The sequence below is a fragment of the Brachybacterium endophyticum genome (genome assembly GCF_003130585.1).
Taxonomy (GTDB): Bacteria; Actinomycetota; Actinomycetes; order Actinomycetales; family Dermabacteraceae; genus Brachybacterium; species Brachybacterium endophyticum.
In genome coordinates, this window is the sequence record NZ_QFKX01000001.1 from 281,081 (window position 1) to 508,918 (window position 227,838).

Consider the following 227,838-nt stretch of genomic DNA (forward strand, 5'->3'; position numbering starts at 1 on the left):
CGGCACCCGCAGGCTCCCGCCCCCGCTGGCGCTGGCACTCGGCGTCGTCCTCGTCCTCGTCGTGTGCCTGCTCAGCCTCGCGCTGGGCTCCCGCGCGAACGACCTGCCGCAGGTCCTCGCGGCGCTCGGCGGCCGGGGCGAGGAGCGGATGGCGCTGATCATCGACGAACGTGCGCTGCGCACCGTCGTCGGGCTCGCCGTCGGCGCCGCCCTGGCCGTCTCGGGCCAGCTGATCCAGGGGCTGACCCGCAACCCGCTGGGCGAACCGGGGCTCCTCGGCGTCACCTCCGGTGCCTCGTTCGCGATCGTCGTGGTCACCGCCCTCGCGGGGTCCGTGAGCGGCGGCACCGCTGCGATCGCGGCCATCCCCGGGGCCCTCGCCGCCGTGGCGCTCGTCCACCTCGTCGCCAGGCCCGCCGGCACCGGGTCCGTGGTGCCCCTCGTGCTCGCCGGCGCGGTGGTCACCGCGGTGCTGGGGGCCGTCGTGCAGGGCCTCATCCTGCAGATGCCCGCGGTCTTCGACTCCTATCGCTACTGGGTGGTCGGCTCGCTCACGGGCGCCGACCTCGGCACCCTGACCACCGTCGCCCCCGTCCTCCTGGCAGGGCTCGTTCTCGCGATCACCGTCGCCCCCGCCCTGAACACCCTCGCCCTGGGTGACGACGTCGCGATCTCGCTCGGCTCCCCGGTCCGGCTCGTGCGCGGGGCGGGGCTCGCCGCCGCCGCTCTGCTCGCCGCCGCCGCGACCGCCGCCGCCGGCCCCATCGCGTTCGTGGGCCTCGCCGTCCCGCACCTGGTGCGGGGGATCGTCGGCGCGGACCATCGCTGGCAGCTGCCGATGAACCTGCTGCTGGGAGCGGCTCTGCTCGTCGCCTCCGACGTCGTCGCCCGCGTCATCGTCCGCCCCGAGGAGCTCATGGTCGGTGTGGTCACGGCCTTCGTCGGCGCCCCGTTCCTGCTGCTGGCCGTGCGCCGAGGGGCGGTGACCGACCGATGAGCGACAGTCTCCGGACGCGCCGCCACGAGCGCCAGAATCTCGCCGAGGAGCAGGAGCAGGAGCAGGAGCAGGAGCAGGAGCAGGAGCAGGAGCAGGGGCAGGGGCGCGGGCAGGCGCAGGAGCAGGGGCACGCGGCCCGGCACGGCGGCGGCGATCGTCCCGACGAGGTCGATCGTGCCCGCGGCGGCGATCGCCCCGATCGACAGGCGCCGCAGGCCTCGCTGCGGGGGCCGCTGATCGGCGTCGTGCTCGTGCTGCTGTCGATCGCGGCGGGTGTGTGGACACTGGCCCGTGGTGAGCTGGGCGTGAGCCCGGCCGACGCGCTCGCGGTGCTGACCGGGAACGGCGACGGGCCCGCCGAGATCGTGCTGACCCGCATGCGGGGGCCGAGGATTCTGGTGGGCGCCGGCGCCGGCGCAGCCCTCGGGATCGCCGGGACCCTGTTCCAGTCGGTCACCCGCAACCCCCTGGGCAGTCCCGACGTGATCGGGCTGGGTGCCGGGGCCGGTGCTGGCTTGGCGCTGACGACGCTCGTCTCCGACGGCCCCGGTTCCGCCTGGGTCGGCGCCCTCGCCGGTGCGCTGGTCGCGATCGGCCTGGTGTACCTGGCCACCGGACGCGGTTTCGCCTCGCCGTCCCGCCTGATCATCGCCGGGATCGCCGTGGCAGCGATGGCGCTCGCCGTCACCCAGTACGTGGTCGCGGTGGTCCTGCGCGACGAGGGCTCCCAACTCGCCGGCCAGCTCGTGGGCTCGCTGAACTCACGCAGCATGCAGCACGTGGTGATGATCGCGGTCGCCCTCGCGGTGTGCGCGCCGCTGGCAGCGCTGCTGCGTCATCAGCTGCTGGTGATGGACATGGGCGACGAGCTGGCCGACGCGCTCGGTGCCGGAGCGGTCCGCACCCGCACCGCCGCGATCATCCTCTCGGTGGTGCTGTGCGCCGGAGCCGTCGCCGTGGCCGGGCCGATCGCGTTCGTCGCCCTCGCCGCCCCCCACATCGCCCGCGGACTGGTGCGCTCCCCAGGACCCCATCTGATGATCTCGGCGCTGGTCGGCGCGCTGGCCCTGCTGGTCTCCGACCTCGCCGTCCAGGCCGTGCCCTTCCTCGAGGGACTGCCGGTGGGAGTGGTCACGGCGGGACTGGGAGGGATCTATCTGGGCTTCCTGCTGATCCGCACCTGGAGGAGGACGACCGCATGAACGGCACGACGACGAGCGCCGAGACGGGCGCAACGACGGACCCCGGCGAGACGGCGACGTCCGCACTCGCCCTGGACCGCGCGAGCGTCGGCTACGGCGAGAAGGTCGTCCTGGACGAGGTGAGCCTGACGTTCGCCAAGGGACGGTTCACGGCTGTCGTCGGCCCCAACGGCTGCGGGAAGTCGACCATGCTGCGGGCCCTGGCGCGCACGCTGCCCGTGCGCGAGGGTCGTGTCCTCCTGGACGGCAGGCCGCTCGCCGAGCACCGCTCGCGAGCGATCGCCCGGCGCCTCGCCCTGCTCCCGCAGGAGCCCGTCGTCCCCGACGGCATCACCGTGCGCGGACTGGTCGACCGCGGACGCCACCCCTACCGCTCGGCGCTGCGCCGCCGGCTCCCCGGGGATGCGGAGGCCGTCGAGACCGCCATGCGCGCCACCGGGGTGGACCGCGTCTCGGAAACCCTGGTCACAGGGCTCTCGGGCGGGCAGCGGCAGCGGGCATGGATCGCGATGGTCCTCGCCCAGCAGACGGAGCACGTGCTGCTCGACGAGCCCACCAGCTTCCTGGACATCGCCCACCAGATCGACGTCCTCCACCTGTGCCAGGACATGAGGGCCGACGGTCGCACCGTCGTCGCCGTCCTGCACGACCTCAATCAGGCCGCCCGCTACGCCGACGAGATCGTGGTCCTGCACGAGGGCAGGGTTCGCGCCCAGGGCGCCCCCCACGAGGTCATCGACGAAGCACTCCTCCGCGAGGTCTTCGGGCTCGAGGCCGAGATCGCGAGGGACCCGCAGAGCGGGACGCCCCTGATCGTGCCGCGCCGCCGCTCGCGCGAGGGCGACCGGGTCTGAGACCTGCTGGGGCGGCGCCGGACGGTCTGCGCGTGCCGGGCGGTCCCGATCGCGGGGATCAGGGCTGGAGCCGCTCGCGCTCCCACGTCGCCCCGTCGGCTGCGGGGGAGTAGACGATGCGGTCGTGCATGCGCCCCCCTCGCCCCTGCCAGAACTCGATCCGGTCGGGCACCAGGAGGTACCCGCCCCAGCGGGGTGGGCGGGGGATCTGCTCCTGCTCGGCGAAGCGATCCTCGACCGCGGCGTACTGCGCGTCGAGCTCCTCGCGGGTCCCGACGGGATCGGACTGGTGCGAGGCCCAGGCTCCGAGCTGGGAGCCGCGGGGGCGCCGCGCCCAGTAGGCATCGGAGACCTCGTCGGCCACGTCCTCGATCCTGCCGTCCACGCGGACCTGCCGTTGCAGCGGGTACCAGGGGAAGAGCATCGTCGCCCACGGGTCCGTCGCGATCTCCCGCCCCTTGGCGGAGTCCTTGTTGGTGTAGACCACGAAGCCCGACGCGTCGTGCGCCTTCAGCAGCACCGTGCGGGACCGCGGGCGGGGTGCGCCGTCGTCACCACGATCGACGGTGGAGAGCACGAGCGCGGTGGGATCGGGCAGGTCGCCGTGCTCCTCGCGGCGAGCGAACGCGTCCTGCATCCAGACGTCGAAGAGGCCCATGGGGTCTGCGGGCGCCTCGTCGGCGAGCGATCCGGCCAGGTAGTCGTTGCGGTCATCCCCCAGGTGGGGGGCGGGGTGCGCGGCGGTCATGCTCCATAGGTACGCCGCGCGAGCGCCCGGCGCAACAGCGGCGGGGCCGGGCCGTCCGGAGTGCCACGTGGGGTGGGGGTTCGGTGGGGCCCGGGCGGGGCCGGTGGGTCTGGGTAGGGGAGGCAGTGGGGCGGGGCTGGGCAGGGGTCGGGTCCGGAGTGAGGCTGGGCTGGGCAGGGTGTGATGCCGGGCGCGTGGGCCGCGGAGGGACTCATAGCGCATCGTGTGCCATATAAGGCAGATGATGCGCTATTAGTCCCGTCGAAGCCCGGAAGCCCAGCCGCAACCCGCCCGGCCTGCGCCCACACCCGCCCGCCGCACGCCCGCAACCCGCCTGCCCTGCGCCCACACCCGACCGACCCTGCCGCCCGGCCCCACCGCCCGGCCCCACCGACCCCCACGTCACCGCCCTCCCCACCCCCTCCCACGTCACGATTCGGAAACGGGGCGTCACGTCCAGGCCCGCGGCCCAGCGGAACCCCGGATCGGATGCTAGGTTTCGGTGCCACACCGCCTCGTGGGGACCGTCACATCCGGCGCATCGCCGAACCGGCGTCAGCCCGTGGGCACACGGCTCGGCGGCGCCCTCGCCATCGGGCCGCCACCGGGCCGCCAACGCCCCGCCACCGGGCCTCGACCGGGTCCGGCACCTGATCCCGACGTGGTGTGCGCAGGCGGCCACCGTCGGCCCCTGCGATCCCGACTCTCCCCCGGAGGATCCATGTTCGACGCCGCATTCGCCCCTCGACGCCGCTCCGTGCTTCTCGCTCTCGCGGGTGTCCCCGTGCTCCTCACCGCCTGCGCGGAGACGAGCGACAGCGGTGACGGCGGTGGGGGAGGCGGGGACTCGGACAGCATCACCGTCGGCACCACTGACAAGGTCACCGCGCTGGACCCGGCTGCCGCCTACGACAACGGCTCCTCGACCGTGTGGACCCAGGTCTACGGCTACCTGCTGAACACGAAGATCGGCTCGAAGGACGGCAAGCCCGAGCCCGACCTGGCGGAGTCGGCCGATTTCAGCTCCGACTCCGTGTACACGGTGAAGCTGCGCGAGGGCCTCACGTTCGCCAACGGCAACGAGCTCACCAGCGAGGACGTCAAGCACACCTTCGACCGCCAGGTCGCGATCGCCGATCCCAACGGTCCGTCGAGCCTGCTGGCGAACCTCGAGAAGGTCGAGGTCGTCGACGACCTCACCGTCGAGTTCCACCTCAAGGAGCCCAACGACCAGACCTTCCCGTACGTGCTGAGCAGCCCCGCCGGCCCGATCGTCGACAAGGACACCTTCCCTGCCGACAAGGTCCTCGGCGACGACGAGATCGTGAAGGCCAAGGCCTTCTGCGGCCCCTACTCGATCAGCAGCTGGAAGCTCAACGAGCTGGTCGCCTACGAGGCGTTCGACGGCTACAAGGGTCTGTACGGGAAGCCGAAGACCGCCCAGGTGTCGATGAAGTACTACGCCGACCAGAACAACATGAAGCTGGACATCCAGCAGGGCAACGTCGACTGCGTGTGGCGCTCGCTGTCGGCGACCGACATCGAGGACCTCGAGAAGGACGACAAGGTCGCCGTGCACGACGGCCCCGGCGGGGAGATCCGCTACATCGTCTTCAACTTCGACACCAACCCCTACGGTGCGAAGACCGAGGAGGCCGATCCGAAGAAGGCGCAGGCCGTGCGCCAGGCGGCCGCGGATCTCATCGATCGTCAGGCCATCGCGACCTCCGTCTACAAGGACACCTACACGCCGCTGTACGGGTACATCCCCGAGGGGCTGCCGGGGGCGGGCGACCAGTTCAAGACCATGTACGGCGACGGCAAGGGCAAGCCGGACGCGGCCCGGGCGAAGAAGCGCCTGGAGGACGCCGGCGTGAAGACCCCGGTCAAGCTCAGCCTGCAGTACAACCCGGACCACTACGGCAGCTCCTCGGGCGACGAGTACGCGGCCGTGAAGTCGCAGCTCGAGGCCGACGGTCTGTTCACCGTGGACCTGAAGTCCACCGAGTGGGTCCAGTACTCCAAGGACCGCGTGGCCGACGTCTACCCGGCCTACCAGCTGGGATGGTTCCCCGACTACTCCGACGCCGACAACTACCTCTCGCCGTTCTTCATCAAGGACAACTTCCTGTCCAACCACTACGACAACGCCGACGTCCAGAAGCTGATCGCGCAGCAGCGCGGCACGGAGGACGCCGGCGAGCGCGAGAAGCTGTTCGTGGAGGTCCAGGACAAGGTCGCCGAGGACGTCTCCACCCTGCCGCTGCTGCAGGGTGCACAGATCGCGATCTCCACGAAGGACCTGAAGGGCGTCACCCTGGACTCCTCCTTCAAGCTCCGTCTCGTGCCGTTCGCCCTGTGACCGCGGACGTCGCCCAGGACCGACAGGACGCTCCCGCCCCCACTCCCGCCGCTCCGGCCTCCACGCGCCGGCGCGGTGGGGGCGGCCTGGGCCGCTACATCCTCACGCGGTTCCTGCTGATCATCCCCACCGTGCTGATCCTGATGACGGTGGTCTTCTTCCTCATGCGCATCACCGGTGACCCGATCACCGCCGCGCTCGGCGGGCGCCTCTCGCCCGAGCAGCTCGCCCAGCGCCGCGCAGAGGCCGGCTACGACCGTCCGCTGGCCGTGCAGTACCTCGACTACCTGTGGGGCGTGGTGCGCGGGGACTTCGGCACCACCTACACCGACCACACGCCGGTCGCGACCATCCTGACCACCTACGGCGGCGCCACCGCCGAGCTGGTGATCTACGCGGTGATCGTCGCGCTCCTGGTCGGGGTGCCGCTGGGCATGCTCGCCGCCCGCTCGCGCGACCGCTGGGGCGATCTCGCCCTGCGCGTGCTCGCGATCCTGGGGTACGCGACCCCGGTGTTCTTCGTCGGCCTGCTGCTCAAGCTCGTCTTCTCGGTGGGACTGGGCTGGCTCCCGGTGGCCGGGCGCATCTCCAGCCGCGGCGAGCTGACGATGGGGAAGATCCTCAACCCCACGCCCTTCTACCTGCTGGATGCGATCCGGCTGGGGGACGCGTCGCTGCTCGCCGACGTGATCAGTCATGCGATCCTGCCCGCGATCGCGCTGGGCCTGCTCACCGGGGGCATCTTCCTGCGCCTGGTGCGCACGAACATGATCGGCACCCTGGAGATGCCCTACGTCGACTCCGCCCGCTCCCGCGGCGTCCGGGAAGCGCGTCTGACCAGCCGGCACGCCCTGCGGCCCGCGCTGATCCCGATCATCACCGTTATGGGCATGCAGGTCGCGATGATGCTGGGCGGCGCGGTGCTGACCGAGACCACCTTCGAGTGGAAGGGCCTGGGCTACATGCTCGCCGAGTACATGGCCAACCGCGACTACGTGGCCGTGCAGGGCATCGTCATGATGCTCGCGGTGATCGTCGCGATCTCCAACTTCGTGGTCGACGTGATCGCCGCCCTCATCGACCCCCGAGTGAGGTACTGAGATGACGCTCCCCTCGCCCCCGCCTCCCGGTGAGAGCGCCTCCGCGCAGCAGGACGCCGGTCTCGAGGCCGAGGCCGCCGTCGTCGCGGCGACCGCGAACGATTCCTGGCTGAAGCGTCTGCCGATCATCAGCCATCTGCGACGCAGCGTCGGCCTGCAGCGCGGGATGCTCGTGGCGGGCCTGGTGCTGGTCGCGGGCCTGCTGCTGACCGCCCTGCTGGCGCCGCTGCTGGCCCCCTACGGCTTCGCCGACACCGCGGCCGACGGCACCTCCTTCGGCACCCAGCAGCCGCCCTCGTCCTCCCATCTGCTGGGCACCACGGTCGCCGGCTACGACGTCCTCTCCCGCGTCATCTGGGGCACCCGCACCGCGGTCGCGGTGATGGCCTGCGCCGTGGTCCTCTCGCTGTTCCTCGGGGTGGCCCTGGGTCTGCTCTCGGGGTACGTGGGCGGCTGGCTCGACCGGATCCTGGTGATGCTGGCCGACGCGATCTACGCCTTCCCCTCCCTGCTGCTGGCGATCGTGATGTCGATCGTGATCTCCGGCGGGCAGTCGAGCGCGGGTGGCGGCATCCTGGCCGCAGCCATCTCGATCACCGTGGTGTTCGTGCCCCAGTACTTCCGGGTGATCCGCGCCGAGGTGGTGCGGCTGAAGGCCGAGCCCTTCGTCGAGGCCGCCAAGGTCATCGGCACCGGGCACCGCCGCATCATGGGCACCCACCTGCTGCGCAACGCCACCCGCACCCTGCCCCTGATCTTCACGCTCAACAGCTCCGAAGCGATCCTCACGCTCGCCGCGCTGGGCTTCCTGGGGTTCGGCATCGAGCCCACGAGCGCCTCCGAATGGGGCTACGACCTGAACCGGGCGATGGCCGACGCGACCTCGGGCATCTGGTGGACCGGGCTCTTCCCGGGACTGGCGATCGTGGCCGCCGTGCTCGGCGTGACCCTGGTGGGCGAGTCCATCAACGACCTCAACGACCCGCGCCTGCGCGTGCGCCGCCGGCGCCGCGCCGCGACCGCGAAGGAGGCGCAGGCATGAGCGAGACCCTGCAGCACCGAGCCGACGCCGGCGAGGGCGACGGTCCGGTCGGCCGTGGCGAGGGCGGCGGCCGGGATGGCCGTGGCGAACGCGGCGGCCGTGAGGGCGGTGGTCCGCGTCTGGCGATCCGCGATCTCGACGTCACCTTCGCGACCGACGCCGGGGAGGTCCACGCGGTCGACGGCGTCAGCCTCGAGGTCGCTCCCGGTGAGATCCTCGCCGTCGTCGGCGAATCCGGTTCCGGGAAGTCCGTGACCGCCCGCAGCATCCTGGGGCTGCTGCCCGAGACCGCCGAGGCGAGCGGCGCCGTCCTGGTCACCGGGACGGACGTCGTCGGCCTCAGCGGTGCACGTCTGCGCGCCCTGCGCGGCGAGGACGTCTCGATGATCTTCCAGGAGCCCTCGAGCGCGATGAACCCGGTGTTCCCGATCTGGTGGCAGATCGGGGAGGGGCTGCGCGCCCATCAGCCGAAGCTCACGCGCAAGCAGATCCGCGCGAAGGCGGTCGAGGCGCTCACGGCGGTCGGCATCCCCGATCCCTCCGAGCGCATCGACCGGTACCCGCACGAGTTCTCCGGCGGGCAGAAGCAGCGCATCATGATCGCGATGGCCCTGGCCATGGGAGCAGAGCTGATCGTCGCCGACGAGCCGACCACCGCGCTGGACGTCACCGTGCAGGCCGAGATCCTAGACCTGCTGCGCGACGTGCGCGACCGCTTCGACACCTCGATCATCGTGATCACCCACAACATGGGAGTGGTCGCCGATCTCGCCGACACCGTCGCCGTCATGCACCGCGGTCGCGTGATCGAGCGCGCCGGCGTCCGGGACCTGTTCGCCGACCCGCAGCAGGAGTACACCCGGAAGCTGCTCGCGGCCGTCCCGCACCTGGGCAGGCGCAGCGCCTGGAGCGCGCTGAGCCCCGAGCGGCAGCAGGAGATCGAAGGCGCCGACCCCCTCGTCGAGGCGAAGGACCTGGTCATCGAGTACCCAGGACGGCTGGGGCGTCCGGCGTTCCGTGCCGTGCACGGCGTGGACCTCACGATCCGCCGGGGCGAGGTCTTCGGGCTGGTGGGGGAGTCCGGCTCGGGCAAGACCACCATCGGCCGTACCATCGCCGGACTCGAGAAGGCCACCGACGGCAGCCTCGCGGTGCTGGGCCACCAGATGCTGCGGTTCCGCGAACGCGCCTTCAAGCCCGTGCGCCGACGCATCGGCTTCGTCTTCCAGGACCCGGCGACCTCGTTCAACCCGCACCTGACGATCGAGGAGTGCATCGCCGAGCCGCTCGTGGTCCACGACCGGGGACTCTCGGCCGCCCAGCGCTCGACCAGGGTGGGCGAGCTCCTCGAATCCGTCGAGCTCCCCGCCGACTACCGCCGCCGCTACCCCCACGAGCTCTCCGGCGGGCAGCGTCAGCGCGTCTCGCTCGCCCGCGCACTCGTGCTGGACCCGGAACTGCTCATCGCCGACGAGCCCACCAGCGCGCTCGACGTCTCCGTGCAGGCCACCGTGCTCGATCTCTTCCGCGAGCTGCAGGAACGCCTCGGATTCGCCGCCCTCTTCATCAGCCACGACCTGGCGGTGGTCGACTCCCTGGCACACCGCATCGGCGTGCTATACCAAGGGCGACTCGTCGAGGAGGGTCACGGGCCGGACGTGCTGCAGGCACCGAAGGATCCGTACACCCGCCGACTGATCGCCTCCCTGCCGGTGCCGGATCCTGTGGAGCAGGAGCGCCGCCGCGCCGCGTACGCCGAGGAGTTCGGCCGCGCGGTGGGGTGAGTGAGGCGGGGTGAGGCGGGATCTCAGTGCGTGTGGCAGGCCGAGTGGGGTATCCGCCGGGCGGCGGTCCGAGCTGTGGGCGTCGGAAGGGCGTCGGAAGGGCGTGCGGTGTGGCCCGGCGGCGTCGGGGCGTCTTCCGCGAGGCGGCGTGAGGCGGCGGTTGGGCCTGCGAGGGACGTATAGCGCACGCTGTGCCATATATGGCAGATGATGCGCTATTAGTCCCGCCGCGGCCCGCCGTCCGCAGTCCACGACTCGCAATACGCCCGCCTCGCCGCCCGAAGCCGCCGAGCTCGCCGCACCGCCTCACCGCCGCCACGCCGCCGAGCTCGCCACGCCGCCGAGCTCGCCACGCCGCCGAGCTCGCCACTATCGCCGCCCGACCGCCCGCGCCATCCCCTCAGGCCATCGACGAGCCGGTCACGGGCGCCGAGTCCTCGATCCGCGTGCGCGCGGCCTCCATCGCCGTGATGATCTCCGCCTCCCGTTCGGCCGTGAGGCGCCCGAGCGGGACCGAGCAGCTGATCGCGTCCACGACCGGGCTGTCGCAGCGCAGGGCGAAGCCGAAGCAGCGCAGACCCTCGGTGTTCTCCTGCTCGTCCACGGCGTAGCCGCGATCGCGGGCCAGCGCGAGATCGGCCTGGAGCTCCTCGAGTGAGGTGTGGGAGTAGCGGGTGAGCGGGGCGGGCATCTCGCCGGGCACGTCCTCGGGTCGTTCCGCGAGGATCGCCTTGCCCAGGGAGGTGTGCGCCGCCGGGAGCCTGCGTCCCACCCGGGGCATCTGGCGCGTGTACTCGTGGGACTCGACGGTCGCGAGATAGACGACCTGGTCGCGGTCGAGTCGCGCGAGGTGGACGGTCTCCCCGAGGCTCGCGCAGACGTCGGCCAGGATCGGGCGGGCCAGGCGCACGCGGGGGTCGCGGTCGATGTAGCTGATGCCGGCCAGCAGCGCACGGATGCCGATCGAGTAGTACGTGCCCGTCGGCTCGGTCTGCACCCAGCCCCAGGCGACGAGGGTCTGCAGCAGCGCGTAGGTGGAGGAGCGTGGCGCGCCGAGGGCGTCGGCGACCTCGCGCAGCCGGGTGAGCGTTCCCTGCCGTCCGGCCAGGTACTCGAGGACCTCCAGGGTCCTCGCCGCGGACTTCACCTCGCGGGACGCGGACGTCCCGGGCGTCTCGTTCTTCCCCTCGTTCTTCCCCATGGCCCGATCGTAACCGCCGCCACCTGGTCGACCCGACGTTTCGAAAGGAGAACGCGTGATGCTCTTGTGATTCGGTGTCCACATATGTGAACGTAGGGGCTGCACATCATCCCCTGCACTGGAGCAGACGCATGAGCAGATCCGTCAGCAATGCCGCGAGCACGCCTCACGGCATCATCCCCGCCCTCGTCACGCCCCTCGACGAGGACGGTTCCCTCCTCGAGGACGGCCTGCGCCGCGTCCTCGACCACGTCATCGAGGGCGGCTCGCACGGGGTCTTCGTGCTGGGCAGCAGCGGCGAGATCTACGGCCTCAGCGATGCGCAGAAGCAGCGGGTCGTCGAGATCACCGTCGAGCACGTCGACGGGCGCGTGCCGGTCTACGCCGGCGCCAGCGAGATCACCACCCGGGACTGCATCCGCACCGCGCGGATGGTCGAGTCCGTGGGCGGCGTCGACGCCCTCTCGGTGCTCACCCCGTACTTCATGACCCCCACCCAGGGTGAGCTGATCACGCACTTCACCGCGATCGCCGACAGCACCGAGCTGCCCGTCATCCTCTACAACAACCCTGGCCGCACTCACGTGGACCTCGAGGTCGAGACCGTCCTGCAGCTGGCCCAGGTCGGCGGGATCATCGGCCTGAAGGACTCCTCCGGCGACCTCCCTCGCGTGCGCAGGATCCTCGCCGAGCGCCCCGAGGACTTCTGCGTGCTGATGGGCCTGGACTCCCGGATCCTCGCGGCCCTCGAGGCCGGGGCCGACGGTGCGATCGCCTCGACCGGGAACGTCGCCCCGCACGTGGTCGCCGGGATCTACGAGGCCTTCCGTGCCGGCGACCGGGACCGCGCCGCCGAGCTCCAGGAGGCGCTCGCCGCGCTGCGCGTGCTCGTGGACAGGGCGACGTTCCCCCTGGTCCTCAAGGAGGGGCTGCGGGTCGCCGGCATCGACGCCGGTACCTGCATCGCCCCCGCCCGCGAGGTCGATCCCGGCCTGCGGGACGAGCTGCGCACGGTCGTCGAGGCCCTCTCGGAGCTCTGACCCGAGCCGCCCTCCTGCTGCGAAAGGAATCCCATGCCCCTGGTCATCGTCGCCCTGGCGGTCGTGCTCCTGGTCCTGTTGATGACGCGCCTGAAGCTCAACGGCTTCGTCGCCCTCCTGCTCGTCTCGGCGCTCGTCGGCCTGTGGGCGGTCGCCACCGGCAACCTCACCTACGACGGCAAGAGCGCCGGCCTCGAGGCGATCCCCTCCCTGATCGAGGACGGTCTGGGCGACCAGCTCAGCTCGACCCTCATCGTCATCGGCCTCGGCGCCATGATCGGCCGCGTGCTGGGCGACGCCGGCGCCGCCCAGCGCATCGCCCTGTCCCTGACCCGCGCCTTCGGTGAGCGCGGCGTGCAGTGGGCCATGATCGTCACCTCGGTGATCATCGGCGGAACGATGTTCTACGAGGTCGCCTTCATCATCATCGTGCCGGTCGCCTTCACCCTGGTGAGGACCACCGGCAAGAGGTTGATGTGGGTCGCCCTGCCGATGTCGATCACGCTGTCCACTATGCACAGCTTCCTGCCGCCCCACCCGGGGCCGACGGCCGTGGCCGGGCTCTACAACGCCTCGATCGGCACGACGCTGCTGCTGGGCCTCCTGATCGCCCTGCCCGCCGGCGCCCTGATCGCGATGGTATGGCCGCGCCTGCCCTTCGTGCGTCGGATGAACCCCTCGATCCCCTCGGGGCTCGTCTCGGACAAGGAGTTCACCGAGGACGAGATGCCCTCCCTCGCCCTGTCCGTCGTGATCGCGATGATCCCGGTGGTCCTGATCGCAGGCGGCGCCGTGTACGACCTCGCGGCTCCCGGCGGCGGTGCACTGGCATCGGTGATCACGTTCATCGGGGAGCCCACCGTCGCGCTGCTGATCTCCCTGGTGATCGCGACCTGGGCCCTCGGCCCCCGGCTCGGGCACAGCCTCACCGAGGTCGCGAGCTCGATGGGTGGCGGCGCCAAGGCGATGGCCATGATCATCCTGGTGGTCGGCGCCGGCGGCGCCTTCAAGGAGGTGCTCACGGCAGCGGGCGTCGGCGACTACATCGCCGATCTCACCAGTGGCTGGGCGGTGAACCCGCTGGTGCTGGCCTGGCTGATCGCGGTGATCCTGCGGATCGCCCTGGGCTCCGCGACGGTCGCCGTCTCGACCGCTGCGGGCATCGCGGCGCCGCTGGTCGCGGCGGGCGGCGTCTCGCCCGAGCTCGCGGTGCTCGCCACCGCCTGCGGCTCGATCGCCTTCAGCCACGTCAACGATCCCGGGTTCTGGCTCTTCAAGGAGTACTTCAACCTGGACGTCACCGACGCCATCAAGGCCCGCACCACGTACACCACGGTGCTCGCGGTCCTCGGCCTCGGCGGAGTGCTCCTGCTGAGCCTGGTGGTTCCGGCCTGAGCGGAGGGGACGACGGAGCCAGGCACTGCAGACACACGACTGACGACTGACGAGGCACGACCGACGACACACGACTGACGACGCACGGCCGACGACGCACGGCCGACCACATACGACACACGAGACACGACCGACGACGCACGACAGACGATGCGCGATCCGGCCCGGGAAACGCCCGGGACGGACAGGAAGGAAGGACCGGAGATGACGATCGGATTCATCGGACTGGGCATCATGGGACGCCCCATGGCCAAGAACCTGCTGGCGGCGGGCCACGAGTTGGTCGTCCACAACCGCTCCGCGCAGGCGATGGAGGACCTCGCCGGCGACGGCGCCGGGACCGCCGCGACGCCGCGGGAGGTCGCCGAACGGGCCGACATCGTGCTGACGATGCTCCCCGACGGCCCGGACGTCGAGGCCGTCGTGCTCGGCGAGGACGGAGTCCTCGAGGGTGCCACCGAGGGAACGCTCCTGGTGGACATGAGCTCGATCGCCCCGGACGTCAGCCGCCGGCTGCACGACGCACTCTCCGAGCGCGGCGTCGCGATGCTCGACGCCCCCGTCTCCGGCGGGGAACCGGGCGCGATCGACGGCAGCCTGGCCTTCATGGTCGGCGGGGAGGCGGCGGACCTCGAGAGGGCGCGCGAGCTCCTCGAGGTCATGGGCGCCTCGGTGACGCACGTCGGCCCGATCGGCGCCGGCAACATCGCCAAGCTCGCGAACCAGGCCATCGTCGCGGTGAACATCGCCGTCCTGGGGGAGGCCGCGGTGCTCGCCCGCGCCGCCGGGGTCGAGCCTGAAGCGGTCCTGGACGCGATCCGCGGAGGGCTCGCCGGCTCCAAGGTGATGGAGCAGAAGGGTCCCAAGATGCTCTCCGGCGACTTCGCCCCCGGTTTCCGCATCGACCTGCACATCAAGGATCTCGAGAACACCCTGGCCACCGGGCACGAGAACGGCGCCGCGCTGCCGCTGACCGCCGCGGTGCGCGAGATGATGACCGCCATCTCGGTGGACGGCCACGCGCGAGATGACCACTCCGCGCTGGCCACGTACTTCGAGAAGCTCGCCGGCCGACGGATCTCCGCATGAGCGCCGACCCGAGCACCGCACCGAACGCCGACCCGAGCACCGCGGTGAGCGGCGAGGGAGGAACTGCGGGGAGCGCGGCCCCGAGCGCCCCCACCATCGCGCGGATGGAGGTCTTCCCCGTCGCCGGGCGCGACTGCATGGAGCTCAACCTCTCCGGAGCGCACGGCCCGCTGTTCACGAGGAACATCGTGCTGCTCACCGACTCGCGCGGCGAGACCGGGGTGGGCGAGGTGCCCGGCGGGGAGAAGATCACCCGCACCCTCGAGGACGCTCGTCGGACGGTCGAGGGTGCGAGCATCGCCGACCGTCGCAACGTGCTGCGCCGTGTCCGGGAGGAGTTCGGCGACCGCGACGAGGGCGGCCGCGGCGCGCAGACCTTCGACCAGCGCACCACCGTGCACGCCGTCACGGCGATCGAGGCGGCGATGCTCGACCTGATGGGGAAGTGGGTGGGACTGCCCGTCGCCGCCCTGCTCGGCGAAGGGCAGCAACGCGAGTCCGTGAAGATACTCGGGTACCTCTTCTACGTGGGGGACCCGGACCGCACCGATCTCGACTACCTGCGTGAGCCCGAGGCCGAGGATGACTGGCACCGGCTGCGCCACGAGGAGGCGCTCACCCCCGAGGCGATCGTCCGCCTGGGCGAGGCGGCCTACCAGCGCTACGGCTTCGAGGACTTCAAGCTCAAGGGCGGTGTGCTGGCCGGCGCCGAGGAGATGGAGGCGATCCGCGCGCTGAAGGATCGCTTCCCGGACGCCCGCATCACCCTGGACCCCAACGGCGCGTGGTCGCTCGACGAGGCGATCGGGCTGTGCCGCGACGCCCAGGGACTGCTCGCCTACGCCGAGGACCCCTGCGGGGCCGAAGGCGGGTTCTCCTCCCGTGAGGTGCTCGCGGAGTTCCGCCGGGCCACAGGACTGCCGACCGCGACCAACATGGTGGCCACCAACTGGCGGGAGATGACCCATTCGCTCGCCCTGCAGTCGGTGTCGATCCCGCTCGCCGACCCCCACTTCTGGACCATGGAGGGCTCGGTCCGGGTGGCCCAGCTGTGCCACGACATGGGGCTGACCTGGGGATGCCACTCCAACAACCACTTCGACGTCTCTCTCGCGATGGTCGCCCACTGCGGTGCCGCCGCCCCCGGCGCCTACAACGCGCTGGACACCCACTGGATCTGGCAGGAAGGCGTCGAGCAGCTCACTACGGCGCCCCCGCAGATCAGAGGCGGCGAGATCCGGGTGGACCCGGCCGTCCCGGGCCTGGGCGTCGAGATCGACCGCGAGCGCCTCGAGGCCGCGCACGCCCTGTTCCGGGATCGGATCGCCGGGGGAGGGGGACGCGACGACGCCGTGGGGATGCAGTACCTGGTCCCCGGCTGGACCTTCGACGCCAAGCGCCCCGCTCTGGTGCGCGATCAGGAACAAGCACCCGTGCAGGACGGCGGGACGACCGCGATGGAGGAACGATGAACGGAACCACGCCGGCAGCGACCGCACCCGCACCCGGAGGGGCGAACGCGACGGCGCCCGCGACGGCGGGCGCGGGCGGGGGATCGGACCGTATCCGCTCGGTGACCCTCTCGAGCGTCGTGCTGCCGCTGCCCACCGCGATCAGCGACGCCAAGGTGCTCACGGGACGCCAGCAGCCGATGACCGAGGTGGTGCTGCTGTTCGCCGAGGTCCGCAGCGAGCAGGGCCTCGAGGGCATCGGGTTCTCCTACTCCAAGCGGGCCGGAGGTCCGGCCCAGTACGCCCACGCCAAGGAGGTCGCCGAGCTGTTGATCGGGGAGGACCCCTCGGCGATCCCGCGCCTGTACGAGCGTCTGCTGTGGGCCGGGGCGTCCGTCGGCCGTTCCGGTCTGGCCACCCAGGCGCTCGCCGCCCTCGACGTCGCCCTGTGGGACATGAAGGCCAAGCGGGCCTCCCTGCCGCTCGCCGGACTGCTGGGCGCCCATCGCGACTCGGTCCGCACCTACAACACCTCCGGCGGGTTCCTGAACGCCCCGCTCGAGGAGGTGCGGGAGAACGCCGCGCGCTCCCTCGAGGCCGGCATCGGCGGGATCAAGATCAAGGTCGGCCATCCCGACTCCTCCGTCGACCGGGCACGGGTGAGCGCGGTGCGGGAGACCATCGGCCCGGACACGCCGCTCATGGTCGACGCCAACCAGCAGTGGGACCGCACCACCGCGCTGCGGATGGGCCGATGGCTCGAGCAGTTCGACCTGATCTGGATCGAGGAGCCCGTCGACGCGTACGACGTCGAGGGCCACCGCCGGCTCACCGAGACCCTGGACACCCCGATCGCCACCGGCGAGATGCTCTCCTCCGTCGCCGAGCACGTGCGGCTGATCGACGCGCGTGCCTGCGACATCATCCAGCCCGACGCGCCCCGGGTCGGTGGCATCACACAGTTCCTGCGGCTCGCGACGCTCGCCGACCACGCAGGGCTGCAGCTCGCCCCGCACTTCGCGATGGAGATCCACCTGCACCTCGCGGCGGCCTATCCCCGCGAGCCCTGGGTCGAGCACTTCGACTGGTTGGACCCGCTGTTCGAGGAGCGCCTGCAGACCGAGGGCGGACGCATGCTCGTCCCCGACCGGCCGGGCCTGGGCATCACGCTCTCCGAGCGCTGCCGAGCCCTGACCAGGGAGTCGGTGACGTTGGGGCGGTGACCTGGGGTGGTGGCCTGGGGAGGTGACCCTGGGGTGGTGACCCTGGGGAGGTGACCTGGAGCGGGGCAGGGGTTGTGCCGTGGGGAATGCACCGGACGCGAGGCCGGCCGGGCGGTGGATGGGCCTGCGTGGGACTAATAGCGCACGCTGTGCCATATATGGCAGATGATGCGCTATTAGTCCCTTCGCGGCCCGAGCCCAGCGCCGCGAGGCCCCAAGGCCCGAGCCCCCGGACCGTCCCCGGCGTAGCTCCCGACGCCCTGCATCGGCTCAGCTGCCCCGCCCCGGGTCCTCGACTTCCCAGAAAGTATGTAGGACCCTTAGTATCGGAAAAGTTGGTCGTGGTCGCCCGGCTCCGTCGATGTCCGCTCCGTCGATGCCATGGACGTCGATGTCGTGTCCGCACCAGCGTTCGCCGATATCGAAGGAGATCCCGTGCCCGAGGCCGTCATCGTCGCCGCTGCCCGCTCGCCCATCGGCCGTGCCCGCAAGGGATCACTGGTCTCGATGCGCCCCGACGACCTCGCCGGCCAGATGGTCGGCGCCGCTCTCGACCAGGTGCCGCAGCTGGATCCGACCACCGTCGACGACCTGCAGTTGGGCTGCGCGATCCCCGAGGGCTACCAGGGCGGAAACCTCGCCCGCACGGTCGCGGTCCGGATGGGCCTGGACTCCGTGCCCGGGGCGACCGTCACCCGATTCTGCGCCTCGAGCATCCAGACCACCCGGGCCGCTTTCCACGCCATCCGCGCCGGCGAGGCCCACACGGTGATCTCCGCGGGCGTCGAGTCGATCTCCATGAGCAGCGGCAAGCTCATGGAGGAGGACGATCGCGACCCGCTGTTCCGCAGCGCCTGGGAGCGCACTGACCGACGCGCCAGCCGGGAGATCCCTGCTCCCTGGCACGACCCGCGCGAGGACGGCGAGCTGCCCGACCCCTACATCCTGATGGGCCAGACGGCCGAGAACGTCGCCGAGCTGCGCGGCGTCTCCCGGCAGGCGCAGGACGAGTACGCCGTGCGCTCGCAGAACCGTGCCGAGGCCGCGATCGCGTCCGGCTTCTTCGAGCGCGACATCACCCCCGTCACCCTGCCCGACGGCACCGTGGTCAGCGCCGACGACTCCCCGCGCGCCGGCGTCACCCTCGAGTCGGTCTCCGAGCTCGACCCGGTCTTCCGCCCGGACGGCACCATCACCGCCGGCAACTGCTGTCCCCTGAACGACGGGGGTGCGGCCCTGATCCTGATGTCGGACACCCGTGCCCGCGAGCTCGGTCTCGAGCCGCTCGCCCGCGTCGTCGCCACCGGCGTCTCCGGTCTCAGCCCCGAGATCATGGGTCTGGGTCCCGTGGAGGCGACCCGCCGCGCCCTCGACATCGCCGGCATGAGCATCGGGGACATCGACCTCGTCGAGCTCAACGAGGCCTTCGCCGCCCAGGTGCTCCCCTCGGCCGACGAGCTCGGCATCGACCACGACAAGCTCAACGTCCACGGCGGCGCCATCGCCCTCGGCCACCCCTGGGGGCAGACCGGCGCCCGCATGACCACCACCCTGATCCACGGCCTGCAGGAGCGCGACGGCGAGCTGGGCCTGGCCACGCTGTGCGTCGGCGGCGGCCAGGGCATGGCCCTGATCCTCGAGAGGAACGCCTGATGACCATCACAGACCAGCCGGACCAGCCCGCGACCCCGTCGGCCCCGACCACCGAGGCGGGCGCGGCCCGCTCCGAGCGCGCGGGGGAGACCCCCTCCGGCATCGGGCCGGGCCCCGTCGTCGCCGCCCCGGACCCGGGCGCAGCGACCCCCGCCCAGCTGCTGCCGGCCGAGGCCGACCACTTCGCCCTCTTCCAGGACGTGGAGGGGGAGGACCTGCGGGCCTGGAGGGACGCGCGGCGCTTCGCCGAAGACCTCGACCGCCTCAACGAGGCCTGGGACCGCGCCGAGTACCCCACCGAGCTGATCGAGAAGCTCGGCGACCTCGACCTGCTGACCGACGGCCTCGACGTGCCCGGCCACCGCTCCCTCAGCCCGCTCGGCACGGGACTGGTGAACATGGAGCTCGCGCGGGTCGACGGCTCGCTGGGCACCATGGTCGGCGTCCAGGGCGGGCTCGCGCTGCGCTCGATCGTGCTGCTGGGCTCGGACGCGCAGAAGGAGCGCTGGGTCGAGCCGATCGCGACCGGCCGCGAGCTCGCCGCCTTCGCCCTCACCGAGCCCGACCACGGCTCCGACTCCGTCTCGCTCGAGACCACCGCCCGTCGCGAGGGCGAGGAATGGGTCATCAGCGGCCAGAAGCGCTGGATCGGCAACGGCGCGAACAGCACTCTGTCCGTGGTCTGGGCCCGCGTGGACGACCCCGGCGACGAGGCCCTGAACGGGCAGGTCTCCGGGTTCCTCGTGGAGCAGGACCTGCCCGGGTACGAGGCCGAGGTGATCACCGGCAAGGTCGCCCTGCGTGCCATCCACCAGGCGCACATCCGCCTGGACGGCGTGCGCGTCCCGCTCGATGCGCGCCTGCCCGGCGCCCGCACCTTCAAGGACACCTCGAAGGTCCTGTTCGCGACCCGTGCGGGCGTGGCCTGGGGCGCCCTCGGCCACGCGACCGCCTGCTACGAGGCGGCCCTCGAGCACGCCCGCACCCGGATCCAGTTCGGCCGCCCGCTCGCGAAGTCCCAGAGCATCCAGGTGCGCCTGGCGGACATGCTGCAGACCCTCACCGGCATGCAGCTGTACTGCGTGCGTCTCGCGCAGCTCGAGGCCGCGGGCACGATCAGCCCCGAGCAGGCCTCGCTCGCCAAGGTCCACAACACGCGCGCCGCCCGCGAGATCGCCTCGAACGCGCGCGACCTGCTGGGCGGATCCGGGATCCTGCTGGAGAACCGGGTGGTGCGCCACCGCAGCGACCTCGAGGCGCTGCACACCTACGAGGGCACCGACACCATGCAGTCGCTCATCGTGGGGCGGAAGGTGACCGGGGTCAGCGCGTTCGTGTGAGCGCCAGCCGCGTCGGCGCTGCGATGCAGTGACCGGCGCGACCGGGCAGGTTCCGAGAGGCTCCACCCGGGACCGCGGACCAGGGGGAACGATGGCCCAGCGCGCGCAGGACTCCGCCCTCGATCGGACCTTCGGGGACCTCTCTCGGACAGAGGCGTCCCCAGCGGATGCCGAACCGCGTGACAACGGCTGCCGGTGGGCCTCCCCGACGCGTCGCTGCGACACCTACCTGGGCAAGGATCCGGAGGACCATCAGCGCATCGCGGACGCGCTGACCTCCGCCCTCGAGGACCATGGTCTCCCCTCGGCCCCCGCCCCGACGGGCGGGAAGGGTGGCTGGCTGACGACCTCGAGCTCGGGCGAGGGCATGACCCTGGAGTTCCGCTCGAAGGGCTACGCCGAGCTGACCGTGACCGTCGACGTCAGCGGCGACTGCTCCGACATCGACGACGAGAGCTGAGCCCGCCGGCCAGACCCCGGCCCCGCGCGCCAGCCTCACCACGGCCGTACCGCAGCGGGACCGCGCCGCAGATGCCGCGACTTAGAGTCACCCCGCCAGTGACCCCGGTCACAGCTCTACGCCACGCCACCCCCGTTCAGGTCACCTCGACCATAAGGTCTCCTCACCTGTAAAGGTCTGCGTGACTCTAACCGGAGGTGGTCGTCGTGGCAGATCCCGTCACCCTCGCCGTCTCGACGGTGATCTTCGCCCTGCGACCCCACCCCACCACGCGTCTGCCCGTGCTCTGGACTCCCCTCGTCCGCCGCATCCGTGCACCTCACCAGGGTAAATGGGCCCTTCCGGGTGGTCCTCTCGGAGCCGACGAAGGTCTGGCCGCAGCCGCAGGACGGACGCTGCGCGAGACCACGGGCCTGACCCCGCGCTACCTCGAGCAGCTCTACGCCTTCGGCAGCCTCGACCGTGCCCCGTCGGCCGCGGAGCGCATGGTCTCGGTCATCTACTGGGCGCTCGTGCGGGCCGAGGAGGCCGATGCCGGCATCGAGTCGGTCAACGTGCGCTGGTTCGTGGCCGACGAGCTGCCCGAGCTCGCCTTCGACCATGCCCTGATCCTCGAGTACGCGCTGTGGCGACTGCGCAACAAGGTCGAGTACTCCCGCATCGCCGCGGCCTTCCTCGGGGAGAGCTTCACCCTCGCCGAACTGCGCGCCGTCCACGAGGCCGTGCTGCAGCGCCGCCTCGATCCCGCGAACTTCCGACGCCAGATCGAGGCCTCGGGCCGGCTCGTCCCCACGGGCGAGTTCCGCACGGGCGGGCGCCACAGACCCGCCCGCCTGTTCCGACACGACGAGTCGATCGAGCTCGCCGACAACGGACCGCTGACCGGTCTCTGACCGCTCCGCGCTATCCACCCCCCCCACCGCGTCCACCGCGCTGTTCGTCCCGTCCCCCTTCGTCCGCCCCCACGCACCCACGCACCCACCGGAGCCCTCCATGACCACCTCCGCATCGGTCGACCTCACCATCCGCGACATCTCCTCGGGCGCCGCCCGCGGCAGCACCTGCTCCACGACGCTGCTCGAGGCACCCTGGGACGTCGACGCCGGTCCCTCGACCTACGGGCCGGGCGCCTCCCAGGCCGATCCGCTTCCCACCGGCTCCCCGCGCCAGGGGCAGATCCCGGAGGCGTACCGGACGGCGAGCCGCGAGGAGCTGGATGCGCGGATCCGCGCGGCGAAGGCGCAGCTGGGGGAGCGGGTGGTGGTCCTCGGCCACTTCTACCAGCGCGACGAGGTCGTGCAGTACGCGGACTACGTGGGCGACTCCTTCCAGCTCGCCACCGCCGCCAAGGCGCGCCGCGACGCCGAGGCGATCGTCTTCTGCGGCGTCCACTTCATGGCCGAGACCGCCGATCTGCTCTCCGCTCCCGAGCAGGCCGTGATCCTGCCGAACCTCGCCGCCGGCTGCTCGATGGCCGACATGGCCGACATCGACCAGGTCGAGGAGTGCTGGGAGCAGCTGATGGAGGTCTACGGCGAGGAGCCGGACGCCGACGGGCTCGCCCCGATCATCCCGGTGACCTACATGAACTCCGCCGCCGACCTCAAGGGCTTCGTCGGCCGCCACGGCGGCATCGTGTGCACCTCCTCCAACGCCCGCACCGTGCTCGACTGGGCCTTCGCCCGCGGCCGACGCGTCCTCTTCTTCCCCGACCAGCACCTGGGGCGCAACACCGCGAAGGCCATGGGCATCGGCCTGGAGCAGATGCCGCTGTGGAACCCGCGGCGCCCCCTGGGCGGCAACGACGAGCGGACCCTGCAGGACGCGAAGGTCGTGCTGTGGCACGGCTTCTGCTCGGTCCACAAACGCTTCACCACGGCCCAGATCGACCAGGCACGTGCCGAGCATCCGGACGTGCGCGTGATCGTCCACCCCGAGTGTCCGATGCCCGTGGTCGACGCGGCCGACGAGGCCGGCTCCACCGACTACATCCGGAAGGCCATCGAGGCGGCCGAGGAGCCGACCACCTTCGCGATCGGCACCGAGATCAACCTCGTCCAGCGCCTCGCCGCGCAGCACCCGCAGCACACCATCTTCTGCCTGGACCCGGTGGTGTGCCCGTGCTCGACGATGTACCGGATCCACCCCGGATACCTCGCGTGGGTGCTCGAGTCGCTGCTCGAGGGCGAGGTCATCAATCGCATCACCGTGGGGCAGGACGTCGCCGAGCCCGCGCGCCTCGCCCTGGAGAGGATGCTCGCCGCCAAGCCCGGGGCGGCACCGGTGGACGCAGAGGCCCCGGCCCCCGGGAAGCAGGCCGCCGGGGCGCGACCGTGACCGGCACCCGGGAGACCGACGTCCTCGTCGTCGGCTCCGGCATCGCCGGTCTCACCGCCGCGCTGCGCGCCTCCCGCACGGCGCGCGTGCTGCTGGTGTCCAAAGGGGCCCTCGACGCGACGGCGACCGCTCGCGCGCAGGGCGGCATCGCGGGAGCACTCGACGCTCAGGACTCGTCCTCGCAGCATGCGGCCGACACCCACGTCGCCGGCGCGGGCCTCTGCCACGAGGACGCGGTGCGCGTGCTCTGCGAGGAGGGGCCCGACCGCATCGGCGAGCTGATCGAGCACGGCGTCGCCTTCGACCGCGCGGCCGGCCCGGGCAGCCCGTACGCCCAGGGCCTGGAGGGTGCGCACTCCCGGCCCCGGATCCTGCACGCGGGCGGCGATGCCACCGGCCGTGCGATCCAGGACTCCCTGGTCACCGCCGCCCGCCGCGCACCCATCGAGATCCTCGAGCACACAGCGCTCATCGATCTTCTCGTCCAGGACGGGCTGGTCGAACCGGCGGTCGCGCTCCCGGGGACTCCCGAAGACGTTCCCGCGGGAACGCCTCTTCCCACCTCTCGGGACAGGGCCTCCCGGACCGTGGACGCGCGGCGGGTGCGCGGTGCCGTTCTCCTCGCGGCCGACGGCTCGCGCCTCGAGGTCCACGCCCGCGTGGTGGTCCTCGCGACCGGCGGCTCCGGTCAGCTGTTCTCCCACACCACGAACCCCGCGGTCGCCACGGGCGACGGCGCGGCCGTGGCCTGGCGCGCCGGGGCGGAGCTCGCCGATCTCGAGTTCGTGCAGTTCCACCCCACGGCGCTCACGGGCAGCGGGTTCCTGATCTCCGAGGCCGTGCGCGGCGACGGCGCGCTGCTGCGCGACGAACGAGGCCGACGCTTCCTGCCCGCCGTCGATCCGAGCGCGGAGCTCGCCCCGCGAGACGTCGTCGCCCGGGCCATCGCCCGCACGATGGCCGAGCAGGGTGGCCGCCCGGTGCTCCTGGATGCGACTGCCTTGGGTAGCGCGACCCTCGCGCGCCGCTTCCCGACCATCGATGCGGCCACTCGAGCGTCCGGGCTGGACTGGGCGAGCGGGCCGATCCCCGTCACCCCCGCCGCGCACTACGCGATGGGAGGGATCCGCACCGACCTGCAGGGACGCACGAGCCTGCCGGGCCTGTTCGCCGCCGGCGAGTGCGCGTGCACGGGCGTCCACGGCGCGAACCGTCTGGCCTCGAACTCCCTGCTGGAGGGCGCGGTCTTCGGGGCACGCGCGGGCGAGGCCGCGGGAGCCGCGGCCGCGGGAACCGAGCTCGCGGGCACCGAGCTCATGGGAACCGAGCTCACGGGGGACGTGGCTGCGCGAGACGTGGCCGACGCATGGCGTGCCCCCGGCGGAACCGGCGCTAACCGCCCGTCGGTCGCCTGGTCGCGCCGCGACCTGCAGGACCTCATGTGGAAGGACGTCGGCCTGCTGCGCACCGGCAGGCAGCTCGCGCACGCCGCCGCCGTCCTGGACACCTGGTCGGCGCCGGCCCCGAGCACTCTCACCGCGCTCGAGGACCGCAACCTCCTGGACCTCGCCCGCCTCACGGTCGCCGCGGCCCTGGCCCGGACCGGATCCGCCGGTGCGCATCACCGGCTCGACGACCCCGCCCTTCCCGCCCGCACCGTCCAGGAGCTCCACGCATGCTGACCTCCGCCCAGATCGATCGCGTCGTCGCCACGGCGCTCGCCGAGGACGCCCCCTGGGGCGATCTCACCGCCGAGGTGTTCCTGCCCGCGGACGCGCGCGCCACCGCCCGCCTCACCGCCCGCGAGCCGGGTGTGCTCGCCGGGATCGATGTCGCGCGGGCCGCGTTCCGCCTCACCGACCCCGCCATCCAGGTCACCGACCGCGTGGCCGACGGGGACCGTTTCGAGGCCGGCACCGTGCTCGCCGAGATCGAAGGTCCGGCCCGTGCCCTCGTCCAGGCCGAGCGGATCGCCCTGAACTTCGTCCAGAGGATGTCGGGCATCGCGACCCTCACCCGCGCCTTCGTCGACGCGGTGGAGGGCACCGGCACCCGCATCACCGACACCCGCAAGACCACCCCGGGCCTGCGCGCCCTCGAGCGCCACGCGGTGCGCTGCGGCGGCGGCGTGAACCATCGCTTCTCGCTGTCCGACGGCGTGATGGCCAAGGACAACCACCTCGCCGTGCTGCGCAGCCAGGGACTCGATCTCACCGAGGCCGTGCGCGCAGCCCGTTCGAAGCTCGGGCACATGACGCGCCTGGAGGTCGAGGTCGACCGGATCGACCAGATCGAGCCGGTGATCGCCGGTGGGGTCGACGTCATCATGCTCGACAACTTCTCCCTCGCCGACCTCGAACGCGGGGTGCAGATTGTCGACGGCCGGGCGATCGTCGAGGCCAGCGGCACCGTCACCTTGGAGACCGTGGGCCCGATCGCCCGCACCGGTGTCGACGTCATCTCCTCGGGTGCCCTCACGCATTCGGTGCGCAGCCTGGACCTGGGGCTGGACGCGACGGTGGCGGCGGGCGCCTGATGCTCTACCTCGATGCGGCAGCGACCGATGCGGTGCGCCGGGAGTGCCTCGAGGCGGCCTGGCCGTACCTCACGGGCGTCTTCGGGAACCCTTCGAGCCACCACAGCGCGGGGGAGGCCGCGGCCGCCGGACTCGCCGACGCCCGGGCCCGCGTCGCCTCCGTGCTCGGCGTGCGCCGCAGCGCGGTGACCTTCACCAGCGGCGGCAGCGAGGCCGCGAACCTCGCCATCAAGGGGCTCGCCCTCGCCGCGCCGCGCGGCAAGCACCTGGTGACCTCGCCGATCGAGCACGAGGCCGTTCTGGGCAGCATCGACCATCTGCGCCGGGTCCACGGCTTCGAGGTCTCCGTCGTCCAGGTCGCGGCCGATGGGACCGTCCCGGTCGAGGCCCTGCGGGAGGTGCTGCGCGAGGACACGACTCTGGTCTCCCTGGCCCTGGCGAACAACGAGGTCGGTGCGATCTCCGACGTCCGCGCCCTCGCCGCCGAGGCGCACCGGGTCGGCGCCCTGCTGCACACGGACGCGGTGCAGGCCGCGGGATGGCTCGACCTCCGCGACCTGGGCGCGGACGCCCTCACGATCTCGGGGCACAAGGTCGGCGCCCCCAAGGGGATCGGTGCGGCGGTCATCCGCGGCGTGCTCCCGCTCGAACCCCTGATCCACGGGGGAGGGCAGGAGGCAGGCCGGCGCTCGGGCACCGAGAACGTCGCCTTCGCCGTCGCGATCGCGACCGCCCTCGAGCTCGCCGAGGCCGAACGTGAGCAGGTCACGGCACGTCTGCGGCCGCTGCGCGATGCCTTCATCGAGAGCGTCCTCGCGGCCCGGCCGGGGACGACCCTCACCGGGCCCGACCCCCGCCCCGTCAGGGAACGCGACCTTCGCCTGCCCGGACACGCCTCCTTCTGCTTCCCGGGCACCAGCGGGGAGTCGGTGCTCCTGGACCTGGAGGAGCACGGGGTGATCGCCTCGAGCGGCTCGGCGTGCGCGGCAGGGAGCGACGAGCCCTCGCACGTGCTCACCGCCCTGGGCATCCCGCGCGAGGTCGCGCAGACGGCCGTGCGCTTCACCGTCCCCCGCAGCGCCGACGCCGACACCCTCCAGCAGGCGACCCGCGCCGTCGAGACCGTGCTGCGCTCTCGGTCAGGAGCGCCGGTCTAGGGCTTGTCTCCCCAGCCCCCGCCGCCCACCAGGGCCGCGAACCGGTCGAGGTCCACGTTCCCGCCGCTCAGGATGACGCCCACGCGCGGTCGTCGGCCGCGCGTGGCCATGCCCGCCACGAGGTCGCCGGCCAGGTCGCGGGCGGCGGCGAGCCCCAGGCAGCCCGTCGGCTCGACCACGGTCTTCAGGTGACCGGCGAGGAAGCGCATCTCCTCGACCAGCTGCTCGTCGCCAGCGGTGAGGATCCCGCTCACGCGGTCGCGGATGATCGCGAAGGGGGTGGTGCCCACGCGCGTGGTCTGCGCGCCGTCGGCGAGGGTGCGCGGCACGTCGATCGTCACCGGCTCGCCCGTCTCGAGCGAGCGCCGCACGTCATCGCCCGCCAAGGGCTCGACCCCGTAGACCCGGCAGGCGGGGGAGAGGGCTCCCGCCGCGAGCAGGCTCCCGGACAGCAGGCCCCCGCCGCCGCAGGGCACCAGCAGAGCATCCAGCTCACCGACCTCCTCGAACAGCTCGAGCGCCGCGGTGCCCTGCCCGGCGATGATCGCGGGATGGTCGAAGGGTGGGATCACCTCCGCGCCCTGATCCCGCGCGAGGTCCTCGGCGATCGCGATGCGGTCCTCCCGGTACCGGTCGTAGGTGATCACCTCGGCGCCGTAGCCGCGGGTCGCGGCGAGCTTCGATGCCGGGGAGTCCTCGGGCATCACGATGCTCGCCCGGCGCCCCTGTTCGCGGGCCGCGAGGGCCACCGCCTGCGCATGATTCCCCGAGGAGAAGGCCACGACGGGCACACCCGGCGACAGGGCGCTCAGCGCCGTGAATGCGCCACGGAACTTGAAGGCCCCCACACGCTGCAGGTTCTCCGCCTTCAGGAACATCTCGCAGCCCGTCTGCTCATCGAGCGTGCGCGATGTCAGCACCGGGGTGCGGTGGGCGACGCCCTCGAGCACGCGCGTGGCCTCGCGCACCTCGGCGAACGTGAGAACGGGCACGGGAGCTCCTTCGGTGGGCAGGTGACATCGAGCCTATGCGTCCACGTCCACATCCACGTCCGCGTCCACCCGAGTCGGTCCGCGGCCGACGGTGCCTACGGTGGGGCCATGGATCCTTCGATCGCCCGTTCCTTCGGCACCGTGCCGGCGGCACCCGGCGCCGTGGATTCTCGACCGCATGCCCCGGGCGCGCACGTCGTCCAGCGCAGCGTGCGGGACTTCGTCGAGACCGGCCCGGCGGTGGGATTCGCCGTCGGCGGGATGGTTCTCGAGGACACGCGGCACCACATCGTGCTAATGACCGTCCCGGGCTCCGGGATGGCCGGGCGCAACGGCCCGGGATCGGGACCGAGCGGACGGCTGGTCGCGCCGGGCGACTGGGACGGCAGCTACCGGCTCGGTGCCTGGCGTGGCACCACCGTGGTGCGCGTGCACTGCCCCGGTGAGAACTGGTCGGTCTGGCGCTGGCACGACGGCGCCGACTGGACGCGTCAGTGGTACGGCAACCTCGAGGCGCCGTGGCGGCGCACCCCGCTCGGCTACGACATGCAGGACTGGGCGCTCGACGTGGTCGCCCAGGGTGATCCTGCGACCGAGGACTGGCAGGTGGCGATGAAGGACGAGGACGAACTCGAGTGGTTGGTCGAGCGCGGGGTCGCGTCCCGCGAGGTCGCCGATCGCATCATCGATACAGGGCGTGAGCTGCGGGGTCTCTTCGAGCGCAGGGAGGGTGCAGTCGGTGAGGACTGGAGTGCCTGGGTGCCACCGGCCGGCGCTGCACCCGTTGACCTGCCCTGCGGCTGGCAGGAGCTGGATGCGGCGCCACGGCGGTAGGGTCGGCGCGTGGACCGACGCACCCGACTGAGCCTCCTGGTCGCCGTCTGCGCGGTCATCGTGCTCGCGGTCCTCGTCGGCCTCGAGGACGTGGTGACGGGTGTCGCCGTCGGCGTCGTCGGGCTCGCGGCGCTGCTCCTGATCGGCTGGTGGTCGGGCCGGCGCGGGCGGCACATGGCCTGGGACGAGGCGAAGGATCTGCTCGCCACGGATCACGCGGTGGTGATGTGGAAGCCCGGCTGCGTCTATTGCGAGCGTCTGCTGCTCACCCTCGGCCGGGATCCCCGCATCAGCTGGGTGAACGTGTGGCGCGATGCGCAGGCGAACGCCCGCGTCCGCGAGCTCAACGATGGCGACGAGCTCACGCCGACCGTGCTCCTCGGCGAGCAGGTGCTGCGCAATCCATCGGCGGCAGACCTCCGCTCACGGCTGCAGTCGAGCGGAAAGCCTCAGGACGGGTAGGACGACAGCGGCGGTCCCGGGCGGGGGTCGCCGGCCGGAGCGCCGTCGGCGCCGTGGGCGGTGCGACGCTCGTGGGCCTCGTTCGCGCTGCGCCACAACGCCACGTCCTCCTGGCGCACGACCGCGATGACGAGCGCCAGGGATGCGAGCGCCGCGAGGGCCGTCAGGAAGGTCAGCCCGAAGAACACGACGCTCAGCATCAGGCCGAGCGCGAGGAGCGCGCCGGGGACGGAGATCAGGAAGCTCCGGGAACTCCGCGGGATGCCAGGACCGAGAAAACGCCGGTGCACGACCGCGCCGAGGATGATGCCGCCGAACATCAGAGCGAGGTAGATGATCATCATCGGCGTGGAGGACGCATCGTTGTCGTGCCAGTTCAGCGCACAGATCAGCACGGCAGCCCAGACCAGCACGGCCTGCGCGATCGAGAACGGCCACGGGATCGGTCGGGGTGTCCTCATCGATGCTCCCTCCTGCGCTCCGCCGGCCATCAGCGGCGCCGTGACCGCTGCGTGCTCGTCGGGAGCCACTTCTCGACCGTACGAGGGGTGGTGGTGAGGAGGCAACTCGCGCTCGGTGCGTCAGGGCGTCCGCACGGCTCCGAAGATCAGCGTGCGGCGCAGGGCGAAGCCGAGCTTCTCGTACGCCGCGATCGCGCCGGTGTTCTCGGCTCCGGTGTGCAGCAGGACGCGGTCGCCGCGCTGCTGGATGTGGAAGGCGACGTCGAGCACGAGGCGCGAGGCGAGGCCCTGACGGCGATGGTCGGGATCCACGGCGACCGCGCTGATCTCGGTCCAGCCCTCGGGGCGCAGCCTCTCACCGGCCATCGCCACCAGCCGGCCCTCGCGGCGGATGCCCACGTAGCGACCCATCTCGACGGTGCGCGGCAGGAACGGGCCGGGCCGGTTGCGCTCGACCAGGGCGAGCATCTCGGGCGCGTCCTCGAGGCCGAGGCGCACGGCCTCCGCATCCGGGGCGGGCTGCAGCGCGGAGGTCTGCGTGAGCTGAACGCCCGGCACCCGATGCTCCCAGGACCAGCTCTCGGGCAGCACGGGGTCCGAGTGGGAGACGCTGACGACGGCGTCGTGCCCGAACACGTCCAGGATCGCGTCCCACACCGCGGGGTCCTCCCAGTCCTTGACGCCGACGAAGGGGGAGACGTCCTCGGGGTAGCGCTTGACCAGGTCGTTGCCGCTCGCGAAGTCGGCGTGCGCCCCGGTGAGGGCGGACCAGGTGGGGCGGTCCAGCACGGAGTCGTCCGTGGTGACGGCATCGGTGGTCGTGGACATCGGCGCGGGGGCCTCCAGGGATCGGGCCGGGAGCTGGGGTGCTCCGCTCGGGAACGGCAGCGGCAGCGGACTTCGACGTTCACGGTAGATCCGGGAGCGCCGCAGCGAACAGGGTGAGGGCCAAGGTGTGACGAACCGAGAACACAGGAGTCCGCGCCCGGCCCCCGAACGGCCGATCCCACCTGCTTCCGACCCTCGCCGGAGGACGTCGGCCCCGGTAGGCTCGAACCGCACCCGGGTCGAGGACGACCGGACAGGAGAAAAGGACGCCATGGACTTCAGCGACCGCATCATCGTCGGGTACGACGGCTCCGATCAGTCCGCGATGGCCCTGCGCTGGGCCGCACGTCTCGCCGCCGCGGGCGATCGCGAGCTCGCGATCATCCATGCGTGGGTGTACCCGCTGATCACCAAGGATCTGGGTCCCACCAAGGGCATCTCCGGATCGGGGCATCGCAACGTCGCGCTGAAGCTGCTGGAGGATGCCCTGGCCATTGCGGAGCAGGCGGCACCGGGCGTCCGCGCCCGCACCGTGCTCATCACCGGGCGTCCGCGCACCGTGCTCGAGGCCGCCTCGCGGACGGCGCTGCTCATGGTGGTGGGCAGCAGGGGGCTCGGCGGCTTCTTCGGGATGCTCCTGGGGTCGGTGAGCCTGGGGCTCATCACCCATGCCGGATGTCCCGTGATCGTCGTGCGTGAGAACGAGGAGCCGCACGGGCCCGTCGTCGTCGGGGTCGACGGATCCGAGCCCAGCCTCGACGCGATCGATGCCGGGGTCCGCATCGCACAGGCCCTCGGGGAGGGTCCGGAGCTGCTGCACGTGCGCCGCACGGTCGAGGGGCAGGTCCTCGAGGGCGACGGCGCGGAGCGCATCGTCGAGGAGGCGACCGCCCGCGCGCACGCCTCCGATCCGCAGCTCGAGGTCACCTCACGGATGGTCGAGGAGGGCAACGAGGCCGATGCCCTGCTGCGCGCCTCCGCCGAGGCAGGGATCTTGGTCCTGGGCTACCAGGGCAGCGATCGCCGTCGCTTCGGGTCGACCGTGCACGCAGTCGTCCACCACGCGCAGTGCACCACCGTGGTGTGCCGGCACGAGTACCAGGGTGCGGACCCGGACACCGAGCAGCTCGCGGTCGAGGTCGACGACGCCGATGACGTCGACGGAGGATCGGCCCGGGCCTGAGGGGCCGGAGCCGCTCGGCGGCCGCGCGCGATCTGCTGTGAGCCACCCCTTGTGATACGAATAACCCTCCCGTAATGTCGGACGTCAGACGTCCCCCGGTGCCCCCTCGCGAGCCAGGTCCCGCGCCACCGGCGGACAGGAACGAAGGAGCTCCCGTGACTTCCTCATCCCGCCCCGCCCATACGATCCCCGGCAGCGTCCCCGAGACCCGTTCGCGCCGCGCCGTCCTCGGCGCGGCCGCGCTCACAGCCGCGGGCGCTCTCGCTCTCCCCGCCGCGGCCCACGCCGCTCCTGCGGGACGTGGCCACGGCGATGGCCACGGGGGTGGGCACGGGCACGGCCCAGGCCGCGGGCACGGCCCGGGTCACGGGCACGGACACGGCACGCGCGGTCGCTTCCTCACCGAGGACCTCGCGACCGGCGGGGACGGCGTCTTCCCCAACTACCGCATCCCCGCGCTGGTGCAGTTGAACAACGGCGACATCCTCGCCGCCTACGACGGCCGCCCCACCGGCACCGACTCGCCCGGACCCAACTCGGTCCTCCAGCGACGCTCGACCGACGGCGGCGTCACCTGGGGTGAGCAGACCGTCATCGAGCAGGGCAAGGAGGGGGAGGAGAAGGAGGGGTACTCCGACCCCAGCTACGTCTACGACCGCATCACCGGCACCCTGTTCAACTTCCACGTCTTCTCGAAGGACACCGGCTTCTTCGACAGCGGCTACGGCAACGACGATGCGGACCGCCGGGTCCAGTCCACGACCGTCTCGGTCTCGACCGACGACGGGCGCACCTGGACCTCGAAGCGCCTGACGAAGGTCACCAAGCCCGAGGACGTCCGCGGCATGTTCGCCACCAGCGGCGCCGGCATCCAGCTCACCCGCGGCCGGCATCGTGGTCGACTCGTCCAGCAGTACATCGGTCAGTGGCGCGACGAGTCCTTCCGGTCCTACTCGGTGTACTCCGACGACCACGGGCGCACCTGGACCATGGGCGAGCCGGTCGGCATCGCCATGGACGAGAACAAGGTCGTCGAGCTCAGCGACGGCACCCTGATGCTGAACTCGCGCATCCATGCCGGCGGGACCGCCCGCTTTGTCGCGCTCTCCCGCGACGGCGGTGAGAGCTGGTCCGAGCCCGTCCTGGACGCCACCCTCACCGATCCGCGCAACAACGCCTCCGTGATCGCGATGAACCCCGGCGCGAGGAAGCGCTCCGCGAAGGCCAAGGAGCTGCTGTTCTCGAACTCGAACAGCGCGAACGAGCGGGTCAATGGTTCGATCCGCTACTCCTACGACGACGGCGAGACCTGGCCGGTCGTGAAGTCCTACCAGGCCGGCGATCACGCCTACTCCCAGCTGGCCGCGCTCGAGGACGGCACCTTCGGTGTGCTCTTCGAGGGGGAGGATTCCAACCAGATCGTCTTCGGCCGTTTCGACCGCGCTTGGCTGAACCCCTTCCGTCTGCACGTGCGCACGACCCGGGCCACCGTGGACGCCGGCGGCAGCGTCGAGCTGAGGGTGAGGATCCGCAACGACGACGAGCGTGCGCTGCCGGCCGGCACCGCGAGCGCGAGCCTCCCGACGGGCTGGGAGGCCGAGTCCGTGCACCTGCCGGCCCTGCGCCCGGGGCACTCCGCGAGCCTGCGACTCTCCGTCAGCGCGCCGGCCGATGTCGACCCCGGCACGGTGCTCGGCGACGTCACGGTCGAGGCCGGTGACTTCAGCCTGCGCGGGGACCTGGTGGTCAGCGTCCGGGGGTGAGGTCCGCCCTCCCGGTGCTGCAACGGCTTTCGGGGGCGATCGTCGTGTGGACACCCGCGACCCGGGTGCGGCATGCTGTATCTGAAACCGCCGGTATCAGGAAATGGTCGTGCGTCGTGAGGCAGCTGTGCTGCCTGCGATGCGTGCCGGCGGCTCGACGACGAGAATCCCCGAAAGGCAGGCCATGACCCCCACCTCCGCGAACGCCGGCGCCGCATCCTCCTACACCGAGCACGTCACCCGCGTGCTCACCGAGGACCGGGAGCACCAGGGCATCGGCACGGTCGCCGTGCTGACCTTCGCCCCGCCGGAGGGCGAGTCCCGCCCCGCGACGCTCGGCCCGCAGTCCTTCGAGAACGTCGACGCCGCGCTGACGCGGGCCCTCGAGCGCGCGGAGGCGGGCGAGATCCAGGCGATCGCCCTGACCGGGACCGACCGCGTCTTCTTCGCCGGTGCCGACCTCTCGATGTTCACCGATGCCTCCGTGCAGGAGATCATCGACCCGATGACCCACCGCGCCCACGACCTCCAGGTCCGTATGCGCGCAGCGGTCGTCCCCGTCCTCGCCCATCTCAACGGGGCGGCCCTCGGAGGGGGCCTCGAGGTCGCCCTCATGGCCGACGTCCGCACCGCCGGGCCGAAGGTCCGTGGGATCGGGCTGCCCGAGACCAGCCTCGGGATCCTGCCCGGCTGGGGCGGCACCACGCTCCTGCAGTCCGTGATCGACCCGGCCGAGGCCGTCCGCGTCATCCTCGAGGACCCGGCCCGCGACAAGCAGCTCTCCGCCACCGAGGCCGAGCAGCTCGGCCTGGTCGACGTCCTCGTCGACGACCTGGAGTCGGCTCTGGACCATCTCGCGACCCGCATCGCCGACGGTGCCGTCGATCCCTCCTCCCGGCCCGATCCGATCCCCGCGGCCGGGTCCGAGCGCGCCCAAGCCCTGCTCGCAGCCTTGGACGCCCCGCACACGACGGCCGAGACCCGGCGCGAGTGGGCCGCGCGCATGGAGAGCGTGGGCGCCCCGTCGCTCGCCCGCACGATCGGCGTCCTGGACGCCCTGCCCGGCTCCACCCTCTCGGAGTCGCTGAGCGCCGAGCGCGAGGCGATCGTCGGCCTCGGCACCTCCGATGCCGCTGCGGGCTCGCTGTATGCCGCCGAGCTGCTGCGCCGTGGCAAGCCCGGTCGCCGCCCGGTCGAGGGAGCGCGGGAGATCCGCCGTGTCGGCGTCGCGGGCGCGGGCCTGATGGCCTCGCAGATCGCCGCGCAGCTCGCCCTCGGGCTGCAGGTCCCCGTCGTCCTGCGCGACCTCGACGAGGACATCGCCGCCAAGGGTCTCGAGCACGCCCGTGGCGTGATCGGCCAGGCCGCCTCCCGGGGGAAGCTCGACGAGGAGAGCGCGCGACAGGTCGCGGATCTGCTGAGCGCCACCGCGGACGTCGCGGACCTCGCCGACTGCGACCTCGTCCTCGAGGCCGTCCCCGAGGTCCTGAAGGTCAAGAAGAGCGTCCTCGCCGAGCTCGAGGGTGTCCTCTCTCCCTCGGCGCTGCTGGTCACCAACACCTCCTCGCTCTCGGTCGCGGCCATGAGCGAGGAGCTCGCCCACCCCGAGCGCGTCGTCGGCCTGCACTTCTTCAACCCCGTCGCGAAGATGCCGCTGGTGGAGGTCGTGCGCACCGAGCGCACCAGCCCCGAGGTGCTCGCGACCGGCCACGAGGTGGTGCGCCGCTGCCGGAAGTTCGGCGTCGAGAGCGCGGACGCCCCCGGGTTCATCGTCAACCGGCTGCTGTTCCGCGTGCTCAGCGAGGTGCTGCGCTCGGCCGATCGCGGCGCGGATCTCTCCGAGGTCGATGCCTCCCTGGACCCGATGGGCCTGCCGATGCGGCCCTTCGAACTGCTGGACCTCGTGGGCATCGGCGTGGCCGACCATGTCGGCAAGGTCCTCGCCGACCAGCTCGGCACCGAGCGCTTCCCTGTCTCCCAGGGCCTCGAGCGGCTGCTGGAATCCGGTGAGGCCGGCACCGTGCGGGATCGCTCGCAGGTCCACCCCCAGGTCTCGGACGCCCTGCGCACGGCCTTCTCCGGTGTGTCGGCCGGCGGCGCGGACGAGGGCGGATCCGTCCCGGTCGGCGACGAGCTCCTGGACAGGGTGCTGCGCGGTCTGGCCGAGGAGGTCGGCCTGATGCTGCAGGAGGGGGTCGTCGAGCAGCCGGAGCAGATCGATCTGGCGCTCATCCTCGGTGCTGGCTACCCGCGCCATCGCGGCGGGCTGACGCCCTATCTCGACCAGACCGGTGTCAGCCAGGAGGTCACCGGAGCGGCCTTCCACGGGGACCGCTTCACGCACTGAGGGATGCCGCGGAACGGGCGCCACCGAGGCGCCCGTTCCGCGGTATTCGAGAGCATTCGCCCTGCGATAGTGCGGTAGGGCACAATACGACCTCAGGGTGCCGGGAATTCTCGTCGGCACACATCGTGCTGAGAGGAGGGGGCGGTGCCGTGCGCCGCCGACCGCGATGACGCAACCACCGCAGAACCCCGGACAGGGTGGATGGGGCCAGGCCCCGCAGGACGGGGCCGGCGGCCCCGATCCCCAGAACGCACAGGGCTATGGCCAGGATGCCCAGGGCGGATACCAGCCGGAGGGGCAGAGCGGCTGGAGCCAGGATCCCCAGGGCGGTTTCGGCCAGGATCCCCAGGGCGGCTACGCCGCGCCGGAGGCCGGCGCGAACCCGAACCCCTACGGCAACGATCCCGGGTACAACGGCACCTCCTACGGCTCCTCCGACCCCGCCTACGGGGCCGGCCAGTACGGCTCCGCGAATGCGCCCTACGGGGCCGACGGGTCCGCCGCCTACAGCGCGAACGAGGGTGGCTACGGTGCCGCCGGCGGCGGCTACGGCTCGCCGAACCCGGCCTACGGCGGCGCGCAGCCCCCACAGGGCCAGCCCGGATCCCCGAACCCCTACGGCGGCGGTCAGGGCGACCCGAACGCGGGCCAGTACGGGGCCGGCAGCTACCAGGGCACCCCGCAGAAGAGTGGCGGCGGGGGCTCGAAGAAGTGGTGGTTCATCGGCTGCGGCGGGTGCGCGGCGCTCGCCCTCATCGCCGTGGTGATCATCATCCTGGTGATCGTCCTGAGCGGCGGCGACTCGAGCACCGAGTCCAGCCCCACCACCGAGCAGACCAGCGAGCAGACCACCGAGCAGACCAGTGAGTCGGACGAGCCCACGGACGAGCAGTCCAGCGAGTCCGAGGACGCCGGCGACGACTCCGGCGCCTCGAAGGACAAGGGCACCCGCACGGATCCGCTGCCCGCGGGCTCGAAGGTCACCGTGCAGGCGGCCGACGGCGGCGACCTCGACGTCAAGCTCGACAAGGCGAACTTCGACGCCGACGACGCCGTCCACAAGGCCAACGAGTACAACGAGAAGGCGCCCAAGGGCAAGAAGTACATCGTCGTGCCCGTGACCATCACCTACCACGGTGACGGCAGCGCCCAGCCCGGGATCGACGCGCAGGTCTCCTACGTCAGCAAGAGCGGCAAGGGGTACGACTACACCTACGTCCAGACCGAGCACGACTACCTGGATGCGGAGCAGGTCTACGACGGCGCCTCGGCCACCTACGACGTCCCGTTCGTCGTCCCCGAGGACGAGAAGGGCGACGGCTCCTTCAAGGTCACCGGACTGGCGGACTACGACAGCGATCCGGCATTCATCGCCGGGAAGTGAGCACAGCGGCCTCCGCGCCGTGACGTGACAGGCCGACGTCGGCCGGGTCAGCCCTCGGGAACGGGGGAGGGCCCGGCCGACGTCCATGTCCGCAGGCGTCGCAGGGCCTCCTGGATCGTGTCGCGATCCTTGCAGAAGGCCAGACGCACCCAGCTACGCCACGGACCGTCCTCGCCCTCGGGCAGGAACGCGCTCACCGGGATGGCGGCGACCCCCACCTGCGCGGGCAGGCGGTCGCAGAGCTCGGTGGCGTCCTCGGAGGTCAGCGGGGAGACGTCGGCGAGCACGAAGTACCCGGCCTGCGGGACGATCACCGGCAGGCCGATCTCCTGCAGGGCGCCGACCAGCAGGTCCCGGCGCTCCTCGAGGTCGGAGGTGATCGCGGTGAAGTCCTCGTCGGCCATCGCCAGTCCCTGGGCGACGGCGCCCTGGAGCGGCGCGCCGCTGGCGTACGTGAGCCACTGCTTGACGGCCGTGATCGCGTCGACGAGCGGGGCCGACGCCGTCACCCAGCCGACCTTCCATCCCGTCACCGAGAGCGTCTTCCCGGCCGAGCCCACGGAGATCGTGCGCTCGCGGGCGCCGGGCAGGGTGGCCGTCGGCAGGTGCTCGCCGTCGAAGACGAGGTGCTCGTAGACCTCGTCGGTCAGCACGTACGCGTCGTGCTCCGCCGCGGCATCGACGACCGCCTGCAGCACCGGACGCTCCAGCACCAGGCCGGTGGGATTGTGCGGGGAGTTCAGCAGCACCACGCGGGTGCGGTCGGTGATCGCCGCCCGCAGCTCCTCGGGATCCACCCGCAGGTCCACCACCCCGGACGCTCCGCTCTCCCGGTGGATCGGCACCGTGCGGTGCACCCCGCCGGCCAGCGCGATCACCGCGCCGTAGGCGTCGTAGAAGGGTGCGAGGGTGAGCACCTCGTCGCCGGGGCGGACGAGGGCGAGCAGGGAGGCCGCGAGCGCCTCGGTCGCCCCCGTGGTCACCAGCACCTCGCTCGAAGGATCCCAGTCCAGTCCGTAGAAGCGCTTCTGGTGGGCGGCGATCGACTCGCGGAGGGCCGGGATGCCGGCCCCCGGCGGGTACTGGTTCGCACCCTCCCGGATCGCGGCCACGGCCGCCTCCGCGACCGCGGGCGGCGGGTCGGTATCGGGGAAGCCCTGGCCGAGGTTCATCGCGCCGTGCTCGGCGGCCAGGGCCGACATCCGCGCGAAGATCGTCGGCCGCACCTCGCCGCCGGCGAGCAGGCCGGCGCCTGCCGCCGCCCTCGACCACGGGCCCTCGGGCAGTGACGCCGAGGTGGCGTCCTTGTGCTCGTCGGGCGGGACGTCGGCGAGAGGATCGAGAGGCGACATGCCACGAGTCTCCCAGGACCTGCCCGCGGGGCGGGACGCAGGTCGACTGACGGACGCGCACGGGCAGGTCCCGCACCGTCGATCCGCCCCGGCCGATCCCGCATTAAAAAGTTATGCATGCGGGGTGACCTGCAACATCCCTCGCGCGCGATGCGCGCGGCTGGCGACCGTCGGGGCGGTTACCTATAGTTCACACGAGTACAGGCTCGGCCTGGTACCAGGTGCCTCGGGTGGGGGTCCGAGGTGTCGAGATGCAGCGGCCCGCGTCGGCGAAAGCCTTGACGCGGGCCGCTCGAATTCTTCGGGGTGGTGGACCGTGCAGGGGCCGGTCAGATCCCGGCCTTCTCGCCCAGCTGGCGCTTGATGCGTCCGAGCATCGCGCCCATGCCGCGCAGGCGCAGCGGGCTGACGACCTCCGCGAGGCCCAGGGTCTCGGTGACGTCCGCCGGGACCGCGAGCACCTCGCCCACGGTCAGCCCTTCCAGGCCCTCGGCGAGGATCCCGGCGAAGCCGCGCGTGGTCGGGGCCTCCGGCGGGGCGGAGAAGAACAGCCGCATCGGCGCCTGCTCGCCCTCCCCGTCGACCTCGGTGATCAGGAAGATCGGCGTCTGGCACTCCGGGACGGGCTCGAGCAGCTCGGGGTGGTCCGCGTACCGCTCGGGCAGGTCCGGCAGGCCGTCGGCGAACTCCAGCAGCAGCTGCAGTCGGTCACGGCCCGCGAGGGCCTGGAAGTCCTCGACGACCTGGGCGAACGCGGGTGGCAGCGGGGCCGACGCGCCGTCGGCCCCGGATCCGTCTCCGTGGGCGATGGGGGTGGTCATGCGGAGGGGACCTCGCCGGGCTCGGTACCGGTGACCACGGGCACGCGCACGCTGTTGCCCCACTCGGTCCAGGAGCCGTCGTAGTTCTTCACGTCCTCGAAGCCCAGCAGGTACTTCAGGGCGAACCACGAGTGGCTCGAGCGCTCGCCGATGCGGCAGTAGGCGATGACGGGCTCCGCGGGGTCCAGGCCCTGCTCCTTCTGGTACACGCTCTCGAGGTCGGCGCGCCGGTGGAAACGACCGTCCTCGCGTGCTGCCTTGGCCCACGGCACCGAGCTGGCGCCGGGGATGTGCCCACCACGCACCGCACCCTCCTGCGGGTAGTCGGGCATGTGCAGGCGCTCGCCCGAGTACTCCTGCGGGGAGCGCACGTCCACGAGCTGGCCGCCGAGGAACGCCAGCACGTCCTCGCGGAAGGCGCGGGCGGTGGAGTCGTCGCGCTCGAGGACGGGGTACTCGGTGGCGGCCGGGGAGGGGGCCTCGCGGGTCAACTCGCGGCCCTCGGCCTCCCAGAGCGCGCGGCCGCCGTCCAGCAGGCGCACGTCGGCATGGCCGAACAGCTCGAAGACCCACAGGGCGTAGGCGGCCCACCAGTTCGACTTGTCGCCGTAGACGACGATCGTGGTGTCTGCGGTGATGCCTGCGCGGCTCATCACCTGCGCGAAGCCCTCCCCGTCGACGTAGTCGCGGGTGACCGGGTCGTTGAGGTCCAGGTGCCAGTCGATCTTCACCGCACCGGGGATGTGGCCGGTCTCGTAGAGCAGCACGTCCTCGTCGGACTCGACGACCACCAGGCCGTCCTCACCCAGGTGCTCGGCGAGCCAATCGGTGGTCACCAGCTTCTCGGGGTGCGCGTACTCCTGCAGTTCGGGTGCCGGATCGGCGGGCAGTGCCATGGCGGACCTCCTCGTGGTCGCGTCCCGGGCGGGGCGGCGTCGGGCCGACACCGCGTCGTATGGCCCACCCAGGCGTCACGTATGACCCCAGTGTTCCACCATTGCCCTCGATCCTGCAGGGGAGGGGCGGTGGGCGTGAGCCGTCGAACCGCTCGAACCGCTCGGACCGCTCGGGTCCTCAGGAGGCGAAGGGGCCGAAGGCGGCCGGCAGGCGATCGTCACCCGCGCGGGCGCCGTCGGCCAGCAGCAGCTGCAGTAGCAGACGGGCCTTGTGGGCGGGGAGGACACCGGCCATCAGGCAGCCGTTCGCGAGCAGGTCGACCTCGCTGCCGGGGTAGGCGTAGTGATGGGTCGAGGTGCCGCCCTCCGGGATCCGTGTGGACACGACGACCGGGACGCCGGCGTCCACGAGGCGCCGCAGGCGAGGGACCACGGGCTCGGGGACGTGCCCCATCCCGACGCCGCTGACCACCAGGCCCGCGAGCGAGCCCTCGGGGAGGGAGTCCAGGACGGCCCCGTCGTCGCCGATGCCGAGACCGATCACGGGGACGGTGGGCAGCGGGTCGGGAAGGTCGAGGGCGAGGTGCGCCGGGCGTGGATCGACAAGGCGCTGGAGCAGGCGCACGTCGGCCCCGTCGACGACGGCGAGCGCGCCGTCGGGGGAGGAGGCGAAGGCGCTCGTGCGGCGGCTGGACACCTTGGTCACGCGATCGGCGAGGTGTGCGGTGCCGTCGAGGACCGCGAGCACGCCCAGCTCCCGCAGGGTCGAGGAGGCGGCGGCGCGGATCGCGTCGCGCACGTTCGCGGGACCGTCGGCCCCCGGGGCGTCGGCGGGGTGCATCGCCCCGGTCACCACCAGCGGGGCCGCCCGGTCCCACAGGCGGTTCAGCAGGAAGGCCGTCTCCTCGAGGGTGTCGGTGCCGTGGGTGAGGACCACGCCGTCGAGGCCGTCGGCGACAGCCGCTCGCGCCCGCTCCAGGACGGCGCGCAGATGGCTCGGCCGGATCGAGGGGGAGCCGATGTTCGCGATCTCCTCGTGGGTGACGTCGACGCCCTCCACGAGACCCGCACCGACCACCTGCTCACCCCGGGAACCGGGCCGGACGCCGGTCCCGGACCCGTCCTGCGACATGAAGATCGTGCCGCCGACGGACAGCACGAGGACGCGGGCGGAGGACGGGGCGGCAGCGGGGGTCGTCACGGGGCGAGTCTAGGAGGACATCGCCCTACGCGGGCGTGCGCCGCAGCCGCACCAGCAGCTCGTCGTGCCGGGTGTGCGGGAACATGTCGACCAATCGCGCCGCGGTGACGCGGTAGGAGGGCATCGCGGCGAGATCCTCGGCGAGGGTGCGCGGATTGCAGCTGGAGTAGACGACGTCGCGCACGCCCGAGCCCTCGATCCACCCGGCCAGCTGCGGGCCGATGCCGCGGCGCGGAGGATTGACGACGACGGCCTGCGGGGGCCCGGAGCGCTGCGCCTCCTGGATGGCCCACGTGGTCGCATCGCCGACGTGGAACGTCGCCGCGAGGCCCGCCTCGGCGGCTGCGGCGCGGGCCGACTCGATCGCCTCGGGGGAGATCTCGACCCCGGTGACCTCTCGTGCGCGGGCGGTCGCGAGGGAGTCGGCGCAGTGCAGGGCGAAGCCTCCCACGCCGCAGTACAGATCCCACACGCTGCGCGGGTCGATCTCCTCGATCCACCGGCCCACCTGGGCGTACAGCTGGGAGGCCACGGCCGAGTTGGTCTGCACGAACGACCGCGGGCGCACCTGCAGGGTGATCTCCCGGGCCTCGCCGAGCCCGTCCATGCGCATCCGCAGCGCCTGCTCACCGGCGAGGTGGATCTCCGTCGGCCCGTCCAGCACGGCCTTATGCTCGGGGTGGATGTTCGCGCTCACCACGCGCAGCCCGGGCTGCGCGGCGAGCAGGCGCGGCAGGTGCTCGCGGACCCGCGGCAGGGCCTTCTCGGTGCGCAGCACCAGGCGCAGCAGGAACTCCCCGTCGGGCGAGACGGTGACCAGGACGTTCTTGAGCTCCCCGCGTCGACGTGCCACGTCGTAGGGCGGCAGCTGTGCGCGCCGGATCAGGGCGCGCACGTCCTCCAGCAGCTCCTCGACGCCGTCGGGATACAGGGGGCAGTCCACGAGGTCCACGCCGGGGACGTCGGTCGGTGACGCGGCGCTGTGCAGCAGCCCGAGCACGGGCGCGTTCGCCGTGCCGGTCGCGACCATCTTCGCGGTCGCGCGGAAGTGCGCCTCGGCGCTGGTGACCGGTGACCTCCACACCTGCGGGACCGCGGGATCGACGAAGGGTGCCAGCAGCGCCGCGTACCGGGACGAGGCGTCGGCGATCTGCACGTCGTGGGGCACCGCGAGCAGGGTGCAGGAGTGGCAGGTGCCGGCATCGAAGTGGTGGCACTGCACGAGGGTGAGTCTACGGCGGACGACGAGGCGCTCAGGTCAGCCCCGCGATCCACCCGACCTTCGGGTGGTCCACGCCGTCGCGGGAGCGGTCCAGGGGTCCTCGGGCCAGGGGTGCTTGGGGTAGCGGCCGCGCATCTCCTTGCGCACCTCGCGATAGGGCCCGTCCCAGAAGGAGCGCAGGTCGTCGGTGACCGCGAGAGGTCTGCGCGCCGGGGAGAGCAGGTGGAAGAGCACCGGCACCTTCCCGTCGACCAGGCGCGGCGTCTCGGCGAGACCGAACAGCTCCTGCAGCTTCACGCCGACCACCGGTCGCCCCTCGGGATCGTCCGCCGGCGGGTACTCGACCCTCGCGGTCGACCCCGAGGGGACGCTCAGGCGTTCCGGCGCGAGCGTGTCCAGCCGGGCAGCCTCCGGCCACGGCAGCAGGCGTCGCAGAGCCGTGGCCAGGTCAAGGGAGCCGAGCGACGCACCCGGGGCGAGACGCACCAGATCGGGCAGCAGCCAGGTCTCGAGTCCGGCGAGCAGGGAGTCGTCGTCCACCGCAGGCCAGGGAGCGCCGAGCTCACGACGGAGGAGTCCCAGTCGCCGCCGCAGGGCTGAGGCCGCATCGGACCAGCTGAGGGCGTCCAGGCCGTGCTCGCGCAGATGGTCGAGCCGGGCCGGGCCCACGTCCTCGGCAGTGGCCGCGACGGGGGTGGAGCGCAGGACGATCGCCCCCAGCCGATCCTCCTCTCGCACCCGCACCGTGCCACCGCTCAGCTGGGCATGGCGCACCGAGCGCGCCAGCGGCCCTGCGAGCTCGAGCGCGGTGTCCTCGTCGAGGGGCGCGGCGGAGCGGATCACGGCACCGGTGCCGTCCGCTGCACGACCCTCGGCACGCTGCACCTCACCGATTGCGAGCCATTCGTTGCCGCTCAGCGCTGAGGATTCCGGCAGGGCGGCCCTCGTGCCTGCCGCCAGGAGGTATGTCCGCCTGCCCGTGCCGGTTCGGCGGGCGATCCTGTCCGGGCGGGCGAGGGCGAGCACCACGCCGGGCACGTCGGCCGGGCCGCCGGTCGCCGCGGTGCCGCTCGCCGGGGCGCCCGGGCCGCCGGGCACGTCCGTCTCCTGCTCCGCGATCCTCGCGAGCCGCGTGGTCTCCCGCTGCCACCGCTGACTGCCCGGTGCACGCCCCGCCCGCAGGTCGGCCAGCAGATGGGGGACGTCCGCGCCCGCGGCCCGGTGGTCCTCCGAGATCGCGGCGACGACCTCCGCGACCTCTCGCGATCGGCCCAGCAGATCGCTGCCCCGCAGCAGCGCGCGGGCTTCGCGCACTCCCACGGGCAGCCGCGCGACGCGTCGGCCCAGCGGCGTCGCCCGTCCTTCGTGGTCGACGAGCTCGAGATCGGCGAGCACGCGCACGGCCTGCTCGGCCGCCGCCGGGGGCGGGGGCGTGAGCAGCGGCAGGCCACTGACCGGCTCCGTCCCCGCGGAGGCGTCGGGCGATGCCCAGGGCGATCCCCACACGGCGACCATCAGGGCCGCGTCGGTGAGATCGGCCGAGGTGATCTCGGGCGGGGAGATCGCGCGCAGGCGCGCGTCGTCGGTCTCGGAGTAGGCGCGCACGGCGAGCCCTGGTCCCTCGCGAGCTGCTCGGCCGGCGCGCTGGTCGGCGCTCGCCCGCGACGTGCTCACCGTGACCAGCCCGCTCATGTCGCGGCCGCGGTCGCGCCGCACCTCGCGGGACAGGCCCGCATCGATCACCACCCGCACCCCGGGCACCGTCAACGAGCTCTCGGCCAGCGCGGTGCTGACCACGACCCGGCCCGGGGCCCCAGGGCCGTCCGCGCCACCGCGTGCGCGCTCGCGGCCCCGGGTGGCGCGATCCTGCTCACCGGGGGAGAGGCGGCCGTGCAGCGGCAGCACCCCGAGATCCGGGGAGAGCCTCCGGATCCGCGTGACCAGGTCGTCGACCTCCCGCGCCCCGGGCACGAACACGAGCGCGTCGTGGTGCTCCCGCCGCTGGGCCGCGACCGTGACCTGCGCGAGGTGGTCGAGGAAATCCCGCGTCACGCCGCGTGCGTCCAGACGCGGCGCCGCCCCGGGATCGTGCTCGATGCGCAGCGGATGCAGCGGCGCGGGAACGTCCACCACCGGCGCCCCGCCCAGCAGCTCGGAGAGGGCGCGGGCGTCGAGCGTCGCGGACATCGCGATCACCCGCAGGTCCTCGCGCAGGGCGCGGACCTCGGCGAGCATGCCCAGCAGCAGGTCCCCGTCGAGGGAGCGCTCGTGGACCTCGTCGAGGATCACCGCGTCCACGCCGTCGAGCTCCGGATCTGCGAGCAGCCGCCTCAGCAGCACACCGGGCGTGAGCACCTCGAGCCGGGTCCCGTCGCCCACGTGCCGCTCGCCGCGGACCGTGAAGCCGGTGCGTCCGCCGATCCGGTCGCCGTCCAGCTGGGCGATCCGGCGCGCGGCGGCCCGCACGGCCACACGGCGGGGCTGGGTGAGCAGGGTGCGCCCGGGGACCAGGTCGGCGACCAGCGGGGGCACGAACGTCGTCTTCCCGGTGCCGGGAGGTGCCGTCACCACCATCGCACCGGAGCTCAGGGCGTCCTCGAGCTGCTGCCGGGCGGAGGCGACGGGCAGCCCCGCGCCGATGGCGTCGAGGTCGAAGGGGCGGGGCACGCGGCCAGTCTGCCAGCAGGGCTGCGGGCGATGCGTCGTGAGCCTGCGGCTCGCTCAGCCCTGCGGCTCGCTCAGCCCTGCTGCTCGGCGGACTCGACGTCCTGCGCGGCGACCACGCGCTGCACCCGCGAGAACAGCCACGAGCTCACCCCGCCGAGGACGAGGAAGACGAGGACGGCACCCACACGCAGCCAGAGCAGCTCCGGGGTGTCGGCGAGGAAGGCGATCGCGAGGGCGATCAGGCCCACGCTGCCGACCGTCACCGCGGGACGGGTCGACGGCGGCTCGGCCTCGACCTCGCGCACGGGCGCCGTGACGGGCACGGGCACAGGCGTGGCCTGCCGCGACGCGGGCTGTGCCGCTGCGGCTGTCGAAGCAGCCGTCGTGGTGCGTGTGCTCATGGAGCCGGATCCTCGGGCTGGATGCGGAGGTCTGAACGGACGCGGGACGCGTGCGTCCTTCCCGCAGACTAGCCTCCCGGCGGGAGGATGGCGATCTGCGGTGGCGAGTGCCTCGTCGTGCCTGGGCCGGGTCGAGTGCGGTCCGTCGCTCCCGCAGGCCTAGTCGATCACGTCGAACTCGACGCGATCGGCGCAGACGCTGGTGATCGAGATGGTCCACTGGTCGACGGTGACGGTGTCACCCACGTGCGCGGTCTCGATCGGGGTCCGGGTGCCGTCGATGTCGGCGACCAGGTCCGCGCCGTCCTTCTCGATGCCCTTCACGCGCACGTCGAGCGTGAGCCCGTCGCGCTCGGGGACGGAGGGGTCGACCTTCGCGTCCTTGCTGGCCAGATAGGCGCCCTCACCCGTGCAGGCGTCGGTCAGCTCGGGCTCCTGGGCGGGCGGTGTCACCGCGAGTGCCTCGTCGCCCGCCGATCCGCCGTCCGAGGCACTCTGGCCGCCGCCGTCGGAAGAGCCGGTCGCCTCGCTGCCGCCGCCGGCGTCGGACGCCGCCGAGGTCTGCTGCGAGGCCTCGTCGCCCTCGCCCTGCCCACCGCCCCCGCAGCCGCTCGACAGCAGGATCACGACGGCCGCTGCGCCGAGCATCCTCCCGGGCAGCGCGCGCGAGCGGGGCAGGGGCGTGAGGGGACGGGAGGAGGCGGAGCGTCGATGCACGGCGGATCCTTCATCGGGGGAGGGGTGCGGCCACGCTACCGCGTCGACTTCCGCCGTCACACGGCTTCGACCCTCCCGGGCAGATGCGACAGACTGGCATCCGTCTCGGCGCGGAGGAGCCTCGCGCCCGGGACGGACGATCAGACCGATGCGCACCGAGGGGAGGAGCGATGAGCGCACAGAACCGGCCGACGCCCAGGGCGCTGAGCGGCCGCACCGCGCCCTCGAGCCGTGTGCGCCCGGTCGACTGGACCGCGACCGGTCGGCGCGATGCTGCCGACAGGCGGGTCGCTGCGTCCGACGGACGGGGCGAGACGGCGGAGGAGACGCCCTCCGCGTCCCTGCCCACCTCCGGACGCGCCCGCACCCTCGAGCTGCCGCGCACGCCGCCCGCCCCGCCCGAGGACGCCGTCCACACCCTGGATCCGGGCGACGAGCGCCCCGCTCCGCGCCCCCTGCAGATCGACGAGGGGCAGATCCGCACCGTCGGCGTCCGCGACCTCACCAGCGCGCAGATCGTGCTCGCCGTCGCCGACCCGGAGGAGGCGTGGACCGCCGACGCCGGCACCAGCGACCACTTCCTGCGCGGTCCCCTCGTCATCCAGGTGCGCCGCACCGACAACGCCGTGATCGGCGCGTTCACCCGCGGCTACGCCCTCTCCGTGCGGCCGGAGGAGTACGAGGACGCCCTCGACGTCGCCCTCGAGGCGGCCGGGCGCTCCGCCCGGAAGGGCCGCGGCACCCGCCATCCCACGTCGCGGCGCGAGCTCCTCGAGCGCATGTACGCGGCGGGATTCGTCGTCACTCCCGGCGCCTCCCACGGGCGCGTGGCCCATCCCGACCATCCCGGTCTGTTCGTCCCCTTCGCCTCGACCCCGTCCGACGTCCGCTTCACCCGCCATGCGGTCGCGCAGATCCGCCGCGTCTTCGGCATCGACCTGCGACGATGAAGGACCGGAAGCGATGAACCCCGTGCCCTGTCGGCCCTCGCCGGCCGGGCTCTCCCGAAGGAGCCAGCCATGATCGACCCCGTCAGCACCGACCAGGCCCCCGCCGCCATCGGCCCCTACTCCCAGGCCGTCCGCCACGGCGACACCGTCTACGTCTCCGGCCAGATCCCGCTGGATCCCGCGACCGGCGCGCTGGTCGAGGGCGGCATCCGTGAGCAGACCCGCCGAGCCTTCGGCAACGCCCGGGCGATCCTCGAAGCGGCCGGCACGAGCCTGGACAAGGCCCTGCAGGTGACCGTGCTGCTCGATGCGATCGAGGACTTCGCCGCCGTCAACGAGGAGTACGCGACCTTCTTCACCGAGCCCTACCCCTCCCGCATGGCCTACGCCGTCGCCGCCCTTCCCAAGGGCGCGCTGATCGAGGTCACCGTGGTCGCCGCCGCGGACTGATACCGCCCCCACCCACCCCACCCCGAAGGAGTGCCATGACCCGCTACGACCTCGAGACCCTCGTGGACCGCAGCGCCATGGGCTCCTCGAAGTGGGAGGCCATGGCCAGCGGGGCGGATCTCGCCGGCATCGATCTCGCCGCCCAGCACGAGCGCTGCGGCGGGGCGATCGCCCCGTTCTCGGTGGCCGACCTCGACCTCGCCCACCCGCCGGAGATCACCGAGGCCCTGCAGCGCGCGATCACCGGCGGGCTCGTGCTGGGCTACACGGTCCCCACCGCCTCCTACCTCGACGCCGTCCGTACGTGGATGCGCCGGCGTCACGGCTGGGAGGTCGACCCGGAGTGGGTGCGCGTCACCCCCGGCGTGATCTCGGCCTTCACCTGGGCGATCCGCGAGTTCACGGCGCCGGGCGACGGCGTGATCGTGCAGACCCCCGGGTACTACCCGATGTACCGCTCGATCTCCTCGAGCGACCGGCGCCTGGTGCGCAACCCCCTCGTCGAACGGGACGGGCGCTTCCGTCTCGACCTCGAGCTCCTCGAGCAGCAGGCCCGGGATCCCCGCACCACGATGCTGCTGCTGTGCAGCCCCCACAATCCCACCGGCAGGGTGTGGGAGCGCGGCGAGCTCACCGAGCTCGCGCGGATCGTGGAGGAGAACGACCTGCTGCTGGTCAGCGACGAGATCCACGCCGACCTCACCCAGCCGGGCCACCGTCACTCCAGCATCCTCACCGTCGCTCCCCAGCTCGCCGGACGCACCCTGGTGCTCACCTCGCCCAGCAAGTCCTTCAACCTGGCCGGGCTGCAGATCGCCAACGCGATCATCCCGGACGCCGGTCTGCGTGATCGCTTCACCGCGGTGCGCGACGACCTGGGCTTCGACAACCCCAACGTGCTCGGCGCGATCGCCTGCCACGCCGCCTACACCCGCGCCGAGCCGTGGTTGGACGAGGTCAACGAGCTCGTCGGCCGCAACCACGCCCTGGTCCGCGAGGTCCTCGCCCGCCGCCTGCCGCAGGCGAGGGTGGCGGACCTGGAGGGCACCTACCTGCAGTGGATCGACCTGCGGGGGCTGGGGCTGGATGCCGAGCAGCTCCAGAGGGTCCACACCTGCGAGGCGTTCGTCTTCGCCGACGAGGGACCGCTGTTCGGTCCCGAGGGGGAGGGGTTCGTGCGTCTGGTGATCGCCACGCCCACGAGTGTCCTCGAGGCGGCGCTGGAGCGCCTGTGCACGGCCTACCTGCGAGCCCTCGAGGTCGACGCCCGGGCCGCCTGAGCGCTCACGCGTCGGGTCACGCATCGACCCGCGCGTCGACCCCTGCCCCGTGCGGTCCCCTCAGGCGTTCTCCGCGATCGCGGTGAGCCGGGCACGGTAGGCGTCCCAGTCCTCGCCCACGGGCAGGTTCGAGTTGTCCCGCCGCTGGCCGACGGCGCCGTCGATCTTCTCGCGCAGGATGTCGGCGTGCCCCGCGTGCCGTGCGGTCTCGGCGATCACGTGCACCAGGATCTGCTGCAGGGTGACGATACGGCGCGCGGCGGGCCACCACGGCACCTGCCCCTCGGCCTCCGGGCCGAGCTCCTCGACGGTCTCGTCGACGAAGCTCTGGGTGCGCCGGAAGCGGGCCACGACCAGCTGCGCGGACTCCTCGGGAGCGGCGTACATGTCGGTCTGGGGGTCCCGGATCATCGACTCCCTGCTCACCCGGTCCTCGGGGTGGGGGTAGGGGCGGTCGAAGACGTCCGCGAAGTAGCCGGCCTGCACGTTCGCGACGTGCTTGACGAGCCCGAGCAGGCTGGTGCCGGTGGCCGTGCGGGGCAGACGCAGCTCGCGCTCGCTGAGGCCGTCGAGCTTCCACAGCAGGGCCTCGTCGACCTCGCGGAGGTAGTGCAACAGGGCGTCGGTCGGGGCCAGCGGAGCATCCATGGGATCAGTCTGCACCGCTGCCGGGCGCGGCGGGGTGGGGCGTGAGCGCCCGGACAGAAAAGTGCCCCGGCTCGTCCCCACGAGCCGGGGCCATCCCTTTCCCCCGCGTTCCGGCTTCTGTGGCGGGGCCACCTCCTCAGAAGGCCCGGCCGCCGGTAACGCGTTGGGAACAGATAACCAGGGGGGCTGCAATGTTCACTGGGGTACAGCTCCTACTTTCCTGGGAATCGCTCCCCTGGGTGTGCGGATTCTGTGCACGCAGAGCATCGACGCAGGTCAGGATGCCGGCCGAGGGGGATGTCGGGCACCGGTCCCTCACCTCCGCGCGCGGGGTGATCTGCGTTACCGCCGGGCTCACGCCGAGGGACGCACCTCACGCGGATCGGCGTCCTGCTTGGCGGCGCTGCGCCGGTAGTACATCGCCAGCAGGGCGCCGGAGAGGTTGTGCCAGATCGAGAACACCGCACCGGGCAGGGCCGCCGCGGGGCTGAAGTAGCTCGCGGCGAGCGTCGCCGCCATCCCGGAGTTCTGCATGCCGACCTCGACCGAGACCGTCCGCGAGGTGCGGATGGGCTGGCGCAGCACGCGGGCGAACCAGAAGCCCAGCAGGTAGCCGAAGCCGTTGTGGAGCACCACGGCGAGCAGCACCAGGGCGCCGGCGGCGACGATCTGATCGACGCTGCCGGAGACCACGGCGATCACCACCAGCGAGATGCCCACGACGCTCACCCAGGGCAGGGCCGGCAGGATCCGGTCGACGATCCTCGAGAACAGCAGGCGGATCACGAGGCCGGCGACCACGGGGATCAGCACCATCTTCACGATGCTCATCGCCATCTCCCCGGCCGGGATCGGCAGGTAGGCGCCGGCGAGCCAGAGCGTCAGCAGCGGGGTGAGCAGCGGCGCGAGCAGCGTCGAGATCGACGTCATCGTCACCGACAGCGCGGTGTCGGCCTTGGAGAGGTAGTTGATGACGTTCGAGCTCGTGCCGCCCGGGGCGCAGCCGACCAGGATCACGCCCGCGGCGAGCTCGGGCGGCAGCTGCAGCAGCACGGTGACGCCGAAGCCGACCAGCGGCATCACCAGGTACTGGGCGAGCACGCCGATCAGCACCGGCAGCGGGCGCTTCACCACCAGCGTGAAGTCCGGGATGGTCAGCGTCAGCCCCATCGCGAACATGATGACGCCCAGGAAGACGTTGGTCGCCGGCGCGATCGCGAGACCCGCCGAGGGCACCAGGAACGCGAACGCCGCGGCGGCCAGGATCAGCAGCGGGAAGACGGTCACGGCGACGCGCGCCGAGCGGTCCTCACGGGTGGTGCCGGAGGGCGTGGGGGCGCCCGGCCCGGTGGAGGTCGAGGAGGTGGGGTCTGTGTTCATGCCCGGCATGGTATCGCTCGCTGAGACAGTGGTCCCACCATGCGGCACGGCGTTGCCGCGGGGTCAGACGTCGGACTGGCCCCGCGCGGGCATCGGCCACTCGTGCACCGGGCGCCCGGAGTGCACTCCCTCGATGTAGAGCTCGGTCATCCGCGCGAGGGCCTCCTCGCGGCTCGCGCCGCGCAGCTCGAGGCTGGTCACGGTGTCGATCTGCCAGCGGGCGCCGTTGCGCCCGGTGCGGGCGCGGCCCAGCAGCACCTCCTGGTAGCGCTCGATGACGTCCTCGTCCGTGCCGAGGTCCCGCAGGCCCTGCATGGCCTGGGGGATCAGGTGCTCGACGAGCAGGTCCGCCACGCGCACCTTGCCCAGCCGCGGCCAGGTGATCCGGGCCTCGAGGCCCCATCGGGAGCACAGCTCGAAGTGCTCGGCCGCCTGCTCGAAGCTCATCCGCGACCACAGCGGGCGCCGCTCCTGCACGAGGGAGGAGAGCATCCCGTAGAGGAAGGCGGCGTTCGCGGCCATGTCCACCGCCGAGGGGCCCGCGGGCAGCAGCCGGTTCTCCAGGCGCAGGTGGGGCATGTCCTCGCCGGGATCGTAGATGGGACGGTTCCAGCGCCAGACGGTGCCGTTGTGCAGCATCAGCTCGTGCAGCCGCGGCGAGGCGCTCTCGGTCAGCAGGGGCTCCTCGGCCATCGTGCGTGACTCCGGGATCAGCGCCGGGAACAGCCGCACGTTCTCCTCGAACAGGTCGAACATCGAGGTGATCCAGCGCTCGCCGAACCACACCCGCGGTCGCACGCCCTGCGTCGCGTACTCGGGCGGGCGGGTGTCCAGGGCCTGGGTGAAGGTCGGGATGCGGTTCTCGTGCCACAGGCGCCGGCCGAAGAGGAAGGGCGAGTTCGCGCCGAGGGCGGCCTGCGGGCCGGCGATCGCCTGCGCGGCGTTCCAGACGTCGGCGAACTGTTCGGGGGAGACCTGCAGGTGCAGCTGCATCGAGGTGCACGCCGCCTCGGGGCCGATCGAGTCGAACTCGACGTCGAGGCCCTTGCCCTCCCCGCTGATCAGCAGGTGGACCTCCTCGCCGCGGGCCTCCATCACGGTGTTCTCGAGCGCCTCGTAGCGGGCGCCGGGCGAGCGCCAGGTGTCGTCCTGGAACATCTCGCTGGTGAGCGTGGGGAGGTGGCCCACGGGAACGACGCGGACGCCCCTGGCCTTGGCGGCGGCGTCGGCCTGCTCGATGCGGGTGTGCAGCTCGTGCTCGAGGTCGCGCAGACCGGCGCCGCGCGGATGGGTCACCGGCAGGTTGGTCTCGACGTTGAAGCGGCCCAGCTCGTGGACGAACTCCTCGTCGTCGATCTCCTCGATGACCTCGTCGGCCAGCAGCGAGGGCTGCAGGGAGGAGTCGGCGAGGTTCATCTCGAGCTCGACCCCGATGGTCCCCTCGGTGCGGAACTCCGCGGTGTCCAGGAACGTCTCGAACAGATCGAGGTTGCGGCGCAGCTCCCGGCGGTAGTGCGTGCGCTCGCTGCGGGTGTACTGGGTCGAGCCGATCTCGCGTCCCATCGTGGCCTCCCTGGCAGGACGGACGGGCCGACGGCGGTGCCGATCGGCGCGAAGGTGCGCCCCATCAAAGCACGCGGGAGGTGCGCGGCGGACGTCCTCTCGGGCTGTGGTGGCCGAGCGCACGCGCGCCCCCGACCCGCGGTGCGGATCGGGGGCGCGTCGCGTCCCGGTGTCGGTGCTCCGGTGTCAGCCCTTGGGGGCCTTCTGCGCGATCGTCAGCGCACCGGAGTCCCAGGTCTGCCAGTCCGACGGGGTGTCGGGGTCACCGAGCGCCTTGAGGGCGCGCACCTCGAGGATGTACTTCCCGTCGGTGACGGTGCGGGTCTTCCCCGTGGCCGTCTCGTAGGTGCCGTCCCAGCTGAGCGCCTCCGTCTCCTGCGAGCGACCCAGGTGGCTCTCCGAGCTCACGGTGCCCACCTTGGGGTTCACGAGCTTGCCCTTGGAACCGTCGGCCTTCACCGTGTAGGCGGCCACGTCCAGACGTGAGACCGGGTAGTCGAGGTAGTACAGGACGTAGGGCACGTCGCTGCCCTCCAGCGAGTAGCTCGCATCCTTCCCGCCGACGGGGACGATGTCCTCGCCCTGTGCCTTCCCGAGCGAGGGCAGCCCCTCCTGGGCGTCGAGGGCGTCGAGATTCTGGTAGTCGCCCGACAGGCCCGCGAAGGGCACCGAGAGGTCCTCGTCGTCGCTGGTCAGCTGGATCCAGCCGCCGTAGATGATGCCGTCCTCGCCGAAGTCCTCGCTCACGCGAACGGTCACCAGCTCCGCACGGTGCGGGGCGACGGTGATGCTGCGCGCCGAGAGCCGCACGGAGGGGTCGGCGACCTCGAACTCGGGGTTCGAGGGGGAGCCGCCGGTGGCCACGCCCGTGTGCTCGGAGACCGCGTAGGTCTTCGCCTCGTCGCTGTTGTTGCGCACCGAGACGGTCACGGTGTGACCGCCCTTCGAGCTGTCGCCCAGCGAGATCGTGGGCTCCTTGATCGCGGTGCTAGTGTGCGCGGCCTCGACCATGTCGAGCATGCCCGCGCCCTGGCGGTGCACCGGCTCGAGGTAGCCCTTCCCGGGCTCGAGCGACCAGTCCAGGGGATCGGCCGTGTTCACCAGCGCGCTCTTGACCGCGACCGGATCCCAGTCGGCGTGCTCCTGCAGGAGCAGCGCGGCGGCCCCGGCGACGTGCGGGGAGGCCATCGAGGTCCCGGACTTGGAGCCGTGGCCGCCCTGCTCGAGCGGCACGGTGGACCAGATCTGCCCGCCGGGCGCCGAGACGTCGGGCTTGAGCCCGAGCTCCGCGGTGAGCCCGTAGGACGAGAAGGCGGACATCAGCCCGGCGCCGGCGTTCGGCACGATGATCTGGCCGGACTTCCAGCCGATCGTCGTGGTCTTCTCCGCGATCGCCTTCTGCAGGGCGATCCCGTCCTCCTGGGTGATGGAGACGACGGGGATCGTGACCGCCGGATCGCCGGCCACCGTGGGGCTGATGATGCCGGCGCTGTTGTTGTACAGCACCACCGCGGTGTAGCCGGCCTTCTGGGCGTTGGCGGCCTTGTCGTGGAAGGAGCAGGTGCCGCGCTTGATCAGCAGCGCCTGCTTCTTCGCCGTCGGCTTCGGGATCTCGGACGGCTCGCAGGCCAGAACCGGGGCATCGGCCTCGGTGGAATCCTCGCCGGCGCTGACGACCTCGACCTTGCCCGTGGTGGGCACGGTCCCGCCGTCGCTCGCGGCGGCGTAGCCGACCTTCTGCTTGCCGGCGGTGAAGTACGGGGAGCGGGCGTCGGTGTTCTCGACCGAGCCCACCGTGATGACCTTCGCGCCGACGCCCGGGGCACCGCCCGAGAAGGTGCCCGACTCGCCCTCGTTGCCGCCGGAGTTGACCATGACGATGCCGCGGTCGGTGATCTCGTTCGCCGCCTGCGCGGTGGGGTAGCTGCCCCAGCTCATCATCGCCGCGCCGAGCGACATGTTGATGACGTCCACGTCGTCGGCGACGGCACGGTCCATGGCCGCCAGGATGATGTCGGTCGAGGACGATCCCTCGCAGCCGAAGACGCGGTAGGAGGCGAAGTCGACGTCCGGTGCGACACCGGTGACCTCGCCCTTCGCGCCGACGATGCCCGCGACGTGGGACCCGTGGCCGCCGCAGTCGTCGGGGTAGGCGTCGGGCTTGGCGGCATGGGCGGCGCCGGTCTTGTTGGCGTCGTAGTCGTCGCCCACGAAGTCGTGGCCCTCGGTGACGCGGCTGCCCGGGAAGTCCTTGGTCTGGTCGTTGGTTCCGGAGCCGCCCAGATCGGGGTTGTTGTAGTCGATGCCCGAGTCGATGATGCCGACGGTGACGCCCTTGCCGGTGAGTCCGTCGACCTTCTGCACCGTGTCCACGCCGGTCATGCCGTTCGCGTACTCGTCCTCGGGGGAGGATGGGTCGTCCTCCTCCGGCGGCAGGGCGACGTCGACGACGGGGTAGATCGCCTCGATGCCGTCCACGTCCCGCAGCTTCTGCAGGTCCTTCTGCGAGAGCGTGACGGACATGCCGTTCCAGGCCTGCGTGTACGAGGTCCCGACCTTCAGGTCGATGCCCGCGTCCTTCGCCTTGTCCTTGACGCCGTCCTGCTTCGACATCAACGTGCGCTTCGAGGTGCCCTGGGTCTGCGGGGCGCCGGCGACCTGGACGAGGTACTTGTCCTCGGCGACGTGCTGTCCGTCCTGGAGGGACGGCGGCGTCAGCACGGGGGCCTTCGCCCCGTGGGAGGTGGCGGTGCCGAGGTCCTCGACGTCGCCGTCTGCGAGGGCGGGCATCGGGCTCAGCAGGGCTGTCATCAGGGCCGCGGCGGCTCCGGTGGTCAGCAGGGCACGGGGTCGGAGGAGGGCGCGATGGCGCACGGGGATCTGTCGCATGGGCTGCCTCGAGGAGGTGAGGGGGATGGCCGGCGGTGCCGGGCGGCGTCCTGGGGGAGGGGAGGCCGACGTGAGGCAGGACACCACCGTTCGTTCCGGCGTGCCGCCGGAACCGGAAGTCCGAGACCGTTCCGTGATCATCCCGTGACCCGCGGGAGCGAGCACGGATCGACCACCAATCCGGTTCGCGAAGTGCTCCGAACTCCCCGTGTCACCGTCCCCTGCGGCGGATCCGTCGCACGGTGACCACGAACGGAGACATCATGCGCACGACGATGAAGTCCATCTCTCTGATGGCCGCCACCATGGCCGTGGTCGGCTTCGGTGCGACCGCCCCCGCGCTCGCCGAGGGCAGCGGCTCCACCAGCTACCAGGCAGACCTCACCCAGCTCAACGACTCCGGCGCCTCGGGCACCGCGTGGGTCACCCTCGACGGCAACCAGGCCACGGTGAAGATGGATACCAAGGGCTTGCTCGAAGGGGCGCCGCACGCCCAGCACATCCACATCGGTGGAGCCGGCCAGTGCCCCGACCCGGACATGGAGGGCAGCGGAGTCGACGGCGCGATCCGGACCAGCGATGCCATGGACGACTACGGCATGATCGGTGCCTCGCTGACCACCAAGGGCGGTACGTCCCCCGACAACGGTCTGGACGTGAAGAGCTTCCCCACCGGTGACGGGCACTACGAGCGGACCTTCACCGTCTCGGACGACGTCGCCTCCTCGCTGAAGGACGGCAAGGCGGTCGTGGTGCTGCACGGCGTGGACCACAACGGCAGCGGGAAGTACGACGGCGACCAGATGTCCGACCTGGACGACTCGCTGCCCAGCGAGGCGACCGACCCGGCCGCCTGCGGTGAGCTCACCGCCAGCCAGATGTCCGACATGCCGCAGGGTGGCGTCGAGACCGGTGACGGCACCACCGCCGGCATCCAGGACGCGGGCATCCTCGCGGCCGGTGGTGCTCTGGTCGCGGCCGGCATCGTCGGCACCGTCGTGAGCCGTCGTCGCAGCGCCCGCTCGGAGAAGTGAGAGCCGAGCAGGAGACGATGAGAAGGCCTGCATGAGCAGGACGCGGAAGGAACGCCGCCGCGGCGGTCGCCTCTGGGTGACCGCCGCGAGCGGCGCTCTGTGCGTGCTGGGACTGGTGCTCGTGCTCATCGCTCTGCAGGCCCAGCAGCCGGCGCCGCCGCAGGCGCCCGCCGCCGCGTCCGCGACGTCGAGCTCCCCGAGCCCCGGCTCCGATGCGTCGAGCACGGCGCCCTCGCGCAGCACCTCACCCTCGGCCGACGCGCCTGACCGGTCCACTCGGGACCGGTCCACCCCGCCGAAGGCGCTGCCGGCCTCCGAGCCCACACGCGTGCGTGTCGACCACCGGGACATCGACGGCAGCGTGTTCGGCATCGACCTCGCGAAGGACGGCTCCCTTCCCACCCCCAGCGGGGCGCGCAAGGACGATGCCGCCTGGTTCGAGGGGTCCCCTACTCCCGGTGAGGCCGGCCCCGCCGTGATCGAGGGGCACGTGACCTACAGCGGCGAGCCCTCGGTGTTCTTCGAGCTGGGGGCCGTGCGAACGGGCGACCGGGTCACCGTGGACCGCGAGGACGGCAGGTCGGCCACTTTCGAGGTCTATGACGTCGGCCGCTCCCCCAAGCACTCCTTCCCCACCTGGGCCGTGTACGAGAACACGCCCGGCCCCGAGCTGCGGATGATCACCTGCGGCGGCGCGGTCGACGCGTCCGGCCGCCACTCGGACAACGTCATCGTGTTCGCGCGGATGGTCGACGGCCGATGAGGTCTCCAGCGTCCCTCTAATGGGCTGCCGCTGCCCCTCAGCTGTAGTCGAGGGCGAGGAACGGGTCGCTCGTGGGCTGCTCGGACCCGCCCGACGGCTCCAGGGTGACGGCTGCGCCGTCGGCCGCGTCGGCCGGCACCAGGACGCGGGCGTCGCCGTTCTCGCCCGGGCGCAGCAGTCCCGCGCTGGCGGCCTTCCCCTTGGCGAGGCTCCATACCTGGTAGTCGCGCCCGGACGGTGCGGGGTCCATGCCCTCGACCTCGAGCACCGAGCTGCTGCGCGACGAGGAATGGGTGAGGGTGACCTGTGCCGACTTCCAGGTCGCGCGATACGTCCGCGCGTCCTGTGCGTCCAGGACCTGGTCGATGTCCTTCTCCTCCTCGGAACGCCAGGGGCGGGCGACCACGACGCCGGTGGCCACCAGTGCGCTCGCGGCCAGGGCGAACCCGCCGCCGATCAGCGCGCGACGTGAGAGCCGCGAGGAGGGGGCCTCGGCGCGTGCGGGGTCCGACGTGGCCGGCGCCGGCTGCTCCTGCGCTGCCGCCTCGGCGCGCACCGCCCCGAGCACGCTCTCGCGCAGCCTGGGCGGAGGCGGGGTCTCGAGTCCGGTGGAGAGGTCCGCGGCGGTCTCGCGCAGGGAGTCCAGGAGGTCACGGCAGCCCGGGCAGTCGGCCAGGTGCGCGTCGACCACGGTCTGGTCATCGGGGTCCAGGGCGTCGAGCGCCGAGGCGGCGACGAGCGACTCGAGCTCCTCGTGATCCAGGGGATCCCGGTTCCTGCGGTCCTCGCTCATGACTCCTCCTCTCTGCGCTGTGTCGTGCCCATGAGCCGTCTCAGGGTGAGCAGGCCGTCCCTGATCCTCGTCTTCGCGGTCCCCAGGGGGATGCCGAGGTGCGAGGCGACCTGCGTGTGCGTGAGTCCGTCGAGATAGGCCAGGCGGACGGCCTCGCCCTGTCGCTCGGAGAGCTGGGCGAGCGCCGAGCGCACCTGCTGCGCCTCGAGGCCCCCGAGCGCCTCCTCGCTGGTGGGGTCCGGCTCCTCCGTGTGTGATCGGGATTCGTAGGCGACGTCCCGATCGGATTGCGATTGTGACGAGCGCACCCTGTCCACGGCGCGCCGGTGGGCGAGCATCAGGATCCACCCCGGGGCCGAGCCGCGGGAGGGGTCGAAGGAGGCGGCCCGACGGAACACCTCGAGGTAGACCTCCTGGGTGACTTCCTCGGCCTGCGCGGGATCGCGCAGCACCCGCAGCACCAGCCCGTAGACGCGCGCGCTGGTGGCGTCGTAGAGAGCGGGGAAGGCGTCCGCGTCACCGGCGGCGACGGCGAGGAGCGCCTCGCGGACCACGTCCGTGGAGGGAGGATCCCCGGCGGGTCCTTCGGACGTCGACGTCATCCGGCCATCCTAGGGGCCGGGGAACGGGGCGGGGTCACCGGACGTCGAGCGGGAACGTCGCGACCGGGGAGGTGAACTCGTCGACCTGGCTGGTGACCTGGACCTGCCAGCTGCCGGAGGCGGGCAGGGTGAGATCGGCGGTGCAGGAGCCGTCCCCGTCGCAGCTGGGGTGCGCCGTGATCGGCCCGATGTCCTGCTGCTCCTGGGTCGCGGTGATGCGCGGATGGCGGTCCTGGAGGGGGTCTCCCCGATAGGTGAGCGTCACGGTGAGGGTGTTCTTCCCGCGGGTGCCCGGCTCCACGGTCCCGTCCACGGTGAGGCCCTGCGAGCTCGCGTGGACCGGCTGCGGCCGGCTCATGGAGTCCATCGAGTGCTCGTGAGGACTGAGGTTCACCAGGGCTCCGGTCACCACGAGCACTCCGATCAGGAGCGCCGCTTCCCGTCGCATGAGGCGCAGCAGCTGCTCCCAGGGCGCGCTCGCCGTGGTGACGGCGGGCAGCAGTCGGGTGCGGTTCCACGCGGCAAGGCCGACGGTCACGGCGACGACGACCAGCTTGATCAGCAGCGTGCGCCCCCAGGGCGTGGTGACGAGCCCGGACGGCGAGTCCAGGATCAGCACGGCCATCACGATCCCGCTCGCCGCGAGGGCGAGGACGCTGATCAGGGCGGCAAGGGAGAACCGGCGCACGACCGCCACCGCCTCGTCGGTGCTCCCGTCGCGGCGGAGCGCGGCGAGAACGGCGATCGTCCCGATCATCCCGCCCGACCACACCGCACCCGCGAGCAGGTGGGCGGCATCGGCGACCAGCATCAGGGGCCGGGGCCCGATCGAGGCCGAGTGCCCGACGAGCATCGGGGCGAGCAGGGCCAGCAGCGCCCCGGGGACGGCGAGCACCGGGCGACGCGCACCCCCGGCGACGATGACGAGGGCGGCGCCGAGGACGACCGCGACCGCGCCGAGGACCTGCTGACGGGCGAGACCGTCGACCCAGTGCGACCAGCCGGCGGCGTCGGCCGCGGAGACCGGCACCAGCAGCACGCTCGCGGCCGCGGCGACCAGGGCGAGTCCGCGGAGGATCCGCGTGGCGCGAGGCGATGCCAGCACCGAGCGCGCGGCCTGGGAGCGGGTCACCAGAGCGGCGCACAGCAGGATGCCCACCGTCACCAGCAGCGCGACGTACTGGAGGACGGTGAGGACGCCGACCACCACTGCTGCGAGGGAACCGGACTCCTCGTGCATGTCGGACGCCGAGGCGGTGGACGTGTCGGAGGGGGAGGAGGGCGCGCCCACCGAGAAGGTGACCGCACCCGCCACGGGGTGGCCGTCGGCCGAGACCACCCGGTAGGTGAGCGTGTAGGACCCCTTCGGCAGGTCGTCGGGCAGGTCCGTGACGACGCTGTCGTCCCGGGCGTGCGGGGCGAGGGCGGTCGAGGACCCGTCCGGGCGGATCAGGGAGGTCGCGCCGGTCACCGGGCGGACGTGCTCGTCGAAGGTGAGCGTGGCCTGTCGGGGCGCGTCGGAGACGACGGCGCCGTCCCCCGGGGTGCTGTCCTCGAGCTGCGCATGGGCGAGCGCGGGCGTCGCGCCCGTCAGCAGCAGGAGCAGCCCGAGCAGGGTGCCCAGGGCCAGGCGCGCTGCGCGGCGCCGAGGCGTCTCCGGAGAGCTGCCTCGGCGCCGCACGGTACGGGCGCGGAGGGTCACCGCCGCCTGCGCACGGTCAGCAGCGCGGCGAGGCCGCTGAGCAGTCCCAGGGCGCCGACCACGAGGCTGACCACCACGAGCGCGGTGGTGGTCCCGTCCATGCCGGCCTGCGAATGCGAGCTCGACGCGGTCGACGCCGCGGCGCCGCCACCGGCGTCCGATTCCGAGCCGCCCTTCGCATCCGAGCTGCCCTTCGCATCGACCGCCACGGACGGCGCCGGGTGCTCGACGTCGTCCTCGCTCTGCCCCTTCGCGGGGAGCTGGGTCCACGAGGTGCTGCCGTCCTCGCAGGTCTGCACGGTCGGGAAGGTCAGGGTGGGCCCCGCGGCGTCCTCCGGGATCTGCAGGGAGAGCTCGAAGGTGTCCCGCTGGCCGTCGGGGAGCGGCGTCTTCGCGGTGTAGACGACCTGGTCCGGGCGCTCGGTGACCTCGTTGCCGTCGGCGTCGGTGGTGGGCTTCGAGAGCTTCTCGGTCTTCGTCGTGACGTCATAGAAGGGGGAGCGGGTCGGCGTGATCTCCTGGACGCCGTCGGGCACCTTGATCGCGACCTTCGTGGTGGGGGAGCCATCGCAGCCGTGGGGGACGCTGAGGGTGACCACGGTGTGGTCGCCGGCGGCGGTCTCCGAGGCGGTCGCGGTGACGTGGGCCTGGGCTGCGGCGGGGACCGCGAAGGCCAGGCCGGCGGCACCGAGGGCGAGCATGCCGCGGGTGAGCAGGGGGCGGCGGCGCTGAGCGGTCATGGTCGTCCTTCGGGTAGGAGTGGGAGTGGCGGTGGGGGTGGGCTTCGGGAGCGCGGGGGATTCGGAGCGGCGGACCCGCCGGATGGGGTCCGTCACTGGAGCAGCATGGGCCAGCAGGCCGATGCCATGGCCAGGTCCATGGCGGCCATCGCGAGAAGGCCGGTGCGGCCGGGAGCTGCCTCGCGGGCCTGGGCGAGCACGAGCAGCCCCGAGACCGCGAGGGCCGCGGTGAACACGATGCCCAGCAGACTCTGCGCGGGCGAGAGCATGGCCATCTGGTGCCCGCCGTCGTGCCCTGCTCCGCCGCCCGGGGACATCACGACGACCATCCAGACCATCGCGAGCATCATCACCGCGTGCTGGAGCTGGTGCAGCGGGCCGTGACCGTGCCCCAGGGCGATGTCCTGGCCGTCGGCGCCCTGGGCCACGGCCTCGGTGCCGCGGGCGATCTGCAGCAGCGCGAGCAGGACGAACCAGCCGGCGGCGAGGGCGTAGAGGAGGATCTGGGGGAGCGACGGCAGCAGGGACCACCACGGCCAGGACATCGCGACCATCCCGACGCACATCAGCGCGTGCAGCAGATCGCCCACGAGGTCGAAGGGGCGCGCGCGGTGGCGGACCGCGCTCACCAGCGCGTGGACGCCGAGGGTCGCGAACAGGACGGTGAGGACCACCGTGCCCGTCATCCCGCCCATCGCCGACCTCTTTTCTCTACGTCTTGTAGAGAAGACTAGGGCGGTAGGGGCGCCGCCGCAAATCGCTCAGGAGCGGGTGGGGGAGCCTGCGCCGGCGGAGCGACGGGCGCGCTGCGGTCGCCGCGAGCGGAAGTTCTGCAGACGCAGCGAGTTGTGCACCACGAACACGGAGGACAGCGACATCGCCGCGGCCGCGATCAGCGGGTTCAGCAGGCCGATCGCCGCAATCGGGATCGCCGCCACGTTGTAGCCGAACGCCCAGATCAGGTTGGTCCGGATGGTGCGGTTGGTCGCCCGGGAGAGCGCGATCGCGTCGATCACGGCGAACAGGTCCTCGCGCACCAGGATGATGTCCGAGGACTTCAGCGCCACGTCGGTGCCCGTCACCATACCGAGGCCCAGGTCGGCCGCCGCGAGGGCCGCGGCGTCGTTGATGCCGTCGCCCACCATCGCCACCGCGTGCCCCTCGGCGCGCAGCTCCTCGATGGCCTGCGCCTTGCCGGTGGGCAGCACGCCCGCCCGCACGTCGTCGATGCCGAGGTCCGCGGCGGCGCGGCGGGCGGCGGCCTCGGAGTCCCCGGTCAGCAGCACCGTGCGCAGCCCCGCGTCGTGGAGGGCGGTCACGGCCGCGCGGGCGTCGGGCTTGATCTCGTCGGCCAGCACGAGGGCCCCGAGGGCCTGCTCGCCACGGGCCACCAGCACCGCGGAGCGCCCACCGGCCTCGGCGTCGCTCACGGTCCGCGCGAGGTCCTCGGGCACCGTGATGCCGAGGCCCTGCATGTGGGCGGGACTGCCCGCGGCCACGCGCTCGTCCTCGATGATCGCCTCGACCCCGAGGCCCGGGGTGACGTGGAAGTCGTGGGCGGAGGGCACGTCGGCCACGCGGGTGGCGGCGTGCTCGCGGATGGCGGTCGCGACCGCGTGCTCGGAGGAGGACTCGGCGGCCGCGGCCCAGCGCAGCAGCTGCGCCTCGCTCACCCCGCTCCCGTCGCTCGTGGAGACCTGCTCGACGTGCGGTGCGCCGACGGTCAGCGTCCCCGTCTTGTCGAGCACGACGGTGGTCACGGTGCCGCTCGCCTCGAGGGCGTCCTGCCCCTTGACCAGGATCCCGAGCACGGCGCCGCGGCCCACGCCCACCATCAGCGCGGTCGGGGTCGCCAGTCCCAACGCGCACGGGCAGGCGATGATCAGCACGCTGATCGCGTTCGAGACGGCGCTCGCGGTGTTCGCGCCCAGCAGCAGCCAGACGACGGCGACGAGCACGCTGAGCACCAGCACGACGGGCACGAAGATCCGCACCACGGCGTCCACGGTGTGCTGCACGTCGGCCTTGCGCACCTGTGCCTGCTCGGCGACCGCGGCCATCTGGGCGAGCTGCGTGTGTGCGCCGACCCCGGTCGCGCGCACCACCAGACGGCCGTCGGCCGAGACCGTGCCGCCCACGACCTCGTCGCCGACGCCGCAGGTGCGCAGTACGGACTCGCCGGTCATCGCGCCGGTGTCGATCGCGGCGGAGCCCTCGACGATCTCGCCGTCGGCCGGGATGGTCTCGCCGGGGCGCACCACCAGCAGGTCCCCGCGGCGCAGGGCGTCGATCGCCACCATGGTCTCGGCGTCCTCGCGCAGCACCCGGGCCTCGCTCGCACCGAGGGCGGTGAGGGCGCCCAGCACGTCGCCGGCGCGGCGGCGGCTGCGGGACTCGAAGTAGCGGCCGGCCAGCTGGAACGTGGTCATGCCAGCGGCGACGTCGAGGTAGAGGGCGTCGGCCCCGGCGGGGGCCCGCCCGAAGCCCAGCCAGAAGCCGTCCTGCGGTTCGAGGCCGACCAGCATCGAGACGATCGCCCAGCCGAAGGACGCGGCGATGCCGATCGAGACCAGGGTGTCCATCGAGACCGCGCCGTGGCGCAGGTTGCGCAGCGTCATCCGGTGGAAGGGCCAGGCCGCCCAGGTCACCACCGGGATCGCCAGCAGCACGCAGAGCAGCTCCCAGCCGGGGAAGCGCCACTGCGGCACCAGGGCGAGGACGAGCGAGACGTCCATCAGCGGGATGGTCAGCAGGGCGGCCGCGATCAGACGGCGCCGCAGCGAGGTGATCCGCATCTCGGTGGCGCGGCGCGACCAGGTGTCGTCGCTCTCGTCGTGCACGGCGGCGTCGTAGCCCGCGGAGCGGATCACGTCGATCGCCTCGGCGGGCTCGTCGATCCCGCTCACCAGCGCCCGCTCGGTCGCGTAGTTGACGGTCGCGGAGATCCCCTCGACCTTGTTGAGCTTGCGCTCGATGCGGTTCGCGCAGGCCGCGCAGGTCATCCCCGAGACGTCGAAGCTCCAGCGCTCGAGCGGGTCGAGCGTCGTCCCCGAGGGCGAGGGCGAGGGTGCGGGCTCCGCGGCCGAGGGGCGCGGGGCGACGACGGGGCGTGTCATCAGCTGCCCTTCCTGTCCGAGAGCTTCTTGAGCATCTCGTTGTACGCGTCGAACTCGTCGTCGAGGCCGCGGTCGATGTGTCGGTCGCGCCGTCTGGCCTCGACGTCGTCCTGCCGCGACCACTGCACCCCGAGCGCGATGATCGCGATCACCAGCGGCAGCTCGCCGCCGGCCCAGGCGACGGATCCCGCGACCTGCTGGGAGTGGGCGAGGTCGGCCCACGGCAGATCGAGGTAGGTGTAGTAGGTCTCGGCGAGGATCGTCGAGCTGGAGATGATCGCGACGCCGAAGAAGGCGTGGAAGGGCATCGCGGCCAGGATGTAGCCCAGGCGCCCGATGTGCGGCAGCGGACGCGGGGGCCGGTCCACCCCGATGATCAGGCTGTAGTAGAGGTAGCCGACGATCAGGAAGTGCAGGTTCATCAGCTGGTGCGCCCAGTGGTAGCGCATCATGATCCCGAACAGCGGCGAGAAGTACAGGCCGTAGTAGCTGCCGATGAACACCACGAAGACGAGCGCCGGGTGGTAGATCGTGCGCATCACGGGCCAGCTGAGGGCCTGCGAGATCCAGGAGTGCAGGCCCACGGTGCGCGGGTTCGCGGCGCTCCAGCGCAGCATCAGGGTAATGATCCCGCCCTGCACCAGGAAGATCGGCGCGAGCATCCCCAGGCTCATGTGCACCGCCATGTGCACCCCGAAGTCGGGGGCGGAGTAGCGGCCGATGCCGGAGTTCGTCGCGATCAGCACCACCAGCCAGCCGGCGATCCACAGCAGCGTGCGCGGGACGGGCCAGCGGTCCCCGCGGCGGCGCAGCGCGAGCACCATCGCGAGGTAGAGGGCGATCATGGCGAGCGCGATCACGGTGAACAGGAGGTTCAGCCGTCCCGTGCTCAGCAGCACCTGCGCGCTGGGGGCGACGGGCACCTCGTAGCCCATGAACACCTGGGGGATCGAGGTGGGCACGAAGTATTGCGGCGGCGGGATCCGGGTCATCGCGGCGCCCGCGCCCAGGAACACCAGCAGCAGCGCGGCGATCGCCGCGCGCCGGCGTCCCGTGATCAGCTCACGGCGGCCGAGGAGCAGCAGCGTCCCGATCGCGATCAGCACCACCAGGCGCACGGCTTCGAGAGCGGCGGTCGAGGTGGCCAGGGCGCCCTCGCCCTGAAGCTTGAACCAGGTCAGCACGAGCTCGCACACGAGCGCCGCGGGCACGCCGATCCGCACCAGCAGGCGCAGGCGGTGGCGGTCGGTCTGCGGGGCCGCGGCCGACCCCAGCAGCGCGTCGATCAGCAGCGGGGCGAGCAGCAGGCCCACCCCGAGGGTCTGCAGGGTGCCGGCGTCCGAGCCCAGGTCGTGGTTCGGGCCGACCAGGATCTGGCCGACGACCACGGGGGCGAGGATGCCGATGCAGCCCGCCCACAGGGCCAGCAGCAGGGTCGACCAGCGGCTGGCGAGGAAGGCGCAGGCCGCGATGACCAGTGCGGCGACGGCGCTGACGGCCCAGGCCCGCGGCATGTAGCCGAAGGTGAAGATCCTGCCCATCGTGCCCGGTTCGAGCACGCGGGAGATGCTGAGCCCGTTGTCGTCCACGGCGCTCAGCACGATGCTCGCCGCCGAGAGCACGCACCAGGCGATGGCCGCGTACAGCGCGGCCGTGAGATCGGGGGCGGCCTCGACGCGGGAGGCGGTCTTGCGGGTCCGGGTGCGCAGGAACATGACGGTGACCAGCGCGCCCAGGGTGGCGACGCCGGCCAGGGTCGCGGCGGACTCGACGAGTCCGGCCAGCAGCGAGGTGGTCGCCCCCGGGTACTCGCGATGCAGCGCGGTGTACAGCTCTTCGCCCAGGACGGCGTCGGCGAGCACCGCGGGGACGCACACCAGGGCGACCGCCACGGCGATCCACGCGACGACTCGTGTTCTCACGCCAGAACTCTACTTCGTGTAGACGTTCCGGACGGGCTCGGGAAGCGGTGCTGGAGCCGAGGTCACACCGGGTGCGGCGGCACCGCTCGCGCTCCGGGTCGCCAGCCGCTCCGCGCGCACCAGCAGGGCGGGGGAGGGCAGCAGGACGTGCGCGGCGCGCAGGCCGGCGTGCAGGCGCTCGGGACCGACGGCGCGCGCGGCGGCGTCGTCGGCCGCGAGCTCGGTCAGCAGGTGCACGCGGGTGACCAGGAGTCGTCGCAGCCCCGAGCGCCGGGGCAGGCACGAGGCGTGCCAGCCGCAGAGCCGGCGGACCGCTCCGTGGCGGCCCCGCAGGTGGGCGACCTCGTGGGCGATGACCCCGCGCAGCTCGGCGGGGGTGAGGGCGGAGCGGGCCTGCCGGGACACCACGATCTCCGGGTGGCGCCCGCCGATCGCATGGGCGATCACGGCGGGGTCGTCGACCTCGTAGAGCACGGCGCCCGTCTCGTGGTCCACGTCGATCCGCAGTGTGGTGGCGGCCTTGTGCGCGGTGCTGTGCGAGGCGTTCCCGCTGCCCAGGGCGAGGGAGGCCAGCACGCCGATGCCGCCCAGTCCGAGCCAGGCGAGGGAGACCAGCACCAGGGCGCGGGCGATGCCCACGGCCGGACCGGAGAAGGCGACCAGCAGGCCGGCGCTGAGCACGGTGAGGCCCGCGAGGGCGAGCCCCAGGAGCCCGATGCCCAGCCACAGGGCCAGGGCCAGGCGCGGGTGCCAGACCTGCCAGCGCCCCACGGTCAGCGGCAGCACCGAGGCCGGGGCGCAGGCGAGGGAGAGCGCGAGGACGAGCAGCAGCGCGATCACGAGGAGCCGCCCCGCACCCGGCGGGCGGCGATCGCGCCGCGCATCAGCTCCATGTCCTCGCTGCTCAGGGTGTCGGCGAAGGCGAGCAGGGCGCCGCGGCGGTCCTCGGCCTCCTCGAGGGACTCGACCATGTCGCGGGCATGCGCCTCGGCGCTGCTGATCCGGGGCCGGAACCGCACCTTGCGGGGCGAGAGCGCCTCGCGCTCGACCATCCCCTTCTCCTCGAGGCGGCTGAGTACGGTGAGGATCGTGGTGTACGCGGGGATCGGGTCCTCGAAGGTGGTCAGGATGGCGCGGGCGCCGAGCGCCTGGTCGGCCTGCCACAGGGCGCGCATGACGAGCGCCTCGAGAGCGCCGTTGGACCGTGCTCGCACGCCTGCCATGTGCTGCTCCTGGGGTCGGGGTGGGGAGCCGGTCGCCCGGTGGGGGCCGATTCCGGCGAGATAACTCTACACGGCGTCGACGTCACCGGGGTCCCGGGGCGTCTCGCGCGCGTGAAGCCTTCTACACTCGTCCTGTGAGCGAGACGACGACGATCCCTGCCGCCCCGCACCCCGAGGCCTCCGCCCCTGTCACCCGTGCCGTGATCCTCGCCCGAGGACTGGGCACCCGCATGCGCCGCGAGGACGCCGGTGCGCAGGTCGACGAGAAGCAGGCCGCCGTGGCCGCGAGCGGCGTGAAGGCCCTCATCGACGTGGGTCGGCCCTTCCTGGACTACGTGATCAGCGCCCTGGCCGACGTCGGCGTCCAGGAGGTGTGCCTGGTGATCGGCCCCGAGCACGACGTGCTGCGCGACTACGCCGCCCGCACCGGCGGCGGCCGCGTCACCGTCACCACCGCCGTGCAGACCGAGCCCCGCGGCACCGCCGACGCCGTGGCCGCCGCCCGCGACTTCGCCGGTGATCAGCGGGTGATCGTGCTGAACTCCGACAACCACTACCCGGTCGAGGCGCTGCGTGCCCTGGCCGCCGCGCCCGGCAGCGCCCTGGTCGGCTTCGACCGCGAGGCCCTCGTCGAGCGCTCCAACATCCCCGCCGACCGCATCCGCGCCTTCGCCCTGGTCGCGACCGACGAGGACGGCCACCTGCGCGACATCGTCGAGAAGCCCGACGAGGAGACGCTCGCGGCCTTCGGCGAGCAGGCGCCGGTCTCGATGAACGCGTGGCTGTTCACCCCCGGGATCTTCGCGGCCTGCGAGCGCATCGAGCCCTCGCCGCGCGGGGAGTACGAGGTGATCGACGCCGTGCGCGAGCAGATCGCCGCCGGCGAGGAGTTCACCGTGGTCCCCGCCGCCGTCGGCGTGCTGGACATGTCCTCCCGCGGCGACATCGCCTCGGTGCAGGCCGCCCTCGCCGACATCGAGGTGCGCCTGTGAGCGCCCTGCCGCAGACGGTCACCTGGTTCGTCCCGGGGCGCGTCGAGCTGCTGGGCAAGCACACGGACTACGCGGGCGGCCGTTCCCTGCTGGCCGCCGTGGACCGCGGGCACACCGTCGCCGCCCGTGCGCGCGAGGACCGCCTGCTGCGCGTCACCTCGGCGATCGCCCGGGAGACCATCGAGATCGACCTCGACGCCCCGGAGCCGGCGGAGCGGATGGGCGCCGGGCACTGGTCGGGCTACGTGCGCACCGTCGTCGACCGTCTGCGCGCGAACTTCCCCGGCCACTCCCGGGGCGCCGACATCCAGGTCGAGTCCGACCTGCCGCTCGCGGCGGGGATGTCGAGCTCCTCGGCGCTCGTGGTGGGCCTCGCCCTGGCCTTCGGCGAGCTCTGCGGGATGCAGGACGCCCCGGCCTTCCGCGAGGTCGTCACCGATCGCGAGCGCCTCGCCGAGTACCTGGGCTGCGTCGAGAACGGGCAGAGCTACGGGTCGCTCGCCGGCCACCGCGGCGTGGGCACCTTCGGCGGCAGCGAGGACCACGTCGCGATGCTGTGCGGCCGTGCGGACGAGATGGTCCAGTACGCCTTCTGCCCGGTGCGCTCCGAGGCCTCCGTCCCCTTCCCCGAGGACCGCGCGATCGTGATGGCGGTCTCCGGCGTGCAGGCCGAGAAGACCGGATCGGCCCTCGAGCGCTACAACCGGGTCTCGCTCTCCGCCCGCGACATCGTCGGCATCTGGAACGAGCGCACCGGCCGACGCGACGCGACGCTCGGCGACATCGTCACCGGCTCGAGCGGTGCGGCCGACGAGCTGCGCGGGATGATCGACCCGGGCACCTACCTGATGGGCCGCCTCGTGCAGTTCCTCGAGGAGTCCGAGCGGATCATCCCCGCCGCGAGCGACGCCCTGGCCACGGGCGATCTCGCCACCTTCGGCTCCCTCGTGGACGAGTCCCAGCAGCTGGCCGAGGAGGGACTGGGCAACCAGACCCCCGAGACCGTCGCCCTGCAGCGACTGGCCCGCGAGCTGGGGGCCGACGCCGCGAGCGCCTTCGGCGCCGGGTTCGGCGGGAGCGTCTGGGCGATGGTCCCCGCGGCCCACGCGGACTCCTTCGCCGTGGAGTGGCTGGATCGCTACGCCGACGCCTTCCCGGTGCCCGGTCGCGCGGCGACCTGGCTGGTCACCCGGCCCGGGCCCCCGGCGCACCGCGTGGAAGGCTGAGGGCGGGTCCCCGGAGGCTCGTCGGCCGGGCGGCCTGTGGAACGATGAGGCCATGCCCTCCTTCGACTGGCCGCGCGACGCGGCGCCCCTGCCCATCGAGCCCCTGCGCGCCCCGATCGAGCGTCTGCAGACCCTCGCCGCACGCCACGAGGGCGTCCTCGAGCTGATCGACCCCCTGGAGACGGACGAGGAGGAGGCGCAGGCCGGCAGCACTGCCGGCAGCGCCGCGACGGCCGGCACCGCCGGGTTCGCCGGCGGCGTCGCGGGCGATCCGGCGACCTACCTGCCGCCCGCCCTCTCGCGCATCGCCGACGAGTTCGGCGGCATCAGCGTCGTCGGCGGCGCCGCGGCCCTGACCATCGTGGTCGACGAGCGCAGCGACCTGGGTCCGTACACGATCCTCACCGATCCGCTCTCCTTCACCCCGCTCTACGAGGGCGACGACGTCGCCGTGGTGCTCGCGATCGACGAGAGCGGCGCGCCCGGCGCGGTCTTCGCGATCGGTGAGAACCTCGCCCTGACCCTGGTCGCCCCGGACCTGGGGGAGTACATCGGCCGCTACGCCGACGCCCTCGACCTCGCCCTCACCGGCGGGGAGGAGCCCGGATCGGAGTCGCGGACCGGGACGTCGGCGACCGGGACGTCGGGCACCGTGAGCGCCCCGGACGCCGAGCTCGTCGCCGAGCGCATGGAGGGCTCGTTCTTCGCGCCCCTGTTCGAGGAGGAGGGGAAGCCCGTCGTCCCGCTCGCCGCCTCCGCCCCCGAGGGCATCACCGCCCCCACCGGCACGGCGGCGATCGCGGACCTGCGCGGCGCCCCGCTGGGCTCGCGCGTCGAGGTGCTCGAGGCGGACCTCCCCGGTGACCCGCTCGCGATCCGCATCGCCTGGCGCGAGGGCGGTCTCGTGGTGTGCGTGACGAACAGCTGAGAGCAGGGCCCCGGGGCGGGGCCGGCGCAGTTCCGTCGGCGTAGAATCGTCGCTTCCTCCCGTCCTGCTTAGGAGCCTTCGTGTCCTCTCGTCCTGCTGTCCTGGTGATGATCAACGGCGCCGCCGCCGATCCGGCACTGAAGGGACGCCCGGCCCACCGCCTGGTCGACGAGGCGGCACCCCAGCTGCGCGTGACCGATCTGGCCGCGACCCGCGGCGACGGCGTCTTCGAGACCGTCGGCGTCTTCGAGGGCCGCCCCGCGAACCTGAGCCCCCACCTGGAGCGTCTGCAGCGCAGTGCGCGCATGCTCGACCTCCCCGAGCTCGACCTCGAGGTGATCGCGCAGGCGGTCGACGCCGCGATCACGGCGCACCTGCCCGTGCCCGAGCTGCTGGTGAAGATCGTCGTCTCCCGCGGCGTCGAGGGACAGCAGCGTCCCACCGCCTGGGTCTACGCCGACGCCGCGTCGAGCTACGCCTCCGCCCGCGCGGGCCTGCGGGTCGCCGCCCTGGACCGTGGCATCCCCACCACCGCTCCGCAGACCAGCCCCTGGCTGCTCGCGGGCGCCAAGAGCCTCTCCTACGCGATCAACATGGCGGGCCTGCGGGAAGCGGCCCGGCGCGGCGCGGACGAGGTCCTGTTCGTCTCCTCCGACGGCTACGCGCTCGAGGGGCCGACGTCGACCCTGCTGGTGAAGCAGGACGACTGCTTCGTCAGCACCCCCGTCGAGGCCGGCGTGCTGCCCGGCACCAGCCTGGGCGCGATCGAGACGATGGTCGAGGGGGAGGGGATGACCCTCGAGCGGGAGCTGCTGACCCCTCAGCAGGTCGCCGACTCCGACGGTGCCTGGCTGCTGTCCTCCGTGCGACTGGCCTGCCCGATCACCCACCTGGACGATCAGGAGCTGACGGTGGACCGCGAGCTCACCGAGCGGATGAACGCCGCGATCGCCAACCGGGGCTGAGAGACGTCGACCCGGCTGCTCAGACGGCCGGCCGCTCAGGCGGCGCGGTGCACGAGGGCCGGCGGCGCCCAGGGCGTCACCCTCGAGCCGCGGCGACGGCGGGGACGCAGTTCCGAGATCCGCCCCGGCGACTTCTCGTGGCGGCCCGAGTAGGGCAGGTCGATCCAGGTGTGCGCGGCACGGACCGCCGGGCGGATGTGCCGCGCCAGCAGATCGGCGACGGCCTCGACCTGCGGCGTCGGGACCACGAGGACGTCGACCATCGGCCGGGTCCAGTGGGTGTCGGCGCCGTGGTCGTCGAAGACCATGATCGTGTTCTCGCTCGTCGAGCACGCCTCGGCGAGGGTGCGCACGAAGTCCCGGTCGCGCACGTCGGACCAGGCGTGGGCGACGCCGTCCAGGCGGACGGTCGCCGTGGTCAGCAGCTGCGAGCGCACCTGCAGGTCGCGCACCTCGATCTCCGGCAGGCGCGCCCCGGTGTCGGAGCACAGGCGCTGGGCGACCTTGTGGATGCTGCGGGTGAGCTGCTCGGCGTCCGGACCGCGGTCGCCGAAGAGATCGGCGCGGGGCGGGAGGACGCGATGGCGGCCCTGCAGGACGTAGCGCCCGTCGATCCGCTCGTGCAGCAGCCACCAGAACGGTGAGCGCTGCAGGCCCGGGACCGGCGGCGTGGTCTCGGCCGGCTCGTCGGTGCGCGGGTCGGCCTCGAGCTCGCGGCGGGTCGCCTGCTCGATCTCGGCGGCGATCACGGGCACGGTGTGCTGCTCACGCAGCGCGATGCCGAGGTCGGCGAGGGTGCGGACCTGCGCGTCGACGGTGAGGGACGTCGTCGCGAGGGACGTGGTGAGGGGCGTGGTGGTCGGGGACGGCTCCGTGGCGACGGGCGTCTGCGCGGCCGCGTCGTGCGTCGGCTGCGTGTGCGTCCCGTCCCGGTGGAGAAGGGTTCGCATGCGCTCGGCGATGTTCATGTGGCGACCTCCCGTTCGTTCTCTCCTGCGGTGTCCCGCTCGTGTGCGATGTGTCGTGGTCTCTTCCATGCGTTATCTCTGTCCTGCTGCCGGAAGGGGTCGGGATCTCGGAGATCGGGACCTCCTCGCGGCTGCAGGACCACCGTATGCAGGCAGGGTCCGACGGCAGGTGACATGCAGGAGAACACTTCTTGTCGAGTGGGCGACAGGAGTTCACCGAGGTGTGCGGAGGCGAGGCGCCGGATGGTGCGTCGGATGGTGCGTCGGCACGGTCCTCCCGACTCCGCGCTCGTCCACATCCTCGCCCCTGCCATGGATCGCTCGAGACATCCCGAATAGCATTGTGACCAGCGAAGAGACGTCCGGCCAGGGTGTCTCGCGGCGGGGTGCGAGGCCCCGACGGACTCGCGCTCGACGGCGAGGGGGTGGGGAGCATGACCACGGTGGATCCGGGCCTGCGGCAGGGCGTGCTGGGCGACGCCGCGCTCTTTGCCGGGATGACGCTCCCTCAGGACCGCGCGCGGCTGGCCGCGGAGCGCTCGCGCATGCCCGCATTGGATCCCGTGATGAGGGTCGATCCGCGCTCCCCGCGGCCGCTCACCCGGGAGACGGTCGCCGGGCGCGTCGAGCTGTCCCCGACGATCGAGGCGACCGAGCGCATCCAGCGGATCTGGGACCAGGGCGTGCTCGAGTCGAGGCAGTTCGCCCAGTCCCTGGCATTCCTGGCGCCCTCTTGGCTGGGTCGGGACACCGGCGGCTGCACCCAGGAGGATGCCGACTGCGAGGACATCGTGGTCGCCACCGCCCTGCGCTGCTCGGAGACCGTCGCCTATCGCAGGATCCGCGAGGCCCACCGCGCCGTCGACCTGTGTCCGCGCACCTTCGCGCGCCTGCTGCAGGGGGAGTTCCCCGCGGCCTGGTTCCGTGAGCTGCTGCGCCGGTCGGGAAGCCTCACCGACGAGGAGATGGCTCTCCTGGACGCCTCGGTGAGCCGCTGGGACGAGGGGATCACCTCCGAGCACTTCGGGCGCTGCCTCGGCAACGTCATCACCACGCTTCTCGAGCGCCGGGAGCTGCCGCCCCACCTCGACGTCGAGGCACGGCGCCGCGTCGAGCTCGACCACGGCCGGGAGGACGGCACCGCCTGCCTGCAGATGACCGGACCGGTCCCCGACGTGCTCGGCCTGTCCCGGCGCCTGGACGCCTCCGCCCGCGCGGTCCAGGCCGCGCAGCGCCGCGCCCTCGAGGCGGGCACCACCGTCCCGATGGACCCCCACGGCGAAGCCGCCGAGGCCGGCCGTCCGCTGTCGCTGGCGACGCTGCGGTTCCTGCTGCTGACCAGCGCCGAGCTGGACACCGACGGCGTGGAGGTGCCCGTCGAGGCCTTCCGCATGAACGTCACCGTCCCGCTGTTCACCCTGATGGGGCACAGCGACGCCCCCGGGATGCTGGACGGCACCATCCCGATCCCTGCCGACATGGCCCGCGAGCTCGCCGCCGGCGAGGAGGCCTGGTACCGGCTGCTCACCGACGCGAGCAGCGGGGAGTTCGTGCCGGCGCCTGCCCAGCGCTATTCGGTCCCGCGGGCGATGCGTGAGCACCTCCGCGTGCGCATGAGCACGTGCGCCGTCCCCGGCTGCCGGCGCCCCGCCTCCTGCGCGACCGAGGCGGACCACATCCAGGAGTACGACCACGCCGACCCGTCGCACGGGGGCCGCACCAGCGTCGACAACCTGCACCTGCTGTGCTGGCAGCACCACGCCCTGAAGACGGCCCGCCGCATCGACCCGGTGCGGATGCCTGCCGCGGCGTCACCCACCGGCCGTGCCGGCACCCGCTGGAGCCTCTCGGGGCAGATGCACGTGTTCCAGGAGGACGACACCGACCTCGCCACCCCGGGCCTGGTCGCCGATCTCGAGGCGTCCTGGGCGAGCATCCTCGCCGCACGACGAGAGCGACGGGAGCGAGAGCGGCAGGAACAGGAACGGTGGGAGAGGGAACGTCAGGCGCCGGATCCTCCTCTCAGCGAGACCCCGGATCCCCCTCCGCCAGACACAGCGAATCCACCGCCCGCACCAGGGCCAGGTGGCTGAAGGCCTGCGGGAAGTTCCCTGCCATGCGCCCCTGCGCGTCGTCGTACTCCTCGGAGAAGAGCATGAGGTCGTTCCCGCACGCCAGCACGCGCTCCAGCAGCGTGCGGGCGTCCTCGGGGCGGCCTGCGCTCGCGTAGTACTCCACGAGCCAGAAGCAGCAGGCGAGGAACGGGTGCTCGGAACCGCTGAGCCCGTCCTGACCCTGCGTGCGGTAGCGCAGCACCAGCCCGCCCTCGGTCATCAGCTCCTGCTCGATGCGCCGCACCGTGGCCAGCATCCGCGGATCCTCCGGCGGCACGAAGCCCGTCCGCGAGATCTGCAGCAGGGACGCGTCGACCTCGCCGCTGCCGTAGGTCTGGGTGAACGCGCCGTCCGGCCCCACGCCCTCGCGGAGGATCTCCTCGCGCAGCTCGTCCCGCACCTGGCGCCAGGTCGCCACGAACTCCGGCTTCGCGTGCAGGCCGGCGCGCTCCACCGCGTCGATCCCGCAGTCGAACGCCGCCCAGGTCATCACCCGCGAATGCGTGAAGTACCCCGGCTCGCCCCGCATCTCCCACAGGCCCTGATCCTTCGTCCGCAGGTGCGATGCGGCGAAATCCAACAGCGTCCGCTGCAGCGACCACGACCACGTCGTCTCCTCGAGCCCCGCCTCGCGCATCGCGGCGAATGCGAGCATCACCTCGCCGATCACGTCCCCCTGGTACTGGGTGACCGCCCCGTTTCCCACCCGCACCGGGCGTGAGTCCTCGTACCCCCGCAGATGCGACAGCTCGCTCTCGGGCAGCCACCGCTCCCCGGAGATCCCGTACATGATCTGCAGGTGCTCCGGGTCCCCGGCCATCGCCCGCAGCAGCCAGTCCCGCCACCCGATCGCCGCCTCCACGTGCCCGTGGGTCAGCAGCGCCTCGAGCGAGAGCGCCGCGTCCCGCAGCCAGCAGTACCGGTAGTCCCAGTTGCGCTCGCCCCCGAAGTCCTCGGGCAGGCTCGTGGTCGGCGCCGCCACCACACCACCGGCGATCACGTCGCTGAGCCCGTGCAGCACCAGCAGCGACCGCGTGACCTGCTCCCGGTAGCGCGGGTCGACCGCGACGTCCCCGAGCCACTCCCTCCAGGTCGCTGCGGTGCGCGCGATCGCGAGCCCCGGGTCGACGGCCCGCGGGACCGAGGTCCACGACTCGTGCCAGGTCATCGTCCAGGCCTGCTCCTCACCCGCCCGCAGGGTGTGGCGCCCGCGGTGCACGTGATCGCTCGCATCGAGCCCCGGCCCGCGGACCGCCAGCGCACTGCCGCCGGCGATCGCCGAGAGCACGGGCTCCCCGTGCGGACCCTCGACACGTCGCATCCACGGCACCACCGCCCCGTACTCGAAGCGGATCCGCAGCTGCTGCTCGACCTCGACGCTGCCGGCCGTGCACTTCACCAGGCGCACCAGGTCGCTGCGCTCGTCGGCCGACGGGTCCTCGGCGGCCTCCTCCGCGGTGATGTCCGAGGGCATCATGTCGATGACCTGGGCGGTGCCCTCGGGCCCCTCCCACCTGGTCTCGAGGATCATCGTGCCCTCGAGGTACCGGCGGGAGGTGACCGTGCCGCCGCGGATCCCGAGCGTCCAGTGGCCGTTGGAGTCGTCGCCCAGCAGGGCGCACAGCGCCGCGGGGGAGTCGTAGCGCGGCATGCACAGCCAGTCGATGCGACCCTCGCGGGTGACCAGCGCGGCGGCGCGCCGGTCGGCCAGCAGGGCATGGTCCTCGATCAGGCGATCTGCGTCCATGCCCTCCGATTCTGCACCCGTCACCGCCGCCGCGGCAGTCCGACGCCCGCGGTGACCCCGGCGGCGATCAAGGTGAGCAGGGCGCCGAGGATCGTCAGCAGGTGCAGCTGCGCGTCGGCCGACGGTGCGACCACGTCCAGCAGCACCGAGCCGATGATCTGACCGGCGATGGTCGCCATCGCCAGGGTCAGCACGCCCAGCGGAGCGGCGAGCTTCGCACCGAGCGCGATGTAGAGGACGCCGATCGCCCCGCCCAGGTACAGCACCGGGTTCAGCGGCAGCGACGTCGGACCGTTCCCGGTCAGGAGCGCGTGCCCGAGAGCGACCAGGACCAGCACGGTCGTGCCGACCACGAAGTTCCCCAGGGTCGCGATCATCGAGTGCCCGGTGTGCTGGGAGACGCGGCCGTTGACCGCCTGCTGCAGCCCCATCGCGACACCCGCGACGATCGGCAGGGCGAGCAGGAACCACGGGGCGGTCAGGTGGACGCCCGCGGACATCGCGATCACCACGGACACCACCATCAGCGCGGCACCCACGAGCCGCGGCACGGTCAGCGGCCGCACGCCGCCCGGGCCCAGGCCCGACCGGTCCACGACGAGACCGGTGACGGTCTGGCCGGCGACCACGCACACGATGAACAGGGCGACGCCGATCAGCGCGACCGTGAACGTCTGCCCCAGCACGAAGATCGACCCGCCCAGACCACCCAGGGCGAGCGGCCACGGCAGGGCGCCGCGGCGCAGGTCGGAGCCGAAGCGCGCGGCGCGCGCCCGCAGGTCGGCACGGGCCAGGACGATCACCACCACGATCACCAGGCCCGTGCCGAAGGAGATCGCCGAGGCCGTGAAGCCGTCGCCGATGTCGGAGGCCAGGCGGGCGTTGATCCGTGACTGCACCGCGGAGAGCAGACCCCCGCCGACGGCGGCCGGCAGAGCCCAGCGCGGGGCGCGTTCCAAGGAGCGGGCGAGAGGGGAGGTGGGGTCCGAGTGTGGCGAGGTCACAGCGGTCCACTCTAGAGATCCGTAGACTCGACACGTTCCCGATGCGAAGGAGTCGATCATGACCGAGCAGTACGACGAGGACCTGAGCAACCTGACCGATCCGACTCCGTCGGAGCTCTCCGAGGAGAGCAGCATGGAGGCCGCGGTCGACGACGACGAGGACGCGGACCCGGACGCCCCCGATACCGAGGCGGAGGACCAGGGCCCGTCGACCGACGACATCCTCGAGACCGAGCGCCCTCACGCGGAGGACGAGGAGGCGGCCGAGGTCGGCCTGACCGACGAGCTCACCGAGGACGACTCCGCGGCCGCCGAGCAGGGCAACCGCGACGGTGACGAGATGGTCTCCGAGGGCGAGGATCCCGAGGAGGTCTCCGAGCTCGGCGGCGACACCGAGGACATCGACGCCATCGGCGGGATCGACGAGGACGAGGAGCGCCCGGCCCCGGGCGGCGACCTCGGGTGAGCCTGGCGCACTCGCTCGGCCCCCGCGTCGGGGTGAAGGCGCTGATCATGCGCGAGGGCGCGATCCTGATGAACCGCTCCGACGTCGAGGGGCACGAGGTCTACGACCTGCCCGGCGGAGGCCAGGAGTACGGTGAGACGCAGGCCGACGCCCTGGTGCGCGAGTGCGCCGAGGAGATCGGCGCCCGCGTGCGCGTGCACGGCGTGGCCTGCCTGTGGGAGTTCATCACCACGACCGACGGCTTCCTGCGAGAGCCCATCGAGCTCTTGCACCAGCTCAACGTCGGCTTCTGGTGCGGTCTGGAACCGGGCGAGGAGCCCCGCGCGGAGGCCAGCACGTCCATGGACACCTGGCAGGTGGGGACCTCGTGGCTCCCCGTCGCCGAGCTGGACCGCTTCGATGTCCGACCCCGGGCCGTGGCCGATTGGCTGCAGGCCGACCCGTCGATCCGGCCCGTCGGGCTGGGCGTCGTCGAGCTGTAGGAGGGAACACGCATGGATCCCCTGGTGGGAGTGGTGCAGAAGACGAGCCTGGTCGAGGTCGAGCTGCTCATGGCGACCTTCGTCCTGTGCTCGCTGATCGGCCTCGAGCGGCAGATGCGCCAGAAGAGCGCCGGCTACCGCACGCACGTGCTCGTGGGCCTCGGCTCCTGCGCGTTCACCCTGGTCTCGGCCTACGGCTTCGCCGCCGTGCTCGGGGACGAGGTCAACCTCGACCCCTCGAGGATCGCCGCCCAGATCGTCTCGGGCATCGGGTTCCTGGGCGCGGGCGTGATCTTCAAGGGCCGCTCCATGGTGCGCGGGCTGACCACGGCCGCGACGGTCTGGGTGTCGGCCGCCGTGGGCATGGCCTGCGGCAGCGGCATGCTCTCCCTCGGCATCACGCTGACGGCCCTGCACCTGATCACGCTGTTCCTGGTGGCGCCGCTCGTGCGGCAGCTGCCCGGCCCCGACGCCCGCCGCCTGCTGCGCGTGACCTACGTCGACGGCAAGGGCGTCCTGCGCGACGTGCTCGCGACCGCGACCTCGCTGGGCTTCGCGAACTCGATCCAGAGCTCCCGCCGCACCACCGCCCCCGACGAGCGCCCGACGATCGTCATGGACATCCGCTTCATCGGCCGTCCGCCCGTGCGCGACCTGATCCCGCCGCTGATGGAGCTGAAGGGTGTGGAGAAGGTCTCGCTCGCCAAGAGCGGCGCCCGCAGGAGCGAGGACGACAGCGACGACGACTGAGCACCGCACACCCTGACCCGACCGCCCGACGACCATCCCGCGACGCACGAGGAGCCCCCATGACCACCGCACCCTCCCTCTCCTTCCATGACGGCCGTTCCATCCCGCAGCTGGGCTACGGGGTCTGGCAGGTCGAGTCCGACGTCGCCGCCGACGTCGTGGGGAAGGCGTTCGAGGCGGGATACCGCCACGTCGACACCGCCCGCGGCTACAACAATGAGGACGGGGTGGGGCGTGCGCTCGCCGCCTCGGGCCTCGAGCGCGACGAGTACTTCGTGACCTCGAAGTGCCCGAACCAGGACCAGGGGCGCGAGAACACGCTGCGCTCCTTCGACGCCACCATGGCCGACCTCGGTCTCGAGCAGCTCGACCTCTACCTGATCCACTGGCCGGCGCCGTCGAAGGGCCTCGCCCTGGAGACCTGGAAGACCTTCGTCGAGCTGCAGGAGCAGGGACGCATCCGCTCCATCGGCGTCTCGAACTTCCGCGTCGAGGACCTCGAGAAGGTCGAGGCGGAGACGGGTGTGCTCCCCGTGCTCAACCAGATCGAGCTGCATCCCTACTTCAACCAGCCCGAGCTGCGTGAGTTCCACGCGAGCAAGGGCATCGTCACCGAGTCCTGGTCCCCGCTGGGCCAGGGCGGCGGGGAGCTCGAGGATCCGGTGGTCACCGAGATCGCCGAGGCCCACGGGGCCGACGCCGGCCAGGTCTTGATCGCGTGGAACCTGGCGCTGGGCAACGTCGTGATCCCGAAGTCGGAGACCCCGAAGCGGATCGTCTCGAACTTCGAGTCCCTCGACCTCACCCTCACCGAGGAGGAGATCGTGCGGATCACCGCCCTGCACAAGGGGGAGGACGGACGCCAGGGGCTGCACCCCGCCGAGTTCGCGGGCAAGCAGGGTCGCTGAGGGCAGGTCGCTCGCGGGCCTGACCGCCTAGGGTCGGAGCATGGAGCCCGCGACCCCACCCACGTCGACACAGACCTCGTCGACCCCGCCCTCGTCCGCCCGGCCGTCGGCCATCCCGACCGCCGCCGCGCCGACCGGGACGGCGGTGTGCTGGTGTCTTCTGGACGGGGCCGGGCGCGAGGCCTCCGCGCACGATCCTGAACGGCCGCTCTATGCGGCCAGCACGATCAAGCTGCACGTGCTGCTGGCCGCTCTGCACGTCGCGGACGACGGGGACCTCGACCTCGAGGCCGAGGTCCCCTCGACCCGCAGCTTCACCGGGGCCGACGGTCGTCCCTTCACGCTCGCCGGTGACCACCTCGATCCCACTCACCCCGCCGAGGGCGAGGGGATCCGGGTCGCCGACCTGCTGGCCCGCATGATCGACCGGTCGAGCAACGAGGCCACCGACCACGTGCTCTCGCTGGTGGGTCCCGGGACGGTCACCGAGGTGATCGGCGACCTGGGCCTCGAGGCCACGCGGGTCGAGCGCATGATCGGCGACGCCGCGGCGCTCGAGCAGGGGCTGACCAACGAGACCTGCGCACGGGACCTCGCCCGCACCCTGCGGGTGCTGGTGCGCGGGGACGGTCTGAGCGCATCCGCGCGCGAGCTCGCCCGTGCCGCCCTCGCCGCTCAGCAGATCCGCATCGTCGCGACCGGTCTGCGCCCCGAGGTCCCGAGCTTCTCGAAGTCCGGATGGGTCGAGGGGTACCGGCACGACGTCGCCGCCCTCGGGGATCCCGAGGGCGGCGACGTGCGCGTGCTCGCGGTGATGACCGGCGGTCTCGCGCAGGCGCGGGCCGATGCGGAGATCACGCGCCTGGCCCGCGCGCTGCTGCCCGATCTCGCGGGCTGAACCGTTCCGGGAGGGTCAGCTCGTCGCGAGCTCGACCCGGCGGGCTCCGGCGTACTCGCCGTCGGTGTCGTACTCGCTCAGCGAGACCACCTCGACGCTCCGGGCCGCGTTCGGGGCCTGCATGATCATGTTGTCCCCCACGTACAGCGCGACGTGGCGGATGGACTCGGCGCCGGGCTCGGTCGAGAAGAACACGAGGTCCCCGCGCTGCAGGTCCTCCCGTTCGACGGACTCCAGGCCCGAGTGCCGCATCTGGTCGCCGGCGTCGCGATCGAGCGTGATCCCGTGGTGGTGGAACAACGTGTAGGTGTAGCCGGAGCAGTCGTACCCGTAGGCGCTCACACCCGCCCACAGGTAGCGAAGGCCCAGGAACCTCTCGCCGGTGGCGATGATGTCCTCCACCGTGGGAAGCGGGGGCTTCTCGCCGTGCTCGCGCACCACCACGTCCTCGATCGGCAGCAGGGCTCGTCCGGCGCCCGGCACGGCGACCTCGACGCTGTCGCGGTGCTGTCCGGTCACCGGCAGGATCGTGTCGAAGGAGACCGGCAGCTCGACGCCGCCGCCCTTGCGCGGGGTGGTGAGCGTGCTGGTCAGCGCGGTGACGGTCGCGGTCGAGGCGTAGGTGACGCGCTCGGCGAAGTCCTCGTCGACCACCAGGTGGGCCAGGGGCACCCAGCCGGGGTAGCCGCGCTCGTCCCGCGGGGTGCCCTGGGCGGTCACGACGATGTGCGCCCAGTCCTCGTCGACCTCGTCGACGATGACCTCGCTGCCCAGCACCGCCTGTGACTCGAGCTTGCCCGTGAGCCACTTGCGGGTCTCCTCGTCGGGCATCTTCGCGTTCCAGGCGTCCAGGTCCACCGGCGTGGAGACGGCGCCGTCGTCGATGCCCTCGCGGTTCGTGCGCGGGTCCACCCACAGCGTGGTCGCCGTGACCTTGACGTGCGCGGTCTCGCCGGCCTCGGGTGCGCGACCGTGGTCGCGGCCGTGGCCGTGTCCACCGCCATGACCGTGGCCGCCGCCGTGGCCGTGTCCACCACCGTGGCCGTGGCCGCCGCCGCGGTGAGCGGGCGCCGCCGAGGCGGCGGAGGCGCCGGCGAGGCTCGCGAGGCCGACGGCGCCGGTCGCGGCCAGACGCAGGCCCGTGCGGCGGCTGAGCCGCCCTGTGTCGGCGCGGCCGGTGGTGTCCGCGGCGTCGGGGGTCTGCGTGGGATCGGGACGGGACATGTGGTTCTGGGCGGACATCAGTGTCTCCTTCAGGGAGTGCGGGTCGGCACGCTGGGGCGGGGAGCGGTCATCGCTCCGTGCGGCGCGCCCTTCGGGTCCTGCAGATGGGGACTGCCGATCTGGTTCACGTATCACCCCCGGTCCCCTCAGCGTCCTGCGTCGGCGCGAGCATCGCAAGGCCCAGCCCCGGTCCGCCCACCAGTTCGAGCTCGGCGCCGCGCTGGCGGTATCCGCCCGACGGTGCCGTGGAGGTGAACCAGGCCGGGGGGTCCAGGTCGATCAGGGCGATCGCCGGATGGGCGAAGGCCAGGTGCGCCGCGGCGGTGATCGAGATCCGCGGCTCCATCATCGAGCCCACCATGCAGGCGATGCCGGCCTCGAGGGCGACGTCGGCCACCGCGAGCGCGCCGCGCAGGCCGCCGGTCTTGGCGAGCTTGATGTTCAGCAGGTCGGCGGCGCCCGCGTCGACGATGCGGCGGGCGTCCTCCGCGCTCCAGACGGCCTCGTCGGCCATCACCGGGGTCGCGACCTCCGCGCGCACGCGGGCGAGCCCGGCGATGTCGCCTGCCGGCACGGGCTGCTCGACCAGCTCGATCGGCAGGCCGTCGCGCTCGAAGCCGCTGATGATGCTGATCGCCTCGGCGGCCTTCCAGCCCTGGTTCGCATCCAGTCGCAGGGTGGCCTGTGGTGCGGCCTCCATCACCGCGTCCAGTCGTCGACGGTCCTGCTCGATGTCCTGGCCCAGCTTGATCTTCAGGATCTGCTCGCCGCCCGCGACCGCCTCGGCCGCGCGGGAGGCCATCACGGCGGGGTCCTCGAGGGAGATCGTCATGTCGTTGGTCAGGTGGCCGCAGGAGTGGCCGCCCAGCAGCTCGACCAGCGGCAGGCGTTCGACGCGCGCGGCGGCGTCGTGGAGGGCGACGTCCAGGGACGCCTTCGCGCTGGTGCTGCCGGGGACCGCGGTGGCGATCCGGCGGGAGAGCTCGGCGAGGTGCCCGTCGGCCCCCTCGAGGGCCCCGCGCAGGGGACCGGTGAGGCAGGCGGCGATCGAGTCGGCCGATTCGCCGGTGACCGCGACGGTCTCGGCCGAGGACCCCTGGCCGACGGTCCCGTCGGCCAGCTCGACCTCGGCGACCACGTAGTGCACGGCCTCGGTGCGCCTCGCGGCGGTGACGAACGGCCGCTTGAGCGGCGCCAGGTGACGATGGTGACGCACGGCGACGACGTGCAGGGCGGGGTCGAGCAGCGTCGGTGCGGCGGGTGCGGGCGAGGTCTGCGGGATCATCGCTCTCCTTCCGGGGTCATCGGATGCTGGCGCGTGCGCTCACAGCGCCGACATCAGCTGGGCGGCGATCAGCCCCACGAACGTGCCCATGAACGAGCCGATCAGCGCGAACAGCACGCCGACGGGCACCAGCTGGCGGTTGAAGGCGCTCGCGACCACGGGCGCCGAGGCGATGCCGCCGATGTTGGCGGTCGAGGCGACCGCGAGGGAGAACAGCTCGACCTTGGCGAGCTTCGCGTAGACCCCCATGATCACGATGTGCACCAGCAGCACCAGGACGCCGATCAGCAGGTACAGCGGGGCCTGCGTGATCGCGGAGAAGTCCGAGCCGGCGGCGATCTGGCCGATCACGACGAACAGCATCAGCGTCGCGACCTCGCTCGAACCGGCCGTGGAGCCCAGCGGGGTCAGCGCGACAACGAGGCCGAGCACGGAGACGATCAGGATCGTCCAGGTGTCGGCGTTGACCACGGCTCCCCATTCGGGCAGGTAGTTCCCGATCCACATCGCGAAGGTCGCGACCAGGATCGAGCCGAAGATCGAGATCGCCAGCGAGGTCACCGTCGCCGGCTTCTCCTCCGTCTCGAAGGCGCCCTCGTGGACGTCCAGGTAGGCGGTGTTCGCCTTGGTCCAGCGGTTGAAGCGCGGGGAGACGGCGACCGAGGCGAACATCAGCATCAGCCACACCGAGTACATGATCGTGTCGGTGATCAGGGCGTAGCCGAAGATGTTCTCGGGGGCGTGCAGGATGTCCTGGACGGCGACCATGTTGGCGCTGCCGCCGGTCCAGCTGGCCAGCAGGGCCCCGAAGACCTTCCAGGCCTCGGGGTGCAGCGCGGCGGAGAAGATCCAGTAGACCAGCACCATCCCGATGAACAGGGAGGCGGAGGCGACGAACATCGTCAGCAGCAGCTTCGGGCCGAGCTTGATGATCTTCCGCAGGTCGCAGCCGAACAGGTAGAGGAAGATCATCGCCGGCAGCAGGACGTTCTTGACCTCCTCGATGGGGGCGCGCGTGGCCTCGTCCTGGCTGAAGACGCCGAGCGTGTTCAGCGTCGCGCACAGCAGGTACATCAGCACCATGCCGGGCACGTACTTGAACAGCTTCCATCCGGTCGTCTTCTCCAGGACGATCAGCACGCACGACAGTCCCAGCAGGACGCCGAGCATCAGCAGGCCGTCGGTGATCATGGGGCTCCTCGGGGAAGGTGTGGGGCGTTCGGGGTGGTGACTCCGCGTCCGGGAACGAAAAAAGTCGGAAGCACCAGCGGTCCGCACCTGGTCTCAGGCGCGGTCGCGGTGCTTCCGACGGGTTCCGGTTCGATGATGTCCCGGGCGGACGGAGGCGGTATGCGGTTATCCGGGCGTGCCCGCCGCGAGGTCACGGTACTTCGCCGCAGCATTGCGCACGGAGGCGATGACCGCCTTCTGCGATGAGCCGTGGTACCTCTCGGAGATGGACTCCACCAGGGCGTCCTCCTCGAGGATCGAGCTCCCCACCAGCAGGTCCCTCACGAAGTCGACCGTGAGGGAGAGGGTGGCGGTGCAGTCCGCCTCGTGGATGACGTGGGTCTCAGTATCGACGACGAGGCCGATGAAGAAAAGTCCCCACTGCGTCGTGATCGGATTGTTGCTGGGGGATTTCGCCTCCCCGGTCAGAAAGATCGTCGTCATGGTGTGAGGGTATAGCGGAATGCCCGCTCACAGCGGCAGGCGGATGTAGCTGGTCTCGAGGTACTCGGCGATGCCCTCGTGGGAGCCCTCGCGGCCCAGACCCGACTCCTTGACGCCGCCGAACGGGGCGGCGGCATCGGAGGCGACGCCGACGTTCACGGCGACCATGCCGGACTCGATGCGCCCGGCGACGTCGGTGATCTCGGCGAGGTCGCCGCCGGCGACGTAGCTCATCAGCCCGAACTCGGTGTCGTTGGCGGCGCGGACCATGTCCTCGACGTCGTCCATGACGATCACCGGGGCGACGGGGCCGAAGATCTCCTCGTGGTTCACGCGGGCATCGGCCGGGACGTCGGCGAGCACCGTGGGTGCGTAGAAGAAGCCCCCGGCGGCCTCGGTGCCGAGCTCGTCCGCGCCCAGGCGCTTGCCGCCGGTGAGCAGGCGGGCCCCGCGGTCGACGGCGTCGGTCACGAGCTCCTCGATCTTGTCCAGGGCCTTCGGCTCGATCATCGGGCCCATCGTGGTGCCCTCGGCGATCCCGGCGCCCACCTGGAGCTTCTCGGTCTCCTCGACCAAACGCTTCGTGAACTGCTCGGCCACCGAGGAGTGGACGTAGAAGCGGTTCGCGGCGGTGCAGGCCTCGCCGTTGTTGCGGTACTTCGCGAGCATCGCGGCGGAGACGGCGACCTCGATGTCGGCCGAGCCGAGCACCAGGAACGGCGCGTTGCCGCCGAGCTCCATCGAGGTGCGCAGCACGTGCTCGGAGGCCTGGGAAAGCAGGGAGCGACCCACCGAGGTGGACCCGGTGAAGGAGACCTTGCGCAGCCGCGCGTCGGACATCAGCGTCGAGGACAGGCCCGAGGAGTCCGAGGTGACGACGACGTTCACGACCCCGGCGGGCACGCCCGCATCGGCCAGGATCTGCGCGAAGGCGAGGGAGGTCAGCGGCGTCATCTGCGCGGGCTTCAGCACCACCGTGCAGCCCGCCGCGAGCGCCGGCGCGATCTTGCGGGTTCCCATCGACAGCGGGAAGTTCCACGGCGTGATCGCCAGCACCGGGCCGACGGGCCGGACGGTCGTCAGGATCGCCTGCTGGGCCGACGGGGCCTGGCGGAAGCGGCCGGGCAGGCGCACCGCCTCCTCGCTGAACCAGCGCAGGAACTCGGCGCCGTAGGTGACCTCGCCGTAGGACTCCGCGAGGGGCTTGCCCATCTCGAGGGTCATCAGGGCGGCGAGGTCGTCGGCCCGCTCGTGGCACAGCTCGTAGGCACGGCGCAGGATCTCCGAGCGCTCGCGCGGCAGCGTCTTCGCCCACTCGTCCTGCGCGGCCACGGCCGCATCGAGCGCCTGCGCCCCGATGGTGGGGGCGTCGGCGTCGACGACCTGCGTGAGGGGCGCGCCGGTGGCGGGGTCGAGCACGTCGAGGTCGGCGGTGCCGCCCAGGAAGCGACCGCCCACGAAGGAGCTGCGCGGCGTGCGCTCGAGCAGGTCGGTGATCTGGGCGGGGGAGAAGCGGGAGTTCGTCATCGGTCTCTCCTTCGAGTCGTACGAGGTCGGGTCGGCGCGAAGGCCACGCCCTCCATCCTGCTCCTTGTCGAGGCGGAATGGGGAACCGGCGTCGATGCCGGGACGGTGGTGGGCGCTCAGTCGAAGAGGATCACCTGGCGCACGGCCTCGCCGTCGGCGAGCTGGTCCATCGCCTCGTTCACGTCCTCGAGGCGGATGGTGCGGCTGATCAGCTCCTCGACCGGCAGCTTCCCCTCGAGGTAGAGCCGGGCGTACTCGGGGACGTCACGCCGCGGCACGGCCGAGCCCAGGTAGGAGCCGACGATCGACTGCGCCTTCGCGGTGAGCGGCAGGGGAGCGATGCTCACGCGCGCATCCGGGGAGGGCAGGCCGACGGTCACCAGGGTGCCCCCGAAGCCGATCGCGCCCGCGGCGGTCTCGAAGGCCGTGGGGTTGCCGGCGGCCTCGACGACGCGGTCGGCGGTGACGGACTGCTCGGCGACCTGCTGCGGCGTGTAGGTGCGGTGGGCGCCGAGCTGCGTCGCCCGCTCGAGCTTCGCGGGCAGCGTGTCCACGGCGATCACCTCCTTCACGTCCTGGGAGATCGCGGTGATCAGCGCCGCCATGCCCACGCCGCCCAGGCCCACGATCATGATCGAGTCCTCGGGGCCGGGCCGCGCGGCGTTCAGCACGGCGCCGCCCCCGGTGAGGACGGCGCAGCCGAGCACGGCGGCGACCTGCGGCGGGACCTCCTCGGGAACCACCACGGCGCTCGCCGCGTCCACCACCGCGTGGGTCGCGAAGCCGCTCACGCCCAGGTGGTGGTGCACGGGCTCGCCGTCGCGCGTGAGGTGCCCCGATCCGCTCAGCAGCACGCCGTCGTCGTTGGTCCTCGATCCGACCGAGCAGGGCAGGCGGCCGTCGGTGCGGCACTCACGGCACTCGCCGCAGCGGGGCAGGAAGCTCATCACCACGCGGTCATCCTCGTGGATGTCGGTGACCTCGGCGCCGACGCTCTCGACCCGGCCGGCGGCCTCGTGCCCCAGCAGCATGGGCAGCGGGCGCGGTCGGTTGCCGTCCACGACCGAGAGGTCGCTGTGGCACACGCCCGCGGCCTCCATGCGCACCAGGATCTCGGTGGGGCCGGGCTCGCCGAGATCGAGCTCACCGATCGTGATCGGTCGCGACTCGGCGTAGGGACGCTCGCGCCCCATCTCCTCGAGAACAGCTCCGCGGATCGTCATCGGGTCCCTTCCGTCGTCGGGGGAGGTGGGGACCTTCAGGCTACGAGGGTCTCGAGGTCCGCGCCGCGGTCGGCGAAGTAGGCGTTCGCCCGTTCGCGATCCCAGCCGTGCGCCTGGCGCAGGCCCTCGGCGAGCATGTCGAGGTAGGCGGGGGTGGGCTGGGTCGCGGTCATCCCCGTCGCGCCGACGGGGGAGGTGAAGGTCAGCATCGGCAGGCCGTCGCGCTCGCCCACGCGCAGCAGGGTCTCGTAGTGGCCGGGTCCCACGGCGACGCGGGCACCGGTGGGCGCGCTCGGGCCGAGGTCCTCGCGCACGAGCGCCTCGACGGGGTCGTCGGCCTGGACCGGGCGGTGCATCTCCTGGGCGGCGACGTCCGCGAACTGCTCGATCGTCACCAGGAAGGCGCGGGCGGGGGTGGGCCCCTCGGCCTCGTGGTCGTAGAAGCCGATGCCGCCGTCCCAGACCCGCGAGCGCAGGGCGAAGTGGAGGCGTCCGGGGAGCATCACGCCCGCGGAATCGCGCGGCGGAGCGGGGTCACGGGCCCCGGTGTAGCCGATCAGCGCGCCCGGCGGCCGACCGCCCTCGATGTAGCAGGCGAGGCGCTCGGCGTTCATGTTCGAGCCGTAGCTGACGTACCAGACGAGTTCTGATGCAGGGTCCATGACCACTCCATCCTGCGCACGATGCGAGCAGTGATGCCAGGGTGACGCGCCCGTTCCGAGACGGCGCTCACGGGTGGGCGGGGCGCGGCGGACGCGGAAGGGCCCCGCGGCGGAACCTGTCCGCCGCGGGGCCCCGCGGATGCTGCGCTGTCGCTCAGTCGAGCGAGGCGATGTCCTTGGGGGACTCGGCACCCGGCTCGTTCTCGCTGACCACGATGCGGATCGGCTCGAGCTTGGCCCAGAGGCCGAAGGCGAGTCCGACGACGACCATCGCCAGGCCCGCCCAGAGGTTCGCGTTCACGTTCCCGGTCTTGGCGGCCTCGGCGTCGGTGAAGTCGAACAGGCCGACCAGCACCAGGATGACGCCGAACAGGCCCAGCAGCAGGCCGATGAAGTTGCGGATGTCGAAGGCCCCGGCGGTCTCGACGTGCGCTCCGGCGGAATCGGGGACGGCGACGGGGCCGTCCTGGGAGTTCTGCTTCTCGTTCATGAGTTCTCTCCTCCGTCCGTGCTCACGCGAAGACGACGTTCAGGATGATGACCAGCACCAGACCGATCCCGGCCATCGGCACCGGGCGGCGGAAGAAGGGCAGGCCCTTCTCGTCGGGGTCCACGAGGTCGGTCTTGGGGGTCTCGGAGTAGACCAGGCCCTTCAGCTCGTGGACGGGCCGGGGCTTGGTGAAGGACGTGAGGATCACCGAGACCACGATGTCCACCACGAAGGCGGTCGCGGCGCAGAGGAAGGCGAGGCCCTGACCCGGCAGCGTGAACACGCCGGCGAAGGTCGACAGGCTGAACAGGAAGACCGCCGAGACGGTGCCCGCGACCAGGCCCGCCCAGCCGGCGTGGGGGGACATCCGCTTCCAGAACATGCCCAGGATGAACGTCGCGAACAGCGGCGCGTTGAAGAAGCTGAACAGGGTCTGCAGGTAGTCCATCAGGTTCGCGAAGTTCCCGGCGATCATCGCCGTGAAGATCGCGATCACGCAGGCCACGGCCGTCGCGATCCGGCCCACCTTCAGGTAGTGCTGGTCGGGGGCGTCCTTCTTCACGTACTGCTGGTAGAGGTCGTAGCTGACCACGGTGTTGAAGGCCGAGATGTTCGCGGCCATGCCGGCCATGAACGCCGCCAGCAGGCCCGCGATGGCGACGCCCAGCAGGCCGTTGGGGAGCACGTCGCGCATCAGCAGCAGCAGGGCGTCGTTGTAGCTGACGCCGGTCGCCGCAGCGCCCGAGTCCTTCGCGAAGTCCAGCTGCTTGAACTCCTTCAGGTTCGTGACCAGGGTGGCGGCGATCATGCCGGGGACGATCACGATGAAGGGGATGAACATCTTGGGGAAGGCGCCGATGATCGGCGTCATCCGGGCGGCGGTGATGGACTTGCTGGCCATCGCGCGCTGGACCTCCACGAAGTTCGTGGTCCAGTAGCCGAAGGACTGCACGAAGCCGAGTCCGAAGACGATGCCGACGATCGAGAGCACGGGGTTGGAGAAGCCCGAGAGCTGCTCGCCCGGCCAGGTGTGCAGCTGCTCGGCGCCGAGCATGCCGTCACCGCTGATCTTCGCGGTCAGACCGCTCCAGCCGCCCACGCGGTGCAGGCCGATCAGCGTCAGCGGCAGCAGGGCCGCGACGATCACGAAGAACTGCAGCACCTCGTTGTAGATCGCGGCCGAGAGCCCGCCGACGGTGATGTAGAACAGCACGAACGCGGCGGCGACCACGAGACCGACCCACTGGGGCCAGCCCAGCAGCCGGTTCACGATCGTGGCCAGCAGGTAGAGGTTCACGCCGGCGATCAGCAGCTGCGCGGCGGCGAAGCTGATCGAGTTCACCAGGTGAGCGGCCTTGCCGAAGCGCATGCGCATGAACTCGGGGACCGAGCGCACCTTCGAGCCGTAGTAGAAGGGCATCATCACGACGCCCAGGAACAGCATCGCGGGGATCGCGCCGACCCAGAAGTAGTGCATCGTCGGCAGGCCGTACTGGGCGCCGGTGGCGGACATACCCATGATCTCGACGGCGCCGAGGTTCGCGGAGATGAACGCGAGGCCGGTGACCCAGGCGGGCAGGGATCGGCCGGAGAGGAAGAACTCGATGGAGTTGGAGACGCCGCGTTTGGCGAACCAGCCCACACCGAGCACGAAGACGAAGTAGAGCGCGATGATCGCGTAGTCGATCCACTGTGCATCCAACCGGATGTCGACCATGACAAGGGCCTCGGAGTCCACGGGAAGGGGCACCGTCACGAATGCCGGCACCGGCCTTCGGAGGAGCAGCGGGGTGATGGCCGCCGGGCGGTCACGCTACCACCGCGTACGAGTGCCGGGACGACAAGATTCGGCGATCGCCGGACGACCAGCGACTCCGCGTGATATGTGAGGCGCGTGCCACATCCGGGGTGCTCCTTCGGAGGCGCGGGGCCGCCGCGGCGCCGAGGGGATGCGACGGGCGCGGTGGGGGAGGAGCGCCGCGCTGGCGGTAGCCTGACCCCGGCCGTTCTCCCCGACGGCCCGTCGACGCTGACACAGGAGGCCTCCCCATGTCCCCCGCTTCCCCTGATCCCTCCTCCGACCGGGCGGCCTCCGCCGGGGCCGGTGCGGCCGCTGCGACGGCCGCCGCCCCGCCCGCCGCGGTCGACGAGGACACCCTGCGCGCCGAGCAGCGCTGGACCCCCGCGAAGATCGTGCTGTGGGTGGCGATCTCGCTGGTCGGCGCGATCGGCTGGCTGATGCTGGCCCTCGCCCGCGGCGAGACCGTCAACGCGATCTGGTTCGTCTTCGCCGCGGTCGCGACCTACCTCGTCGCCTACCGCTTCTACGCCAAGTTCATCCAGAACCGGCTGGTCAGGCCCGACGACACCCGCGCCACCCCGGCCGAGGCCGAGTACGACGGCAAGGACTACGTCCCCACCGACCGTCGGATCCTGTTCGGCCACCACTTCGCCGCGATCGCGGGCGCCGGACCGCTCGTCGGCCCGGTGCTGGCCGCGCAGATGGGCTATTTGCCCGGCACCATCTGGATCATCGTCGGCGTGGTGCTCGCCGGTGCCGTCCAGGACTTCCTGGTGCTCGTGATCTCGACCCGTCGGCACGGGCGCTCGCTGGGACAGATGGCCCGCGACGAGCTGGGCCTGGTCGGCGGCATCGCCGCGTTCATCGCGACGCTGACCATCATGCTGATCATCATCGCGATCCTCGCGATGGTGGTCGTGAACTCGCTGGGCGAGAGCGCCTGGGGCGTCTACAGCGTGGGCCTGACGATCCCGATCGCCGTGTTCATGGGCCTCTACCTGCGGTTCCTGCGCCCGGGCAAGGTCTTCGAGGTCTCCGTGGTGGGCGTGATCCTGCTGCTGCTGGCGATCGTCTCCGGCCGCTGGGTCGCCGAGACCGGCTGGGGCGAGGCCCTGTTCCACCTGGACCGTCCCGTCCTCGCGGGCCTGATCATCGCCTACGGCTTCATCGCCGCGGTGCTGCCGGTGTGGGTGCTGCTCGCCCCGCGCGACTACCTCTCGACCTTCATGAAGATCGGCACCATCGTCATGCTCGCCGTCGCCATCGTGGTGGTGCGCCCGAGCATCTCCACCCCGGCGGTCTCCGAGTTCGCCTCGCGCACCGACGGGCCCGTCTTCACCGGCGCCCTGTTCCCGTTCCTCTTCGTCACCATCGCCTGCGGCGCCCTCTCCGGCTTCCACGCGATGATCGCCTCGGGCACCACCCCGAAGCTGGTCGAGAAGGAACGCCAGATGCGCATGATCGGCTACGGCGGCATGCTCATGGAGTCCTTCGTGGCGATCATGGCGCTGGTCGCGGCGGTCTCCATCGACCGCGGCATCTACTTCGCGATGAACTCCTCGGCCGCCGCGACCGGCGGCACCATCGAGGGCGCCGCCCAGTTCGTGAACTCCCTGGGCCTGACCGGCGTGAACCTGGACCCCGCGACGCTCTCGCAGACCGCGAAGGACGTCGGCGAGGAGTCGATCGTCTCGCGCACCGGCGGCGCCCCGACGCTCGCCGTGGGCCTCGCCGGGATCATGCACAAGCTGGTCGGCGGCGCGGGCATGATGGCGTTCTGGTACCACTTCGCGATCATGTTCGAGGCGCTGTTCATCCTCACCAGCGTCGACGCCGGCACCCGCGTGGCCCGCTTCATGCTGGCCGACGTCCTGGGCGGCTGGAAGCCCCGCTTCCGCGACCACTCCTGGCGTCCGGGTGCCTGGCTCACCACCGCCGTGATGGTCGCCGGCTGGGGATCGATCCTGATGATGGGCGTGCTCGACCCCCTCGGCGGCATCAACACGCTGTTCCCCCTGTTCGGCATCGCCAACCAGCTGCTCGCCGCGGTCGCGCTCGCGATCTGCCTGGTGGTCTTCGCCCGCAAGGGACGCACCTGGAGCCTGCTGATCATCGCCGTGCCGCTCGCCTTCACGGCCATCGTCACCATCACCGGCTCGGCCCAGAAGATCTTCTCCTCGGATCCCGGGGTGGGCTACTGGGCGAACCATCTCGCCTACCGGAAGGCCCTGGCCGACGGCAAGACCGAGCTGGGCCTGGCGAAGTCGGTCGAGGACATGCACGCGGTCGTCTTCAACACCGCCGTGCAGGGGTCGCTGTCGATCCTGTTCGTGGTGTGCACGATCATCGTCCTGCTGGTCTCGCTCTGGCGCACCTGGCAGGCGCTGAACGGGAAGAACCTGCTGGACACCGAGGCCCCGCGCGTCGAGTCCGAGTACTTCGCGCCGGCGGGCATGGTCGCCACCCCCGGGGAGAAGCAGCTCGAGGGCCGCTGGGCCGATCACCTGCGCGAGCACCCCGAGAAGGACCTCGCCGGGACGGTGGGGCACTGATGTCGCCGCTGACGGCGCGAGGGATCCGGCCGACGCCGGATCCCCGCGCCGCGCTGCGGGGACTGCGGCGCTTCGCCCGCGGCGTGCTGGGCTCGGACGCCTACGACCGCTACCTGCACCACCACCGCATCACCGGGTGCAGCCACGCGCCGCTGAGCGAGAAGGAGTTCTGGCGCCGGAAGTACGCCGACCAGGGAGAGAACCCCTCCTCGGGCTGCTGCTGAGAGTCGGCCGGGGCGCGCGGTCCCGCCCGCCCCGGCCGATGATCCTCGGTGACCCATTTACCGGCGGCGCTCCGCGGTGCCATGCTCTCCCTACGTCTCGCGCCGCACGGCGCGTTCCGAGGGCGGGAGGGTCCCCGTGACCGCGACACCTGGCACCCCGAACGAGGCCGCGCGCGCCGCGGCGGGCGCCCTGCCGGAGCCGCCGATCCCGCCCACGATGTCGGCCGTCCGCCTCGTCGGCCACGGCGGACTCGAGCAGCTCGTGCATGCGGATGACGTCCCCACGCCGAGCCCCGCCGCGGGCGAGGTGCTGATCGACGTCCACGCCTGCGGGATGAACAACACCGACGTGTGGGTGCGCGAGGGCGCCTACGGCAGCGACACCGACCCCAGCGAGGTCTCCACCTGGCGGCGCGGGCGCTCCACCTTGGAGTTCCCGCGCATCCAGGGCACCGACATCGTCGGCCGCATCGTGGCGGTCGGGGAGGGCGTCGAGCCGGGCCGCGTGGGCGAGCGGGTGATGGTGGACTTCAGCATCTACAACCGCCCGGAGAGCGACGACTCCCTGGCCGACATCGACTACATCGGCCACGGCCGCGACGGCGGCTACGCCGAGTACGTCGCGGTCCCCGCCGAGAACGCCTACGAGATCAGCGCCGACATCCCCGACGCGGGCCTGGCGACCTTCTGCTGCGCCTACCTCACGGCCGAGCAGATGCTCGTGCGCGCCCGCCTCGGTGAGGGCGAGAGAGTGCTGGTGACAGGGGCCTCCGGCGGTGTCGGCTCGGCGATCCTGCAGCTCGCGCGGGTGCGGGGAGCGGTCCCGTACGCCGTCTCCAGCCACGGCAAGGAGGAGGCGTTGCGCGCCATCGGCGCCGAGGACGTCGTCCTGCGGGATGCGCCGGACCTGGTCGCCGAGGTCGAGCGGGTAGCGGACGGGCCGATCGACGTGGTCGCCGACCTGGTGGCCGGGCCGATGTTCAACGACCTGCTGCGGATCCTGCGCCCCGAGGGCCGCTACACGACCGCGGGCGCGATCGGCGGGCCCGTCGTGGACCTCGACCTGCGCACCATGTATCTCAAGCAGCTCGAGCTGCACGGCTCCTCCCAGGGGACCCGCACCGCGTTCCGCCGGCTCGTCGAGCACATCCAGGGCGGGCGGATCCGCCCGCTGCTGGACCGCACCTTCCGCCTCTCGGACTTCCACGAGGCGCAGCGGACCTTCATGGGCAAGACCTACATCGGCAAGCTCGTCGTGGTGCCCGACCGGCACTGGGACGAGGTCGGTGCACCGTTCGCCGGCGCCGAGGCCAGCTCCGCGGCGGGCGATCCCGATGCGCCGTGAACGCAGCGTCGAGCTGATCGACACCCAGTCCGGCGGGGACGTCAGCCGGATCGTCACCGCCGGCATCGAACCGATCCCCGGCACCACGGCCCTGGAGAAGGCGCGCTACCTGCAGCGCGAGGGAGATGGTCTGCGGCGCCTGCTGCTCTCGGAGCCCTACGGCGACCCCGCGATGTCCGTCGACTTGATCGTCGAGCCCGGTCACCCCGAGGCGCAGGCCGGCTACATCATCATGGAGGCGATGGGGTACCCGATGTACTCGGGCTCCAACACGATCTGCACCGCGACCGCGCTGCTGGAGAGCGGCATGATCCCGATGACCGGCGGCACCCAGCAGGTCGTCCTCGAGTCCCCGGCGGGCCTCGCCCGGGTCACGGCCGAATGCGCCGACGGCCGGGTCGAGTCGATCACCACCAAGGGCGAACCGGCCTTCGTCGCCGACCGCGACCTGCGGATCGAGGTGCCCGAGTACGGACCGGTCCGCTTCGACCTGGTGTGGAGCGGCGCCTACTACGCGCTGGTCCGGGCCGATGAGCACGGCTTCGCCATCACGGCCGAGGAGCAGATCGCGCTGACGGCCTTCGGTGATGCGTTCGTGCGCGCCGCCCGGCCGGGTCTGCGTCAGGAGCACCCCTCCCTCGGCGACGTCGGCCCGCTGCCGTTCGTGCACTTCGCGGGACCGATCCGCCGTGGGGACGACGGGATCGACGAGTCGCCCTCGGCGACCTACGTCCACCCCGGCGTGATCTGCCGCAGCCCCACCGGCACCGGCACCTCGGCGCGGCTGGCGCTGATGGCCGAGGACGGCGAGCTCGCACCCGGTGACGCCCTGCGCACGATCTCCCCGCGCGGCAGCAGCTTCGTGGGCACCCTGCTGGGGCCGACGCAGGTGGAGGGGCTGTCCGCCTGGGACTCGACGACCACCGGGGCGGCGCGGCTGATGGCGCACTCGCGGATCACCGTGGACCTCGACGACCCGCTCGTGGACGCCTCGGACCTGGAGCCGCTGCTGCGGCAGTGACACGGGAGGCGGGGAGCGGCGTCAGGAGGTTTCGGAGGCGCCCGCTCACTCCCCGCGCACGAACTCCCCGAGGTGCTCGCCGAGCGCGATGCGGCTGGGCTCGTGGGCGTACATCATGTGGCCGGCCTCGTAGTACTCGATCCGGATCCGCTCGCGGTAGTCGTCGGTCGGGATCGGCAGGTGGGCCAGCACGTGCTCGCTGGCGTGGAACGGGGTCGCCGCATCGTGGTACCCGTGGCCGACGAACACCCTGGTCGAGGGGACCTTGCGCAGCACGCGCGCGAGATCGGAGGCCACCTCGACGCTGCGGTTCTCGAACTCCTTGTAGCTCCACGGGTGCACCGCGGGCGAGAAGATCTCGTAGACGACGTCGGTCGTGAAGCCCAGTTCCTTCTTCAGGTACTGGTTGATCGCCGCGGTGTAGGCGGGGCCCAGCTGGTCGGTCGAGGGATCGGTCTCCATCGAGGCGGCGTTGAGGTTCCCGGTGGGCGCCGAGAAGCGGCCGTCGATGCGGCCGGCGATCCGACCCTCCACGCGCAGCACCTCGGCGAGGTAGGCCATGTGCTCCACGCGCAGGTCGGCGCGCTCCACCCAGTCCGGGCCGACGCCGATCAGCGCCGCGATCTGCTCGGCCGCCGCGCGCTTGTCCTCGGCGTCCAGCCGGTGGCCCTGCGCGAGCAGCTGCGGGTACTCGGCCTCGGCGAAGGCCTCGGCCTCGTCGACCACCTCGAGCAGGGAACGCCCGGGATGCTTGCCGTGCGCATGGGCGATCGCCGCGTAGGTGGGCAGGTAGTGGACGTAGGGGGCGTCGTTCCCGGCGGGGTAGTCCTCGGCGAACACGATCGTCGAGAAGTCCAGCACCGGGGAGATCAGCGCGATCCCCGCGGGGGCGACGTTGTAGCGGTCCACGAGCCGGGCGGCGACGGCGCTCGCGCGGGTGGTCCCGTAGGACTCGCCCGCGAGATACAGCGGGGAGAGCCAGCGCTCGTTGCGGGTCAGCCAGTCCATGATGAACGAGGCCATCAGGTCACGGTCGGCCACCAGCCCGTGATGACGGTCGGGCTTCGCTCCCGGCGCCGGGCGCGAGAACCCGGTGGACATCGCATCGACCACGACCAAGTCGGCGTCCTTCAGGATCGTCTCGTGGTTGTCCAGGAGGCCGAAGGGCGGCGGGGTGAGCGCGCCGGTGTCACCGGAGTCGACGCGGCGCGGCCCGAGCAGACCCAGGTGCAGCCACACCGTCGAGGCGCCGGGACCGCCGTTGAAGGCGAAGACCACGGGGCGCTGGTCACCGCGGTCGGTCGCCACGTAGCTGACGGCGAACAGCTCGGCGTAGGCGGCGCCGCGTGCGTAGGTCTCGCCCTCCGGTTCCTCGCGCAGGACGTAGGTGCCGGTGGTGGCGGTGTAGGTGAGGGAGCCGTCCGGCAGCTCGAGCACGTGCGCGGTGGTCTCCAGGTGGTCCTCGGGCTTCGGCGCCGCCTCCTCGCCCGCGCCGGCCGCTCCCGTCGCGTCACCGGCCGCCGCAGTCGTGGACGTGCTGTTCAGGGGGCTGCTGCCGTCGCTCATCGAGGTCCTCCGCGTCGTCGGGTGGTGTCCCGATCGTAGGGGAGGCGGTGGGGCGGCCGTGGGGGATCGAGCACGCCGAGGGTCTGCGCGATCGGGACCGCGCTCGCCGCCGCCCAGGCCTGCGGGCGGCACGAGGCCGGGTAGGGGAGGGGGGCCTCGACCTCGTCGGATCCCTGCCCACCGAACAGCTCGGGAAGGCGCTGGTCGAACCCGGATGCGGCGCGCAGCAGACCGCGGGCCAGGACCTGCGCCTCGGCCTGGAATCCGGAGCGCAGCATGCCGCGCAGGATGATCCCGGTGTCGTGGGTCCACACGCTGCCGCCGTGGTAGCGCAGCGGCCCGTACCCGCCGTTCGTCGTGGACAGGGTGCGGATCCCGAAGCCGGAGAACAGGGTCGGGTCCATCAGTCGGCGCACCACCGTGCGCTCCTGCTCGGCATCCAGGATCCCGGTGCCCAGCAGATGCCCCATGTTCGAGGCGACGCCGTCGACCGGACGCTTCTCCCCGTCGAGCGCGAGCGCGATGTACGGGCCCAGCTCGTCCTCGCACCAGAAGTGGGCCTGGAAGACCTCGCGCAGTCGGGCGGCGACGGCGCGCAGGCGGGGCGGGAGGTCGCTGTCGCCTGCCTGCTCCAGCAGGTCGGCGGCGTGCAGGGCCGCGGCGTGGGCGTAGCCCTGCACTTCCGCCAGGGCGATCGCGCCGCTCGCCAGCGAGCCGTCGGCGCAGCGGATCGAGTCCCCGGAGTCCTTCCAGCCCTGGTTCGCGAGGCCTCGCCCGGAGGCGTCGAGGTACTCCAGCAGCCCGTCGCCGTCGGCATCGGCGTGCTCGAGCAGCCAGGTCGCCGCGGCCTCGAGGGGCGCGTGCAGCTCGTCGAGCAGGACCGGGTCGAGGCCCGCCGCGAGGCCGTCGTGCAGCAGCTCGATCCACAGCGGTGTCGCGTCGATGGTGCCGTAGTAGACCGGCGGGAGGTGGCCGCCCTCCAGCTCCATGCCCTGCGCGCGCACCTCGTGGAGGATCTTGCCGGGCTGCTCGGCGGTCTCCGGATCCACGCGCACGCCCTGGTGGCGGGCGAGAGTGCGCAGGGTCCCCTCGGCGACGTGCCGGTCGACGGGCAGCAGCAGGGAGGCGGCGATCAGCGAGTCGCGCCCGAACAGGGTGAAGAACCACGGGGCGCCCGCCGCGAGGAAGTGACGGCTCGGATCATCCGGGATCTGCAGCCGCAGGGCGTCGAGGTCGGAGAGGGATCGGGTGAGGAGGTCGGTGACAGCGCGATGCTCGGGGTCGGGGTTGGTCGGTGTGCTCGCCTCGGGAGTCATCGCCGTCGTGGTCAGCGACGCCGCCTCCCGCAGGGGCGCGAAGGGGACGCCGGGGTCGGAGAGGTCGAGCCGCCAGGTGGTCGTCGCCGTGTCGTGCGCAGGCGCCTCGAGGGCGAGGTCCCAGGTCACGACGGGACCGTCGACCGAGGGGCCGTCTGGAGAGGAGCCTCGGGCCGACAGACCATCGCCCGCCGGCGCCCCCGCTGCCGAGCCGTCCCCGGTGCGCAGAGCGGCCTCGCCGTGCTCGCCGAACCGCCAGCGGACGGTCCCGCCGTCGAGAGCCGTCAGGGGGCGGGCAGGGTCCTGTGTGGCGAGCAGACGCGGGTCCTTGACCTGCGACATCGTCGCGGCATCGGTGACCAGCCCCATCCCCAGGTGTAGCGCGTGGGGGCGGTCGTCGTCGTTGACCAGGCGCAGGGTCTCGTGCACGCCGTCGGCGCCGACGCTGCGGGTGCGCTCCAGGATCACGAGAGGGTCCTCGACCATGCCCGGGCTGGTGACGAGATGGCGGAAGGTCACCTGCCGCGCCGAGACGACCGAGGTGGCGAGCGGGGTGAGCTCGGCCCCGGCGAGCGTGCAGCGCAGGTCCGAGACGACACGCGTGTCCCCGATGTGGACGCCCTGGGCCCCGGTCCCAGTGATCTCACCGTCCGCGGACGACCAGACCTGGATCGGGGCGTGCAGGACCGCGGTCAGGTCGTGGAGGAAGGGTTGATGGGATTCCCGGTGACGCTCGGTGCCGAGGGCGGCGGAGGGATCGGGGACACGCGCGGTGCTCACGCCCTCATGCTTCCACGCGGGCTCCGTCCAGGGCCTGCTGCCAGAACGCGGTCTCCATGCGGGTCGCGGTGCGGAACACCGTGACCAGCTGGGCGAAGCGCGCGGGGGAGAGCTCCCCGCCGGCGAGCTCGTCGAGGTGGGCGTGCGAGGAGCGGGCCGCGGCCTGGTAGTCCTCGCCGGCGTACTCGGCGATCCAGGTCGCGTACGGATGGTCCGGGGCTGCCTCGAGGGACGGGGCCAGGGCGGTGCCGATCTCCGCGTAGCCCAGGGTGCAGGGGGTGAGGGCGACCTCGAGGTCGAGCAGGTCACCGGCCATCCCGCAGTCCAGGACGTAGCGGGTGTAGGCCACGGTCGCCTGCTTCTCCGGGGTGCTCTCGAGCTCCTCGGGCGAGATCCCCCAGGACTCGGTGAGGCCCACGTGCAGGGCGGTCTCCTCGAGGATCGAGTTGAGCGACTCCGCGGCACGGCCGATGTCGTGCAGCGACCGCGACTTGAAGGCCGCGAGCGCGTTCGCCCGCGCGAACTGCACGAGGAAGAGATAGTCCTGGACCAGGTAGTCCTGGAAGGCGGGAAGCGGCAGGGTGCCCTCACCGAGCCGGGTGACGAAGTCGTGACGGGTGTAGGCCTCCCAGTCCTCGGATGCGGCCTCCCGCAGTCGGGTGAACAGGCTCATCGCCGTGCCTCCTGTCCCTCGTCGTGCTGCCGTTCGCGGTGCTGCTCTTCGCCGTAGGACTGGTCGAAGAAGTCGTTCTCGAGATCCACGGTGCGCTCGAACAGCTCGCGGGCGCGCTGCGGGGAGCTCTCGCCGACCCGGTCGAGCTCGCTGCGCAGGAAGTCCACGAACTCCACGAAGTCGGGGTTGTCGTGCAGGTCGATCCATTCGGCGTGCACGAAGCTCGTCGGCAGCGGGCGGGGTGCGCGCTGGGCCCAGTCCCAGTACAGCCATTCGGTCACCAGCAGCACCGCGAGGATCGCGGCGTAGTCACTGGTCTCGGCGGCCTCGCGGAAGATCGCGAGGAATCCCGTGGTCGCCGGGGTGTCGGGGGTGCTCTCGCGCTCGGACTCGCTCACCCCGAGGGCGTCGAAGGCGCGCAGGAAGTAGGTGTTCTCGTCGCCTGCGACCTCGCCGGCGAAGGTGGCGAAGCGCAGCCGTGCCGCCGGGGTGTCGGCGCTCGCGATGGCCCCGCCGATCAGCTGCAGGAAGGCGTCGAGGAAGCGGTGGTCCTGGATCAGGTAGCCCGCCATCACGTCGTCGGCGATGGTTCCCGCGTGCAGCTCGCGCACGAAGCGGTGGTCCACGGCGCGGTCCCAGGCGGGGCGCACGCCCTCGCGCAGCGCGTGCGTGAACCCTCCCTCCCCGGGTGCGGGCGCCGGCGCGGACGCGGTGGTCGGGGTCGGGTGGTGGGCGTCGGTCATCGGTGGCATCCCTCCGCGAGTACGAGCTCGATCAGGTTCTCCGGGTGTGTTCTCAGCCCCTGGTGGGGCACCCCGTGCGGCATCGAGGCTATCGCGGTCGAGGCGGTGCCGGGCACACGGGCCGCGGGCCGGTCTACGCTTCGGCTCATGCGCGGAGCGATGCGGGACCACCCGGGGGCGGTGGCCACCTCCGTCCTGGTGCTGCTCGCGGCGGTCTGCGCGGTCGGCGGGCTGCTGCCGTCGGCCGATCTCGCGGCACTGGCGGAGCGGGTGCTGCCGGTGCTCGGCTTCGTCGCCGCCATCACCGTGGTCGCCGAACTGGCGCTCGAGGCGGGGCTGCTCGACGTGATCGCCCGCGGCATCGCCGTCGCCTCCGGGGGACGCACCGTCGCCCTCTGGGCCGCCTCCTGCGCGCTCGCCGTCGTCTGCACCGCGTTCTTCTCTCTCGACACCACGGCGGTGATCATGACGCCCGTGGTGGTGCTGATGGCGCAGGGGATCGGCGCCCCGCCGATCCCCTTCGCCCTGGCCACGGTGTGGCTGGCGAACACGGCCTCGCTGCTGCTGCCGATCTCGAACCTCACGAACCTGCTGGCACGTCAGGCGATGGGCGGCGGCACTCTCGCCTTCCTCGCCCGCAGCGCCGCCCCCGCGGCGGTCGCGATCGTGGTGCCGCTGCTGATCCTCGCGCTCGTGTTCCGACGCGACCTCACCGGACGCTTCGCCGCTCCGCCCCCGCCGACGGTCGAGGACCGCACTCTGCTGCACCTCAGCGCAGTCGTCGTCCTCGTGCTGCTGCCGCTGCTGGTGGTGATCCACCAGGCGTGGATCCCGGCGACCGGCGCCGCGCTGGTGCTGCTGATCGCCGTCGCCGTGCGTCGCCCCGCCGTGATCCGCGCCCGACTGCTGCCCTGGCAGCCCCTGGCGATCGCGCTGGCCCTGTTCGTGCTGGTCGGAACGGTGCACGCCCAGGGACTGGACGCCCCGCTGCTGCGCGCGGCCGACGGCGGGACGGGTCCGCTGGGCCTGCTGCGCACCGCGGCAGCGGCGGCGGTGAGCGCGAACGTCCTGGACAACCTGCCGGCGTTCCTGCTGCTCGAGCCCGCTGCGGCCGACGACCCCCGCTCGCTGATGGCTCTGCTGATCGGGGTGAACGCGGGCGTGCTGGTGACGCCGTGGGCCTCGCTCGCGACGCTGCTGTGGCACCACCGGATCGCCGACATGGGCGTGCGGATCTCGTGGGGACGGTTCATGGCGCTCGGGGCGCTCGCCGTGGTGGTGACGGTGCCGCTCGCGACGCTCGCGCTGGCGCTCGTCGGCTGAGGGGGGCTGAGCGAGCCGGTCTCACACCTCCCGCGCGGCGAGCGGGATCCGCCCGCCTGCCAGCACCATCTCCACCTGGCGCGGCGAGAGCCGGTGGTGCACGCCGACTTCCCGGTCACCGATGCGCGCGGTCAGCGAGGTCCCGGCGGCGAGAGCCTCGTGGACCCCGTCGATCGAGACCTCGTCACCCGTCGCGATGCGGTCGTGGTCCTCGGGATCGTCGAACTCGAGGGCGAGGATCCCGAAGTTCGCGAGGTTCTGCCAGTGGATGCGCGCGAAGGACACCGCGATGACCGCGCGCAGCCCCAGGTATCGGGGCGCGATCACGGCGTGCTCGCGCGAGGAGCCCTGCCCGTAGTTCTTCCCGGCCACCACCACGTGACCGCCCTCGGCCCCGGCCGCGTTCGCGGGGTAGTCCGGGTCGATCCGGGTGAAGGTGAACTCGGAGATCTTGGGGATGTTCGAGCGGAAGGGCAGCACCCGCGAGCCGGCGGGCATGATCTCGTCGGTCGAGACGTCATCGCCCATCACCAGGATCACCGGGGCGCGCAGGTCGTCCTCGATCGGCGCGAAGTCCGGCAGGGAGGAGATGTTCGAGCCCTTCACGAGCTCCACCTCGCGTGCCTCCTCGACGGGCAGGGGCGGCATCAGCATGCGGTCGATGCGGCTGTACGTGTCCGGAAGCTGCGGACGGGGAGCGCCGATGCCGTGGCTCTCGCTCAGTGTGCGGGGGTCGGTGATCTTCCCGGTCAGGGCGGCGGCCGCCGCGGTCTCGGGGGAGCACAGCCACACCGAGTCCTCCTCGGTGCCCGAGCGGCCGGGGAAGTTGCGGGGCATGGTGCGCAGGGAGTTGCGGCCGGCCGCGGGCGCCTGCCCCATGCCGATGCAGCCCATGCAGCCGGACTGGTGGATGCGGGCGCCGGCGCCGATGAGGCTGGTCAGCCAGCCGCCGCCGACGAGATCGGCGAGCACCTCGCGGGAAGTGGGGTTCACGTCGACCGAGACGCGGGAGTCGGCCTCCTGGCCGTCGAGGATCTCGGCGAAGGCGGCGAAGTCCCGCAGCCCCGGGTTCGCCGAGGAGCCGACGACGACCTGGAAGACCTCCTCGTCCTCGACCTCGGCGACGGGCACCACGTTGCCGGGGGAGGAGGGGGCTGCGATCAGCGGCTCGAGCTCGGAGAGCTCGATGTGCTCGATGAGGTCGTACTCGGCACCCGCGTCGGCTTCGATGCGGGTGAACTCGTCGTCCCGGCCCACCGCTGCGAGGTAGTCGCGCACGGCGTCGTCGGCCGGGAAGACGGTCGCGGTCGCGCCGAGCTCGGCGCCCATGTTCGCGATCACGTGGCGGTCCATCGCGGTGAGCTGCGCGAGACCCTCGCCGTGGTACTCGATGATGCGGCCGACACCGCCGCTGACGCCGTGGCGGCGCAGCATCTCCAGCACCACGTCCTTGGCGCTGACCCAGTCCGGCAGCTCCCCGGTGAGCTCGACGCCCCAGATCCTCGGCATCGAGACGTAGAGGGGCTGGCCAGCCATCGCCATCGCGATCTCGAGGCCGCCCACGCCGATCGCCAGCATGCCCAGGGCGCCGGCGGCGCAGGTGTGCGAGTCCGAGCCGATCAGGGTCGCGCCCGGGCGGCCGAAGTGCGCCTGGTGGACGGGGTGGGAGACGCCGTTGCCGGCCTTGGAGAACCACAGGCCGAAGCGTTGCGCGGCCGACTGCAGGAACAGGTGGTCCTCGGGGTTCTTCTCGTCGGTCTGCAGCAGGTTGTGGTCGACGTACTGGACGGACAGCTCGGTGCGGATCCGGTCCAGGCCCATGGCCTCGAGCTCGAGCATCACCATGGTGCCGGTCGCGTCCTGGGTGAGGGTCTGGTCGACCTTCAGCCCGATCTCGCTGCCCTGCTCCATCTCGCCCTCGACGAGGTGGTCGGCGATGAGCTTGTGCGCGACAGTGCGTGCGGGCGGGTCGGTGGGTGCGGATGAGGTCGCCACGGTGCTGTCCTCCTGGGTGCGACGCGCCGCCGGGTCCGGCGGCGGACCTGGTCCCAGCGTAGGACGGTTCGGCGGCGGCTGGGGTTGGTCGGGCACTGGCGGTTCCGGCCCGACGGGGGCAGGCTCGGGGCATGGGAACCGAGGAGACGTCGCGCCGTTTGCGCGTCCTGGTGGCCGGGGCGAACGGATATCTGGGCCGTCACCTGGTGACGGAGTTCGCCGCCCGCGGGCACGAGGTGCGCTGCCTGGTGCGTCGCCCGGAGGCGCTCTCTCAGCCGGGGCGCGGGGGAGCGCCGCCGCTCGCGGGCCTCGAGCTCGATGTGCGCACCGGGGCCGCCGATGGGGTCGATGGGGCTCGTGAGCCCGGCGAGGTGCGGGAGCGGCTCGAGGAGATCGTCGAGCGGTTCGAGGTGACCGTGGGGCTCTCGGACCCGGCGCCGCTCGCCGAGTTCCGCACCGCGCGCGAGCAGGCGCGGATCGCCGGCGAGCGGGGCACGGGGCTCGTGCGCTTCGCGGACGTCACCGCGGGCAGCGTGCTGACGGCCCTCGGCGCCGAGGGACCGGTGATCGCCCGCGCCGCCCTGGACCCCCTGATCCGGCACGACGTGGAGCACGGCACTGACCTGCTGGGGACGCTGCGGACCTGGCTCGCCCAGGACGCCCAGCTGCACCAGACGGCCGAGGCGCTCGGCATCCACCGCCACACCATGCGCGCACGGATCCAGCAGATCGAGCGTGTGCTGGGCCGCGACCTGCGCAGCTTCGAGGCCCGCGCCGAGGTGTGGGCGGCGCTGCGGGCGCTGGGCTGAGCAGCGCCCGGCCGCTCAGTGCCCGGGCGGTCAGCGGCCCAGCATCTCGATCGCGCGGTCGGCGAGCCGCTGGGAGCTCTGCGGGTTCTGGCCGGTCAGCAGGGCGCGGTCCTCGACCACGTGGGGGAGCAGAGGCAGGCCCGCCGAGAAGCGCGCCCCCTTCTCCTTCAGGCGCGTCTCGAGCCACCACTTGGCCTTCCACGCGAAGGGGTTCACGCGCTCCTCGGTGTTGGACAGACCCGTCATCCGGTAGCCGGCGAAGGGCCAGGCACCGTCGGCACCCTTGGCGGCGAGCATCGCCGCAGGCGCGTGGCACAGCAGCGCGAGCGGCTTGCCCGCCTCCAGGCGCCGGGTCAGGATCTGCCCGTCGGCCGCGTCGTAGGCGAGGTCCTCCATCGGCCCGTGCCCACCGGAGTAGAACAGCAGGTCGAAGTCGTCGGGATCGACCTCGTGGAGGTCCGCGGGAGCATCGAGCACGAACTGCAGGCTCGCGAGCCTCTCGGCGATGCGCCGCGTGGTCCGCGGCAGACCGCCGGAGACGCCGAGGCTGAGCTGGTCGATCGTGGGCTTCACGCCGCCCGGGGTGGCGACGGTGACGTCGTAGCCCTGGTCGCGGAATGCCTCGTAGGGGGTCACGAACTCCTCGGCCCAGACGCCCGAGGGGTGCTCGGTGCCGTCCTTCAGCGTCCAGTGGTCGGCGCCGGAGAGCACCATCAGAACGGAGGTCATCGCGTCGTCTCCTCACGATCGGGGGATGCGGTATCGGTCGATGCGGTGTCGGTGTACGAGCCCTCGGCGGAGGACTCGGCGGCGAGTATCCCCAGACCCTCGCGGTACGTCGTCACGTGGAAGTCGGGGAAGGCCTCGGTGAACGTCGTCGAGATGAACAGGTTGTCGACCGCGTAGCGGGGGAGGAGCTCACGCATCTCGCGCATCGGCTTGCTGGCGAGCGATCCGAGCGTGAACTGCCACTTCGGCATGATCGCGTAGCGCAGCTCCCGGCCCCACGCCTCGGCCGCCAGATCGGTGATCAGGGCCTTGTAGGTGGGGTAGCCGGGGTCGACCGGCAGGTGCCAGGTCTGGCCGTAGGCCGACGGGGTGTTGCCGATGCGGGCCATCGCGCGGCTCGCATCGGGCGTCCAGATCAGGGAGCGGCGGGTGTCGTCGGCCAGCGGCACGCGAGGGGTCTTCCCGGCGGCGATGCGCTCGAAGACCAGCGAGTTCGTGAAGGACTGGGTCTTGCCGGGACCGTAGAACTCGGGGGCGCGGCAGATCACCGCCTCGACCGTCTTCTGGTCCATGGCCTCCAGCAGCATCTCGGCGATGCGGGCCCGCACCACCGCCTTGCGGCCGACGGGCTCGAAGGTCGTCTGCTCCGTCTGCGGCTCGGCGTTCTTGGGATACATGTAGGTGTTGTCGAAGAACACCAGCCGTGCCCCGTGGGTGGCGCAGGCGTCGATGACGTTGCGCATCATCGTGGGCAGTTGCTGCTCCCACAGGCCCGAGTCCGGCGGCAGACCGGCGGTGAAGTAGACGATCTCGCTGCCCTCGACCGCGTGGGCGGTCTGCCCGGCATCCAGCAGGTCCGCCGGGCGGGTCTCGTCGGTCTCGTGCAGGGCCTCGGGGTGCCTGCTGACGAGCCGCAGGTCCGTGGTGAACTCGTCGTGGAGGGCGTGGGCGAGCTCCGTCCCGATCTGCCCGCTCGCTCCGAGGATGGTCTGCACGAGGGCTCCTTCCGATCGCCGACGCGTGAGGTCGAGCGTAGGCAGTGGTGACGTGGGTGTCGAGGGGCGGGGTTGGGGGACCCGGCCCCGGCAGGGATCGCCGCCAGCGACTTTTACCGAGTCCTCGTCACCCCTCCTGGTGGGCCCGGACGACAGCCTTCACCTCGTCGAGCATTCGTCCTACCCCGGGGGCGAGCGGGGTGCGATGGATTGCCTGCAGCGGGAGCCGCGCCGACGGGGTGAGCGGGGCGGCGGAGAGGTTCGTGGAGGCATCACGCGCGTAGTCGGCCGGTACCAGCGTGAATGACTCACCGGAGCGGAGCCGGTAGGAGTACGCGCCGGAGAGCTCGGAGTCGGCCGGGGCGAGCTCCGGGTCCAGACCGTGTCGTCGGCAGACCTCGAGGATCGCATCGAAGTAGACCGGGTTCTGCTCGCGAGGCCACAGCAGGAGGGAGCGCCTCTGGAGATCGCTCAGGTGCACAGGCCTCTCGGGATCGAGGACGCCGCTCGCGGTGAGCGCGAAGATCTCGTCGTCACCGAGTCGTGACCTGCGCAGACCGCCCCGTGGACGGAGGTAATGGCCGATGCCGACATCGGCCTGCCCGGAGTGGACCTGGGATTCGACGCCACCTGTGTCGACCTTGAGGATCTCGATGTCGAGCCCGTCCTCCGCGTTTTCCCGTCGGGCCATCAGCTCGGGGACGATGCGATTGAGGATGCTGGGCGTCACCGCCAGGCGCACCGACTCCGGTGCGCCCCGTGCCGCCTCCTGCAGGCGCGTCGTGCTGGTCAGGATCTCGAGCGCCCAGGGGAGGGCCGCGCTGCCCGCGCTGGTGAGACGACTGCCGCCGCGGGAGCGGGCGATCAGCTGCACGCCCAGCGCACGCTCGAGGCCGCGCAAATCAGCGCTCACGGTGGGCTGGGAGAGGTGCAGCTGGTCGGCAGCCCTGCCGAAGTGACCGGTACGGGCAACCGCCGAGAACACCTCGACCTGTCGCAGGGTGACTCGCATAGAAAGAGCCTATGGCGCGATCGGCTTTCGGCTGTGGTTCCTGACGCTGGGCGGACCTAGCGTCGAAGCATCGAGCACCGAAGCCGAGCACCTCGATCGAAGGAGATCCCATGAGCCCGTTCCTCACCGTGTCCGCCGAGGTCGCCGAGGCCGTCCGCGAGGGCCTCCCTGTCGTCGCCCTCGAATCCACGATCTTCACCCACGGTCTGCCGCGACCGCGGAACGTCGAGGTCGCCGAGGAGGCCGAGCGGATCGTACGGGATGCCGGGGCGGTGCCCGCGACCATCGGCGTCCACCGCGGGCGTCCGGTGGTAGGCCTGACCATGGAGCAGATCACCGAGCTCGCCCACGACGACGACGTCCTCAAGGCGGGGATCCGTGAGCTCCCGCTGGGAGCCGTCAACGGACGCAACGCGGGCACGACCATCGCCGCGACCTCCCAGCTCGCTCACTCGGCGGGGATCTCCGTCTTCGCCACCGGCGGTCTCGGGGGAGTGCACCAGGGCGCGGAGACCACCTTCGACGAGTCCGCCGACCTCGTCGCCCTCTCCCGGAACCCGGTGGTGATGGTGAGCTCCGGGGCCAAGGCGGTGCTGGACGTCCACGCCACCCTCGAGCGCTTCGAGACGCTGAGCGTTCCTGTCGTCGGCTACCGCACCACGACCTACCCGGGCTTCTACGTTCGCGAATCCGGGTTCCGGATCGCTCATCAGCTCGACAGTCCGGAGGAGATCGCGAGCGTCTTCGCCGCACAGCGGGCGCTCGAGATGACATCGGCGCTGCTGGTCGCGAACCCTGTCCCGGCCGACGAGCAGCTCGACCCCGCATTGCTGCAGGGCGTCATCGAGAAGGCGTGGGCGGCGGTCGAGGACCAGTCGGTCGAGGGCCAGCAGGTCACGCCCTTCCTTCTCGACTTCATCCGCCGCGAGACCGGTGGGGCGAGCCTGGACGCGAACGTCGCCCTCTACCGCAGCAACGTGAGCCTGGCCGCGGAGGTCGCCCGCGAGATCTCACGGGGGAGCGCGACCTCGGACGTGATGTCGGGCGCCGCGATGACGTCGGGTGGAGGGACGGCCTGATGCTCGCCGTGATCGGTGACGTCGTCCAGGACGTCGTGGTGTGGATGCAGGAACCGATGCGTCCGGCGACCGACACGGAGTCCGACATCTCGATGAGTCGCGGAGGATCGGCGGCGAACGTCGCGGCCTTCGCGGCCGCCCGGCACCCCACCCGCTTCATCGGCTGCGTGGGCGAGGACATCGGCGGCCACGTGGTCACCCAGGAGCTGGCCTTCCGCAACGTCGACGTGCACATGCAGATGCGCGGCACGACCGGGATGATCGTCGTGCTCATCGACGCCCGGGGTGAGCGGATGATGTTCCCCTCCCGTGGGGCCTCGGGGATGATCGAGAAGGTCTCCGAGGAAGCGCTCCGTGACGTCGACATGCTGCACATGACGGCCTACTCGCTGCAGGGCGAACCCTCGGCGGGGAGCGTCCTGGATGCGGCACGGCGGGTGAAGGCGCAGGGCGGGAAGATCTCCTTCGACATCTCCTCGACCGGGATGATCGACCTGTTCGGCGTGGAGCGCTTCCGCGCGGTCCTCCGCGACCTCGCCCCGGACGTGATCACGGCGAACGCTGACGAGACGGCGCTCGTCGGACTGGCGACCCCCGAGGGTGCGGGGATCCTGATGGGTGAGCTGCCGGAGACGGTGCTGCTGGCACGCGCCGGAACCGAGCCGACCCGCATCTTCCACGGGCGCGACCTGATCGCGGAAGTCCCCGTGGTACCGCTCGAGGACGTGCGCGATATGACCGGCGCAGGGGATGCCTTCAACGCCGGGTTCCTGACCACCCGGCTCGAAGGCGCGGACCTCGTGACCTCTGTCGAGGCCGCGCACACGCTCGCGCGAAGCGTCCTGCGATGCCCCGGGGCGACCGAGGAGCCCTCGGCGGCCTGAGACCTCATCCGCGCAGGAACCGACCATCACCGTCGATGGAGAGGTGAGACATCATGTCCACAGCAGACCAGCGCCCGCACGGGAAAGCGGGCCCTCGGAGCGTCGGAAGCATCGTCGGCCTGATGATCGCGCTGCTCGCAGCGATCTTCGCCTTCCAGCTCAACGCCTCCATGCTCTCCCCGGTGCTCGTGACCATGGAGCACGATCTGGGGAGCACGGCGGCGCAGATCGGGCTCACCCAGACCGCGTTCTTCGCCGCCGCGGCGCTCTTCTCCCTCTTCCTTCCACGATGGGGCGACCTCGTGGGCCGCCGACGCATCATGCTCGGTATGCTCGCCGTCACCGCCGTCGGCTGCGCGATCTCCGCGCTCGCCCCGAACATCGCTGTGCTGGGCGTGGGCCGCGTGGTGCAGGGCGTCTCCGGTCCGATCGTTCCGATGGCGCTGATCATGTTGCATGTACAGGTGCCGGATCGTCGTCGTTACGCCTCGCTGATGGCCGTGCTCACCGCGGTGAACGGTGGGATCGCCGGGGTCGATGCCCTGCTGGGCGGATGGCTCGCCGGAACGTTCGGGTTCCGGGCCGTCTTCTGGACGATGGCGCTGGTCGCCCTGATCGCCTTCGCAGGAGTGTGGTGGGCCTGTGTCGAGTCCCGATCGGCTCGCACGGTCCCGATGGACTGGAAGGGCGTGATCGCCCTCGTGGTCGTCCTCGCGAGTCTGTACTTCGCGTTCGACCAGGCAGGAAGGCTGGGCGAGGCGAACTGGGGGATCGTCGGCGGGCTCGTCCTGATCGGCATCGGCGCCTTCTGGGTGTTCTGGCGGATCGAAGCGCACCGCGAGCACCCGCTGGTCTCCACCCACTACATGCGTCAGCGGCGTACCTGGGCCCTGCTGCTCACCACCCTGCTCACGATGACCGGTGTGTTCGCCGTGATGAACGGACTGATCCCGAACCTCGCACAGGACGTGAAGGCGGGTCCCGGCATCGGTGCCGCCGGAGTCTCCTGGTGGACCTTGACGCCCTACGCCATCGCAGGACTCGTGATGGGGCCCGTGGCCGGCCAGCTCGCCGCACGTCTGGGGTTCCGGGTCGTCCTCCAATGCGGCCTCGTGCTGACCGTGATCGGACTTCTCGCCGCGGTGCTCGTCGCCGGTGACCCGCTGCCGATCCTCCTGCTGGTGCTCTCAGTCGTGATCGGCGTGACCTACGCCGGCACCTGCAACATCATGCTGAACGGACTGGGGATCGTCCTCAGCCCGGCCGACAACCAGGGATACCTGCCCGGTATGAACTCAGGTGCCTTCAACCTCGGTGCCGGGCTGAGCTACGCGATCCTGTTCGCCGTCCAGAGCGGGGCCGCATCGGCGCTCGGGATCACGGCCGGATATCGTGCCGGGACGGCGGCAGGGGCGGTTCTTCTGCTGCTCGCGCTCGGAACCTCGTTCCTCATCCCCAAGCCCGAGAATGTTCCTGACGCAGCCGCAGACAGCCCGGACACCGAGCCGACGAACCAGACCACGGTCGTCGGCGTGAAGGAGTGATCGCCCATGCCCGACCCGCAGACGACGACACGGCGTGTGGAGCAGGCAGCTCCTCGGCCCGACGGACCCCGCAGGATCATCCTGGACTGCGACCCCGGGCACGACGACGCCGTGGCGATCATGCTCGCCCTGGCGTCGCCGGCGATCGAGCTGCTCGGGATCACGACCGTCGGCGGGAACCAGACCGTCCAGAAGATCACCCGCAACGCCCAGAGCGTGCTCGAGATGTGCGGTCGCCAGGACGTGCCCGTGCACCGGGGGAGCGCCCGGCCGCTGCTGCGGGACGTGCACGTCGCCGGGGACATCCACGGCGAGAGCGGGCTGGACGGGGTCGAGCTGCCCGCGCCGACCGTGCCCGTGGCCGACGCCCGCGCCGTCCAGTACATCGCCGACACCGTCATGGCCGCCGAGCCCGGTGAGATCACGCTGGTCGCGACGGGGCCGCTGACGAATCTCGCCCTCGCTGCCCGGCTCGAGCCGGAGATCATCGAGCGGGTGCGCGAGGTCGTGATCATGGGCGGCGGGTACCACGAGGGCAACGTCAGCCCGGTCGCGGAGTTCAACATCTGGGCCGACCCGGAGGCCGCCGCGATCGTCGTCGACGCCGGTTGGGAGCTGACGATGGTGGGCCTCGACCTCACCCACCAGGCCCTTGCCACGGCCGACGTCGAGGAGCAGGTGCGGGCGATCGGCACCGACCTCGCGGAGTTCTTCCTGGGCCTGATGGGGTTCTTCCGCCGCACCTACCAGGAGGTCCAGGGGTTCGACGACCCGCCCGTGCACGACCCCTGCACGATCGCCTACCTGATCGACCCGTCGGTGGTGCGCACCCGGCGGGCGCCGCTGCACGTCGAGACCAGCGGCGACCTCACCCGCGGGATGACGGTCGCCGACCTGCGACCGGGCGCCGACCTCGAGGGCTGCCGCACCCAGGTCGCCACCGAGCTCGACCGCGACGCGTTCTGGGGCATGGTCGTGGAGGCCATCCGCGTGCTGGGGTGACGGGCGGGCAGTCTCCGTACACTGGCCCGGTGCCCAGTAACTCCCCGAACAGCCACGACGAGTCCGTCATCGGAAGGCGCCCCGGCTCCTACGCCAAGGGCGTGGCGCGTCGGCAGGAAATCCTGGACCGGGCCCTCGAGGTGTTTCAGGAACGTGGGGACCAGAGCACGTCGTTGCGCAGGATCGCCGAGAGCATCGGCGTCTCCCACGCAACCCTCCTGCATTTTTTCGACTCCGGGGAGCAGCTGCTGCTGGCGGTTTACGAGCATGCCGAAAGTCAGCGGGAGACCGCTGGTGCCAAAGGGCCTGTCGCCGTCATCGTCGATGCCGCGACGAGGAACGTACGTGTGTGCCCGGCACGGTCTACCTGGAGTCGACCCTCCTCTAAAGGAGGTCGGGTGTATGGGCAAGAGGGGTCTTTGGGGTGGGTCCACGGGACGGCAGGTGGTGGTGCACGTCATGCGATGAAATCAGGAGGGTGAGCGGGGTAGGGGGCGAGGCCCGGCAGCAGGAGGGAAGCGGGTGGACAGCACGAGTCCCGCGGCGCCGAGCAGCGTTGACCTGTCGTCGTCCGCGACCATCGTGATCTCCGGCAGCGGTCGCTGCCCCGGGAGCAGGCGCGCGAGCGCGGCGCCCAGACGCTGTTCGGTCGCACGTCCGCCTGCTCCGAGATCGCCATGGATGAGATACCTGTGCACGCCGAGGATCTGCTCGACATCCGCCATGCCCTGGGCGATGTTGCCGACGTACTCGTCCAGAAGTCGCGCTGCGCAGGGGTCATCGGCGCTCCTGCGCACGAGCTCTGCGCAGGTGATCCGATCCGGAGCCTCGAGCCCCTCCGCGGCTGCTCGACGCCTCAGCCACGGAAGCGTCGCGAGGGTCTCCCAGCAGCCGTTGCGGCCGCAGACGCACCGTTCCCCATTGATGTCGATGACGATGTGCCCGATCTCGCCGCCCGCTCCCTGGTGGCCGCGGAGCACGAGGTCGTCATGGACGAACCCGATGCCGAGAACCTCGCCCGTGTGGAGGGCCGCGAAGTTCGAGAGCTCCTTGCCTTCGCCGAACCAGAGGTCGCCGATGGCCTGAACCCGCGGGTGATGATCGACCACGACCTCAGCTCCGAGCTCTTCGCGCAGTCGATCCGCGAGGTCGAGGTCCGAAAGGTGCGGCTGCCGGAACACCTCGAGGATGACTCCGTGATCGGTATCCACCATCCCCGCCGCGGCCACACCGATCCCCAGCAGTGCTGTCCCGGCGAAGAACTCCGCGCAGTGCTCGATGAGTCGCTCGCCGATCGCCCCGTCGTTCGGGTCGAGGTCGGCGCGGGCCTCCCGGACGACCATGCCGTCCATGCGGAGGATCGCGGTGCGCACTCCGTCCCCGGAGACATAGACGGCACCGATGAGGTGCACGTCCCCGAACCACAGTGGCCGGGCCGGCTTCCCGCTGCGGCGGCGCGCGCCATCCGGGCAGGCATCGCGGCGCGCCGAGTGCTCCACGAGCATCCCGGAATCGAGCAGTGGCTGGGCGATGGTGGTCACGGTGGCGCGGCTGACTCCCATGCGCGTGGACAGAGCGGCGCGGCTCTGGGGGCCGTCGCGATAGAGCAGACGGATCAGCCGGGCGCGATTGGCGCTACCGACGTCGGCGGCTGTCAGCACCTGCTCGGCGTTCATCTGCCCATCCTCTCGTCTGCTGGGGCTCGCGTGTGCCCAACCCGGGCTGATACGGGATCGCCGCGTCGATGCCAACTCATGTCGAGAAGGGGGTAGACGTGAGCGCGAAGTGTTTGTAGTGTCCTACAACATTCCAGCCGGTGCGGACCAGGAGAGCGTTCAGATATGAAGACCATTCGAGTCGTGATCGTGGGCGGCGGGATCCGGGGGCGAATCTTCGCGCGCACCACCCAGGACCATGCGGGAGCCGAGATCGCGGCGATCTGCGAACCGAACCCGCAGCGTGCGCTCGAACTGGCCGCCGAATTCGGCGCCCCCGTGGTGGACGGCATCGACGACGCCATCGCCCGGGGGATCGAGGCGGATGCCGCCGTGATCGCGACACCCGACGTGGCGCACAGGGCCCCGGCGCTCGCGGCGATCGCAGCGGGATGGGACATCCTCGTGGAGAAGCCTCTGGCCGCCACGAGCGAGGATGCGTCGATGATCCTCGAGGTGGCTCGGGCGAACGGGCGGCGCGTCGTCGTCGGCTTCGAGAACCGCTGGAATCCTCTCTTCGCGAGCGTTCGTTCGCAGCTGCAGAACGACGGACACCGGGTGATCTCCCAGCGGGCCCTCCTGCAGGACACCGTGTTCGTCCCGACCGAGATGCTCCGGTGGGCGGCGAGCTCGAGCCCGGCCTGGTTCCTGATGCCGCACTCGCTCGATATGGCGGTCTGGCTCTCCGGGGCGCGTCCGATCGAGGTCTTCGCGCGGGGCGTGAAGCGGCTGCTCCCGAGTCTGGGCATCGACACCTATGACCGGGTCTCGGCGAGCTTCGCGATGTCCGACGGCTCGATCCTGGACCTCGACTCGGGGTGGGTGCAGCCGCTCGGCAAGCCCTCCGTCTTCGAGTTCCGCTTCGAGATCGAGACCGAGGGCGATGCCTATGTCCTGGACATCGACGACACGGGAGCGCGCCGCACCTCCGCCCAGAGCACGAGGGCTTTCGCCCCCTCCGACACAGACCACAGGGGGAGACCCCAGGGTGCGCCCGTCGAGATGATGCGCGATTTCCTCGATGCCGAGGCCGGGGAGGACCTCGACCTCCCTGACGGCGAGCAGGGCGTACTGATCACTCGAGCCATCGAGGCGGTGCACCGGTCGCTCGCGACCGGGACCGTCGAACCCATCCCGTCCTGACCTCTGTGAAAGGTCGATGAGCACCATGGCTGTACATACCCTGACACGCCGCAGCGCCGTGCTGGGAGGCAGTGCCGGCATCGGCGCTCTCGGCCTCGCCGGCTGCGTGAGCCCGACGTCTGACCGCGCCACAGGAGCTGACAGGCGAGGATCCTCGCGAGCGCTTGCTCCGGACGGCTCTTCGCTCGAGGGGACCGAGATCTCGATCCTCGACGACAACACCAACAGTGTCTTCAAGAACGGCCTGATCCAGCGCTTCCAGGACCAGACCGGGATCGTTGTGAAGAACTACGAGATGGCGAACTTCAACGACCTTCACGACCGGTTCGCCACGAGCTTCGCGGCACAGGACTCGTCGGTGGATGTCGTGATGACCTGGGCGGGATGGTCAGCCGAGTTCGGGCAGGCGGGTTGGCTTCAGGAGCTGGCCCCCGAGGCGATTCCACAGGACCTCATCCGTCCCGCGCTGGACGCCGTCTCGTGGGATGGGAGCGTCTACGGGCTGCCGAAGTTCGCGAGCGTCCAGACGATGTTCTGGAACAGGGGACACTTCGCCGATGCTGGGTTGGAGCCCGACGCCGCGCCGCAGTCCTGGGACGAGTTCGTGACCGCGGCCAAGGCCGTCACCACTGACGATCGGTACGGGTTCTGCTGCGACATGGGCAATCCGGCGGGCGCTTACCAGAACTTCCTTCGAGCACTCCTGCTGGCCGGGGGCGAGCTCTACGACAAGGACTGGACCCCGAAGCTCGACAGCGAGGCGGCCGTCGAAGGGCTCACGAAGATGGTGGAGCTGCTGCAGGTCCACAAGGTCATGGATCCCTCCTCGCTGCAGATCACCAACGCCTCCGATCTCATCGACGTCTTCGCCAAGGGCAACACCTCCATCGTCTTCAACTGGCCGTTCCAATGGGCATCGGCGGTCGCGAAAGGTGCGGAGACCACGGCCCAGACAACAGGCAATGCTCTGATCCCCGGCATCAGCGTCCGCTCGGCTTCCATCGATGGGTCCGAGGGGTACGCCATCAGCACGTTCTCTTCGAACAAGCAGGCAGCACTGAGATGGCTCCAGTTCGCGGCAGGCGCTGAGGCGCAGACCCGGATCGTCGACGACGAGGGCTGGTTCCCGGTCTCGAAGACGGTGCTCGATGCGCCCGAGACCACGAAGACCCTGCCGGTGGTGACCAGCTACAAGGAGTCCACCGACTACGTGACGAAGCGATATGGAACCCCCTGGTCCAACGAGCTCGACCAGCTGCTGTCTGCGCATGTGTTCGCGGCGATGAGCCAGAAGGAGAAGCCGTCGGACGCTTTGAAGGCCGCGCAGCGGGAGCTCCTCCCCGTCGTCGAGAAGTATCTGGGCTGACTCATGGCACATGCACGACTGACCGCCGCCGAGCGCGGGGACAGGCGCTTCGCCGTCCTCGCCTCCGCACCCGCCGTCCTCACGATCGCAGCTCTGTTCATCTATCCGCTCCTGTATGCGGTCCTGCTGTCTCTCTACCAGCTCAACGACAAGATGCCGAAGGCCACGAAGTACGTCGGCCTCGGCAACTATGCGCAGCTGCTGTCAGACCCGGACTTCACCGATGCGCTCGTGCGAACGCTCGTCTTCTGCCTCTTCACGGTGCTGGGAGGCGTCGCGATCGCCGTGGGCATCGCCGTACTTCTGCAGCCGGCCTTCCGCGGTCGGAATCTCGCTCGGGTGCTGCTCCTGGTCCCCTGGGCGGTGCCGCCCGTGGTCAACGGCATCATGTGGAAGCTCGTCTTCGACGGCAGCTACGGCGTGGCCAACGCCGTTCTCCGGGAACTCGGGATCATCGACCATCCCATCCAGTGGCTCGCCGACCCCACGCTGACGATGGGTGTGCTCATCATGTCCGAGATCTGGAAGCTGACGCCCTTCCTCGCGCTCATGACCATTGCCTCGATGCAGGCGATTCCCTCCAACATCTACCGAGCCGCCGAGATCGACGGGGCGGGGCCCTGGAGCAGGTTCTGGCGTGTGACCCTGCCGAACCTCCGCGGCACGATCATGTTCCTTCTGATCGTCCAGTCCATGTGGTCGATCAAGGTGTTCGACACGATCTACGTCCTCACCGGTGGTTCCGGGGGGCCCGCGAAGGCGACGACGACCCTCAACTTCCAGGCGTACCTGACGACTTTCAGCTACCTGGACCGTGGCTACGGCGCCGCACAGTCGATCTCGATCATGGTGATCGTCATCGTGGTGACGCTGCTGTGGGTCCTGATCCTCGGACGGAAGGGGAAGGCCGCATCATGAGCTCCGTAACCGCGACCAGAGCAAGCGAGGTCGGTGCCCCCGAACACGTCGCCGACCGCTCCTCACGCAGGAACCCGAGGCGTCGGGCCGCCGCGACCGTTGTCCATCGAGCAGTCGTCGTGCTGCTGATGCTGTATCTGACCGTCCCCTTCGCGTGGATGCTCGTCTACAGCCTGTATCCGGGGCAGAACATGCGCGGCCAGCACATGGACTTCACCCCGGGCGATCTCACGCTCGGGAGCTACGCACGACTGCTCTCGGACAGCACGTTCACCGTTCCGATCCGCAACTCCCTCATCGTCGCCGCGGCGACGACCGTGCTGTGCATGGCCCTCGGCTCCCTGTGCGCGTACGTGTTCGCGCGCTTCCGGTTCCGCGGTCAGCGCGTCCTTCTGCTGTCGATGATGGCCGTGCAGGCGATCCCCGCGATCGTGCTCGCGGTCCCTCTGTTCGTGCTTCTGCGCGCCTTCGGTCTCTACGACTCCCTGGTAGGGATGGTGCTGACCTACACGGCGTTCATCCTGCCGCTCGTCATCTGGATGATGGTGAGCTTCTTCGAGTCCATCCCCGTGAACCTCGAGAAGGCAGCGAGGGTCGATGGATGCACGCGTCTGGGGATCGTCCGCCGTGTCGTGCTGCCGCTGTCCGGCCCCGGATTCGCCGCCACGGCGATCTTCGCCTTCATCACCGCATGGAGCGATTTCTTCCTCGCCAAGGTCCTCACGTCGAACAGCAGCCCGATGCTCTCCGTGCGCACGGCCTCGTTCCAGGGCATCTTCGCGATGGACTACACCGCCGCCGCGACCGCAGGCGTGATCACGGCGCTGCCGGTCCTGATCCTGGCGCTGGTCGCCCAGAAGTGGATCGTCCAAGGAATCACCGAAGGAGCAGTGAAGGGCTGATGGCTGAGATCCGACTGGAGGGCGTGAGCAAGAAGTACTCGCCCAAGGACAGCACCTATGCTGTCGAGCACCTGACGTACACCATCCCCGACGGGGACTTCGTCTCGCTCCTGGGGCCATCAGGGTGCGGGAAGTCGACCACCCTGAACATGATCGCGGGGCTCGAATCCGTCACCGACGGCTCCATCATCGTGGACGGCAGCGCCGTCGAGGACCTGGAGCCGCACAAGCGCGACCTGGCGTTCGTGTTCCAGGACTATGCGCTCTACCCGCATCTCTCCGTGGCCGACAACATCGCCTTCGGGCTGAAGATGCGCCGCATGCCGAAAGCGGAGATCCGACGCCGAGTGAAGGACGCCGCTGAGCGCCTGGAGCTCGAAGGTCTTCTGCGACGCAAGCCCAAAGCGCTCTCGGGCGGCCAGCGCCAGCGCGTCGCCCTGGCTCGGGCGATCGCCCGTCGGCCCGGCGTACTCCTGTTCGACGAGCCGCTCTCGAATCTTGATGCGCTGCTGCGGGACCGGACGCGGGCCGAGCTCAAGATGCTGCACGCGGACATCGGTTCGACCAGCGTCTATGTGACACATGACCAGGAGGAGGCGATGAGTCTGTCGGACCGGATCGCAGTGATGAGCAAGGGGCGCCTCGAGCAGTACGGCACCCCGAGCGATATTTACCTCCGACCGGCAACGGAGTTCGTCGCAGGGTTCGTGGGCAAGCCGCGTATGAACATCCTCGACGGCGACGTCGTCGAACGCGGTCGAGTGAGGCTGCGAGGGACGCGCGTTGTCGTCGACGCAGGTACGAACCTGGGGGATCGCACGCACGTCCGATTGGGCCTGCGGCCCGCAGAGTGCTCGCTGAGCACGGTGAGTGAGGCGGACGCCGATGGCACTGTCGTCGTCGCCGAGCCGCTCGGGAACGCGACTGACATCCTCGTGCGTATCGGCGGGGACAACTTCATCGTCCGCGCCGCGGGCTTCTCGGACCTGCGCCCCGGGGACCCGGTGCGGATCGACGCCGCTGGGGTCGCGGTCCATTTGTTTGATGCTGAGACGGGCGACCGGATCAGTGAGTAATCGATGGGACAGGAGACGACCGGGAGGCGTTCTGGGGCATGGTCGTGGAGGCCATCCGCGTGCTGGGGTGAGGGGGCGCCGGGGCCGAACGTGACCGGCGCGGGGCCCGTCCTGCAGGGGCCGCCGTCGATACACTCCCCGGGACGCAACCCCCACCGAAGGACGCAACGATGCTCACCGGAATCGACCCCCTGCTCAGCGGCGAGCTGCTGCGGATCCTCGACCACATGGGGCACGACGACACCCTGCTCGTGGCAGACGCGCACTACCCCTCCTGCCGCTCGGGCGCTCCGGTGATCGACCTGCCGGTGACCTCCCCGGAGGCCGTGCGCGCGATCCGCACCGTGCTCCCGCTGGACCTCTACGCAGGCCCGTCGGTCACCCTGATGACGCCCGAGCCCGGCACGGGCGAGGAGGTCCAGGCGCAGCTGACCGAGGCCGTCGCCGCACCCGATCAGGACCGCATCGAGTTCATCGACCGCTTCCCCTTCTACGAGCGCGCCGAGAAGATCTTCGCCGTGGTGCGCACGGCCGAGGTGCGCAAGTACGGCTGCATCATGATCCGCAAGGGCGTGGTCGGCGACGAGGAAGGCCCCGAGGCCTGAGGGCCGCGAGAACGCCATGAGCGACATGCTGATCGTGGGCCACCGCGGCGCGATGGCCCACGCACCCGAGAACAGCCTCGAGTCCTACGCGCTCGCCGAGCAGGCGGGCGTCGACGAGATCGAGCTCGACGTGCGCCTGAGCGCCGACGAGCAGCTCTTCCTCCTGCATGACGCCACCCTCGATCGCGTCGCCGGCGACGACTCCGCCCGCGAGCTGGGGCCGGTCGCCGATCTGACGCTCGCGCAGCTGCAGTCCGTGGTGCTCGACTCCGGGCGCGGCGTCGTCACCCTCGCCGAGATGTACGACGCCACCAGCACCGGCATCCAGCTCGAGATCAAGGCACCCGAGACCGTCCCCTATCTCGCGCGGTTCTTCGCCGAGCGCCCCGCCGATGCCGAACGCACATTCCTGATGAGCTTCAAGGAAGACACTCTGCGTGAGGCCGCGGAGCTGATGCCGCAGGTGGCCCGCGGCATCATCCGCAAGGACCTCGCCACCGCCAACGCCTTCGAGGGCGGCTGGCGCGGCCTCGTCGATCGCGCCCGGGCGCAGCGCCTCGCCGTGGGCCTCCTGGGACTCACGGAGCAGGACTCCGCGGAGATCCGCGGGGAGGGCCTCGAGCTGCACGTGTGGCCGATGCAGTCGCTCGAGGACATGCGCGACGCGGTGCGTCTGCAGGCCGACGGCACCACCTCCGACGACCCGGCCCTCGCCCTGCAGTGGCGCCGCGAGGTGGTGGGAACGGAGTAGTCAGCCCGCCGCGGGATCGATCCCTGCGGCGTGGTGGTGCCTACGCGCGCTCACCCGTCGGACCGCGAGAACCGGTTGGTCATCAGGTTGCTCGTCGTGTGCAGGACGGACGCCAGCAGGGTGTCGGTCTGTTCACGGATCTGCTCGGCGATCCGCGTGTTCGTCGCTGCGAGGCGCGCCGAGACGTCGCTGTCGGCAGGAGCCTTGCCTGCCCCGGAGCCGTCGCCGTCGGCCATGCCGCCGCCGGCCGATCCGACCTCCTGATCGGCCGCATGCACCGCCGCGCGGCCGAGGGCCTGCGTGGCGAGCTGGTACTTCTCGATCTCAGGGATCACCTCGGAGAAGTGCGCGTCGGCCAGTGTCGCGATCAGGCGCGATGTCCAGTAGAAGCTGTCGGTGTCCACGCGCGCGGTGGTCGTCGAGAGATAGGCGGGCGCTTCGCCGACGTTCGTGAACATCGGGATCAGCGTGTTGAACGGGTTCGAGGCGAAGCAGACCCACTGCAGGCCGCGGGAGGCCTCGGGCCGGTCAGGACGAACCTGCAGGATCGCCAGCGCGTTGTGGCGGTTGATGCCGATGGGCCGGAACGCGCGGCGCTCGGCGTCGGTGCCGCGCGGGGAGTACGGGTCGAACACCGTGCCCTGGTAGTGCGAGCTCAGCACGTCCTTGACGTCCTCGACGGTGAGGCGGCGCTCCGGCCGGCGGCTCCACGGCAGATCGTCGGAGTCAGGGTTGCTGTGGCGGCCGGGCCCGTCCCAGTCCTCGCTGGTGGGGTTGAGCATGCGCTGCATGGACCAGGCGCGGGGCGTGTTGTAGACGTGGTCGTGATCCGAGTGCGAGCCGAACGCCTCACGCGGATTGAAGGTACGGCCGACGGTGCTCGTCGTCCCCGTCGCGTCCGCGGTGGTATCGGCGGCCTGGTCCGTCCCCGCCACGGCGGAGAACCCCGCCCCCGCGCCGGCGCGCAGCGTGAGGTCGAGGTGGTGGGTCTCGAGGAACTCGCGCAGGTCGGGGCTCGCCAGGTGGTCGCGGCCCTCGCCCTCGGCGTCCTCGAGGTCGAAGAAGTCGATGCCCAGCTGGTTCGGCATCGTCACGTAATGGTCCTCGGGCACGCGCTTGGCGATCCAGTGGTGACCGCCGACGGTCTCGAGCCACCAGGCGTCCTGCGCATCGGAGAAGGCGATCCCGTTCATCTCGTAGGTGCCGTGCTCGGCGAGCAGCGCGCCCAGGCGCTCGACGCCCTCGCGGGCGGAGCGGATGTAGGGGAGGACCAGCGTCACGAAGTCCTCCTCGCCGAAGCCACCCGCTTGCTCCGGCCGATGGTCGGCCTCACCGCCGGTGCCCGATCCCGGGATGTGCTCGACGAGAGGGTCGGCGCCGAGCACGCGGGCGTTGGTCGTCAGCGTCTCGGTCGCGCTCATCGCAACGTTCGCGGCGTTGATGCCCGCGCAGCCCCAGATGCCCTCGTCGGGCAGCGCGTTGGGGATCGAGGTGTAGCGCAGCGGGTCGCCCGGCAGCTCGATCGTGCGCCGGCCGATCACGCTCGTGTAGGTGCGCGGCTGGTCCTCGGGGTGCACCACGACCACGCGCTTGGGGTCGAAGTTCCCGTTCGAGGAGTCCTCGGTGCGGGCGATGATCGGGGAGCCGTCGGCGCTGGCGGCGCGGCCGACGAGCAGCGTGGTGCAGGGCATGAGGGTCTCCTCGGCGTGGGGCGCGATGGCGGCCCGGTGCGGGTCCGCGTGCTCTGCCACGGTAGTACGGGAGGGAGAGGTAAGCCGGTGCGTCGATCGGGATCAGGGCGTAGCGTTCGCGTATGAGCCGCACGCCTCGCACCGAGCTGGATGAGTCAACGCCCCGCGCTCTCGCGCGGGCGGATTCCGGCGCTCTTCGGGTCCGCTCCGAGCACGGTGTGCCGCAGATCAGCACCCCGATTCGCGACTGGAGCACCGAGGAGATGCTCGAGGACATGCGCGGAGACCGCTTCTGATCGGTATGAGCATCCCGGCGGTATGACCCAGCAGGCCGCCACCATGGACACCGCCGACGGTCCGTGCTTCGCTCACGGCATGGACATCGCACATCAGGTGGTCGTGTTCGACGCAGCGGAGCTCGAACCCGAGAGCACGTTCTGGGCAGGAGTCCTCGAGGGCGAGGTGGACGTCGAGGACGACTGGCACATGATCACGGTCGACGGAGCACCCAAGGTCGGCGTGCAGCTCGCGCCCGACCACGTCGCCCCCGACTGGCCCGAGGAATCCCGCCCGCAGCAGATCCACCTCGACCTCTACGTGCACGACTTCCCCACGGCCCACGAGAAGGTGATGGCGCTGGGAGCGCGCGTGCTCAAGGAGGCGAAGGACGCGACCCCGAACGCCGACTTCCAGGTCTACGCCGACCCGGCCGGGCATCCGTTCTGCCTGTGCATCATCACCTGACCGGCGGCGGCTCAGGGAGGGTCCACTGGAACCTGTATGGGCTTCCGGGCGCTGGATAGTCTCGCCGGGTCAGCGAGATGAGCCCGAACCGTCGAAGGAGTTCTCATGCAGACCGATGTGACGTTCCCCAGCCAGGGCGAGACGATCGCCGGGACGCTGTTCGTCCCGGACGATGCGCAGGGCGCCGGCCCCGCGATCGTGATCAGCCATCCTTTCGGCAGCGTGCGCCAGCAGTCGCCGATCAACTACGCCACGCGCCTGGTCGAGCAGGGCCTCGTGGTCCTCACCTTCGATGCCGCCTACCAGGGCGAGAGCACGGGCGAGCCGCGCCAGCTCGAGGATCCGTACGTCCGCGCGGAGAACGTGAAGGACGCGGTGAGCTACCTGACCAGCCGTGACGAGGTGGATCCCGAGCGGATCGGCGCCCTGGGCATCTGCGCCTCGGGCGGCTATGTGCCCTTCGCTGCTGCCACGGACCAGCGGATCAAGGCCGTGGCGACGGTGAGCGGCGCGGACGTGGGCGCCGTCTACCGGGCCCAGCCGGAGATGCTGCAGCAGCTGCTCGACGGCTCGCTGCAGGCCCGCACAGAGCGCACGCAGGGCCGGCAGGTCGAGCCGAGCCCGATGATCCCGATGACCCAGGAGGACGCCGACCAGCAGCCTGATCGATCGCTGTTCAAGGAGGCGTACTACTACTACCGCACGGATCGTGCCCGCGATGATCGCGCGCCGAACACGGTGGATCCGACGAGCTTCGACCGGATGGCCTCCTTCGACGCCTACCGGTTCGTGGACAGGATCTCCCCGCGTCCGCTGCTGATGGTCGCCGGCAGCGATGCGGACACCCTGCCGCATTCGCAGCAGGCCATCGAGGACGCCGCGGAGCCCAAGGAGCTGTTCCTGGTCGAGGGCGCTTCCCACGTCGACCTGTACGACAAGCCCGAGGCCGTCGACCCGGCCGTGGCGAAGATCGGCCCGTTCTTCACCCAGAACCTGGCCGCGATGAGCTGATACGTCCCGCGCGTGCACCCGCCGTGCACCGACTGCGAGAAGTCGTCGTTCTTCTGAACGGGAGAGGTAAGCCCGCCGATCACGCGCCCACCGAACCTCCTGCCTGCGCCTGCCGGGCACGCGTGACGAGCAGCTGCTCGATGCGGTCGGCGTCCTTGGGATAGGTCCAGTACAGGACGCTCACGAACAGCCCGTTCGCCAGCATCACGATGCCCGGCAGCCACAGCATCACGACAACCAGGCCGTGCGCCTGGCCGATGTAGCCCGCGAGCAGGTTGAAGATCGCGTAGGCGATCGCCTCGAACACGCTAAGCATCAGTGCGAACGCGGCCCCGCGCAGCTCCGGCGGGACCACGGCGGCGACGATCGGACGGTTCACCCCCGGGTTCAGGCCCTGCAGGAAGCCGAGCATGGCCCAGAAGATCGCGAAGACGCCGATGCCGCCCCAGTCGACCTGCGTGGCGATGATCGCGACGATCCCGAAGGCGATCTGCGCGAACTGCAGCACGGTGAGGCGGCCGCGGCGGGGGAACGCCTTGTGGAGCGCGTCGGTGACGATGCCGCCGCCCAGGGTGCCCACTGTGTAACCGATGCCGAAGGGGAGGGTGACCACGGCGGCGACGGCGGTCGTGAAGCCATAGGTGCTGACCAGGAACACGGTTCCGAAGGAGCCGATCAGCAGGTGACCGCTGACCAGGCGCTGGATCAGCATGATCACGAAGGTGGGGATCCGCAGCATCTGGCGGATCTTCGCCCAGGTGAGCTTCTCGTCCGCGGCGCGCTGCTCGGGGGTGAGGGCGACCAGCGTCGGCTCGCTAGCGCCCACGCCCGGATCGCGGAAGAACGCGAAAACGAGCAGTGCGAGCACGATCATCACGGCGCCCCAGAGGAAGAACCCCCACCGCCAGCCGTTCTCGATGGTCGAGAGACGTCCGAGCAGGGGCCCGGCGACGGAGCCCAGCAGGCTGACGGCACCCCACGTGTATCCGGAGGCGCGCCCGCGCAGGGGCGCGTCGAACAGGTCGATGGTGATCTCGGAGACCAGCGGCAGGGCCGCGGCGACGAACACGGCGGTCACGGCGTAGCCCAGCAGCAGCGTGACGAAGCCGGTCGCGAATCCGGTCGCGATCGTGACGAGGCCGGCGGCGGCCGTCGTCAGCACGAAGGTGGTCTTGCGGTTCGTGCGCCGCGCGACGAACGCCCAGAACGGGCCGAACACGACCGTCACGCACTTCCCGACCGCGACCAGCACCCCCAGGGCGCTCAGCGGCAGGGCGAGCGCCGCGAAGATCACCGGGGCGAGCGTGCTGATCACGCTGGACTCGTTGTTGTCGGCGAACAGGGTCCCGCCGATCAGGGCGAGCTTGCGCCAACGTCCGGGGACGTAGCCCGCTGGACGCGCCGAGGCGGGGGCAGGGCGAGTGGTGGTCACGGTCGATCTCCTCATCGAGATGTGGGGGTGCTGCGCGAGGTGCTGCGAGAAGAGGCGGGCAGGGAGAGGGAGAGAGGGGAACGGGGCCCGCCGTCGGGCCCGTCGAGGGGTCTCAGGCGCGAGCGGTCGCGCTGATTCGTGCGTGGATGCTGAGAAGGACGTCGCGCCTGAGAGCCGGGGAGAGGGCGGCCAGCTCGACGAGGGTCGAGGTGCCCGCCAGACGGGTCAGGGACTCGGCCGCCGGGCCGATGGCTTCACAGATCGCTGCTGCGGCCTCCCCGTCGCGCATCAGCTCCGCGAGTGTCCGGGTCGCCACGGGGGATCCGGGCGGGAGGTCATCGGCCGACGGCGGTGGGGCGATGGACGCGAGGTAGGCCGGATGCTGGCGGCGGGCGAGCAGGTGCTCCGGGCCCACCGGGCCGTGCTCGGGAACGCCCAGCCGCTCGTACTGCGAGGGCGGTGCGTCGGCGGCACGCAGGGCCTCGAGGAGCAGGTCGATCATGCGCAGTTCGAGCTCGTCGTCGAGGATCGGCGAGGTCTGCTCGGGATCCGCGGCGAGGTCGAAGAGGACGGTGCCGAGCGCGGCCGGGTTCCCGACCGGGCTGCCGGGCAGGCGCAGCACCGGCACCCCCTGGGTGAAGGAGAGCGGCGGGTGCAGCTCCGCCGCACGCAGTTCGGCGGGGGAGAAGCGGCGGTCCATGTGGGTGGGCATCAGCGTGTGCTCGAACAGCGGTGTGTTGTCCTCGGTGACGCACGCGCGCATGTAGACGAAACGGCCGTCGGTGACGTTGACGTGCCCGCCGAAGGTCCCGAACAGGGCGTGCTCGCGGATCGAGGAGTCGTCCCGCAGCGTGGGCAGCAGGGACCTGCCCTGCATGCGCTCGGTCGGGGCGAGACCGAAGAGGTCGAGCAGCGTGGGGCCGAGGTCCACTGTCTGCACGAGGCTCTCCCGCTGCGCCCCCGCGGCCCCGGCGCCGGGATCCCAGACGAACAGCGGGGTGTGGATGTTCTCGTCGTACCAGTGCTGGACGTTCTTGCCCCACCAGCCGTGCTCTCCCAGCAGGAAGCCGTGGTCGGTGCAGACGATCAGCGCGGTGTCCTCCCACAGGGAGTCCGCGTCGAAGCGGTCCAGGATCCTGCCCAGCGAGGCGTCGCACATGCTCAGCAGCGCCGCGTACTCATCGCGCACCCGCGTCGTGGTCGCGGCATCCTCGTCGGCCTTCTTGTAGTCGGGCCAGTCGGTGCGTCGCGGATCCTCGGGGGCCAGGCCGTACAGGCGCCGGTGCTCGGCGTAGGAGAAGAACGGCTCGTGCGGATCGAAGCACTCGATCTGCAGCAGCCAGTCGTCCTGGTCGGCATTGGTGGCGAGGAACTCGAGGCCCGCCTCGACGGTGCGGGTCTGGGGGTGGTCCTTCGGGTCCTGCAGGTACTGACGGTTGACGAGGTCCTGGCGCCACAGTCCGTGGCGCATGACGCGGGTGGTGCACGCCGGGGGCTCCGGATCGGCGACGTGCCCCTTCCAGGAGTCGCCCTCCTGGCCGCGGAAGAACTCGTAGGAGTCGAAGCGGTTGTGGTAGGTCGCGCCGCCGTCCTCCCAGTAGTGCTGGTGGTCGGTGACCAGGTGCGTGTAGACGCCGTGCTCGGAGAGCATCTGCGGGACGGAGTCGTCGAACGGTTCGAGCGGACCCCAGGAGCGGTGCAGGAAATTGTGGCGCCCGGTGTGCAGCTCGCGGCGAGCCGGCATGCACGGCATGCTCCCGCCGTAGCAGGTGCGGAACTGTGCCGTGTGCTCGGCGAGCCGGGAGAAGTTCGGGGCGTGGACGCCCTCGGCGCCGTACGGGGGTAGGAACCGTCGGTTCAGGCTGTCGAACAGCACCATGACGGCTCTCATCGGCGGGTCCCGGGAGCGGCATCGGCGGGGGCGTCGGCGCCATCCGCGGAGTCGGCCGGTGCGGCCGCGCCCTCGGGGAGTCGCGCGGCGAGGACTTCCTGCAGGTTCTCGAGCCAGGAGATCCACTGGTCGATCGAGGTCTCGCCGAAGCGGTTGAGCTCGTCGCTGACGACGCCCAGCGTCTCGACGTCGATCTCGGGGCGGGCGGCGGTGCGCAGGTGGTCCTCGGCGCGGTCGCGTCCACGGTTCTTGCGCACGGTGCGTCGGCGCTCGGTGAGCTCCTGCTCGACCAGCTCGAGGGCGCGGGGGAGGTCGAGCATCGCCGCCACCCGCAGACGGGCGGAGAACTCCGGGTCCTGGAAACGACGGGGAGGGGCGTAGAGGGAGCGCACCCAGCGCCGCAGACGCTCGAAGCCGGCGTCGGTGATGCTGTAGACCTTGCCGTCCGGAGCGCTCTCGCGGGGGTCGACCACGTGCTCGATCCAGCCCTCGGTCTCCATGCGGCCCAGCAGGCGGTAGATCTGGCTGGGGTGGCGGTCCAGTCCCGAGAACTTGCCCTCCACCCGGGTCCAGCGCGCGATGTCGTACCCGGTCATGGACCGTGCGGCCAGCAGTCCCAGCAGCGGGAACTCGAGCTTCATCTCTGCCTCCTCGTCGAGCGGACGCGCTCAACCTATGTGCAAAAGCGACTAGGTGCAAGTGCATCTAATCGCGTGAGCGACTATCGCTCCCTACCGCCGGGTAGTCGTGATGGATTCGAGACCTGGCGCGTGACGTGCCCGCTACCGCCGAGTCCGACATCTCTCCGATACTGCTCATCGAGCACCGCTCCGCACCGATGACGCTGCGGACGCGCCGATCCCGGCCCGCGGTGCCTTCCCCGCTCCTCAGAAAAGGGTCACGATGACTCGTCGCTTCAGCGCGCTCACCCGGAAGAAGAAGGTGGGCGTGATCTCCGCGCTCTCCTGCTGCGGCTGCGGAGGCCTGGCGTTCTTCCTCCTGTTCTCCCTCGTGGTGATGGGTGCGATCGTCAGTCCGACGACCACCCCCACCGACCCGCCCGTGGCCGCCGAGCAGGCGGCCGACCACAGCGACGCGACGCCGAGCGAGGAGCCCAGCGCCTCGCCGTCACCGACCAAGACGCCGACGACGAAGGCCGCCCCGACGTCGTCGCCCGCGCCTGAGAAGGCATCGAAGAAGCCGGCGGCCACCGCGGAGAAGAAGGCTGCGACGAAGCCCGCCCCGTCGAAGACCGCGAAGCCGAAGCCCGGCACCTCCACCGCAATCGGCGTCCTGGCGACCCTCGAGGTCAAGGGCCGCGCGCCGAAGACCGGCTACGACCGCGACCTGTTCGGGTGGCGCGAAGACGTCGACCACAACGGCTGCGACACCCGCAACGACGTGCTGCGACGCGACCTGCACGATGTGGTCCTGAAGCGCGGCACCGACGGCTGCGTCGTCGCCGCCGGGACGCTCGAGCCCTCGCCCTACAGCGGGGACGACGTCGCCTTCGACCAGCAGGAGGACAACTCCCTGGACATCGACCACGTGGTCGCTCTCTCGGACGCCTGGCAGACGGGTGCGTCGAGCTGGGACGAGGACACCCGCCACGAGTTCGCCAACGACCCGCTGAACCTGCTGGCCGTCGAGGACAACCTCAATCAGCAGAAGGGCGATGGCGACGCCGCGACCTGGCTGCCGCCGAAGCGCTCCTACCGCTGTGAATACGTCTCGCGGCAAATCGCCGTGAAGGCGAAGTACGACCTTTGGGTCAAGAAGGCCGAGAAGGACGCGATGAAGGACGTGCTCGCGGACTGCGACGACTACGCCGCGTTCTCGGGTGCCGTCGCGACGCCGGACCGGTGGGAGGGTGACAACGCCCGCGAGGCCGCCGCTGCGAAGCCGAAGCCGAAGCCGAAACCCACCGCGACGCACGCGCCGTCGAGGGCCACGTCGTCCTCGAGCGGCTCCAGCTCCGGTTCGCACTCCGGCTCCTCGGGCAGTTCCAGCAGCAGCTCGAGCGGTGGCAGCGGCTCGAGCGGCAGCAGCGGTTCGAGCGGTGGTGGCAGCGTCTACTACCAGAACTGCGATGCCGTGCGCGCCGCGGGCAAGGATCCGATCCACGCCGGTGATCCGGGGTACTCGCGCAAGCTCGACCACGACGGGGACGGCGTCGGCTGCGAGTGAGACGGCCGCCCAGCGAGGTCAGAACACGGCCAGCGGGTTGACCGGTAGCCCCGTCGTGCCCAGGATGCGCGGCGGGGCGAGGACGAGCAGGAAGCTCCAGCGCTGCCGGTCGGCGCACGTGCTCGCGAGGCCGTCGAGCTGAGCGACGTCCACCAGGGGCATCCCGAGCCTCGCCAGCGCGACCTTGTGCAGGGGCATCGGGGTGAGCAGCGGTCGCGCGTCCCCGATGTCGCCGACGTACACCGACACGTCGTGCTCGTGGAGCCACCCGACGGCATCCAGCGACAGCCCGGGCACGGCTTGATCGAGCGGCTGGTCGATGTCCCATCCGCCGCGGATCACGATCGCATCGCCCGGGTGCAGCGAGGTGCCGGTTCGCTCGAGCGCCGCGTCGAGGTCCTCCGCACCGACCAGGGTTTCCTGGGGGAGGGAATCGCCGTCAGGGGCGAGGTCCAGCAGCACGCCGCGGGTGAGGATGCCGCCCGTGAAGGCGTCGGCCGAGCCGTGGCCGACGCCGGTGGGTGTGACGGCCTCCCGCAGCGGCACGCCGGGATAGACCGAACCGTCGACGGGCTGGTGGGTGACCGCGTCCAGGTGGGTGAGCCCGGCGTTGTGGGTGTTGATCAGCAGGGAGTCGGTGATCGCGTGCGGGTCGAAGCCGTTGAAGTTCACCATCTGCAGCACCGGTGCCGGCATCCGCGCCGGCGTCGCGACCGGCGAGAGACCGGCGGTCAGAGCGGTGGGCCGGGTGGCGCGGGCAAGGCTCACCGAGACGCCGTCTCGGACCTCGAGGGCGGCCCGGGCGCGCGCCGCGTCGTCGATCAGGTTCAGGGTGCCGAGCTGGTCGTGGTCGCCCCAGCGGCCCCAGTTGGTGGGCAGGTCCTCCGTGCTCACGCCTGGGCCGCCGTCCCCGCGGTCTTCTCCGGGTCGGCGCCGAGGTGGGACACGTGGTGCACGGCCGCCTGCAGAGCGTCCTCGCCCGTGCCCCGCGCTGCGAGGTAGCCGTCGGGTCGCACCAGGATCCACTCGTCGTCGGTGGCGGCGAGGGTGGCCTGGATACGGCCGTCGGGATCGCTGATCAGCACGCCGGCAGACTGCTCACCGGGACCCTCGAGGCGGCGACTGATCGTCACCGCCTCCAGCCAGTCCGGGAGCGGGGCAGCCTGCGCCGGTTCGTGCGCCGAACCCGGGCGCGTCGAGACATCCGTGCCCTGCTCCGCGAAGCGCAGCAGATGCCAGGCAGGGGTGCGGAGCGTCACGAAGCGCCGTCCAGCCGGGGGTCTGCGCGTCGGCCGCGTGGATCTGCGGGAGGCGCTCACCGGGCCGGGGCCCGCGGGCCGGGAGCCCGACGGGCGTCAGGTCGGACGGGGTCGCCCGCGCATCCGCCAGGGTCAGCGGGCTGTCCGTGTAGGCGATCTGCAGGCCGGACATACCGCGGATCAGGCCGCGCTCGAATCGGCGATGCGCGGCCTCGGCTTCCTCGGCGGACTCGGCAGAGTCGGCGTCTCGGGTGCCCCTGGCATCCCTGGCGTTCTCCGGCGCGGGTGCCGAGGTCTCGGCCTGGCGCTCCGCGTCATCGACTATGACGGTCGCCATCATGCGGCCGGTGGATTCCAGGAGCGCCTGGCCGACGGGGACCCGCTCGGCGTCGTAGGTCTCCAGCAGCGCGGCGTCGGCCTCGCCGCGGAGCACCATGGCGAGCTTCCAGGCCAGGTTGTAGGCCTCCTGGACGCCGGTGTTCAGCCCCTGTCCCGAGGCGGGGGAGTGCACGTGCGCGGCATCGCCGGAGACGAAGCAGCGGCCGACGTGCATCGCCGGCACCGCGCGCTGCTGGATGGTGAATCGCGAGGCCCAGCTGGGTTCCTCGACGTGGGTGTCCTGCCCGAGGGCCTGCGTGAGCTTGGCACTGAACTGCCGCGCGATCGCGCCCGGATCCTCCGGGTCGCCGGCCCCCGTCGTATCCAGCAGCCGCCACTTCCTGGCCTCCGGGAAGGCGAACAGCATGACGGCGCCGCCGCCGGGGAACAGCCAGTGCACTCCGTCGCGATCGACGCCGGTGTCCACGATCGCGTCGGCGATCAGCCAGGTGTGCGCGGATTCGCCCTCCAGGGGCAGGTCGAGCGCCTTGCGGACGGTCGAATGCCCTCCGTCGCAGCCCCACAGATAGCGGGCGCGCACCGTCTCACGGCCAGCATCGCCCTCGGGGTGCTCCTCGCGCCCGGGGGAGCGCAGCACAGCGGTGACACCATCGTCGTCCTGCTCGAAGGACTCCAGCGCGGTGCCCCACTCGAGGTCGACCCCGTGGACGGCGACCTGCGCCCGCAGCGCACGCTCGAGCACCACCTGGTCGACGTTGAGCAGGAAGGGGAAGCCGGTGGGGGCGCCGGTGAAGTCGAAGTCCAGCCGGTCGGTGCCCTGCTCCTCGTGGCGGATGAATGCGTTGACCCGCGTGCCCTGCGGCGCGATCTCGCCCAGCAGCCCGAGCTGGTCGTAGGTCTCCAGGCTGCGGGCGTGGACCGCGAGGGCGCGACTGGTCGTCGCGGGCCCGTCGGCCGCATCGACCAGCCGGACGGAGACCCCGGAGCGGGCCAGGGAGAGGGCGGCCATCAGGCCGACGGGCCCGGCCCCGGCGATGAGGACATCGACGTCGTGTTCTGCCATGGGGTCCGAGATCTCCTCCGGTGTCGACCGAGCTGACACTGTGAGTGTGCCACCGGCGCGGTGGCCGCGAGGCGGCCCCGCTGCGAGCGACCGGCCTACTCCGCCAGGCCCTGCTCCCCGAACACGAGCGCGAAGAACTCCGTGACCACGGTCGCCTGCTCGAGGTCCTCGACGCCCCACGCCTCGAGGTGAGGCGCGTAGAACTCAGCGTGCAGACGCCTCCAGGTCGCGAGCGTCCGATCGCCCTCACCCTCCGCGTGAGCGATCCGTTCCGGGACGTCCCGGAAGGCATGGGTCTCGACGCTCTCGGTGCGCAGGATGCTGCGGGGCTCGCCGCTCGCGCCGAGCGCGACCCAGTGGTCGCCGACCCGGGGGAGGGGATCGCCCGCCGACTCGTAGTCCGCGAGGAGACCGCTCCCGGCGGTCTTCGTCCCGGCGAGGTAGAGGTCGATCAGGTGATCGGTGATCGCGGGACTGCCCGCGGGCTCGACGATCACGCGGCTGTTCCGGAGGTCGTCGGCCTCCGCCGGCAACTGGTCGAGGTACGCCTGCCAGTAGCGCTGGTGCGCGGGAGCCAGGTCCATGCCCGCACCGTAGCCTCGGCCGACCGGCGCTTCCACCGCTTTCCGCCGCGGCGGGATCAGGCGCTCTGCGGCGCCGTCGTGCCCTGCGCGGCCTGCCGACGGTGCACCAGGTACGACGCCCCGACGATCCCGAGCCCTGCCACCGCGAGCACCACGCCCGTCCACGCGGGCGCGAGCAGGCCCCAGCCGGCGGCGAGCACCGCGGCTCCGAGCGCGGCGCCGGCGGAGTTGCCGATGTTCAGCGCCGAGTGCTGCAGGGAGGCGGCGAGTGAGGGCGCGTCGGGCGAGGCGTCGAGCAGGAACAGCTGCAGCGAGGGGCCCATGAACTGCGAGGTTACGGCGATCGCGAACAGCAGGGTCATGCCGGCGATCGCGGTGTGGGCGACGAGCGCGAACACGGTGAGGCTGAGGATCATGCCGATCAGCCCCAGGGTGATCGCGCCGTAGATGCTGTGGTCGGTGAGCCGCCCGGCGATGATCGTGCCCACGGTCATGCCCACCCCGAAGACGAACAGGGCGATCGGCACGGCGCGTTCGCTGAGGCCCAGCACGCCGGGCACGATCTCGCCGATGTAGCTGTAGACGGCGAACATGCCGCCGAAGCCGATCGCGCCGATGCCCAGGCCGAACCACACCTGCGCGCGGCGCAGGGCGCGCAGCTCGCCGAGCATGGAACCGGCGACGGCGCTGCCGCCGGGCTCGGGCACCAGGCGCCAGATGGCGACCATGGAGGCCGCGGCGATCACCACGACGATCACGTAGGCCGCACGCCAGCCGACGCTCTGGCCGAGCGCCGTGGAGGCCGGGACGCCGAGCATCGTCGCGATGGTGAGGCCGAGCATGACCCGGGAGACCGAGCGGGCGCGCCGGCCGGGAGGGGAGAGGCGCGCGGCGACCAGGGCGGCGACGCCGAAGAAGGCGCCGTGGGGGAGGCCCGCGACGAAGCGCGCGAGCGCGAGCACGCCGAACGTCGGCGCCAGCGCGGAGGCCAGGTTCCCCACGCCGATCAGGGCGATCAACAGCATCAGCAGCCGGGCGCGGGGCATCCTCGCCGCGGCGATCGTCACCGTCGGCGCACCGATCACGACGCCGAGCGCGTAGAGGGTGATGAGCATGCCCGCCTGCGGGACGCTCACGGAGAGGGAGCGGGCGATCTGGGGCAGCAGCCCCATGGACGCGAACTCGGTGGTGCCGATCGCGAAGGCGCCGAGCCCCATCGCGAGGATGACCAGGCGCAGCCGTGAGGGATCGAGCGGGGCAGGCTGCGCGGCGGACGGCGAGGCGGGGGACGAGGTCACGGGGCTCCAGCGCGGATCGGTTCTGCGGGTCATCGCTGCCGACGCTGGGAGCGGTGGGGACCCATCGATCCTATAGAGCCTGGCGGGGCTGCGTGCGGATGGGGGCTTCTCCCCATCCGCACCTTCCCCGCACAGGAGATTTCCTGACATTTCCATGGGATCCTGTACCCACGCCCATGCTCCACAGAAGGAAGTGTCATGAGTTCGTTCCTCGGCATCGGGATCATCGGGTTCATCGCCCTGATCCTCGTCATCCTCCTCGTCATCGCGGTGATCGCGTTCTTCGTGATCCGCGGCTGGATCAAGGTCGCCCGCGCCGACGAAGCGCTCGTGATCTCCGGCAAGAGCCAGAAGAACGAGGACGGCTCCACGTCCGCGACCACCGTCGTGGTCAACGGCAAGGCGATCGTCAACCCGATCACCCAGCGTCATGAGGTCATCTCGCTGCGCCAGCGCCAGGTGAACATGCGCGCCGAGGCGCAGTCGGCCGACAACGTGACCGTCGCCGTGGACGCGGTCGCTCTGGTGAAGATCGGCTCGGACAACACCCTGGTGCGGCGGGCGGCCGAGCGCTTCGCCTCCCAGGACGACGCCATCGAGTCCTTCACCCAGGACCAGCTCGAGGGCGTGCTGCGCGGCGTGATCGCCCAGCAGTCGGTGATCTCGCTGATGCGTGACCGCAAGGTCTTCTCCGAGCAGATCGCCGAGACGGTGATCCCCGAACTGCGCGAGCAGGGCCTGATCCTCGACTCCTTCCAGATCCGCGGGATCACCGACGGCGTCGGCTACATCCAGTCCCTGGGCGCCCCGGAGATCGAGGCCAAGCGCCAGGCCGCGGAGATCAGCCAGACCAACGCCGAGCGCGCGGTCGCCAAGGAGCGCATCCGCAACGAGGAGCAGAACCTCGTCGAGCAGCAGGCGCTGGATACCAACCGCGCCAACGCCCAGGCCGAGGTCGGCCGCGCCCAGGCCCAGGCCGAGCAGGCGCAGGCGCTCGCCGGCGAGAAGTCCCGCCAGGAGGTGCTCCAGCAGCAGGCCGAGAACAAGCAGGCCCAGCTGGATGCGGACGTCAAGCGCGTGGCGGACGCCGAGCTGTACCGCCGCCAGAAGGACGCCGAGGCCGCGGCCTTCGAGCAGAGGCGTCAGGCCGAGGCCCGCGCCGAGGTCGCCGAGGCCGACGCCCGCGCCGTGAAGCTGCGGGCCGAGGCCGACGCCGAGTCCCAGCGCCTCGCCGGTGAGGCGCGCGCGACCGCGATGCGCGCCGAGGCCGAGGCGCTGCGCGAGAACCAGGAGGCGCTGCTGGCCCAGCGCGTCGTCGACCAGCTGCCCACCCTCATGGACACCTTCGCCAAGGGCTACGCGCAGATCGGCAAGATCACCGTGGTCAGCTCCGACGGCAACGAGGGTGACGTGGCCGGCAAGCAGTTCTCCGGCGAGTCCGCCGGGGCGCTGCGCGGGATCTTCGACACCGTCGAGTCCACGCTCGGCCTCAGCATCCCCGACCTGATCCAGGGCCGCGCCGTCGGTGCCGCCCAGGGAGAGGCGCAGGGCGCGGCGATCGGCGAGGCGCTGCGGGAGCAATCGGGTGGCCGAGGCGCCTCCTCGCAGGGCTCGCACCGGGCGGCGTCGGCAGCCGGGGTGCAGAATCAGGAGTCCGGCAGCGATGAGGCCGGCACCGGCAAGCCCGCGGCCGACGGGCCCGGCGCCGGCGTCGTCGACGCCTGATCTGCCCGCTCACTGCTCGAAGGGGAGTCTTCGTGGAACATGTCGACGTGGCCGGCCACAGCGAGCCGATCTCCATGTCCGGGGCGGCGGCACGGATGCTGCGCGACCGCCTGGGGGAGGCCCGCGAGAAGCGCGGCGCCGAGGCCGCGGAGACCCTCGAGGGTCTCGTCGGCAGGCGGCTGGGCACCCTGCTCGAGAGCGGGATGCCCAGCATCGATGTGGCGACCATGCGATCCGTCGTCGATCACGTGGAGATCCCGGCCGAGGACGATGACGAGGCCACCGGGATCGGGCGGGCACTGCAGGGGATCAAGGACCGTCTGGCGCAGCGGGGTGGGCCCGCGCGCTGACGTGCGAGACGGTCAGGCCGCCTGGTTCACGAGGTGATCGCCCTCCATGTTGGTGACGGTCTTGACGCCGAGGGTGAGCACGTCGCCCGTCGTGGTGTTCTCGTAGGTCACGTAGACGTGGCCGGCGGCGCCCTGGACATCGGTGCGATGCCAGTGCTTGGCGGCGCCCTCGTGCTTGACGATGTTGCTGCGCGCGGCGGCCGTCGTGTCGCGGTTGAAGTCGATGTCATTGCCGACGCCGAACTCCCGCATGGTGCGGTCCGCGTAGGCGACGGGGCTGATCGTGCTCCCCTCGGACTCCGATGCGGCCGGGGTCGCCGGGGCGGCCACAGCCGCGGGAGCCGACACGGCCCCCGCGAGACCGACGGCGGCGATGGCGGCGAGATGGCGGATGCGGAACATGATCGATCAATCCTTCTGCAGGTCAGTGAAGGAGCGTCGCCTGGCGCAGAAAGTCACGTCCGCCGACGTCCAGAAGTTCGAAAAGAACTTCCATGACCCACTCTTTGCCAACGCATGACCTGATGTCAAGGGGTGGGGTTGGGGTGATCGGCGGGTCGCGCGGGCAGCCACACTGACCGTTCTCGGTAAGCGGCTAGCAGTCGCCCTGCTCATTCGGCCCCGTGCTTCTCCACGTCGCAACGCAAGTCAGCAACGCTTCGAAGCGCTTGCCCAGGCGCCCTCGGCGCGGGATGTCAGCACGAAGGCACGTCTCTGGTGGCGTAGTCAGGGCAGGGAAGGGGGTCGGTTCCTAGTTTCTGTTGAACCCAAAGGTCCGAGACATGAGAGCGTCCTTGTAATGGGCCTCGGAGTGATCGACGTCGGCCTTCGGCGTATCCGGACCGAAGACCCGAAGAATGCTGAACCGGAACGATGTGGCCCGGCTGATGTCTCCTCCCACGAGGGCTCGAAGGGCCACGTTGTCGCCGTGTCCGGTCCGCGCATAGCGACGCCATCTGCCGAGGATGCGTTCGGTCCCGTCTGCTTTGCCGACGTAGTGTTTCCCCGACGTTTCATCGGTGATCAGGTAGATCCCCTGCACGGAGCTCAGAGCGTGTTGCCATGCCCGGTACCGCGAGATCTCGACCATGTCCTGAAGCTCGGTGAAGGAGATGACCAAGCGGTCGAACCCCGGAAAAGCCACGGGAGCAGGATCGGAGATCTCGACGATCGGGAATCCTGCCGCAGCCACACCCTTCTTGGCCCAGTTGATCGTGTCGCCTGACCACTCCACGACGAGCCGCTGCCGCAACGAGCTGAGCAGTTCAGAGGGTCGGAGATCGAAGAATCGGTGCTTCGCTGTTGCCTCGGCGGGAAGATGACCGTGGTTCTCGAAAGCGGTGAGGAACCGTGAGCGGCGCTTGCCATCCGCCATGAACACGAGCCACAACGGCGGAGGAGAGGTCCCGACCTTGTTTCCGGGCTCTTGCCTGCGCGTGTAGGCGAGCACCTTTTCCGCCGTGAGATCGGCTGTGCCCGTGAGGCCGTCGGGAGTGAAGGTGTGCCGGACGGCGAGGACGTCGTCGAATCTCGTTTCGGCGGTCGTCAGGACTGTGCCCAGTGTGAGGCGTCCGGATCGGTCGGCTTCCGTCATGTTCGACCTCTCTACTCCTGGTCACATCCCGAATGGTCGGTAAGCGGGCGACTTTCGGGCCTGCTGTGTGGGAACGAAGCGTATGGCACGGCGACGGTGTAGATGGCCCGAATGTCGCGGGGTGTCTGTGGTCTCAGCGGGCGCCGTCGGCGTCGTGGTCGCTCCGGTGGCCGCGTCACTCCCGGTCTTCCGTCAAACTCCCCGTCGGCAACCAGTCCGCCCCGAGCAGCTGCGCAACATCGCTGAGCCCCTCGGTATCCCCGCCCACGGTGTCGGAGGCCGCGGCGATCCGCTCCACCATCACCTTGCTGACCTGCTCCTCGACGGTGTCCTGGGCGAAGGCGATGTGCCAGGGCGAGACCTGGTGGTCGCGGTGGGTGCGACCGGTGACCTGCCGACCCGCGATGCCTGAGAAGCGGGCCTGGTGGAAGAGCCCGACCCGCGGATCGGTGCTGGCCTGTCGGCCGTCTGCGAGGGTCTCGCCGGCGTGCAGGCTGATCGAGGCGACGGTGGTGAAGACGCAGACCTTCGCCTGCCCGGTCTGGAACCGCAGCCGCTCGGCCTCGGCGTCGAAGCGGTCGCGGCCGTAGATCGTCGCGACCTCGAGGCCGGCGTCCTGCAGACGCTCGGTGATCGGATCGGCGGCGGTGCCCACGAACTCGACCGAGCACGCGACCTGCCGCTCGGCCTCGACCTGCTGGGCGATCCAGGCGACCGTCGAATCGACCCGGATCAGCCCTGCCTTCTGCCGGAAGCGCAGCAGCGCCGCCCGCCCCTTGGCGGTGTTGCGACCGCGCCGGGCCACGTCCATCTCGCGGCAGAACTCGCCCCACTCCGCTTCGTACGCGCTGCGCTCGGCCTGCGTGAGCGCCACCGGCATCCCCGAGATCGGCACTGGCCCCCAGGGCGCTGCGCGGTGCAGCATGGCGGGCGGCTGCGCCTCCTGGAGCCAGCTGCGCACCCGCGCCAGGTCCGTGGTGCGCCGGGTGGCGTCGGTGGTCCAGGTCGCGCCGTAGCGCCCCCGCTCCACGCCGACCCCGTGGCGTTCGAGAGCGGTGGCGAAGCTGTCGCCGGGCTTGGTCGCCGAGGTCCACTCGGTCATGGGCTCGTCGTGCACCTGCGCGTAGGCGGGCGCGAGGTAGGGCAGCTCGAGCGGGGTGTGGCCGGGCGTCGCGGTCGTCGTGATCACGAACGGCGCCTTCTCGTGCGCCCTGCCGTGTCCCGAGATCCGCGCCCAGAGCTTCCACCGCTTCGTCGTGGTGCGACGCAGGGCGTGCGCCTCGTCCGCGATGATCACGTCCCACGTATGTTCCGCGACCTTCTCCAGCCGGTCCCAGGTGATCACCACCCACTCCAGGCCGCTGTCGCCGAGCGCCGTGATGGTGCGGCTCCAGTGCCCGATCGTGATCGCGGCGGGCCGGTCGGCGACGACGAGCACCCGCCGGGCATCGCGCAGGGAACCCACCGCGCTCGCACCCAGCACGGCGGAGATCGTCTTGCCGACGCCCGGCTCGTCGGCCAGCAGGAACTGCCGACCGCCGGCAGCGGCGCGCTCGGCGATCGCGTCGGCCGCCTCGTACTGGTTCTGCCGGGGCTCGAGATCCTCGGCCGGCTCGGGATTCGGGGTGGGGTCCTCAGGGTTGATGGTGTTCTCGAGGAACCGGCCCAGGGTGTGCGGTCCGGGCGCGTAGGGCTTGAGGTGCTCCGGCAGGGTGCGGCCGACGTGCAGGTGCATCCGGACCGCCGGATGCCAGCTCGCGCCCTCGACCTGGGTGCCGTAGGGGACGTCGAGGATCCAGAGGCGTTCGCCGGGGCCGACGAAGGGGAGGTCGGGCGGGGTGCTGCGCGAGGACTTCCGGCGGTGCGAGGAGCTGCTCCTACGGGATGCTCCGCCGCGCCGACGGGTGCTGGAGCGACGGGAGGTGGCCACGGCTCGAGGCTACCGGCCTGCGCGGATGGACCCCGCGAGCGCAGCGCTGGGTGACGGTTCGCACCGGTTGGTCGACGCCGTCACCGTGCCTGATCGGCGAGTGCTTCCACCACGGTCTGTGCGAGGAGGACAGCGCCGTCCCGCACTGCCTGGTCCGCCGCGGGCGTGGCAGCGGCATCCGCGAACCCGGGCTGATGATTCACGGCGGGCAGGGAGTCGATGCAGAGATAGGGGTGGAGCGCTCGGACGCGTTGGGACACGTTGCCCATATCCGTCGAGGCTGTCGCCATGCCGCGCGGCCCGTCCTCTGCGAGATCCATGTCCCGTCCCTGTGCGGCGGCGAGGCGCGTGAAGGTCTCGGCGAGCTCGAGGTCGTTGTGGAACTCGGCGTAGCGGGGGCTCGTCTCCCGCAGCTCCCATGAGCAGCCGGTGGCGATCGCCCCGGCTTCGAAGCAGCGGCGGACCCGCTCGAAGGCGAGATCGAGCTCGTCGAGCGAGTCCGCGCGCACGTACCAGGATCCTCTTGCGCTCCCAGGGATCGCGTTCGGTGCCGTGCCCGCCTCCTGGACGATGCCGTGGATGCGGAGGGAGTCGGGGAGCTGCTGGCGCAGCAATCCGATGGCGACCTGGGCGACGGTGAAGGCGTCCGCCGCGTTCACGCCCAGGTGCGGGTAGGCGCCGGCGTGCGAGGCCGTCCCCTGGTACTCGACGTCGAAATGGGCGACGGCTCGGGGCCTGGCGAGCACGGCATCCGCCGGCCCCGGATGGATCATCAGAGCCGCCTCGAGGCCGTCGAAGCATCCGGCCCCGAGCATCGGGATCTTGCCGCCGCCGCCCTCCTCCGCCGGGGTGCCGAGCACCCGGATCCGCAGGTCGAGCTCATCCGCCACGGCCTGCAGCGCGTGGGCGGCGCCGAGCGCGGCGGCGGCGATGACGTTGTGGCCGCAGGCGTGACCGAGCCCCGGCAGGGCGTCGTACTCGGCGACCAGGCCGATGGTCCTCGAGCCTGTGCCGTGCTCGGCCACGAAGGCCGTGGGCAGGCCCGCCACGCCGAGGGCCACCTCGAAGCCCCACGCCTCCAGGCGGCCGGTCAGCACGGCGGCGGACTCGTGCTCGTTCCACGCGGTCTCCGGGCGGGCATGAAGGGTGTGGCTGACGGCCAGGAGATCGTCGAGCATGCCGTCGACGCCCGCCTCGACAGCGTGCAGCAGCGTCGCGAGGTCGGGCGCGCTCGTCGTCTCCGTCATCACTCGTCCCCCGGCACACCGTAGGAAGGGGCAGCGGTGGGATCGAGGGCGCGTACTCGGTAGTCGGCCTTCTGGGGCATCCACAGCTCGAGCAGTCGGGCGATCTCGCCCAGCGGATCCTCGGCGTCGTCGACCCGCAGGTCCGTGGTCCGCCAGGGCACGTCCTCGACGACGGCGAGGCCGGCGGAGCGGATCGCTCCCGCCTCGCCGCCGGCATCGACGGCGGCCCGGAAGGCCGCCAGAAGGCGCCGTTCCAGGTCCTCGCCCGCACTCGCCTCGAACGCGTCGACCATCGCGGGGATCACGGACTCGTCGGCCAGCAGGTTCCCGGCGGCGACGCACTGGTCGCCGATCATGGCGGCCCGCGTCCCGAGCGCGTTCTGCCCGGAGTGCTCGGCCGTCTGCCCGTCGGCGTCGACCACGGTGAGCTGCCGGTACTCGGCGTGCGGCTCCTCGGCGAGGACGGCGGCGAGAGCAGCGTCTGCGGGGCTGCCTGCCTCGAGCCGGTCGAGCACGGCGGGGCCGAGGGCCGGGTTGGTGACGTTCTGGGAGGCGACGGCGCCGACGCCTGCCCGCAGGTGCAGACAGCGGGAGGCGACCGCCGGGCTCGAGGAGCTCACCACCATGCCCAGGGCGCCGGAGCGTGAGTCACGGGCGACGATCGAGAAGGTCACCGGGCCGCCCCCTCGTGATCGTCGGCCGGGTCGCTGATCACCGCGGTGGCGTCGATCTCCACGAGCCATTCGGGGCGTGCGAGCGCATCGACCACGAGACCAGTGGACACGGGGTGCACGCCCTTCAGCCAGCGGCCCATCACCCGGTACACGGTCTCCCGGAAGCGGATGTCGGTGAGGTACACGGTCACCTTCACGACGTCGGCGAGGCGGCTGCCGGACTCCTCCAGCAGCAGGGCGATGTTGGACATGGCCTTCTCCGCCTGGGCCTCCACGTCGCCGATGCCGACGGACTCCCGGGTATCGATGTCCTGTCCGATCTGGCCGCGCAGGTAGACGACGCCGCCGGCCACGACGGCCTGGCACAGGTCGTTGTCGAGGTTCTGCTCGGGGTAGGTGTCCTTCGTGTTGAAGGGGCGGATACGGGTGTGCGTGGTCATCGGATGCTCTCCTCCAGAAGATGCTGAGCGGGTGCGGACGGGGTCGGCGATGTCGATGTGCTCGACAGGGTCTGCGGGGCGGGTGCGTACTGCGCGTACCGGCGCCGGGTGTCGATGTGGTCGACGACGTGCATCGCGTCGTGCCATGTGCCCCAGATGAAGCTGGAACCGCGACGTGACAGCCAGGGCAGTCCCAGGAAGTAGATGCCGGCCTCCGTGGAGACGCCGCGCAGATGGGCGGGTCTGCCGGCGGCGTCGAAGGCGTCGACCTGCAGCCATGTGAAGTCCTGGGCGTACCCGGTCGCCCAGATGATCGTGGTGATGCCGGCCTCGTGAGGATCGATGGAGCGCACGGGATCGGAGACGCTCGCGGGCAGGGGACCCAGGTGGTGGGCCTCGGGCTCCTCGGGGAGGTCCAGACCGTTCGCCTCGACGTAGGCATCGGCCTCCTCCAGGAGCTCCAGCAGGTTGGCATCGCCGGCGGCGATGTTGCGCTGCAGGTCGTCGGCGAAGCGGATCGTGCCGTCCTGCGGGGCCTCGGTGCGTCCCACCAGCGTGATGCCTGCGGCCGCGAGCTCTCGGAAATCGACGGTGTGGCCGCCGCGGGCGCCGCTCACCGCGATCGTGACGTGGTCGGAGTCCGGTGCGGTCGCGTCCCACTTGCCCAGCACGCCGAGCCACCAGACGAAATCCCGGCCGCGATAGCTGCGTGGGGGCCTGTCGTGGGGGCCGACGGAGAGGTGCACCTGGCGTCCGCTCGCGCGGAGCTCCTCGGCGATCTGGGCGCCGGAGGAGCCGGCACCGACCACGAGCACGCCGCCCTCGGGGAGCTGCTCGGGGTTGCGGTACGCCGCGGAATGGATCTGATGCGGCACCAGGTCCTCGCTGATGATCCGCGGGGTGACGGGGACCTGGAACGGGCCGGTCGCCGCGATCACGTTACCCGCGGTGATGGTGCCCTGATTGGTCTCGACGAGGAACCCCGGGGCACTCTCCCTCCGCGTCACGGAGCGCACCTCGACGCCTGTGCGGACGGGGGCGCCGAAGCTCCGGGCGAACGCGCCGAAGTAGTCGGCCATCTGGTCCTTGGTGGCGAACTCGTCGGGTCCGACGCCCGGGATCTCCATGTCGGGGAAGCGGTCGTGCCAGGCGGGGCCGTTGGCGACGAGGGAGTCCCACCGGCCGTGCCGCCAGCGGTCGGCGACGTCGGCCTTCTCGAGGACGATGTGTGGGATGCCCAGGCGGGTGAGATGAGCGCTCGCGGCGATGCCGGACTGTCCGGCGCCGACGATCACGACCTCGGTGGATTCTGCGGATGCGGCGGGTCCGGGGGAATCGACGGACCCGGTGGCCGGGGCAGGGGGGATAGGCATGAAGCTGTCCTTCCTCGGGGGAGACTGCGGTGGGATGCAGGCGGTCGTCACGCGCCTCAGGCGAGCGGTGCCGCGGGCGGTGGAGAGGGGAGCGACGCGCGGCCCTGGGCATCGGTCGGTGCGTCGGCCGGTGTCGCGTGGGCGGGGGCCAGGTCCTCGTCCTTCATGAGGTCGATGCCGCGGGATTCGCGGATCGTGGCGACGGTGACGATGCCGATCACGCCGACGGCGGCGAGGAAGAAGCCGGGCATCATCGTGCTGCCGGTGGCATCGATGAGCCAGGTCAGCAGGTAGGGAGCGGTGCCGGCGAAGAACGCTGCGGTCAGGGCGTAGGCGATCGACAGTCCCGTCTGCCGGGTGCGGGTGGGGAACAGCTCGACGACGGTGACCGCGTGGGTGCCCAGGATGATCGCGAGGATGAGGGCGAGGCCCATGGTCGAGACGAGCGCGGCCCAGGTGGCGCCCACGCGCATCAGCGCGAACAGCGGCACGGACAGGACGGTGAGCGCGATCGCGGCGGTGAACAGCACCGGGCGGCGACCCACGCGGTCCGACGCGGCGCCGGCGAGCGGGACGACCACGAGCGCGAGCGCGGAGCCGACGGTGGACAGGAGCGCCGCGCGGCCGGCGTCGAACCCGAGGTTCACCTCCTGGTACGTCAGCAGGTAGACCAGCACCACGTAGAACGTCACGTTCATGAAGATCTCCATGCCGCAGGTCTTGAGGAACTCGCGCCAGTTGGAGCGGAACACCTCGCGCACGGGGGAGGAGGAGACGGTCTCGAGCTCCTGCAGCGCCCGGAACTCCGGGGTGTCCTCGATGCGTCGGCGGATGTAGAAGCCGATGAGGCCCAGCGGGACGGTGATCAGGAACGGGATGCGCCAGGCCCAGCCCGTGATCTGCCCGCTGCTGAACACCGTCTCGAGGATCAGCACGCAGAAGGAGGCGAGCAGGAAGCCCAGCAGGCTTCCGAACTCCAGCCAGCTGCAGCCGAATCCGCGACGCTTGGCGGGGGAGAACTCGCCCAGGAAGGCGGCGGCGCTGCCGAACTCGCCGCCGGCGGCGAGTCCCTGGACCACACGGGTGACGATGAGCAGGATCGGCGCCAGGATGCCGATGGTCGAGTAGCCCGGGAGGACGCCGAGCACGAGCGTGGACAGGGCCATCGAGAGGATCACGATGGTGAGGGTCGTGGTGCGGCCCAGCCTGTCACCGAGGCGGCCGAAGATGACGGCTCCGATGGGGCGGACCAGGAAGGAGATCGCGAAGACCCCGAATGTGGCGAGCAGGCCGGCGGTCCGGTCCGACTCCGGGAAGAAGACAGCGGAGATCGTGGTCGCCATGTAGGCGTAGACCGCCCAGTCGAACCAGTGGACGAGCACACCGATCGAGCCGGCGACGGTGCTGGTGCGGATGGAGCGGCGGTCGACCTGATCGCTGCGCGGATCCGGGACGGCTGGGGCGGCCATGGGGATTCCCCTTCCTCGGGGTGATGGGTCCGACCAGAATCGGGGCCATCGAGGAATCGTGCAAATAGCGGAATGTGGGGAACTTCTTCTGTTTTTCAGATAGTGCGGGCAGATTCCCGCCGTGACCGAAGCGTGACGTCCAGTCTCATGAATTGTGCGCGTGCGGCTCGCCACACGCTGGGGCTTGCCGGGATTTCTGGTCCGTTACTGCAGGTCAGAGGTGTTCGTCGGCGGCCATTGCGAGCTCCGATCCGCCGATCACATCCCGGCAGGTGTCCGCGAAAGCGCGCGCACGGCGCGTGGGAACAGCCCCCTCGCCATTCCAGGCGAGGACGATGTCGAGAGAGCGCGTCGGCTCGAGGATCGGAATGTGGTACAGGCTTCCGCCGGAATACGTGGAATCGATCTTCGGCTGCTGGTTCAGGAGAGTGAAGCCATGGCCCATCGCGACCATCGCCCGCACCGCCTCGTAACTCTCGAACCGGTAGCGCACCGTCGGCTGGAGCCCGTGATTGGTGAACGTGCGCAGGAAGTAGTCACGGCTGAGCGGCAGATCCAGCAGGACCAGCGGCTCCTTCGCGAGCTCGGCGAGACTCACGGACTCCCGGTGTGCGAGCGGATGATGCTGTGCGACCGCGGCGTAGAGCGGCACTTGCGCGAGCCGTTCCAGGCGGAGGGTGGCATCCAGCCCGAGGTCGTACGTCAGGGCGACCTCGATCCGGTGGGCGGCGAGGGCCGGCGCCACCTCGTCGGCGGTCAGCTCGGTGATCCCCACGTGCAGCTTCGGTGCCCGCTCGCCCAGGTCGCGCACGAGCGTGGGCAGGAAGAACGGGGCGAGCGTGCGGAAGCAGCCCACACTGACCTTCCCCGTCAGCGACTCGGAGTGCAGCGCCGCCACGGTCTCGTCGACCTCAGCCAGGATCCGCCGCGAACGTTGCAGGAAGTCCTCGCCGGCTGCGGTCAGCTGAAGCCCTTTGGCCCGCTGCCGGATCATGAGCTGGATGCCCAGCTGGTGCTCCAGGTGGGTGATCGCCGTGGAGATCGCTGACTGCGCGATCAGGAGCTCCTCCGCCGCGGCCGTCATGCTGCCGTGCTCGGCGGCCGCTACGAAGTAGGTCAGCTGGGTGAGGGAGATGTCCCGTCGACTGGTGGGCATGAGACTCCTGGCGCGAACGAGGTGTCGGCAGCGGATCGCGCATCCGCTCGCAGGGTCATTCTGGTCGGTCGCACGGCAGGAGCTGGTGTCGTACCGGAAGGCAGAGCTGTTGCGTGCTGTGTGCTGCGTGGCATCTTTATCCCGGGGTGGGCACCAGTTCCACCACACCGTTCCACCGAGGAGAACGCCGTGTCCGATGCATCCCCCACCAGCACCTCTCGCCGCCGGGCGCTGCTCGGCGGAGCCACCGCCGCCGTCGCCGCCGGCGGTGCGGCGGTGACCGCGCCGATCGCCGCAGCCGACGGTCGCGGCGGCCACGGACGCGGGCAGGGCAGCGGCCATGGTCATCAGCACGGCACCGCGCGCGCCGCGACCGGTGTGCCGATCGTGTCGATCCCGCGCCAGGGCGGCGTGATCGCGACCTCGCCCGATCCGGCGACGATGTTCACGGCGCTGCCGGCGAGCACCGAGGTCGCCCCGACGGTCATCGACGTGGGGGCGCCCCTGCGCGGCCGACGGATCGAAGGGTTCGGCGGAGCGCTCACCCACTCCGCGGCGACGCTGCTGCTGCAGATGGGCACGAAGCGCCGCAGCGCGCTGCTGACCGACCTGTTCTCACCCACCGGCGCGCACCGTCTGAACGCCCTGCGCATCCCGCTCGGCACCAGCGACTTCACCACCGACGCCGACTACTACACCTTCGCCGACTGGAAGGGACCGAGCGCGGATCCGCTGCGGCACCTCTCCATCGAGCGGGACGAGGCGAGCATCCTGCCGGTGCTGCGCGAGATCCTCGCGATCAACCCGCAGCTGACGGTGCTGATGTCGCCGTGGTCGGCGCCCGCCTGGATGAAGACCTCCGGCTCGCTGATCGGCGGATCGCTGCACGACGACGCCCGCACCCGCGCGCTGTACGCCGAGTACCTCGCGCGGTCCGTGCAGGAGTACCGCCGCCGCGTGCGGCACCTCGAGGTCGCGGCGATCAGCGTGCAGAACGAGCCCCTGCACGGCGAGGCGCAGTACCCGTGCATGACGATGACGGCCGACGAGCAGGTCGACGTCATCGCCCGCACGCAGGACGCCCTGGCGCGGCACCACCAGAGCACCGAGGTGTACGTCTACGACCACAACTGGGACCACCCCGAGTACCCGATCGAGGTGCTCGACGGGTTGGCGGCGAAGCGCCGGGACGCCTGGGGCGTCGGCTTCCACGCCTACGGCGGCGATGCCGCGAGCGCCGGCGACGCCGTCCAGGAAGCCCACCCGGGCGCCAGGATCTGGCTGACCGAGCAGACCGGCACGCGGAACCTCGAGAAGAGCTATCCCGAGAACTTCGCGGAATGCCTGTCGTGGATGTCCACCAACCTGTTCCTTCCGAGCCTCGCGCACCGCCACCGGGGCGTCATCCTGTTCAACCTGGTGCTCGACGAGGACGGTGGCCCCGGGCCCTCGACCTTCACCAACGGGACGGGACTCGTGCAGTGGGAGGCCGACGGCACGAAGCTGACGCCGAATGCGGAGCTGCTGGTGATGTCGCACTTCTCGCGGTTCGTCACGCCGGGGTCGCAGCTGGTCGAGACCTCGGTCGATGGCGAGGGGCTGCTGTGCGTCGGGGCGCGGTCGGGTGGCCGGGATGTTGTGGTGGTGCACAACAACCGCGAGCCGCGCGACGTGTCGGTGCGGCGATCCAGGAGCGTGCGTGGGCACGTGCTCACGGCTAAGATTCCGGCGGTAGCGCTGGCGACGTTCGTGCTGGGCGAGGGGCGGTAGAAACGAATAAGGCGTAAGCCCCTCCTGCTGCCCTTTTGGAGCGAGTGATGAGTTGTGATCGGCGAGGCTCCATGCAGGACGGGTTCGCGCGTCACACGTCCTTCGACAGCGCACTCTCCGAGGGCGCCTGCGCCGTAAACCTCCCGCCGTCCGGACTCAGCAGCCGCTCCTGTAACGCAACAGAGTCCGGGGCCCTGATCGTGCTCACCGCGGGCAGGCCCCCGGCCTCGTCGGTGAAGCTGCGCATCGTGACGGGCGCCGTCACGAGTTCGCCCTCGACGCTCAGCAGGGACTCGAAGTCCTGGTCCGCCTAGCGGTTGATGACCGCAAGAAAAGAGGCGCGATCCGGCCGGCTACGCGGTGGCGCTAACGTCCAGAAGCGGGACGTTGGCGACCATGTCGACGCACTACGCCCTACCGCCCCAGCTCTGCTCGTCACGCACGGGCAGAGTCACGGCGAATCCTGTGACCGCGGTCCACGGGGGGCATCGCTGGCTTGCGGTAGACCGTACGCGGCCGGCGGCTCGCGCTCGCGACATGGCAGCTGCGGATCGAGGCGTCGAGGACGCCTGACATGGCCGCGATCCACGGGCCCGCCGCGCTGCCGGTGAAGGTGGCGGTCGGCATGAGTGGGGCGCTGAGTTGAGAGCTCGCCTAACACTGCATCCGTCACCTACCGGTGCGGTCGTCCCGTTCGATGAAGGGACTGGAGTAGTTGAGTAGGTGACGCTGATCTTGGGGACCCGCCCCGAAACCTGTGCAAGGCGACCATGCCCCCTAGCTCATGCAGCTTCCGGTCACCGTACGACGGCATCGAGGATAGGATTCCTGTCGAGTAGTGGAGTGATGACGGGAGTCGGATGAGCGAGGACGAGGCACGCGCGGCAGCGCTCGCTTTGCTGCCGGAAGGTGGCAGCAAACCACTGGCGTTGGCGGAGCTTGAGCAATATCTCGCCGCAGCAGCTGACCTGCTGCGAGGCAGCATTGACCAGGCCGACTTCAAGGCATACATCTTCCCGCTGATGTTTTTCAAGCGAATCAGCGACGTCTACCTCGAGGAGTACGCGCGGTCGCTCGACGAGTCAGGTGGCGACCACGAGTTCGCCTTGTTCGCGGAGAACCACCGGTTCGCGATCCCTGAAGGCAGTCTCTGGGGTGACGTCCGCAAGCACACCGAAAATATCGGCACCGCACTCCAGACCGCATTCCGCGAGATCGAGAAGGCGAACCCCGAGACGCTCTACGGCATCTTCGGCAACGCTAGCTGGACCAACAAGGACAAGCTGACGGACCGCAAGCTCGCTGATCTCATCGAACACTTCTCGAGCAAGGTACTCACCAACGCCGCCGTCCCGTCCGACGTGTTCGGCAACGCGTACGAATACCTCATCAAGAGGTTCGCCGACCAGTCGAACAAGAAGGCCGGTGAGTACTACACGCCTCGCTCGGTGGTTGGTCTGCTCGTCAACATCCTTGACCCCACAGAGGGAGAGAGTGTCTACGACCCGGCATGTGGCACCGGTGGCATGTTGCTCGAGGTCATCGAGCATGTCAAGGCCGTTGGCGGCAGTCCAAAGACGCTCTGGGGAAAGCTCTATGGCCAAGAGAAGGTGCTCGCAACCTCGGCGATCGCCCGGATGAACCTGCTGCTTCACGGCGTCGAGGACTTCAAGATCGTCCGCGAGGACACGCTGCGCAACCCCGCCTTTTACACGGGAAACAACCTCGCGCAGTTCGACTGCGTGGTCGCCAATCCGCCGTTCTCGCTCAAGAACTGGGGCGAGCCCGATTGGGCATCCGACAAGTGGGGCCGGAACGCGCTCGGTGGTGTGCCGCCGAAGGGGTATGCCGACTGGGCGTGGGTCCAGCACATGCTCACCTCGGCGAGGCCGAACACTGGGCGCGTCGCGGTGGTCCTGCCCCAGGGCGCGCTCTTCCGGCAGGGTACTGAGTCGCGGATACGCACCCACGTGCTCAAGTCGGACCTCGTCGACGCGGTCATCGGCTTGGCTCCCAACCTGTTCTACGGAACCGGTCTCGCCGCCTGCGCGCTCATCCTTCGACAGGCGAAGCAGCCTGATGAGAAGGGCAAGGTGCTCTTCATCAACGGCGAGGATCTGTTCAAGCGCGGACGCAACCAAAATATCCTCGAGCCTGAACACGCCCAGCAGATTATCGATGCCTATGACCTCTACTCCGACATCGAGGGTCGCTCGCGCGTCGTCGACTTGGCCGAGATTGAGGGCAACGACTACAACTTGAACATCCCGCTCTACGTGGCCCCACCTGACACCGGTGAGAAGCTTACGCCCGCGGACGCTCTCGCTAATCTCGAGACGGCTCATGCCGAGGCGACCAAAACGCGTGCCGTGCTGGAGGCCGAGCTGGCGAAGTGGGGGAGGTCTGTATGAGCAGCAGGATCACGCAGCGCGAGCTGGAGAACTACCTGTGGGGCGCGGCGATCGTGCTCCGCGGTCTCATCGACGCCGGCGACTACAAGCAGTACATCTTCCCGCTGGTCTTCCTGAAGCGGACCTCCGACGTCTACGACGAGGAGCACGCCGCCGCGATGGGGGTGTACGACGATGAGGAGCTCGCCGACCTCCCAGAGAACCACCGCTTCGCCATCCCCCACGGCTGCCACTGGGACGACATCCGCGGCGTCACGCAGAACATCGGCGCGGCACTCCTGCATGCCATGCGCTCCATCGAGAAGGCCAACCCCGACACACTTCCCGGCGTCTTCGGCGATGGCGACTGGGGAAACAAGGACCTGCTCCCGGACTCGACGCTGGCCGACCTCATCGAGCACTTCTCCACCAAGACGCTTTCGATCGCAAACCTTCCCGAGGACGAGCTCGGCAACGGGTACGAGTACCTGATCAAGAAGTTCGCCGACGATTCCGGTCACACGGCGCAGGAGTTCTACACGAACCGCACGCTCGTGCACCTGATGACGATGATGCTCGAGCCGCAGCCCGGCGAATCGGTCTACGACCCCACCTGCGGCACCGGCGGCATGCTCATTTCCACCGCCGCCGAGCTCAAGCGGCAGGACAAGGAGTGGCGCAACCTGCGCCTCTACGGCCAGGAACTCAACTTCGGGACCTCGGCCATCGCGCGGATGAACCTGTTCCTGCACGGAATCACCGACGGCCACATCGCCCACGGCGACACTCTCAGCCGGCCAGCATTACTCGACAGCAAGGGCCGTCTGCAAACATTCGACGTCATTCTGGCCAACCCGCCCTATTCTATCAAGGCATGGAACCGTGCCGCGTTCGCCAAGGACCCCTACGGCCGGAACCTCTGGGGTGCGCCGCCACAGGGACGTGCCGACTATGCGTTCTTCCAGCACATCGCCAAGAGTCTCGACCCCGATAGGGGCCGCGCTGCGATCCTCTTCCCTCACGGTGTGCTCTTCCGCCGCGAAGAGGCAGTCCTGCGTGAAGCACTGGTGAAGTCCGACCTGATCGAGTGCGTTCTCGGGCTCGGCGCAGGGCTGTTCTACAACAGCCCCATGGAGGCCGTGGTCGTCACGCTCCGCGCCAACAAGCCCGCCGAGCACCAGGGCAAGGTGCTGTTCATCAACGCCGTGAACGAAGTCGCCCGCGAACAGGCACAGTCCTTCCTCCGTGAGTCGCACCAGCACAGGATCCTGGACGCCTATCGCGCCTTCGAGCCGCAGGACGGCTTCGCTGCAGTTGCCACTCTCGATCAGATCGTCGAGAAAGGCCACAGTCTCGCGATCCCCCTATACGTCGCCGGAGCATCCGCCAAGGAAGCCGGTGAGCACGTCGATGTCAGTGTTGCCGGCGCCCAGTGGCGAGCTGCCGCGGAGGAGTCGGATCAGGCGGTTACTGACGTCCTAGCGCTGCTGAGAGCGGAGGTGACCGCGTGAGCCTCAACCTCGACAAGTCACACTGGAAACGGGTCACCTTCGGCGATGTCATTCGCAACGTCAATGAGACCGTCCGTGATCTCGAAGCGGCCGGAATCGACCGCGTCATCGCGATGGAGCACATGGACCCCGGCGAGCTGAAAATCAGCCGGTGGGGTTCAACAAAGGACGGCACCACCTTCACACGGCGCGTGAAGCCAGGCCGAACGCTCTTCGGCAAGCGCCGTGCTTACCAGCGCAAGGTCGCCTACGCCGAGTTCGACGCCATCTGCTCCGGCGACATATACACGTTCGAGGCCGATGAGACCCAGCTCCTCGGTGAGTTGCTCCCGTTCCTCGTGCAGTCGAACGGCTTCTTCGAGCATGCTCTGGGTACATCGGCCGGGTCACTGTCCCCGCGCACCAATTGGCGCGACTTGAAGGACTTCGAGTTCGACCTTCCGCCTCTCGACGAGCAGAAGCGCATCGCCGACCTCCTCTGGGCCGTCGAGCTTCACCGGATCAACACGCTGCGTTCCAAAATGGAGGTGTCAGATGCGAAGTCATTGATGCTTGCCGAGTGCCTAGCCTCGGGTGCGGAGGAGCGTGGCTGGACTCTAACGCCCGTATCGGAGATTGTTACCTCGGGGCCGACGAACGGGAAGTCTGCCCGCGCTAACGACGAGCAGCGAGGCGTGCCAACCTTGAGTATCAGCGCCGTGCGCGATGGCGGGGTGCGTGGCGGTGACTATGTGAAGTGGATCGAGGTTGACCCCGACTCGGTGACCTCCTTCCGCCTTCAGCCAGGTGACTTCCTCGTCGTGCGGGGCAATGGCAACCGCTCGCTGACCGGTCGTGGTGGCCTGGTCAAAGGTGGCCTTCCCCTGGGCTGTATCTATCCGGACCTCCTCATCCGCCTTCGATTCAATCCAGACCGGATGCTGCCTGCCTTCGCGGCCGAACAGTGGAACAGCGCAGCCGTGCATGCCTCGCTATTGGAGAACGCCAAGTCGACGAATGGGATCTGGAAGATCAATGGCAAGGACATCAAGTCCCATCAACTGGTTGTTCCGCCGCTCAGGGATCAGGCCCAAATCCTGGAGAAGACGACATCATTCGACGAAGCGCTTGGTGCGTCCCGGGCTGAGATTTCGGCTCTTGAGGCACTGAGCTCTGCGTTGCTGAGCGAGATTTTCGGAGGCAACTGATGGCGCAGTTCAACGAGGCGAACTCTGTCCGCGACTTCATCCGGGACCTGGTGAAGTCCATCGACGTCCAATTCGTGCCCGGCAACGAATTGCCACGTCGTACCGACGAGGTGCTGCTGGAAGGCGTGCTTAAGAGCGCGTTGATCAGTCTTAATCCGGAGATCGAGGCAGATCCCGCGAAGGCGGATGAGGTCATCTACAACCTCCGCGCGATCTTGCTTGCGGCTCGCAATAGACCACATCCGGTGGTAGCCAACGAGGAGTTCATGGCGTGGCTGGCCGGGCAGAAGTCGATGCCGTTCGGGCCGAACGGCGAACACACCACGGTTCAATTGATCGACTTCGACCACCTCGACGAGGACTCGGCGAACCAGTGGATCGTCTCGACTGAGGTGACCTTCAAGCAGGGTCGGCTGGAGAAGCGGTTCGACCTGGTGCTGTGGTGCAACGGCCTGCCCCTGGTGGTCGGAGAGGCGAAGACGCCTATCCGGCCTGCGTATACGTGGATCGACGGCGCTGCACAGATCCACGATGACTACGAGCAGAGCGTCCCGCAGTTCTTTGTGCCCAACGTCTTCTCGTTCGCGACGGAAGGCAAGGACTTTCGCTACGGAACCATCGGCATGCCGGTCGAGCTCTGGGGGCCCTGGCGCAATGACCCCACGGATGAGGATGCGCCGGCGAAGATCGGTCTCGTAGCGGTTCAAGAAGCCGTCGAAGGCATCATCACTCCCCGTGCCGTACTCGACTTTCTCCGATTCTTTACTCTCTACGCGACTGACAGAAAGCACCGCAAGATCAAGATCATTGCGCGGTTCCAGCAGTTCCAGGCGACGAATCTGATCATCGACCGGGTTCTGCTCGGCAAAGTGAAGCAGGGCCTGATCTGGCACTTCCAGGGATCGGGCAAGTCGTTGCTGATGGTCTTCACCGCGCTCAAGCTGCGCGCAATGGTCGAACTGGCCAACCCGACCGTTCTGATCGTGGTCGACCGCATCGACCTGGACACCCAGATCACGGGCACTTTCAACGCCTCTGACGTGCCCGGACTGGTCTCCACCGACTCTCGAGCGCAACTGCAGATGCTGCTCAGCCAGGGAGCGCGGAAGATCATCATCACTACGATTCATAAGTTCGCTGAGGCATCCGGTGTCCTCGACGCCCGTCAGAACATCATCGCGATGGTCGATGAGGCTCATCGCTCGCAGGAGGGCGACTACGGGCAGAAGATGCGTGAGGCCCTGCCCAACGCGTACCTCTTCGGTCTGACCGGTACGCCGATCAACCGGCGCGACCGCAACACGTTCAAGTGGTTCGGTGCATCCGAAGACGAGGGCGGGTACCTGTCGCGGTACTCATTCCAGGACTCAATCCGCGACGGTTCGACGCTTCCGTTGCACTTCGAGCCACGGCTCTCAGAGATACACATCGACCAGGAGGCGATCGACGAGGCTTTCGAGGAACTCGCTGCCGACCGCGACCTGTCCGAGAGCGACAAGATTACGCTGTCGAAGAAGGCGGCCTCGATCGAGGTACTGATCAAGACACCGTCGCGCATCGCGAAGATCGCTGCCGACATCGCGACTCATTACCAAGAGAAGGTGGAGCCGCAGGGCTTCAAGGCGCAGGTCGTCGTCTACGACAAGGCGTCCTGCGTCGCCTACAAGAACGAGCTCGACAAGCACCTCGGGCCCGAAGCATCGACGATCGTCATGTCGAAGTCCCGGGGTGACGTGCCCGACTGGGCAAAGTGGACTCCGGGTGCCGAGGAGCTGGAGCAGGTGGTCGCGCGCTTCAACGACCCGACGGACCCGCTCAAGATCATCATTGTGACGGCGAAGCTGCTGACCGGGTTTGACGCTCCGATCCTCTACTGTCAGTACCTCGACAAGCCGCTAAAGGAGCACACTCTGCTCCAAGCAATCACTCGCACCAACCGGGTGTACCCGCCGGACAAGACCCACGGTCTAATCGTCGACTACCTCGGCATCTTCGACGACGTCGCGCGTTCACTCTCCTTCGATGAGCAGGCTGTCCGGGAGCTCGTCACCAATATTGAAGAGCTAAAGGCTCAGCTAGTGCCGGCGTTGGCTGCCGCGCTCGCGTTCTTCCCTGGGGCCGACCGCACGCTTGGCGGGTACGAAGGACTCGTCCAGGCGCAGTCCGCGATCGCTGAGGATGGCAGGAAGGACGCCTTCGGAGCGGCGTACAGCGTGGTGTCACAACTGTGGGAGGCGCTCAGCCCTGACCCCATGCTGGGCGAGCATCGCGACGACTACCGCTGGCTGTCGGATGTCTACGAGTCGGTGCGCCCCTCGGACATAACGGGGCGCCTCGTCTGGCACGCGCTCGGAGCCAAGACGATCGACCTGATCAACGAGCATGTGGCCGTCGAGATTCCGCAGAGCGCCGAAAAGATCGTGCTAGACGCTCAGACGATCGAAGATCTGATGACTGGTCGGCGCACCGACATCCCTGCTAAAGAGATCGAGCGTCAGATCACCGCACGCATCGCCCGGCACTTGTACAACCCCGTCTTCGTCGAACTCGGTCAGCGACTCAATGACCTGCGTGAGCGCTACGCCGACATCCAACAGTCCAGCCTCGAATTCCTTCGCGAGCTTCTCGAACTCGCTCGCGACACTGTTGCTGCCGAGAAGGCAGCCGACGAGATGCCCCGCGAAGAGCAGGGAAAGGCGGCACTGACTGAGTTGTTCGACGTGCTCAAGGGTGATCAGACCCCAATCATCGTAGAGAACGTCGTCAACAGGATCGACGAGGTTGTCCGTGGGGTTCGTTTCGAGGGCTGGCAGTCCACGATCCGCGGTGACCAGGAGGTCCGCCAGGCGCTACGGAAGACCCTCTATGTTCAGTTCAAGGTTCGTGACAACGACGTCTTCGAAAAGGCGCTCGAATACGTCAGGGAATATTACTGATCGTGCGCGCCTGTTTGTCTGTGCTGTAGGGGGTGATTGGTCGGATCGATCTAACCACAGGTGGAGGCTCTGTTGACTTTCCAACGTTAGTCGGAGAGGAAAGTAATTCTAGATCAACTCCAACCGCCCCCGGATGAACTGCTCGTACGTCCCCGCACGCTCAGTAAGCCGCTCGAAGTACTTCCCGCTTGGGCAGCACCCTGGTGAGCGCCTCGACGAGCGTGCCGAACTCCTCGCGGCTATCCATCGCTGATGGCCATCATCGCGACGATCGAGACCTCGCCCTCGTCCCACACGGCCGGCTCGCTCGGCACGTAAACGGCGATGATCGAGGGGGTGGGGGCGTCGATCATCATCGAGTCGGGGATCGTGATGCCCGTGCCCAGCGAGGTCGAGGACGTCTACTCGCGCGCGCCGCATCCCACAACATTTAGTAGATCGTCTGCTTGTGTGCCAGAAGCCGGGCGCCCAGTCACTTCTACGCGGTCGGGTTTTTTGGGGGCTGGATCTGGCCTCAATATTCGAGCAGAATCGTTTCGAACTCGAAGGCTACATCGGAGCGAAGTTTGCCAGTCGTCGAGCGCATGCCATCGCGGAACTTTCTACTTGAAGGGCTTCCGAGTCCGCTTTCAAGATCGCTGAACCTGCCCACAAAGAATTCGCGGAGCGAAAGTTCCAGGTGAAGTTTGTAACGAACGAGCTCAGCGATTCGGAGTTGGGCACCCTTTGGGGCTTGACGGCACACCCATTTCTTGAATGCGAGATCCACCTGCCCTTCCAGGTCGGATTCGATCCGGAGAACTACCTCGAGGTTCTCGACTCCAGTTGACTTGAAGTATGTTTCAGTCCAGAACTCGTCGACGATCCATTCGAGATCGTCTTGCCCGTTGGCGTCAACGAGCAACACCTCGTCTTTGACGGTGTCTAGCACGCCGTTCAGCATCGCGGAGATGAGCCCGTCGTCATCGAGATGTATGCGATCGAATCCGTTGACCCATTCGTCGTTAGGGTTTGTCACTGAACGGATCCACCGGGCATGCCCCTGAAGTACTGCGAGTCTTGACTCCAGTCGGTCCGTATTGGCTTTTGCTGATTGGAGAATACTGAGGGCCGGGTTGTATTTTAGAGCGACCAGGCTGTTCGATTGTTTGTCAGATGTTGTCCCGATCGCCTGGTCGAGCCGCAGATTCCACTCATTGAAGCGCTCACGTAATAAAGCCTCCCGATTTTCCCGAGCTTGTGACTTGCTGAAACGGTGCGCGACCCAGGCGATCAATACGGTGGCCACAGCGGTGACCAGTGAACTTGCGCCGATCGCGAAATTGACGAGGGCATCGATGGCCATAAGTGCACCCTTCTTGACTAGGTGTGATGTCCGGGGGGGGAGTCTGCTGGTGGGCGGGGAGCCGGTAGGCGACCGTTAGGTGTCAGGCTGCGAGTGTCACGGCCGGGTTCATGATGATTTCCCATTCGATGGGTTTCAATCGGCCCGGGCGGGCCTGTCGGTGTCGTTGGTGTTAAGTGCACTCGATCCAGCTGATGATCACGATGCGGAGCTCTTCTCAGGTTCGCCAGCGCTTGCGGTTCAGGACCTTCTTCTGGAGTATTGCGAAGAACGATTCTATCGCGGCGTTTCCGCCGGCGGCACCGCCCTGGCCCATCAATCCGAGGGGGTGATGACCGTTCAGGACATGCACGAACTTCCGTGACCCGAACTAAGATCCGCGGTCCTCGTGCACGATGCAACCGGCGGCGTTGCGACGTCGGGGTACCGCGACATGCAGGGCGGTCACCGCGAGGCGAGCCTTCATCCGGTCGCTGATGGAGTAGCCCACGATGCGGCCGGAGAACACATCCTTGATGGCGCAGAGATGGAGCTTGCCCCGTCGGTCCAATGCTCCGTGATGTCTGTCAGCCGCAGTTCGTTGACGTCACCAGCAGAGAAGCCCCGGCTAGACACCACCCATCCTGCGGGTCAGAGGTCCGTTCTCTTTCTCCCCCACCCCCGGTGGCCACAACGTCATGACCCACAACAGCTAGAGCACGCCGCGGGGATACCCGGCTGGGGCATCCCCGCCCGCGCGAGCGGCGCATACATCTGCATGCTCGTATTCTCACGGTTCGTGATCTTGAGGGCCAGGGACGGCTGCCGTTCAATAAGGGTTATGAGGTAGGCGCATACGTGTCCTCAGCGCTTCTCCCGGACGGTCTCGAGGACGGTTTGCCCACCTGCGCCAGGTCGTGCACCCCGGGCAGCGGCTCAGGTGCAGCACATGGGGGGGGGCGAGCTTCCGCTGCAGACCCCGCAGGGGCACGGTGGAGACGATGAGGTTGGGCGCCGAAGGGCGGGCCGTGGGCTCCACCTCGTCGGAGGCGATCGCCTCGATTTCTTCTCGACCTCCGAGGGGAGGAGGCGCCTCTCGGAGTACTTCAGGTCGAGGCGCGTCGGCGGAATCGTGGAGATCTACACGCTGTGCTCGCTCGCACGCTCTGGACGTGCGGTGTCCGAAGTGCGATTGCGGGACGCAGACAAAAAGGTTGACCGCGCAATCCTCGCTCGCCGTTCATGACGGCATTGATGTGCGACAACAGCAGAGCCGCCACGCGTCGTGCCGCCCATCGTGCACCATGGCCACATGCCCTCCACCTTCGCTTGGCTCGCCGTAGACCCCGAGCAGCGCCGCAGGATGATGGAGGCCGTCGAGCAGTTCCGCGACGAGACGACGATCGACGATCTCGGGGTCGGCGGGATCCGGGATGTCTTCTCCGACGAACTGTTCCCCGGTATCTCCACGATCCAGACGCGACTTCGGTACGTGCTGTTCGTGCCGTGGTTGTTGCAGGAGGCGGCACGCGCCGAGTCGGTCGACGCCATGGCGTGGCGTTTCCACGATCTCGAACGTGACTTCATCGAAGCGCTCAAGCGCGGCATGGGGGAGTCCGAGCAGGGAATCATCGGACGGCGTGCAGGCAGGGAGCTTCAGCGGGTCCCCAGTGTCGTCTACTGGGGCGCTCTCACCCAGTGGGGCATCGTCGAGCCGGGCCTCAGAGCCCGTGCGTACTTCCAACGCACCATCTTGCTGCGCGAGCAACAGCGCACCGCGCCACACTCCGAAGATGGCACCGCCGGCCTCGAGCTCACGCGTACGGGACTCGATCCGCACCTGCCGGAGGCGCCACACGGGCTCTTGCGAGAAGCCACCTTCGAACTGCGCTCCGAAGACGTCGAATACTTGCGCGAGTCCATCTCCCGCAGCGTGCCGCGGACACTCCTGGCCCGGCTCGTCGAACAACGCCCCGCCGGGTGGACGACGCACGATTCAGCTCCGGCGGCTCCATGGGCACCGGAAGTCCTGGCCCTTCTGGATCCCGAGCTCGACGCCCGACTGAGGGGGATCATCGACCTGGGGTCGCGTTTCAGTCTCTACAGCCAGGGCGCGAACCTGCTCTACAACCTGGTGCTCGCCGAAGCGACCACGGCAGACGGGCAACGCTTCGACGACGACCGCGTCGCCCACTATCGCGACAGACTGCGCGAATGGGCGGAAGAAGTCCGGTGGGTACGTCCTCTGGGCACGGACGACATGACCGAGATCGCCCAGCTGATGGCCGCGCGCAACCGGCGCTTCACCACCAAGACACGATCCTTCCTCAGCGCGTGGTTCGATGCCGCGCGATCCCCCTTCGACTGTGCCGACTCCGCAGCCCTCAAGGACCTCGTCCGCAATCGCGAACGGGACACCAAGGGGCAACGTGCTCGACTGCGCCCGGGTAACCGTAAGGCGCTGGATGCATGGCCCGGTGAAACGGGCACCGGTCCCATGTTGTTCCGCTGGGGCAACGTGACCAGGCACCTGCAGGACCTCTACGACGCGGCAGGAGGAGCATGATGCTGAAGCCCGACACGACCGTGCTGCTCACCGATGCGCTGCAGCCTCCGCCCGGATACGACGTGGACACGGCCGTGGCCACCACCTACTCCCTGAACCTCACCGCCCTGTTGGTCGCCCCCATGACGTTCGCCCTCGCCGACGTCGAGAACGCGAGCACGGTAGACCATCGTGACCCCGCGCAGCTCCTCGACGCGGTCAAGCGGTACATGAGTCGGACCACGGTCTTCTGCCAGGTAGCGGGCATTCACGTGCCGGCCTCGTACAGTCGCCTGACCGCCTTCCTCGAGGACTCGATCCAGCAGGTCGAGCCGAAGGGGCGAGGCTCGCTGTTCCACCCGAAGCTCTGGGCGATCCGCTACCGGCGTCCCGCTGATGGAGGTCTCCACCATCGTGTGGTGGTGGCAAGTCGGAATCTCACCCTCGACAGCTCCTGGGACACGGCACTCGTACTGGACGAACATCCGAACGGGGCCATCGATGCCGCTCCCGCAGCCGACATGGTGGGCTCTCTCCCGGGCCTCGCCCTGGATCCCATGGAGGAGGACCGCCGCGCCTCGATCCAGGACCTCTGTGCCAGTCTGCGGGGTGTCCACCTCGAGGCGCCACATCCCTTCACCGGCGGAAACCTGCTCCCGCTCGGTCTCGACACCACCTCGAGGTGGCCCTTCCCCGCGGAGAGCTCGGAACGTCTGCTCGCCATCAGCCCCTTCCTCCAGGAGGAGACACTCCGCGCCCTGGAAGCCGGCTCCCCGAACCTCACACTCGTGACACGGGCGGAGTCGGCTGATCAGTTGGGAGCCTCGGCGTTGAGCTCGTGGGACGTCAACGTCATCGATTCCGGAGCGGACTACCGGGATGGTGCCGGAGGAGCCGCTCCCACGAACGAGTTCGGCATGGTCGAGGAGGTCGACGGAGCTCCGCGGGTCGCGGAGCTGACCGGGTTGCACGCGAAGACCATCGTTCTGGACCATCCGGACGGGACGTCCAGCACTGTCACGGGGAGCGCAAACCTCACGCAGCCGGCCTGGCATCGCAACATCGAGTTCGACGCGATCCTTCACGGACCTACCGGCGTGTGCGGAGTGGAGGCGGCACTCGGCAAGGATGCCCAGGACATGGGACTGCGGACGATCTTGCAGCCCTATACCCCCGAACCCACGGCGACGGCGGACCCCAGCATCGAGACCGGGTACCGACTCGAAGAGTTCCACCGCGCGCTCGCCCGGTCACGGCCCCGGCCACAGCTCGACATCGTGGCTGTTGAGGAAGATCGGGTCTCGGCGCGGCTGAGCATCCAGATGCCCGATGACCTGGTGGGCACGACCCGTATCTGGCTCCTCACCGTCCCGGGGCAGGACCGCGAGCTCGCTGCGACGACCACATGGGACCTCGCCGCCGAGAACATCACGCCCTTCCTCGCGGTCGAGACGACAGCGGGTAGCGGGGAGGCTCGAGCGACCAGGCGCTGTCTGATCAAGGTCCCGATCATCGGGGACGTGATAGACCGTCGACAGCGCGCACTCGCCTCCCTGCTGAACAACAGTGACCGGGTCCTTCGCTACCTCGCATTGCTGCTCGGGTTCGACGACCCCTCCCAAGCTGTTCCCGCCCAGGACGTCGACGATGACACCCTCACCGTGGGTATCGATCTCAGCGTAGAAGCCGACAACGAGGCCGCGCAGCCCCCGCAGATCGTGCTGTTCGAGCCACTCGTGCGCGCCGCGGGGCAGGACATCGGTCGACTCGCCTCCGTCGCGGAGCAGGTCGACGAGCTGCGCCGACTTCCTAACGCGGACGCACTCATCCCGCCGGAATTCCTCCAGATGTGGGACGTCGTCCTCCAGATCGCCGGAGGAAGGAAGCGAGCATGACGAACGATCAGACGGCACGCCCTGACGTCGACGCCCTCCTCTCGCGGCTCAAGCCGTTCCAGCGCGCCACGGTCGACCACGCTTTTCGCCGTCTGTGGACCGACGACGACGCCGTGGACCGCTTCCTCGTCGCCGACGAGGTCGGTCTGGGGAAGACCCTCGTCGCCAAGGGGGTCGCCGCGCGAGCGATCGATCATCTCTGGGACAGAGGCCGTGCCATCACCCTCGTGTACATCTGCTCGAACGCGCAGATCGCAGGTCAGAACCTCGATCGGCTGAGGGATCTCACCGGTGGCCACACCCAGCAGAACGCCGACCGGATCACGCTGTTGCCGCGCACTATGGGAGCCAGGGCCGAGCGTGGGGTCGAACTCGTGTCCTTCACACCGGGAACATCCTTCCGGCTCGGTCACAGTGCGGGCCGTGTGGGGGAGCGCTCGCTCCTGTACTGGATGCTCACTCACGTCCTCGAACCTCGGTGGATGCGTCGCGCAGGAGTGATCGACTTCTTCCGCAATACGGTCACCCACGAGCGCTTCACGAGCCGCCTCGAATGGGACCGCCCCGAGCTCGACTCCCAGCTGATGGCGGACTTCGAAGCAACCCTTCGGGCCCCCAGAGGCGCTTCGCGTCCCTCGCTCCTCGAGGAACTGTGCGCAGAGATCGAGACCTGGCTGCGGTACCGAACTCGTACGCCCGAGATGGACTATCGGCGCAAAGACCTGCTCGGTGAGCTGCGGATGGCGATGGCGCAGGTGTCCGTCGCGCGGCTGAATCCAGATCTCGTGATTCTGGACGAGTTCCAGCGGTTCAAGGACCTCTTCCCCGGTAGCCGGAGCGACGGAGACCCTGAGCTCACCGACGCGCAGCGCCTCGCTCAGAACGTCATCACGACGACTGGGACGAAGTCGCTCGTGCTCTCCGCGACTCCCTACAAGATGTTCACGCTCCCGGATGAGCCCGATGGCGAGGATCATCTGCGGGACTTCCACGACACCATCGGATTCCTCGCGGGGCGCGACCGTGCACAGCGAGTGGCCCGGCATCTCGCGGACGTCCGTACCAGCATGCTGTTGCGAACTCCCGAAGGTGAGCAGGCTGCCCGCCGGGCGAACGACGCTGCGACCCGTGAACTGAAGCGCGTCATGTGCCGAACCGAACGGCTGGAAGTCACGCAGAAGCGCGACGGCATGGTCACGGAGATGGACATGCCTGCTCTCACTCTTGGCCCCCTCGATCTGGAGACATGGATCGCGAACGATCGCATCGCCCGGAACGTCCACGGCCATGACGTCTTCGAGTACTGGCGCTCGAGCCCCTACCCCGTGAACCTGATGGACCCTTCCTCCTACCTCGCGCAGAAGCGCGTTCTCGAGAAGGCGGAGAGCCAGGATGCCGATCTGGCTGCGCTGCTCCGTGCTCATCGTGGAGGACTGCTCGCCTGGAACGATGTCCTTGAGTACCGCAAGATCGACCCCGGCAATCCCAAACTCCGCGCGGTGATGGACGACGCCATGGAACGAGGGATCTGGAAGCTCGCGTGGTTGCCGCCCTCGTTGCCGTACATCGAGCCTGCCGGCGTGTATGCCTCCGAAGGCGCTCGCTCCTTCACCAAGCGGCTGATCTTCTCCGCATGGAGCGTGGTTCCCAAGGCGATCGCGACACTGTTCAGTTACGAGGCCGACAGGCGACTCAGCAAGTACGCACCTCGCGCGACCGACGGCAGCGTGGCTCAGTACGGTGTGCGTCGTTCCACCCCGCTCATCCGATTCGGCGTGGCAGACGGCAAGTTGCTGAATCTTCCCCACCTGGCGCTCGTGCATCCCTCGGTCGCACTCGCACGGCTCGGCGACCCTCTCGCGATCGCGCGCGAGAGTGGCGAAACCCTGCCGCTGGAACGCGGTCGTCTGCTCGAGCTCGTGACGTCCCGCATCCAGACGGAGCTGGATGCGCTGGATCTGCCGGCTGGTGACAAGAAGGGTCAAAGCGCCGCGTGGTACGGCATCGCTCCCTATCTCCTGGATCGGCGGATCGGGATCGAGGAACTCGCGGTCGACGGGGGACTGTCCTCGGCAGACGAAGGCGAGGACACCGGGTCGCGGCTCGGTGATCACATCGCCTTTGCACTGGAGCCTGGCCTGGAAAGCCTCGGTGCTCCGCCCGAAGACCTGGCCAAGGTGCTCGCCGGCATCGCACTGGGCGCTCCCGGCGTGTGCGCCCTGCGTGCCCTCGGCCGAGCCTGCGGCGGCCCCGCCACCTACGTCTCGAGCGAGATCCGCCGCGCCGCGTTCTCCATCGGGGAGGCGTTCCGTGCACTGTTCAACCGGCCCGAGACGATGTCCGCCGTTCGCGCTGCCACAGAGACGAACAGCGAAGACACCGACGGTCATTGGCAGCGGGTGGTCCGGTACTGCCTGGACGGCAACCTGCAAGCGATGCTCGATGAGTACGTGCACACACTGGTCGATTCCCTGGGTCTGGTCGATGACCAGCCTGTCCAACGCGCGGAGAAGCTCGCAGAGAGGATCTGCAGCACGGCGACGATCCGTAACCCCACCAACGAAGTCCATGAACTGCGTGAACAGGACTCGCGTATCGACATCGACGTCCACCGCATGACGTCCCACATCGCCGCTCGCTTCGGTCGGATCCAGAACTCCGAGAGCGCGGAGCAACGCGAGACCTCGATCCGCGACAGCTACAACTCACCGTTCTGGCCGTTCGTCATGGCCAGCACGTCGGTAGGCCAGGAAGGTCTCGACTTCCACACCTACAGTCATGCGATCGTGCATTGGAACCTGCCCGACAATCCCGTCGACCTCGAACAGCGCGAAGGCCGCGTGCACAGGTACAAGGGCCATGCAATCCGCAAGAACATCGCTGCCGACTATGCCCAGGCGGCGATGAATGAACAGGACGAGGATCCCTGGCGATCCATGTTCGCGGCAGCAGAGTCCGATGTGGCCGGGAAGAGCTCAGGCATGAGCCCGTACTGGATCTACGAGGGCACGGCCTCGATCGAGCGGTACGTTCCTGCGATGCCCCTCAGCCGTGAGTCGGCTCAGTACGCGCGCCTGCAGCGCACGCTCGGTGCCTATCGCAGCGTCATGGGGCAGCCGCGGCAGGACGACCTCATCCGGTTCATCGGCGACGCGGTGGAGTGGCCGCGAGTCGATCTTCGGCCCCCGCCCAGCGAGGCCGTTTCCACCGCTGTGGGGGAGGGCTCCCAGCGAAAGGGCGACTCGTGACGGCCGCCGCCATGTCTGCCCGTCCGTGCCGTACCGTGACCCCACAACGGAAGGGGAGCCATGGCTGGGAACGCCGCATCCGGCAAGCAGCCGGCGAAGACTCCGTCGTCCACGGGGTCTGCCGGGAAGAACAAGGCTGTCGAGCTCGCTCTTATGGCGGCGCCTGTGGCGTTCAAAGCACTGAAGAAGCTGCTAGACGACCCGACGCTGGGCAAGAAGGCGCAGGAGCAGATCGCGCGCCTGCTCAAGTACTCGGGTGGTTCGCCCGCCGACATGCTCGAGACAGTGAAGGCCCTTCGGGAGCAGGTCGACTATCTCTCTGACTCAGCCGATGACGAGCGCGAGGCCCAGCGGGCCCAGGCCTGGTCCAAGCAGCTCGAGCAGTGCGAACGAGCTGCCCAGCTCGTGAACGCACCAGGATCGACGAGAAAGGAGCGTCGCGCGCTGAACAAGCGAATCTCGACGCTGCGCTCGGAGATTCTCGAGGCCTTCATTGACGAGCAAGAAGAAGGCATGCAAGAGGGGGACAATGGATGAGGGTGGCGAGCAAGTGGCTACTTAAGAATGGCCTCAGTCGCGGGTAGTTCACGCAAGCGAGGGTTGTCGGTGGAACTGAGGTAACGCAGCATAGGAGCAACAGTGAGTCACGATCACGATGCCGCTGTCGGCGCGGCCCGCATGTTTACCGCTGCTATCGAGAAGGCGATGTCGAGCAGCAGGCTCACTTCCGGTCAGTCTTCCGGTGAGAGGAATAGGGCGCGCCACGAAGCGGTTGCTCAGTACATGCTCGACCATATCCTTTCGCAGAGCGGAGAGCTCGAGGCATTTCTGCGTGAGTATGAGGTTCGGATCAAGCATCAGCCTCGCATGTGGTGCGAGGTGACTGACTCGCCTACAAATTCTCGCTTCGACCATATTATCGACGACGTCGACCCGAGAGGGCTTAGAGATCCGGTCGCCGTGATTGAAGATAAGCTCGATGCGCCGCTGTCGCACGGCCAACTGGAACGCTATTTGAGGTATCTTCAGGGAACCGGGCGAAAGGCCGCACTTATTGTCCTTCATCCCCGAAGAAACCCGTTGAAAGATCAGAAAGAGCGCCTCCCAGAATTTTCGGCGAAGTACCCGAGCGTCACGGTGCGGTTCGTGACCTGGGCAGAGCTTTGCGCAGCCATGATAAGACGGGATCCTGGCGGTGCGCGTGCAGGTCTTTGGGCTGCACTCGAGGAGTTCGCGGAGTCTGTCGGCACGGGCGATCTAGAGAATTTGGCGACGACGGCGGTTCTCGCCGACCCCGAAGTGGCGGCCGAGGTTCGCGATATATTTCTGACTTCGCAAGCCGTTGCGCGAGAGATCGGCAGCTTAAGGACACGTCAACTCGCCTTTTCGTTTCACGGCGGCAACCGTGCGCCGTGGCTCCAGATGGGTATGTCTGACAGGCGGCATCCCGGCATTGGGCTCACACTCGACATGGAAGCGAACCCTGGCGCGCTCCTCGTGGGGGAGCGCGCCCCGAATGGCGCTGGAGAAAACTATCTTGAATCAAAAATAGGATTCTTCCGAGAGGGCGCTCTTACGCCTGCGGCAAGACGTCGCGTCAATGCCTTGTCGCGGCTGAACCAGCAGATTCGCGTAGGGGAAAGTGGGTTCCCGTCGAGAATCCGTGGTCGAAAATTGGGTCGACAGGTGAGTGAACCGGCCTCAGACGCTCTTGCGCTGTTCGGAGCGATTTTCCAGGCGCAAGCGATCAAGAACCCTCACCGTGGAGGGGCTTCCAGTTCGAAGACTCGGGGTGCGAATGAAGGCCGGCATAACGAGCGAATCGGTGCGGTCCTCGTCCGAGAGGAAGGTAGTGATCTGACTGAGGTGCGACTCTTCATCGGCCCCCCAGACGGGCAGGCGTGGCAACGTTGCACCGTTTGGCTTCGCACTGTCGACGGTGAGAGGGAGATTGCTGTCAAAGCTAACGAGCCGGGCCGAGACTACGTGCTGCGAGTCTGGGGCGAAGCTAGGCAAGCTCTTGAGAGCTGATCAGGCGGCTTCTGTGCACTATGTGTCCGCCGGGGATGGGACACTCAGCTCATGGTGAGCGCAAAGAAGGCCGACCCGAGAGCGGTCGTGAAGTCAGCGTTCTCGGCGGCCGTGGAGAAGCAGTACCCGCTGGCCCAGGAGAACGTGGCACGGCTTCGCCGTGTTCATCCGGGCAAGTCTCCAGCCGAACTGATCGCTCTTCTTGACAAGTTCTACTTGGGGGCGGTGGCCACCACTGGTGCGGGTGCTGGCGCCGCTGCGGTCGTCCCGAACGGCTGGGTACAGGTGCCGATCGCGGCGGTGGAGCTCGCGACGTTCCTCGAGGCATCCGTCCTCTACGCGCTCTCAGCCGCGGAGGTCCACGGCGTGCACGCCGAGGACATCGAGAGACGGCGTATGTTGGTTATGTCCGTCCTCGTCGGTGACACGGCAGTGAAGAAGGTGGTGGAGCCCCTACTAGGACGCAGCGTGCCGTACTGGGGTAAGGCCATCGTGAATAGCATCCCGATGGCCGCGATCACCAATGCCAACAAGGTGTTGGGCCCTCGGTTCATCACGAAGTACGGAACCAAACAAGGCGTGCTGGTGTTGGGCAAGCAGATGCCGATGTTCCTCGGCGTCGGCATTGGTGCCGCAGGGAACGGCGCCTTCGGCTGGTTCGTCACCCGCTCGGCACGCAAGATTCTGGGGCCGCCGCCGGTGGGTTGGACAGACAGCAGTGAGTCGAGCGATGCAGATCGGATTACTGGGACGAGAGAAGATTCCAGCGAGAGCACCGACGCAGCGTCGGAGCACGCAAGCAAGGGGGAGGAGCGCGAATGACCGTTGCCTGGGGCATCCACAATGACCGGATTCCGGCCGCCGAACTCGTGGCCGGAAATTCGTCTCCATCGGCTGGGACGAGATCGGGGATCTTCGCGAGATCGGCGACGATCGGCGCTTAAGTAGGCGCTTGCGCAGACGAACCCTGACGCCAAGCGAGGCGCCATCCCGGTGTGGGCTGGAGTGCTGCGCCGTTTCGCGTTCGAGGTTGCTGAGGGGGACCTCGTCATCTCGCCAAGCAAGCACCAGTCTTCAATATCGGTCGGATCTCGGGACCGTACGAGTACATCGCAAACGCCCCCGAACATCGCCATCGCCATGCTGTCGACTGGCTCGTCGTCAACGCCCCGCGGACGGTGTTCTCGCAGCCTGCCCTGTATGAGTTGGGCTCAGCCCTGACGCTTTTCCAAGTTGCGAACCATGTGCAGGAGTACGTGGACGCTGTGGAGTTCGGCGTGCCGGAAGCTGCTCCGGACGCCGCTACCGAGGATGTCCCGGGCGCGACACGTGTCCGCTACGGCCTTCTGCAGAGAACCGTCCTCGAAGCGCTCCGAGATCGCGGGACCATCTCGCGTCGAGAGGTCTTCGACGAGATCGCGGGTCGGATCGAACTCAACGAGGCCGAGACGGTGCGGACCAGTAGCGGCAGGAGTCGCTACGAGACCGCTATCGTCTGGGGGTCAGTGGACATGATCGCGGCTGAGTGGATCGAGAAGACGCGCGAGGGCTGGACCCTTACCGAGCGCGGAAAAGCGTTCCTGGAGGAGACGCCGGAATCGGTGGATATCTCGGTGGAGTCCCGGACCGCATATCAAGCGGCGCTTGCCGCGAAACGCACCGCCAGCGTTACCCGCCTCGTCACGGAATAAACGGCGAGACCGCGCACGCAAGATCGTCTCGTACGGTGGGTGCGGACCTTTGGCCGCCATCGCTGTCACGTCTGGCAATGGCGGGCTGTCTCAAGCCGAGAGGAGTGCAGAAACATTGACCACGGATAAGGACGAGCTCGTCCGCACCCTCACCTCCCTCGACGGCCGAGGCTACGGCTCCTACAAGCAGCTCAAGGGCACCTACGACCTGGGCCCCTGCCGACTGCTGATCGACCACGTGCAGACGGACCCCTTCGCCCCGCCGTCGCTGATGCGCCTAGTCGTCGATGCCGAAGCCGCGAACCTGCCGCAGGATCTGATCGACGACTGCCGCGGACGAGTCGCGGTCACCGATTTCCTGGCCCGCGTCGTCGCCAAGGAGGCGAGCTCGCTCCACGGGGTCAGCATCGGCACCCCACAGCAAGAGGTCCTCGAACGCACCAGCATCGCACTCACCGACCAGGGCCTCGAAGCGCGAATCTCCGTCCAACTGCCCGCCGCCGGGCGACGCATCAAGGGTCGGGAGGCCTCCCGTCTGCTCACCGAGGACCTGCCGCGGCTCGCCGAGCGCTCCCTCCTGCACGCGAGCATCGATGTTGACGCCCTCCGCGCGCACGCCACCCTTCACCGCGACCAGGAAGCCCTGCGAGACCAGCTGGCCGAGCGCCACCTGGTCGCTTTCGTCGGCGACGGCGCGATCCTGCCGCGACGGTCCGGCGACTCGGACCTGCCGCTCACGGACGGGGCAGTCCCGTTCGACAGCCCCGAATCACTGCGCGTCACGTTCGACCTGCCCAGCGGTCGCCAGGTGAGCGGAATGGGTGTGCCCGACGGGGTCACCGTCATCGTCGGCGGCGGCTACCACGGCAAGTCGACACTGCTGCGCGCGATGGAGCGGGGCGTGTACCCGCACCTGGAGGGTGACGGCCGCGAATGGGCGATCACCCGCGGTGACGTTGGCTCCGTGCGCGCCGAGGACGGTCGCGCCGTCACCGGCGTCGACATCTCCCCGTTCATCTCCGGCCTGCCCTCGGGCACCGACACCCGCAGCTTCACCACCACCAATGCCTCCGGCTCCACCTCGCAGGCAGCCTCCCTCGTCGAAGCGGTCGACGCCGGTGCCTCGGCGTTGCTGATCGACGAGGACACCTCGGCGACGAACTTCATGATCCGCGACGAGCGGATGCGTGTCCTGATCCCGGCCGACCGCGAGCCCATCACCCCGTTCGTCGACCGCATCCGCCCGCTGTATAAGGAGCGTGGAGTTTCTACGGTGCTGGTCGCCGGTGGGTCCGGAGCGTTCTTCGATGTAGCTGACCATGTGATCGCGCTCGATGAGTACGTGCCGCGTGACGTCACCGATCAGGCGCGTGCACTCGCCGACGAGGCGAGCTCCGAGCCCTCGGGCGCTGTGTTCGGTCCTGCCCGCTCCAGGACACCGGACCCCGACTCGCTGCGACCCGCTGACAAGAAGAAGCCCGCCACCGCGCGCGGCCGGGACATCATCCGCTTCGGACGCGAACAGATCGAGCTCGCGGCGGTGTCGCAGCTTGTGGACTCGGCACAGACGGAGGCGGTGGCGAAGGCGCTCGACCGGCTGGCGGAGCTGGCCGCATCCTCGAGCGCGAACCAGGGAGCCACCCAGCTCGACGCCGCGATCAGGGACCTGTTTGCCCGGATCGACGCCGACGGGCTCGAGGCCCTCTCACCACACCGCGGCCACCCGGGTCACCTGGCGCGGCCCCGCCCCCTCGAAGTTCATGCTGCTGTCAACCGCTACCGCGGCCTTCAAGTAGTTCGTGGTTGAGCTAGGCGGGGATCCGGCTGGTAGGGAGTTAACGGGAACGGTTCTCCGCGCCGCACCCTGAGGAGCCGCTTTAGGCTACGCGACTTCGATGCCAGGGGCTCGCCCGCCACTTTGCGCACGGACGTCTGAGGGATGGGCTATAACTAGCGCATGACGACACCTAACGTGCCCGGAGTGCTTGCGGAGCGGCTCAAGGAAGAGCTGCCCGCACAGCAGGCCTTCCGGTGGGCCCGAGACCTTTGGAAGCCAGTTGTGCATGACGTTCCTGATGCAGTGGAGATTGTGGAGCGACTTCCCGAGCACCTAGACAGGCAGGCCGTGCGCGACGTAGTCCAAGACTCTCTCACTCACGAGAGCGTATTGGGTGCTCTCGTTGCGGTTCTGATCTGGGGCGGCCCGAGTGCTCGTCGAGCTTTCTGGGCACGCTCGATCCTTACTGGTGTGGGGAGGCGCGGCAACTGCGACGCTAGGGTGGACGAATCGATCAGGGAGCGACTAATCGAAGGCGCGGGCCGCGTTCGAAAAAATGGAGCCGCCGAAGGATTCCGGTTCATGCGTAATGAGGGTCGTGTCAAGTATCTTGGCGGGGCGTATTTCACGAAGTGGCTAGCTTTCACCTCGATGGTGGGACGTATCGACGGGCCGGAAGTCGCGCCCATCCTCGACAAGCGTGTTCGGGACTGGATCGCAAACCAGACCGCAAGCGACACCCGTATCAGTCTGTCTACCTCTTCCAGCTCGGACTATGAGCGATATCTGCAACTGCTGGACGCCTGGGGAGCCCCTTTCGACAGAACCAGGACACAGACTGAGTTGGCGATCTTCGACCTCACCAGGGACAGGCCTGCGCAGGGGAAGAGTCGAGGAGCATGAATCCAAGCAGCACGATGGATCCAGGCTCGACCGTAAAGCAGAGCAAGTCGCTAATACCGTAGTGCAGTTCTTCGCGCGCCAGCCCCAGTCCCACTGCGTTCAGCCACGGACGACGCGTCCTGGACGCTGGCGAAGACATCAGGAGCACAGTGCTTGCGGAACGTGGTGTTGATTCGCGCATGTCACCAGTTGGCTTGCCCGCGAGAAGCGCCCGCGTACCAGCAGGCGTTCACGCCCGATACCGCCCCGGCCGATGGTTCAGCGCCAGCACCACGTTCAACACCACCCCACCCAGCGCCGACAGCAACACCCGCGGCACGTCGAGCACCAGCAGCGACAGCAGGATCACGGTGACGTCCATGGCCATCTGCACGTAGCCGGCGCGCAGTCTTGCGCGCTCCTGCAGGATCAGGGCCAGGATGTTGAAGCCGCCCAGGCTGGCGTTGTGCCGGAAGATGATCAGCAGTCCCACACCCACCAGCAGGTTGCCGCCGATCACCGCGTACAGCAGCGGCACGTCATGGACCGGCAGGAAGAGTGGGTGGATCAGGCTGAACACGGAGATCAGGCCCACGCAGATCGCCGTCTTCACCGTGAACACCCAGCCCTTCTTCCACAGCGCGAGCACGAAGAACGGCAGGTTCACCACGGCGAACAGCACCGCGAACGGCGTGGGCAGGGCGTGGGTGAGCAGCAGCGCCAGACCAGCCGTGCCGCCGGTGACGGCTCCCGCGCTCTGCAGCAGGTAGAGCCCGAGCGAGGCGAGGAAGGTGCCGGTGAGCGCGCCGAGCACGTCCTCGGTGGGGCGGTGGGGGATGACCGCGTCGATCGGCGGCGGGCCCTCGACGGGAAGGGCAGACTGCGCGTTGTGCGGTGTTGGGAACCCAGGCAGGGTGGGGCGAAAGGGCATGTGGACACCTTAAGTGGGTGAACCGGAGGGTCGACTCGCACCGAGCCGTGCGGTTGCCCAGGCGAAAGCGCTCAATCGCCAACGGCGGTCAAGATCAGTTTGCGTAGTAGCCACGATTGGCTTCACATCCGATCGCAGAGAGCGAAGACGGGCTTAGGAAGTCGAAACCCCAAGCGGTTGCGGAGAAGGCCGCAAGATTCAGGAAGTCAAATGTCCGTCCCCGCGCAGACACTGCCTCCATGGAGACATCGTTCGCGTTGGACCTGCTGGGCCGGTCCGCGAGCCCGGCCGTCGTACTTGCCGGCGCCGACCAGATCGATCGTGTGACCGATGTTCTCACCGGCGACGACGGAACCACGGAAGCGCTTGTCCACGGGGAACCCGCGCACGTCGTGACCTGGGTCGAGGAGCAGCCGCTGACATCCGCTTCTTGCACCTGTGGACAAGCCACGAACGACCGGCTCTGCGCTCACGCGATCGCCGCCCGGTTGCAGTCCCTGGGCCTCGCCAACGATCTGGACGCCGCGATGATGGCGCGCTGGCTAAGCCGCATCGCTGCCCTCGAAGCCCTGTCGCAAGGCTGGAAGGGCCTGGCTGATTTCCTCCTCGCATCAGAAGCGGCGGACGAGCCCGCAGCGACGCAGACGGTCCTGCGCGACGTCGTCACGGTGGATGGCGGGATCAACGTTGCTCGCGCGCTCGTCGGCAGAGCAAGCGAGGACCAGCTGAGTTCCTTCTTGGTGGCGCTCGCTGAGGCTCATGGGATCGATGGCCTCACCACCCTCAACGCGGTCGGGATAGTGGCGGCCGAAGAGCTCGTCGCGCACTTATGGCGACCGCTCGACGATCGGGCGCCCGAGGCGAACGCCGCGGCGCTACTGCGGGTCATCGGATCCGTCCGCCACACGGTGACCGGAGACGAGGATCGACGGAGCCTGTCGTGGTCACTTCTGCTTGCGTGCTCAGCTGTCGGCGGACTGGTTGCTGGAGGTCATGTGGCCCCGGGGGCAGCCGCCGAGGTCATCCTGCGAACAGAGCTCGATTCGGGCGACGCCACGTATCCGTGGATCGCCCTCATGATGGATCGACTGGGTGACGGTGCGCCCGCCGTCGCGGCAAAGATGCGCGTTCTGCTGCAGGACCAGGACTCCGCCCTGCCGGGAGCGCTCCCGGCCGAGCGGGTGGCCCGGCTGCGAGCCGAGATCGCTCTCGCGATTGGGGACGTACCGGGGCTGGTAGATGCTCTGACGAGCTGGCCGGGAGCGCCCTACGGCGAGTACCTGACGAGACTGCCCCGGTCGTGGTCACTACGTCCGCATCTCGATGTGTTGGAGGCGGCGCGATCCACAGGACGCGTGCGCTGGGCTCCCGGCTGGCCACAGCACAATCCTCACGACAGCGATGGCCCGCGTCTGATCCATCTCGTGCACGACCTTCTGCCGCACCACCCGATGTGGGGCGACGTCGCCATCGGGGACCTGGTCGTCACTCTGGCGAGGCTCGGTGACCCCGACAAAGCGACGGACGCTCTCCGCCAACATGCCCTACGTCTTCCGGACCAGACGCATCGCCACGAGTTCATCCGCATCTGGAACCAGGCGAGCCTAGGAGATGAGGGGGAGGAAATGGCCGACGAGATCTTCGGATCCGACTGACCAGCGTCGACGACACCAGCAACAACGGCACGCGAGGCCGCCGGGCGCCGACGAGCCTCAGCCAGCTCGTCGGCGCCCGCCCCCTCACCTCACCCCCTCACCTCACTCGATCCGCGCACCACCACTGGCGATGACCCGCCGGTACCAGGCGTACGAGTCCTTCGGGATGCGCCGGCCGCTGCCCTTGCCGGCATCGTCGAGGTCGACGTAGAGGAAGCCGTAGCGCTTGCTCATCTCGCTCGAGGAGCAGGAGACGATGTCGATCGGCCCCCAGGGGAACCAGCCGCGCAGGTCCACGCCGTCCTGGATCGCCTCGCGCATCGCCCGCACGTGCTCGCGCAGGTACTCGATGCGGTAGTCGTCGTGGATGCTGCCGTCGGCCTCGAGCACGTCCTTCGCGCCCAGACCGTTCTCGGTGATCATGATCGGTGCCTGGTAGCGGTCCCAGTACTCGTTCAGTGCCCGGCGCAGCCCCAGCGGGTTCTTCGTCCAGCCCCAGTCGGAGGCCTCGAGGTTGGGGTTGCGGAAGCCGTCGTAGTCGCCGGCCTCCCACGACTCCGCGTCGATCGCGGAGGTGTAGTAATAGGAGAAGGTCAGCAGGTCAGCGGTGCCCTCGGCGAGGTCCCGCTCATCGCCCTCGCCGAACTCGACAGTGATGCCGCGGTCGCGGAAGTGCCGCCACGCATACCCGGGGTAGGCGCCGCGCAGGGCGACGTCGGAGAAGAAGTACTGCATCTGGTTCTGCTGGGTCGCGGCGAACAGGTCCTCGGGCCTGGCGGAGATCGGATCGGCGAGCGTGTGGCACAGCATCACTCCGAACTGCAGGTCCTTGCCGAGTTGGTGGCCGTAGCGGGTGATGCGGGCGGCGCTGACCATCTCGTTGTGCACCGCCTGGTACTTGGCCGACGCCAGGTCGTCGACCTTGTCGGCTGCGACGCCCAGGTGGTTGAAGGACTCGTGGGTGATCAGGTTGATCTGGTTGATGACGATCCAGTGCTTCACCCGGTCCGCGAACCGGTCCAGCACCACCTGCCCGAAGCGCTCGAAGAACTCGATCACTTCGCGGGAGTACCAGCCGGTGTACTTCTGCGTCAGCGCGATCGGCATCTCGTAGTGAGACAGGGTCAGCACGGGCGTCATGCCGTGGCGCAGGATCGCGTCGACCAGGCGGTCGTAGTACTGCAGCGCCTCCTCGTTCGGGGCCTGCTCGTCGCCCTCGGGGAACACGCGCGCCCAGCTGATCGAGGTGCGGAAGGCGTTCATCCCGGTGCCGGCCAGCAGCTCCAGGTCCTCATCGAAGGAGTGGTAGAAGTCGATGCCCTGACGCTTGGGGTAGCGGCCCTCCGTGTCCTCCATGTGGAAGCGGACGCGGTCGCTGGTCATCTCCTTGTTCCCGCGCTTCGCAAGCGGGATGTCGCCGCGGAACTGGTTGATGTCCGCGAGGCTCCAGCCCTTGCCGCCCTCCTGCCAGGCGCCCTCGGCCTGGTTCGCGGCGATCGCCCCGCCCCACAGGAAGTCCTCGGGGAAGGCGTCCGCGGATGTGCCGGGCGCGGAGGCCGGCACCGCGCGGGCGGCCCCGGTCTCGCCTGTCGCGCTGGTCGTGCTGCTGGCCGGGGTGGTCTCGGTCATCGGGTCTCCTCCAGGGCGGTCAGGCGGTCGTCGAAGCTGCTGAGGACGGGCAGGATGCGCGTGATGATCCGGTACTCGCTGTAGGCGGTCATCATCGTGTCCTGGGCGTGGGCGAAGAGCATCGAGTAGCCGGACTCCTCGCCGCCTGCCTCGGCCTGGATGCGGTCGGTGTGGACCTGATGGGCGGCCTCGAGCTCGTCGTGCGCCTGGCGCAGGTGCTCCTTCGCACCCGCGAAGTCGCCGCCCTCCAGGGCTCGCAGGCTCCGGTAGACGGTCGAGCGGCCCTTGCCGGCCTCGATGAGGATCGTCATCGAATCCTGGACCAGGGGATCGGCGCCGTCGGGGGCGTCGGTCCGGGGCGTGGGGTCGTTCGGTGCAGGGGGAGTGGTCATCGGTCATCACCCTTCGTGGTGGTGGAGTTCGCGGCGGCACGCAGCGCCGGGGACAGTCGCTTGGAGGAGCGGCGGATGCCGTTGTCGGCCCGGCCGGAGGCACCGGTCGACGAGCCCGAAGCGCCGGCCGAGCTCGAAACGCCCGACGACTCCGCGACCCGCCGAGCCTCCGCCTCGCGCGCCGCGGCGGCCTCGGCCTCGGTGCGCACGAGCTGACGGTCGTGGGTGCGGAAGAACGGGAACCAGATCGCCGCGGAGGCGACGAACAGGATCGCGACCAGCGCCAGCGCGCCCAGCGAGCTCGTGGAGAGCCACGTCGAGATCGGGTACGGGGTGTACCAGAGGGTGAAGGAGCGCTCGGCGACCGGCGCCAGCGGCACCACCTTGATGAAGAACCACATGATCAGCGGCAGGATGATGCCCTGCAGCCACATGCCCAGCATCATCGTGGGGTTCCAGGCGACGGTGCCGAAGATGATCGGCTCGTTGATGTTCAGGATGCTCGGCACCAGGCTCGCCCGGCCCAGCGTCTTCAGCGAGCGGGAGCGGGCGCGGAAGGCCATGAACAGGGCCAGCGGCAGGGTCGCGCCGATGCCGCCGATCCACAGGTAGGTCGCGAAGACCGATGAGTAGGTCACCAGGTTCTCGGCGCTGCCGGCGACGTTCTGCGCGTCGGCCGCGTACATCGCCGGGATGATCACCGGGGTCAGCACCCACGAGGAGATCCCCATCGAGTAGATGAAGCACAGCAGGAACATCGCGGCCATGAAGCCCAGCGGGTTCTGCAGCATCCCCGACAGCGGGCTCAGCAGCCACTGGATCAGCCCGGCCAGGTCGAAGCCGGCCACCTGCACGATCAGCCACATGGGCACGACGGTCAGCGCGATCGGCAGCATCGCGTCGAACCACGAGCGCACGAAGTCCGGCACCGCCGAGGAGTCGGTGAAGAAGCTGAAGGACCCGAAGATCTTCATCACCACGCCCACGAACAACCCGGTGACGATGGCGACGAACATGCCGCCGGCGCCGAGCGAGTCGTTCTGCAGGCCGAGCTCCTTCGAGGCGAGCACCTGCGGGGTGACGGCGATCAGGAACACCACGACGCCGGTGAGGCCGGCGATCTGGCGCTGCTTGCGTAGCTTGAACTTCTCCATCAGGTTGAACGGCAGCAGGAACGCGACGAACAGGCCGATCATGCCCATCGTCCAGCCGTAGGGGACCCAGAAGTCGGGCCACCAGGAGATGTGGTCGTGCAGCACCGCGAGCATCGCGAACACGGAGCCCAGGAAGATGAACGGCAGGGTCTGCATGACCGAGTCCTTGAGGGACACGATCCACGGGTTGTTGTTGACGACGTTCAGGCGGGGGCTGAAGGAGTGCTCGAGCCAGTGCATGAAGCCCTTCATGGCGCCACCGGGGCTTCCGCGTCGCTGGTGTCGCGGGCCTCGCGGGCCTCGCTGCCGTCGTCGGCGGTGCCCGCGTCGTCGGCGTCGCTGAACGCCTCGAGCAGGTGCTCGAGCGCCGCATCGCCGTCGAGGGCGGCGTAGTAGTCCGGGCGCATGAGGACGACGGCGACGTCGGCCTCGCCGATCACGTCGTCGATCTCCTCGAAGAGGTAGCCCAGGTGAGGGCCGATCATGAGCGCGTCGATCTCCGACACGTAGTTCTCGATCTCGCTCTCGCCGCGGGCGAACGCCTCGATGTCGAGGTCGCGCTTCGCTGCGGCCTTGCGGATGTTGCTCGCCATGAATCCGCTGCTCGCTCCCGAGCCGCAGACGAGCATCACGCGAAGATCAGCCATGGTCCTTCTCCTTCGGACACGTCTCTGTGTGGGGTGATCCCATCCTCGAGGCCGGCCGATCGCAGGCGCCAGGCAGGGTTCGTGCCGCACCCCCGGCAGAACTCAGTCCAGCATCCGCAGCAGCCGCGCCAGGAACGCCTCGAAGTCGGTGCCGCGCTCGGCGAGGGCCAGCACGTTCTCGGCCTCGGAGAGCACCTCGATGAGCAGGTCGAGGACCTCGCGGAACGCCTCCAGGCCGTCGGGGGCGATGGAGAACAGCAGCATCAGCCGCACCGGTGTCCCGGACCAGTCGATGTCGTTCTCGGTGGTGAGCACGCAGATGCTCGTGCGGTGGGCGTCGTGGTGCAGCGAGTGGGGGATCGCGAAGCGACCGGGGAAGGCGGTGCTCGAGCGGGCGTCGCGCTCGATGACGTCGTCGGCGAAGGTGTCGGGCACCGCGCCCTGCTCCGTCATTGCCTGCGCGGCCCGGCGGATCGCGTCCTGGCCCGAGGGCAGCTCATCGACGTGCAGGAACAGTGCGGGGTCGAGCAGTCGCACCAGGCGGGCGCGGGCGCGGTCGCGGCGCTGCCGGTTCCGCTCGGCGTGGATCCCGCGCTGGACGGCCTGTAGGTCCTGGTCGGTCAGCAGCGGGGAGATCCGGATGACGGGGGCGCTGGTCAGCTCCGGCAGGGGCACGGTGCTGACCACGAGGTCGGAGGTGATGCTGCCCAGGTGCGCGGCGTCCTGTTCGCGGTGCTCGATCACGGCCGAACGGTCGAGCGTCCCGGCGAGACGGTCGGCCAGGGCGCTGGTGACGCGCCCGTAGCGCGGGGCGACCAGCGTGATCGTCACCCGTGGTCCGCTCTCGAGCTGGAAGCGGAACTCGGTGCCCAGGTGCAGGCTCAGCAGCTCGATCTCGCCGTCGGTAAAGCGCTGGCCGGTGAGCGCTTCGAGGTGGTGGACGAAGTGCACGGTGATCTCGTGGACCATCGGCAGGCTGCGCTGGAAGTCGTGCCCGAAGGAGGACTCGATCTGCCGGCCGGCGCGGGCACGTTCGAGCATGAGGCGGGTGTGGCGGGCGAGTGCTTCGCGGGTCGCATCGGCGCCCCAGCGCAGCCCGAACGCCGAGCTCACCGCCTCCAGGACACGATCGAACTCGGCCAGGAATGCGTCGTCGGCGCCGCCCTGGGCGAGGCGCTCGCCGGAGTGGCCCGCGCCCGTCGAGAGCGCCTGCAGGAGCACGCCGTGATCCGCGGGCGGCAGGGGAACGCCGGTCGCCTCGTGGATACCGCTCGCGATCCGGGCGACGAGCGGATCCTCGGCGCTCGCCGACGTGCCCGTGGCCTCGGGAACCGCCGACGAGGATGGTTCCGCGCGCTCCCGTTCGACGGTCACCACGAGGTGCAGCAGCAGGTCTGCCAGCAGGTACGGGTTCAGCTCGAGCCCCTGCTCGCGCAGAGGGCCGGTGACGGCTGAGTGCAGGCGGCCCAGCAGACCGTCGGGTTCCGCGCGGACCGCGCCGAGCACGTCGGCCGGGGCGCCGTCCTCGCGGCTGAACAGCAGTGAGCGCATCAGCCGGCGCTTCTCCCGCTCCCCGCCGACGATCTGCACGAGGTCGCCGCGCCGGCGGAAGGTCAGGTCGTGCCCGCGCAGGATCGCGCGGGCCTTGGAGAGGTCCGCCGCGAGGGTGGAGTCGCTGACGTGCAGGGACTCGGCCAGCTCGTACACGTCGGTCCACTCGGCGCCGATGATCGTGCGCAGCACTTCGTCCAGCCGCGCCTGCGGGCCCGACGAGGGCCCCTCCCGCGGGGCAGGCGGGGTCGGGTCACCCGGGGCGGTCGCGGCGAGGCGGTAGCCCTGCCCGTCGGAGAGGATCAGCGGCTGCGACGCGGCGGCGTTCAGGCGGGCGACGTCGTCGCGGATGGTGCGGGGCGCGGCGCCGAGAGCGGCGGAGATCCGGCGCGTGGGCACGGGGCCGTCGGCGCGGCGGAGCAGGTCGAGCAGCGCGCGTTCGCGGCGTTCGCGGGTGGCGGCGATGGCGGTCTCCTTCGGCCTCGAAGGGGAGACGGGCACGAGCCGGTGGCTCGGCGGACAGAGCCGGTGGCTCGTGGGAGAGCGTAGGCCAGCGGGCCCGCCGCCCACCCGCTGTGGCCACCGTGCTGTCCGAGGTCCCGGAGACTCGCCGAGAGACGGCGTCGAAGCGAGCGGGGAGACTGCTCGGGACGCCTCAGAAGAACGTCTCGACCGCCTCGATCACGGTCCCGCCCTCGTCGACCACCGGCACCAGACGCCACTTGTCGAAGGCGGTGCACGGGTGGGAGAGCCCCAGCCGCACCACCTGGCCGATCGTCACGGGCGCCTCACCTGCTCCGGCATCCCAGCGCAGGAAGGTGTGCTGGTCGTTCAGCGCCGTCACCTCGAGGGCACCCGGCTCGACGTCTCGCTCCGTGCTGCCGAGGGAGTCCGCGACCGCGGTGACGATCGGCAGTCCCTCGTCGAAGGGCACGTCCCGCTTGCCCGCATCCAGCAGCGCGAGCCCGGGTTCCGGCCGGGAGACCACACGGGCATAGGCCGACATCGCGGGCCGCAGTGCCTCGGAGTCCTCGACGCCGCGGGTCGCGTCCAGCGGAGAGATGCCGCGGTAGAAGCCGCTGTCGTGGACGATGTACGCGCCCGAGCGCAGGATCGCCCGGGTGTCGGGGATGCCTGCGATCGCGTCGGCCACCAGGTCGAAGTAGGCGCTCCCGCCTGCGGTGATCCACGGGGTCCCGCTGACCAGCGGGCGCACCCGCTCCACGAGCGCGGCGAGGCGCCGGCAGTAGGTGCCGACGCTCTTCAGCGCCTCGGGGCTGCGGTCATGGCCCAGCGCCCCTTCGTAGCCGCCGACGCCCCGCAGCTCGAGCGCGGTGGAATCCGCGACGCGTTCGGCGATCGCGACCGCCTCGTCCTCGGTGCGGGCGCCGGTGCGTCCGCCGTCGGCGCCGAGCTCGACGAGCACGCCGAGCCGGGAGTCGACGCCGTCGAGCGCGCGTTCCATGAGGTCGATCGCCGCGAGGGAGTCCGCCCAGCACACGAGCTCCTGCTCGGGGTGCTCGGCGAGCCATTCGCCGAGGCGCCGCAGCAGCTGCGGGTCCAGGCACATGTTCGCGATCTGCACCGTGGGGATGCCCGCGCGCAGTGCCACGTCGGCCTGCCAGCCGGTGGCGACGGTGATGCCGGTGGCCCCGGCGGCGAGCTGACGGCGCCACAGCGCGGGGGACATGGTCGTCTTGCCGTGCGGCATCAGCTCGAGCCCGCGCTCGCCCGCCCAGGCGGCCAGCGTCGCCAGGTTGTGCTCCATCGCGGCGTCGTCCAGCACGAACAGCGGCGTCGAGAACGCCGACAGCGGCGCGTGGAGGTCCTGCACGTCGCGGCCGACGAGCTCGGCCGGGAACGACTTGTCCTGCGTGGTCACTGTGCGGATGGCCGGGGTGGCAGGCGTGGCCGGGGTCGCCGGGGTGGGCGTGGTCATCATGGTCTCCATCGTGCCGGTGTCGTCGTTCGTCGTGGTGGGCGGTGTCAGCGCCGAGACCCGGAGCGCTCGAGCACCTCGGCGAGGCGGGGCAGCTCGGCCTCGTCCGCCAGTGCGCTGCCGACGGCGACCACGTCCGCCCCGCCCTCGAGGTACGTCGCGGCGTTGCGCGCGTTCATGCCTCCGGTCGCCACGAACCGCACGCCGGGGAACGGGCCGTGCAGGGCGGCGAACCAGTCGGTCCCGAGCACGGAGGCGGGGAAGGCCTTCAGCCAGGTGAGCCCCGCGACCACGGCGCTCTGGACCTCCGAGGCGGTGGCGACGCCGGGCAGGGAGGCCATGCCCGCCTGCTCGCTCGCGCGGACCACCTCGAGGTCGAGGCCGGGGCTCACGGTGAACGCGGCCCCGGCCGCGGCGGCGGCGCGCACGCCGTCCGCATCGATGATGGTTCCGGCGCCGACGCTCTTCCCGCGTTCGCGCCCTGCCGCGACGACGACCTCGAGGGCCTCCCTGTCGGCCGGCTGCTGCAGGGGGATCTCGACGAGGTCGATGCCCAGGTCCCAGGCGGTCCGGGCGAGCTCGAAGCTGCGCTCGGCGCCCATCCCGCGCAGGATCGCCATCAGCGGCTGCCCGGCGAAGGCGTCCGTGAACCAGCGGGTGCTGTCGGCGCTCGTTGTCATCAGCTGACGCGGGCGACGACGTCGATCTCGACCAGGATGTTCGCCAGTTGCGAGCCGACCGTGGTGCGCACGGGGTAGGGCTCGGTGAAGAACTCCGCGTAGGCCTCGTTGAACTCGGCGAAGTCGGCGAGATCCGCGAGGTGAACGGTGGTCTTCAGCACGGCGTCCAGGCCCACGCCGTGCTCGGCGAGGACGGCCTGGACGTTGCGCAGCACCTGTCGGGTCTGCTCGCCCACGGACTCGGCCACCGCGTTGTCGTTCGCGCGGTCCTGCGGGCCGAAACCGGCGGTGAACAGCAGGTCGCCGCTGACGATGCCCTGGCTGTAGGGGCCGGCGGGCTTCGGGGCCTTCTCGGTGGTGATGGCCGTCTTCTGGGTGCTCATTGCTCTCCTTCGGTGGGTGGGTCGGGGTGGGTGGTTCGGGGTGGGTGATTCGGGCGGTGGAACGGTCGGGCGGTGGGTCACGCGGGCGGGATGCCCGCGAGGCCGGTGGCGGAGGCGCGGATGCCCCCGCCCGGCGTCTCGCCGGTCAGGCGGCCGCCCGCGAGGACGGGCCTCCCGGCGACGAGCACGTCATCGATCCCGTCGGCGAGCTGCAGGGGCGCCTCGTAGGTGGCGCGGTCCTGCACGGTGTCGGGGTCGATGAGGGCGATGTCGGCGATCGCGCCGGGCGCGATCCGACCCCGCGCTCCGAGGTGGAACCTCTCCACGGGGGCGGTCGAGAGGTGGCGGACGGCGTCGGCCCAGTTCAGGAAGCCGTGCTCGCGCACGTAGGTGGCGAGGTAGGCGGCGAAGGTGCCGCGGGCGCGCGGGTGGGGGTGGGTGCCGATGAAGATCCCGTCGGAGCCGCCCATGTGGGCGGGGTGGGCGATCAGGCGTCCCAGGTCCTCGACGGGCCGCTGGTCGCGCACGGCCATGATCACGTTGACGTCCAGGCGGGAGGCGGTCAGCAGGTCCAGGGCTGCATCGACCGCGTCGGTGCCGCGGCGTGCCGCGATCTGGCCCAGGGTGAGCCCGGGCGCCCAGGCGAACTCGTCGGAGCGGGTGTGGGCGAGGGTGATCAGCTCGGGCCATTCGGGGCCGAGGCTCGGATTGGTCGCGACCCTGGGGAACCAGTCGCGGCGCAGGCGCTCGCGCTCGCCGGGATCACCCAGCAGCTCGACGACCCTGTCGGTGGGCAGGGCGTTCAGCTCCGGCGGGAGCATCGTCATCGCGAGGATCGAGCAGCCGCGCGTGTACGGGTAGGCATCGAAGCTGCCCTCGACGCCCTGGTCCTCGAGCCAGGTCATCAGGCGGTGGGCCTCGTCGGCCGCGGTGTGGAAGTGCGAGATGTGCACCGGCACCCCGGCGGCGCGGCCGATCCGGGCGGCCTCCTCGACGCCCGCCCGCGCGTTGTCCTCGTAGCCGCCGCGCATGTGGGTGACGTAGGGGAGCGGGCTCGCGGCGGAGCGCCCCGTGCCCGTCGGCCCCGCGCCGCGCGCACCCGTCGCGAGCGGCGCGCACAGCGCGGCGATCTCCTCGGCGTCCGCGAAGATGCCCGGTGTGTAGTCGAGCCCCGTCGACAGGCCCACCGCCCCATCCGCGACACCGTCGGCGACCAAGGCGACCATCCGCTCGATCTCCTCGGCCGAGGCGGGTCGCTGCGCGGAGCCCATCACCTCGTGGCGCACGGTCCCTGCGGGCACGAGATAGGCGAGGCCCAGCGGGATCCGCCCGTCGTAGCTCGCCAGCAGGTCGGCGACCCGCGGCCCCCGGTAGCTCGGGTGAGCGCCGTTGATGGGGGAGAAGTACTCGCTCGCGAAGTCGCCGTCGCCCGGGGCGAAGGAGACGCCGTCCTGCCCGCCGATAACGGTGGTGACGCCCTGGCGCAGCAGCGCGAGCTGCACGTCCGGGTCGAACACGACGCCCTCGGCGTGGGAGTGCGCGTCGACGAAGCCGGGGACGACCAGGCGGCCGTCTGCCTCGATGAGCTGCGGGGCGGCCTCGGATCCGGATGCCTCCCCGATCTCCGTCCCGACCGCGACGATCCGCTCGTCCTCGACGAGCACGTCGGCTTGCACGGGCTCGGGGGAGACCCCGTCGACGACGAGACCTCCGCGGATCAGCACCCGGGTCACGCGCTGGTCACCTCCAGGTCGTGCAGTCGGCCGGCGTCGGCGGTGTCGGGGCGGTAGGAGGCGGCCGCGGTGGCGACCGCGCCCACCAGGCAGATCACGACGACGTAGACGATGACCGGCCAGATCTGCCCGCTCGCCCAGCCCACCAGGGCGGTGGCGATCAGCGGGGCGAGCCCGCCGCCCAGCGTATTGGACAGCTGGTAGCCGATGTTCACGCCGGTGGTGCGCTCCTCGACGTCGAACATCTCGGTGAGCATCGTGGACAGCGTGCTCTGCATGGCCACGCCCGGGATCACGAAGCCGACGACCATGCCCAGCCAGATCAGCCACGTGCTCCCGGTGGCGTAGAGCAGGAAGGCGGGCCACACGAGCACGGCGAAGCCGATGCAGCCGGCGATGTAGAACTTCCGCCGACCCACCTTGTCCGAGAGCGCCCCGTAGGCGGGGGCGATGACCATCTGCAGCGCGCCCACGATCACCGTGCCGATGAAGCCGACCTGCGCCGCGGTGCCGTCGGAGACCATGAAGGCGAGCCCGTAGGTGAGCACGATGTAGCCCGCGATCGACTGCGGCAGGCCGATCAGGATCCCGAGCAGAGTGTTCTTGGGGTGACGGCACACCGCCGCGAGCGGTGAGCGGCGCTGGATCCGACCGATCTCGAGGCCCTGGGTGTGGGTGGTGAACTCCTCGGACTCGTGGAGCTGGCGGCGCAGCAGCACCGCGCAGATCGCCAGCACCAGGGAGAACAGGAACGGGATCCGCCAGCCCCAGGTCATGAAGAAGGAGTCCGGGCCGAGTCCGAGACCCGCCATCATCCCGGCCGAGAGCACGTTGGCGATGCCGGCGCCGCTGATGAGGAAGGCGCCGAACAGTCCGCGGCGGCCGACGGGCGCGTGCTCGACGACCATCGTCGCCGCGCCGCCCATCTCGCCGCCGACGAACAGGCCCTGCAGCATGCGGAAGACCAGCAGCAGGATCGGGGCGGTGGCACCGATCATGTGGTCGGGCGGGATCAGCCCGATCGCCGCGGTGGCCAGGCCCATGCCGATCACGGTGACCAGCAGCGTGACCTTCCGGCCCATCCGGTCCCCGATGTACCCGAAGACGACCCCGCCGAGGGGGCGGAACAGGAAGCCGACGGCGAAGGTGCCGAAGGACTCGAGCTGGGCGACGAACGGGTCGTTGCCCGAGAAGAACACCTGCGGGAACACGGCCGCCGCGGCCAGCCCGTACAGGTAGTAGTCGAAGTACTCCATGAGGGTGCCGATCGCGCCGCCGGCGATGGTGCGGGCGTGGGCGGGGCGGCGACGAGGGGAGTCGGGGCCGGTGCCGGGAGCGCCGGGGGAGGAGGCGTCCGGGCCGGTCGCGCCGGGATTCTGGGCGGCGGGGGCGCTCATGAGCGCCTCGTGGTGCGAGTTCTCGACATGGTCTCTGGTCTCCTCCGCGACGGGGCCACCTGCGGTCGGCTGCGGTGCCGATGTCGAGCGACAGTACCCAATCCTGTACTGAAATTCTAGATGCCTGACAGAATGTTTGTATATGGCCGATGAGACCATGGGCCGACGACGGAGATGCGCATCGGCCGAGGAATGGAGAGAGTCGTGAGCGGAACCCAGACAGCGCCCACCGACGTGCGCTTCGCCGACATCGAGGAGGCGCACCGCGCGCTCGCGCCGATCATGGAGGCGGTCGCAGCCGTGGGCGGTCCGCACTGCGAGGTGGTGCTGCACGACCTCAGCGAGGGCGACCTCGAGCACTCGATCCACGCGATCCTCAACGGCCACGTGAGCGGTCGCGAGGAGGGCGGGCCCTCCACCAACCTCGGCGTCGAGGTGCTGCGCGACGGATCCCAGGACCACAACGCCTACGGCTACCGGGCGCGCACCGCCGACGGTCGCGAGCTCATCAGCTCCTCCGTCTACTACCGCGACCACGAGGGCCGGATCATCGCCTCCCTGTGCATCAACCGCGACCTCTCCCCGCTGCAGGGCGCGATGGACGCGCTCGCCGCGCTCGCCCCCGAGATGTCGACGGGGGAGACGGCCTCGGAGCCCCCGCGCGAGCTCGTCGGCCCGGACGTCGCGACCGTGCTGGACGACATGATCGCCGAGGCGATCGCGACCGTCGGCCGGCCGACTCCTGCGATGACCAAGGCCGACCGCATCGAGGTGCTGCGCCTGCTCGAGGCCCGCGGCGCCTTCCACATCAAGCGCGCGGCCGAGCGGGTCTCGGCGCGGCTCGGGGTCTCGCGGGTGACGACGTACGGGTATCTGGACGAGGTGCGGCGGGGGCAGGGCTGAAGCCTGGTCGCCAAGAGCCTGCGCTCCGAGTTCTCGGTGCACGCACGGACCGGAATGGCGGTGGGCTCGCATTGTGGAAGCGCCGACAGCGGTGCAGGAGAGAGCGCGACGCACGGAGTCCAGGTGCGGCGCCGCTGGTGTGACTCGGCTCCGGGGGGGGGATCGCGGTTCGACGGATTGCGTGGGTTCGTCGTGACCGGTCACACTAAGCGGGATCGCGCGTTCGCTGTGCGCCGATCGAACTGCCGGATTCTCCCCGACCCGGATGGAGAGGGCGACAGGTGAGAAGAGAGGAGATGCGCATGAGCTTCCGCGGACTCGTCATCGAGCAGGACGTCCAGGCCGGGCGGATCCAGAACCACCGAGCTCAGGCCGTCGACCTGCCTGAGAGCTTTCTCGACGGCTCCGGGGGTGACGCGCCGGTCACCGTCGATGTCATGTACTCCGGCATCAACTACAAGGACGGTCTCGCCATCGCCGGGAAGCCGGGAGTGGCCCGGACTTCCCCCTTGATCCCCGGCATCGACCTTGTCGGACGCGTGTCGAGGTCGGACGATCCACGGTTCACGCCAGGTGAGGCCGTCGTCCTCACCGGCGGTGGTATCGGGGAATCGGCTCATGGGGGCCTCGCGACCAGGGCACGGGTCTCCGGGGATTATCTCGTCGCCCTTCCCGAGGGGATGAGTGCACGTCAAGCGGCGGCTGTCGGTACGGCCGGATTCACCGCGATGCTCTCGATCCTCGCCCTCGAGCGTGAGGGCATCCGCCCGGAGCAGGGCCCGGTGATCGTCACCGGTGCCAGCGGCGGGGTGGGATCCGTCGCCATCGCGGTGCTCTCGCGTCTGGGGTACGAAGTCGTCGCTGCGACCGGGCGCGGTGAGAGCGAGGCCGATTACCTGCACGCGCTCGGGGCGAGGGAGATCCTCGATCGCCGCGAGCTCACCGGCCCCGGTGCGGTCCTGCAGGAGCGTCGATGGGCTGCGGGCGTGGACACGGCCGGCTCGAACACCCTGGTCAATCTCCTGGCTCAGACACGGGATGAAGGCGTCGTCACGGCCTGTGGGCTCGCCCAAGGCCCGGACCTGCCGGGAAGCGTGATGCCTTTCATCCTGCGCGGCGTGACCCTTGTCGGCATCAACTCGGTGACTGCGTCGCGCGATCTTCGGCAGCGCACATGGAAGCGTCTTGCCGAGGACCTGAGCAGTGAGCTGCTCGAGAAGATGACCAGCGAGATCTCCCTCGAGCACGTCCCGGCTCGCGCCGAGGAGATCCTGCAGGGCCAGGTCCGCGGGCGCACCGTGGTCTCTCTCGAAACCTGACCGAGCGCTTCCGCGACCGAGGATCCAGGGCGGCTTCGAGCCCGCGATCCGCGACAATCGCGCGCGACACGATCGCGCGCGACGCCGACTTCCGCGCGCGCCCGCACGCGTAGCCGCACCCGCCTTCCGCACCCACAAGGAGCCGCCATGACCACCGCATCCACCTCCGCCTCCGTCTCGGCGCACTCCGAGACCCCGACCGTCCCGGACGACGTCCCCGCCACCATGCGCGCCTCGGTGCTGCTGGAGAAGGGCGTCGTCGAGATGCAGGAGCGCCCGGTTCCGCGGCCCGAGCCGGGGGAGGTGCTGGTGCGGGTGCGCGCGGTCGGCGTCTGCGGCTCCGACGTGCACTATTACAAGGAGGGGCGCATCGGTGACTTCGTGGTCGAGGAGCCGCTGATCCTCGGGCACGAAGTCTCGGGTGTCGTCGCCGGCGTCGGCGCGGGCGTCCCGGCCGAGCGGATCGGCCAGCGCGTGGCGATCGAGCCGCAGCGCCCCTGCCGCACCTGCCGCCAGTGCACGACCGGCCACCTGAACCTGTGCCCGCAGATGAAGTTCTACGCGACCCCGCCGATCGACGGCGCCTTCGCCGACTACGTGACCGCCCCGGCCGAGTTCGCTTTCCCGATCCCGGACTCGATGAGCGACAACGCGGGAGCCCTGCTCGAGCCGTTCTCCGTGGGCATGTGGGCGACGGGGAAGGCTGGTCTCGCCCCCGGCAGCACGGTGCTGATCAGCGGCGCCGGGCCGATCGGAGCCCTCGCCTCGCTCGCCGCCCGCTCCTACGGGGCGACCCGGATCGTGGTGAGCGACCCGATCGCCTCGCGACGCGAGAAGATCCTCGAGTTCGGCGCCACGGAGACCGTCGATCCCCTCGCGAGCGACTTCGATCCCGCACGGATCGGGGCCGACGCCTTCATCGAGTGCTCCGGCGCGACCCCTGCGCTGCTCGCCGGTCTGCAGGCCCTGCGGCCCTTCGGCACCGCGGTGATGGTGGGCCTCGGCGCCGAGGAGATGCCGATCCCCGTGCAGCACATCATGAACAACGAGATCACCCTGACCGGCATCTTCCGCTACGTCGACACCTGGCCGAAGGTGATCGCCGCCGCCGAGTCGCCCGACGTCGATCTCGACGCCCTGGTCACCGCCGAGTTCCCGCTCGAGGAGGCCGAGGCCGCCCTCACCCAGGAGCCCGGTGAGGACTCGATGAAGACGATCGTGGTGGTGTCCCGATGAGCATCCTCGACACCTTCGACCTGACGGGTCGCACCGCGCTCGTCACCGGCGGCTACCGCGGGCTCGGCCTCGCGTTCGCGACCGGTCTCGCCGAGGCCGGCGCCGATCTGGTGATCGGCGCCCGCGACGGCGACGCCTCCGCTCGCGCCGCGCTCGAACTCTCCGAGCGCACCGGCCGACGGGCCCTCGGTCTCGCTCTGGACGTCACCGACCCGGCCTCCTGCGAGGCGGCCGTGCAGAGTGCCGTGGAGTTCGGCGGCAGCCTCGAGGTGCTGGTCAACAACGCCGGCGCCTGCTTCCACGCGCCCGCCCTCGACGTCACCGCCCAGGAGCTGCGCACCGTGCTGGACACGAACGTCGGCGGGGTCTTCGAGATGAGCCGCGCCGTCGCCCGTGTGATGATCCCGGCCGGCGGCGGGTCGATCGTGAACATCGGCTCGATGTCCGGCGACATCGTCAACCGTCCGCAGCTGCAGCCGATCTACAACGCCTCGAAGGCGGCGGTCCACCACCTCACGAAGTCGCTGGCGATGGAGTGGGCCGAGCACCGCATCCGCGTCAACGCCGTCGCGCCCGGCTACGTGAAGACCGAGATGGCGCCCGTGGACGATCCGGCGCTGCGCCAGCGCTGGATCGACGACGCCCCGATGCAGCGCTACGCGATGCCCGAGGAGATCGCACCCGCGGTGCTCTACTTCGCTGCGGACGCCTCGAGCTTCGCGACCGGCTCGGTGCTGACGGTCGACGGCGGGTACACGGTGGTGTGAGGGGCGGACGGGTCTCGCCGCGTCGCGCCGGGGCGCGCCGGGGTCGTCGGATAGCGCCGGGGCAGTCGGCCCGCCCGCCGAGTACCCTCGGCGGCATGGACATCACCCTGCCTGACGGGTGCGGCAATGCGCCCCGTATAGGGATCGTCGCCGACATCGTCGGGAACTGGGCCCGGAGCGACAGGGCGGCGCTCGAGGACTGGCTCGGCGAGGACGCGACGTGGACGCTGGTGGGGGCGGGGACGCGGCGCGGCCGTGGTGCCGCCGCGCAGGTGGCTCCGCCGTTCTCCCCCGAGCGCATGGAGTTGACCTCGATCATCACCCACGGCCGCCTCGCCTCCTGCGACGGTTTCCTCGAGGCCGGCGGTGAACGCCTGTGCTTCAGCCACGCGCTCCGCTTCGCCGGCGCGGCGAAGACCGCGAGGATCGCCGATGTGCGCAGCTACTGCATCCGTGAGGGCGGCGGGACGCGGGGCTGACTCCGGGGAGATGGCAGCGGCGGGGTGACGGCGGCGAGGTGACGGCGCGCCTCGCCTCTCGGCCGGACGGCCCAGGTGCGGCGGCGCTCGGGCGTCGGTCCAGCCGCCGCGGCCTCACGCCGAGCAGGCCCCCGTCGACACCTGCTCGTCGGCCGTGTCGAGCTGGGCGATCACGGGCAGCAGCTCGGCGTTCGTGAGCGCGTAGGCGGTCTGGCCGTCGGAGTCGCCGCGGGCGAAGACGAGCCCGGCGACGCCGCCGTCCTCGCTGAGCAGCGGCCCACCCGAGTTGCCGGGCTGGACGTCCGCATCCAGCACGTAGATGTCGCGATCGGTGGGAGCGGCATCCTCGGAGTCGTGGACCTCCGCCTGCCCCGAGGCCTTGACCCGCGCGGTCGAGGAACGGAACGGGCCGCCGTGCGGGTACCCCTGGATCGCGGCCGACGTGCCGTCGGGCAGGGTGTCGGTGAGCTTCAGCGGCGGGGCGTCGACGTCGGCGGAGATCACGGCGATGTCGTCGCTGGGATCGAAGTAGACGACCTTGCCCTCGCGGGCACTCTCGCCGGGTAGCTCGACCATCGGATCCTCGACACCCGCCACCACGTGCGCGTTCGTGATGATCCGGTCGTCCTGGACCACGAAGCCCGAGCCCGAGGAGATCGTCCCGCAGCCCCGCGTCGGCCCCGAGATGCGCGCGACCGACTGCGCGGCCGTCTCGAGCGCCGGGTCCCCGAGGTCGACCGGCGCGGCGGTGCTCGCGCCGCTGGGGATGTCGAGGCCCTCGGGCGGGGACGTGATCACGGGCATCGGCAGCTCGCCGACGACCCTCTGCCGCAGCTGCGCGAACGTCTGGCCGACGGGCTCCGGGGTGGCGCGCTCCACCGTCTTCATCGCGTGCGACGAGGCCACGGCGGGGGAGATGCCGGCGATCCCGGCCGAGGCCAGGCTGGACCCGCCCAGGCTCACCACCACCAGGCCGACGAGCAGGCCCAGCGCGCCGCCCAGCACACGCTCGACCACCCGCAGGTGCAGACGATCGGCGCCGCGCCGCACCAGGCCACCGATGCTCGAGCCCAGCGACCATCCGACGAGCAGCAGCACCAGCAGCGCACCGATCACGGCGGGCGCCCGCCACGGCGGCTCTACGGCGCCGGAGACGTGGGGCAGCACCCAGATGGCGGCGGCCGCCCCGACGGCGAGGCCCAGCAGAGCACCGAGGGTCGCGGCGAACCCGGAGCGCAGCCCCGAGACGAGCGCGCCCAGCAGGATCAGCACGATCACCAGGTCGACGATCCAGATCACGGGGTCCTCCTCGGTGGTCGGGGCGGGTCGGGGTCCGTAGGGCTGCACCGAGCTGTGGCAACGAGTGAGCTGGCACCCCGGCATCGGCGCTAGCTCGGGTGAGGCTGAGAGCAGGAGCGATCGGTGGAGGACGGGTCGACGGGCGACCCGTGACGCCCCATTCTCGCCCGTTCACCTGGGAACGGCGCGCGCGAGGGTCGGGCCGGGGGTTCGGAATCTCGCGCGCGAGGGTCGGGACGGGGCTTCGACCGAGGTGTTGGGCCTGCGCGGGACTAATAGCGCACTCTCTGCCATATATGGCAGATGATGCGCTATTAGTCCCGCCGCGGCCCATGCCCCCTCGATTCCGCGTCCTGGCCGCGCGCCGACACCCGCCCCGCGCCGACACCCGCCGCGAGCCGCGCCCGCCGCGCACCGCCGAGTGCAACCAGAATGAAACGGTTTGCAGAGCCCAGCGATGAGGAGCGCGACGAGAACCAAGTCTGTGACCTGCAGGGACGCGGCGCCTCCCGGCACCCCGATCCCACCCCACTGCCACCCATTGACGAATCACTGCAAACTGATTCATGATCTCTTCACGCTGGCGACGAGGCCGGCGGGCGCAGGGAACGAAGAGGTGACCGGCATGCGCAGCACGACCATCCGTGATGTCGCGGCCGCGGCATCGGTGTCCATCGCGACGGTGTCCCGCGCCCTGTCCAGCCCCGAGCTCGTCGCTCCCGCCACCCGGGACCGGGTCCGCAGTGTCGCCCGTGAACTGGGGTACCACTCCTCCCGCAGCGGCCGGTTCGCCTCGGCCGACGCCCGGACGATCGCGCTGCTCGTCCCCGACCTCGAGAACCCGTTCTTCGGCCAGGTGGCGAAGGGCGTGCAGGCGCGGGCCCGGTCCGACGGTCTCCTGGTGGCGGTCTGCGACACCGACGAGGACCCCATGCTCGAGCGCGCCGTGCTGGAGACCGTCGTCTCGCAGGTCGATGCGCTGATCCTGTGCTCCCCGCGCGGCCCGGACGAGACCATCCTGGCGGCGGCCGCGCAGCTCCCCACTGCTCTCGCGAACCGTGAGGTCGAGGGGCTGCCCTCGGTGCAGTTCGACGAGGACCGCGGGGTCACGGCATCCCTTCGTCACCTGGTCGCGCTCGGGCATCGCCGGATCGCCTATGCCGGGGGACCGCCGGCCTCCTGGACGCAGCGCCGTCGCTCGAGTGCGGTGCGACGCTTCGCCGCCCACCACCCCGAGTGCCGCGTCCTCGATCTCGGTCCGTTCCAGCCGTATCTGAGCGGGGGCGCCGGCGCGGCCCAGCAGGCGATCGACGCCGGCGTGACCGCGGTCGTCGCCTTCAACGACCTGCTCGCCCTCGGGATCATCGGCCACCTCACCCAGCAGGGCCTGCGTGTTCCCGAGGACATGAGCGTCTCGGGGATCGACAACGTCGCCGCCGCGACCCACGTGCGACCGCATCTGACGACGGTCGACGTGCCGCGCGTGCAGATGGGCCGCACCGCGGTCGACCTGGTGCTGGGCGCGATGCGCCGCGAGTCGCCGCCCGCGCCGCAGAAGCTCCCGGCCGAGCTCATCGTCCGCGACTCGACCGCCGTCGCGCCTGCCCCGGTCGCCGGCGCCCACGCCCCGACCGCCGTCGCTCCCGCCCCGGCCGCCGCCACCCCCACATCCCACGCCCCACTCCCCGCACCTCCCCTCACATCGACGTGACGGGACCCCACCAGGAGGAACACGCCATGCACACCACCACACCCCGCGCCCTGCCGCGCAGGACCCTCGTCACCACGGGACTCGCCGCCACCGGTGCCCTCGGCATCGCCGCCTGCACCGCGCCCGGTTCGGGTGACGACTCGGAGGCCGCGGCGTCCGAGGACGTTCCCGACAAGCCCTCGAAGCCCGTCGAGATCGCGATCTTCGACGTCGCGGGGGCGCAGAAGGAACTCGGCCCGATGATCGAGAAGTGGGCGAAGGACAACTCCGACGTGATCTCGAAGGTGAGCTTCGAGTCCAGCGATGCGCCCTCGCTCGTCGGGCAGGTCAAGCCGCAGGTCGACAGCGGCCGGCTCGAGGTCGATCTCGTCCTGACCGGCAACGACGGGCTCTCCGCCGGGATCGGCTCGAAGCTGTGGATCCCGCTGGTGAAGAACTACGGGGACCGCCTGGGCAATCAGGAGAACTACCTCGACGCGGCCGCTGCGATGCAGAAGCTCGCCTCGGGTTTCGGCGCGGTGCTCTCGTACTACCCGTCGGGCCCGCTGCTGCAGTACGACCCCTCGAAGGTCGACTCTCCGCCCAAGACCCCGGACGACCTGCTGTCCTGGGCGAAGGAGAACCCCGGGAAGTTCGGGTACGCGCGCCCGGCGAACTCGGGCCCGGGCCGCACCTTCCTGATGGGACTGCCGTACCTGCTGAAGGACAAGGACCCCAAGGACCCCGAGAACGGCTGGGAGAAGACCTGGGGGTACCTCGCCGAGCTGGGCAAGTACATCGACAACTACCCCAGCGGCACCGGCCAGGTCATCTCCAACATGGCCGACGGCAGCTGGCAGATGATCCCGACGACGACCGGCTGGGACATCAACCCTCGCGCCACCGGGCAGCTGCCCGCCGAGTTCGATGCGGCGGCCTTCGACGACCTCACCTGGGTGACCGACGCCCACTACGCCGTCGTCCCCACCGGACAGAGCACGGACAAGCTCTCCGCGATCCTGGCCCTGCTCAGCGGCATCCTCACCCCCGAGTACAACGCGATGGCGTACGACGAGGGCTACTTCTACCCGGGGCCCGCCGTGGAGGGCGCGACCCTCGACCTCGCCCCGAAGAAGAGCCAGCAGGTCGTGGAGAAGTACGGCCGTGACTGGTACGACGACCTCATCGAGTCGGCCCCGCAGGAGACGCCGCTGGAGCCCGACACCCTGGTCAAGGCCTTCGACCGCTGGGACCGGGAGGTGGGGAGCAAGTGACCGCCGCGACCGCGAAATCCCCGTCGACCACGCCGGCCACCGACACCGACGCCGACGCCCTGCGGATCGAGAACGTCGGCCGACGATTCGGCAGCACGGATGCCCTCCAGGGATTCGATCTGACCGTCCGCCGCGGAGAGTTCATCGCCCTGCTGGGCCCGTCGGGCTGCGGGAAGTCGACTGCGCTGAACTGTCTCGCCGGACTGCTGCCGCTGACCGACGGGCGGATCCTCGTCGGCGATCAGCGCATCGACGTCCTCCCGCCCGAGAAGCGGGACTTCGGCATGGTCTTCCAGAGCTACGCCCTCTTCCCGCATCTCACGGTCGCCAAGAACGTGGCGTTCGGTCTGCAGATGCGGGGCGTCGGCCGCGGCGAGATCCGCCGGCGCGTCGACGAGGCGCTGCGGCTGGTGCGGCTCGAGGACCAGGCGGGCAAGCTGCCCGGGCAGCTCTCCGGTGGCCAGCAGCAGCGGGTGGCGATCGCCCGCGCCGTCGTCATCGAGCCGCGCGTGGTGCTGATGGACGAGCCGCTGTCCAACCTCGATGCGAAGCTCCGCCTGGAGATGCGCACGGAGATCCGGCGCCTGCATCAGACCCTCGGGCTGACCACCATCTACGTCACCCACGACCAGGAGGAGGCGCTCTCGCTCGCCGACCGCCTCGTGGTGCTGCGCGCCGGCAGGGTCCAGCAGATCGGGACCCCGCAGGAGCTCCACGACCACCCGGCCAACTGGCACGTCGCCGACTTCATGGGCTACCGGAACCTGCTGGACGCCGAGGTGACGTCGGCGCCGGACGGCGGTGCCGGTGGCGGAGACGGTGATGGTGCCGGGGTCGAGGTGCGGGCCGACGGGCTCTCGCTCCGCGGGCTCGCCGTCGACCCCGTCGCGGCTGGGGAGCGAGTGCGGCTGGCGATCCGGCCCTCCGACCTGGTCGTCACGGATCCTGCTGCGGCGCCCGGGACGTCGAGTGCGTCGGGGACCTCCGGCGTGAGCGGGGCGTCCGCGGCGAGCGGCACGAACGGGGCGCCCGCGTCGAGCGGCACGAACATGATCCGTGCCCGGGTCGAGGTCGTCGAGTACCAGGGCCGCGAGTACGCGGTCGAGGTGCGCACGGAGAGCGGGCGGGCACTGCACGTCCGCTCGGACACAGCACCCCAGGTCGGGGTCGACGTGCTGCTGACGCTCGACCCCGCTCGCGCTCTCGTCTACCGGTTCGACCTCGACCCGGCCGATGCGGGGCGCTCGTCGGACGCCGCGGACCGCGCAGCCGATGAGAGTCGTCCGCCCGCTCCGGACCCCATCGCCGCGGAGGCGGGGTCATGAGCGCGGCGACGACGACGCCGTCGGCCCCCGCCTCGAGCGGTGCGGAGGGCGCACCCCGCCCCGTCGGACGCCCGCGCAGCAGCGCGAGCCTGCGCCACCGCCTCGCGGACCGCGGGATCGACGGGCAGATGCTGCTCCTGCTGCCGGCGCTCGTGTTCATCCTGGTGCTGTTCGTCTACCCCTTCGCCTACGGTCTCGGGCTCACGCTGCAGCCCACGCAGGAGACCGTGGAGACCTGGGGCGGTGGCGTCCTGGCGAACTACGTCCGCTTCTTCGGGGACTCCTTCACGTTCGCCTCGGTCTGGCTGACCGCGCGCCTGGCGATCCCCGCGGCCCTGTTCAACGTGCTGTTCTCGATCCCGCTGGCGATCAAGCTGCGCCACCGCTTCCGCGGCAAACGGCTGATCTCGACCCTGCTGGTCCTGCCGATCACCCTGGGCACCGTGCTCACCGCGCAGGGCCTGCTGATCTTCGCCGGACGCCAGGGGTGGCTGAACCAGGCGCTGATGGGGATCGGTCTGGTCGACCAGCCGCTCGACCTGGTGCACAACTACATCGGCGTGCTGCTGTCGCTGATCATCTCCGGGTTCCCCTTCGCGTTCCTGCTGATCTCCTCGTACTTCTCGGGGATCGACCCGTCGCTCGAACGCGCCGCGCGCTCGCTCGGCGCCGGCTGGGCGCAGCGCTTCTTCCGGATCACCCTGCCGCTGCTCGCCCCGGGACTCGCGACGACCTTCATCCTCACCTTCGTGCTCGCCTTCAGCGTGTTCCCCTCCGCGACGCTGGTCGGGAATCCGAGCGGGTCCACACGCGTCCTCGCCGTGGTCGCCTACCGCTTCTTCGGCGAGCAGTTCGACTACCCGATGGCCTCGACCGTCGCCATCATGATGGGCCTCGCGGAGCTGATCGTCGTCGCGATCGTGCTGTTCGCCAGGTCCTTCTTCTACAAGGGAACGACCGGGGGCAAGGGCTGATGACGACGAACGACCTGGACCTCGGCGCCATTGATCTCGACCGCAGCGCCATCGACCTCGACCGCAACGCCCCCGACGTGGACGGCGCCCCCATCCCGCTCGCCGCGGGCCCGGGATCGCCGGGCGCACCGGGGCCCGTCCGTCGCAAGCGGACACCACGCACCCCGGCCGAACGGATCCCCGGCGAGCGAGCCCTGCGGGCCCAGCCCAGCACCTGGGTGGCCTGGGCGGGGATCGCCGCCTTCCTGGTGCTGCTGCTCGGGATCCTGATCAGCGTCGTCATCGATTCCTTCGGCCGCACCTGGTACGCGCAGTGGCTGCCGACGGAGCCGACGACGGGCTGGTACTCCGAGGCCTGGACCCGCTTCGATCTCGGCCACGTCATCCTGGTGACGCTCGTGGTCGCCTTCTGCGTGGTCGCGCTGTCGATCCTGATCGGCGTGCCGGCCTCCTACGTGCTGGCCAGGCGCCAGTTCCCCTTCAAGCGCGCGGTGACCGCACTGTTCCTGCTGCCGGTCATCATCCCGCCGATCACCTTCGGCATCCCGCTGGCCACCGTCATGTACAACGTCGGGCTGGGTCGCACGCTGCTGGCGGTGATCCTGGTGAACCTGGTGCCGTCGGTGCCCTTCGTCATCATCACGATGACGCCGTTCATCGAGCAGATCAATCCTGCGATCGAGAACGCGGCACGGATGAGCGGGGCGCGCATGCGGCACGTCTTCGTGCGGATCCTGGGGCCGATCCTGGTGCCCGGCATCCTGGCCGCCGCGATCCTGGTGCTGGTGCGCACGGTCGGCATGTTCGAGCTGACCTACCTGGTCTCCGGACCGGGCACGGACACGCTGGTGGTCTCCATCTTCCGGGCGATGACCTCGGCCGGAGGCTCCGAGCCGCGCGCCCTGGTCTCGGCCATGGCATTCCTCTACACGGCGATGATGCTGGTGACCCTGGTGATCGCCCTGCGATTCGTGAACCCGACCCAGCTGGTGGCCCGGGTCGGGGCGGGGGACGAGGAGTGAGGTAGGGGAGGGCCGCGCGTCCGGGTTTCCGGTCGCCGGTCGGCGGTCGCCGAAGTTCTGGCCGCCGGCGGTAGGGGGATTCATGCCTCCCGGTCACCGGTCGGCGGAGCTCGGGTAGGGCTTCCGCGGGACTCATAGCGCATCGTCTGCCATATATGGCAGGAGATGCGCTATGAGTCCCTCCGCGGCCCACCACCCTGCGATCACCCCCCCCCCGGGGCGGTCCCCGGTCTCAACCGTCCCCCGCGCCCCGGCCCCCGGCCCCCTCGGTGCTCCGGCCCGCGGTCTCACCCGCGCGCGGCCGTCGCCGTCACTCCCGGTGCTGCTGCCACCAGAGCGCGGCCTGCACGCGGGAGTCCACCTGCAGCTTGCCCAGCACATGCGTAATGTGGGTCTTGACGGTGGTCACCTCGACGACGAGCTCGCGCGCGATCTGCTGGTTCGACATCCCCTGCGCGAGCAGCCGCAGCACGTCCTCCTCGCGGCGCGTGAGCTCGACACCCGGTGCCGGCCCCCACGTTGCCGAACGGGATGAGGAGGCTGCCGAATCGTCGGTGTTCGCCGGAGCGGTCGACCACGCAGCCCGTGCCGATGCCCTCGGATCCTCCCCATCCCGCCCCGATCCGCCCTGCGCTCCCTGCGCAGGTTCGCCCGGTGCCTGCTCGCTCCGCAGAGCTGCGACGACGGCCCTGGTCGCTGCGGAAGAGAGGACGGCGTCGCCGCTCGCCACCGCGTGCACGGCATCGAGGATCCGCCGCGGCTCCTCCGTCTTCACGAGGTACCCGTCGGCGCCCGCGGCGAGTGCGCCGAGCACATAGGAGTCGAGGTCGAAGGCCGAGATCACGAGCACGCGCGCTCCGAGCTCGCGCAGCGCCGGCGTGATCTCGATGCCGGTCGCCCCGGGCATGCGCACATCCGTCAGCGCGACGTCCGGGCGCTCTGCTCGTGCACGCCGCACGGCCTCGTCCCCATCGGCCGCCTGGGCGACGACCTGGGTGCTCGGGTCGGCCTCGAGCAGCGCGACGAGCCCGCCGCGCACCGCCGGATGATCATCGGCGACCAGCACCCTGATCGGGCGGTCGGGCGCGGGATGATGCGGAGTGGCCGGACTGGCCGAACTGGGCGGAGTGGGCGGAGTGGGCGACGTGGCTGACGGGTTCATGACGCATCCTCTTCGACGGAGAGCGGGGAGCGGTCGCGCATCGGGACCCGCACCTCGACGCGCCAGGTCCTCGGGTCGGCGGGGTCTGGTCCGGCGCTGAGCGATCCGCCGACGGCGAGAGCGCGCGAACGCATCGTCGTCAGGCCCAGTCCGGGGGAGTCGTCGGCCCGGACGTGACCGGGCGTGAACGTGTTCGTGCAGGTCAGCGAGACCTCATCGGTATCAGCGAGAACCTCGAGGCGTCGGGGCGTCCGGCCGTGGGCGAGGGAGTTCGCGACGGCCTCCGCGCCGATCCGCAGCAGGGCGGCCCGCAGGGTCGGGTCCACGCGCGCCGGATCCTCCACCACCGGGTCGATCCGCGCCAGACTGCCGTCGTCGGCCCCGTCGGCCCCGTCGGCCCCGTCGGCCCCGTCGGCTCCAGCGGTTCCATGGCCGCCGGCGCCACCGGAGATGCCCATACTGTGCGCGGACCCGGCGTCGAGCCGAGCCGCGAGGGCCTCCCAGCTGAGCGTCACCTCGGGCTCCGTCGCGTTCTCGTCGGTGAGCATCGTGATCACCGAGCGCAGGTCCCGCAGCGCCGCCTGCGCGGATTCCCGCGCCGTCGCGAGCGAGCGGTCGCGCGCGTCGGCCGCGGGCAGCTGCGCCGCGAGACCCGCATGCAGGGCGACCGCGCTGAGGTGCCCCGAGAGCACGTCGTGCAGGTCCTGGGCGAGCCGGCGCCGCTCCGTCTCCACCGCGCGCTCGGCCCGCTCGGAGGCGAGCTCCTGCTCCGCGGCCGCCAGGCGTTCGGCGGTCTCCCGTGCCAGGTGCAGGTGCCGCACCTCCCACCCCCACGCGAGCGGCGTGCCCACCACCACGACGATCAGCATCAGACCCAGGATGATCGAGGGGCCGGGCTGCGGCCACGTCGAGGTCATGCCGAGCATCACGAGGGAGATCGCGATGCCCACGCCGCTGGCCACCCGCGCCAGGCGCCGCGAGCCGTAGGCGACGGGGGACCACAGGGCCTCGAACAGCAGCACGTACCCGCCGATCGTGGATCCGCCCAGCACCTCGGCGAAGGAGAGCAGGCCGGTCACCACGAGCGTCACCGCGGGTGCCCGATGGCGCAGGGCCGTGGCCGCAGCCGCCGGCAGCAACAGCAGCGTGGAGGTGCTGCTCGACCACACCGGACCGTCGATCAGCAGCCCTTGCGTCCCGACACCCAGCCCGCTGAGGCTGCCCAGTGACACCACGACCGCTGCGTAGACCGCCGCGACCAGCAGGTCGCGTCGCGGGAGTGTCCGCGCACGTCGCGGCCGGTCGGGATCCATGCCACGAGGCTAGACGGCCGCGCGGCGATCAGCATCGGGAGCGGGCGGTACCAGCACCCTTCCAGCACCAAGGGATGAGGCCCCGGGCCGACGTCCATGGCGAGGCTTGAGGGCATGGAACTGCTGTCCGCCTCGGCGGGGCCCCTCGGCCTCGTGGTGCTCGCCCTCATCGATTCGACGTCGGTGGGAACGCTCGTCATCCCCGTGATGCTGCTCGTCGTCGGAGAGGGCGGAGCCCGTCGCGTGGCCGGGCGCACCGTGCTCTACCTGCTGGTGATCGGGATGTTCTACCTGGTGCTCGGGGTGGCGCTGCTGGCGGGCCTGCTGCCCCTGATGACGGCGGCGCAGGGCCTCTTCCGCACGCCCGTCGCCGGCGTCGCGCTCGCCGCCGTCGGAGCCGGGCTGCTGGCCTGGTCATTCCGGCTGGATCCGAAGTCCATCCGCGCACGCGGGGGCGATCCCGAGGCGTCGGCGCGGCGCTGGAGCGAACGCGTGCGCGGGGCCGCCGGCCGACCCCGCGCCCTTGTCGGCCTCGCCCTGCTCGCGGGCCTCATCGAGGCCGCGTCGATGATCCCCTACCTCGCGGCGATGGGGATCATCTCCCAGATGGGGGTCGGCTTCGCCCGCGGCTCGCTCGTGCTCGTCGGCTACTGCCTGGTGATGATCCTGCCCGGTCTGGTGTTCGCGGGGCTCCGCCTGCTCGCCGGCCGACGCGCCGACCGCCTGCTCGACCGACTCCACGAGTGGGCGATCCGCAGCGCCGCCGAGACGCTGTCATGGGTGGTCGGCGGCGTCGGCGTGATCCTGCTGCTGCACAACCTGGGCGCGGTGGTGCGGGTGCTCGGGCTGAGGTAGGGAGTCGGCGGTGCACCCATCGTCGCGGCGCGAGGGCTCCCACCGGGTGGGGGAGGGGGAGGCGGGGCTTCCGAGGGACTAATAGCGCATCTTCTGCAGCATTTCGCAGATGATGCGCTATTTGTCCCGTCGCGGCCCAGCATCCCGCCGTTCGATTCGCCCGTGACCCCCACGTCGCCCGGTTACCCCCCACTCCGCCCCGTGACCCCCGCCCCGCCCGGCAGACCCCCGCCCCGCCCGGTAGACCCCCGCCCTGCCCGGTAGACGCCGACCCCACCCGGACCACCCATCCCGTGAACGCTCACCCCCACGCCGACCACCCGTTCCGAAAATAGTCGCCGCACGCTAATGTGGGCTCCGACTTCGCAAGGAAGAGGAGTACACATGAGACCGCTCGTGCCACGCCGCACGGCCCTCGCCGGGGGTGCAGCGACCGCTGCGGCCCTCGCCGCCGGCCTCGCGGGCTGTGCCCCCACCGGCGCGGGGAAGGTGAACGCGGAAGCGGTCATCCCGCCGTCCGACGGCCCCGTCACCCTGACGTACTGGGCCTGGCTGAAGGACCTCCAGAAGGTCGCCGACGAGTTCAACAAGACGCAGGACCGCATCACCGTCGAGGCGGTCTGGATCCCCGGTGGCAACGCCGGCGGCTACGCGAAGATCCTGAGCGCGGTCGCCGCGGGCGGCGGGCCGGACATCGCGCAGGTCGAGCTGCGCTCGGTCCCCGAGTTCGCGCTCGCCGGCGCCCTCACCGACCTCACCCGCTACGGCTTCGCCAAGGACGAGAAGGCCTTCGACCCCGGCGCCTTCGCGCAGATCAAGGTCGGCGACTCGCTCTGGGCCGTCCCGCAGGACACCGGGCCCGGCGCGATGTTCTACAACAAGGAGGTCCTCGAGGAGGAGCTGGGGCTGACCCCGCCGAAGACCTGGGACGAGTTCCGCTCGGTCGCCGAGGAGGTCAAGAAGGCCGGCAAGACCCTGATGACGCTCGACCCGGGCGACGGCTCCGTGCTGCCGTTGTGGGCGATGCAGAAGGGGTCCGTCTGGTTCGAGCCCAAGGACGACACCTGGGTCCTGAACATGGCCGATGATCCCACCATGGAGATGGCCGACTACTGGGACGGCGTCTTCTCCGACGAGCTCGTCTCCACCGGGTACGGCCCGTTCTCGACCCCGTGGTACGCCGCCGCGGGCGACGGCAAGGTCCTCTCCTACGTCGGCGGCTCGTGGGGCGACGCCCTCACCGAGACCGTCCCGGGTGGCAAGGGCAAGTGGGCCGTGGCCGACATGCCGCGGTGGGAGGACGGGTACGCCTCGGGCGGGCTGGGCGGCTCGTCAGCCGCGGTCCTGTCCACGAGCGAGCACCCGGCCGAGGCGCTGGAGTTCCTGCGCTGGATGTGCACCGACCCCGCGGGCATCGACGCGATGATCGAGAACTCGGGGATCGGCTGGTCGCCGGCCGCCGACTACATCGGCAAGAAGCGCCAGCAGCCCAGCGAGTTCTTCTCCGGACAGAACTACAACGAGGAGGTCATCCTGCCGATGGCCGAGGGGCAGAGCCTCGACTGGACGTGGGCGCCGCTCATGCAGCGCATCATCGACCGGTTGGGCGACGGGATGCTCGAGGTCGTCGGCGGCGGGAGCACGTTCACGAAGATGCTCCCGCAGGCCCAGGAGGACATCGCGGAGATCATGCGGAAGATCGGCCTCAAGGTGGAGATCGCGAAATGAGAAGCAAGAGCGCTCCCTGGGTGCTGATGGCGCCCTTCCTGCTGCTGTTCCTGTTCACGATGGTGGTGCCGATCATCATCGCGATCGTGCAGTCCTTCCTCACCGTGCGGCGCAGCGGCCTGGTGGGCGAGGACGGCGCGGTCAGCCACTTCGCCGGCCTCGAGAACTACCTGGCCGCGCTGACCAACCAGAACTTCACCGAGTCGATCGCGCGGATGCTGCTGTTCGGCGTCGTGCAGGTGACCGTCATGATCGTCGCCTCGACGATCCTCGCGCTGCTGCTGGAGAGCGCGAGCGCGAAGTGGCCGGGTCTGTTCCGCGCCGCCTACTTCCTGCCCTACGGCATCCCGGGCGTGATCGCGACGATCCTGTGGTCCTTCCTCTACGTCCCGGGCCTGAGCCCGATCGTGGACGTGCTCGGATGGGTCGGCATCGACGTCGACTTCCTGGGGCCGAGCATCGTGCTGTGGTCGATCGCGAACATCGTGACCTGGACCTACACCGGGTACAACATGCTCATCATCATCGCCCAGCTGAAGGCGATCCCCGGTGACATCTACGAGGCCGCGCGGATCGACGGGGCCGGGCCGCTGCGCGTGGTCACCTCGATCCAGCTGCCCCTGATCCGGCCGGCGCTGATGCTGACGATCATCTTCTCGATCATCGGCACCCTGCAGCTGTTCGCCGAGCCGCAGGTGCTCTCGACCATGAGCTCGGGCATCAACTCGGAGTACACGCCGAACCTGTCGGCCTACGCCTACGCCTTCCAGTACAACGACCTGGGCATGGCCTCGGCCGAGGCGGTCATCATCGCGCTCGCCGCGTTCATCCTCTCGGCCGCCGCGCTGGGCATCTCCAACCGTCTGGGGAGGAAGTCATGAGCACCTCGAGCACTGCGAGCTCCTCGACGACGACGCAGGACCCGTCCACGCAGTCCACCGGGAGCCCCGGGGCGGGGTCCGGGCGCGCCACGCGTGCGAAGAAGAAGGGCCGCGAGACCCGCACCGCGGGCACCAAGCCGACGACGACCATCATCGTCACCGCGCTGCTGGTGATCGTGGCGCTGTACTTCCTGGTGCCGGTGTACTGGGTGATCGTCAACGCCACGAAGTCGACCGAGGACCTCTTCGGCACCAACGGCTTCTGGTTCGGGCACACCTTCCAGCTGTTCTCGAACATCGGGGACGTGCTCACCGCCAACGGCGGAGCCTTCCCGCGCTGGGCGGCGAACTCGCTGCTCTACTCCGGCGTCGGGGCCGTGTTCGCGACCTACTTCGCGGTAGCCGCGGGATATGCGCTGGCCAAGTACGAGTTCCCGGGACGCAACGCGATCTTCGCGTTCGTGCTCGGTGGTGTGCTGGTGCCCGGCACCGCGACGGCGCTGCCGCTGTTCCTCGTGTTCAGCAAGATCGGGCTGACCAACACCTACTGGTCGGTGCTGATCCCCTCGCTGCTGAGCCCCTTCGGCCTGTTCCTCGCCCGGATCTACGCGAGCGCGGCGATCCCCGACGAGATCCTCGAGGCCGGCCGCATCGACGGCGCGAGCGAGATGCGGATCTTCCACACCATCGTGCTGCGCCAGCTGATCCCCGCGATCGTGACCATCCTGCTGTTCCAGTTCGTCGCGATCTGGAACAACTACTTCCTGCCCCTGGTCATGCTGGCCGACGAGAAGCTCTACCCGATCACCCTGGGCCTGAACAACTGGCGGGCCCAGACGGACCGTCTGCCGGAGTTCTACCAGCTCACGGTGGGCGGCGCGCTGCTCTCCGTGATCCCGCTGGCCATTCTGATCATCGTGCTGCAGCGCTTCTGGCGGGGCGGCCTGACCGAGGGGTCGGTGAAGGGGTAGCGGGCGGCCGGTCGGCCCACTGACTTCCGTCGACAGGCCTTCTATAGGAGAGTTCCGTGCCAGAACTCGCGGTTTTCGGCACGGAACTCTCCTATAGACGGCGGGTCGAGGCGGACGACGACAAGCGCCCCCGTCGATGGGGCCGGGCAGGGCGACAGGCCCCGCCACCCAGCCCCGCCCCGCCACCCAGCCCCGCCCCGCGCTTCCAGCTCAGCCCTGCCGGGCCTTCAGACGGGGGTTCTTCTTGTTGATCACGAACGTGCGGCCACGACGCCGGACCACCTGGGAGCCCGGCAGTTCCTTGAGGGCACGGAGCGAGTTGCGGACCTTCACCGTGCACCTCCCGCTGCGCCGCTGCCCCGCCCGTAGCGGCGGTTGAACTGCTCGACGCGTCCGGCGGTGTCGACCACGCGCGCGTTGCCCGTGTAGAAGGGGTGGGAGACCGAGGAGATCTCCACGTCGACGACGGGGTACTCGTTGCCGTCCTCCCAGAGGATCGTCTTCGACGAGGTCACGGTGGAGCGGGTGAGGAAGGCGTGATCAGCGCTCGCGTCGCGGAACACGACGGGGTGGTAGTCGGGATGGATGCCGTTCTGCATGGGGTTCTCTCCTTCGGGGGTGGAGTGACGGGAATCAGCTCGGGTGCCGGCGGCCGACGAGCCGCCGACCGACGTGCCGGCGGCCGCCGACCGGCGGCCGACGAGCCGCCGCCCGCTCACCAGCTGGACTTGGTGATCCCGGGCAGCTCGCCGCGGTGGGCGAGCGCGCGGAACCGCACGCGCGAGAGGCCGAAGCGGCGCAGGTGGCCGCGGGGGCGGCCGTCGACCATGTCGCGGCTGCGCAGCCGCGTCGGGCTGGCGTCGCGAGGCAGGGCCTGCAGCGCGCGCTGCGCCTCGGCCCGCTGCTCGAGTGTCGAGGCCGGGTTCTTCAGCGTGCGCTTGAGGTCGGCCCGACGCTCGGCGTAGCGGGCGACGGTCTCGCGCCGGCGCGCGTCGGCCGCGATCTTCGAGGTCTTGGCCATCAGCGCTCCTCCCGGAAGTCGACGACCTCGCGCACCCGCGGATCGAACTTGCGCATGGTGAGGCGGTCGGGGGTGTTCCTGCGGTTCTTGGTGGTCATGTACGTGTAGCCGGTGCCTGCGGTGGAGCGCAGCTTCACGGTCTGGCGGACGTCGGTGCGACGACTCATGGGGTCCCTCCTGGGGTGGTGGTGGCGTGAACAGATGGTGGTGAGGTGGGCGGTGACGGAGCGGATGGTGGCGAGTCGGGCGCGGTGAGGAGGCGGGTGGTGACGGGGCCGGCAGATGGGCCGCCGTTGCGGATCACGGTCCCAACGCGACTCGCTCGGCCGACGCTGTCAGCACTGCTCGTGGATCACACCCGCTCACCGCGGGAGCGGATCTCGGCCACCACGGACTCGATCCCGCGCTGGTCGATGATGCGGATGCCGCGGGCGCTGACGCGCAGCCGCACGGTGCGGCCGAGCGAGGGCACGAAGTACCGCTTGGACTGGATGTTCGGGCTGAAGCGGCGGGGTGTGCGGCGCTGGGAGTGGGAGACGTTCCGTCCCATCCGCGGCACGGCGCCGGTGACTTGACAACGCTGGGTCATGGTCGGCGAGACTAGCGATTGATAATCATTCTCGTCAAGACGGAAGGGTCCGCCACGATGCACGGACGGAACCGAAACCATGCCCACGGACTGAACCGCGACGGCGCGCAGGGGACGATGCCCGTCGCCCTGATCTCCGCGATCGATCCCGTGCTGCGGGACGTGCTGGTCGCGAACCTGCTCCTGGACCGCCCGGGTCTCCTCGCCCTGCGCTACGAGGTCGATACGGAGAACGGGGGGCTGCGCAGGGTGCTGGGAGATGCGGAGCGGGTGCTCGATGACAGCGTGGTGCAGCTCGATCACCCGTGCGTCTCCTGCGCCATGCGCGAGGATGCGATCCCGCTGCTGGCACGCCTGGCGAGCCGCGACAGCGGCAACGGGGTGCTGCTCGCGCCGCCGATCAGCGCCGACCCGGACGTGGTCGTTCGCACGCTGCTGCCGGGGCGCCGCGGCTGGCGCCTCACGGCCAGTGCCGCCGTGGTCGATGCCGACACCGCAGTCCACGACCTGCTCGAGGACGACACCCTGGCCGAGCGCGGCCTGCAGTGGGCCGACGGTGACGAGCGCGCCGTCGGCGAGGCGCTCGCCGCGCAGCTGGAGTACGCCGACCACGTCGCCCTCGACGGCGCCGACGAAGCGGGCCACGAACTCCTCGAGCACCTCCGCGCGCCCGAGCAGTCGATCACCACCTCGCTGCACACCCTGCACCCGACCACCCTGCTCACCGGCCACCACTCCCACGCCGGGGCGGTGGTGCGTCGCGATCCGCTGCGCGTGCGCCCCTACGGCGGGTCGACGGACCACGGCACCTGGACCCTGGACCTGCACTCCGATCGCCCCTTCCATCCGCAGCGACTTCTCGAGCTCATCGAGGACCTCGGGGCGGGGCGCCTGCGGGGGCGGGGCCGGTTCTGGGTCCCCGACCGTCCGCGGTCGGTCTGCCAGTGGGACGGCGCCGGCGGGCAGGTCTCCATCGGCGCGATCGCCGACTCCGGCAGCACCCTGCCGACGACGCACCTGGTCGTCACGGGGATCGATGCGGCGGATGCCGAGCGCGTGCGCGAGACCTTCGGGCGCATCCTGCTCACTCCCCAGGAGTGGGAACAGGGGCTGGCTCCGTGGCTGGGGGCCGACGACCCTCTCGCGCCGTGGCTGGGGGAGCGCACCGCCGCGGCGTGAGTGCGGAGCCCTGTGAGCATGGACCTTGTGAGCGCGGGGCCATGGCGGGGTGCGCACGGTTGAGGCGGCGTGCGCGCACCGCCGTGGCGGGTCGGGCGGGCCGCCGCGGCGTCGGGCCGCCACGGCATCTGGGCATCACGGCGTCGTGAGCGTGTGGTGTGTCTCGGCATCACGGCGCCGTGAGTGCGTGGTGCGTCTCCTGCGGCAGGGCCCGTGCGTCGCCGCACCATGGAAGACTGGCGACCAACCGCTGAAAAACGGTTCACCGCGCCCCATCGAGAGGATATACGACGACGATGCCCGCCCTGCTCGAGCCCACCCCCACAGGTTTCCTCCGCGACGGCACGCCCCACCAGATCGTCTCCGGCGCGATCCACTACTTCCGCGTGCAGCCCGAGCAGTGGCGCGACCGTCTGCGCCGGCTCGTCGCGATGGGCTGCGACACCGTCGAGACCTACGTGGCCTGGAACATTCACCAGCCCGCTCCCGACCGGGTCACCTTCGAGGGCATCGCCGACCTCGGCCGCTTCCTGGACATCGCTGCCGAGGAGGGCCTGGACGCGATCGTGCGCCCGGGCCCGTTCATCTGCGCCGAATGGGAGAACGGCGGCTTCCCGGGGTGGCTGCTGCGGGATCGCTCGATGCGCCTGCGCACGCGCGACGAGGCCTACCTGCGCGAGGTCGACGCCTGGTTCGACCAGCTCATCCCGGTGATCGCCGAGCGTCAGGCGTGCCGCGGCGGCAACGTGGTGATGGTGCAGGTCGAGAACGAGTACGGCTCCTACGGCGACGACGCGGTCTACCTCGCGCACCTGCGCGACGGGCTGCGCGCCCGCGGCATCGAGGAGCTGCTGGTGACCTCCGACGGCCCCGCCCGGATGTGGCTGACCGCGGGAACCGTCGAGGGCGTGCTGCCGACGGTGAACTTCGGCTCCCGCGCTCTCGAGGTGCTCGAGATGGCCCGCCGCGAGCTGCCCGATCAGCCGTACATGTGCATGGAGTTCTGGAACGGCTGGTTCGACCACTGGGGCGAGGAGCACCACAGCCGCAGCGCCGAGAGCGCAGCGAAGGAGCTCGAGGACATGCTCGCCGGGGGCATGAGCGTCAACTTCTACATGGCCCTCGGCGGCACGAACTTCGGTCTCACCGCCGGCGCCAACCATGACGGCGGCCTGCAGCCGACCACCACCAGCTACGACTACGACGCCCCGATCGCCGAGGACGGACGACTCACCGAGAAGTTCCATGCCTTCCGCGAGGTAATCGCCCGCCATCGCGAGCTGCCCCCGCTCGAGGAGCATCTCGCGCAGCTCGGCCTCGACGCCGAACCCGCCGCACTCCCGGCTGCCGACGTCACCATCGAGCGCACGGTCGCCCTGCGCCTCAGCGACCGCTTCACCCGCACCGCACCGGTGTTCCCGACGCCCCCGACCTTCGAGGACCTGGGACTCGAGCGCGGCATCGTGCGCTACTCGCGCGACGTCGAGATCGAGGCCGCCACCCGGGACGACGGCAGCCTCACGATCGCCCCGCTGAAGCTCTACGGCCTGGCCGACCGCGCCTGGACCTACGTCGGCGGGATCGCGATGGGCGTCGTGGGCGTCGGCGGGGCGGACGGTGGGGCAGGCACCGAGGGCTCTGGCGATGCGGACGGTGCGGCAGGTACCGAGGGCAGCAGCGCGGCCGTCGGTGAGGTCGGCGGCGAGGGCTCGGGCGATCCGGCCGTCCTCGAGCTCGGCCCGTTCGTCGATCGCCTGCTGCCGGACGGCGGGTATCGCACCGTGCGCGTCGAGATCCTGGTGGAGAACCTCGCCCGCGTGAACTTCGGGCCCTACCTGGCCGGCCGCAAGGGCATCCTGCGCGGCGTCTGGGACCGCGTGCGGTTCCTCAACGACTGGCAGGCCGACCCGTGGCCTCTCGAGGAGATGGGCGAGGAGCTCGCGCGGATCGCCGCGGAGCAGCCCGCCCTCGCGGGTGGCCCCGGGGCGGAGCAGCCCGTTTTCGTGGGTGGCCCCGAGTCGGAGCAGCATGCCCCCGCGAGCGGTCCCGCGTCGGAGGACCTCCCCGTGCTGGTCGCCGCCTCGTTCGAGGCAGACGCACCGGCCGACACCCACGTGGACGTCTCCGACGCCGGGCACGGCGTCGCCTACGTCAACGGGCACTGCGTCGGCCTCTACTGGAGCATCGGTCCGCAGCAGTCGCTGTACGTCCCCGCGCCGTGGATCCGCGAGGGCCGCAACGAAGTGCTACTGCTGGACCTCGAGAAGGTCCCGGCCCGCCTCGCCCTGGCCGCGCGGCCCCTCTTCGACTGAGCGTCTGCCCCCGCGGGAGCATCCGACCGACATCCTCGACCGTCTCGGACGAGCACGCGCACGGGCACGGGGCACGCGACGTCCGGACCCAGACCAGGCTGCCGCGACACCCCCCCCGGTGCCCTGGTGCGCGCCCGCGAGCAGCCCGTCGATACCAGCCCGTCTATAGGACAGTTTCGTGCCGAAACCAGCCGGTTTCGGCACGAAACTGTCCTATAGACGGCGGGGGCGCCCAGCGCCCCGTCGCCGGACGCCCAGCGCCCCGCCACGGGACGCCGAGCCCCGTCAGTGGACGCCCAACGCCCCGCCGCAGGGCGCCCGGCGCCCCGGTCTCACTTCTTCTTCGGGTCCTTGGTGACCGGGACGTCCTCGGGCAGCACCTCGGCGTACTCCTCGAGGATTTTCTTGCCGCCGCCCTCTTCCCACTGCTTGAGGGCCTTGGTGAAGTCGTCGATGGTCTTGCGGCCCTGGATGACGTCGTCGCGCACGTCGCTCAGGCGTGTGCTCAGCTCGGTGCCCTTCGACGAGGCGGTGTCGGAGTACAGGCCCTTGATCGGGGACTGCTGGGCGTTCTCCAGCAGCTTCTTCTCCTGCTCGTAGATGTACTCCGAGTCGTCGGCGATGGGGTTGTAGATGACGCCCTCGCCGGCGGCCATGATCTGCAGCGCGCTCTGCAGGCCCGGGACGTTGGTGTCGCCGGACTTGGTGAGCGTGTAGTTGCCGTCCTTGACCTCGTAGTCCTTGCCCTCGCGGCCCCAGTTGACCGTCATGTACTCCTCGGTGCCGAAGGGCGCGGAGAGGTAGTTGATGAGGTCCAGCAGCTCGCGGATCTTCTTCTCGTCGTCCGTCTTCTTCAGCGGCGTGAAGCCCACGGTGCCGTAGCCCATGTCGTAGACCGGGTTGCGGTCCTTGTCGGCCGCGAACGGGATCAGGATGTCGGCCAGCAGGTCCTTGTTGTAGTGGCGGTACTCCGACGCCCCGCGCGGACCCACCGAGACCAGCGCCGCGATGGTCCCGTTGGCGAAGTACTGCGAGGTCTCGGCAAGGTTCAGGTCCGGGTAGAACGCCCCGGCCTTGAAGACCTTCCGTGCGTACTCGAGGGTCTCGAGGTACTCGTCGGTCTGCGTGGCGGCGGTGAGCGTGCGGTCCTTGTTGACCCGGTAGCCGTTGGGCAGGCCGAACCACTCGCCGAACATGTGGAACGCATTGGGCAGGAACGGCTCGAGGGCCCAGCGCTTGCCCTTGATGCTCACGTCCTTGCACTTCTCGAGGAACTCCTCGGCGCTGTTGCTCTGGAAGCCGTCGACGTCCTTCCACACGTCGGGGTTGCCCAGGTAGACCTGGCCGAACGGCGTCGAGGGGATCGGGGCGCCCCAGATCTTGCCGTTGACCACGGCCGTGCGCCACGAGCTGGGCGTGAGCGCGGCGAGGTTCTTCCACTCCAGCACCTTGTCGCCCGAGAGGTACTCGGTGAGGTCGGTGAACTGGGACTCGAGCATCAAGCCGATGTTCGGGATGCCCTGGTTCGGCGGCACCCACATCAGGTCCGGCAGGTCGCCGGAGGCCAGGATCGTCGCGAACTTGTCCGGGTAGGAGTCGATGACGACCTGCATGTCCAGCGTGCCGCCGAGCTGCTTGTTCAGGTTCTGCCAGAACGGGTTGGACTTCATCGGCGGCGGGGGCGTCGCGAAGGTCTGCGTGAGCGCCTTGATCGTGCCCGAGGTGATCGGCTTCTTGTCCGTCGTCCGCACGAGTTTCTTGGGGGCGTTCAGGTACACGTTGTGCAGGCCCTGCTCGTTGCCCTTCAGATCGGGCGTGAGACCTGCGAGCGCCTTGTAGGTGGGAAGCTCGACCTCGGCCGACTTCTTCGCGCCACCGGACTGGCTGGAGCCACCTCCGCAGGCGGCTGCGCCGACGGCGACGGCGGCGGCGCCTCCTGCGGCGAGGAGCTGACGGCGTCCGACCTCGAAGCTCATGGGGTGTCCTTTCATCGGTGCCCGCGGCGGCTTCGCCGCGGGAGGAAGGGGTGTGGTGGGGGTGGGGGTGGGGTGTGGAGATGCAGCGGGGAGCCGGGCTCAGCCCTTGATGGCGCCGGTGATGACGCCCTTGGAGAAGTACTTCTGGAGGAACGGGTAGACGAGCACGATGGGTGCGAGCGCCACGACGACGACGGCCATCTTGATCGACTGCGGCGGGGGCGCCTGCTGGACGCCGAGGGTGTCGGCGGTCATCGAGGTGCCCTGGATGACGTAGCTGCGCAGGATCATCTGGATCGGCCACAGCGACTGGTCGTTGATGTACAGCAGGGCGTTGAAGAACGAGTTCCAGAAGCCCACGGCGTAGAACAGGCCGATCACGGCGATCACGGCCTTGGACAGCGGCAGCACGATCCGCAGCAGGATGGTGAAGTCGCTCGCGCCGTCGATCTTCGCCGCTTCCATCAGCTCCTTGGGGATGCCCATGAAGAAGGACCGCATGACGATGAAGTTGAAGCCGGCGAACAGTCCCGGGAGGATCAGCGACCAGAGGGTGTTGAGCAGGTGCAGCTCCTTGACCATCAGGTACATGGGGATCAGGCCGGGGCTGAAGAACAGGGTCACGATGATCGCCATCAGCATCGGCTTGCCGAAGAGCACCGGGCGGCTCAGCGCGTAGGCCATCGTGATGGTCACGAACAGCGCCAGCAGGGTGCCGACGACGGTCACGAAGACGCTCACCCCGATCGACTGGAAGACCAGGGGACTCTTGAAGATCGTCCGGTAGGCCTCGAGCGTGGGATGGGTCGGGAACAGGACGTACCCGCCCGCGTCACGGATCTGCTCGCTGGAGGCGAAGGAGGTCGAGACGACCACGAGCATCGGGACCAGGATCGACAGCGTGACGATCCCGATCACCAGGCCCTTGATCGTCGACAGCCCGAGCGAGGGCTTCTCCATCCAGGCCGCGCGCTCGCTGCGGCCGAAGGCCCGTGCCCAGATGCGCTCGTGCAGCGAGCGGTCGTCGGTGGCGATCCGCGCGCTCGGCGCGCTCGCGTCGTTCTCGTCGACCTCGGGGGCCGGTGCTGTCATGTGCGCGCTCATCGCTCGCTCCCTCGGTAGATGCCGTCCTCGCCGAGCATGTGGGCGACCTTGTTCGCCATCAGCACGAGGATCGTGCCGACCACGCCCTTGGCGAGCCCGGCCGCGGCGCCCATCGACCAGTCGCCGCCGATCACGCCCGTGTAGTAGGCGTAGGTGTCCAGGACCTCGGAGGCATCGGCCCCCACGGCGTCGCGCTGCAGGATGAACTGCTCGAAGCCGACGGTCAGGATCGAGCCCAGGTTCAGGATCAGCAGCAGCACGATCACGGGGCGCATGCCCGGCAGGGTGATGTGCCAGGCGCGGCGGAAGCGGCCGGCGCCGTCGGCCGCGGCCGATTCGTACAGCGAGGCGTCGATGCTCGCCAGGGCAGCCAGGAAGATGATCATGCCCCAGCCGGCGTCCTTCCAGACGCTCTCGAGGGAGACCAGCAGCGGGAAGGTGCTCGGGTTGGTCATGAACGGGATCGCGTCCATGCCGTGGGAGAGCAGGAACTTGTTGATGAACCCCGCGCCGCCGAGCATCTGCTGGAACAGTGCGATCACCAGCACCCACGACAGGAAGTGGGGGAGGTAGACGATCGACTGGAAGGCCTTGCGCAGACGCGGCGTGACCATCGAGTCCACCACCAGGGCCAGGACGATCGGGACCGGGAAGAACAGCACCAGCTGGATCACCGCGAGGATCAGCGTGTTCTTCAGCGCCAGGAAGAAGCGGCTGTCGTTGAACAGGTCGATGAAGTTCTGCATCGCCACATAGGGCGCCTCGGTGATCTTCAGGTACGGCTGGTAGTCCTGGAAAGCGATCACGTTGCCGAAGATCGGGATGTAGAAGAACAGCAGCAGGCGCAGGGCGCCCGGGATCATCAGCACCAGCATCTGCCAGTCGCGCCGGAGCCTGACGCCGAACGGGTCCCTGGTCTTGCGGGGGCGCCCGCCCTTCCGATCGCGGCGGGAGGGATCCCCGTTCGCGGTGCGGCGGGATGGCTTCCGGTCGCGAGGGCGCTCGAGAGGCGGGGACATCGCCTCTTCCTCCGCGGCGATCGCCGGCGTGGTCTGAGTCATGTGTCTCCTCGCAGTTCAGGAGGCGGCCGATCGGCCTCACCCGTCGAGCCCCGGTGCTTGACAGGTTCTTGCAGACAGTAAATGATCTGGGTCGCGCTGTAAATGCATTCACCGAATCGTGATCATGCGTCTCGCCGTCCGCGGCGACGAGGGTGAGGGCGAGGACGGTGCGGGGCGGGGGCGAGAGCCCCGGTGTCCGCGGAGCGGATGCAGGCAGAGGCGGTCGTCGACCCCGGAGGCGGGGCGGCGATCCCGGAGCCGGGGCCGAGGCCTCGGACGACAACACCCCGGACAACACGAAGGAGAGTGGTCCCCGTGGAGGACCTGCGCATCGGCATCATCGGCTACGGGGCGCGCGGCGGACTCTCGCGCCATGCCCACAAGCCGGGGGAGGGGTCGCGGGTCACGGTGGTCGCGGATCCCTCCGAGCGCGGCCGCGAGGACGCCCGCGCGCGCTACGGCGACGAGGTCGCCTACGTCGAGTCCGTCGACCAGCTGCTCGCCGAGCACGAGGTCGACGCGGTCATGATCCTCGCCCCCGACTACGCCCACGCCGGGATCGCCCTGCAGACCCTGGGCGCCGGGATCGCGACCTTCTCCGAGAAGCCGATGGCGATCCGGGTCGAGGACACCGACGCCATGCTGCAGCTGGCGATGGAGAAGCGCACGCGTCTGTTCGTGGGGCACAACATGCGCCACATGCCGGTGATCCGCCAGCTCAAGGCGATCGTGGACTCGGGACGCATCGGCCGGGTCCGCGCCATCTGGTGCCGCCACTTCGTGGGCACCGGCGGCGACTTCTACTTCAAGGACTGGCACGCCGACCGCTCGAGGGCCACCAGCCTGCTGCTGCAGAAGGGCGCCCACGACATCGACGTCATCCACTGGCTGGCCGGCGGCTACACCAGGCGCGTCTCCGGCATCGGCGACCTCGCCGTCTACGGCGACGTCACCGACCGCCGCGACAACTCCGACCGCCGCATGTGGGACTGGTACGACGACACCACCTGGCCGCCGACGGCCCAGAAGGACCTCAACCCCGTCATCGACGTCGAGGACATCTCGATGCTCAACATGACGCTGGACAACGGCGTGCTGGCCTCCTACGAGCAGTGCCACTTCACGCCCGACTACTGGCGCAACTACACCGTGATCGGCGACGCCGGGCGCATCGAGAACATGGGCGACGGCGGTGGCGACCAGATCCACATCTGGGAGTCCCGCAAGGGCGGCCCCGGCAGCCCCGACGCCGTGGAGGTCATCGACCGCGGCGACGGCGGCCACGGCGGGGCGGACCCCAACCTGGTGGGCGAGTTCCTGCGCTTCGTACGCGAGGGCGGAGCGACCGACGTCTCGATCATCGCGGCCCGCGAGGCCGTCGCCACCGGCGTCTACGGTGCCGAGTCCATCCGCCACGGCGGCGTCCCCTACGACATCCCCGAGGTCCCGGCCGAGGTGCGCGAGTACTTCGACGGCGGGCAGGCGTGAAGGGGTTGGGGCGGGCGCTGCCTGAGCAGGCGTGAGGGGGCTCTAGCTTCGTCGGCCACGTCGGGCACGTCGGCCGCGTCGGGTGCGTCGGTCACGCGGGCTGACTGAGGCGGGCCGGAGCCCCGATTCCTGAGCCCGGCATCGGGGCCCAGGGCCTGGGAGGGACTAATAGCGCATCATCTGCCATATATGGCAGAAGATGCGCTATTAGTCCCTCCGAAGCCCACGCCCACCGCGGTCACGGGTCCTCCGGACGCCGCGGAGCCCGGACGCCCGGGCCAAGCCGCCCCGCCGCCCCGACGCCAGGACGCCAGGACGCCCCGGAGCCCGGGCGCCCGCCCGTCGCCCCGCAGCCCGGACACCACGCCCACCCCGGTCACGCCCCCGGACGCCCCGCGATGACCTCGAGCAGCCGGGCGGCCTCGTCGCGGCCGGCGTCGCGGCCGGGACCGAACCACTTGCGGGTGTCGACCGGCGGGTTCGTTCCGGTCAGGATCTCGGTGACGGCGGCGGTGGTGACCTTGTTCAGGTGCGTGGAGACGTTCACCTTGGTCATCCCTGCGACGACGGCGTCGCGGATGCCCTGGTCGCTCACGCCCGAGGAGCCGTGGAGCACGAGCGGCACGTCGACCGCTGCCGCGATCGCGCGGATCAGGTCGACGTCCAGGGCGGCATCGCGCGTGGTCATCGCGTGGGAGGAGCCGACGGCCACCGCCAGCAGGTCCACGCCCGTGTCGGCCACGAATCGTGCGGCGTCGCCCGGATCGGTGCGGGCCGACGGGTCGTGCACCCCGTCCTTGCCGCCGACCTCGCCGAGCTCCGCCTCGACACTCGCGCCGCGCGCATGGGCCTTCTCGACGACGCCGCGCGTGCGCTCGCGGTTCTCCGCGTCGGGCAGCTTCGAGCCGTCGTACATGATCGAGGTGAGGCCGAGCTCGAGGGCCTCGTCCACCAGGTCGAGGTCGTCGGCGTGATCGAGGTGGACCACGACGGGCTGGGTGCAGCGGCGGGCGATCTCGAGGCCGGCCAGGGCGATCGGCGCCAGCGAGCCGTGGTACTTCACGGCGTTCTGGCTGATCTGGAGGACGACCGGCAGGCCGACGGATTCGGCCGCGGCGGTGAAGGCCTCGGCGTTCTCGAGGTGGATCACGTTGAAGGCGGCCAGACCGCGGCGCTCGGCGGCGGCCTGCTGGGCGAGGGGCGCGAGCGCGCTCAGGGTCATGGGGTCTCCGGGGTGTGAGGAGTGGAGGGGGAGGCGGGCTCGTGCGACTCGGCGGGCTCGTGCGACTCGGCGAGGTCCTGCGCTTCGATGGCCTCGACGACGAGTTCGGCGCGCAGCTCCCGCGCGACCGCGAGGTCGATCTGTCCGGCGACCGGCCGGGTGACGGCGCTCGCGCTGGTCGCGACGGCATCGCGCAGCAGGTCGGCGAGCTCGAAGCCCTGAACCAGGGCTCGTGAGACGGCGGCGACCGCGGCGTCGCCGGCCCCGGTCGGATTGCCGCTGATCGGACCCGGCGGCCGTGCGCGGAGCGCCTGATCGGCGGTGACGACGAGCATGCCGTCCGGGCCCTGCGAGCACAGCACGGTGCCGGCGCCGAGGTCGATCAGAGCTCGGCAGGCCGCGACCGGCTCCTCGATGCCGGTCGCCTGGCGGGCCTCGCGGAGGTTGGGCTTGAGGACCGAGGCGCCTGCGCGCGCCGCGGCGAGCAGCGCGGGCCCCGACGTGTCCACGACGACGACCGCCCCGGTCGAGCGCAGCCCGCCGACGAGCCGCCCTAGGTCTTCCGGCGCCATGCCCGGCGGCAGCGATCCGCTGATGACGACGACATCGGCGGCAGCGGCTCCGGCGATCGTGTCCTCGAGGACCTGCTCGACCTCGGCCGGGGCCAGCAAGGGCCCGGGCTCGTTGAAGCCCGTGGCCCCTGCGGGATCCACGATGGTCACGGTGCGTCGGGTGGCGCCCGCGACCGGGGTCCAGCGCTGGAGCGGCGGGACAGAATCGGCCACCTCGGGCTCGGCCGCTTCCGCCCCGGCGTCTTCGCCCCCGGCCCCCTCCTCCTCGAGCAGCCCGACGAGCTCCTCGCCCGGCGCGCCACCCAGTGGGCCCACGAGAGTGGACGGCTCCCCGAGGGCGGTGAGCACCCGGGCGACGTTCACGCCCTTGCCGCCGGGAGCGGTGCGCACGCGCTGCACGCGGTGCTCGCCGTGGGCCTCGACGATGTCGGCCACCTCGTAGGTGACGTCGAGTGCGGGGTTCGGTGTCAGGACCAGGATCATCGGATGCGCCCCTTCGGCGTCGGCAGGACCAGGTTCATCGGGCCCGCACCATCCCGATCAGCCCGGCGCCCTGGCAGCCGGCCCACATGCCGAGCGAGGAGGGCAGCACCGGGGGAGTGGGGACCACGCCCAGCCGGGTCGAGATGGCCTCGCGCAGGGTGTCCAGGACGATCGGTCCGCCTTCGGCGAGGCCGCCGCCGATCACCACCGGCAGCGTGCCCACGCTCGAGATGATCGTGGCGAGGGCCTGCCCCAGGGTGTCGAGCGCGCTGAACAGGATCCGCTCGGCGTCCGTGTCGCCGTCGCGAGCGCGGTCCACGACGGCGCGCGCCGCGGGGCGTCCGCCGTCGGTCGTCACGAGCGTGTGGGCGGCGGGGTCGATCTGCTCGGCGAAGCGTCGGCCGATGGCCGAGGCGGAGGCGACCTCCTCCAGGCGCATGGTGCGACCGGTGAAGGGCTCCTCGACGCGCACCTGGCCGATCTCCCCCGTGAAGCGGTCGCCGAAGACGGCGCCGTCGTGCACGACGGCCGCGGCGATCCCGGTGCCGACGGGGACGAACAGCAGGTCCGCGAGCGGTGGGGTGTCGCCGTGCTCGCCGCCGACGGCGCCCGTGCGCTGCTCGAACAGCCTGCCCGCGCCCCAGGCGGCTTCGGCCATCCCGCCGGCGCGCACGTCGTGGCCCAGGGCGAACGGTCCGCTCAGTTCCCGCCGCAGCAGGGTGCCCAGTTCGAGCTGCTCCCAGCCCAGGTTCACGGCGAGCTCGACGACCTCGCCCTCCTCGTCCACGATCCCCGGGACCGCGACGCCCACGGGGACGTCGGCCCCGAGCGAGGCCTGCGCGCGCAGTCGGCCCGTCTGCTCGGCGACCATCGTCGCGAGCTCGGCCGGGTCGTGGGGCGTGGGCAGGGAGAAGGGGATCGCGAGGCCGCCGTCGGCGGTGACCACGCCGAACTTGGTGCGGGTCCCGCCGACGTCGACCCCGATCGCGGGGCGCGCCGTGAGGGATGGGGGCGAGCTCGTCATCGTGCAGGCGATCCTGTCTGTCAGTGCAGGTGGACGGCGCGGGTGAGGTTCCGCGGAGCATCCGGGTCCAGGCCCTTGGCCTCGGCCCGGCGCACGGCCCACAGGTGCACGGCGACCAGCTGCGCGAGCGGGTCCATCCCCGACTCGACGAACGTCGAGCCGGCCTGCTCGGTCTGCTCGGCCAGACCCTCGGGTGCGGGGCCGAACTGGTAGGTGATGCGCCCGGGCTCGGCGATCGCGATCGGGCCGTGGCGGTACTCCATCGCATAGTAGGACTCGGTCCAGGACTGCGAGGCCTCGCGCATCTTCAGGCCGGCCTCGTCGGCGAGGCCCTTGGTCCATCCGCTGCCCAGGAAGCTGATCTGCTCGGCATCGACCCAGGACTGCTCGATCTCCCGGTCGAGGACCGTGCGGGCGTCGGCGATCGCGCCGGTGAGGTCCTCGCCGAGGGAGGCGCGCAGCAGCGCCAGCGCACTGGTGGCGAAGCGGGTCTGGACCACCGAGGTCTCGTCGGCGAAGTCGAGGACGATCTCGCTGTCGGCGTGCTCGGCCGCGGGGCCGTCGGCCACGGCGGTGATCAGCACGCTCGGTGTCCCCTGGAGGTTCTTCAGGACGTCGATGATCTCCGAGGTGGTGCCGCTGCGCGAGAGCGCGATGACGCGGTCGTACTCACGCGCGGGGGAGACCTCGGTCGGGGTGAGCGCATCGGTCACGCCCTGGCCGGCCGCCTCACGCAGCTTCGCGTAGGCGATCGCCATGAACCACGAGGTGCCCGCGCCCACCACGAGCACCCGCTCGCCCGGTGCCGGCAGCTGCTCGCTCACCTGGCCCAGCAGGTCGATCGCCTGCTGCCAGGTCTCGGGCTGGGAGCGCAGTTCGACCTCGGTCGCGCTCACGCGACGCTCCTGGTCCTCGGCTGCAGAGGTCATGGTGTCTCCTCGATGAGTAGTGCGTGTTTGTGAGCGTATAGGAAGAAACCGCGCAATGTCACGCACTTGCGCGAGGGGAGATTCTCGGATGTCCGACGACCGCAGCGTGTGGGAAGCGCTGTCGCATAGGCTCGCAGCGCGCGACATCGCCGCCGGCGCCCCGTCGCGGACCTGCAGCACACGGCGCGGAGACCACGGACGAGGAGGCGAGCGGTGCACGAGGACGAGACCTCCGACGGCCGGGGCGACCCGGCGACGGGCCCGGCACCCGCCAGCACGTCCGCTCCCGCTCCCGCCCGAACTCAGGTTCCCGCCCCCGCCCGCGGCCGACGCGAACGGCTCGATCGCATCCTCGACCTCGTCATCGAGCGCGGTCACGTGCGCGTCGACGAGCTCACGAGCGATCTCGCGGCCTCCGCGGCGACCGTGCGCCGCGACCTCGACAGCCTCGCCGCCCAGCAACTGGTGATCCGCAGCCACGGCGGTGCCTCCGCCCATCCCGACGCGAGCGCCCTGCCCATGCGCTACCGCTCGACCCGTCACGCCGATGCCAAGGACGCGATCGCACGTCTCGCGGTGGACCTGCTCGACCCGGGCATGGTCGTCGGCCTGAACGGCGGCACCACGACCACGGCGCTCGCCCACGAGCTCGCGGCGCGGGATGCCTTCCGGGAAGCTGCTCGCCCCACCACCCTGGTCACCAACGCTCTGAACATCGCGCAGGAGCTCGCGGTGCGCCGCCATCTGCAGCTCGTGGTCACCGGCGGCATCGTGCGCGGGGGGAGCTTCGAACTGGTGGGCGGCTGGGCCGAGCAGATGCTCGAGCAGATCCGCATCGACCTGCTGTTCATCGGCGTCGACGCGCTGAACGAGCGCGACGGCGCCTGCACGCACGACGAGGCCGAGGCGCTGATCTCCGCACGCCTGGCCGAGCGGGCCGAGAAGGTCATGGTGCTCGCCGACTCCTCCAAGATCGGCGCGAACGCCTTCGCCCGGATCCGCTCCGTCGGCGACCTCGACGGGCTGGTCACCGATGCCGGCGCCGACCCCGCCGCGCTCGACGCGCTGCGCGAGGCCGGACTCGAGGTCCATCTCGCCACCGTGCCGACCGCGGACCGCGCGACCCCCGGGACCTCGCCCTCGACCCCCGGGACCTCGCCCTCGACCTCCGGGGCCTCGGCCTCGAGCCCGTCCCCGTCCACGTCCACGTCCACCGCAGGAGGGCAGCGATGAACGCCGCCGGACGGCCCGCCACCCTCGCCGACGTCGCCAAGCACGCCGGCGTCTCCGCCGCGACGGCCTCCTTCGTGCTCTCGGGACGCGGGGGAGTGCGCTCCTCGGGGTCGCCCACGACCAAGGCCAAGGTGCGTGCCGCGGCCGAGGAGCTCGGGTACGTACCCAACCGCAATGCGCGGTCGCTGCGCACGGGCCGCAGCGGCGGCATCGTGCTGGCGCTCGGCACCGTCGAGGACCCGTGGGGCCTGGGGCTCGCCAGCGCCGTGCGCGACCGGGCGCTGCCGCAGGACCTCTCCACCCTGATCCTGGGCGACGAGCGCTGGTTCGAGTTCCTCTCCGGATCGGCCTTCGACTGCTCCTTCGTCACCAGCATCGACTTCACGCCCGACGGGCCCGACCAGGTGCGTCACCTGGCCCGCGGCCAGGGCGGCATCGTCGCCTTCAGCGTCCACCTCGAGCCCGAGCGCTTCGACGTCGTCCACTCCTCACCGGTCCAGGCTGTGCACGCGGCCTACGCGCGTCTGCGCGCGCGCCACGACAGGGTCGCGATGCTCTCGGGATCGGCGATCACCCCCGGGGACCGGCCGACGTACCCCTCGCGCCCGGTCGCCTTCCTCGACGCCGCGGCGGAGCACGGCGACGGCCCCCACGACCTCCATGCCGGCGGCGGCGACCGGCAGGCGGCCTTCGAGTACGCCCAGGCCTGGCTGGGGTCGAACAACCCGCCGAGCGCCGTCATCTGCTCCACGGGATACCTGGCCACCGCGCTCCAGATCGCCGCCCTGCGCGCCGGGATCCGGGTCCCCGAGGACCTCGAGATCATCTCGATCGGCGACGTCCCGCCGGACGCCCAGATGCTCGGCCCCATCAGCTACTACGGCGTCCAGGACGTGTTCTCGCGGATGTCGGAGATCATCGTGGACCGGGCCCTCGACCGCGAGGGCACGCCAGGGCAGCTGCACCGCTTCGACTGGGAGTTCTTCCCCGGCATGACCACGCTGCCCGCCTAAGGTGGGTCCATGCCCTCCTCCCCGCGCCTGACCACCTGGAACCTGCCCGGCCTGCAGCTGACCGACGTGCGCGTGGACGCGCCGCTGGACCACGAGAACCCCTCGGGCCCCGAGCTCGAGATTTTCGCGCGCGTCGCCACCGCGCCCGGTGGCGAGGACCGCCCCTACCTCGTCTACCTCCAGGGCGGACCGGGATCCGAGGCGCCCCGTCCCTCCGTGACCCCGGCGAACCCGCCCTGGCTGCCCCGCGCGCTGCGCGACTACCAGGTGGTCATGCTCGACCAGCGGGGCACGGGCCTCTCCACGCCCGTCGGCCTCGACACACCGCTGCCCACCGGCGCGATCCCGACCGTCGCGCCCCCGGGGACCCCGCCGGAGGCGACCACCACCCTGCGCCAGGCGACCCCCGCCCAGCAGGCCGATTACCTCTCCCACTTCCGCGCCGACGCCATCGTCCGCGACGCCGAGCTGGTGCGCGAGGCGCTCGGCGCCGAGACCTGGACGCTGCTCGGGCAGTCGTTCGGCGGCTTCACGACCCTGCGCTACCTCAGCGACCGCGCCGCCTCCCTCACCGGTGCGATGTTCACCGGCGGCATCCCGCAGCTGGGGCCCGATCTCGACCAGGTGTACGCGACCACCTGGGACGGCATGATCGCGCGCAGCGAGGCGCACTACGCCCGCTTCCCCGGTGATCGCGAGCGGATGCGCCGCCTGGCCGAGCTCGCCGGCGCGGGAGAGCTCGTGCTGGGCGACGGCGAGATCGTGGGGGTGGAGCGGCTGCGACGGCTGGGTCACCTGCTGGGAGCCTCCGGCGGGTCCGCGAAACTCCACTACCTGCTGGAGAACGAGCCGACCAGCCCTGTCCTGCGCCACGACCTGGCGGGCGCCCTGCCCTTCGCCGGTCGCAACCCGATCTACGCCGTCCTTCACGAGTCCTGCTGGGCCGACGGCGTCGCGATGCGCTGGGCGGCCGAACGCACCATGCCCGATCGTGTGCGCGCGGACCCGACGCTGCTCGCGGGCGAGCACATGCACCGCGAGGCGATCACGGAGGACCCCGAGCTCGCGCCCTGGGCGGAGGCCGCCGAGCTGCTCGCCGAGCGCACCTGGCCGGCCCTCTACGATCCCGAGGCGCTGCGGGCGGCCGACGTCCCCGTGGCCGCGGCCGTCTACTACGGCGACGCGTACGTGCCCCGCGAGTTCTCCCTGGCCACCGCCGACCTGCTTCCGGATGCCACCTGCTGGGTCACCAGCGAGTACCAGCACAACGGTCTGCGAGCGAGCGGCGAAGGCGTGCTGGACCACCTGATCGGCCTGATCCAGGGCACGCGGGAGGCGTGAGCGCGACCGGAACGTGACAGGAGGACGAGTTCGATGACGAACGATCCCGACCGGTCGCCGGCCGCGGTCCCCGCCGCGCACCCGCCGACGACCACGGTCCCCGCGCCGGACCCGGTAGCCCGCCGTCGCGCGATCGTCGCCGGCAGCGTCGGCAACTTCATCGAGTGGTACGAGTTCGGGATCTACGGCTTCTTCGCCACGATCATCGCCGCGCACTTCTTCTCCGCGAGCGACCAGTCCGGCCTCCACGCGCTCATCGCGACCTACGCCTCCTTCGCGATCGGCTTCTTCTTCCGCCCGATCGGCGCGGCCCTGTTCGGCCGGATCGGAGACCGCATCGGCCGACGCCCCACCCTGGTCATCGTCCTGGTGACGATGTCGGTGGCGACCGCGCTGATCGGATGCCTGCCCACCCATGCCGCGATCGGCATGGCCGCGCCGATCCTGCTCACGCTCGTGCGGATCATCCAGGGGCTCTCCGCCGGCGGGGAGTTCGGCGGTGCGGTCTCGGTGATGACCGAGTTCGCCCCGGGCGCGGCCTCTACGGCGCCTGGCAGTCCTTCACCGTGGCGCTCGGCCTGCTGGTCGGAGCAGGCACCTCGGCGCTGCTCGCGACGGTTCTCAGCGAGGACGCCCTCACCGCCTGGGGCTGGCGGATCGGCTTCCTGGTCGCCCTGCCGCTCGGGGCCGTCGCCCTCTGGCTGCGACTGCGACTGGAGGAGACACCGGCTTTCTAGGCGGCCGGCACCCCTGGCCGCGCCGACACCCGCGTCGCTCCCGAGGGTCGCGCCGATGCCGACGGCCCAACCGAGCGCCCCCTCGCGCCCGCTCGCCCGGGGCTCGGAGAGACCGTGCGTGCGATCGGCAGCGGGATCGCTCGACTGATGGGCTGGTCGGCCGCCGGCTACACGTTCCTCGTCGTCATCCCGTCCTATCTGCAGTCGAGCCTGGGGGCGACGTTCCAGGAGTCGCTGGTCTCGACCGTGGTCGCCAACGCCGGCTTCGCGGCCTCGATCCTGCCCGCCGGATGGCTCTCGGACCGCATCGGCCGGCGCCCCGTCATGCTCGCGGGCACGGTGCTGATCCTCGTGCTCGCCCTGCCCCTCCTGCACCTGCTGCAGCATCCCGAATCGGGGGCCGCGCTGCAGGGCGGCGCGGTGTTCGTCGCCGGATTCGTGGTGGGCATGATCGCCGGACCCGGCCCCGCGATGCTGGCCGAGATGTTCCCGACCACCGTGCGCTACACCGGCCTCGGCCTCGCCTATTCGCTCTCGAACGCCGTGTTCTCCGGCTGCGCGGGGCTCATCATCACGAGCCTCATCGAGGCGACCGGCAACGTGGACGTGCCCGCCTACTACGTGATGGCCACCTGCGCCGTGAGCGCGGTGGCCATCGCGACCCTGCGCGGCAGGGCGCACCGGGAGGCGCTGCGGTCCTGAGGATCCACGGCAGGCCCGACGCCCGTCAGCTCTCGGCCCGAATGCCCTTCTCCAGCCCCTGCACCCGGAACTCCTCGACGTGGTACGGCCAGTCGGGGCCGGTGTGCCACTGGGAGACCGTGAGGTGCAGGTCGTCCAGGGTCGAGCCGGGGACGATGTAGCCGCCGTAGAGCTGGGCGACGCGCTCGTCGTCCTCGTGGCCCCAGTCGCAGCCCCACAGCAGGGTCTCGGAGAAGGCCGCGTCCCGGAGCTCCTCGGGCGAGGTCGCCGCCTTCAGGTCGATCCGGTAGAGCCCGGAGTTGAAGTAGGTGAGCACGGTGCGGTCCTCGACCCGGCGCAGGCACATCTCGCCGATGGACCCGTCGATGATCGGCTTCGGGGCCTTGCCCCACTCCCACGAGGTCCCGTCGGCTTCGACGGGGCCGTAGGTCTCGTAGGCGTCGGGGTCGAGGATCTTCGACGCCGGCACGCGCTGCAGGATCGCGCCCTTGTCGCGCTGGAACCCGCTGGTCAGCAGGTGGACGGTCCCGCCGTCCTCGTCGAGGCTCCAGGTGGCCTGCTGGCAGAAGCCGGCCAGGTGATCGCCCGGGAACATCTCCGTGGTCTGCTCCCAGGTCTCCCCGGAGTCCTTCGAGGTCCAGATCTCGGTGCGCGCGACGTTGCCGAAGCCGGCATTGGCCATCACCCACAGGTACATGGTCCCGTCCACGGTGATCACGTCGCCGGGCAGGTACGTGCTGATGGGGCCCTCGTGGTCGTAGTCGATCAGCTGCTCGGCACGCTCCCCGCCCACGGCGCCGCTCCAGCGCAGCCCGGAGGCGCTGGGCCGGCGGCGGTCCTTCGCGTACAGGGCGACGGGGGAGGTCCAGCGGCCCGAGCCCACCTTGGCGCCCTCGAAGGTGTCGCCGAAGACGGCCAGGATGCGCCCGTCCGGCGTGCGGCAGGGGACGCCCAGGTCGGTGGCCTCGAAGCCGTAGTCCGAGGTCACGCCGGGGCCGCTGAGCGTCGCGATGCGAGAGACCCGCGGCCGACGGTAGTGCGGGTTCGGCCTCGGCCTCGGTGCCGCGTCGGCACGCTGGGCGCCACGGGCCTGCACGAGCGCCGCGGCCCCCAGGGTGCCTGCGCCGAGCGCGAGAGCACCTCCCCGCAGGACCGAGGAGCGGGGGACGGCCGCGTCCCTGGGCTCCCTGCCGGTGTCATCGCTCGATCGGTCGGTGCTCGTGCGGTCGCGGTCGTTGTCGCTGGTCTCCACGGGAACTCCCTCGGGGATCGTCGGGCCTCGTCGCCCTGCGCCCCGCACCCTACCGGGGTGCCACGTGCCTGGCAATCGTTTACTCATCGAAAGCGAGCCCGCGTCCTCCTCGTCGACCTCGCGCCGGTTTACAGGTTCAGTGGTCCCTCCTAAAGTGAGCGCAACGCGGGAAAACGTTTATCGGTCACTGCCGTCCGGAGCGTGTGGGAACGCCGTCTCCGCACGAGCCCGAGCCGCCTGACGTCGCCCTGACCCTCCAGCTCGTCGCCCCGGGAGCCCTCGATGCCACCTGAGAACCTCACCCCTTCCGAGACCTCGACGCCACCGGCGGAGGGCCTTGCTCCGCTCGATGCGGCCGCCGACCCGCCCATCGCCCTGACCCCGGGCCAGAAGCGGCATCTGCTGGATGCCTCGCCCTCCCCGCGCGCCCCCTGGTACATCAACGACCACACCGTGGTGCGCGACGAGCAGGGCACCTGGCACGTGTTCGGGATCTGGCACCCCGAACCGGCCGCGCCGCTGGACGAGACCTTCTTCCTCCATGCCTCGGCGCCCTCCCTGACCCCGGACGCCTGGAGCATCCACGACCCCGTCCTGCACGCTCGCACCGACCTCGGCGAGACCCACGTCTGGGCTCCTCACGTGATCCGCCACGAGGGCAGCTACCTGATGTTCTACTGCGGCGGTACCGCCGACCACACCCGCTACCGGATCGAGCTCGCGACCAGCACGGACCTGTTCACCTGGGAGCACCACCAGGGCGGACCGGTGTTCGAGGACGGCTTCGACGCCCGGGACCCGATGGTGCTGCGCGACGGGGACCGCTGGCTCATGTACTGCACCCGCACCTCGCGACCGGGCGGCGGCTTCCACGAGGTCTCGGTGCGTCAGAGCAGGGACCTGGTGACGTGGTCCGCCCCGAGCGTCGCCTACCGCTCGACGCAGAGCGGGACCGTCGGCGGGCCGACGGAGTCCCCCTTCGTGGTGCCGGTGACGGCCGACGGTGCGATCGCCGATGCCGCGCCTGCCGATGCCGTGCCCGCCGATACCTCGCCCGCCGATGCCGTGCCCGCCGGCGCCGCGCCTGCCGACGGCGCCGGCCGCCCGGAAGGGTGGATCCTCTTCGTGTGCGAGTCCGGCGAGTACGACCGCACGCTCGCCTACTTCTCCCGCGATCCGATGCACTTCGAGGACGCGGGCCGGATCGAGGTCGACCTCGACGAGCACTGCGCCGAGATCGTGGTGGACCCCGGGACTTCCCGCTCCGTCTGGATCACGGGTGGGGGCTGGGGCAGGGGAGGACTGAGCATCCGCCCCCTGCGGATCACTTCAGCCCGGCCATCTTGATGTTCGCGATGATCTGACGCTGGAAGATCAGGAACAGCACGATGATCGGCGCGGCCGCCAGGGCGGACCCCGCCATCAGCAGTCCCAGCTCGCTCGAGCGCTCCCCGCGGAAGTTCGCGAGGTATTGCTGGACCTGGAACAGATCCGGGTTCGTGATCGTCAGCACGGGCCACACGAAGCTGTTCCAGTAGGCCATGAACGAGCCGATCCCGACCACGACGAACGGCGCCTTGGACAGCGGGATGAAGATGCGGAAGTACACGCCCCAGCGTCCGCAGCCGTCCACACGGGCGGCCTCCTCCAGGCTCGAGGGGATGTTCAGGTAGAACTGGCGCACGAAGAACACGTGGGCGGCGGTCGC

General features: G+C 70.5%; 199 protein-coding genes and 1 riboswitch (2 of these 200 only partly in view). Of the genes, 104 read left to right on the plus strand and 95 right to left on the minus strand.

The features are described 5' to 3' along the window. The 3 genes in view from DEO23_RS01235 to DEO23_RS01245 are tightly spaced (each overlapping or abutting the next) and all read left to right on the plus strand, a layout consistent with a single transcriptional unit that may run on beyond the window. Positions 1–997, plus strand: partial view of a FecCD family ABC transporter permease gene (locus DEO23_RS01235; RefSeq protein WP_109274188.1) — the 3' portion only. The gene continues 74 nt to the left of window position 1, outside the view; the window shows 997 of its 1,071 coding nt (coding positions 75–1,071); its start codon lies off the left edge, out of view; its stop codon occupies positions 995–997. Next, entirely contained in the window at positions 994–2,199 is a 1,206-nt protein-coding gene (locus DEO23_RS01240) for a FecCD family ABC transporter permease (RefSeq protein ID WP_205678794.1), read from the plus strand. Before DEO23_RS01235 ends, DEO23_RS01240 begins: the two co-directional genes overlap by 4 nt. Next, positions 2,196–3,053, plus strand: coding sequence for an ABC transporter ATP-binding protein (locus DEO23_RS01245; RefSeq protein WP_109274189.1), 858 nt, complete (start codon positions 2,196–2,198; stop codon positions 3,051–3,053). Before DEO23_RS01240 ends, DEO23_RS01245 begins: the two co-directional genes overlap by 4 nt. Positions 3,054–3,111: 58 nt before the next feature. On the opposite strand, the gene pdxH is transcribed toward DEO23_RS01245, so the two are convergent. Then, positions 3,112–3,801 (minus strand): pyridoxamine 5'-phosphate oxidase, encoded by a 690-nt coding sequence (gene pdxH / locus DEO23_RS01250; protein ID WP_109274190.1) that lies wholly within the window; start codon positions 3,799–3,801, stop codon positions 3,112–3,114. 721 nt (positions 3,802–4,522) lie between these two features. Between pdxH and DEO23_RS01255 the strand changes: the two genes are divergently transcribed. The 4 genes from DEO23_RS01255 to DEO23_RS01270 are packed head-to-tail and all read left to right on the plus strand — an operon-like array spanning position 4,523 to position 10,089. After that, on the plus strand, positions 4,523–6,163 hold the full coding sequence (locus DEO23_RS01255; RefSeq protein WP_109274191.1) for an ABC transporter substrate-binding protein: 1,641 nt from the start codon (positions 4,523–4,525) through the stop codon (positions 6,161–6,163). Beyond that, on the plus strand, positions 6,160–7,263 hold the full coding sequence (locus DEO23_RS01260) for an ABC transporter permease (RefSeq protein ID WP_109274192.1): 1,104 nt from the start codon (positions 6,160–6,162) through the stop codon (positions 7,261–7,263). The genes DEO23_RS01255 and DEO23_RS01260 overlap by 4 nt, the downstream gene beginning before the upstream one ends. A 1-nt stretch (position 7,264) precedes the next feature. Next, on the plus strand, positions 7,265–8,305 hold the full coding sequence (locus DEO23_RS01265) for an ABC transporter permease (RefSeq protein WP_109274193.1): 1,041 nt from the start codon (positions 7,265–7,267) through the stop codon (positions 8,303–8,305). Further along, positions 8,302–10,089, plus strand: coding sequence for an ABC transporter ATP-binding protein (locus DEO23_RS01270; protein ID WP_109274194.1), 1,788 nt, complete (start codon positions 8,302–8,304; stop codon positions 10,087–10,089). Before DEO23_RS01265 ends, DEO23_RS01270 begins: the two co-directional genes overlap by 4 nt. 400 nt (positions 10,090–10,489) lie before the next feature. Here DEO23_RS01270 and DEO23_RS01275 read toward each other — a convergent pair whose 3' ends face one another. Continuing rightward, positions 10,490–11,290 carry an IclR family transcriptional regulator gene (locus tag DEO23_RS01275; protein WP_109274195.1) on the minus strand — a complete coding sequence of 267 codons (801 nt, stop codon included), beginning with the start codon at positions 11,288–11,290 and terminating at the stop codon, positions 10,490–10,492. Between the two features lie 131 nt (positions 11,291–11,421). On the opposite strand from DEO23_RS01275, the gene dapA reads away from it, so the two are divergent. The 13 genes from dapA (at position 11,422) to DEO23_RS01340 (ending at position 26,971) form a co-directional block, all read left to right on the plus strand. Continuing rightward, positions 11,422–12,330, plus strand: a complete 909-nt coding sequence (dapA, locus tag DEO23_RS01280) for a 4-hydroxy-tetrahydrodipicolinate synthase (RefSeq protein ID WP_109274196.1) — start codon at positions 11,422–11,424, stop codon at positions 12,328–12,330. Positions 12,331–12,363: 33 nt separating this feature from the next. Beyond that, a complete protein-coding gene (locus DEO23_RS01285) occupies positions 12,364–13,725 on the plus strand; it encodes a GntT/GntP/DsdX family permease (protein WP_109274197.1) in 1,362 nt (453 codons plus the stop codon). A 150-nt stretch (positions 13,726–13,875) separates the two neighbouring features. Further along, positions 13,876–14,814, plus strand: coding sequence for a 2-hydroxy-3-oxopropionate reductase (gene garR, locus DEO23_RS01290; RefSeq protein ID WP_109274198.1), 939 nt, complete (start codon positions 13,876–13,878; stop codon positions 14,812–14,814). A 104-nt stretch (positions 14,815–14,918) separates the two neighbouring features. Next, positions 14,919–16,286 (plus strand): enolase C-terminal domain-like protein, encoded by a 1,368-nt coding sequence (locus tag DEO23_RS01295; RefSeq protein WP_109274781.1) that lies wholly within the window; start codon positions 14,919–14,921, stop codon positions 16,284–16,286. Further along, on the plus strand, positions 16,283–17,488 hold the full coding sequence (locus DEO23_RS01300; protein ID WP_109274199.1) for an L-talarate/galactarate dehydratase: 1,206 nt from the start codon (positions 16,283–16,285) through the stop codon (positions 17,486–17,488). Before DEO23_RS01295 ends, DEO23_RS01300 begins: the two co-directional genes overlap by 4 nt. A 435-nt stretch (positions 17,489–17,923) precedes the next feature. Beyond that, the gene (locus DEO23_RS01305; protein WP_109274200.1) at positions 17,924–19,141 is read left to right on the plus strand and encodes an acetyl-CoA C-acetyltransferase; all 1,218 of its coding nucleotides are present in this window, start codon (positions 17,924–17,926) and stop codon (positions 19,139–19,141) included. Next, positions 19,141–20,481: an acyl-CoA dehydrogenase family protein gene (locus DEO23_RS01310; RefSeq protein WP_109274201.1), complete on the plus strand. Its 1,341-nt coding sequence runs from the start codon at positions 19,141–19,143 to the stop codon at positions 20,479–20,481. The genes DEO23_RS01305 and DEO23_RS01310 overlap by 1 nt, the downstream gene beginning before the upstream one ends. Positions 20,482–20,572: 91 nt before the next feature. Then, on the plus strand, positions 20,573–20,941 hold the full coding sequence (locus tag DEO23_RS01315) for a hypothetical protein (protein WP_109274202.1): 369 nt from the start codon (positions 20,573–20,575) through the stop codon (positions 20,939–20,941). A gap of 206 nt (positions 20,942–21,147) precedes the next feature. Further along, on the plus strand, positions 21,148–21,834 hold the full coding sequence (locus tag DEO23_RS01320) for an NUDIX hydrolase (protein ID WP_109274782.1): 687 nt from the start codon (positions 21,148–21,150) through the stop codon (positions 21,832–21,834). Positions 21,835–21,934: 100 nt separating this feature from the next. Further along, positions 21,935–23,278: a quinolinate synthase NadA gene (gene nadA, locus DEO23_RS01325; RefSeq protein WP_109274203.1), complete on the plus strand. Its 1,344-nt coding sequence runs from the start codon at positions 21,935–21,937 to the stop codon at positions 23,276–23,278. Then, positions 23,275–24,960 (plus strand): L-aspartate oxidase, encoded by a 1,686-nt coding sequence (nadB, locus tag DEO23_RS01330; protein WP_109274204.1) that lies wholly within the window; start codon positions 23,275–23,277, stop codon positions 24,958–24,960. Before nadA ends, nadB begins: the two co-directional genes overlap by 4 nt. Continuing rightward, the gene (gene nadC, locus DEO23_RS01335; protein WP_109274205.1) at positions 24,954–25,814 is read left to right on the plus strand and encodes a carboxylating nicotinate-nucleotide diphosphorylase; all 861 of its coding nucleotides are present in this window, start codon (positions 24,954–24,956) and stop codon (positions 25,812–25,814) included. Before nadB ends, nadC begins: the two co-directional genes overlap by 7 nt. Further along, positions 25,814–26,971, plus strand: a complete 1,158-nt coding sequence (locus tag DEO23_RS01340; RefSeq protein WP_109274206.1) for a cysteine desulfurase family protein — start codon at positions 25,814–25,816, stop codon at positions 26,969–26,971. Before nadC ends, DEO23_RS01340 begins: the two co-directional genes overlap by 1 nt. Here DEO23_RS01340 and DEO23_RS01345 read toward each other — a convergent pair. Then, a complete protein-coding gene (locus DEO23_RS01345; RefSeq protein WP_109274207.1) occupies positions 26,968–27,963 on the minus strand; it encodes a pyridoxal-phosphate dependent enzyme in 996 nt (331 codons plus the stop codon). The genes DEO23_RS01340 and DEO23_RS01345 overlap by 4 nt on opposite strands. Before the next feature lie 108 nt (positions 27,964–28,071). Between DEO23_RS01345 and DEO23_RS01350 the strand changes: the two genes are divergently transcribed. Further along, positions 28,072–28,797 carry a ribonuclease FAU-1 family protein gene (locus tag DEO23_RS01350; protein ID WP_109274208.1) on the plus strand — a complete coding sequence of 242 codons (726 nt, stop codon included), beginning with the start codon at positions 28,072–28,074 and terminating at the stop codon, positions 28,795–28,797. A gap of 9 nt (positions 28,798–28,806) precedes the next feature. Next, positions 28,807–29,259: a thioredoxin domain-containing protein gene (locus DEO23_RS01355; protein WP_109274209.1), complete on the plus strand. Its 453-nt coding sequence runs from the start codon at positions 28,807–28,809 to the stop codon at positions 29,257–29,259. Here DEO23_RS01355 and DEO23_RS01360 read toward each other — a convergent pair. Both DEO23_RS01360 and DEO23_RS01365 read right to left on the minus strand, forming a co-directional pair. Continuing rightward, positions 29,247–29,720: a hypothetical protein gene (locus DEO23_RS01360; protein ID WP_133249816.1), complete on the minus strand. Its 474-nt coding sequence runs from the start codon at positions 29,718–29,720 to the stop codon at positions 29,247–29,249. The genes DEO23_RS01355 and DEO23_RS01360 overlap by 13 nt on opposite strands. A 120-nt stretch (positions 29,721–29,840) precedes the next feature. Continuing rightward, entirely contained in the window at positions 29,841–30,548 is a 708-nt protein-coding gene (locus tag DEO23_RS01365) for a GNAT family N-acetyltransferase (RefSeq protein WP_109274211.1), read from the minus strand. Between the two features lie 271 nt (positions 30,549–30,819). On the opposite strand from DEO23_RS01365, the gene DEO23_RS01370 reads away from it, so the two are divergent. From DEO23_RS01370 to DEO23_RS01385, 4 genes are all read left to right on the plus strand, one after another. After that, on the plus strand, positions 30,820–31,731 hold the full coding sequence (locus tag DEO23_RS01370) for a universal stress protein (RefSeq protein WP_109274212.1): 912 nt from the start codon (positions 30,820–30,822) through the stop codon (positions 31,729–31,731). Between the two features lie 155 nt (positions 31,732–31,886). Next, on the plus strand, positions 31,887–33,494 hold the full coding sequence (locus DEO23_RS01375) for an exo-alpha-sialidase (RefSeq protein ID WP_165831689.1): 1,608 nt from the start codon (positions 31,887–31,889) through the stop codon (positions 33,492–33,494). A gap of 184 nt (positions 33,495–33,678) precedes the next feature. After that, positions 33,679–35,841, plus strand: a complete 2,163-nt coding sequence (locus DEO23_RS01380; protein WP_109274214.1) for a 3-hydroxyacyl-CoA dehydrogenase NAD-binding domain-containing protein — start codon at positions 33,679–33,681, stop codon at positions 35,839–35,841. A gap of 166 nt (positions 35,842–36,007) precedes the next feature. Next, a complete protein-coding gene (locus tag DEO23_RS01385; protein ID WP_109274215.1) occupies positions 36,008–37,225 on the plus strand; it encodes a hypothetical protein in 1,218 nt (405 codons plus the stop codon). A gap of 47 nt (positions 37,226–37,272) precedes the next feature. Here DEO23_RS01385 and DEO23_RS01390 read toward each other — a convergent pair whose 3' ends face one another. From DEO23_RS01390 to DEO23_RS01425, 8 genes are all read right to left on the minus strand, one after another. Then, positions 37,273–38,577 carry an aminotransferase class I/II-fold pyridoxal phosphate-dependent enzyme gene (locus tag DEO23_RS01390; protein WP_109274216.1) on the minus strand — a complete coding sequence of 435 codons (1,305 nt, stop codon included), beginning with the start codon at positions 38,575–38,577 and terminating at the stop codon, positions 37,273–37,275. A 329-nt stretch (positions 38,578–38,906) separates the two neighbouring features. Continuing rightward, positions 38,907–39,398, minus strand: coding sequence for a SufE family protein (locus DEO23_RS01395; protein ID WP_109274217.1), 492 nt, complete (start codon positions 39,396–39,398; stop codon positions 38,907–38,909). Next, positions 39,395–40,294 carry a sulfurtransferase gene (locus DEO23_RS01400; RefSeq protein ID WP_109274218.1) on the minus strand — a complete coding sequence of 300 codons (900 nt, stop codon included), beginning with the start codon at positions 40,292–40,294 and terminating at the stop codon, positions 39,395–39,397. Before DEO23_RS01400 ends, DEO23_RS01395 begins: the two co-directional genes overlap by 4 nt. A 178-nt stretch (positions 40,295–40,472) precedes the next feature. After that, entirely contained in the window at positions 40,473–41,495 is a 1,023-nt protein-coding gene (locus tag DEO23_RS01405) for an asparaginase (RefSeq protein WP_240613152.1), read from the minus strand. 25 nt (positions 41,496–41,520) lie between these two features. Continuing rightward, entirely contained in the window at positions 41,521–42,717 is a 1,197-nt protein-coding gene (locus DEO23_RS01410; protein ID WP_109274219.1) for a methyltransferase domain-containing protein, read from the minus strand. A gap of 36 nt (positions 42,718–42,753) precedes the next feature. Next, entirely contained in the window at positions 42,754–45,384 is a 2,631-nt protein-coding gene (hrpB, locus tag DEO23_RS01415; RefSeq protein WP_109274220.1) for an ATP-dependent helicase HrpB, read from the minus strand. 71 nt (positions 45,385–45,455) lie between these two features. Further along, positions 45,456–45,785, minus strand: a complete 330-nt coding sequence (locus DEO23_RS01420; protein WP_109274221.1) for a hypothetical protein — start codon at positions 45,783–45,785, stop codon at positions 45,456–45,458. 159 nt (positions 45,786–45,944) lie between these two features. Further along, entirely contained in the window at positions 45,945–46,502 is a 558-nt protein-coding gene (locus tag DEO23_RS01425; RefSeq protein WP_109274222.1) for a hypothetical protein, read from the minus strand. 170 nt (positions 46,503–46,672) lie between these two features. On the opposite strand from DEO23_RS01425, the gene DEO23_RS01430 reads away from it, so the two are divergent. From DEO23_RS01430 to DEO23_RS01440, 3 genes are all read left to right on the plus strand, one after another. Continuing rightward, positions 46,673–47,452, plus strand: a complete 780-nt coding sequence (locus DEO23_RS01430) for a hypothetical protein (protein ID WP_109274223.1) — start codon at positions 46,673–46,675, stop codon at positions 47,450–47,452. A gap of 69 nt (positions 47,453–47,521) precedes the next feature. Then, positions 47,522–47,902, plus strand: a complete 381-nt coding sequence (locus DEO23_RS01435) for a RidA family protein (RefSeq protein ID WP_205678796.1) — start codon at positions 47,522–47,524, stop codon at positions 47,900–47,902. Between the two features lie 35 nt (positions 47,903–47,937). Further along, positions 47,938–49,182 carry a MalY/PatB family protein gene (locus tag DEO23_RS01440; RefSeq protein WP_109274224.1) on the plus strand — a complete coding sequence of 415 codons (1,245 nt, stop codon included), beginning with the start codon at positions 47,938–47,940 and terminating at the stop codon, positions 49,180–49,182. A 60-nt stretch (positions 49,183–49,242) separates the two neighbouring features. On the opposite strand, the gene DEO23_RS01445 is transcribed toward DEO23_RS01440, so the two are convergent. The 4 genes from DEO23_RS01445 to DEO23_RS01460 form a co-directional block, all read right to left on the minus strand. After that, positions 49,243–49,830, minus strand: a complete 588-nt coding sequence (locus DEO23_RS01445; protein ID WP_109274225.1) for a DinB family protein — start codon at positions 49,828–49,830, stop codon at positions 49,243–49,245. Between the two features lie 354 nt (positions 49,831–50,184). Then, complete coding sequence (locus tag DEO23_RS01450; RefSeq protein ID WP_109274785.1) at positions 50,185–51,210, minus strand: bile acid:sodium symporter family protein; 1,026 nt, start codon at positions 51,208–51,210, stop codon at positions 50,185–50,187. A gap of 63 nt (positions 51,211–51,273) precedes the next feature. After that, positions 51,274–52,773: a glutamate-cysteine ligase family protein gene (locus tag DEO23_RS01455; protein WP_109274226.1), complete on the minus strand. Its 1,500-nt coding sequence runs from the start codon at positions 52,771–52,773 to the stop codon at positions 51,274–51,276. A 186-nt stretch (positions 52,774–52,959) separates the two neighbouring features. Beyond that, positions 52,960–55,662: a S8 family serine peptidase gene (locus DEO23_RS01460; RefSeq protein ID WP_109274227.1), complete on the minus strand. Its 2,703-nt coding sequence runs from the start codon at positions 55,660–55,662 to the stop codon at positions 52,960–52,962. Between the two features lie 242 nt (positions 55,663–55,904). On the opposite strand from DEO23_RS01460, the gene DEO23_RS01465 reads away from it, so the two are divergent. Next, on the plus strand, positions 55,905–56,696 hold the full coding sequence (locus DEO23_RS01465; protein ID WP_240613153.1) for a CHRD domain-containing protein: 792 nt from the start codon (positions 55,905–55,907) through the stop codon (positions 56,694–56,696). Positions 56,697–56,727: 31 nt separating this feature from the next. After that, a complete protein-coding gene (locus tag DEO23_RS01470; protein WP_109274229.1) occupies positions 56,728–57,459 on the plus strand; it encodes a class F sortase in 732 nt (243 codons plus the stop codon). A gap of 37 nt (positions 57,460–57,496) precedes the next feature. Here the strand turns inward: DEO23_RS01470 and DEO23_RS01475 are convergent, their stop codons facing one another. The 9 genes from DEO23_RS01475 to DEO23_RS01515 form a co-directional block, all read right to left on the minus strand. Next, positions 57,497–58,252 (minus strand): anti-sigma factor, encoded by a 756-nt coding sequence (locus DEO23_RS01475; protein ID WP_109274230.1) that lies wholly within the window; start codon positions 58,250–58,252, stop codon positions 57,497–57,499. After that, on the minus strand, positions 58,249–58,854 hold the full coding sequence (gene sigK, locus DEO23_RS01480; protein ID WP_109274231.1) for an ECF RNA polymerase sigma factor SigK: 606 nt from the start codon (positions 58,852–58,854) through the stop codon (positions 58,249–58,251). The genes DEO23_RS01475 and sigK overlap by 4 nt, the downstream gene beginning before the upstream one ends. 34 nt (positions 58,855–58,888) lie before the next feature. Next, positions 58,889–60,556, minus strand: coding sequence for a copper resistance protein CopC (locus tag DEO23_RS01485; protein WP_133249817.1), 1,668 nt, complete (start codon positions 60,554–60,556; stop codon positions 58,889–58,891). Further along, on the minus strand, positions 60,553–61,296 hold the full coding sequence (locus DEO23_RS01490) for a YcnI family copper-binding membrane protein (RefSeq protein ID WP_109274233.1): 744 nt from the start codon (positions 61,294–61,296) through the stop codon (positions 60,553–60,555). Before DEO23_RS01490 ends, DEO23_RS01485 begins: the two co-directional genes overlap by 4 nt. 92 nt (positions 61,297–61,388) lie before the next feature. Next, positions 61,389–61,991 carry a DUF5134 domain-containing protein gene (locus DEO23_RS01495; RefSeq protein WP_109274234.1) on the minus strand — a complete coding sequence of 201 codons (603 nt, stop codon included), beginning with the start codon at positions 61,989–61,991 and terminating at the stop codon, positions 61,389–61,391. A gap of 66 nt (positions 61,992–62,057) precedes the next feature. Further along, positions 62,058–64,412 carry a heavy metal translocating P-type ATPase gene (locus tag DEO23_RS01500; RefSeq protein ID WP_109274235.1) on the minus strand — a complete coding sequence of 785 codons (2,355 nt, stop codon included), beginning with the start codon at positions 64,410–64,412 and terminating at the stop codon, positions 62,058–62,060. Beyond that, positions 64,412–66,334, minus strand: coding sequence for a cytochrome c oxidase assembly protein (locus tag DEO23_RS01505; RefSeq protein WP_205678798.1), 1,923 nt, complete (start codon positions 66,332–66,334; stop codon positions 64,412–64,414). Before DEO23_RS01505 ends, DEO23_RS01500 begins: the two co-directional genes overlap by 1 nt. A gap of 9 nt (positions 66,335–66,343) precedes the next feature. Continuing rightward, positions 66,344–67,174, minus strand: a complete 831-nt coding sequence (locus tag DEO23_RS01510; protein ID WP_109274236.1) for a M48 family metalloprotease — start codon at positions 67,172–67,174, stop codon at positions 66,344–66,346. Further along, on the minus strand, positions 67,171–67,557 hold the full coding sequence (locus DEO23_RS01515) for a BlaI/MecI/CopY family transcriptional regulator (protein WP_109274237.1): 387 nt from the start codon (positions 67,555–67,557) through the stop codon (positions 67,171–67,173). Before DEO23_RS01515 ends, DEO23_RS01510 begins: the two co-directional genes overlap by 4 nt. Positions 67,558–67,691: 134 nt before the next feature. On the opposite strand from DEO23_RS01515, the gene DEO23_RS01520 reads away from it, so the two are divergent. The 4 genes from DEO23_RS01520 to DEO23_RS01535 all read left to right on the plus strand — a co-directional run bounded on the left by DEO23_RS01520 (position 67,692) and on the right by DEO23_RS01535 (position 71,668). Then, positions 67,692–68,549: a nucleotidyltransferase family protein gene (locus DEO23_RS01520; RefSeq protein ID WP_240613154.1), complete on the plus strand. Its 858-nt coding sequence runs from the start codon at positions 67,692–67,694 to the stop codon at positions 68,547–68,549. Then, on the plus strand, positions 68,546–69,775 hold the full coding sequence (locus DEO23_RS01525) for a galactokinase (RefSeq protein WP_240613155.1): 1,230 nt from the start codon (positions 68,546–68,548) through the stop codon (positions 69,773–69,775). The genes DEO23_RS01520 and DEO23_RS01525 overlap by 4 nt, the downstream gene beginning before the upstream one ends. A 52-nt stretch (positions 69,776–69,827) precedes the next feature. Beyond that, complete coding sequence (locus tag DEO23_RS01530; protein WP_109274238.1) at positions 69,828–70,703, plus strand: hypothetical protein; 876 nt, start codon at positions 69,828–69,830, stop codon at positions 70,701–70,703. An 80-nt stretch (positions 70,704–70,783) separates the two neighbouring features. Continuing rightward, the gene (locus tag DEO23_RS01535) at positions 70,784–71,668 is read left to right on the plus strand and encodes an aminotransferase class IV (RefSeq protein ID WP_240613156.1); all 885 of its coding nucleotides are present in this window, start codon (positions 70,784–70,786) and stop codon (positions 71,666–71,668) included. A 35-nt stretch (positions 71,669–71,703) separates the two neighbouring features. Here the strand turns inward: DEO23_RS01535 and DEO23_RS16025 are convergent, their stop codons facing one another. Continuing rightward, on the minus strand, positions 71,704–72,636 hold the full coding sequence (locus tag DEO23_RS16025) for a hypothetical protein (protein ID WP_165831690.1): 933 nt from the start codon (positions 72,634–72,636) through the stop codon (positions 71,704–71,706). A 434-nt stretch (positions 72,637–73,070) separates the two neighbouring features. Between DEO23_RS16025 and DEO23_RS01545 the strand changes: the two genes are divergently transcribed. Continuing rightward, a complete protein-coding gene (locus DEO23_RS01545; protein ID WP_133249818.1) occupies positions 73,071–74,729 on the plus strand; it encodes an HNH endonuclease signature motif containing protein in 1,659 nt (552 codons plus the stop codon). Here the strand turns inward: DEO23_RS01545 and DEO23_RS01550 are convergent. Then, positions 74,659–76,497 (minus strand): glycoside hydrolase family 15 protein, encoded by a 1,839-nt coding sequence (locus DEO23_RS01550; RefSeq protein WP_109274241.1) that lies wholly within the window; start codon positions 76,495–76,497, stop codon positions 74,659–74,661. The genes DEO23_RS01545 and DEO23_RS01550 overlap by 71 nt on opposite strands. A 20-nt stretch (positions 76,498–76,517) precedes the next feature. Further along, the gene (locus tag DEO23_RS01555; protein ID WP_240613157.1) at positions 76,518–77,501 is read right to left on the minus strand and encodes a DMT family transporter; all 984 of its coding nucleotides are present in this window, start codon (positions 77,499–77,501) and stop codon (positions 76,518–76,520) included. Positions 77,502–77,559: 58 nt separating this feature from the next. Between DEO23_RS01555 and DEO23_RS01560 the strand changes: the two genes are divergently transcribed. The 5 genes from DEO23_RS01560 to DEO23_RS01580 are packed head-to-tail and all read left to right on the plus strand — an operon-like array spanning position 77,560 to position 81,005. Further along, positions 77,560–77,967, plus strand: coding sequence for a hypothetical protein (locus DEO23_RS01560; RefSeq protein WP_109274243.1), 408 nt, complete (start codon positions 77,560–77,562; stop codon positions 77,965–77,967). Then, positions 77,964–78,449 (plus strand): NUDIX domain-containing protein, encoded by a 486-nt coding sequence (locus DEO23_RS01565; RefSeq protein ID WP_240613158.1) that lies wholly within the window; start codon positions 77,964–77,966, stop codon positions 78,447–78,449. Before DEO23_RS01560 ends, DEO23_RS01565 begins: the two co-directional genes overlap by 4 nt. Before the next feature lie 12 nt (positions 78,450–78,461). After that, positions 78,462–79,199 (plus strand): MgtC/SapB family protein, encoded by a 738-nt coding sequence (locus DEO23_RS01570; RefSeq protein ID WP_109274244.1) that lies wholly within the window; start codon positions 78,462–78,464, stop codon positions 79,197–79,199. 59 nt (positions 79,200–79,258) lie between these two features. Further along, positions 79,259–80,107 (plus strand): aldo/keto reductase, encoded by an 849-nt coding sequence (locus DEO23_RS01575; protein WP_109274245.1) that lies wholly within the window; start codon positions 79,259–79,261, stop codon positions 80,105–80,107. Between the two features lie 40 nt (positions 80,108–80,147). Beyond that, positions 80,148–81,005, plus strand: coding sequence for a serine hydrolase (locus DEO23_RS01580; protein ID WP_109274246.1), 858 nt, complete (start codon positions 80,148–80,150; stop codon positions 81,003–81,005). A 15-nt stretch (positions 81,006–81,020) separates the two neighbouring features. On the opposite strand, the gene DEO23_RS01585 is transcribed toward DEO23_RS01580, so the two are convergent. The 9 genes from DEO23_RS01585 to DEO23_RS01625 form a co-directional block, all read right to left on the minus strand. Further along, positions 81,021–82,247 carry a C40 family peptidase gene (locus tag DEO23_RS01585; protein WP_240613159.1) on the minus strand — a complete coding sequence of 409 codons (1,227 nt, stop codon included), beginning with the start codon at positions 82,245–82,247 and terminating at the stop codon, positions 81,021–81,023. Between the two features lie 106 nt (positions 82,248–82,353). After that, positions 82,354–83,514 (minus strand): dipeptide epimerase, encoded by a 1,161-nt coding sequence (locus DEO23_RS01590; RefSeq protein ID WP_109274247.1) that lies wholly within the window; start codon positions 83,512–83,514, stop codon positions 82,354–82,356. Between the two features lie 39 nt (positions 83,515–83,553). Further along, positions 83,554–84,705: a DUF819 family protein gene (locus DEO23_RS01595; RefSeq protein WP_109274248.1), complete on the minus strand. Its 1,152-nt coding sequence runs from the start codon at positions 84,703–84,705 to the stop codon at positions 83,554–83,556. 165 nt (positions 84,706–84,870) lie between these two features. Continuing rightward, entirely contained in the window at positions 84,871–85,188 is a 318-nt protein-coding gene (locus DEO23_RS01600) for a DUF3870 domain-containing protein (protein WP_109274249.1), read from the minus strand. A 27-nt stretch (positions 85,189–85,215) separates the two neighbouring features. Beyond that, positions 85,216–86,715: an NAD-dependent succinate-semialdehyde dehydrogenase gene (locus DEO23_RS01605; protein ID WP_109274250.1), complete on the minus strand. Its 1,500-nt coding sequence runs from the start codon at positions 86,713–86,715 to the stop codon at positions 85,216–85,218. Positions 86,716–86,831: 116 nt separating this feature from the next. Then, a complete protein-coding gene (locus DEO23_RS01610) occupies positions 86,832–87,938 on the minus strand; it encodes an alcohol dehydrogenase catalytic domain-containing protein (protein WP_109274251.1) in 1,107 nt (368 codons plus the stop codon). Positions 87,939–87,973: 35 nt separating this feature from the next. Continuing rightward, on the minus strand, positions 87,974–88,600 hold the full coding sequence (locus tag DEO23_RS01615) for a histone deacetylase (protein WP_109274252.1): 627 nt from the start codon (positions 88,598–88,600) through the stop codon (positions 87,974–87,976). A gap of 154 nt (positions 88,601–88,754) precedes the next feature. Next, complete coding sequence (locus tag DEO23_RS01620) at positions 88,755–89,090, minus strand: hypothetical protein (RefSeq protein ID WP_109274253.1); 336 nt, start codon at positions 89,088–89,090, stop codon at positions 88,755–88,757. Positions 89,091–89,112: 22 nt separating this feature from the next. Further along, positions 89,113–90,807 (minus strand): sodium:solute symporter family protein, encoded by a 1,695-nt coding sequence (locus tag DEO23_RS01625; protein ID WP_109274254.1) that lies wholly within the window; start codon positions 90,805–90,807, stop codon positions 89,113–89,115. A gap of 332 nt (positions 90,808–91,139) precedes the next feature. Between DEO23_RS01625 and DEO23_RS01630 the strand changes: the two genes are divergently transcribed. The 4 genes from DEO23_RS01630 to DEO23_RS01645 all read left to right on the plus strand — a co-directional run bounded on the left by DEO23_RS01630 (position 91,140) and on the right by DEO23_RS01645 (position 96,033). Next, a complete protein-coding gene (locus tag DEO23_RS01630; protein ID WP_109274255.1) occupies positions 91,140–93,443 on the plus strand; it encodes a carbon starvation CstA family protein in 2,304 nt (767 codons plus the stop codon). After that, positions 93,443–93,667, plus strand: a complete 225-nt coding sequence (locus DEO23_RS01635; RefSeq protein ID WP_109274256.1) for a YbdD/YjiX family protein — start codon at positions 93,443–93,445, stop codon at positions 93,665–93,667. Before DEO23_RS01630 ends, DEO23_RS01635 begins: the two co-directional genes overlap by 1 nt. A 136-nt stretch (positions 93,668–93,803) precedes the next feature. Beyond that, complete coding sequence (locus DEO23_RS01640; protein WP_240613160.1) at positions 93,804–95,012, plus strand: alcohol dehydrogenase family protein; 1,209 nt, start codon at positions 93,804–93,806, stop codon at positions 95,010–95,012. Further along, positions 95,002–96,033, plus strand: a complete 1,032-nt coding sequence (locus DEO23_RS01645) for a proline racemase family protein (RefSeq protein WP_109274257.1) — start codon at positions 95,002–95,004, stop codon at positions 96,031–96,033. The genes DEO23_RS01640 and DEO23_RS01645 overlap by 11 nt, the downstream gene beginning before the upstream one ends. A 45-nt stretch (positions 96,034–96,078) precedes the next feature. On the opposite strand, the gene DEO23_RS01650 is transcribed toward DEO23_RS01645, so the two are convergent. The 4 genes from DEO23_RS01650 to DEO23_RS01665 form a co-directional block, all read right to left on the minus strand. Continuing rightward, positions 96,079–97,599 carry a S10 family peptidase gene (locus tag DEO23_RS01650; protein WP_109274258.1) on the minus strand — a complete coding sequence of 507 codons (1,521 nt, stop codon included), beginning with the start codon at positions 97,597–97,599 and terminating at the stop codon, positions 96,079–96,081. After that, on the minus strand, positions 97,596–99,695 hold the full coding sequence (locus tag DEO23_RS01655; RefSeq protein ID WP_109274259.1) for a glycogen debranching N-terminal domain-containing protein: 2,100 nt from the start codon (positions 99,693–99,695) through the stop codon (positions 97,596–97,598). The genes DEO23_RS01650 and DEO23_RS01655 overlap by 4 nt, the downstream gene beginning before the upstream one ends. 4 nt (positions 99,696–99,699) lie before the next feature. Beyond that, the gene (gene tenA, locus DEO23_RS01660) at positions 99,700–100,368 is read right to left on the minus strand and encodes a thiaminase II (protein WP_109274260.1); all 669 of its coding nucleotides are present in this window, start codon (positions 100,366–100,368) and stop codon (positions 99,700–99,702) included. Further along, positions 100,365–101,111: a TenA family protein gene (locus tag DEO23_RS01665; RefSeq protein ID WP_109274261.1), complete on the minus strand. Its 747-nt coding sequence runs from the start codon at positions 101,109–101,111 to the stop codon at positions 100,365–100,367. The genes tenA and DEO23_RS01665 overlap by 4 nt, the downstream gene beginning before the upstream one ends. Beyond that, a riboswitch (TPP riboswitch) is annotated at positions 101,103–101,196 on the minus strand. It overlaps the preceding gene by 9 nt. A gap of 62 nt (positions 101,197–101,258) precedes the next feature. On the opposite strand from DEO23_RS01665, the gene DEO23_RS01670 reads away from it, so the two are divergent. Further along, on the plus strand, positions 101,259–102,434 hold the full coding sequence (locus tag DEO23_RS01670) for an SLC13 family permease (RefSeq protein WP_240613161.1): 1,176 nt from the start codon (positions 101,259–101,261) through the stop codon (positions 102,432–102,434). A gap of 21 nt (positions 102,435–102,455) precedes the next feature. Here DEO23_RS01670 and DEO23_RS01675 read toward each other — a convergent pair whose 3' ends face one another. Beyond that, positions 102,456–104,345 (minus strand): aconitate hydratase, encoded by a 1,890-nt coding sequence (locus DEO23_RS01675; RefSeq protein ID WP_240613211.1) that lies wholly within the window; start codon positions 104,343–104,345, stop codon positions 102,456–102,458. 215 nt (positions 104,346–104,560) lie between these two features. On the opposite strand from DEO23_RS01675, the gene DEO23_RS01680 reads away from it, so the two are divergent. Further along, entirely contained in the window at positions 104,561–105,238 is a 678-nt protein-coding gene (locus tag DEO23_RS01680; RefSeq protein ID WP_109274264.1) for a helix-turn-helix domain-containing protein, read from the plus strand. Positions 105,239–105,268: 30 nt separating this feature from the next. Here DEO23_RS01680 and DEO23_RS01685 read toward each other — a convergent pair whose 3' ends face one another. From DEO23_RS01685 to DEO23_RS01695, 3 genes are all read right to left on the minus strand, one after another. Next, entirely contained in the window at positions 105,269–105,967 is a 699-nt protein-coding gene (locus DEO23_RS01685; RefSeq protein WP_109274265.1) for a type 1 glutamine amidotransferase domain-containing protein, read from the minus strand. Continuing rightward, the gene (locus DEO23_RS01690; RefSeq protein WP_109274266.1) at positions 105,964–106,962 is read right to left on the minus strand and encodes an NAD-dependent epimerase/dehydratase family protein; all 999 of its coding nucleotides are present in this window, start codon (positions 106,960–106,962) and stop codon (positions 105,964–105,966) included. Before DEO23_RS01690 ends, DEO23_RS01685 begins: the two co-directional genes overlap by 4 nt. A gap of 127 nt (positions 106,963–107,089) precedes the next feature. Next, positions 107,090–107,974, minus strand: a complete 885-nt coding sequence (locus DEO23_RS01695) for a LysR family transcriptional regulator (RefSeq protein WP_109274267.1) — start codon at positions 107,972–107,974, stop codon at positions 107,090–107,092. Between the two features lie 110 nt (positions 107,975–108,084). On the opposite strand from DEO23_RS01695, the gene DEO23_RS01700 reads away from it, so the two are divergent. From DEO23_RS01700 to DEO23_RS01720, 5 genes are all read left to right on the plus strand, one after another. Further along, entirely contained in the window at positions 108,085–109,053 is a 969-nt protein-coding gene (locus tag DEO23_RS01700; protein WP_109274268.1) for a pseudouridine-5'-phosphate glycosidase, read from the plus strand. Then, positions 109,053–109,937 (plus strand): carbohydrate kinase family protein, encoded by an 885-nt coding sequence (locus tag DEO23_RS01705; RefSeq protein ID WP_109274269.1) that lies wholly within the window; start codon positions 109,053–109,055, stop codon positions 109,935–109,937. Before DEO23_RS01700 ends, DEO23_RS01705 begins: the two co-directional genes overlap by 1 nt. 53 nt (positions 109,938–109,990) lie before the next feature. Further along, positions 109,991–111,481 carry a uridine transporter UriT gene (gene uriT / locus DEO23_RS01710; RefSeq protein WP_109274270.1) on the plus strand — a complete coding sequence of 497 codons (1,491 nt, stop codon included), beginning with the start codon at positions 109,991–109,993 and terminating at the stop codon, positions 111,479–111,481. 6 nt (positions 111,482–111,487) lie between these two features. Continuing rightward, on the plus strand, positions 111,488–112,483 hold the full coding sequence (gene uriH / locus DEO23_RS01715) for a uridine-preferring nucleoside hydrolase UriH (RefSeq protein ID WP_109274271.1): 996 nt from the start codon (positions 111,488–111,490) through the stop codon (positions 112,481–112,483). 140 nt (positions 112,484–112,623) lie between these two features. Then, a complete protein-coding gene (locus DEO23_RS01720; RefSeq protein WP_420808010.1) occupies positions 112,624–112,965 on the plus strand; it encodes a TetR/AcrR family transcriptional regulator in 342 nt (113 codons plus the stop codon). Here the strand turns inward: DEO23_RS01720 and DEO23_RS01725 are convergent. Then, on the minus strand, positions 112,954–114,159 hold the full coding sequence (locus DEO23_RS01725; protein ID WP_109274272.1) for an ROK family transcriptional regulator: 1,206 nt from the start codon (positions 114,157–114,159) through the stop codon (positions 112,954–112,956). The genes DEO23_RS01720 and DEO23_RS01725 overlap by 12 nt on opposite strands. 165 nt (positions 114,160–114,324) lie before the next feature. On the opposite strand from DEO23_RS01725, the gene DEO23_RS01730 reads away from it, so the two are divergent. The 7 genes from DEO23_RS01730 (at position 114,325) to DEO23_RS01760 (ending at position 120,959) form a co-directional block, all read left to right on the plus strand. Continuing rightward, positions 114,325–115,341, plus strand: coding sequence for a Gfo/Idh/MocA family protein (locus tag DEO23_RS01730; RefSeq protein ID WP_109274273.1), 1,017 nt, complete (start codon positions 114,325–114,327; stop codon positions 115,339–115,341). Positions 115,342–115,366: 25 nt separating this feature from the next. After that, on the plus strand, positions 115,367–116,707 hold the full coding sequence (locus tag DEO23_RS01735) for a sugar ABC transporter substrate-binding protein (protein WP_165831691.1): 1,341 nt from the start codon (positions 115,367–115,369) through the stop codon (positions 116,705–116,707). Between the two features lie 3 nt (positions 116,708–116,710). Next, the gene (locus DEO23_RS01740) at positions 116,711–117,625 is read left to right on the plus strand and encodes a carbohydrate ABC transporter permease (protein ID WP_109274275.1); all 915 of its coding nucleotides are present in this window, start codon (positions 116,711–116,713) and stop codon (positions 117,623–117,625) included. After that, entirely contained in the window at positions 117,622–118,527 is a 906-nt protein-coding gene (locus DEO23_RS01745) for a carbohydrate ABC transporter permease (protein ID WP_109274276.1), read from the plus strand. Before DEO23_RS01740 ends, DEO23_RS01745 begins: the two co-directional genes overlap by 4 nt. Beyond that, positions 118,527–119,603, plus strand: coding sequence for an ABC transporter ATP-binding protein (locus tag DEO23_RS01750; RefSeq protein WP_109274277.1), 1,077 nt, complete (start codon positions 118,527–118,529; stop codon positions 119,601–119,603). The genes DEO23_RS01745 and DEO23_RS01750 overlap by 1 nt, the downstream gene beginning before the upstream one ends. Before the next feature lie 170 nt (positions 119,604–119,773). Further along, positions 119,774–120,208 carry an RbsD/FucU family protein gene (locus tag DEO23_RS01755; protein ID WP_109274278.1) on the plus strand — a complete coding sequence of 145 codons (435 nt, stop codon included), beginning with the start codon at positions 119,774–119,776 and terminating at the stop codon, positions 120,206–120,208. A 16-nt stretch (positions 120,209–120,224) separates the two neighbouring features. After that, on the plus strand, positions 120,225–120,959 hold the full coding sequence (locus tag DEO23_RS01760; protein ID WP_109274279.1) for a glycerophosphodiester phosphodiesterase: 735 nt from the start codon (positions 120,225–120,227) through the stop codon (positions 120,957–120,959). A 50-nt stretch (positions 120,960–121,009) separates the two neighbouring features. On the opposite strand, the gene DEO23_RS01765 is transcribed toward DEO23_RS01760, so the two are convergent. Next, a complete protein-coding gene (locus DEO23_RS01765; RefSeq protein WP_240613162.1) occupies positions 121,010–122,710 on the minus strand; it encodes a C69 family dipeptidase in 1,701 nt (566 codons plus the stop codon). A 62-nt stretch (positions 122,711–122,772) separates the two neighbouring features. Here DEO23_RS01765 and DEO23_RS16030 point away from each other — a divergent pair, with 62 nt between their 5' ends. The 3 genes from DEO23_RS16030 to DEO23_RS01775 all read left to right on the plus strand — a co-directional run bounded on the left by DEO23_RS16030 (position 122,773) and on the right by DEO23_RS01775 (position 124,405). Further along, positions 122,773–122,946, plus strand: coding sequence for a hypothetical protein (locus DEO23_RS16030; protein ID WP_165831692.1), 174 nt, complete (start codon positions 122,773–122,775; stop codon positions 122,944–122,946). Between the two features lie 22 nt (positions 122,947–122,968). Further along, positions 122,969–123,394, plus strand: a complete 426-nt coding sequence (locus DEO23_RS01770; RefSeq protein WP_338067804.1) for a VOC family protein — start codon at positions 122,969–122,971, stop codon at positions 123,392–123,394. A gap of 105 nt (positions 123,395–123,499) precedes the next feature. Further along, on the plus strand, positions 123,500–124,405 hold the full coding sequence (locus tag DEO23_RS01775) for an alpha/beta hydrolase (RefSeq protein ID WP_109274281.1): 906 nt from the start codon (positions 123,500–123,502) through the stop codon (positions 124,403–124,405). 79 nt (positions 124,406–124,484) lie between these two features. Here DEO23_RS01775 and DEO23_RS01780 read toward each other — a convergent pair whose 3' ends face one another. From DEO23_RS01780 to DEO23_RS01790, 3 genes are all read right to left on the minus strand, one after another. Further along, a complete protein-coding gene (locus DEO23_RS01780; protein WP_165831693.1) occupies positions 124,485–125,837 on the minus strand; it encodes an MFS transporter in 1,353 nt (450 codons plus the stop codon). Positions 125,838–125,949: 112 nt separating this feature from the next. Next, positions 125,950–127,728 carry a sulfatase family protein gene (locus DEO23_RS01785; protein WP_109274283.1) on the minus strand — a complete coding sequence of 593 codons (1,779 nt, stop codon included), beginning with the start codon at positions 127,726–127,728 and terminating at the stop codon, positions 125,950–125,952. Further along, positions 127,725–128,369: a PadR family transcriptional regulator gene (locus DEO23_RS01790; RefSeq protein ID WP_109274284.1), complete on the minus strand. Its 645-nt coding sequence runs from the start codon at positions 128,367–128,369 to the stop codon at positions 127,725–127,727. The genes DEO23_RS01785 and DEO23_RS01790 overlap by 4 nt, the downstream gene beginning before the upstream one ends. A 262-nt stretch (positions 128,370–128,631) precedes the next feature. Between DEO23_RS01790 and DEO23_RS01795 the strand changes: the two genes are divergently transcribed. Next, the gene (locus tag DEO23_RS01795; protein WP_205678800.1) at positions 128,632–129,915 is read left to right on the plus strand and encodes a GmrSD restriction endonuclease domain-containing protein; all 1,284 of its coding nucleotides are present in this window, start codon (positions 128,632–128,634) and stop codon (positions 129,913–129,915) included. An 18-nt stretch (positions 129,916–129,933) separates the two neighbouring features. On the opposite strand, the gene DEO23_RS01800 is transcribed toward DEO23_RS01795, so the two are convergent. The 5 genes from DEO23_RS01800 to DEO23_RS01815 form a co-directional block, all read right to left on the minus strand. After that, the gene (locus DEO23_RS01800) at positions 129,934–130,809 is read right to left on the minus strand and encodes a cyclase family protein (RefSeq protein WP_109274285.1); all 876 of its coding nucleotides are present in this window, start codon (positions 130,807–130,809) and stop codon (positions 129,934–129,936) included. Then, entirely contained in the window at positions 130,806–131,000 is a 195-nt protein-coding gene (locus tag DEO23_RS16220) for a hypothetical protein (protein ID WP_205678801.1), read from the minus strand. Before DEO23_RS16220 ends, DEO23_RS01800 begins: the two co-directional genes overlap by 4 nt. 13 nt (positions 131,001–131,013) lie before the next feature. Then, positions 131,014–132,576 (minus strand): FAD-dependent oxidoreductase, encoded by a 1,563-nt coding sequence (locus tag DEO23_RS01805; RefSeq protein ID WP_205678803.1) that lies wholly within the window; start codon positions 132,574–132,576, stop codon positions 131,014–131,016. A gap of 95 nt (positions 132,577–132,671) precedes the next feature. Beyond that, positions 132,672–133,160, minus strand: a complete 489-nt coding sequence (locus DEO23_RS01810) for an ASCH domain-containing protein (protein WP_109274286.1) — start codon at positions 133,158–133,160, stop codon at positions 132,672–132,674. 56 nt (positions 133,161–133,216) lie between these two features. After that, the gene (locus tag DEO23_RS01815; protein WP_240613163.1) at positions 133,217–134,458 is read right to left on the minus strand and encodes an MFS transporter; all 1,242 of its coding nucleotides are present in this window, start codon (positions 134,456–134,458) and stop codon (positions 133,217–133,219) included. A 198-nt stretch (positions 134,459–134,656) separates the two neighbouring features. On the opposite strand from DEO23_RS01815, the gene DEO23_RS01820 reads away from it, so the two are divergent. Next, the gene (locus DEO23_RS01820) at positions 134,657–136,183 is read left to right on the plus strand and encodes an SPFH domain-containing protein (RefSeq protein ID WP_109274288.1); all 1,527 of its coding nucleotides are present in this window, start codon (positions 134,657–134,659) and stop codon (positions 136,181–136,183) included. 32 nt (positions 136,184–136,215) lie between these two features. After that, entirely contained in the window at positions 136,216–136,533 is a 318-nt protein-coding gene (locus DEO23_RS01825) for a hypothetical protein (protein WP_109274289.1), read from the plus strand. A 12-nt stretch (positions 136,534–136,545) separates the two neighbouring features. Here the strand turns inward: DEO23_RS01825 and DEO23_RS01830 are convergent, their stop codons facing one another. From DEO23_RS01830 to DEO23_RS01870, 9 genes are all read right to left on the minus strand, one after another. Further along, a complete protein-coding gene (locus DEO23_RS01830; protein WP_109274290.1) occupies positions 136,546–136,935 on the minus strand; it encodes a hypothetical protein in 390 nt (129 codons plus the stop codon). 349 nt (positions 136,936–137,284) lie between these two features. Then, positions 137,285–138,127: a GIY-YIG nuclease family protein gene (locus tag DEO23_RS01835; RefSeq protein ID WP_109274291.1), complete on the minus strand. Its 843-nt coding sequence runs from the start codon at positions 138,125–138,127 to the stop codon at positions 137,285–137,287. Positions 138,128–138,302: 175 nt separating this feature from the next. Then, a complete protein-coding gene (locus DEO23_RS01840; protein WP_109274292.1) occupies positions 138,303–140,057 on the minus strand; it encodes a DEAD/DEAH box helicase in 1,755 nt (584 codons plus the stop codon). A gap of 80 nt (positions 140,058–140,137) precedes the next feature. Continuing rightward, positions 140,138–141,304, minus strand: a complete 1,167-nt coding sequence (locus DEO23_RS01845; protein WP_240613164.1) for an amidohydrolase — start codon at positions 141,302–141,304, stop codon at positions 140,138–140,140. Then, on the minus strand, positions 141,304–141,978 hold the full coding sequence (locus tag DEO23_RS01850; RefSeq protein WP_109274293.1) for a DUF1028 domain-containing protein: 675 nt from the start codon (positions 141,976–141,978) through the stop codon (positions 141,304–141,306). Before DEO23_RS01850 ends, DEO23_RS01845 begins: the two co-directional genes overlap by 1 nt. Further along, complete coding sequence (locus DEO23_RS01855; protein WP_109274294.1) at positions 141,975–142,418, minus strand: RidA family protein; 444 nt, start codon at positions 142,416–142,418, stop codon at positions 141,975–141,977. The genes DEO23_RS01850 and DEO23_RS01855 overlap by 4 nt, the downstream gene beginning before the upstream one ends. Further along, a complete protein-coding gene (locus tag DEO23_RS01860) occupies positions 142,415–143,791 on the minus strand; it encodes a flavin-containing monooxygenase (RefSeq protein WP_109274295.1) in 1,377 nt (458 codons plus the stop codon). The genes DEO23_RS01855 and DEO23_RS01860 overlap by 4 nt, the downstream gene beginning before the upstream one ends. Before the next feature lie 56 nt (positions 143,792–143,847). Further along, positions 143,848–145,260, minus strand: a complete 1,413-nt coding sequence (locus tag DEO23_RS01865) for an MFS transporter (RefSeq protein ID WP_109274296.1) — start codon at positions 145,258–145,260, stop codon at positions 143,848–143,850. Between the two features lie 214 nt (positions 145,261–145,474). Continuing rightward, positions 145,475–146,416, minus strand: coding sequence for a LysR family transcriptional regulator (locus tag DEO23_RS01870; protein ID WP_109274297.1), 942 nt, complete (start codon positions 146,414–146,416; stop codon positions 145,475–145,477). Between the two features lie 189 nt (positions 146,417–146,605). Between DEO23_RS01870 and DEO23_RS01875 the strand changes: the two genes are divergently transcribed. The 5 genes from DEO23_RS01875 to DEO23_RS01895 all read left to right on the plus strand — a co-directional run bounded on the left by DEO23_RS01875 (position 146,606) and on the right by DEO23_RS01895 (position 156,210). Beyond that, positions 146,606–148,186 carry a glycoside hydrolase family 30 protein gene (locus DEO23_RS01875; protein ID WP_109274298.1) on the plus strand — a complete coding sequence of 527 codons (1,581 nt, stop codon included), beginning with the start codon at positions 146,606–146,608 and terminating at the stop codon, positions 148,184–148,186. Positions 148,187–149,046: 860 nt separating this feature from the next. Then, complete coding sequence (locus DEO23_RS01880; protein WP_109274299.1) at positions 149,047–150,597, plus strand: type I restriction-modification system subunit M; 1,551 nt, start codon at positions 149,047–149,049, stop codon at positions 150,595–150,597. Beyond that, positions 150,594–152,087 carry a type I restriction-modification system subunit M gene (locus DEO23_RS01885; protein ID WP_109274300.1) on the plus strand — a complete coding sequence of 498 codons (1,494 nt, stop codon included), beginning with the start codon at positions 150,594–150,596 and terminating at the stop codon, positions 152,085–152,087. The genes DEO23_RS01880 and DEO23_RS01885 overlap by 4 nt, the downstream gene beginning before the upstream one ends. Beyond that, positions 152,084–153,274: a restriction endonuclease subunit S gene (locus DEO23_RS01890; RefSeq protein WP_109274301.1), complete on the plus strand. Its 1,191-nt coding sequence runs from the start codon at positions 152,084–152,086 to the stop codon at positions 153,272–153,274. Before DEO23_RS01885 ends, DEO23_RS01890 begins: the two co-directional genes overlap by 4 nt. Next, the gene (locus DEO23_RS01895; RefSeq protein ID WP_109274302.1) at positions 153,274–156,210 is read left to right on the plus strand and encodes a type I restriction endonuclease subunit R; all 2,937 of its coding nucleotides are present in this window, start codon (positions 153,274–153,276) and stop codon (positions 156,208–156,210) included. The genes DEO23_RS01890 and DEO23_RS01895 overlap by 1 nt, the downstream gene beginning before the upstream one ends. A gap of 514 nt (positions 156,211–156,724) precedes the next feature. Here the strand turns inward: DEO23_RS01895 and DEO23_RS15925 are convergent. After that, positions 156,725–157,555, minus strand: a complete 831-nt coding sequence (locus tag DEO23_RS15925) for a hypothetical protein (RefSeq protein WP_133249819.1) — start codon at positions 157,553–157,555, stop codon at positions 156,725–156,727. Between the two features lie 79 nt (positions 157,556–157,634). Here DEO23_RS15925 and DEO23_RS16600 point away from each other — a divergent pair, with 79 nt between their 5' ends. Further along, positions 157,635–157,919: a hypothetical protein gene (locus tag DEO23_RS16600; protein WP_133249820.1), complete on the plus strand. Its 285-nt coding sequence runs from the start codon at positions 157,635–157,637 to the stop codon at positions 157,917–157,919. Positions 157,920–157,925: 6 nt separating this feature from the next. Here the strand turns inward: DEO23_RS16600 and DEO23_RS16605 are convergent, their stop codons facing one another. Further along, on the minus strand, positions 157,926–158,105 hold the full coding sequence (locus DEO23_RS16605; protein WP_109274304.1) for a DDE-type integrase/transposase/recombinase: 180 nt from the start codon (positions 158,103–158,105) through the stop codon (positions 157,926–157,928). A 741-nt stretch (positions 158,106–158,846) separates the two neighbouring features. On the opposite strand from DEO23_RS16605, the gene DEO23_RS01915 reads away from it, so the two are divergent. The 9 genes from DEO23_RS01915 (at position 158,847) to DEO23_RS15940 (ending at position 171,624) form a co-directional block, all read left to right on the plus strand. Next, positions 158,847–160,100, plus strand: coding sequence for a DUF6361 family protein (locus DEO23_RS01915; protein WP_109274795.1), 1,254 nt, complete (start codon positions 158,847–158,849; stop codon positions 160,098–160,100). After that, positions 160,097–161,974, plus strand: coding sequence for a phospholipase D family protein (locus DEO23_RS01920; RefSeq protein ID WP_240613165.1), 1,878 nt, complete (start codon positions 160,097–160,099; stop codon positions 161,972–161,974). The genes DEO23_RS01915 and DEO23_RS01920 overlap by 4 nt, the downstream gene beginning before the upstream one ends. Next, on the plus strand, positions 161,971–165,222 hold the full coding sequence (locus tag DEO23_RS01925) for a helicase-related protein (RefSeq protein WP_109274306.1): 3,252 nt from the start codon (positions 161,971–161,973) through the stop codon (positions 165,220–165,222). Before DEO23_RS01920 ends, DEO23_RS01925 begins: the two co-directional genes overlap by 4 nt. Before the next feature lie 60 nt (positions 165,223–165,282). Continuing rightward, entirely contained in the window at positions 165,283–165,759 is a 477-nt protein-coding gene (locus DEO23_RS01930) for a hypothetical protein (protein WP_165831694.1), read from the plus strand. 102 nt (positions 165,760–165,861) lie between these two features. After that, positions 165,862–167,253: a hypothetical protein gene (locus DEO23_RS15935; protein ID WP_133249821.1), complete on the plus strand. Its 1,392-nt coding sequence runs from the start codon at positions 165,862–165,864 to the stop codon at positions 167,251–167,253. Between the two features lie 51 nt (positions 167,254–167,304). After that, a complete protein-coding gene (locus DEO23_RS01935; protein WP_109274307.1) occupies positions 167,305–168,075 on the plus strand; it encodes a hypothetical protein in 771 nt (256 codons plus the stop codon). A gap of 434 nt (positions 168,076–168,509) precedes the next feature. Beyond that, on the plus strand, positions 168,510–168,944 hold the full coding sequence (locus DEO23_RS16035; RefSeq protein WP_165831695.1) for a winged helix-turn-helix domain-containing protein: 435 nt from the start codon (positions 168,510–168,512) through the stop codon (positions 168,942–168,944). 115 nt (positions 168,945–169,059) lie between these two features. Next, complete coding sequence (locus tag DEO23_RS01945; protein ID WP_109274308.1) at positions 169,060–170,751, plus strand: ABC-ATPase domain-containing protein; 1,692 nt, start codon at positions 169,060–169,062, stop codon at positions 170,749–170,751. Positions 170,752–170,901: 150 nt separating this feature from the next. After that, positions 170,902–171,624 carry an 8-oxoguanine DNA glycosylase OGG fold protein gene (locus DEO23_RS15940; protein ID WP_133249822.1) on the plus strand — a complete coding sequence of 241 codons (723 nt, stop codon included), beginning with the start codon at positions 170,902–170,904 and terminating at the stop codon, positions 171,622–171,624. 229 nt (positions 171,625–171,853) lie between these two features. Here the strand turns inward: DEO23_RS15940 and DEO23_RS01955 are convergent, their stop codons facing one another. After that, on the minus strand, positions 171,854–172,534 hold the full coding sequence (locus DEO23_RS01955; protein WP_109274310.1) for a YitT family protein: 681 nt from the start codon (positions 172,532–172,534) through the stop codon (positions 171,854–171,856). A 239-nt stretch (positions 172,535–172,773) separates the two neighbouring features. On the opposite strand from DEO23_RS01955, the gene DEO23_RS01960 reads away from it, so the two are divergent. After that, on the plus strand, positions 172,774–174,189 hold the full coding sequence (locus DEO23_RS01960; RefSeq protein ID WP_109274311.1) for a hypothetical protein: 1,416 nt from the start codon (positions 172,774–172,776) through the stop codon (positions 174,187–174,189). Positions 174,190–174,291: 102 nt separating this feature from the next. Here DEO23_RS01960 and DEO23_RS01965 read toward each other — a convergent pair whose 3' ends face one another. The 10 genes from DEO23_RS01965 to DEO23_RS02010 all read right to left on the minus strand — a co-directional run bounded on the left by DEO23_RS01965 (position 174,292) and on the right by DEO23_RS02010 (position 185,694). Next, positions 174,292–175,818: a glycoside hydrolase family 1 protein gene (locus DEO23_RS01965; protein WP_109274312.1), complete on the minus strand. Its 1,527-nt coding sequence runs from the start codon at positions 175,816–175,818 to the stop codon at positions 174,292–174,294. Then, positions 175,815–176,210 (minus strand): PTS sugar transporter subunit IIA, encoded by a 396-nt coding sequence (locus DEO23_RS01970; protein WP_109274313.1) that lies wholly within the window; start codon positions 176,208–176,210, stop codon positions 175,815–175,817. Before DEO23_RS01970 ends, DEO23_RS01965 begins: the two co-directional genes overlap by 4 nt. After that, positions 176,207–177,616 (minus strand): PTS sugar transporter subunit IIC, encoded by a 1,410-nt coding sequence (locus tag DEO23_RS01975; RefSeq protein WP_109274314.1) that lies wholly within the window; start codon positions 177,614–177,616, stop codon positions 176,207–176,209. Before DEO23_RS01975 ends, DEO23_RS01970 begins: the two co-directional genes overlap by 4 nt. Continuing rightward, on the minus strand, positions 177,613–178,011 hold the full coding sequence (locus DEO23_RS01980) for a PTS sugar transporter subunit IIB (protein WP_109274315.1): 399 nt from the start codon (positions 178,009–178,011) through the stop codon (positions 177,613–177,615). The genes DEO23_RS01975 and DEO23_RS01980 overlap by 4 nt, the downstream gene beginning before the upstream one ends. A gap of 102 nt (positions 178,012–178,113) precedes the next feature. Then, positions 178,114–180,063: a BglG family transcription antiterminator gene (locus DEO23_RS01985; protein ID WP_165831696.1), complete on the minus strand. Its 1,950-nt coding sequence runs from the start codon at positions 180,061–180,063 to the stop codon at positions 178,114–178,116. A gap of 154 nt (positions 180,064–180,217) precedes the next feature. After that, positions 180,218–181,501 carry an alanine racemase gene (locus tag DEO23_RS01990; protein WP_109274797.1) on the minus strand — a complete coding sequence of 428 codons (1,284 nt, stop codon included), beginning with the start codon at positions 181,499–181,501 and terminating at the stop codon, positions 180,218–180,220. Between the two features lie 47 nt (positions 181,502–181,548). After that, a complete protein-coding gene (locus DEO23_RS01995; RefSeq protein WP_109274317.1) occupies positions 181,549–182,181 on the minus strand; it encodes a bifunctional 4-hydroxy-2-oxoglutarate aldolase/2-dehydro-3-deoxy-phosphogluconate aldolase in 633 nt (210 codons plus the stop codon). Continuing rightward, the gene (locus tag DEO23_RS02000) at positions 182,181–182,564 is read right to left on the minus strand and encodes a RidA family protein (RefSeq protein ID WP_109274318.1); all 384 of its coding nucleotides are present in this window, start codon (positions 182,562–182,564) and stop codon (positions 182,181–182,183) included. The genes DEO23_RS01995 and DEO23_RS02000 overlap by 1 nt, the downstream gene beginning before the upstream one ends. Positions 182,565–182,641: 77 nt before the next feature. Continuing rightward, positions 182,642–184,297, minus strand: a complete 1,656-nt coding sequence (locus DEO23_RS02005) for an N-acyl-D-amino-acid deacylase family protein (RefSeq protein ID WP_109274319.1) — start codon at positions 184,295–184,297, stop codon at positions 182,642–182,644. Further along, positions 184,294–185,694 (minus strand): MFS transporter, encoded by a 1,401-nt coding sequence (locus tag DEO23_RS02010; RefSeq protein WP_109274320.1) that lies wholly within the window; start codon positions 185,692–185,694, stop codon positions 184,294–184,296. The genes DEO23_RS02005 and DEO23_RS02010 overlap by 4 nt, the downstream gene beginning before the upstream one ends. Positions 185,695–185,898: 204 nt before the next feature. Here DEO23_RS02010 and DEO23_RS02015 point away from each other — a divergent pair, with 204 nt between their 5' ends. The 5 genes from DEO23_RS02015 to DEO23_RS02035 all read left to right on the plus strand — a co-directional run bounded on the left by DEO23_RS02015 (position 185,899) and on the right by DEO23_RS02035 (position 190,398). After that, positions 185,899–186,597, plus strand: a complete 699-nt coding sequence (locus tag DEO23_RS02015; RefSeq protein WP_165831697.1) for a helix-turn-helix transcriptional regulator — start codon at positions 185,899–185,901, stop codon at positions 186,595–186,597. A 302-nt stretch (positions 186,598–186,899) separates the two neighbouring features. Beyond that, entirely contained in the window at positions 186,900–187,916 is a 1,017-nt protein-coding gene (locus tag DEO23_RS02020) for an MDR family oxidoreductase (RefSeq protein WP_205678805.1), read from the plus strand. A 147-nt stretch (positions 187,917–188,063) separates the two neighbouring features. Then, entirely contained in the window at positions 188,064–189,152 is a 1,089-nt protein-coding gene (locus tag DEO23_RS02025; protein WP_205678807.1) for an alcohol dehydrogenase catalytic domain-containing protein, read from the plus strand. Further along, the gene (locus DEO23_RS02030; RefSeq protein ID WP_109274323.1) at positions 189,149–189,919 is read left to right on the plus strand and encodes a glucose 1-dehydrogenase; all 771 of its coding nucleotides are present in this window, start codon (positions 189,149–189,151) and stop codon (positions 189,917–189,919) included. Before DEO23_RS02025 ends, DEO23_RS02030 begins: the two co-directional genes overlap by 4 nt. A 95-nt stretch (positions 189,920–190,014) precedes the next feature. Further along, positions 190,015–190,398, plus strand: a complete 384-nt coding sequence (locus tag DEO23_RS02035) for a nuclear transport factor 2-like protein (RefSeq protein WP_109274324.1) — start codon at positions 190,015–190,017, stop codon at positions 190,396–190,398. Positions 190,399–190,512: 114 nt separating this feature from the next. Here DEO23_RS02035 and DEO23_RS02040 read toward each other — a convergent pair whose 3' ends face one another. Beyond that, a complete protein-coding gene (locus tag DEO23_RS02040) occupies positions 190,513–191,697 on the minus strand; it encodes a MarP family serine protease (RefSeq protein ID WP_240613166.1) in 1,185 nt (394 codons plus the stop codon). 625 nt (positions 191,698–192,322) lie between these two features. On the opposite strand from DEO23_RS02040, the gene DEO23_RS02045 reads away from it, so the two are divergent. From DEO23_RS02045 to DEO23_RS02065, 5 genes are read left to right on the plus strand one after another with little or no spacing between them, the layout of a single operon-like run. Continuing rightward, on the plus strand, positions 192,323–193,408 hold the full coding sequence (locus DEO23_RS02045) for a LacI family DNA-binding transcriptional regulator (RefSeq protein WP_109274325.1): 1,086 nt from the start codon (positions 192,323–192,325) through the stop codon (positions 193,406–193,408). 26 nt (positions 193,409–193,434) lie between these two features. Then, complete coding sequence (locus tag DEO23_RS02050) at positions 193,435–194,661, plus strand: extracellular solute-binding protein (RefSeq protein ID WP_109274326.1); 1,227 nt, start codon at positions 193,435–193,437, stop codon at positions 194,659–194,661. Continuing rightward, complete coding sequence (locus tag DEO23_RS02055) at positions 194,658–195,986, plus strand: ABC transporter ATP-binding protein (RefSeq protein WP_109274327.1); 1,329 nt, start codon at positions 194,658–194,660, stop codon at positions 195,984–195,986. The genes DEO23_RS02050 and DEO23_RS02055 overlap by 4 nt, the downstream gene beginning before the upstream one ends. After that, on the plus strand, positions 195,983–196,960 hold the full coding sequence (locus DEO23_RS02060) for an ABC transporter permease (protein ID WP_109274328.1): 978 nt from the start codon (positions 195,983–195,985) through the stop codon (positions 196,958–196,960). Before DEO23_RS02055 ends, DEO23_RS02060 begins: the two co-directional genes overlap by 4 nt. After that, the gene (locus DEO23_RS02065) at positions 196,960–197,982 is read left to right on the plus strand and encodes an ABC transporter permease (protein WP_109274329.1); all 1,023 of its coding nucleotides are present in this window, start codon (positions 196,960–196,962) and stop codon (positions 197,980–197,982) included. The genes DEO23_RS02060 and DEO23_RS02065 overlap by 1 nt, the downstream gene beginning before the upstream one ends. A 310-nt stretch (positions 197,983–198,292) precedes the next feature. Here DEO23_RS02065 and DEO23_RS02070 read toward each other — a convergent pair whose 3' ends face one another. Both DEO23_RS02070 and DEO23_RS02075 read right to left on the minus strand, forming a co-directional pair. Then, entirely contained in the window at positions 198,293–199,144 is an 852-nt protein-coding gene (locus DEO23_RS02070; protein ID WP_109274330.1) for a response regulator, read from the minus strand. After that, positions 199,141–200,457 carry a sensor histidine kinase gene (locus DEO23_RS02075; RefSeq protein WP_240613167.1) on the minus strand — a complete coding sequence of 439 codons (1,317 nt, stop codon included), beginning with the start codon at positions 200,455–200,457 and terminating at the stop codon, positions 199,141–199,143. Before DEO23_RS02075 ends, DEO23_RS02070 begins: the two co-directional genes overlap by 4 nt. A gap of 114 nt (positions 200,458–200,571) precedes the next feature. On the opposite strand from DEO23_RS02075, the gene DEO23_RS02080 reads away from it, so the two are divergent. From DEO23_RS02080 to DEO23_RS02095, 4 genes are all read left to right on the plus strand, one after another. Next, positions 200,572–201,312, plus strand: a complete 741-nt coding sequence (locus DEO23_RS02080; protein WP_109274331.1) for a GAP family protein — start codon at positions 200,572–200,574, stop codon at positions 201,310–201,312. 384 nt (positions 201,313–201,696) lie between these two features. Next, a complete protein-coding gene (locus tag DEO23_RS02085) occupies positions 201,697–203,040 on the plus strand; it encodes an ABC transporter substrate-binding protein (protein ID WP_109274332.1) in 1,344 nt (447 codons plus the stop codon). Then, positions 203,037–203,921 carry a carbohydrate ABC transporter permease gene (locus tag DEO23_RS02090; protein ID WP_109274333.1) on the plus strand — a complete coding sequence of 295 codons (885 nt, stop codon included), beginning with the start codon at positions 203,037–203,039 and terminating at the stop codon, positions 203,919–203,921. Before DEO23_RS02085 ends, DEO23_RS02090 begins: the two co-directional genes overlap by 4 nt. After that, the gene (locus DEO23_RS02095) at positions 203,918–204,892 is read left to right on the plus strand and encodes a carbohydrate ABC transporter permease (protein WP_109274334.1); all 975 of its coding nucleotides are present in this window, start codon (positions 203,918–203,920) and stop codon (positions 204,890–204,892) included. The genes DEO23_RS02090 and DEO23_RS02095 overlap by 4 nt, the downstream gene beginning before the upstream one ends. 210 nt (positions 204,893–205,102) lie before the next feature. Here the strand turns inward: DEO23_RS02095 and ykgO are convergent, their stop codons facing one another. The 5 genes from ykgO to rpmB form a co-directional block, all read right to left on the minus strand. After that, positions 205,103–205,225: a type B 50S ribosomal protein L36 gene (gene ykgO, locus DEO23_RS02100; RefSeq protein ID WP_109274335.1), complete on the minus strand. Its 123-nt coding sequence runs from the start codon at positions 205,223–205,225 to the stop codon at positions 205,103–205,105. Beyond that, positions 205,222–205,491, minus strand: a complete 270-nt coding sequence (locus DEO23_RS02105; RefSeq protein WP_109274336.1) for a type B 50S ribosomal protein L31 — start codon at positions 205,489–205,491, stop codon at positions 205,222–205,224. Before DEO23_RS02105 ends, ykgO begins: the two co-directional genes overlap by 4 nt. Before the next feature lie 116 nt (positions 205,492–205,607). Next, positions 205,608–205,913: a 30S ribosomal protein S14 gene (gene rpsN / locus DEO23_RS02110; protein ID WP_109274337.1), complete on the minus strand. Its 306-nt coding sequence runs from the start codon at positions 205,911–205,913 to the stop codon at positions 205,608–205,610. Continuing rightward, the gene (gene rpmG, locus DEO23_RS02115; RefSeq protein WP_109274338.1) at positions 205,913–206,080 is read right to left on the minus strand and encodes a 50S ribosomal protein L33; all 168 of its coding nucleotides are present in this window, start codon (positions 206,078–206,080) and stop codon (positions 205,913–205,915) included. The genes rpsN and rpmG overlap by 1 nt, the downstream gene beginning before the upstream one ends. A gap of 185 nt (positions 206,081–206,265) precedes the next feature. Continuing rightward, a complete protein-coding gene (gene rpmB, locus DEO23_RS02120; RefSeq protein WP_109274339.1) occupies positions 206,266–206,502 on the minus strand; it encodes a 50S ribosomal protein L28 in 237 nt (78 codons plus the stop codon). A gap of 57 nt (positions 206,503–206,559) precedes the next feature. On the opposite strand from rpmB, the gene DEO23_RS02125 reads away from it, so the two are divergent. Together DEO23_RS02125 and DEO23_RS02130 are read left to right on the plus strand one after the other, a co-directional pair. Continuing rightward, on the plus strand, positions 206,560–207,681 hold the full coding sequence (locus DEO23_RS02125; protein WP_109274340.1) for a GTP-binding protein: 1,122 nt from the start codon (positions 206,560–206,562) through the stop codon (positions 207,679–207,681). Positions 207,682–207,977: 296 nt separating this feature from the next. Next, positions 207,978–209,993, plus strand: a complete 2,016-nt coding sequence (locus tag DEO23_RS02130; protein WP_109274341.1) for a glycoside hydrolase family 35 protein — start codon at positions 207,978–207,980, stop codon at positions 209,991–209,993. A 332-nt stretch (positions 209,994–210,325) separates the two neighbouring features. On the opposite strand, the gene DEO23_RS02135 is transcribed toward DEO23_RS02130, so the two are convergent. The 3 genes from DEO23_RS02135 to DEO23_RS02145 all read right to left on the minus strand — a co-directional run bounded on the left by DEO23_RS02135 (position 210,326) and on the right by DEO23_RS02145 (position 214,134). Further along, positions 210,326–211,969 carry a type 2 periplasmic-binding domain-containing protein gene (locus DEO23_RS02135; protein WP_109274342.1) on the minus strand — a complete coding sequence of 548 codons (1,644 nt, stop codon included), beginning with the start codon at positions 211,967–211,969 and terminating at the stop codon, positions 210,326–210,328. A gap of 99 nt (positions 211,970–212,068) precedes the next feature. Continuing rightward, positions 212,069–212,929: a carbohydrate ABC transporter permease gene (locus DEO23_RS02140; protein WP_420808011.1), complete on the minus strand. Its 861-nt coding sequence runs from the start codon at positions 212,927–212,929 to the stop codon at positions 212,069–212,071. 140 nt (positions 212,930–213,069) lie between these two features. Next, a complete protein-coding gene (locus DEO23_RS02145) occupies positions 213,070–214,134 on the minus strand; it encodes an ABC transporter permease (protein ID WP_420808006.1) in 1,065 nt (354 codons plus the stop codon). Positions 214,135–214,449: 315 nt separating this feature from the next. Here DEO23_RS02145 and DEO23_RS02150 point away from each other — a divergent pair, with 315 nt between their 5' ends. Further along, a complete protein-coding gene (locus DEO23_RS02150) occupies positions 214,450–215,622 on the plus strand; it encodes a Gfo/Idh/MocA family protein (RefSeq protein WP_240613168.1) in 1,173 nt (390 codons plus the stop codon). Between the two features lie 376 nt (positions 215,623–215,998). Here the strand turns inward: DEO23_RS02150 and DEO23_RS02155 are convergent, their stop codons facing one another. The 4 genes from DEO23_RS02155 to DEO23_RS02170 are packed head-to-tail and all read right to left on the minus strand — an operon-like array spanning position 215,999 to position 219,852. Continuing rightward, complete coding sequence (locus DEO23_RS02155) at positions 215,999–216,844, minus strand: class II fructose-bisphosphate aldolase (RefSeq protein WP_109274343.1); 846 nt, start codon at positions 216,842–216,844, stop codon at positions 215,999–216,001. Further along, entirely contained in the window at positions 216,841–217,899 is a 1,059-nt protein-coding gene (locus DEO23_RS02160) for a 1-phosphofructokinase family hexose kinase (RefSeq protein ID WP_109274344.1), read from the minus strand. Before DEO23_RS02160 ends, DEO23_RS02155 begins: the two co-directional genes overlap by 4 nt. Positions 217,900–217,933: 34 nt before the next feature. Then, positions 217,934–218,923, minus strand: a complete 990-nt coding sequence (locus DEO23_RS02165) for an ROK family protein (RefSeq protein WP_109274345.1) — start codon at positions 218,921–218,923, stop codon at positions 217,934–217,936. A 20-nt stretch (positions 218,924–218,943) separates the two neighbouring features. Further along, complete coding sequence (locus DEO23_RS02170) at positions 218,944–219,852, minus strand: SIS domain-containing protein (protein WP_205678809.1); 909 nt, start codon at positions 219,850–219,852, stop codon at positions 218,944–218,946. 213 nt (positions 219,853–220,065) lie between these two features. On the opposite strand from DEO23_RS02170, the gene DEO23_RS02175 reads away from it, so the two are divergent. From DEO23_RS02175 to DEO23_RS16230, 5 genes are read left to right on the plus strand one after another with little or no spacing between them, the layout of a single operon-like run. Beyond that, a complete protein-coding gene (locus DEO23_RS02175) occupies positions 220,066–221,085 on the plus strand; it encodes a DeoR/GlpR family DNA-binding transcription regulator (RefSeq protein WP_205678811.1) in 1,020 nt (339 codons plus the stop codon). Beyond that, complete coding sequence (locus DEO23_RS02180) at positions 221,082–222,098, plus strand: LacI family DNA-binding transcriptional regulator (RefSeq protein WP_109274346.1); 1,017 nt, start codon at positions 221,082–221,084, stop codon at positions 222,096–222,098. The genes DEO23_RS02175 and DEO23_RS02180 overlap by 4 nt, the downstream gene beginning before the upstream one ends. A gap of 9 nt (positions 222,099–222,107) precedes the next feature. Beyond that, positions 222,108–223,439, plus strand: a complete 1,332-nt coding sequence (locus DEO23_RS02185) for an alpha/beta fold hydrolase (RefSeq protein WP_109274347.1) — start codon at positions 222,108–222,110, stop codon at positions 223,437–223,439. A 33-nt stretch (positions 223,440–223,472) separates the two neighbouring features. Beyond that, entirely contained in the window at positions 223,473–224,324 is an 852-nt protein-coding gene (locus DEO23_RS16225; protein WP_205678813.1) for an MFS transporter, read from the plus strand. Next, the gene (locus DEO23_RS16230) at positions 224,291–224,878 is read left to right on the plus strand and encodes an MFS transporter (protein WP_205678815.1); all 588 of its coding nucleotides are present in this window, start codon (positions 224,291–224,293) and stop codon (positions 224,876–224,878) included. The genes DEO23_RS16225 and DEO23_RS16230 overlap by 34 nt, the downstream gene beginning before the upstream one ends. Positions 224,879–224,903: 25 nt before the next feature. Here the strand turns inward: DEO23_RS16230 and DEO23_RS02195 are convergent, their stop codons facing one another. Next, positions 224,904–226,130 (minus strand): DUF4185 domain-containing protein, encoded by a 1,227-nt coding sequence (locus tag DEO23_RS02195; RefSeq protein ID WP_205678817.1) that lies wholly within the window; start codon positions 226,128–226,130, stop codon positions 224,904–224,906. A 282-nt stretch (positions 226,131–226,412) separates the two neighbouring features. On the opposite strand from DEO23_RS02195, the gene DEO23_RS02200 reads away from it, so the two are divergent. Continuing rightward, positions 226,413–227,477: a glycoside hydrolase family 32 protein gene (locus DEO23_RS02200; protein WP_109274349.1), complete on the plus strand. Its 1,065-nt coding sequence runs from the start codon at positions 226,413–226,415 to the stop codon at positions 227,475–227,477. Here DEO23_RS02200 and DEO23_RS02205 read toward each other — a convergent pair. Further along, positions 227,455–227,838, minus strand: partial view of a carbohydrate ABC transporter permease gene (locus tag DEO23_RS02205; protein ID WP_109274350.1) — the end only. 519 nt of this gene lie beyond the right edge of the window; 384 of the gene's 903 nt are visible here — the last part of the coding sequence; its start codon lies beyond the right edge, outside the window; the stop codon is at positions 227,455–227,457. The genes DEO23_RS02200 and DEO23_RS02205 overlap by 23 nt on opposite strands.

What these genes read in the sequence shown, in the direction of transcription:
- DEO23_RS01365 (WP_109274211.1), bottom strand. Translation starts at nt 30,548, where the DNA reads ATGTCCACGACCACCGATGCCGTCACCACGGACGACTCCGTGCTGGAC.
- DEO23_RS01395 (WP_109274217.1), bottom strand. Translation starts at nt 39,398, where the DNA reads ATGACCACCCCCATCGCCCACGGAGACGGATCCGGGGCCGACGGCGCG.
- DEO23_RS01455 (WP_109274226.1), bottom strand. Translation starts at nt 52,773, where the DNA reads ATGGGACGCGAGATCGGCTCGACCCAGTACACCCGCAGCGAGCGCACG.
- DEO23_RS02030 (WP_109274323.1), top strand. Translation starts at nt 189,149, where the DNA reads ATGAGCATCCTCGACACCTTCGACCTGACGGGTCGCACCGCGCTCGTC.
- DEO23_RS01965 (WP_109274312.1), bottom strand. Translation starts at nt 175,818, where the DNA reads ATGACCGAGACCACCCCGGCCAGCAGCACGACCAGCGCGACAGGCGAG.
- DEO23_RS01625 (WP_109274254.1), bottom strand. Translation starts at nt 90,807, where the DNA reads ATGGTCGACATCCGGTTGGATGCACAGTGGATCGACTACGCGATCATC.
- DEO23_RS01245 (WP_109274189.1), top strand. Translation starts at nt 2,196, where the DNA reads ATGAACGGCACGACGACGAGCGCCGAGACGGGCGCAACGACGGACCCC.
- uriT (WP_109274270.1), top strand. Translation starts at nt 109,991, where the DNA reads ATGTCCACAGCAGACCAGCGCCCGCACGGGAAAGCGGGCCCTCGGAGC.
- DEO23_RS02085 (WP_109274332.1), top strand. Translation starts at nt 201,697, where the DNA reads ATGAGACCGCTCGTGCCACGCCGCACGGCCCTCGCCGGGGGTGCAGCG.
- DEO23_RS01420 (WP_109274221.1), bottom strand. Translation starts at nt 45,785, where the DNA reads ATGAGCACACGCACCACGACGGCTGCTTCGACAGCCGCAGCGGCACAG.
- DEO23_RS01550 (WP_109274241.1), bottom strand. Translation starts at nt 76,497, where the DNA reads ATGGACGCAGATCGCCTGATCGAGGACCATGCCCTGCTGGCCGACCGG.
- DEO23_RS01265 (WP_109274193.1), top strand. Translation starts at nt 7,265, where the DNA reads ATGACGCTCCCCTCGCCCCCGCCTCCCGGTGAGAGCGCCTCCGCGCAG.
- rpmB (WP_109274339.1), bottom strand. Translation starts at nt 206,502, where the DNA reads ATGACCCAGCGTTGTCAAGTCACCGGCGCCGTGCCGCGGATGGGACGG.
- DEO23_RS01635 (WP_109274256.1), top strand. Translation starts at nt 93,443, where the DNA reads ATGTCGCCGCTGACGGCGCGAGGGATCCGGCCGACGCCGGATCCCCGC.
- DEO23_RS01295 (WP_109274781.1), top strand. Translation starts at nt 14,919, where the DNA reads ATGGAGGTCTTCCCCGTCGCCGGGCGCGACTGCATGGAGCTCAACCTC.
- DEO23_RS01620 (WP_109274253.1), bottom strand. Translation starts at nt 89,090, where the DNA reads ATGAACGAGAAGCAGAACTCCCAGGACGGCCCCGTCGCCGTCCCCGAT.
- DEO23_RS01590 (WP_109274247.1), bottom strand. Translation starts at nt 83,514, where the DNA reads ATGATCCCGCAGACCTCGCCCGCACCCGCCGCACCGACGCTGCTCGAC.
- DEO23_RS01680 (WP_109274264.1), top strand. Translation starts at nt 104,561, where the DNA reads ATGGGAACCGAGGAGACGTCGCGCCGTTTGCGCGTCCTGGTGGCCGGG.
- DEO23_RS01310 (WP_109274201.1), top strand. Translation starts at nt 19,141, where the DNA reads ATGACCATCACAGACCAGCCGGACCAGCCCGCGACCCCGTCGGCCCCG.
- DEO23_RS02200 (WP_109274349.1), top strand. Translation starts at nt 226,413, where the DNA reads ATGCCACCTGAGAACCTCACCCCTTCCGAGACCTCGACGCCACCGGCG.
- DEO23_RS01390 (WP_109274216.1), bottom strand. Translation starts at nt 38,577, where the DNA reads ATGTCGCCTCTCGATCCTCTCGCCGACGTCCCGCCCGACGAGCACAAG.
- DEO23_RS01745 (WP_109274276.1), top strand. Translation starts at nt 117,622, where the DNA reads ATGAGCTCCGTAACCGCGACCAGAGCAAGCGAGGTCGGTGCCCCCGAA.
- DEO23_RS01605 (WP_109274250.1), bottom strand. Translation starts at nt 86,715, where the DNA reads ATGACGAACTCCCGCTTCTCCCCCGCCCAGATCACCGACCTGCTCGAG.
- DEO23_RS01915 (WP_109274795.1), top strand. Translation starts at nt 158,847, where the DNA reads ATGCCCTCCACCTTCGCTTGGCTCGCCGTAGACCCCGAGCAGCGCCGC.
- DEO23_RS01805 (WP_205678803.1), bottom strand. Translation starts at nt 132,576, where the DNA reads ATGGCAGAACACGACGTCGATGTCCTCATCGCCGGGGCCGGGCCCGTC.
- DEO23_RS01880 (WP_109274299.1), top strand. Translation starts at nt 149,047, where the DNA reads ATGAGCGAGGACGAGGCACGCGCGGCAGCGCTCGCTTTGCTGCCGGAA.
- DEO23_RS01725 (WP_109274272.1), bottom strand. Translation starts at nt 114,159, where the DNA reads ATGAACGCCGAGCAGGTGCTGACAGCCGCCGACGTCGGTAGCGCCAAT.
- DEO23_RS02060 (WP_109274328.1), top strand. Translation starts at nt 195,983, where the DNA reads ATGAGCGCGGCGACGACGACGCCGTCGGCCCCCGCCTCGAGCGGTGCG.
- DEO23_RS01340 (WP_109274206.1), top strand. Translation starts at nt 25,814, where the DNA reads ATGCTCTACCTCGATGCGGCAGCGACCGATGCGGTGCGCCGGGAGTGC.
- DEO23_RS01570 (WP_109274244.1), top strand. Translation starts at nt 78,462, where the DNA reads ATGGATCCCCTGGTGGGAGTGGTGCAGAAGACGAGCCTGGTCGAGGTC.
- DEO23_RS01975 (WP_109274314.1), bottom strand. Translation starts at nt 177,616, where the DNA reads ATGAAGGGCTTCATGCACTGGCTCGAGCACTCCTTCAGCCCCCGCCTG.
- nadC (WP_109274205.1), top strand. Translation starts at nt 24,954, where the DNA reads ATGCTGACCTCCGCCCAGATCGATCGCGTCGTCGCCACGGCGCTCGCC.
- DEO23_RS16025 (WP_165831690.1), bottom strand. Translation starts at nt 72,636, where the DNA reads ATGAACATCGCCGAGCGCATGCGAACCCTTCTCCACCGGGACGGGACG.
- DEO23_RS01705 (WP_109274269.1), top strand. Translation starts at nt 109,053, where the DNA reads ATGCTCGCCGTGATCGGTGACGTCGTCCAGGACGTCGTGGTGTGGATG.
- DEO23_RS01845 (WP_240613164.1), bottom strand. Translation starts at nt 141,304, where the DNA reads ATGACGGAGACGACGAGCGCGCCCGACCTCGCGACGCTGCTGCACGCT.
- DEO23_RS01595 (WP_109274248.1), bottom strand. Translation starts at nt 84,705, where the DNA reads ATGATCACCGACGGCCTGCTGATGCTCGGCGTCCTGCTGGGACTGTCG.
- DEO23_RS01920 (WP_240613165.1), top strand. Translation starts at nt 160,097, where the DNA reads ATGATGCTGAAGCCCGACACGACCGTGCTGCTCACCGATGCGCTGCAG.
- DEO23_RS01855 (WP_109274294.1), bottom strand. Translation starts at nt 142,418, where the DNA reads ATGACCACGCACACCCGTATCCGCCCCTTCAACACGAAGGACACCTAC.
- DEO23_RS16225 (WP_205678813.1), top strand. Translation starts at nt 223,473, where the DNA reads ATGACGAACGATCCCGACCGGTCGCCGGCCGCGGTCCCCGCCGCGCAC.
- DEO23_RS01610 (WP_109274251.1), bottom strand. Translation starts at nt 87,938, where the DNA reads ATGACGATCCGCGGAGCTGTTCTCGAGGAGATGGGGCGCGAGCGTCCC.
- DEO23_RS01675 (WP_240613211.1), bottom strand. Translation starts at nt 104,345, where the DNA reads ATGGAGCAGGGCAGCGAGATCGGGCTGAAGGTCGACCAGACCCTCACC.
- tenA (WP_109274260.1), bottom strand. Translation starts at nt 100,368, where the DNA reads ATGAGCCTGTTCACCCGACTGCGGGAGGCCGCATCCGAGGACTGGGAG.
- DEO23_RS01530 (WP_109274238.1), top strand. Translation starts at nt 69,828, where the DNA reads ATGCCCTCCTTCGACTGGCCGCGCGACGCGGCGCCCCTGCCCATCGAG.
- DEO23_RS01750 (WP_109274277.1), top strand. Translation starts at nt 118,527, where the DNA reads ATGGCTGAGATCCGACTGGAGGGCGTGAGCAAGAAGTACTCGCCCAAG.
- DEO23_RS01515 (WP_109274237.1), bottom strand. Translation starts at nt 67,557, where the DNA reads ATGGCAGGCGTGCGAGCACGGTCCAACGGCGCTCTCGAGGCGCTCGTC.
- DEO23_RS01775 (WP_109274281.1), top strand. Translation starts at nt 123,500, where the DNA reads ATGCAGACCGATGTGACGTTCCCCAGCCAGGGCGAGACGATCGCCGGG.
- DEO23_RS01670 (WP_240613161.1), top strand. Translation starts at nt 101,259, where the DNA reads ATGCGCGGAGCGATGCGGGACCACCCGGGGGCGGTGGCCACCTCCGTC.
- DEO23_RS01760 (WP_109274279.1), top strand. Translation starts at nt 120,225, where the DNA reads ATGAGCGACATGCTGATCGTGGGCCACCGCGGCGCGATGGCCCACGCA.
- DEO23_RS02020 (WP_205678805.1), top strand. Translation starts at nt 186,900, where the DNA reads ATGAGCTTCCGCGGACTCGTCATCGAGCAGGACGTCCAGGCCGGGCGG.
- DEO23_RS15925 (WP_133249819.1), bottom strand. Translation starts at nt 157,555, where the DNA reads ATGGCCATCGATGCCCTCGTCAATTTCGCGATCGGCGCAAGTTCACTG.
- DEO23_RS01980 (WP_109274315.1), bottom strand. Translation starts at nt 178,011, where the DNA reads ATGGCTGATCTTCGCGTGATGCTCGTCTGCGGCTCGGGAGCGAGCAGC.
- DEO23_RS01430 (WP_109274223.1), top strand. Translation starts at nt 46,673, where the DNA reads ATGAGCGCACAGAACCGGCCGACGCCCAGGGCGCTGAGCGGCCGCACC.
- DEO23_RS02010 (WP_109274320.1), bottom strand. Translation starts at nt 185,694, where the DNA reads ATGAGCGCCCCCGCCGCCCAGAATCCCGGCGCGACCGGCCCGGACGCC.
- DEO23_RS02185 (WP_109274347.1), top strand. Translation starts at nt 222,108, where the DNA reads ATGCCCTCCTCCCCGCGCCTGACCACCTGGAACCTGCCCGGCCTGCAG.
- DEO23_RS02070 (WP_109274330.1), bottom strand. Translation starts at nt 199,144, where the DNA reads ATGAACCCGTCAGCCACGTCGCCCACTCCGCCCACTCCGCCCAGTTCG.
- DEO23_RS01350 (WP_109274208.1), top strand. Translation starts at nt 28,072, where the DNA reads ATGGATCCTTCGATCGCCCGTTCCTTCGGCACCGTGCCGGCGGCACCC.
- DEO23_RS02050 (WP_109274326.1), top strand. Translation starts at nt 193,435, where the DNA reads ATGCACACCACCACACCCCGCGCCCTGCCGCGCAGGACCCTCGTCACC.
- DEO23_RS02155 (WP_109274343.1), bottom strand. Translation starts at nt 216,844, where the DNA reads ATGACCCTGAGCGCGCTCGCGCCCCTCGCCCAGCAGGCCGCCGCCGAG.
- DEO23_RS01755 (WP_109274278.1), top strand. Translation starts at nt 119,774, where the DNA reads ATGCTCACCGGAATCGACCCCCTGCTCAGCGGCGAGCTGCTGCGGATC.
- DEO23_RS01995 (WP_109274317.1), bottom strand. Translation starts at nt 182,181, where the DNA reads ATGACAACGAGCGCCGACAGCACCCGCTGGTTCACGGACGCCTTCGCC.
- DEO23_RS01315 (WP_109274202.1), top strand. Translation starts at nt 20,573, where the DNA reads ATGGCCCAGCGCGCGCAGGACTCCGCCCTCGATCGGACCTTCGGGGAC.
- DEO23_RS02105 (WP_109274336.1), bottom strand. Translation starts at nt 205,491, where the DNA reads ATGCAGAACGGCATCCATCCCGACTACCACCCCGTCGTGTTCCGCGAC.
- DEO23_RS01835 (WP_109274291.1), bottom strand. Translation starts at nt 138,127, where the DNA reads ATGACGGAAGCCGACCGATCCGGACGCCTCACACTGGGCACAGTCCTG.
- DEO23_RS01860 (WP_109274295.1), bottom strand. Translation starts at nt 143,791, where the DNA reads ATGCCTATCCCCCCTGCCCCGGCCACCGGGTCCGTCGATTCCCCCGGA.
- DEO23_RS02090 (WP_109274333.1), top strand. Translation starts at nt 203,037, where the DNA reads ATGAGAAGCAAGAGCGCTCCCTGGGTGCTGATGGCGCCCTTCCTGCTG.
- sigK (WP_109274231.1), bottom strand. Translation starts at nt 58,854, where the DNA reads ATGACGTCGACGTCCGAAGGACCCGCCGGGGATCCTCCCTCCACGGAC.
- DEO23_RS01240 (WP_205678794.1), top strand. Translation starts at nt 994, where the DNA reads ATGAGCGACAGTCTCCGGACGCGCCGCCACGAGCGCCAGAATCTCGCC.
- DEO23_RS01790 (WP_109274284.1), bottom strand. Translation starts at nt 128,369, where the DNA reads ATGAAGCTCGAGTTCCCGCTGCTGGGACTGCTGGCCGCACGGTCCATG.
- nadA (WP_109274203.1), top strand. Translation starts at nt 21,935, where the DNA reads ATGACCACCTCCGCATCGGTCGACCTCACCATCCGCGACATCTCCTCG.
- DEO23_RS01925 (WP_109274306.1), top strand. Translation starts at nt 161,971, where the DNA reads ATGACGAACGATCAGACGGCACGCCCTGACGTCGACGCCCTCCTCTCG.
- DEO23_RS01380 (WP_109274214.1), top strand. Translation starts at nt 33,679, where the DNA reads ATGACCCCCACCTCCGCGAACGCCGGCGCCGCATCCTCCTACACCGAG.
- DEO23_RS01580 (WP_109274246.1), top strand. Translation starts at nt 80,148, where the DNA reads ATGGAGCCCGCGACCCCACCCACGTCGACACAGACCTCGTCGACCCCG.
- DEO23_RS02140 (WP_420808011.1), bottom strand. Translation starts at nt 212,929, where the DNA reads ATGGAGAAGCCCTCGCTCGGGCTGTCGACGATCAAGGGCCTGGTGATC.
- DEO23_RS02165 (WP_109274345.1), bottom strand. Translation starts at nt 218,923, where the DNA reads ATGACGAGCTCGCCCCCATCCCTCACGGCGCGCCCCGCGATCGGGGTC.
- DEO23_RS01450 (WP_109274785.1), bottom strand. Translation starts at nt 51,210, where the DNA reads ATGAACACAGACCCCACCTCCTCGACCTCCACCGGGCCGGGCGCCCCC.
- DEO23_RS01885 (WP_109274300.1), top strand. Translation starts at nt 150,594, where the DNA reads ATGAGCAGCAGGATCACGCAGCGCGAGCTGGAGAACTACCTGTGGGGC.
- DEO23_RS01700 (WP_109274268.1), top strand. Translation starts at nt 108,085, where the DNA reads ATGAGCCCGTTCCTCACCGTGTCCGCCGAGGTCGCCGAGGCCGTCCGC.
- DEO23_RS01955 (WP_109274310.1), bottom strand. Translation starts at nt 172,534, where the DNA reads ATGCCCTTTCGCCCCACCCTGCCTGGGTTCCCAACACCGCACAACGCG.
- DEO23_RS01970 (WP_109274313.1), bottom strand. Translation starts at nt 176,210, where the DNA reads ATGACCACTCCCCCTGCACCGAACGACCCCACGCCCCGGACCGACGCC.
- DEO23_RS02135 (WP_109274342.1), bottom strand. Translation starts at nt 211,969, where the DNA reads ATGAGCTTCGAGGTCGGACGCCGTCAGCTCCTCGCCGCAGGAGGCGCC.
- DEO23_RS01795 (WP_205678800.1), top strand. Translation starts at nt 128,632, where the DNA reads ATGACTCGTCGCTTCAGCGCGCTCACCCGGAAGAAGAAGGTGGGCGTG.
- DEO23_RS01615 (WP_109274252.1), bottom strand. Translation starts at nt 88,600, where the DNA reads ATGGACCCTGCATCAGAACTCGTCTGGTACGTCAGCTACGGCTCGAAC.
- DEO23_RS01360 (WP_133249816.1), bottom strand. Translation starts at nt 29,720, where the DNA reads ATGAGGACACCCCGACCGATCCCGTGGCCGTTCTCGATCGCGCAGGCC.
- DEO23_RS02170 (WP_205678809.1), bottom strand. Translation starts at nt 219,852, where the DNA reads ATGACCTCTGCAGCCGAGGACCAGGAGCGTCGCGTGAGCGCGACCGAG.
- DEO23_RS02145 (WP_420808006.1), bottom strand. Translation starts at nt 214,134, where the DNA reads ATGACTCAGACCACGCCGGCGATCGCCGCGGAGGAAGAGGCGATGTCC.
- DEO23_RS01475 (WP_109274230.1), bottom strand. Translation starts at nt 58,252, where the DNA reads ATGAGCGAGGACCGCAGGAACCGGGATCCCCTGGATCACGAGGAGCTC.
- DEO23_RS01545 (WP_133249818.1), top strand. Translation starts at nt 73,071, where the DNA reads ATGACCACGGTGGATCCGGGCCTGCGGCAGGGCGTGCTGGGCGACGCC.
- DEO23_RS01495 (WP_109274234.1), bottom strand. Translation starts at nt 61,991, where the DNA reads ATGGGCGGGATGACGGGCACGGTGGTCCTCACCGTCCTGTTCGCGACC.
- DEO23_RS01770 (WP_338067804.1), top strand. Translation starts at nt 122,969, where the DNA reads ATGACCCAGCAGGCCGCCACCATGGACACCGCCGACGGTCCGTGCTTC.
- DEO23_RS01585 (WP_240613159.1), bottom strand. Translation starts at nt 82,247, where the DNA reads ATGTCCGCCCAGAACCACATGTCCCGTCCCGATCCCACGCAGACCCCC.
- DEO23_RS01285 (WP_109274197.1), top strand. Translation starts at nt 12,364, where the DNA reads ATGCCCCTGGTCATCGTCGCCCTGGCGGTCGTGCTCCTGGTCCTGTTG.
- dapA (WP_109274196.1), top strand. Translation starts at nt 11,422, where the DNA reads ATGAGCAGATCCGTCAGCAATGCCGCGAGCACGCCTCACGGCATCATC.
- DEO23_RS01810 (WP_109274286.1), bottom strand. Translation starts at nt 133,160, where the DNA reads ATGGACCTGGCTCCCGCGCACCAGCGCTACTGGCAGGCGTACCTCGAC.
- DEO23_RS01785 (WP_109274283.1), bottom strand. Translation starts at nt 127,728, where the DNA reads ATGAGAGCCGTCATGGTGCTGTTCGACAGCCTGAACCGACGGTTCCTA.
- DEO23_RS01630 (WP_109274255.1), top strand. Translation starts at nt 91,140, where the DNA reads ATGTCCCCCGCTTCCCCTGATCCCTCCTCCGACCGGGCGGCCTCCGCC.
- pdxH (WP_109274190.1), bottom strand. Translation starts at nt 3,801, where the DNA reads ATGACCGCCGCGCACCCCGCCCCCCACCTGGGGGATGACCGCAACGAC.
- DEO23_RS01500 (WP_109274235.1), bottom strand. Translation starts at nt 64,412, where the DNA reads ATGACACGCCCCGTCGTCGCCCCGCGCCCCTCGGCCGCGGAGCCCGCA.
- DEO23_RS01470 (WP_109274229.1), top strand. Translation starts at nt 56,728, where the DNA reads ATGAGCAGGACGCGGAAGGAACGCCGCCGCGGCGGTCGCCTCTGGGTG.
- DEO23_RS01730 (WP_109274273.1), top strand. Translation starts at nt 114,325, where the DNA reads ATGAAGACCATTCGAGTCGTGATCGTGGGCGGCGGGATCCGGGGGCGA.
- DEO23_RS02065 (WP_109274329.1), top strand. Translation starts at nt 196,960, where the DNA reads ATGACGACGAACGACCTGGACCTCGGCGCCATTGATCTCGACCGCAGC.
- DEO23_RS01435 (WP_205678796.1), top strand. Translation starts at nt 47,522, where the DNA reads ATGATCGACCCCGTCAGCACCGACCAGGCCCCCGCCGCCATCGGCCCC.
- DEO23_RS02160 (WP_109274344.1), bottom strand. Translation starts at nt 217,899, where the DNA reads ATGATCCTGGTCCTGACACCGAACCCCGCACTCGACGTCACCTACGAG.
- DEO23_RS01735 (WP_165831691.1), top strand. Translation starts at nt 115,367, where the DNA reads ATGGCTGTACATACCCTGACACGCCGCAGCGCCGTGCTGGGAGGCAGT.
- DEO23_RS01870 (WP_109274297.1), bottom strand. Translation starts at nt 146,416, where the DNA reads ATGCCCACCAGTCGACGGGACATCTCCCTCACCCAGCTGACCTACTTC.
- DEO23_RS01300 (WP_109274199.1), top strand. Translation starts at nt 16,283, where the DNA reads ATGAACGGAACCACGCCGGCAGCGACCGCACCCGCACCCGGAGGGGCG.
- DEO23_RS01370 (WP_109274212.1), top strand. Translation starts at nt 30,820, where the DNA reads ATGGACTTCAGCGACCGCATCATCGTCGGGTACGACGGCTCCGATCAG.
- DEO23_RS01930 (WP_165831694.1), top strand. Translation starts at nt 165,283, where the DNA reads ATGGCTGGGAACGCCGCATCCGGCAAGCAGCCGGCGAAGACTCCGTCG.
- DEO23_RS01990 (WP_109274797.1), bottom strand. Translation starts at nt 181,501, where the DNA reads ATGACCACGCCCACCCCGGCGACCCCGGCCACGCCTGCCACCCCGGCC.
- DEO23_RS02130 (WP_109274341.1), top strand. Translation starts at nt 207,978, where the DNA reads ATGCCCGCCCTGCTCGAGCCCACCCCCACAGGTTTCCTCCGCGACGGC.
- DEO23_RS01385 (WP_109274215.1), top strand. Translation starts at nt 36,008, where the DNA reads ATGACGCAACCACCGCAGAACCCCGGACAGGGTGGATGGGGCCAGGCC.
- DEO23_RS01650 (WP_109274258.1), bottom strand. Translation starts at nt 97,599, where the DNA reads ATGAGCGACGGCAGCAGCCCCCTGAACAGCACGTCCACGACTGCGGCG.
- DEO23_RS01865 (WP_109274296.1), bottom strand. Translation starts at nt 145,260, where the DNA reads ATGGCCGCCCCAGCCGTCCCGGATCCGCGCAGCGATCAGGTCGACCGC.
- DEO23_RS01830 (WP_109274290.1), bottom strand. Translation starts at nt 136,935, where the DNA reads ATGTTCCGCATCCGCCATCTCGCCGCCATCGCCGCCGTCGGTCTCGCG.
- DEO23_RS02045 (WP_109274325.1), top strand. Translation starts at nt 192,323, where the DNA reads ATGCGCAGCACGACCATCCGTGATGTCGCGGCCGCGGCATCGGTGTCC.
- DEO23_RS02000 (WP_109274318.1), bottom strand. Translation starts at nt 182,564, where the DNA reads ATGAGCACCCAGAAGACGGCCATCACCACCGAGAAGGCCCCGAAGCCC.
- DEO23_RS02125 (WP_109274340.1), top strand. Translation starts at nt 206,560, where the DNA reads ATGCACGGACGGAACCGAAACCATGCCCACGGACTGAACCGCGACGGC.
- DEO23_RS01685 (WP_109274265.1), bottom strand. Translation starts at nt 105,967, where the DNA reads ATGACCTCCGTTCTGATGGTGCTCTCCGGCGCCGACCACTGGACGCTG.
- garR (WP_109274198.1), top strand. Translation starts at nt 13,876, where the DNA reads ATGCGCGATCCGGCCCGGGAAACGCCCGGGACGGACAGGAAGGAAGGA.
- rpsN (WP_109274337.1), bottom strand. Translation starts at nt 205,913, where the DNA reads ATGGCCAAGACCTCGAAGATCGCGGCCGACGCGCGCCGGCGCGAGACC.
- DEO23_RS01895 (WP_109274302.1), top strand. Translation starts at nt 153,274, where the DNA reads ATGGCGCAGTTCAACGAGGCGAACTCTGTCCGCGACTTCATCCGGGAC.
- DEO23_RS01445 (WP_109274225.1), bottom strand. Translation starts at nt 49,830, where the DNA reads ATGGATGCTCCGCTGGCCCCGACCGACGCCCTGTTGCACTACCTCCGC.
- DEO23_RS01560 (WP_109274243.1), top strand. Translation starts at nt 77,560, where the DNA reads ATGACCGAGCAGTACGACGAGGACCTGAGCAACCTGACCGATCCGACT.
- DEO23_RS02080 (WP_109274331.1), top strand. Translation starts at nt 200,572, where the DNA reads ATGGAACTGCTGTCCGCCTCGGCGGGGCCCCTCGGCCTCGTGGTGCTC.
- DEO23_RS01960 (WP_109274311.1), top strand. Translation starts at nt 172,774, where the DNA reads ATGGAGACATCGTTCGCGTTGGACCTGCTGGGCCGGTCCGCGAGCCCG.
- DEO23_RS02035 (WP_109274324.1), top strand. Translation starts at nt 190,015, where the DNA reads ATGGACATCACCCTGCCTGACGGGTGCGGCAATGCGCCCCGTATAGGG.
- DEO23_RS01820 (WP_109274288.1), top strand. Translation starts at nt 134,657, where the DNA reads ATGAGTTCGTTCCTCGGCATCGGGATCATCGGGTTCATCGCCCTGATC.
- DEO23_RS02095 (WP_109274334.1), top strand. Translation starts at nt 203,918, where the DNA reads ATGAGCACCTCGAGCACTGCGAGCTCCTCGACGACGACGCAGGACCCG.
- DEO23_RS02075 (WP_240613167.1), bottom strand. Translation starts at nt 200,457, where the DNA reads ATGGATCCCGACCGGCCGCGACGTGCGCGGACACTCCCGCGACGCGAC.
- DEO23_RS01645 (WP_109274257.1), top strand. Translation starts at nt 95,002, where the DNA reads ATGCGCCGTGAACGCAGCGTCGAGCTGATCGACACCCAGTCCGGCGGG.
- DEO23_RS01490 (WP_109274233.1), bottom strand. Translation starts at nt 61,296, where the DNA reads ATGACCGCTCAGCGCCGCCGCCCCCTGCTCACCCGCGGCATGCTCGCC.
- DEO23_RS16030 (WP_165831692.1), top strand. Translation starts at nt 122,773, where the DNA reads ATGAGCCGCACGCCTCGCACCGAGCTGGATGAGTCAACGCCCCGCGCT.
- DEO23_RS15940 (WP_133249822.1), top strand. Translation starts at nt 170,902, where the DNA reads ATGACGACACCTAACGTGCCCGGAGTGCTTGCGGAGCGGCTCAAGGAA.
- DEO23_RS02025 (WP_205678807.1), top strand. Translation starts at nt 188,064, where the DNA reads ATGACCACCGCATCCACCTCCGCCTCCGTCTCGGCGCACTCCGAGACC.
- DEO23_RS01255 (WP_109274191.1), top strand. Translation starts at nt 4,523, where the DNA reads ATGTTCGACGCCGCATTCGCCCCTCGACGCCGCTCCGTGCTTCTCGCT.
- DEO23_RS01400 (WP_109274218.1), bottom strand. Translation starts at nt 40,294, where the DNA reads ATGGCACTGCCCGCCGATCCGGCACCCGAACTGCAGGAGTACGCGCAC.
- rpmG (WP_109274338.1), bottom strand. Translation starts at nt 206,080, where the DNA reads ATGAGTCGTCGCACCGACGTCCGCCAGACCGTGAAGCTGCGCTCCACC.
- DEO23_RS01270 (WP_109274194.1), top strand. Translation starts at nt 8,302, where the DNA reads ATGAGCGAGACCCTGCAGCACCGAGCCGACGCCGGCGAGGGCGACGGT.
- DEO23_RS01740 (WP_109274275.1), top strand. Translation starts at nt 116,711, where the DNA reads ATGGCACATGCACGACTGACCGCCGCCGAGCGCGGGGACAGGCGCTTC.
- DEO23_RS01935 (WP_109274307.1), top strand. Translation starts at nt 167,305, where the DNA reads ATGGTGAGCGCAAAGAAGGCCGACCCGAGAGCGGTCGTGAAGTCAGCG.
- DEO23_RS02180 (WP_109274346.1), top strand. Translation starts at nt 221,082, where the DNA reads ATGAACGCCGCCGGACGGCCCGCCACCCTCGCCGACGTCGCCAAGCAC.
- DEO23_RS01575 (WP_109274245.1), top strand. Translation starts at nt 79,259, where the DNA reads ATGACCACCGCACCCTCCCTCTCCTTCCATGACGGCCGTTCCATCCCG.
- DEO23_RS01665 (WP_109274261.1), bottom strand. Translation starts at nt 101,111, where the DNA reads ATGACCGACGCCCACCACCCGACCCCGACCACCGCGTCCGCGCCGGCG.
- DEO23_RS01460 (WP_109274227.1), bottom strand. Translation starts at nt 55,662, where the DNA reads ATGCGACAGATCCCCGTGCGCCATCGCGCCCTCCTCCGACCCCGTGCC.
- DEO23_RS01600 (WP_109274249.1), bottom strand. Translation starts at nt 85,188, where the DNA reads ATGACGACGATCTTTCTGACCGGGGAGGCGAAATCCCCCAGCAACAAT.
- DEO23_RS01275 (WP_109274195.1), bottom strand. Translation starts at nt 11,290, where the DNA reads ATGGGGAAGAACGAGGGGAAGAACGAGACGCCCGGGACGTCCGCGTCC.
- uriH (WP_109274271.1), top strand. Translation starts at nt 111,488, where the DNA reads ATGCCCGACCCGCAGACGACGACACGGCGTGTGGAGCAGGCAGCTCCT.
- DEO23_RS01695 (WP_109274267.1), bottom strand. Translation starts at nt 107,974, where the DNA reads ATGCGAGTCACCCTGCGACAGGTCGAGGTGTTCTCGGCGGTTGCCCGT.
- DEO23_RS01440 (WP_109274224.1), top strand. Translation starts at nt 47,938, where the DNA reads ATGACCCGCTACGACCTCGAGACCCTCGTGGACCGCAGCGCCATGGGC.